The organism is Paenibacillus sp. ACRRX (assembly GCF_022346885.1).
Taxonomy (GTDB): Bacteria; Bacillota; Bacilli; order Paenibacillales; family Paenibacillaceae; genus Paenibacillus_B.
The window spans coordinates 346,030-576,715 of sequence record NZ_JAKRNK010000003.1 but is presented as its reverse complement, the minus strand read 5'-3'; the positions used below and the strand labels follow the sequence as shown (position 1 = coordinate 576,715).

Genomic DNA, 230,686 nt, shown 5'->3' with positions numbered 1-230,686 from the left:
CTGCAGCTTCTTTAAATATTGTTTCCGTTTCTTTACAATTTTAACACCATTATCAGCCAATTGCTCGTTCCATATTTCCAACATGGCATGAGATTGTTTGCCTTTCTCATTCCACATCTGCTTCAACAAATTATTACGCTGCACAAGCACCTTCTGATACTGCTGCAGGTGGTATAAATAGCTAGGCTGCACCTGCCCGATCTCCATATCAAGAAAACGACGACGCACACTTGGTCCGCCTTTGACAATCTCCAGGTCTTCTGGCGCAAACATCACCACGTTCAGCGAACCGATAAAGCCACTTAGCTTACGCTGTTCTAGTCCATTAAGCTTAGCTTTTTTCCCTTGTCGAGATATGGACAGATCCAACGTGCAGGGTCCATACTTGCGCTCCACGACAGCTTTAAGCTGAGCGGTGTTGTCTTCCCATCCGATAAGCTCTTTATCTTTGGAGGTCCGGTGCGATTTCGTCAGAGCAAGTACAAATATAGCTTCTAAGAGATTCGTCTTCCCTTGCGCATTGCGGCCTACAAATATATTAACCTTATGATTCGTATCAAGCTCCAATGATTCATAATTGCGATAGTTTCCAAGGGCTAATGATCGGACAAGCACCCGCTAAGCCTCCTGTGACTTGACAATGCGGAAGGAACCTTCACTCTTCACTTCAACCTTGTCGCCATCATACAACTTGCGGCCTCTGCGCTCATCTATTTCACCGTTAACGAGTACTGCCTGCTCTTGAAGCAGTACTTTGGCATGTCCACCTGTCGAAGCAATATCAGCAAGCTTCAGTGCCTGCCCTAATGTAATGTAATCCGTCCGAATGGACACTTCTTTCATCGTTATTCCTCCTGGCTTCATTCACGAGCTGCTTTAAAAGTGCAAATTAGTTGGTTGTCCGGTATGGAAGAATCAAATGCAAACTGTTTACACGTTCAGTAGGCTTTATAATAATCGGACTCATCGCTCCGGTAAACCCAATGAAAATATGTTCACATTCCACGACCTTAAGTACATCAAGCATATATTTCGAGTTAAAAGCAATTCGTAAAGGCTCGCCATTAAATTGTTTGACTTCAAGTTGTTCTTGTACGCGTCCCAGCTCAGAAGAACTGGATGATATTTCAATGGTCCCATCCTCTTTCGTTTGCAAGCGCACAATGTTTGTTTTCTCTTCACGAGACAACAAATAGGCACGATCAATTGCTTCCGTTAATTTTTTTGTATCGAGTACGAGTTCTGTTTTGTAGTTAGTCGGAATAATCTTAGAAGTGTCAGGATAAGTTCCGTCCAATATACGGGAATAGAACAAAACACGATCAATTTTGAATAACACTTGATTTTCCGCAACGACAATATCAACCATTGTGTTTTGATCCGGAATAATTTTACTCAATTCATTTAACGTTTTTCCAGAAATCACGATATTTTGAAAACGCAAAGAAGAATCTACCTGTATATCCGCAAGGCGGCTTGCCAAGCGATGACGATCAGTAGCTACGAACTTAAGCTCACTGTCCTGCAAATTCCACAATACACCTGTCAAAATAGGAGTCGTCTCATTGGAGGAAATGGCAAATGCCGTCTGCTTAATCATCGTCTTAAGCAAATCACCATTCACTGTAACCACTTGATTTTCTTCGATGTTTGGCAGAACTGGATATTCCTCAGGATCAAGTCCGACCATTTGGATATCTGTTGCTCCAGCTCGCAAAAAGGTCTGAAACTGTTCCTTCACTTCGATCTCAATGTTCTGCGATGGCAGCTTCTTAATGATCTCGACAAAAAACTTAGCAGGCAATACTACACTTCCTGGGCGTTCTACTTGAGCAATTGTTTGTCGATCATCTTCAACAGGGATAAAGCTTTGAATGGAAATATCCGTGTCGCTTGCTGTAAGTGTGACGCCTTGAAAGGTAACGTCCATCTTAATGCCTGTCAAAATAGGTATTGTGGTTCGGCTTGAAATAGCTTTAGACACATTTTGTATCGCTTCGTTCAGTTCATTTTTGAGAATAGTTAACTTCATGCTTTCACTCCTTAACGCAAATTTGCGTTGTATCTGATGATGTCGATTATAAGTTTTTCTTATATTTTATAAGATGATCTTTATTTAAAAAGATAGTAGTAATAGTAGGGGCCCTGAATATGTGGATAACCCTATTATAACAGCATAAGATAAAGCCTATCCACATGTGTATAGTTTGTGTATAGGCTTATCATTTTGTTCACAGGGTCGGATTTTTAATTTTATCGATTAAACTTTGAATGACTTTGTATAATTCTTGATCCTGTTCGATATTATTCGTGATCTTTTCGTGTGCGTGAATGACAGTTGTATGGTCACGCCCTCCGAAGGCTTCGCCAATCTTAGGTAAGGAGTAGTCGGTTAATTCACGCGACAAATACATCGCAATCTGGCGCGGAAAAGCGACTGCTTTCGTACGCTTCCGTGCTTTAAAATCCTCTAGACGCAAGCCATAAAATTCACCGACTCGATGCTGGATGTCTTGAATCGTAATGATCTTGGGACGACTTGTCGGAATGATATCTTTTAGTGCTTCGGCAGTCAAATGTGTTGTAATATCCTGATTGGTCATCGTAGAGTACGCAACTACGCGGGTTAGGGCGCCTTCAAGCTCACGAATGTTTGTGTTGATCTGATTCGCGATGTAGACCATAGCTTCATTCGGGATATCCAAATTGTCAGCCTTCGCTTTTTTGCGCAAAATTGCGATACGTGTCTCCAGATCAGGCGGTTGAATGTCTGTAATTAGTCCCCATTCAAAGCGGGAGCGAAGTCGCTCTTCCAATGTTTCAATTTCCTTCGGTGGACGATCACTTGAGATGACAATCTGCTTATTCTCGGTATGCAGCGCATTAAACGTATGGAAGAACTCTTCCTGTGTTGACTCTTTGCCTGCCAGAAACTGAATGTCATCAATGAGCAGAATATCAATGGTTCGATACTTATTGCGGAAGCTTTCGCCGCGATTGTCACGAATAGCATTAATAAACTCATTCATAAACTTCTCAGACGTCGTATAGACAACTCGACTATTCGGATTGTGCTCCAATATATAATGCCCAATCGCGTGCATTAAGTGTGTCTTACCAAGTCCGACTCCTCCGTACAAGAACAGTGGATTATACGCTTTGGCCGGTGCTTCAGCAACAGCCAACGATGCTGCATGCGCAAATCGGTTGTTAGAACCGATAACAAACGTATCAAACGTGTACTTCGGATTCAAAATGTTCGATACGGGTTCCTCTTGTGACACTGCACGAGGAATAGTTGTCGGCGGCTGCATTAACTCCGGTTCAGCTTGGGCTGCTTCCTCAATGATGAATTTAACGTCCACTTGCTTGCCGGCCATTTCGAATATTGTGGAACTAACGAGCTTCGTGTAGCGACTCTCCAGCCATTCGACAGCAAATGTGGTCGGTGCTGTAATTATAAGTTGGGTGTCGGTATACTTAACCGCCTTTGTAGCTTTAAACCAGGTATCAAAGCTTGGTTTGCTCAGCTTCGTCTGGATAACGGTAAGTACTTCCTGCCAATGTTCATTTACTTGGCGATCCACAGATGGTTTCACTCCTTCAAACCTGTTGCGTCGTCATTAGAACGCGCTTTCCGGCAAAGTCGCCTAAAAGGACAAGTTCCCCGACAACGCGCTTTATTTAAGAAGAGGCTCTCCAAAGGCACAGAAAGCCCTCTGCTTAGTAGGGCGCTTTGTCGGGGTCTATGTTGTGACATGAAACGTACATGTCGAAATATACCGTACATTCTGACATTAATTATCCACACTAACAACAACGAACAATGTAGGTTAGGCACAGTATAAAATAAGTTGTTCACAACTTTATCCACAGCCTGTGTATAAAATAGGATTGTTAATAACTATGCACAACCGAAAAACAATATAATCATAGCAGATGAGCCCTTATATTTCAACGATAGCAGGTATTTTATCCACAAATTCAATAACTTGTGTACAAAAATTATATACACCACAAGATATTGTTTATAACTTGTGTCAATTCGACAAAAAGGGGAATTATGGTGTCGAACGTTATACACAGAGATCGAATTAAAGATGTTCTTATCTCTAAAACTTTTGCACATGTGAATAACTTCTTATTTAAAATAATAAGCATTGTAAACTCAATGGGGTTGTGGATAGTTTGGCAAACAAAAAGAGGGTCTATACATGTGAACAAATAATGAGATCACAAAAAGAGGAAGAGAGAAGAGGGACTTGCGCCATTGACTTTTTATGACGTTTTTGATTAAATGTATAAAGGCGTTTTGCGCGAACATATAAACAGTGCAATGGACTGGTTCTACATGAATAATTGTGTTTTAAGGAGGTGCAAGCTGAAATGAGACCTACATTTAAACCAAATGTAAGCAAACGTAAAAAGGTTCACGGTTTCCGTACACGTATGAGCACTAAAAATGGCCGCAAGGTATTGGCTGCTCGTCGTCTTAAAGGCCGTAAAGTATTGAGCGCATAAGAGCGTGAATGCAAGACCACCCGCGGTGGTCTTTTTTTCTTTTTGTATACAGGCTAGACGTTTATTCTCTCCGGCTCACGTACATACTTGGGACATATACAAGAGTCGGGATTAGGCAGGAGTACAATCGTGCAAAAACAATACCGTCTAAAGGATCGTGCGGATTTCAGCCGAGTCTATCGATATGGACGATCATGGGCGAACCATCAGCTTGTGCTGTATGTGTTTCCTCGTCCAGCTGTAGAAAGATTCCGTGTTGGGGTCTCCACCAGCAAGAAAATAGGAAATGCGGTTGTCCGCAATAGGATGAGACGTGTCATTAAAGAAGTAGTCCGTCTTAATTCTGATCGTGTCATTAGCCATGTTGATCTTGTATTTATCGTGCGTAAAGGCGCAGTTGATATGGATTATGAGCAGCTCCGCAAGAGTGTGCTTCATGTTTGCCGAAAGGCCTCCGTATTAAAATAAGTTAAACTTGTGAAATACGTAATGGTCATAGGGCTTGGACCGTTTCCTTTGAAACCTGAAATGTGATATATTTACTTTGGAATCGGATGGTTTTAGAGAGGAGTTTTGCTATTGTCGCTTAAGAAGTTGCTTACTAACCGTAAATGGCTCTTGGTGGCGTTATCCCTAGTGCTGATTATGGTGCTTTCCGGATGTACCACTAACCATGGAACGATGAAGACCGAAGACCTGCTGCAGGGAAACTTCTGGGAGAAGAATGTTGTTTATTATTTTTCATTAACGTTGGATACGTTTGCAGGGTGGTTTAATGGAGCGTACGGAATTGCGATCCTTATGATCACCATTATTGTACGTTCGGCTATCCTGCCGCTTACGATAAAGCAGATGAAGAGTTCAAAGGCTATGCAAAAGCTGCAGCCGCAGTTGGCTGAGCTGAAGAAAAAGCATAAAGACAATCCGCAAAAGCAGCAAGAGGAGACGATGAAGCTGTTCCAACAGCACAACGTCAATCCACTAGCAGGCTGCTTGCCGATGTTAATCCAGATGCCAGTGTTTATTGCGTTGTATAACGCCATCTATATGAATTCCGCCGTCCGTGACCACCAATTTTTGTGGCTGCAGCTCGGAACGCCGGATCCTTACTATGTCTTGCCTGTAGTTGCGGCTTTGACGACGTTTATTCAATCGAAGATGATGTCTGCACAGATGGCTTCTTCGATGCAATTTATGCTGTTAGTATTCCCGGTTCTGATCTTCGTCATGTCGATCAACTTCCCGGCAGCGCTGCCGTTATACTGGGTATACAGCAATATCTTTACGATTGTGCAGAACTATTTCCTTTATCGAAACAAAGATAAGGAGGTACTACCGGCGAAATGATCACATTGATTGTATCAGGGAAGACAATCGAAGATGCCGTTCAGAAAGGATTGGCACAGCTTGAAGCGACGAAGGACCAAGTTACGGTCCGCGTAATCGATCAGCCGTCGCGGGGGTTGTTTGGACTTATAGGTGTTCGTGCTGCCAAGGTGGAGCTAACGCTTCAAGAGGCACCGGCTAAGGCTATAGAACAATCAGCCATTCGTAAGGCAGATCCATCCGCTCATCTGTCCAGCGTGTCTGTAGCGGACTCCGTATCCGCGCATAAGCCGCAGCAGGCAGGCAAGCATGCACACGAAGAAGCAGCAAGTAATGGAGGAAGTCCTCAAATCGATGGTATTGAAGAAGCGAAGCAATTCGTTTTGGATGTAGCTCGATCGATGGGACTTGAAGTTGAGATTCATGTGGACAAGCGCAAAGATAACATTATGTTTGATATTGCAGGTTCAGATTTAGGTCTCATTATCGGTCGCCGCGGTCAAACGCTTGACTCCTTGCAATACTTGACCAATTTGGTCGCAAATCGATATTCTGATCACCATCTGCGTATTGTACTTGATGCAGAGCAATTCCGTGAACGCCGGAAACAAACCTTAGAATCTTTATCCGAACGACTGGCGAACAAGGTAATTCGCACACGTAAGGAGTTAATGCTCGAACCGATGTCCCCGCAAGAGCGCAAGATTATTCATGCGAAGCTGCAGGATCATCCAAAGGTGAAGACGTACAGCAAGGGTGAAGAGCCTAATCGGCGTATCGTCATCACTTTGAAATCATAAATTATGTTCATGTAGAATAGAACGTTGCTCACATAGACGTGTATAACGCAATGATTGTCTCTGTATTTCAGAGGCAGTCATTGCTTTTTTTCTAAAAAGAACCGATTTTCTGATACAATTGAATAGGCATACGGGCTGGGATTCCGCCATCCAAGCGATGAAAATCCGACTTATAGGCTCTTATATGGAGGGAAGAACGATGATAACAGATACGATTGCTGCAATATCGACACCGCTTGGTGAAGGCGGGATCGCGATCATCCGGGTGAGTGGAGACGATGCGTTAAAGGAAGTAGAGCGCATATTCCGTTCCAAGACAAGGTTGACGGAGGCGGCATCGCATACAATTCAATATGGCTATATCGCAGATCCGAAGACGGATGAGCACATCGAAGAAGTGCTCGTATCCGTGATGAAAGGTCCGCGTTCTTATACAACGGAAGATGTCGTGGAAATAAACACTCATGGTGGCGTTGTGTCCATGAAGCGGGTAATGGAGCTGCTGCTGCAGCAAAATATACGAGTAGCTGAGCCAGGGGAATTCACAAAGCGCGCATTTTTGAACGGGCGTATTGACTTGTCGCAGGCGGAGGCGGTTATGGACCTAATCCGTTCCAAGTCAGATCGTGCGTTTGATGTTGCGATGAAGCAGGCGCAAGGTCAACTATCCACGCGTATTAAAGCCTTACGACAAACGCTTATAGAGACACTTGCCCATATAGAAGTTAATATTGATTACCCCGAACATGATGTGGAAGAGCTGACGAGTAACTATATTCAATCACAGTGCGGAACCGTTCTGAAGGACATCGAAAAATTACTGAAAACGGCTTCGGAAGGTAAAATATTAAGAGAGGGCATCATAACAGCGATAGTTGGACGCCCCAATGTTGGGAAATCGTCATTGTTGAACGCACTAGCACAAGATAACAAAGCAATTGTGACAGATATCCCAGGGACAACTCGCGATGTCATTGAAGAGATGATTACGATCAATGGAATTCCACTCCGTTTGTTGGACACGGCTGGTATACGTGAGACGTCAGACGTTGTAGAACGAATCGGAGTGGAACGCTCGCGTACTGCACTGCAAGATGCCGATCTGATCTTGTTCGTTGTGAACAACAATGAGCCGCTGCATGAGGATGAGCGGGCAATGCTTGCACAAATGCAGGGCAGACAAGTGATTGTAATCGTAAATAAGATGGATCTATCTAATCGATTGGATATGGCGGAGCTGGAGACGCTGAAGGGTACCGTTCGTGTCGTACAGATGTCAGCAATGCTGCAAGAGGGAATTGATGCGCTTGAGGAAGCAATATCAGACTTGTTCTTCACTGGCAAGATTGAATCCCAGGATGTAACGTATGTCAGCAATGTACGTCACATTGGCTTGCTTCACAAGACAAGGCTATCTTTGGAAGATGCAGTTGCTGCTGTACACCAAGGCGTTCCCATCGATATTATCCAGATAGATGTACGTGCTGCATGGGAGCAGCTTGGTGAAATTATCGGTGATGCAGTAGGTGAGTCACTGATTGACCAAATATTCTCGCAATTTTGTCTGGGTAAATAAAGCACCGCAATATTGCTTAATTTTCAATTAAAATTGTAATATGATTAGGGATATGCTTTTGGAATAGAAGAAAGCAAAGGAGGGAATTAGATGCCATTTGTAGCAGGTGAGTATGAGGTAATCGTCATCGGAGCGGGGCATGCAGGCTGCGAAGCGGCACTTGCTTCAGCACGTATGGGCAGTAATACGTTGTTGCTGACGATTAATTTAGATATGGTTGCATTTATGCCCTGCAATCCATCTGTCGGCGGACCCGCAAAAGGACACGTCGTACGAGAAATTGATGCACTGGGCGGCGAAATGGGACGCAATATAGACAAGACATTTATTCAAATGCGCATGCTCAATACCGGTAAAGGCCCGGCAGTTCATGCACTTCGCGCGCAAGCGGATAAATTTCTATATCAGCAAACAATGAAAGAAACAATAGAAAGTACACCTAACTTAACCTTACGTCAAGGAATGGTTGAAGAGCTGCTTGTTGAAGAAGGAAAATGTGTAGGTGTAGAAACGAAAAGTGGCGCTCAATATCGTGCAAAAGCAGTTGTTGTTACGACAGGTACTTATCTTCGAGGCAAAATTATTATGGGCGAGCTGCTGTATGAGAGCGGACCAAATAATCAGCAACCATCCCTGAAGTTGTCGGATAGCCTGAAGCAGCTTGGTTTTGAGCTTGTACGCTTTAAAACAGGGACACCTCCTCGTGTACATGGAGATACAATTGATTTTACCAAGACAGAGATCCAGCCGGGAGACAACAACCCGAAATTTTTCTCATATGAAACAAAGCATTCCGACAATGAGCAGCTGCCTTGTTGGTTAACCTATACATCAGAAGATACTCATCGTATTATCAATGACAACTTACATCGTGCACCGATGTTTTCTGGTGTAATTGAAGGAACCGGTCCGCGATACTGTCCTTCCATAGAAGACAAAATTGTACGCTTTGCGGATAAGTCCAAGCATCAAATTTTTCTAGAACCAGAAGGTAAGAACACGAAAGAATATTATGTTCAAGGTCTGTCCACTAGTATGCCGGAGGACGTACAGTTAAGTATACTGCGGTCAGTCCCAGGCCTCGAAAAAGTGGAAATGATGCGGACGGGTTATGCAATTGAGTATGATGCGATCGTTCCTACCCAGTTATGGCCTTCTTTGGAGACTAAAAAGGTGGAAGGTCTATTTACAGCTGGCCAGATCAACGGTACTTCGGGTTATGAAGAAGCAGCAGGCCAAGGCCTGATGGCTGGCATTAATGCTGCACGCAAGGTACAGGGCAATGAGCCTGTCGTATTGGATCGTTCACAAGGATATATTGGTGTACTTATTGATGATCTAGTCACAAAGGGGACGAATGAACCTTATCGTCTATTGACCTCTCGGGCCGAATATCGTCTGCTGCTGCGTCATGACAATGCGGATCTGAGATTGACACCGATTGGGTATGACATTGGATTAATTACGGGCGAACGATTTGCTGCATTTGAACAAAAAGTAGAGCTTGTGCGTCAGGAGATGGAGCGTTTAAAAGCGACAAAAGTGCGTCCTGACGAAGCCGTACAAGGGATGCTTGCTGAGGCTGGATCAGCGCCGTTGACAAATGGTATCGATGCTTTAACACTGCTCAGACGACCGGAAATAAGTTATGCACATGTGGAAAAGTTATTTCCATCCGATCTTCCTTTAGATGAAGAGATGAAGGAGCAGGTGGAAATTCAGATTAAGTATGCCGGTTATATCGAGAAGCAGTTAATTCAGGTAGAACGTCTGCAAAAGATGGAGAAGAAACGAATTCCGGATGACTTACAATATGAGGATGTGCATGGTCTGGCTATGGAAGCCAAACAGAAGTTGGCGAAGATCCGTCCACTCTCGATTGGTCAAGCAACTCGTATCTCTGGGGTTACGCCGGCAGATATCTCAATTTTGCTTGTTTATCTGGAGCATTATAACCGTGTTACTGCACAAAAGCATGCAAACTCTGATGCAGGCTAACGGAACTTATATAGTGGGGAACGATATACATGGATAACGTACAACAGCAATTTGCAGGCTGGCTGGAACCGTATGGTTTGTCCGTCTCGGAGAGACAATTTGAACAATTGGACCGTTACGTGGAAGTGCTTGCGGATTGGAATGAAAGAATGAATTTAACAGGTATTACGGAACGATCAGCTGTGTATGAGAAGCATTTTTATGATTCTATTACACTTTCGTTTCATGTACCAATGATGAGTGTGCAAAAGATGGCAGATATCGGTTCTGGTGCGGGGTTTCCTGGTATTCCGCTAAAGATTCTGTTTCCTCATATTCAGCTTACGATTATTGATTCTTTAAATAAACGGATTCAATTTTTGGAGCACCTGGCAGGTTCGTTAGAACTTGAAGGGGTTACTTGTGTGCATGCGCGGGCTGAAGAAGCAGCTCGTAAGCCAGAGCACCGTGATAACTACGATCTGGTTACTGCGCGAGCAGTAGCCCGCTTAAACGTACTGAATGAGTTCTGCTTGCCGTTTACACGAAAGGGCGGAGTATTTGCAGCTATGAAGGGGTCCAATCCTACAGATGAGATTGCAGAAGCTGCACGCAGCATGCAAGTGCTGCAAGCCAAGCTGGCGGGGGATCATAAATTGATGCTGCCAGTTGAGCAATCTGAGCGTCATATTGTTGTATTGGAGAAGACAGGTCTTACTCCCAAAGCGTATCCACGGAAACCGGGAACTCCGATTAGGACGCCTATTATCTAAACGTAATACATGGTTGTAAGCTTGAACTTCTGTCCTTTTTTGTGAATGCAAAAGAGGACAGAAGTTTTTTTGTATAAATGGCTGCATATAGGTTTTAAAGAGGATAGGAGATAGCTATCTCAATTTTATGGAATTAATTGTAATGTAAAAATAAGATAAGAGTACGGTCTTATATTCTAATAACTATCTTTTTAGAGATTTATTTTTGAGTTTAAGGGGATTTTATCATCTTTAAACGTCATATTTATGGTAGGATAAGAAGATAAGTAGCGACCATAATTGGTGAATTGTTCCACGTGAAACAGGCTTAAGTCTACTATTTGTTTGTTTATAATTACCAGTATGGGGCTGTTTTTTGTGATCGTTAATTAAGCAAAAGATAGACTCAAGAGGGTAGGGCACGATTTTGATTGAACAAAATTGAAATTGGAACCACTTTTAAGGTGACAAGGATTTAAAGATGTTATGTTCATAAGTTTTTATTACGCTAGTTACCAGAAGGCAGGAAAAAGGCGAGCGACTGGAGAATAATTATGTATCGAGGCATCCTTCGCGTTAAACGAATCAGCATGTTGTTTTAATTGAGGAGATGGCTGTCTCTTTTTATGGGATAAAAGTTTTTCCTGTCACAACGCAACTTGCGTTGCTTCGTAAAGGGCGCTTTCCGAAGAAAGCTGTCAACGTCTCTATGTTCATTTAGAGTGAAAGGTCATCCTTGACAACTCATTTGACTTGCCTGGCATTACTATGAAGTTAGGTGGTATGACTCACAGATGAAAGAACAATTGTCCCGGTTATTTGGTTTTGCGGATCGTCCGGCGCAGGATGAGGTCAAGCAGCTCCCTGTTGATGAGATCGTTATGAGTCCCTATCAGCCACGTACCGTATTTGATGATGATCGGATTGAGGAATTAGCCCAAACGATAAAGACGCATGGTGTCATTCAACCTATCGTTGTTCGTCAGCGCAATGGCAAATATGAAATAATTGCAGGTGAACGCCGATATCGTGCGGTGATGAAGCTTGGTATGGATACCATTCCTGGCATTATCCGTGAAATTAACGATTCCCAGGCCGCATCAATTGCACTTATTGAAAATTTGCAGCGTGAGGGGCTAACGTCTATTGAAGAAGCGATCGCCTACCAAAAGCTAATTGACTTGCATGACCTGACGCAGGAAAGTTTAGCGCAGCGTCTTGGTAAGAGCCAATCGACGATTGCAAATAAAATTCGTCTGCTGCAGCTGCCTGATGAAGTGAAGCAGGCGCTGATGGAACGAAAGGTGACGGAGCGGCACGCAAGGGCGCTACTCGGTCTGGATTCACAAGAGCTGCAACTAAAGCTGTTGGAAGAAATCATTTCGAAAGAGCTTAACGTAAAACAAACAGAAGCAAGAGTTGCATTTTATAAAGAAGTGAATAAATCTAAAAAATCCAAACGTGTATCCTTTACAAAGGATGTTCGTCTGGCATTAAACACGATTCGCCAATCTATAGATATGGTATCCGGTTCAGGATTAGCCATCAAGACGGATGAACGGGATCACGAAGATCATTACGAAATTGTTATTCGTATTCCGAAACGATAAAGAGGCGAAAGTGCTCAAACAGCTAAGTCTATCCTCACAGATGCGCTTTGCCGATAAATGAAGCGGCTTCTTATGCCGCTCTTTTTTTCGAACAGATTCAGGTAGAGTGTATGCGGATACAAATGTATAATGACAAAGTGTGAGTTGGTTGCTTGAGGATGAAATAATCCTTTTAGTGTTTAGAATTATGAGGTTAAGCAGCGAAGAGCAGCTAGATGGACAAGTAGAAAGGGCATTGGGGTGAATAGGAATGGCCAAAGTAATTGCCATTACCAACCAAAAGGGCGGTGTGGGGAAGACAACAACAACCGTCAATTTGGGTGCAGGCTTAGCATTAGTTGGTAAACGAGTACTGCTTGTGGATATCGATCCTCAAGGAAATACAACAAGTGGCATTGGTGTAAATAAAGCTGATGTGACGAATTGTATTTATGATGTCATCATTAATGATATTCATCCGCAAGAAGCCATTATGAAAACGGATATTGAAAATCTTCATATCATTCCGGCTACCATTCAATTGGCAGGCGCTGAGATTGAGTTGGTACCAACGATATCACGTGAAGTAAGGTTAAAGAAGTCCCTTCAGCTTGTTGCGCATCAGTATGACTATATATTGATTGATTGCCCACCATCGTTAGGAATATTAACGATTAATTCGTTAACGGCTGCTCATTCGGTCATTATTCCCATTCAATGTGAATATTACGCGCTCGAAGGGTTGAGCCAATTGCTAAACACGGTTCGTCTGGTACAGAAGCATCTAAATACTGCGCTGCAAATTGAAGGTGTATTATTAACGATGCTGGATGCGCGTACGAATCTGGGTATACAGGTTATCGAAGAAGTGAAGAAGTACTTTCAACAAAAGGTGTATCAAACCATTATTCCTCGGAATATTCGGTTGAGTGAAGCACCATCGCACGGTCAATCGATTATGACTTACGATCCCAAATCGAAAGGTGCAGAAGTGTACCTGGAGCTTGCGAAGGAAGTGGTTTCATATGAGTAAACGTTTAGGGCGTGGACTAGATGCACTGATTCCATCGTTAGCTGTTCAAGATGATGATAAGGTCATTGAAATTCCGCTCAAACAAATAAGACCTAATCCATATCAGCCGCGTAAACATTTTGACGATACATCTATTCAAGAATTAGCTGAATCCATTAAACAGCATGGAGTTATTCAGCCAATTATTGTACGCAGTGTATTAAAGGGACATGAAATTATTGCAGGTGAACGAAGATTTCGTGCATCCCAGTTGCTTGGCCTAGAGCATATCCCCGCTGTTGTTCGTAACTTTACAGATGAGCAAGCAATGGAAATTGCGCTTATTGAGAATTTGCAGCGAGAAAACCTTAATGCTATTGAGCTTGCGCAAGCTTATCAAAATTTAATGGATCAGCTTTCTATGACACAGGAGGAATTATCTGTAAAAGTAGGGAAGTCACGATCACATATTGCTAACTTTTTAAGATTGTTGCAGCTTCCAGATGAAGTAAAAGATTATGTTTCACGTGGAACACTATCTATGGGACATGCCAGGGCAATTGCAGGGGTTAAAGATACCGTAATTGTGAAGCAGTTGGCAAAATCAACCATTGATCAAGAGTGGAGTGTTCGTCAGTTAGAAGAAGCGATTCAATTGATGCATCGAAAAGGTAAGGCTGGAGAAAAGAAGAAATCAATCAGCAAAGACCCTTATCTGGATCAGCTAGAAGAGTCGTTACGGGAACAATTCCGTACTACAGTTAAGATTAAATCGAGCAAAAACAAAGGCAAAATCGAAATTTCATATTTTAGCCAGCAGGATTTGGAACGCTTGTTAGAATTGCTTCAATCGGCGGCTAAATAGTCCCTTGTATAAGAGGTTTAAGAAAAGTCTAATAAAAGATTAGCAAGCTTGGTTGTCATCCGTTGTGAGAAGGATTAAACTAAGAATGCTAATCTTTTTCTTTTATTAATTATGGTATATTATAGAAAAAATATTGTGAGTCCTGTGGTGCAATATGTAAAAACAGGAGATCGATTTACAGATAAAAAAGTATTTTGTTACATTGTTTTAACCACGTTTGTATACCCTGTGAGTTACTATATAGTCAAATCATGAAGTCCACATTTCCGTTCTAACCTGCAAATGTGCAACTTTTAATGTAAAGTCATGAAACGTCCTTCATTCGTAAACGTTAATAATAAACACAAAGTAATAAGGGGGAAGCACCGCAATGGGACAGCATCGTTCCGTTATATATATGGACCACGCGGCTACTTCTTGGCCCAAGCCTGCTGCTGTTCAGGAAGCAATCGTTAAAGCGATGCTGGAGGAAGGGGCTAATCCAGGCAGGGGAGGCCATTGGATGGCTGTCCAAGCTGGGAAACGTCTCATGCGAGCACGAATGGCGTTAGCGAAGCTGTTTGGTATTGCGAATCCAACTGACATAGCATTTACACTAAATGCAACAATGGCCTTAAACATGGCTATACACGGTTATGTTAGACCGGGAGACCATGTGGTAGCTACTGCCGTTGAGCATAATTCGGTACGACGGCCTCTTGAATGGTTGAAGATACATCGAGATGTTCGTGTCACCTATATCGATGCAGATCCGTATGGCAGCTTGAATTTGAACCAATTACAAGATGCAGTGACTGACAATACGAGATTGGTCGTCTGCAATCATAGTTCTAATCTGCTGGGGTCCATTCTTCCCATAGAGGAGATCGCAATGATTGCGCATAAGAAAGGTGCGAAATTACTTGTTGATGGAGCACAATCGGCTGGACTGCTGCCTATTGATGTTCGTAAGATGGGGATTGATATGCTGGCATTTCCGGGACATAAAGGGTTGCTTGGACCTACGGGGACAGGGGGATTGTATATCGATCCAGAACTGGATGTACAACCTATTATTCAAGGGGGTACGGGCAGCCATTCTGACGAGCCGCTGCAACCCGCAACTAGACCTGATCGATATGAAGCGGGGACGCCAAATACGATGGGAATTGCAGGGTTAGAAGCGGGGGTTAACACAGTGCTGCATGAAACAGTTGAGAAACTTTATAATAAAGAGTGGACACTGGCGCAGCGATTGATGGAGGGCCTTCAATCCATAGATACATTGCATATTTTAGGGCCACAGCTAGGTGAGCCTCGTACGGGGATTGTATCCTTTATTTCTTCGACTATGGATAGCGCTGAATTTGCCTTTCGATTGGATCGAGAGTATGGAATTGCTGTTAGGGCGGGATATCACTGCACACCGCTAGCGCATCAAGCAGCAGGGACAATCGCAACTGGCGCCGTACGTGTCAGTGTAGGATGGAATACGACTGATGATGACATTGATACGGTGATAGATGCAATACAGAATATAACAGAACACTCGATAAGGCAGGAGAGCGAACATCAATGAATGAAACGTTAAATCAGGGATTGCCGGTTATGGTATTGGCAACGGCAGTGCTATGCATCATTTTATTTATTATGGTTATGGTGCAAGGATCTAAGCTGAAGAAGCTTCGTCGTAGTTATGAGGGTGTAATGAACGGCAATGGTGTTAACGATTTAGAGTCCGTATTAACTCAAATCCATCTCGATATGGAGAGCATGCAAGTTCGTACGGAAGAACATTCCGAAAAACTTCAAGCGTTGAAGGATAAACTTCGCAAGCATACAGGACATATAGCGGTGCATCGCTATAATGCATTTGGAGAACATGGGAATGATCTCAGCTTCTCGATTGCGCTTATTGACGATGAGCGAGATGGTCTTGTATTTACAGGCATTCATGGGCGCGAGCATACGTACGTCTATGCCAAGCCGCTTGAAAAAGGCCAGTCTGCTTATGCGTTATCGCCAGAAGAGAAACAGGCAGTTGAAGTTGCAGCTACCCGTCAACTGGGTAAGTAACTAGGCATTGGGCTTCAAGCACCAATGCTACGTTGATGGATTAGCACGAAGCAGGGAGTCGTGCAGAGAGTCAGCAATCATATCCGCCATACTCATAACAAGATGAAGCCTTGTATTTTGCAGTACAAAGTATTCCATGAAGCCTCCGATGTTGACAATGCCTGTAATGTGCATGTCGCCAACCGGAGGTAATTGTTTATTTACACCAGCACCAGGTCGAACAGGTCCCGATTGGACTTGAATATGTCCAACGCTGCTGCTTTGACCCAGGCATGCGTCAATGGCGATGATAAAGCTATCCGGATGCTGGAGATGCAGCTGATCAAGTGTATCTTGAAGATTCATTGCATGGACAGGATTGGAGAGCGTACCTAGTGTTGCGTATTGATTGCTGCTATATCTCGTTAACCGACTTCCCACTAATGGACCCAGACAATCGCCCGTAGAACGATCGGTGCCGATACAGATGACAGTTACAGGTTGATGATGCGAACGAAGGCGGAGATGATCAGTGCATGCTTGCACGATGGATTGTTGTGCATTCGGCTTGTCATGTGCAATTTTAGCGGCAACAGGATCTGGAGAAGATAGTGGACGAAATAAGGGAAAATTCATGGGTAATAGCCTCCGTTTCTATGAATGGTAGTATTTAGTATATGGATGAGAGGCTTGTTTTATACTTGTATCAGACATGAAATGAAGCAATTTCATTGATGGAAAATGATTAACTCTACAAATCTTGCAGCAGTGAGAGGAAGAAGCTAAAGTGTCAGCTAACCAGTGGCTTGTGATGGCATTTGATTCGACACAGCAGGCATTACGTGCTGAGATGCTTATGGAATATATGGACATGGACGTAGATACTTACCCAACACCAAAGGAGATCACAGCAGGATGCGCATTATCTATACGATTTCCGGCTGCAATACTAGAGGATGTCACAAAGTTGATAACGACAGAAAGTGTGGTCATACGTGGCATATTCGAACCAGTGGGAGAAGGATATATCTGCGTATGGCCTGAAGATGGGGGAATAGAATAATGAGGTCATATTTACTAGCAGCACAAGGCGAGACTGAGGAGAGTATTGAACAAACCTTAAATGTATTTGAAAAATGGAAGGATACAACGTTCAAATGGTTAACTGATAGTGCAACATGGGAATTGTTATTTATTAATACAGTAAAGATATTACTAATTGTGGTGCTTACACGAATTGCGATCAAGGTCGTGCACCGTATGATTAATCATGCCATGTCGGCTAAGGAGCAGAGCCGAGTGACAGTAAACCCGCGACGCTTGGTTACCGTGGGCAAGCTGCTCAAAAATGTTACATCGTTAGCCATGAATTTTATTATGATTATGTTTATTTTATCTGTGTTCCACATTAATTTGGCACCTCTATTAGCAGGGGCTGGAGTCATTGGTCTTGCGATCGGCTTTGGCGCACAGAGCCTAGTCAAAGATGTGATGACAGGATTTTTTATCATCTTTGAGGACCAGTTTGCCGTTGGTGATGTGATTAAGGTAGGTCAGTTCCAAGGTACGGTTGAGATGATTGGACTGCGGTCGACTCGTATTCATAGCTGGACAGGCGAAGTATTTATTATTCCAAACGGTAATATCACAGATGTGACTAATTTCTCATTAAATAACTCGATAGCCGTTGTCGATATCTCAATTGCGTACGAAGAAAATATAGAGAAAGCCACGGAAGTTATGAAAAATACGTTGGCAGATATGCCTGAACGCGATGATAATGTTGTAAACGTGCCGCAGGTTCTTGGTGTACAGCAGCTGGGTGCTTCAGAGATTATTATTCGAATAATTACGGAATGCCGACCATCAACCCAAGCTTCTGTTTCCCGTCATATTAATAAGGAACTTAAGAAAGCACTTGATGAGCACGGAATTGAAATTCCATATCCGCGTGTAGTGACATTACATAGACAAGAACAGGGAGGAATCAATTATGGAGCGTAAGGTGTTTGGGCTTGGTGATATTGTTCAAATGAAGAAGCCTCATCCATGCGGTACAAATGAAATGGAAATTATCCGTATGGGAATGGATATTCGAATTAAATGTGTAGGATGCAAGCATAGTGTGATGATTCCTCGTGCCAAGTTCGAAAAAAGCATGAAAAAAGTGCTCCAAGCCGCGCCGCGCGATTCTATTAAAGACGATGAAAATAGTATTTATTAAGTGATAAGCCATTAAATAAGCAGCAGGATGTGGTAATTATGATTTATCCGTTTGAACGATAGGAGACGGATAAAGGAAATGTCGGTTATTTTCCAAAAAAAGTGACTATGCTATTGCATCCTGCTTGTTAATATGGTATAATCACTTATGCTGTGGAAAGGTACCCAAGAGGCCCAAGGGGGTTGACTCGAAATCAACTAGGCGTCGCGAGGCGTGCGTGGGTTCGAATCCCACCCTTTCCGCCACCATATTTTTTGATCTGGATGACATCCACGATCGAATCATGGATACATAATGAATTGACGATACCTTCTTACGTTACTACGTGAGGGGTATTTTTGCGTTTTAGAGCTTGAAAGGGACATGGAGCGTGCGATGTATCTTCCACATCGTACCGCTAATGAGAATTCAATATAGCGTGGACAATTTATAAATCTACATTTTCTCATCTAAGATGTAAAGTCACATAAAGTCATTAAAACTGACTTGTGTGATACTCGTAACCGCTGCCTCTTCCCGTGCATATTCATAATATGGGCTGACCTATATGTTATGCATGTCAGGAGGATTACAATGAAGGGAAACATTTATTTTCTATTTGCAGGGCTGCTGCTCGCTTTTGTATCTAATACCCTTGGTGATGGATGGATAGCTCATGTTCTGGTTTATCCGGCTGCTTCGTGTCTGCTGTTGTCACTGTTATTATCGATGCCGGTGTTTAAAGAGCTGTTAGATAATCAGGCAACTCATAAGAGAGCTATTCAAATCGCCGTAACTGCAGTTGCCACCTTGATCAGTTATCAGTTCACCATTATTTGTGCAGTAGATGGTGAGTGGAATTTGGCTGTTGCGGGGAGTCTGATATTTCTAGGGGTTGGAGCACAGTTGATCCGACTTTTATCAAGACCTAAGTTAAAATAATCATAAATGAAGAGACCTTATTTGCATAAGGTCTCTTTCTGGTGACGGTGCTTTATTGGGACTATTCGAATACTTCACGTCTGATCGCTTGGAACATGCATGGTATTTAGCCACACTTGCTTTGTGTTTGGGACTTAATAGTCTTTAGCACAACCCCTCGCTTCTCTTCATTGTTGTATAAGACAAGCCTGCTCTGGTTCAACTGCTCCATTGTTCAATGGAACCACACCTCGCTTTGCACCGTCAGTAATTATTATGACCACCATTCAAATTATTATACATCGTTATTTACAAAAAATTAATGAACCATTGCATGGGACTTCTTTTTCCACTTGCGATCTTTGTTAGTGGTATCCGGAAATTTCTCACCTTTGGCTAACTTGATTTGCTTAGGATTCTGAATCTCCGTATGGAAGCTTACTTCGCCAACCTCCATGTAGATGCCATCATTGGGGGCTCGATCGCCTGGATTGTATTCGGTACGTTCACCCATTGTACTTTCCTCCATTCATCGTAATTGTTGAGGCACTCCGTATTATGCGACTGAAGGAGATATTCAATGAGTGGGAATCGGATGTAATTTAACATTGGTTTAAAGAAAATGCTTTCCAAGTTGCCGACGAGCATTTTCAATGCGTTTTGTCGTCATGGAAACAAGCTTCCAGTTGCGTTAATCGCCTGTATTTGATATATTAATTTAGTGCGAGTTTTACTGACTCGTACTCCTTGTTCCTGGCGCAAATCCAGGGGCCAAAGTCCATAAGGAGGTGAAATATATGCGCAAGTACGAATTGATGTACATCATTCGTCCGGACATCGAGCAAGAAGCTGTTCAAGCTGCTGTCGAAAAATTCCAGGGCGTCATCTCTAACGGCGGTGAAATTACGAAGCACGATGTAATGGGTAAACGCCGTCTTGCGTACGAGATCAAGAAATTCCGTGATGGTGTCTATGTGTTGGTTAACTTCACAGCAGAACCTGCAGTTGTTGCGGAATTGGATCGTCAGTTGAAGATTTCTGACGATGTTATCCGTCATCTCGTCGTAAACGATGTGGCTTAATGCCAACCATGAATCTTGTCTGATTCGTAAACAAGCTGTTGAAGGAGGGATACGATGTTAAATCGCGTCATTTTGATTGGTCGTCTGACAAGAGACCCTGAATTACGCTACACGCCTGCGGGTGTTGCGGTAACGCAATTTACCATTGCAGTAGATCGACCGTTTTCTAGTCAGGGCGGCGAACGTGAAGCGGACTTTATTCCTGTCGTCACTTGGCGGCAGTTAGCAGAGACATGTGCAAATTATTTGCGTAAAGGTCGGCTAACCGCGGTAGAAGGACGCATTCAAGTACGTAATTATGAGAATAACGAAGGTAAACGTGTATACGTGACGGAAGTTATAGCTGATAATGTACGTTTCTTGGAATCCAATCGCGATAGCGGCGGTTCTCGCAGCGATGATATGGGTGGAGGTTATAGCGCACCAGCGCCTAACCAACAGCAACAGCAATTCTCCCAGCCACGCAGCGGTAACAATTCCAGCTATAATCGCGGTCCATCAGCGGATCCATTCTCCGACGACGGCAAACCGATCGACATATCGGATGATGATTTGCCATTCTAAGATGCTGCTAGCAGCAACTGGAGCGGAATTTTAAGAGAAGGAGTTGGACAGAATGAGCTTTAAGCAAAATGATGGCGGCGAACGCGGCGAACGTAAATTCGGCGGACGTCGTGGCCGTAACAAGCGCCGTAAAGTGTGCTTCTTTACTGCTAACAAGATCAAACACATCGATTATAAAGATATCGACCTGTTGAAGAAATTCATCAGCGAGCGCGGCAAAATCTTGCCACGTCGTGTAACAGGTACAAGTGCAAAGTACCAACGTGCGTTGACAATCGCAATCAAGCGTTCCCGTCAAGTAGCGTTGTTGCCATACACTACGGAGTAGTTCTTACTCCTGCACAGAAGGCTGTTCTCTCGTCATTTCGTATGACAGAGGACAGCCTCTTTGTGTTATTGATTACATCAATTACCTGATTACCTGATAGCATTCCACGATACCTGGAATATGGAGCTATGGAGCAGGACTATGGCCTTGTTAAGGTTATCGTTAACCAGTTGTTGAAGATCAACCAAGGCGGCAGATAATGAGATAGTTATAAATTCCTCAAATATAGATTACATCCAAACTTTGTCACACGACGACATTTTAATATCCCTCAAAAACTAGTAGAAAATAATTACAGTTAACTACTGTAACATTAGTTAAATTTTAAATATATATTGGCTAATTACGCCACAATATTGTAAAAATTGTCTCAATATAAGGTCGTAACTGGAATTTTCTTTAAGATTTTCATTCCATTTTCTGAAAAAATTAACGTGGAGACAATTTGGTATTTTATTTTTTGCTGTCGACCTAGTAAAATAGACATATTGTTTTGCTAGTACTTGCATGTATGAAATGTCATATGTACACATATCTATGCAAAATGAATCGTTGTATACGCACCTAAATAGTCATTCTTTACAATACCGCCTAGACAGATAAAAAGCGGAGGCCATGCTCATCCTAAACGTTAATGGAGGAGGGTGTGCCATGGAGGATTGGCTCGCGGTTGCAGGACGAACTTGGTTGGCGATGGCTGTGTTATTTATAATGACAAAGCTGCTTGGTAAGCGGCAGGTATCGCAGCTGTCCTTATTTGAGTATATGACGGGTTTAACGATTGGTGGTCTAGTCGTATATATTTCATTAAATACGGATGGCCAATGGGTTCTAGGGGTCTTATCTTTATTGGTATGGGTATTTACTTTGCTGGGGATTGAATGGCTGCAGCTGAAGAGCAAGCGATTCCGTGACGTCGTGCACAGCAGCGGGACAGTACTGATCCAGAATGGTCGTATTCTGGAACAAAACATGCGTAAAGAACGTCTGACGATTGATGAAATGATGACGCAGCTGCGCAATCGTAACGCTTTTCACTTGGCTGACGTTGAATTTGCCATTATGGAACCAAGCGGTGAAATTAACGTGTTGTTAAAAAGGGAACATCAGCCGATTACGTTAAGGCATTTCCATAAGGAGTTGATAGCCGAGCACGAGCCAGTCATCGTGCTGATGGACGGATCAATTTTGGAGCAGGAGCTGTATCGTATCGGCAAGGATGCATCGTGGCTGCGGATGGAGTTATACAAACGGGGACTGCACGAACACGATGTATTTATTGTTGAGGTCAATTCTAATTTTCAATTATTTATTGATTTATTTAATCAACCGAAAAAGCTCAAGCGTGCACACCGAATCAAATAAAAATAACATGTGGTCGAAGCAGATCACGCGGTGTGCGGATGAACAATAGGATTGAGCTTAAGTCAATTGGGATATTAACGGGATGGATTCAATAATCTCAGGGGAAGAAGTGGAACAAGTGGAAAAAATGGAAAAGAGAAAAAAGAAAAAAGGTAAAAACACAGCTAGGAAATGGTGGATCATATTAGGTGTTGTACTTATTCTTGGACTTAGCGGTTTTATTTTCCGGAAGCAACTAGCCATTTTTGCATTTGATGTATTTTTATCCGGATCAGTGGAAGATAAGCTGTCAGATTCTTATAAGCCAATTAAAGGCAAGCCTGAAGTCAATCGAGAAATTACAGAGCCGTTCTCTGCTCTTCTTCTTGGAGTCGATCAGCGGGATCATGAAATTGGACGATCAGATACGATCATTTTCTCAGTTGTGCGCCCGAAGGACAACAAAGTATTGCTCGTCTCAATACCGCGTGATACGTACACCGAGATTATAGGACACGGATCGTCAGACAAGATCAACCATGCCTTTGCTTTCGGTAGCGCTAATAAGGAGATTGGCGGTCCAAAAATGAGTATGGATACAGTCGGTAATTTGTTGGATCATGAGATTAATCATTATGCAACGATTAACTTCGAGGGGCTTAAAGACGTAGTTGATGCCGTGGGCGGTGTGAAGCTGCCGATTAAAGAGGATATCGTCAATAAGGCAGCAGAGCATGAGAAGTTCCGTATAGAGGCAAATAAGCCAATTTACAGTGGTCAAGAAGCACTTTACTTTGTACGCTACCGTGAGGATTCGGACATGAATCGAACGGAGCGCCATCGTATCTTCTTGAAGGCGATCATGGATCGGGCTATTGAGATGGACCAGATTACTAAAATTCCAAGCCTGATGGACATTATGGGCAAGAATTTTACGACAGATATGAGGCCTCGTTATATGATTGACTTGGCGAAACAGATGTTCCAAATGGATGGGGCGCCGACCATTAATAGTTATATGCTGCATGGCGAAGGTAAACGGATTGATGGTGTGTGGTACTATCTTCCGAATGAAGAAGATCTCACATACATCAAGAGTTTAATTACGAATTGGATGGACCCTAAGACAGAGTCGGCTCAATTGATGATACCTCGCAAGATGAAAGAAGAATAAGGATGAAGTTTACAGGTCAGCCGCAGCTCTTGCGGCTGACTTTTGTTTTTAAACCTCAAAATGTGTTAATTTAAGGGTAGGGAAAAGTATAAGTAGGTTCGTCTTATGAATTGAGGAGGAGAACGAAGGAATGAACATTGCTTTTTTCTTGCTGCCAAAAGTTGAAGTTGTTTGCGTAAGCGATCAGGCCACACTGCGGCAAACACTTGAGCGTATGGAGTATCATCGTTATACGGCAGTGCCAATCATTAATGATCAAGGGGAATACGTAGGTACCGTCACAGAAGGCGATCTGCTCTGGCATATGAAGAACTCTAACGGCGAGATCTCGTTTGAAAATGCGGCTAAGTTTACGTTGAAGGATGTACAATTAAATATGAGAATTCAATCCGTAAGGATAGATTCCAACATGGAAGATTTGATCAATCTAGCCAAGGTGCAGAACTTTGTTCCGGTAGTCGATGATCGGAACCGTTTTATCGGAATTGTGAGACGGAGCCAGATCATTGAATATTGCGAGCAGTACGTGATGAAGGCTATAGACGCGCACTAATTATGTTATAATGAAGAATAATGCATGTTCGGAAAGGATGTGGAATATCTAGCGATGCAGAGGGAATTGGCTATTGCTAAGCATGCCAAGATCGCGGAGAGGTTAATGCGGAGGTAACGAATACGTAGCCTGGATGATTGATCCCTTATAGGAAGGCAGCACACTAAGCGCTGTAGGCACCTCAGTGAGCCTCACTGTAAGCAGCTATATCTTAAGTCCCGTGAGCTTGACGACAGCATCCTAGACAGACTACATCAATCCAAACAAGAAGAACACCAGCTTGAGGACGGGTATTAAGATTTTTCAGCGCTGGATGAACATTTACGCAAGAGGTGAACATATTGAATAAACGTTGGGCATCATTAGCATGGGCGGCCGCTGCGCTTGTGCTGCTGCTTTCGATCGGCAACCAAGTACAAATATTGACGATGAGCTTCATCGCGGTTCCATTTGTTATTTTGTTTACGACGCTCTCTGTGAGAGCTTTTGTTATGCATGTGGCACCGCTGCTGGTTATCGCATTCTTGTTATTTGGCCAGCTCGGATCGATTGTGGTGCTGACATCGTTCTACTTTATTATTCCGGGTATCGTTATGGGCTACATGTTCAAACGAAAAAGGCCTGGTTGGAACGTATTTAGCGCAGGCACATTAACATTCCTCGTGGAATCTTTAATATTACTTGCAGTTGCAACGCTTGTAATGAAGTTTAACATGGCCGACTTCCTAACCTCACAGATTAATGAAAGCTTACAGACACTCAAAGACACAACCGCTATTTCGTCTGAGTGGACGACGGATATGACGGATACGTTTGTAAGAACAATCAGCTCAATGATACCGCTTATGTTAATTATGAGTTCGTTGTATATGGGTACGATTACATATGCTATCAGTCGGAGATTGTTGACAGCTCAAGGCGTCGAAGTGAACAAGATGAAATCGATAAAGCATTGGATGCTGCCGAAGTCATTTCTGTTATATTACTTGGTCACACTAATCCTTGAATTGGTTATAACGAAGAACTCAGGCAGCTTTATCAATCTCATTTTATTGAATTTATTGCCACTGCTGCAGCTTGCGTTTATTGTGCAAGGCATTTCATTCCTGTTCTTCTTAAGTGACGCTAAAGGATGGAACAAGACAATTCCGGTAATATTGACAATTGTGATGCTTTTTGTGCCATTTCTGCATGTGCTTGTACGTTATGTGGGGCTTTTCGATCTGGCATTTCCACTGCGAAAAATGGTATTTAAACCAAAACAATAGGGTGAGCAGATATGCCAAAATTGTGGTTCCAGCGATGGTATGCAAGAAATACAAGCTGGGCGCTCGTATTTATGCTTGTGCTTACAGTTGTTGTAGCTTTTTACAACTTAATATTAGGAATCTTGGCTCTGGTCGGACTCATTGCGCTGTTTGTTATCAGCCTGATGGCCGAGCGTAATTTCCGTGCCGAGGTGGAAGCGTATCTGGCTACGCTTGGGCATCGTATCAAGCATGCGACAGATGATGCGATTATAGAATTGCCTTATGGGATCTTGTTGTACAATGAACAGAATATCGTCGAATGGACCAATCGTTATGTGAGCGGGATGACGAACCAAGACAGCTTAATTGGGGAGAAGGTCAATGACCTCTTCCCTCAGTTGCTTACAGGCAAGGAAAAGGACGGCTTACTGGAGCTGGAACTCGACGAACGTATGATTCAGGCCCAAATTATATCGGAAGAACGTTTAATTTACTTTACCGATATTTCAGAGATTGCTGCGCTGCGAAAGCGTTATGATGAAGAACGGATGGCCGTTGGAATCGTTGTTCTTGATAATCTGGAGGAATCCACCCAGGGACTTGACGATCAGCAGCGTTCAGCATTGTTGTCCCGTGTTACGGGCCACTTGACTGAATGGGCGGCTGAGAACGGTGTGTTAATGAAACGCTTATCCTCAGAGCGACAGTTTATGGTGATGGATGTACAAACGTTAAAGCTGCTTGAGCAGACTCGATTTATCATTCTAGATGAAGTCAGGGAGATGAAGGTCGATAATAAACTGCCTGTAACCCTAAGCATGGGTTTTGCTGCTGGTGCTGAGTCGATTATGGAACTGGGGCAGCTCGCACAATCCAGCTTAGACATCGCACTTGGACGCGGCGGCGATCAAGTAGCGGTACGTGTCGGGCAACGATTGTCGTTCTACGGTGGCAAGTCCAATGCAGTTGAGAAGCGCACACGTGTGCGAGCTCGTGTAATCGCCCATGCACTGCGTGACTTTATCCAGCAAAGCGATTGCGTCATTATTATGGGGCATCGCATACCCGATACGGATGCGATTGGAGCTGCTATTGGCGTACTGAACGCGTGTCGTATGTTGGGTGTAGAGGCGTACATTGTACTTGAAGAGAGCAATCCTTCAATTGACCGCTTAGTGGCGATGCTGAAGAAGGATGAATTGTTATGGTCACGATTTATTTCTCACAACGAGGCGTTGGAAATGGCAAGTGAAGACAGCCTTGTGGTCGTAGTAGATACCCATAAGGCCTCAATGGTTGAGGAGCCTCGTCTGTTACAAACGACCAATCGGATCGTATTAATTGACCATCATCGTAGGGGCGAGGAATTTATTTCTGATGCGGTATTAATTTATTTGGAACCGTATGCGTCATCTGCCTGCGAATTGGTGACGGAGCTTCTGCAATACATTCACAATAAGTTAAGTCTGAGTGTGCTTGAGGCTACTTGTTTACTTGCAGGTATGACAGTAGATACGAAGCATTTTACGCTGCGTACAGGCTCGAGAACGTTTGATGCGGCCAGCTTCTTGCGTCGTCATGGGGCGGATACGTCGCTGATTCAGAAGATGCTTAAAGAAGACTTAAGTGAATATGTCCAGAAAGCAGAAGTAATCCGCCATACGGAAATGGTTTATGAGCACATAGCGATTGCGGTAACGGAGCCGGAGCGCAAATTTTCACAGTTGCTCATCGCTCAGGTTGCTGATACGCTGTTAAATATGACGGGCGTACTTGCTTCGTTTGTAATTAGTGAACGGCCAGATGGTTTTATTGGTATTAGTGCTCGTTCGCTCGGCCAGATGAACGTTCAGCTGGTCATGGAGCGATTGGGCGGCGGTGGGCATCTCACAAATGCGGCTGCACAGTTGACCAGTACGCTGAAAGAAGCCGAGACTAAGCTAAAGCAAGTGCTCGCAGAAATTGATGCAGAAGAGGGGTTGTTCGAATGAAAGTCATCTTGCTGCAAGATGTCAAAGGACAAGGTAAAAAAGGACAAATAAAAGAAGTTTCCGAAGGGTACGCTTCTAACTTTTTATTTCCACGCAACCTGGCGCGTCCAGCGACCGACGGCAATCTGAAAACGCTCGAACAGCAGGACAAAGCTGAGTTGAAGCGTAAAGAACAAGAGAAAGCAGATGCTGAAGCGTTAGCTGCAACATTAGGCGAAACCACTATTGAAGTAAAGACCAAAGCCGGCGAGGGTGGACGTTTGTTCGGAGCTGTAACGACCAAACAAATTGCAGAGGCACTAGCCAAAGTAAATTTGAAGCTTGATAAACGTAAGATTGAGCTGCAAGAGCCAATTCGTTCACTTGGTTATACAAATGTAAGTATTAAGCTTCATCCAGAGGTTCGTGCGACGGTTAAGGTCCATGTAACGGAGGAATAAGATGAACGACATGTTTGTCGATCGTGTTCCCCCGCAGAGTTCTGAGGCCGAGGCAGCTGTACTTGGCGCGATTCTGCTGCAATCTGAAGCGTTAATAACAGCGATGGAGCGGGTGCAAGCGGTAGATTTCTACCTGCCCGCTCATCAGTTTATATATGAAGCGATGATCGAGTTGGGTGAGGAAGGCCAGCCAATTGACATGATCACGTTGACGGCCAAGCTGCAGGTTAAGAAGCAGTTGGATGACGTTGGCGGCGTATCGTATTTGGCCAAGCTTGCCAATGCAGTCCCCACTGCGGCTAACGTCGACTATTACGCACAAATTATTGAAGAGAAATCAATGATTAGGCGATTGATCAACACGGCTACGCAGATTGTCAGCGAGGGTTATGCTGGAGACGATGATGTAGGCGCGCTGCTGAGTGATGCTGAGCGTCGTATCCTTGAAATATCAAATCGCCGTTCTTCCAGCGGCTTTATTGCGATTAAAGACGTCCTGATGGAAGTTTTTGAGAAAGTCGAGAACTTGCACGAGAATAAGGGTGGGACGACAGGCATACCGTCAGGCTTCACGGACTTAGATAAGATGACGGCAGGCTTTCAACGTAGTGACTTGATCATCGTTGCGGCGCGCCCCTCTGTCGGCAAGACGGCTTTTGCCCTCAACATAGCCCAGAACGTAGGCGTTCGAGCCAAAGAAACAGTTGCCATCTTCAGTTTGGAGATGTCAGCAGCACAGCTCGTTCAGCGGATGATATGTGCAGAATCAAATGTAGATGCTACTCGTCTGCGTACCGGCCATCTTGAGGATGACGATTGGGAGAAGCTGACGATGTCGATTGCTTCATTATCTGAAGCGCAGATCTACATCGACGATACGCCAGGTGTTACAGTAGCTGATATTCGAGCCAAGTGCCGCCGCTTGAAGAAGGAGCGCGGTCTAGGCATGATCCTGATCGATTACTTGCAGCTTATTCATGGACGCGGCAAAGCCGGCGAGAACCGTCAACAGGAAGTATCGGAGATATCCCGTACATTGAAGCAGATTGCGCGTGAGCTGGAGGTTCCGGTAATTGCGTTGTCACAGTTAAGCCGTGGGGTAGAACAACGTCAAGATAAAAGACCGATGATGTCTGACCTTCGGGAATCCGGATCGATCGAGCAAGATGCGGATATTGTTGCCTTCCTGTACCGCGACGATTATTATGACAAAGAGTCGGAGAAGAAGAACATTATCGAGATCATTATCGCTAAACAGCGTAACGGACCCGTAGGTACGGTTGAACTTGTCTTTCTCAAAAATTTCAATAAATTCGTAAGTTACGAACGGAATCATGCAGACCCGCATGCGGGATAATAGCCTTAACGAGCACAAGCAGCGTGACCCACATGACAGTCCATAAGTGGACATATAGAGGGATACACGCTGCTGCTCTATTTTTCTCAGCAGCATAGTTCCATGTCAGATTCTGTGCAAAGGAATGAATGAGACACAAGGTTGCGTTTACAAAAAGCTTATACAAAGCTTCTATTTACAGGAAAGTGGCTAAACGATGAACATGATCCCGAACATTCCATATGGGGGCTTATTTATTGTTCGCCATTTGATTGACTTTGCCAGTTAAGGCTGATAAACTTGGAGTGCTGCCTTTCACCCGGAGGGCGGCCAATATTGGTGTGTTGAACACCCGATGGGGGTATAAGTTATGTCTACAGTAGTTGTTGTAGGAACCCAATGGGGCGACGAGGGGAAAGGTAAGATTACAGACTTTCTCGCTGAGAGCGCTGACGTCGTAGCGCGTTACCAAGGTGGTAACAACGCGGGACACACAATTCTAATCGACAACAAGAAATACAAGCTGCATTTGATTCCATCCGGTATTTTTTACGATAACAAGTTGTGTGTCATCGGTAACGGCATGGTGATCAATCCGAAAGCTTTAATCGAAGAGATTGAGTATATTCATGAAAATGGATTCAAGACGGATAACCTGCGTATAAGTGATCGTGCTCACGTTATTCTTCCTTACCACATGGTTCAGGATGAACTTGAGGAAGAGCGTAAAGGTCCGAATAAGATCGGCACGACACGTAAAGGTATCGGTCCTGCTTATATGGATAAAGCTGCTCGTATCGGTATTCGTATTGCTGATCTTCTTGATGAAGAAGAGTTCACAAAGAAACTCCGTCATATTGCCAATGAAAAGAATGAGCTCATTAAAATGTACGGAGGTCAACCGCTTGATATTGAAGCGATGTTGAAGGAATACTTGGCTTACGCTGAGTACATTCGTCATTATGTAGTAGATACTTCCGTTGTACTTAACGATGCAATCGATGACAACAAGAAAGTACTCTTCGAAGGCGCGCAAGGCGTAATGCTTGATATCGATCAAGGTACTTATCCTTATGTTACATCGTCGAACCCGACAGCGGGCGGCGTATGTATTGGTTCGGGTGTAGGCCCATCCAAGATCGAAGAAGTTATTGGTGTTGCGAAGTCCTATACGACTCGTGTTGGCGATGGTCCATTCCCAACTGAGCTGAACAATGAGATTGGTGAATTCATTCGTGAAGCGGGTCATGAATATGGCACAACGACAGGCCGCGCACGTCGCGTTGGCTGGTTCGACAGTGTGGTCGTACGCCATGCTCGTCGTGTAAGTGGTATTACGGGCTTGTCCTTGAACTCGCTTGACGTATTAACTGGACTGGATTCAGTTAAGATTTGTACGGCATACAAGTTCCGCGATGAGGTTATTGATTATTACCCGGCTAACCTGAAGATGCTCGCTGAATGCGAAGCTATCTATGAGGAAATGCCAGGCTGGTCAGAAGATATCACACAGTGTAAGTCACTTGATGAGCTTCCTGAGACAACACGCAACTATTTGACACGTGTATCTGAACTGACTGGAATTCCGGTGTCGATCTTCTCTGTAGGCCGTAACCGTGAACAAACCAATCAAGTGCGTTCCATCTATCGTTAATCGATTGGAGCGGCATTCTAGCATAGGGACTCCTTAAAGCCCCGAAAAAAAGCGTTCTAGCCTGCATACTCAGGTTAGGACGCTTTTTGTTGTTCTGGCAGCAGTGGACAAATCCGCCCCCTAACACACTACTTGCACTTGAAAGTTTCTGTTGTGTTTTTATAACTTTGAAATATGAATCCACGCTTGATGTAGTGATCCTCAATGATTTAGCTAATTCCTGCATGAATCTTAACCCAACCGGAAATACTGAGAAGTAAAAAAACAGTCGAACGCAAATAATCGAATGTCATGTCACTTAGAAAATTCTATAGATGCAAAAGGAGGCAACATTACTATGCGATGGTTTCTTCGCATTTTCCAGATGACTGCAATCATTGTTATTGTAGGCATTATCTCAAGCTTGTTGACGATAGGCACAACAGCACTCGTTGTTGATCGGTATATTCAGTCTGCTATTTCACAATACAATATCCCTATACAGCGTCAATCTATGACGGTGATGACGATGTGGGCTTCCTTGTGGGGTGGTGAGCATCATAAAGAGGCGGCAAGTTCCAGCACTGGAGCAGATAATACGACTTCCTCTTCCACTGATGAGCAGGCTAAAGATATCTCTAAGGCAGATGACGCTAATGAAAGTAGAACCAATGACGCAAACACGAATACACAACAGGGCCATTCGGACTTAGGTGCATCATCTCAAGGTGATAAGTTGGGGCAAAGTAATCGGACTAGTGGAGAAGATGGTCAGAAATCAACAACTCCACAAGAGAAAGATGGTGCACTTCCGGTATGGGGCGCAGTATCTACAGAAGAGGCGAACGGACAATCATCCCAGTTGGGTAATCAAGAAGAGGTTGTGATGTCGCCAGAGGCTTTGACACAGAATAAAGATCAATTGTCAGCGGAAGCCAAAAATAAAGTATTCACCACCTTAATGAAGAAGCTGCCGCAGGAGGGATGGCAGCGGATTTCGACTCTAATGGAGGGTGGATTAACTTCATCTGAAATGACAGAGGTCGAACAAATACTAGCTAAACACTTAGATGATGAGCAATATAAAGAGATGCGGCAGCTGCTTACAGGCACTGACCCTAAGACACAACCTTGATGGAGAAATACAAAATACAATAAAATCAAACGATAATGTAAAATGGCTGCCTCTCATAGAGGGGCCTTTTTTCTTGTTTTTTTGGCTGAATGCGTCAGTTGCATCTCTTCTTCGACTTGTGTTACAGTAAAAAAGGTGACAAAACGTTAACTTTTGTCGCATGAGATGTTGTACTAGGGGCAACTTATGTACAGAAAGTATAGATGCAGCAACAGATAAAGGGACAATAAGGCAAGATCATTATAAGGAGAGTATCATGGAACAATTCGATAAAGACCTTCATGATGAAGGCTTGAATAGACCTCAATCTCCTAGCCGATGGGGGAAGTTGACGTCTGCATGGCGCAACAAGGCGAACGCCGCCACTATGAAGCAATGGGTGAGCCAATCCCGTAAGCAGATCGTTCTATCGGTTACTGGAGTAGCTGTTATGACTGCCGCGATATGGGGCGGCACAGCTTATGTCGATGCAAATACAATAACATTCTTGAACGTATATAGAGGCAATGAATTAGTCGGTACTGTATCAACACAAGATGACTTGAAGCGTATGTACGCAGTTCGTCTTGAGGAAGTACAAGAGAAGCATCCGAATGCGATTATGGAGATTGATACTTCTGCTATTCATACGGTTGCAGATGCTAAGTACAAAGCCGAGCCAGCGACTGAAGAGACGCTATCCAAACTGAAAGGCCAGATTCCGGCCTATGCTGCTGCTATTGAGCTGAAGGTTAACGGAGAGGCCGTTGGTTATGTGAAGGACCAGACGACGGCTGATCAGATCCTGGCGCAGGCGAAGGCTAAGTACGATCCCGATCACGGCAAGAGAGCAGGACAAGTTCGTACTTTGTCGGCAACACGCTCGACACATGCGATGAAGGCGGTATCTCGCGTCGAATCGGTTACCCTTCGTGAACGTGTAGCAACCGTGGATAAGAAGATTGATCCGAACAAGGTGCTCACGCCGGTAGAAGCGATGTCGATGCTAACGACGGGCAGTACCCGACCGGTTAAGTACGAGGTAAAGAAGGGGGATACGGTATCCTCGATTGCCCGTGATAAAGAGGTATCTATCGAGACGATCTACCGCAATAACCCGAGTGTAGGCGAAGAATTTATTCAGATCGGACAAGTACTCGATTTAACAGAGCCGAAGCCGTTAATAACAGTTAAGACGGTTGAAGCTTACAGTGAATATTTGGTTACCGAGCCTCAGAAAATAATCAAAGAAGACCCGGAAATGAAAGCGGGTCAATCCAAAGTAGTTCGTCAAGGCAAGCAAGGATTAAAGCGCATGTCTTATCGCTTGATCAAGGATAATGGACGCTTGACGAAGGAAGAGTGGATCAATCAGGAAGTTATTGAACCAACGATTCCCGAGATTATTATTCGTGGAACGAAGGTAGTTCGTGGCGAAGGCTCAGGTACATTTGCTTATCCTGTGAGCGGCGCACAATTAACGAGCGGTTATGGCACGCGCTGGGGACGTATGCATAAGGGGATCGATCTTGTCTCTTCAGATCGGACGATTATGGCTTCTGATGAAGGCGTAGTGTCTTTTGCGGGCGTGAAGAATGGATACGGCAACACAATTATTATTAACCATCGGAATGGCTATGAGACGTTGTATGGCCATCTCAGCGAGATTAACATTAATGTGGGCGACATTGTTGAGAAAGGCCAAGCAATCGGGGTGATGGGCAGTACCGGGAATTCCACTGGAACTCACCTGCACTTTGAGATCCATAAGGGCGATGACATTGAAAATCCACTTAAATATTTATAACCATATGAGAAGCAGGGCAAACGTTGCCTTGCTTCTTTTTGTACATGTATATCCGAGTGCGGTAAGTGACTGTATACGAAATAGATTATTGGGGCCTTCCAGAACGTCAGCATGCAGTGAACATCATGAAACGGAATATATGAAACCCAAGGAGATCCAGCGTATAAGATTATAGTACTTATTTAATTGGCTGCGAGAGTCTAGACATTTCTTGGGCAACGGGGCTGCATAAAGTGGACAGTGCACTCTCCAACGTTTACTATCAGGGTATAGCGACAAGTATGATAAAATAGACGAATGGGATTTGGATTTATAAGAAAAGAGGTGGAGTTCATGTACGGCAAAATATTGGTCGTGGACGATGAACAGCCGATTGCAGATATTTTGAAGTTCAACTTGGAGAAGGAAGGCTATGAAGTCGTTTGTGCATTTGATGGAGGCGCGGCGGTGGAGTTGGCGCTCCAGGAGAAGCCCGACTTGATGTTATTAGACTTGATGCTGCCAGTGAAGGATGGCATGGATGTATGTCGTGAAGTGCGGCAGCATTTGCATATGCCGATTATTATGCTTACGGCCAAGGATACGGAGTTGGACAAGGTACTCGGTCTCGAAATGGGTGCAGATGACTATGTCACCAAACCGTTTAGTACACGTGAACTGCTTGCCCGCGTAAAAGCACATCTCCGTCGTCAACAGAAGGTAGAATCGACAGCGGCAGCAGAGGAGAAGCAGGGTATCCGCCTGCACGAGCTGCTTATTGATACGGATATGTATATTGTCTACAAGAATGGCGAACCGCTCGATCTGACCCACCGCGAGTTTGAGCTGCTGCATTATTTGGTGCGAAGCAGTGGGAAAGTCATGACTCGCGAACATTTGCTGCAGGCAGTATGGGGTTATGAGTATTTTGGCGACGTTCGCACAGTGGATGTGACAATACGGCGTCTGCGCGAAAAGATCGAAGACGATCCAAGCAAACCGGAGTATATTATTACACGGCGTGGACTTGGCTACATGATGCGTAATCCCAAGTCCGGAGGGCTGTGATGGCGGTGTGGATCAGCCGGTTTTTACGTACGATTCAAGCCAAGTTAATCATTATTTATGTACTGTTGATCTTGATTGCGATGCAGCTTATCGGGGTCTATTTTGTCAGTACGATGAAGCATACACTCACGAACAATTTTACACAGGAATTGCAGACCACTACCAACTTTGTTCTGATGCAGGTCGGGCCGAAGCTGGATATGGTCGAAGGAACAGATTTTGAACGTTCACGAGAAGACTTAAATGCGATCGTTCGAAGTGTGTCTAATATGAACGGAATCGAAATTCAAGTGCTTGACGCTACGGGTAAAGTACTTACCACTTCCAGCCAGCCTGACGATAATTATGTAGGCCGCAAGAATACGGAGACGGTTGTTAACCGAGCCCTACAGGGACTGCGGGACAATGAGGAAGTCATTATCGGCAAGGATAATGAGCGCAAAAAGGTGTTGGCACAGCCGATTCAGTATGGCGCCAAAAATCTCGGAGCACTCTACGTTGTGGCCTCGATGAAAGACTTGTACGATACTATCGATAATATTAATCGTATTTTTTTGTCAGGGATGGCGATTGCACTTGGTCTTACTGCTGTGCTTGGCATTATATTGGCGCATACGATTACACAGCCGATCAAGGACATTACGAAGCAGGCTACTCGAGTTGCTGAAGGTAACTTTGAGGGACAAGTCCCTGTACTCGGAAATGATGAAATTGGCCAATTAAGCGAAGCGTTTAACGATATGACGCGCAGGCTTCAGGAGGCGCTTAGTGTCAACGAGGAAGAAAAGGAGAAGCTGGCCTCCATTCTAACCAACATGAGTGACGGCGTATTGGCTACGGATGAGCACGGACGGGTTATCGTGATGAATAAGCGGGCCAGCCTGATGCTCAGGATTCGTCCTGCAGCATGTGAAGGCAAGCAATTATCAGCCTTGCTTGGCTTATCGGAGTTAGAGCTCAGGGAGCGGGTTGAGGACAAGACCAATTGGATGCTGCTTCCTGTTCATGCAGAGGAAGAGGGAGAAGCTGATCATGATTCCATTTTGCGGGTCACGTTTACGCCGATTCACCGTAGAGGAGAAGGTATTACGGGTACGATTGTCGTCCTTCAAGACGTGACAGAGCAAGAGAAGTTGGATCAATCTCGCCGTGAATTCGTAGCAAATGTGTCGCACGAGCTGCGCACACCGTTAACGACGATCAAAAGTTACGTCGAAGCGCTGGATGACGGTGCTTTGGACGAGCCACAATTAGCTGGCCGCTTTGTAGGCGTCATTCACAATGAGACGGAACGGATGATCCGGTTGGTTACGGATCTGCTTCATCTGTCTCGTCTAGATTCGAAGCAGGCGAAGATACGTATGCAGCCTATTGAGATCTCTGAATTACTAGAGGAGGTCGTCGACCGCTTCTCGTTTCAATTTCAAAATAAGCATATTCAATCTGTCGTTCAGATAGAGTTCGGTATCCCGAAAGTCACAATGGACCGAGATCAAATTGATCAGGTACTGGATAATCTGGTATCGAATGCTTTTAAGTACACACCGGAACAAGGCACGATTACATTGTCTGCATCGATTACAGATGATTGTAAGTATGTCGCTATTGTTGTGCAGGATGATGGAATGGGCATACCGGAGAAAGATGTGGAGCGAATATTTGAACGTTTCTATCGCGTGGATAAGGCGCGCTCGCGTAATATGGGCGGGACAGGCCTTGGTTTATCCATTGCCCGGGAAATGGTAATTTCACACGGCGGCACAATCGGCATCGAGTCGGAATGGAATGAGGGCACCTGTGTTACATTCACACTGCCATTGTCTGCTCCAGTGTCATCGGCACAGCCGGAGGAGACTGAGGGGAGTGAAGCTGAAGTATGATGGAGCGGAGTAAATCAATCGTACTGGCGGTGCTTGTACTGCTAAGTTTGGTGCAAAGCTTCCTCTTGGCTTATAGCATGCCGAACTTCGATGTCGTTAAACGAGCGGGAAGCACGTACATTAAAGCAGACCCTTTGGGGCCGGAAGAGAAAGTGGATAATCTGATTTATCCTGAACATATGGTGCTTCACCTTGGTGGCAACAAGCATACGATTATGGACCCGGGAACGATCTTCTTTAACTTTATTATGAAACGTCTGCAAGGACGCTCATACGATGGGTTCCAATTAAAATCAGGGGCAGATCTAGACTGGGCCGCAATACAGGAGAAGAAGCAAGGCTTGGAACTGCGCTTTAACTCACCTGTACCGGCAAAGCTGCTGCAGAAAGTGCTGCCTATTTCAGAAGATGCGGCATTCCAGACGGAAAGTATATATAAAGTATGGCTGTACGCATCAGAAGAGTTAAACGAGGTGCGAGTCTTCTTCTTTACGGCGGAAGATAATCGGATTTATGAGTCGACTAGAGCGGACTTGTCCGTGCAAGATGTAAAGCAGCTAGTAGAATTCGGGAGCTCAGGGACACCTTATCGACTGGTAAACGGAACATTTTATGTACCGCAGGAGCCGATCGAGATGGTAGAGGTCAAGCTGCCGTACACGGTATTTTCACCGGAGCAGATGCAGAGGAGTTTATTTTTTGACCCTACCCTGACAAAGATCATTCAAGAGAATGATGGCTCTAAGATATATACAGATGGTAAACGGGGGCTGCAAGTACAGCGAAATCAGCTTTGGATTACGTATTCCGATGCTACTGCGCCGACAGAGGAACGAACGGACATGACGAGTGATGTGATGACCTCCGTTAACTTCATTAATCAGCGCGGTGGCTGGAGTGGTCGCTTCCGTTTGTCTGTGATGGAGAACATGGCTCAAGGAAGTCCGGGCATCCCTACTCTAAGCGGAACGCACAATCGGCTGGTGTTCCAGCAATATTGGGGATCTTACCCGATTATTAGCACAAAGGACACTCGATTTGGTTATGTGCAGGTTACGCTGCAGCAGGGGATGGTCATGAACTATGAGCGTTCATTGATACAACTTGGTGCTCATGCGGATGAGAAGCAGATCAAGAAGTTGATCGCTGGCGAGCCACTGATTGCGCAACTGAAGAAATTATCTAAATACGCGCTTATTGCTGAAATAAACCCGGTATATGAACCGTCTATGAGTGAAGAGCAAATTCGATTACATCCCGTATGGCAAGTAAAGTATACAGATGGTACAACCGAGCTGTTGGAACCATAGGACGATGCGGAGGGCCATGAGTGATAAAAGGCCTTCCGATAGCTTTCCCCCATTAATAGAGAAAAGGAGGTGTCCAGGATGGATTGGAGCCGTGCCAAAAGTGTGCTTATTTATGCGTTTCTGCTGCTTAATGTAGTGCTCGGTTATCAGTTATGGCAGGATTTGCGAGATAAGATGCACTCTGAGCTGGATTGGACTTCCTTGTCTGCGGAGACGCAGCTTATTATGAATAAGAAGCAGATCCAAGTGTTGGCGACCATACCGTCCGAGACCCCGTCCTTGCATGAGCTGACGTATCGGATTACAACTAGGAAGTACAAGACACCTTTGAAGCAACAGGAAGATACGAAAATTATTTTCTCACAAAAGGAGCTTGTCCGCGGGTTGGATGATGAAATTGAGCATATGGAAATGTACCACTATGATCAATTTTCCGGTGATGATCGTGTATTTGTGCTGCATCAGCAAATGGCTAACGGACTGCCACTATTTGAGGTAAAGCTTGAGTTGTATTATGAAAGTCAGAAGATCAAGGCTTTCAGCCAGCAATATGCGGAGCCGGAAGATTCGAAGGATGCCCAGGAGCAGAAAATACTCCCTGCTACACAAGCACTTGGCAGGGTTATTGAAATATTGCCAACCAATGCGGTCGTAAGAGATGTGCGGCTCGGGTATCATGGGCAATTGTTTAACACGGATACGCAGGTAGCAGCACCTACTTGGAGAGTATTGTTGGATAGTGGCGACGCGTACTATATGAACGCGATTAACGGAGCAGTAGAGCATGTGCCAGTAGGAAAGAAGGAGAGCAAGCTATGAGTTTACGATTTACCGTGTTGTCGAGCGGTTCTACAGGGAATGCAACGGTTATTCAAAATGACGATGCCACCTTGATGATAGATGTTGGATTAAGCTGCAAGCGGACAGACGAACTTTTGAAGGAACAGGGTCTGTCTGGCGCTAATATTGACGGCATTCTAGTTACGCATGAGCACTCGGACCATATTAAGGGGCTAGGTGCATTCGCACGTAAGCACAACGTTCCTGTCTATGCCAATGAGAAGACATGGGAAGCACTAGAAAAGCATATTGGGACAATTGCAGAAGAGAATCGGATTGTGATGCAGACGGGGGAAGCAAAAGACTTTGGCGACTTGCGTGTCGAATCCGTTGGCATCTCACATGATGCAGCGGAGCCAGTCGCGTATACGTTTCACGAGGGTGATACGAAGCTAAGCGTGACAACAGATCTGGGCTACATGAGCGACAAGGTTCGTGATGCCATTGTAGACTCTGACGTTATGGTGCTGGAGTCGAATCACGATGTGGAAATGCTCCGCATGGGCCGTTATCCTTGGAACATCAAGCGCCGCATCCTTGGCGATATGGGTCACTTATCTAATGAAGCGGCTGGTGAGGCGCTATGTGATGCTATGACCGGCAACACGCGCCGTGTCTATCTGGCGCATCTCAGCCGTGAGCATAATCAGCAGGACTTGGCCAAGATGACGGTCCAGAATGTGATGGAGGACCGGGGCCATTTCTACAAAGAGTCAGAACTGAAGATTCTAGATACGTATTATGACCGTCCTACGTCATGGGATACCGTGCGCGAGCAGAAGCTGGCGCTTCATCTGTAACTTGCAGGAAGGCATCCAGGTCGGCTGCCTTGCGTGAGATATCATCATGCGTTAGCAGTCCTTTCTCGACCAACAGCTCCATCATGGTGGAGACGGCCAAGGTAAGACGATAATTGTCATGCTTGAGATCGGCAATTTTACCGATAAGGTCGATGTCCGACCAAGTAGGGGATATTCGTGACATAGCTCATTCTCCTCTCGAAATGGGATGAAATAATAGAGAATACTTTCTCGTAATCAAGCCCTCTATGAAGTATCTTGTGATAGAATATGAATCAGACAGACAGTCTATGACAATTGTTCAGCGTTTATGGGCAAACAGAATTCTTTTCATTTCATGTTCATTGTAAGCTTGTCATATGCATTAATATATATTGTTAACCGTTTGAAGCAGTCGCATTCATGTGTAAATGGAAATAGAGCCAAGTGAGGGCTTCGAATTGGGAACAACCGGAGGGGCGAGGGCCCTGGTTGAGAGGGAGTTGGTTGCGGATGGGCTTGTTTGATGATGATTTCTATTCGCCAAAAATATCACGCAGGCGCGAACGTGCTTGGCTGGAAGAGGAACAGGCACCGCGTACAGGGTGGCGTAAGCTTAGCAGAGCGCGGAGCAGACGGCAGATATCAACCGTTAAGGTTGCTGTCATTAGCTCTGTAATTAGTGCATTAATGGCGGTTATTCTATATAGCTGGCTTACGGGAACGGGGACTCCGAGCCAGCAGATTGCATCAGCTAGCGGGGGATATGTGAATGATCCATATGAACGGATCGTGCAGGCCGCAGCAAAAGTAAGCCCAACAGTCGTCAGCATCGTCAACAAGCAGAAGGACCTGATGGAGCAGGAAAGCAAGCCCCAAGAGGCGAGCCTTGGTTCTGGCGTCATTTTTAAGCAAGAAGATGGCAAAGCTTATGTGATGACTAATGATCATGTTGTGCAGGGCGCTGATTTATTGGAAGTTGTGATGGCGAATGGACAGCGTAAGCATGCTGAACTGGTCGGCAAGGATAAAGTGACAGATATTGCTGTACTGAAGATGGATGGCGCTGGCATTTCGGCTGTTGCGGAGCTTGGTGATTCCCGCAAGCTGCGCCGAGGCGAGACGGTAATTGCCATCGGCAATCCACTCGGCCTAGGCGACTCCTTGACTGCCGGTATTATCAGCTACACAAACCGGGTGATACCAGTCTCGCTGAATGCAGATGGCGTCTATGACTGGGAGCAAAGTGTCATTCAGACGGATGCCGCCATCAATGAAGGCAACAGCGGTGGCGCTCTCGTGGACCTGAGCGGACGTGTCATCGGCATCAATACGATGAAGATCTCCACGACAGGTGTAGAAGGATTGGGATTTGCGATTCCATCGCACGAAGTGACGTCTATCGTCGAGCAATTGATGGAGAACGGCAAGGTCGTTCGTCCATACCTTGGGGTATACACGGTTGACCTTAACAATCCATATGCACCGATTACAAAGGAGCAGCGGGCGGATATGAAGCTGCCTGATTCCGTTACTCAAGGTGTAATCGTGCTTGAAGCAACAGGACCTGCAGAAACGGCGGGCCTGAAGCTGAATGACGTTATTGTGAAGTTTGACAGTGAGGACATCGGTTCCACCCTTGAGCTTCGTAAATATTTGTATGAGAACAAGAAGATTGGCGATTCTATGAATGTCGTGTTCTATCGCGATGGCGAGATGATGACAGTTGCAATCACACTTACGGATAAGCCAGAATCATAGTGGGATGACGCTTCACCCTTGAACAAATCATACTGATGGGGTAGAGTTATACGTATACACAGTCAGCAAGAAGGCAAGAAAGAGGGAACATCATGTACGTAGTATGTAAAGAGCACGTGGAGCTCGCCATTGATAAGTTTGTGGATGAATTTGAAGATGCGCCGGATATCGTTAATCTGGACGATGCGCAGTTCAGTGACTGGGAGCGTCCGATCAAGTGCTGCATGAACTGTGAAGCGGAAGCGCAGTTTCTGGTTGTGTAAGCATGGCCGTAGCGCCATTAGGAAGATGAAGCTCTGATTGTAGCAGAGCGAATGCTTGTGGATATATTGATGAGAATGTGAGAACAAGGGTAATGGTGTGAAGACCGAGCCCTTGTTCTTTTATTTGCTTGGGGATAAGTCGGATTGGAAGCAAAAATGAGGTTATCCACATGTGGATGAACGTTTGAGGAGCATGTCATACTCTTTTACAGTTGTGCATATATCGGTCTAGGGACGGAACTGCTGTACAGTCACGGCCTGATCACGATTTTCTTCGGCTGAAGTACAATAGAGGTACATGAAGATAATAGAGCGGGGTGTTAGCATGAAATGGCATCAACGATTCAAACGAATGATGACAGATGAATATGCGAGCGGACACGACAGGGAAATTGATTACCAGTGGCCTTCTCCAAACTTTCCGATCATTAGTATTAGAAGCAACTTGTCCTATCGACAAGGGAAATTTCACCGCCCCAAAGTGGCGGTAGGCTTGATTGCGATCGGTGATATTGCGGTTGGTTTGATCTCGATCGGCGTTATTAGCCTGGGGTTATTCTCTGTCGGAGCGATAGCAGCAGCTCTGTGGTTGGCAGTGGGCGCCATCTCTATAAGCAATGGCCTCGCGCTAGGGGCAATCGCTTTAGCGCCATTTGCTATAGGTGCCATCGCGATTGGCGAAGCGGCGGTTGGTGCTATTGCGATCGGAGAGTGGGGACTTGGCGCGTTAGTGATTGCAGAGAAGGCACTTGGTGTAGGGAGTATTGGCGAGTGGGCCTACGGTGTCGTAGTGATTGGGAAGCATGGATTCGGCCTCGTTCCTATTACGGAAGACTTATTTTATTGGTTTAGACGTTTGTTAGGATTTTAAAAAAATAATATAAAAAGTTTTGAAACCTGCTGCCGTCTACGTGCGTATTTGTAACGTAGTCATCAAGAGCAAGAAGGCAACAAGTCGAACTTCATAGTGTGTGAACATACTCCAAAGGGGAGTAGCTGCTACAGTAAAGTCGTCATTTCGAGAATGAACTTCTCCGGCTTTATTGGCAACGTAACGTTGTTAGCGAGACCTTTGCCTATTTAGGCAAAGGTCTTTTTTGTGTAATAACATGCGAACAACCTGCAAAGCGGCAATCCACTCATCATGTGCAGACAAAATGGGCATTAATAAGATAACAATGGAGGGATCAAGATGGATTTTGCATTATTGATGGAGTACGGATGGGTATTATTAGTCTTAATTGCCATCGAAGGTCTCCTGGCAGCGGACAATGCGCTGGTTCTAGCTATCATGGTGAAGCATTTGCCGGAGAAAGAACGGAAAAGAGCGTTATTTTATGGACTCGCGGGCGCTTTTGTATTCCGATTCGGCTCTTTGTTTGCGATCTCGTATCTAGTAGATGTATGGCAGGTGCAGGCGATTGGAGCCTTATATCTCTTATTTATGTCGCTGAACCACATCTTCAGAAAAGTAATCTTCAAAAAACATGGCGATTCGCAAGCTGAGGCGGATGCTGCCGCTAAGAAAGTAAAAGGCGCAGGCTTCTGGACAACGGTCATTAAAGTCGAAGTAGCGGATATTGCGTTTGCTGTTGATTCAATTCTAGCAGCCGTTGCACTTGCTGTTGCACTCCCGGCTACGAAGCTGCCAAATATCGGCGGCATGGATGGTGGTCACTTCCTTGTGATCTTTATTGGGGGCTTTGTCGGGTTGGTTATTATGCGCTTTGCGGCGACGTTGTTTGTGAAGCTGCTGGAGCGTAAGCCTGGCTTAGAGGTTGCGGCCTTTGCGATTGTAGGTTGGGTCGGGGTGAAGCTGGCGGTATATACGATGTCTCATCCGGCGTTGGCCATTATTCCAGAATCGTTTGCTCATTCTTCTGCGTGGAAAATTACGTTCTATGTTGTGCTGGTATTAATTGCTGTAGGCGGTTGGTTCTTATCGAGCGATAAAGAGCAGGGGGATAAAAAGCCATTGGCTGCTGCAGAGTAAGATCGCTTGATCGATAGACCACAGGCAGGATGATGCTTGTTGTGATGGAGTTAAAGTAACGGAGTCAACAGAGCGATAGCAAAAGTAAAGAAATAAAGAACGGTGTCCATCGATGACGCGAGGAAGTAAGTAGTAAGGTAACAAGGAACAGGTGGTACAAAACAAGCTAGGTCAAAGGCGTATGCTCTTGAAAATGGGGCAGCGTCTTTTTGCTGTGTATGCAGATGTAACTCATCGAGCGATAAGACTAGATCATGGATGGGAATTACGATACTGGGGGTATACCTTCAACGTTCATAAGCGTTCCATTCATCCATTTAGATGCTCCACTCAACCCTAAAAAGGGTATAATTCAGCGGTATTATAAGGTTTTTAGTTGTGAAGCGGGTTACGATGGGGGCATCAAGAACGACGACACAGAGGAGATGTTTAAGTTGACTAGCACAAACACTTTCACAACAAATTGGAAGCGCCGCACGATCCAGATTGCGCTTGCATCTGTCTTATCATTAGGTTCCATGCTCTCATTTGGAACATCTATATATGCTCAAGGGGAGGAAGCAAGCAAGTCTGCCTCTAACACTACTATTGAAATAAAGGATACAACATCTGCGGCTCAGCTGGAGCAGTGGCAGAAGTGGATGAAGACATACGCCTATTCGCTGGATACGATTCAGCCTGCAGCGATGAAGGATGGCAAGTTTGCGAAAGGCAGCTTTTCAGATCTTGATATGCTGAAGCCGCTTCTAATGGACAAACGTATCGTATACCTCGGTGAGAGCTCTCATGGAGCAGCCGAGTTCAATTCGGCGAAGTCACGCATCATTCAATTTTTGCATGAAGAGCTGGGCTTTAACGTAGTTGCCTTTGAAACACCGATGGGCAATGCGGTTACAGGGTATGGAAACGTAAAGAGCAAGACGCCAGAACAGATGATGAAAAGCTCTGTTTTCCCACAATGGTGGGCTCAAGAGACACTGCCATTATTTCAATATTTAAAAGATACACAAGCAACGGCTCAACCGCTGCAATTAACGGGCGTGGATATGCAATCCATGGGTGCTTTCTTGTCTGGTGATTGGATGGGAGATGAGGAGTTAGCGAAGCGGTACACCGAGATGGATAAAAAGTTGGGCTCTTGGCTTGGTTCCGAAGATCTGGCAGCTTACCAGCAGGTGAAGCCCGAGCTGTTGAAGCTGTACAAAGATGTTAAAAGCAAGGTCGCAACACGTGAAAAACAATTAATGGAGCAGTATCCAGACAACCCGCATATTGTTGCTCTGGTTAACCGGACTTTGGACGATCGGATTCGAGTGGTAGAAGCGTATTTGGAAATGAACATCAACGCCAATATAGCTATTAAAAAGGCTGACTATGCGCCGATGTTAAAAACGTTTGAATGGCGCGATCAATCGATGGCCGACAATCTGCTTTGGTTGGCTACCGAGGTCTATCCGACAGAGAAAATCATCGTTTGGGGACATAACACCCATATCAGCAAAGCGCAATCGAAGATAGAACAATCGTTCATCCCGGCAAAAGCAATGGGTGAGCGGATGCATGAAACGTTATTTGGGCCTTACAGCTATTCGCTTGGTTTGTATATGGGCAGCGGTCAGACAGCGGACAACACGGGCAATCCAATCGATGTCGCGGCATTGCAGCCAAACTCGATCGAAGCGGTAATAAAGTCGGCTAATCGCCCGTATACGTTTGTGGACATGCGTCATCAGTTAAAGGTACCGGGTAACTCGTGGATGACTCAGAAGCGTACCGGATACTATTGGGGCATGTACCCAGAGACATTTGTGCCGCGCGATCAGTATGACGGCATTCTGTATATCGATAAAGTGAAGCCATCGAATTACATCGAGTAGGAGAGTAACGGTAGTTGTGCAATAAGGAAGATCTGATGCGAGATGATGGAATGAAGAAAAGGATAACCAGGCTTCTTTTTTAGCAAATGGTTACATGATTGCTTGGCTAAATAGGTAAACGCGTGCTTAGTAATAAGCCACTACATATATGACTTGGAGGATGTTCGGATGAACACACAATCACTAACTTGGAAGAAGCGGAGCTTGTCCTTGTTCCTCGCTACGATCATGACACTGGGAACGTTATTATCCTATACAACGACTGTTCATGGAGCTGCTGCTGAGAGCAAGGAAGCTGTGACAGCGGAACCAGCGGCGCAGAATGGCGCACAAGCGCAAAAAGCAAATGAAGTGAAGGCAGCAGATCAGGATGGAGCACGAACCAGCACAGAAACGCGTCAAGATTGGCAGCAGTGGATGAAGAGCAATGCCATTGCATTGAAAACCATCAAGCCTGAAGCTACAAAGAATGCAGTCGTCAAGGCAGACCAATTCAAAGACTTGGCGCCATTAAAAACGCTGCTAAAGGACAAACGTATCGTATACTTGGGCGAAAGTTCTCACGGTGCAGCTGAATACAATTCGGTGAAGACACGACTCATTCAATATATGCATCAAGAACTGGGCTTTAATGTGGTTGCGTTTGAGACGAATCTCGGCAATGCCGCTTCTGCTTACGGGAACGTGAAGTCCAAGAAGCCCGTACAAACGATGAAGGATTCCATCTTCCGCATCTGGCAGGCGGAAGAGACGGTACCGTTGTTCCAATATATTCAGGATACGCAAAAGACGAAGAAGCCGCTGGCGTTGGCTGGGTTCGATATGCAGCCGCAAGGGCCATTATTATCAGGCGAATGGATGGGGGATGCCAAGCTGGCCAAGCGCTTCCAGGAGGCCGAGCTGGAGTTGGACCGCTGGGAGCAAAGCGAGGATCTGGCTGCTTATGCCAAAGCAAAGCCGAAGCTGTTAAATGTGTACCAACAAGTGCGCCAGATTACGCCTAAACGTGCCGATGCGCTGCGTCGTCAATTCCCGGACAACCCGCACATCGTGAAGATGGTCGAGCGTGCACTTGATAACCGTATCCAAGTGGTGAAGGAGTACATGGAGACGACGATTGCTTCGACCGGATTTATGTTAGGCAAGTCGATGGACTATCAATCTGTTATCAAGTCCTCCGAATATCGTGACCGCATGATGGCGGACAACTTGGTCTGGCTGGCAACGAATGTGTACCCGAAAGAGAAAATGATCGTGTGGGCGCACAACGGTCACATTTCCAAGGCGTATTCCAAGGAGTTAAACTCGCTGCCGCGTGTGCATATGGGCGAGCTGATGCAGAAGACAAAGTTCAAAGATCAAAGCTACGTGATGGGTCTGTATATGGGGGGCGGCAAAAATGCCCACGTGACAGGCGAAATTTTCGATGTGCTGCCACCAATGGCGCACTCCATCGAGGAAGTGATGAAGGGGGCAGGACATCGTTACTCCTTTGTAGACATGCGATATAAACCAGAGACGACAGATAATTCTTGGATGAGACAGCAGATGGGTTCTTACTACACTGGTGTGTCCCCTGTAAGCAGCGTACCATTTGAGCAGTATGACGGTATATTGTATATTGATCAGGTATCGGCACCTAAGTATTTTAAGAAATAGGGATAAGGGCGTTGAAGGGAAGCTAGGGTTTAACTCGGGTGAATGGATGGGAGATGTAGCGCTCATTGGATGGTCTGTGGACTGGTGTGTAAATGAAGAGCAAGCCAATCATGTTGTTTGTAGAGATGCAAGCAGAAGTGAGAACAGCCATGATGATGGATACTCCTCATATTTATAGGGAGTGCAAGGACAGGGACAGCTTTCGAAAGAAGGCTGTCTTCTTTATTGTATAATTATCTTCTAGTCCGACTGGGGTGAAATGTGACGTTGTTTGTGGTCACTTTGAAAAATGAAGCAGTGGGTGGACATAGACTAGAAGGTTCCCCTTCGGGTACACTAGCTTGTAGCAAGCAGCTCTAGGGGGATTAGCTACAGACTATTTTAAATAGGTATGAAGGTTATTTGCCCGTATTATTCTATTTGTGAGTTGTAATCGAAACGGGGATAGTGATTATGTTTATTCAATTGATCAGTGTAGGCAAGTTAAAAGAAAAATACTTGGTGCAGGGCATTGCGGAGTATAGCAAACGTCTTGCGCCTTATGTGAAGTTCCAGGTGATCGAAGTGCCTGACGAGAAGGCACCTGAAAATATGAGCGACGCCGAGCTGCTGCAGGTGCAGGAACGGGAAGGCGAGCGCATTCTTGCGCACGTGAAGCCGGAGGCGCATGTGGTTGCGCTAGCAATCGACGGCCAGCTCTGGTCGAGTGAAGACTTGGCGGCGCATATGGACAAGCTCGGCACGTATGGGACGAGCCATGTCGTGTATATAATCGGCGGCTCGGTAGGCCTGTCGCCAGCCGTAATGCGCCGCGCGCAGTCGAAGCTCAGCTTCGGGCGCATGACGCTGCCGCACCAATTGATGCGCTTGGTGCTGGTGGAGCAGATTTACCGAGCGGTGAAGATTAATCGGGGAGAACCTTACCATAAGTAAGCACAAACTCATCGTTAAGGGAAGCGTCAAAGAACAATGCAATGTCCTTGACGCTTCTTTTTGCTGGATGTTTGCCAGCATTCACAGTTATTTTACTGATGATCGAATGTAGTAAGTCTTTCTGTTTCTCTGGTTCAATCTTCGTTATGATCTTAGAGAAGCCATTCAGAACATAATATACTCGCTCAAAAGACACCTCTTTTATTGTCGGTATGTTTAGTTCTTGCTCAATCTCTGATCTACGAGTGAGGAACTGTTTATTTTCTGCTTCTAGCGACGAAATTCTTTCCATCATTGATGCAGGAGGGGATTCAGACTTCTAAATCATTGAAATGAACTTAGCAATGTTCTTTTGTTTCTCCACAATTTGACCGTTGATGTAATTAAGCTGTTCCTGCAGTGGGCGTTTTACGTCACGCACCTTAGAGTTGACTCTGTCCAGTATGTCACTTAACAGATCGGGTTGAGCAGCTATTTGTTCCATTCTTTTATAAACGTATTCCTCTGCTTTGTCTGCATAGACAAGGTTACTTTTACATACAGACGAGCCTTTGGAGTGGAGTGTTGAACACTGATAATAGCGAATATCCTTTGATCTATGTCTGATCATGCTGCAACCACACATAGGACAGCGTAATAGCCCAGTTAAAGGGAAGTGACCCGTAAAGGTCTTCGCTGGCTTATGTGACTTCATCTTATTCATGGAGACTGCTGCGTCCCAAACCGAAGGAGGGATAATGGCTTCATGCTCTCCTTTTACAAGGATGTAATCTTTATTTACGCCTTTGCGCCTTTTATCAGTCCAGTCTAGGTGCTGATTGAAACGAATGAATCCTGCATAAAGCGGGTTGGTAATGATGCCGAAACTGTTATTGGTAACATCTACAAGCTAACTAAGGACGAGGAAGACTTTGATTCCACCGACCGACTAGGGGGGAATTGTAAAGCGATATGAAAATAAATTTTGTAAGTATATGGTACAATTATGGTGCTGGAATGGTCGGAAATAATGTAAGGAGGATTACTACCGTGGACAGAAGGTTCAATAAAGCCTTTATAAATTGGAAAAAGGACCCTAGTAAGTTACCAGTGAACGAATGGATGCGTGATATGGTTGTAAACTATGGTGAGATCAAGGATAAGACATTTTATGGTGATACATGGACTGTGCTAGTTAGGATAACAAGACATATTGATGGTACGTGGGATACATATGCTGATGTTGCTTTTATAGTCGATGAAGCACCTTGGCATTTGCTCGAAACAGGCTATAGCTTTAATCTCTGGGCAGGAAAGGACATTGCAACAGTGACCATTGTCTGAGTGAAGTCTAAGAGATAAGGAGGGTTTCTCTTGCAAAAAGTAATAATACCAGAAGAGGTTTCTAGAAATTTGAGAAAAGATATGGAACGAGTTTGGGATATAGGACAACCTTACTGGTATCCATTATTCGATTGCAGTAGGGAAGACCTTATAGCTTTTGATTCCGAATATATAGAGAGTGAAGAAAAGCTAAATGATATTATTGCGATGCTTACGCACCATGGAGTTGAGCAGGTGATTGAATTTCTAGAAACAGGTGAGACTTTCAATATACAGGTTTCAAATCTGTACCCTTATTATTGCTACAATGGCGATCTCTCAGGTGGTGAGGGCTTTTGGACTTCACAGAGTATGGATTGGATTATCTATGCTTCTCATGAAGGAACGATAACGTTTGGTGGAGAATGGTTAGTCAATAAGATAAAGTCATTGTGGACTGATTGGAGAAGTAGTATTGAATGGGATACAAAGAATCAATAACCACTCCTTGGGGAGTGGCTCTGTTTTGTATGCAGATAAGGGCTTGTATGAACCTGATTCAAAACATGATAAGAGTGATCTCCCGTATGACTATTTCATCGATTAAGGTTAAATGAAAGAAGAAATTTTTTGGTTAGGAGGGAGTCAGGTGAAGCCAGATTATATAAATTTAAGTTTTGCTGATTGTATGGGTATTAACTTGAAAGCAGAAGTGGAAAGACAGTTATCTGAGGACTTAAAGTGTTATGGGATGATCCAAGATGAATATAAGTTTGATTGGTCTGATTGTTGTATAGAAGGGCATAGAACCAAATACTTAGATGGTGCAGTTGAGAACTTCTCTAGTATTATGGTGTTTAATGCCGACGATGAATTGATTGCCGATGGGTGGATGGAATTTATACATGAAGATGATGTGTTTATTGCGTATTGGGAATTTCTCGAGAGATATGAGATAGACCAAGAAATAAGATTAAAAAATGAATGTGGAATACCTCTGCAGATCTACGAACAAATACCCGACCAATTCAAAAAAAAATACAAAGAACATGTACTATAACGTGTTCTATTTAATAAGCCACTCCAATGTCAGGAGTGGCTTTATATATTGTGGTCGAACCGTACTTTGTGCTTAGATACATTGCGGAGAAACGTATCATAAGTAGGGCGAAAAATTTTCGCCGGAGATGGAACAACTGGACGCAGCCGAAACCTTTGCTGCTTCCCCGTCTCCCGAATTTCCATCTACACCTGTGCCAGCCACTGTGCTGATGATGTAGGGCATAAGCCTTTCCTCCAGACAGTTCAGGTAGCAGTGTCATTATCAACAGAACAACCAGAACACAAGCCATAAGCTGTGTTACCTTTTTACGCATTCTTTTTTCTCCTTCATAGGGTACTTCTCCGATAAAATTCATTCTTGCTTCAAACAATCCCTCTACTATTTCATCCAGATGGGCCAATAGAACGTGCTTTTCCTTATGATTGACACAGATAAAGTAAAGGCGGTAAAGTTATCCTATTCTAGCCATGTTATTGGAGGATCATTTCATGAAAAAACTAAGTTCTGATTTTGAATATTTAAAAGATATGTATATAGATGGATACTTCCCTAATTTTCTTGTGGATAAAGTCAAAGCTGAACTAGTTAAAGTTGTTGAATTTTTGGAACAAGGTAATCAAGATATCGAGGAAATTCAATCAAAGCTTAATTCCGCCATCAATGCAATCAATGATCTTGCAGAAGAGTTTGACGAAAATGACAGCGAAATTGAAACAGTTGGCAGAGAATCAATTGCACAAACTGTTGAAGATATTTTAGCCTTTTTTGGTATCGAAATAGATACAGAAGTAGCCATTCGTGAACGTGATTGGTAGTTTGTTAGGGAAATATATTTTTATTTCATCATCATTATACGCCAACATATCCCTTTATATAGGTGAAGAGCATATGGGAACATGGAGTGCTGAGGTTTTTGGTAATGACACCTCGTGTGAGATCAAGGAATATTTCTATGAGCAGTACAATCGGGGTTCCGAAGTTACTCAAATTGTAAGTATGTACACCCAATGCTTACTATCTACAGTTGGCATTGGAGTTCAATACAATCTTGCTTATTCTCAGTTCGTCATCTCTATTAAATAGGCATTGCTACACTGGAAGCAAAATGAAGGCCTATACAGTGAAAAAGTTCCTAAGGAAACGATTACTAGATTAAATAGCTTTTTGTCCTCAACAAGTAGCTGTATATATTAGTAACTTAAGATATAAAGGGGGATTTATTATGAATATTATTGTTGCGGAACATTGGAATCTTGAAAAGCATGAACTGCCCGGCGTTAATAGTATCATCTTTCCAAATGGCACTGTAACAATCTTAAGTTGTTACAGCGTATATAACCCCAACACAAATGAAAGTAAATTTTATTGCTCTCCCTTGTGTGACACAACCATTGAAAGCATATCAAAGTATAATGTTGAATGTTGGACGATCGTTGATGAATGGGTCAGTATTGATTATCAAGACGGGAAAATCTGTGGCGGTGATGGTCAAATGGGAAATGAAGGATTTATTGCTTGTACGGATGCTGAAGACCGTTTGGTATGGGGAATATTTTTTGAAAATTCAAACCCTATAAAAAGTTTAGAAATTAAAGATAAAATCCTAATCGCTATTAATGAGCATACCGAATTGCAAATTGAAATTAACTTAGAAAACCTCACCCAAATTAAAATGACTGCCATAAAACCCAATAACGAGCCAACTAATTGATGAAACAAATACCAAGCACGAAATTTCCTAATATAGAGTACTCACCTGGCTCCTGCCATTTTCTCGATACATGGATCGATTCGATCCGCGATTTGGACTGGGCTTATCCCTCTTTTGTGGAAAACTACATGGCGTAGGAGAAAGCGTACGAGCTAGCTCCCCGGGCCTTAAAAGAGTTTACTCAAAATTATTGACATGCCCCCTTTAAAACTTGCCGCTTCTACCAGCGCGGTGAACCGTATCACAAGTAACATCGTTCCGGACAGTTCACTCAATTAACCAGGATGACATTGCGGGGTATATCTGAGGACTCGAAGGATTCGCGGGTTCTTGATGTTGCCGTAAAGTATGGACTCTCATCACAAGAGGCGTTTACACTAGCGTTCATAAAGCTATTCAGTTCACCCCTGCAGCCTCCCCAAAAGCTTCCCGACCTATTCCGTTGACTATTCGTCAGGAGCTAACAAGGAACTTTAACCCCCCAAGGGATGGGAATATAAATGGATTGAAGTTGGGTGTAAACAGTGTTACTCTAACAACGGTAAACTCAAACTCTATGCTCTACAATACATTCAATAATAGTCACAAATTTAGTTATAAAGAAAGGTAGTACTATGATAAAAGTTGAAAACTTATCCTTCTCATTTCCACAAAAAGAACTATACACAAACATTTCATTTACGTTAGAAGAGGCACAGCATTGCGCTTTTATAGGAACAAGTGGCAGTGGTAAAAGTACACTGATCGATATACTGATGGATCCAGAAAAATATTTGTTCGAGGGCAAGTTAGAGATAGATCCAACCTGCACAATTGGGTATGTAAGTCAGTTCTCCCAACTAGACAGAACGAAAGAAACAACCGTTTTTGAATATATTGGGGAAGAATTTATTCAAATACAAAATGAAATACAATCTCTTTGTACTGAAATGGAAACATCATCAGATATTGAGCCGTTACTCGAAAAGTACCAATTAGCTTTAGACGCGTTTAATGCAATCGGTGGCGATAATTTTGAAAGCAACATTAATAAAAAACTAAATCTAGCAAACCTCATGAAGCTAAAAGATGTTAGGGTATCCGAGCTGAGTGGTGGAGAATTCAAGCTTATTCAAGTGATGAAGGAGATGCTTAGTAGTCCCGACTTGATGATTATGGATGAGCCCGATGTATTTTTAGATTTTGAAAACCTAAATGCGCTTAAAAATCTTATTAATTCCCACAAAGGCATACTGCTAGTTGTTACCCACAACCGATATCTATTGAATCATTGTTTCAACAAAATTATTCACCTTGAAAACATGGAGATCCAAGAGTTTGATGGGCGATATATGGAGTATAACTTCTCATTACTACAGACAAAGATTGAATTGCAAGAAATCGCAGTCGCTGAACAAGAAGAAATTGAGAGATACGATAACATTATTGATAATCTTAGAGCTATTGCAACTATTAATTCAGAAGCATCTAGAGGGAGAGCGTTAAAAGCTCGAGTTAGATTTCAAGAGAGATTGGAAGCGCGTAGAATTAAAGCGCCATTTGTTGATATTAAGCAACCGAATATTCGTTTTGATATTGATCATGAGATGGAAGACACCATTGTTGTAAATGTCAGTAATTATAGTGTTGCGTTTGATGAGCTGCTATTAGAAAATGTTAGCTTTGAGATAAAATCTACGGATAAAGTAGCCATTATCGGTCCAAACGGTACCGGAAAAACGACTTTACTCCGAGATATCTTTAACAATAAGCATGATTCCATTGAAATAAATGCGGATGCTAAAGTGACTTATCTATCTCAGCTTCAAGGCGAAGTGTTAAAGGATTCTAATACCATACTAGAGGAATTCATTGATGCTGGGTTTAGCACTTATGATGAGGTTAGATCGTATATATCACACTATGGCTTTGAAGGAGAAATCGTTAATCAGAAGATAGCATCTTTATCTGGTGGAGAGAAAAATATACTCCAATTGGCTAAAGTTTCTGTTAGTAAGGCAAACGTATTGCTTCTTGACGAACCTACAAGCCATTTAGACACCTATACACAAATCGCGTTGGAAAAAGCCATTGAGGATTATAAAGGTGCGATTCTCATGATATCTCATGATTTCTATTCTGTTGTAAATGGTATGGATTATGTTTTAATCATTGACGATAAGACGATTAGAAAAATGAGCATGCGAAAATTTAGACAGATGATATATGCTAGACATTTTGATAAAGACTATTTAGAAGCGGAACAAAACAAAAAAGCAGTTGAAATGAAAATAGAATTGGCTTTAAAAGATACTAATTTTGAACTTGCAAAAGTATTGGTTGATGAGCTAGAAGAGCTGATTAAGTTGCTTTAAATTACGATCCTCTGATCTGCCCCCAAAATTCGCTCTTTAGATGTTATGGAGAGCTGTATCATAAGTAGGGCAAGTTTTTTGCGGAATTCCTTGCGGGGCATGGATTTGTATAAATGTGTGAAGGTTTCGGGGCTATGATAGAACTGGACGATGTAGCCTTTGTGGCACAAGCTGAAAGTGCTCCCCGATTCCTCGCTCACTTCAGCCCTCAGTTGTTTAAAGTAGTCCTTGACCGGGAGGACAAGCGCCGAAGGAAGTACTTCCGAACAACGCAAAGTGACAATGTCATGCTTCGTATTAACGATTCTCATTTTTACATACCTCCTGAATAAGAAAATAACCCCTAGATGAAAAAGGGTCTTAGCTCTAGGTCACGAATATGATATGTGTATCTAAATACATGGGGGTGGACATGTGAGGAAAATAAAGGTTTATCATTACGATGCATTCAGCAGTATTCCCAATTTGGGAAATCCAGCGGGAGTAGTATTGGATGGTGAAACTTTAACCGAAGAACAAATGAGGGAAATTGCAGAAAAAGTAGGTTTTAATGAAACAGCTTTTCCTCTTAAATCCGATAAGGCAGATGTAAGAATTCGTTTTTTTACTCCTGGCCATGAAATAAATCTTTGTGGCCACGCAACAATGGCCACTATCTACGCTTTAAAAACAAAGGGATTACTGGGTCATCATACTGATCTTAGGATTGAAACAAAAGCAGGTGTTTTGCCGATTCGAATTACTTCAAACGACGGACTTCACATTACCATGAAGCAAGCTGTTCCCCAGTTTCAAGAATTTAAAGGCTCTCTTAAAGATCTGGCTTACTCAATGGGCATTGAAGAGAGTGATATTGAGTCAAAATTGCCAACATTGTACGGAAGCACAGGTATATGGACGTTGTTGATCCCAATAAGAACCCTTGCCGCATTCAAACGAATGCAGCCCAACAATCAACTTTTCCCAAATGTGCTGAAGGAAATGCCTAAAGCATCTATCCATCCGTTTTGTATTGAAACCTATGATCCCCATGCACATATGCACGCACGTCATTTTTCCTCTCCGTTTTCTGGCACCATCGAGGACCCAGTAACTGGTACAGCGTCTGGGGTGATGGGCGCTTACTACGCTAGATACATAAACAAACACGCTCCTTCATTAGATCTTCTCATCGAGCAGGGGCACGAGATCGGAAGGGACGGCAAGATTCGAGTGTCCGTGACCGATAACGGGAATGGGATAGAGGTTACGGGTAATGCAGTTTATGTAAATGAGTTTGATGTTTTAATTTAATCATGGACTTAGCGGAGAGCCGTATCACCAGTAGGGCGTAATTTTTCGGATTCGGATCTCCCGCAACGTGCTTGGAAAACGGCTTGTCGGGTAAGGTTTTGGGGAAAGACAAAGGGCGAGGACCGGTGGTTATATGCCACCAATCCTCGCCCTTTTATCATGATCTGGATGACGCTTTTGCGCCCCTTTCAGGCTGCACAAAGTGCGTTTCATCGCATTCGATAATGCCGTTGAGTTAACGATACATTGACCTCATCAAAGCAATAATTTGTATGGAAAAAGTATTTTATTTACAGGAATTTGCATTATGAATGCCGAAATCCTAATATACATCATTCAGATTGCATCGGATATCAAAGTAAATCAGGAAAGGAGCGTAATTTCGACCTTCGACCTTATTACAGCAGAAGTAACAATAAGCAGACATTCTTTCGCGTATTTTGAATAACATAATGGTTGGTGCAGCAGCCGTATGATATGAATACGTCCCCAGTCCCCTCATGCGATGCCAGTTAAAGGCGCTGTACGATGTTGTACAAACGAAAGGCTAAGGAATGCTTTTGCGGGAGAGCTCGCAGTATCAAAAGCGTTAATCATTAGGGAGTGAGAAAGGGGCACAATTCTTGGAAGAGTTAGGTATTATCCGAAGCAAGAAAAGGAATATAGCGAGGTTAAGAGGTTACTTAATGGTGGTAGCTCTTCTCGTTTCGTTAATGGCATTCGGATCTTCGTCATTTGCTGGCGGAGATAAAGGGGGCGATAGCCAAAAGGTCGTGACTTATAATACGAACGGCGGCTCAACGATTCCCCCTGAATTTGTGTCGCCCGGAGATACAGTATATTTTCAACAAACTCCGGTGAAGGAGTGCTACAGCTTCAAAGGCTGGTTCTACGACAGTGCGCTAACGCGAGCCTACCTTGCGTCAGACCCAATTAATAGTAGCCTAACGCTGTATGCGAAATGGGTGGCCTCGAGTGCAGACGCGAAGTGTGGCGCAGCTATATTGACATTGACCTCGACGATCGGTACGGTAAGCGTCGGCGGGACGGTAAATGAGACGATCCTTGTCGGGAGTGACGTCAAGCTAGCCGCGTTGAAGGCCGCGATCACGCCGTCAGCGAATGCATCGTTCGAGATCTACAATGCAGACGGAATAACAAAAGCGACGACGCTAGCGACGGGCATGAAGATCATCGTGACCTCGCAAACCGGTACCAATAAGGTGACGTACACGATAACGGTGAGTTCTCCGAATTTAGCGTTAAATAAACCCGCGAAAGCGGACAGTACGTGCAACACCTCAGAGACGGCGGCCAAAGCCGTAGACGGCAGCGTAACCAATAACGGCAAATGGTGCTCTTTATCCGGCAACCGTTGGCTGCAGATCGATCTCGGCTCCATTGAGCAAGTGAACCAATTTGTCATCAAGCACGCAGCGGAAGGCGGAGAGCCAGCCTTCTATAACACGAAGGCGTATAATATCCAGGTCAGCACAGATGGTGCGAACTGGGAAACGGCAGTCAACGTAACCGATAATAAAAATAGTGCGACGGTAGACAATATCACTGCATTATCAGCAAGGTATATCAAGTTGAACGTTACGACGCCTACGCAAACCACAGATCATGTAGCAAGAATCTACGAGTTTCAGGTATTCGGCCCCCCCAATTTGGCATTAAATAAACCCGCGACAGTTGACAGTACATGTAATACTTCGCAAACCGCGGCCAAAGCCGTGGACGGATTAGTTGCCAATGATAGCAAATGGTGCTCCAAATCCAGTAACCGTTGGCTGCAGATCGATCTGGGCTCCGTGAAGCAAGTGAAACAATTCGTCATCAAGCACGCATCGGAAGGCGGAGAGACGGCCTCCTACAACACGAGGGCTTATAATATCCAGGTTAGCACGGATGGTCTGAAGTGGAATAAGGTCGTAAACGTAACCAATAACCTAAGCGGCATTTCGTTAGATACAATAACTACTGAGCCGGCTCGATACATCAAGTTGAACGTTACGGTGCCTACGCAAACCACCAACCTTGCAGCAAGAATCTATGCGTTCGAGGTATACGGCCCTCCAAATGTGGCATTAAATAAACCCGCAACGGTTGACAGTACGTGCAACGCCTCGCAAACTGCGTTCAAAGCCGTGGACGGTAGCGTAACCAATGACAGCAAATGGTGCTCCAAATCCAGTAACCGTTGGCTGCAGATCGATCTCGGTTCCGTGCAGCAAGTAAACGAATTTGTCATCAAGCACGCATCGGAAGGTGGAGAGACCGCCTCGTACAACACCAAGGCTTACAATATCCAGATCAGCACTGATGGTACGAACTGGAACACGGTGGTCGACATACTCAACAATACGAGCGGTATTACCGTAGATAAGATAACTGAAGTAACGGCACGATATATTAAGCTGAACGTAACGACGCCTACACAGACCACAAACCCCGCAGCAAGGATTTATGAGTTTGAGGCTTACGGCCCTAATTTTACGACATAACCCTTGCGGCTGATAGAATAGTAAAGATGTATTGCCTCTGAGACTTTAAGTCTCAGGGGCTTTTTGATTTTCACAGGGAGGAACTTTCATAAATCTCAATTTTCTGTAATGTTTTTTTATTTCCTTATGTTATTCATTTTGAACTTGTCGTTTTATGCCGTTTGTTGTGACATTCCGTAGTATACTTTTATCACAACGAACTAAAGGAGTACATAATGCTTGATTCTAATCCTAATGGGCTGGCACATTGCACAGAAATAAAAGATTTAGCCAAATCATTATTTCAAAAATCAACGATACATCTTGATCGTGCGGCGCTCTTATTGATTACGGATGGTCAAACCACTCTATCCATTAATGGGCACAAAGAGCATATTGTATTTGGGCATTTAATTGCCCTTGAAAGTGGTGCGGTGATCCAACTTACCAATACAAACCGTCTTGATTTTTCAGGCTATTTAATTAGCTTTGAGCTGTATGATACAGAAATGAAATCAACCTATAATTGGTCTATCGATACAACGAATGGTTACTACATGCAACGAGTGCCTGAAACGGTCATCGCAGATATTCGCATGTCGTTCGCTAAAAACACAGACCATCTCCATATCACCATTAAACAATTTATTTTATACAGCTTGCTGAAAGAATTACAACAAGAGCGATCAACAGATGAATACACACTTGAGCAAAGAATTGAACATACTGCTATTTATATGCAAAAAAAATATAACCAAATGATGACAAGGGATGAACTAGCAGCTATCGCTGGATATAGCCCTTGGTATTATTCGAGAAAGTTCATTGCGTTATATGATAAAACACCGATAGCTTATTTAATTCGTTATCGTATTTTCCGCGCACAAGAAATGCTATTAACAACAGATGATTTATCACAAAATATTGCAAAAAAAGTTGGCTTTGATGATGTGCAAAACTTTAGTCGACAGTTTAAACGCATTGTTGGTCGCCCACCTAAGCAATTCAAAAAGGCCGTTGGTGAGTATCGTGTTTGCTTTCTCTCACCTGCACATGCAGAAATTGCGATTGCATTAGGTGTTGTACCTAGTTGTGTTACTGTGACGAGCTCCCTAACGCCAAAGTATCAAAAGATTCTTTTTCATGAAGTAGGTACAACCATTTTAGAAATGCCCCAATATGTGATTCAACAAGACATCATTGTACAACAACAGCCGGATTTAATTATCGGTGTCGACTTAACGGATGAGACAAAACAACACTTCCAAACAATCGCCCCTGTTATCACGGGGCTACCTTATGATTTAAACTCACTAATTCGTTATTTTGGTGAATTGTTTAATAAAGAGAATGAAGCTGCACAAATCATTCACGAACTTACGACAGATGTAGATGTTCTAAAAAATAATATACAACAACATATTGCAAAGGATGCTACTGTACTTTACTTACGTGTGGAGGAGTTGGGCTATCGCTATGTTGGTGAATCTTCTAGTGACTCGGCTATCCTTTTATATCAGGAACTTGGCTTACAAATGCCTGAAATATTGCGCGTAAATGAAAATAGTTTCAACATATGTTCTCTACAACAATTAGTGGCAGCAAATCCTACTTATTTGTTTATTGAAAAACGCATAATGGATTATTATACTGCTGACATTAGCTTAGCTGATTTACAAAAAAGTGAGCAGTGGGCAAATTTAGATGCTGTGAAAAATAAGCGTGTTTTTAATGTGGATACGGGTTTATGGATTAACAATTGTAGTGTGTTTGGCAAAAGGAAAATTATGCAGCAGATTGAACAATCGATAATAGATCGTGTTTGCCCTAAAACACAATAATCCAATTTTTAAGGCACTTTACGCTATAGTAGGCGCCTTCATTACCTGTTATTATTTGATAGTGATAATCATTATCAAATAATAAGGAGCTATATTCAATGAAAAAAACGATGCAATATATATGTTTTGTATTAATTGCTTTAACATTAGTTGCTTGCTCAAGCACTAACAAAGGAAGCGAAAATGAGGCAAAGGATAAAGAAGTAAAAAGCGAGCCTACAACGCGTATTGTAAAAGATGCCTATGGTGATGTCACTATACCTACTGAACCTAAAAATATGTTAGTCCTTCGTTCTAACTATGCTGAAAACTTAATTGAAATCGGTGTAACGCCTCAAATGGTGACAGTCATTGAAGAGATTGAACCTGAGTATCGCCCGAAATTATTTAAGGACAACAATGTTAAAATAATTCCGACTGTGCAATATGAGGATAATTTAGAAGTTATTCTTGAAGCAGCACCAGATGTCATTATTGCTGAAGGCGCAGCTATCGATGCTAAAAAATACGAGGCTTTAAGTAAAATTGCCCCTACTGTTGCTGTTGAAGCAGGTGTAGCAATAGATGAATATGTTCCTGTGCTTGGTAAACTGTTCAATAAAGAGAAAGAAGCTGAACTTGCTCTCAAGAAGTTTAACGAAAAAATAGAAGACACCAAAAAGAAACTACACAATGCTATAGGTGACGAAAAAATTCTCGTATTACGTGTAGAACAAAAACAATATCGTGTGCTAGGCACTGAAAAGGGCAGCCCTGGCAGTGACATGCTGTACACAAAACTTGGACTAAATATTCCTACTAAGTTAAAAGATAATAAGGATTGGTTCACGCCCATTTCCTTAGAAGTTTTACCAGAGATTGAAGCAGACCATATTTTTGTCGAACAACGTACAATGCAAAATTATAGTAGTGAACAATCCATGAAAGATTTAGAGAATAGCACAATGTGGAAAGAAATGGCTGCTGTGAAAGCAGGTAATGTGTACCCATTAAAAACAGCAGATTACGTTGTAGGTGAAGGTTTGATTGGCTCTCCACTATTCCTTGATTATTTAGTTGAAAAGTTGGTGCGTTAAATGGAACAAGAAATCTATGATGTCATTATTATCGGTGGCGGCCCAGCTGGTATGTATGCTGCCTTTTACAGTGGCATGCGTGAAATGAAAACAAAAATGATCGAAGTTAAACATGAATTAGGTGGGTTTATGCGCACCTATCCTGAGAAATTAGTTTGGGATGTCGGTGGCATTGAGCCTGTTCGCTGTGAAGATATTATTCACTCCTTAATCAAGCAAGCTATGACATTTAATCCAACAATCGTATTTGGTCAAGAGGTTGTTGGCATGGATAAACGCGAGGATGGCATTTTCGTCTTAACAGCTAAAACAGGCGAGAAACATTATACGAAAACAATTATTTTAGCTACAGGACGCGGTATTACACGCATTCAGAAATTAACGGTTGAAGGCGCTGACCGTTATGAATTAAACAACCTTCACTATACGGTAACGAACATAAATAAGTTTAAAGATAAACGTGTACTCATTTCTGGTGGGGGCGACTCAGCTGTAGATTGGGCTATTGAAATGGCTCCTATCGCCCAAGAAGTGTACGTTGTTCATAGACGAGATGACTTTAGTGCCTTTGAATCGTCTGTAACGCGCATGAAGTCAATCGCAACAACCTTTGTGCCTTACACGGTTTCGCGTTTACATGGCAATGGTAATAAAATTGAACATGTCACATTACAGCATGTTGATTCAAATGATACGACAAAAATTGAAGTAGACGAAGTGCTTGTCAATCACGGGTTTGAACGAAACTTTGGTGGCGCCATTATGGACTGGGGCTTAGCCTCTGAAGAATGGGGCATTTCTGTTACACCAAAAATGTGCACAAGCATGCCAGGCATCTTTGGCGCAGGCGATATTGTAACGAACGAAGGGAAAGTAAGACTGATTGCAGGCGCATTCAACGATGCTGTTCTCGCTGTGAATAGCGCCAAATTATACATGGACCCTACAGAATCAAAAATGGCGGGCGTTTCTTCTCACAATGACATCTTCGCTGAAAAAAATGATGCGATACAACAAAAGAATAAAGCTGTAACTACACATAAGTGATAGGTTAATACCTTCCCTGTTAGATAAACAAATCATCTGTTTATCTAATGGGTTTTTTTATTGAAGGTCTATAAGGATTTATTATTGCTTTTAATTTTGCCAGAGTAACATTTCCGCTTCGCCTGCAATATGATGAGTCTAGAAATCTAAAGAGGTGAGCCAATGGCAGTCGTAAAAGCCAGGGACCAAGATATTAATATGTTAGCAAGGTTGCTTCGAGCGGAAGCTGAGACCGAAGGCGAAATGGGCATGCTCCTTGTTGGAAATGTTGGTATTAACCGAATAAGAGCGAATTGCTCCGATTTTAAAGACATCCGGACAATTCCTCAAATGATCAACCAGCCACATGCATTTGAAGCATTGCAGCATGGTATGTACTATCAAAACGCAAGAGAGCGGGAACGTCGTCTGGCGCGACGGGCGGTGAATGGAGAGCGAAATTGGCCAGCCAAATTCTCTTTATGGTATTTCCGTCCCGGATCGTTCGAAAATCCCGGACCATGTCCGCCAACTTGGTATAATCAGCCGTTTGTAGGACGATGGAAGAAGCACTGTTTTTATGAGCCGACCGCGGAAGAATGTGAAGAAGTATATAATACGTATTAATTGTATAAACGAAAAGAGCTCAGGATCTCTTAACCTGACTTGTCACAGCAATATGTCGGTTGGCAAAACTTTATCTCATTAGGTGCCGCGTAAATCGCGGCTTCTTTGGGTTTAGCGGAATTAAATTGAAGCTTGCTTCCATTAGGGGTGGGAAGCAGGCTTCTCTTGTTAATTCCCTGTCATTTGGCTGGATGTATTCGTCCCTTGATGAATTTCGCGATAGTCTTTCTATGCGATCAGATCCGTTCAAGATGTTTTATTTAACTGTTATATCTCCAGATGTAGTTTGAAGTTGTACAGTAAATGAACCATCCCCCGTTTGCCCTTGTGTCTTCCGGTTACTTTGCTTACTATCCTCCAGCGGCATGGAAACAGATCGTTTTCCACTACCAGATTGCAAAATCCAGTTTACATTAGAGTCCTTGTCTTCCAAAGTTAATTGAACGTTGCCGCTTTTGACAGAAACATGAATGTCATTATTTATTTCTAAATAGTCAAGCAATACATTTCCGCTTTTCCCCTTTATATCGAGCTTTTGTGTATTCATGTTCTTTATCTTTACGTTTCCGGAAGAACCGTCCATCGTTACTTTTCCTTCATAATTGGCTGGAATACGGAGAGATAATTGTGGCATTTTTCCGATATTCACTATGTTCCTGAAATCACTCTTTAGCCGAATATTAAATTGTTCGTTCTCCTTATCAATAACAATTCCCGTTCCATTATTATTAAGCCAGGAAGCTTCAACTGACTCGATATCTGCTGATTCTACTTCTACTGTTGTGCTGCCATGGTCAATATAGATGTTATTAATTCCCTTAAGTGATACCGTTTGCATAGCCTCTTCATTAGCACCACAAGCACTTAGAAATAGTATTCCTACCAAAAGTAAACAAACGTAATATTTATTCATTTCCTCACCTCTTCATAATTATTAAGCTGATTGTATTAGGTTACGTAACGTCACTTGCAAGTAACATTTAAAAGAACACTTGTAAATAAACACTTGAAAGTGACGTTACGTCATTTTGTATAATGAAGCCAATGATAAAGACAAGGGGGATGTTAAAATGAAACAAGGAGATATCATTATTTATGCATGTGTCATTATTGGAGCAGGGATTGGACTTATGCTTGATCAAGCTTTTCCTGGTGTATTAGTCGGTCTAGGATTAGGATATTTAATTAAAATGGGTTTATTTAAAAACAAAGAAATTTAAATTCAATCATTAGAGGTGTCAGTGCTTGATTCACATAAAGGAAGTTGCGAAACAGACTAAAATTACGGTTAGAACGCTTAGGTACTACGATCAGATCGGATTACTAACAGTCTCCTCCAAAACCGATGGGGGGCATCGTCTATATACAGAAGAGGATTTGAAGCGGCTCCAGCAAATTCAATTTTTAAAAGGAATCGGCTGCAGCTTAAAAGATATTAAAGTAATGCTAACTGATCCTAATTGGAATTGGTCCAATAGTTTGAAGAGCCAACTGGTTTATATTATGGAAGAGCAAGATAAATTAAAGGGTATAGAGTCTTCTCTGCGGGAATTGATAAATGGGATGGCAGTAGAAGGTGGAGATGACTATCTTGCATTACAGAAACTTATTCGGTTATCAACTAATAATAAATCAAGGTTACAGAGCTATAGAGAGAGCATGTTTAATGATATGGAACTCGAGCTTTTGAAAAAGGTTCCCAAAATGAGGGGAGAAGATCCTGATTCTCTGGAGTGGATTGCTCTGTTAGGTCAGATAAAAAAACATATGAAGAATGATCCTGCGTCATTAAAAGTGCAAAACATAATAAGACGCATGCTGGAGAAGCAAATGGAAGACTTTAATGACGAAGATGAGTTTATCAATAAACTATGGGATATAAGAAAGTCTTCAATGCAATCTGAGAAGCTTGGACTTTATCCGATCGAACAGGAAGTTCTTGATTTTATGGAGCGAGCATACGAAATCTACATTTCTTCCCTTCACAAATCCACTACCTGCAAGGAGGAGAATCGTGGGTAATGAATTAATTCTTATAGTAGGGGGATTAGCCCTGTTAGATGCAATTAGTCCGGCAACTTTGGGGGTTACGGTTTATTTGCTTTTAACTGAAAGAGAGCGGTTAAACTCACGATTAATGATTTATTTATTGACAGTCGCAGGGGTTTATTTTGTGGTAGGCGTTTCTCTAATGTTAGGTCTAGATGCTATAATGGCTTCCTTTTCCTCTATCTTTCAAAATCGGATTGTTAGTTGGGTAATGCTGATTATCGGGGGGATATTGTTTATAGCAAGTTTTTATTATCCTAAAAGTAAAAACTCCGATTTGCCAAAGCCAAAGTCCAAAAGTATGGCATCTATGGTTGCACTCGGGTTCACGACATCATTGATTGAAGTGGGGGCAGCATTTCCTTATTTTGCTGCGATTGGTCTTATGACAACCTCAAATTTGGCAGTATTTCAGTGGCTGCCGATTTTAGCTGGCTATAATTTCATTATGGTGCTGCCGCCATTGATTGTGTTTACACTGCATTTATTATTGGGACGAGTGATGCAAAGTTCATTAGAACGCCTTCGAATCCGGCTTTCGAAGTATTCAGGATCTGCTATTTCATGGATCATGTGTATCGTTGGGCTGATTTTGATTTTTAATAGTTTGGATTATCTGTAAAGAGTATTAGAGTATGCAGCGTCATTTATTGAAGATATAAAGCGCTTACCTCATTTGATGGCGCTCTAATTCTATTTCATATGTATAAAGAATTCGCTGTTAGAATGATAACGTGAACCTTATCATAAGTAGGGGTAAGTTTTTGAAGAACCACGTGGAGGCTCTGGAAAGCTTAAGCTGGAGTCCAACCTTAGTTTGCCTGATGGAGCGATATTGCTTCAGTGTTTGCCTAATTATTAAAGGGAACATTTGTCTACTATGTCCATTTTTCTGTGCAAAAGTTGGGGTCACAAGAGGTAAGTTCAAATCTACTATAGAACGGAAGAGATGACGTGATCAAAAAGCTAACAATCATTATTGCATCATGTATTCTAAGCTTGACAATATTACTAGTTTCTATGCAAATACAAAGTGAGAAGGTATTTGCTAATGAGGGTGATGTACAGACCGCGAAATTAATTGTATTTGGAAAATATTATAAATCAGACATTCCAGTGATAAAGATGAACAATAAGCTATTATATCCAGTGTTTGAACTGTTACAATCTCAGGGCATTGCTAAGAAGAATATCAAATGGAATGATCAATCAAGAGTTCTTACAGCACTAAGGGGTAATTCCACTACGTATTCTTTCAAGCTCGAGAGCTCAGTCGTTAATAAAAATAGCAAGAACTATAAGGTAATGGATTCGCCTCTGAAAAAAAATAACGGTGTATTGTATGCTTCCGCAGAAGGAATTGCTGAATTATTCGGCAATAAGGCTTACTGGGAGCCTGCTTTGCAAGCAGCTATAATCAATCTGCCAAATAAGAAAAGCAAAGCAGAGTTGGGTAAAGACTTAGTTGCAGCGGTTCAAGTTGCTAATATGCCGTTAGTGCTCTCTCTTTTGGCAGATGGAGCAGATCCAAATATGGTATGGAACAAAAACTCACTGCTGCTCGGTGGTTTGATTCAAGATAATCTGGATGAAACAAATAAGTACAGCGAGATTGCTTTGGTACTCATTGCTCATGGTGCTGATGTAAATTACAGGAGCCCTAATACCTGGTACACAGCCTTGAATTATGCTATCGAGAACAATGAATACCAGGTTGCGGAGGAATTGTTAAAAAGAGGTGCAAACCCTAATATGACTTCGAATCCCATGAACACTTATGCTGAAACGCCGGTTCATTCTTTGGGGTCAATCGAGTTTGCAGGAACTGATCAGGAACGCGCCAGAATGTTGAAGCTGCTCAGTCAATATCACGCAGATCTTAATGCGTACGATCAGCATGGCAATACTCTTCTTAGCTGGTTGATCGCTTCTTATTCCTGGGAGGACCGGAAGTATCCGATCACTATCACAACAGCAGTTAAATTGGGAGCAAGAGAAGGAGTTGAGATGCTTCCAAACATAGACGATGTAGAGCTTGTGTTGGAACTTCAGGATTTGATGGCAAAGGGAGGACTTCAAGTGGATAAACAGGGCCAGTTACTGGATTCGATTCAATAAACATCTGGAATACATCCAAGCCGTTATATATAAATTCTTTCGGCGTCCGTCTAGCAGACACTGCTGAGTACATATAGAGTATTTATAGAGAATACCGGTATGCATTTGCTGGAATTACTGGGTAAACAAACGAAGGAAGCCGGCAAAATAATCAACAAGGGGGATTCAAAATGGTGTTTTGGAAGAAAGAAACGCAACTTGATCGAATAAATAACAAACTCGAAAAGGCCATGCACAAAGATATGGATTGCTTGGTGTTTGGAGCATCATCACACAAATACAGGGTTAATGAAAAGCTTACAGCAAAAGAGCTTGCGGACTGGCAAGCAAAAAATCAGGTCGCACTTCCAGAGCCTTATACGCAGTTTTTAACGAATGTTGGGAATGGGGGTGCCGGACCTTATTACGGGATTTATTCGATTGGAGAGGCAACTTCCCATATTGATAGTAGTGTACTTGCTACAAAATGCGTTCTGCACCCCGAAATGACAAAAGAGGAATGGAACCGTTTGACTTCCCCTCTGATCAGTGATGAGGACATCTCCGACCTGGAATACGAGGCCGTCCGTGATCAGGTGATGGGAGGCATGCTGTGCATTGGCACGCAAGGCTGCGAATACGATATGTATCTCGTAATTGAAGGAAAATACAGGGGGAGAATCGTTTACACTTCAGATTTTTATCCCGATCACCCCTTTTTCTTTGTCTATGAAGATAACTTTCTGGACTGGTATGAGCGCTGGCTGGACGAAATTATTTTGGATTATGATATCGGGTGGTTTGGCAGTAAAATGCCAGGCGATGAAAATACATTGATACAAGTTTATCAAAACGCTCCAAACGAAGAAATCAGATCAAAAGCGCTTGATGGCATGTTCAAGTTTAAGAAAATTTCGCAGCCAACCATTGATTTCTTAGGAAACGTTGCTGAGCGAGGACAAAATGATCGCACCCAAGCCATTCAGCTCATCTGCAAAACCTCTTTTGACGCGGGAAGAGTCTATCTTCTGGAACTGCTGCACTCGGATCAAAATGAGGATTTTTTACAAGCTTTAAGGATTCTGAACTGGTATGGTAAATCTTTTGATTTAGAAGAATTTATTATAGTGATAGTGCAAAGTCTGGACAGAGTTCATGAGTTGGAAACGTTACGTTATGTGGGGTATGTTTTGGAATCTTCAGGTGCAATTTCACTTCAAAAATTTAAGGCATTTTTGTGCCATGCTGACTCGAATATACAAACAACCGCAATCTATGCCACACGCGGTTGCAATGACAAATTGGAAAGCTGGGAGATCATTGAACAGATGTTAATGGGGGGCGATAAGGAGGTCATGAAAAGCTCTATTCTATATTGGGGCATGATCCCTCATGAGAAGTTATTGCCGTATTATAAGGCTGCATGGCCGGAATATAAAAGAAATGATAATTTCAGGGAGAAATTTATTGGTTATTTGAAAGATTTAAATTTGCCAGATGATTATTTTGACAAAGAATAATTTTGCTACTGATGTCCAGTCAATGCAGACACATGACCATAAAAGGGGACTTGAATTATCGTATTGGCTACACACTAATCAAAAAGGCCATCCCTCAAGTAGGTTGAACTACTTTTGGGACAGCCTCTCTTTGGCAAGGTCAGACCGCTAATCAAGCATCCTATTCCTGTTACAACTTAAACTGTCTTATTTTCCCTTGGAGTTCTTCTGCCATACTAGACAATACATTTGCAGAAGATGTAACCTCTTCCATAGAAGCCAACTGCTGCTCCGTTGCGGCAGCAATATTTTGTGTTCCACCTACCACCTCATTGGTGACATCCAGAATTCGAGTCATCGATGATAGAACCTCGGAAACACGAGATGTCATTTGTTCTTGAGCAGTGGACATAACTTGGATATTCAGCGACACCTCATCAACCGCACCGCGAATTTCATGGAACGATGATCCTGCTTGGTTCACCAAATGGAGTCCCTCTGTAACCTCTCTTGTACCATGCTCCATAGACTGGACAGCGTTTTGAATTCCTTCTTGGATACTCCCCACGTAGGATGTAATCTGTTGAGCTGAGTTGGAAGACTGTTCAGCTAACTTTCTCACTTCACCTGCAACCACAGCAAAACCACGTCCATGTTCTCCAGCACGGGCAGCTTCTATGGAAGCATTAAGGGCTAACAAATTCGTTTGATTAGCGATTGTATTGATGACCTCTACAATTCTTCCGATGTGAAGGGCATTATCGACTAAGAATTTCATAGACTCAGCGGATTGGTTTACTGTAAAATTGATAGAATTCATCTGTTTAACAACCATATCAATCGCTTGGTTTCCTTCTGTTGCAAGGTTTGTCGCAATAGCCACCTTATCTATGACCACGCGGGAGTTGGATTCGATTTGTCCTACTCTTGTCGAGATATCGTTTATAGCACGATTAGTTTGATCAATATTTCCCGCCTGTATTTCCGTTCCGGTCGCCAGGTCTTGGACGATTGTAGCCGTTTCCGTAGACGCCTTTGTTGAATCTTTGGCACTAACTGATAATTGTTCAGAGGAACACGCTACTTGTTCGACAGTCGTTTGTACTTGTTCCAAAATACTATGTAACGATCGGGCCATCTCATTGAAGCTCTCACTTAATTGTCCTAGTTCATCATTTGAATGGACAATCACTTTCTGTGTGAGGTCACCATTGCTGATCTTTCCAACACCACTAATTAATTCTTTGATAGGACGTAATAGCCTTTTTAGACCAAAAATTTGTATAATAATTCCAAAAGCTAAAAACAACAGGGAAGCAATCACTAAAGACCAAATCAAATTGTCTTGTTGTTCTGAAATTACGGATGCATTCACGTCAATCCCAAATACGGCAACGAGCTGTTGCTGTTGATCGAGGACTGGAACTAATACCGTGAGCCATGATCCAATATCATCCTTGTAAATAGGGGGAACTACTAGCGATTTCGTTTGATTCAATGTTTGGAATGCCTTAACCATATCAGTCGGCTGATCAAATAAATCTCCAGGTTTAAGTCCCACTTCTAATAAATGAGTAGGGTTAGATAAGACCCTTGTTTTTGTACCATCCACGACTTCCGGCTCGAATAGGAACCCCTGCGCTACATTAGCATTTCCATTTGACAATTCATCGAGTAAGGACATAAGTTTTTTCTGGATTGTTGAGTCTATTGAAGAACTTGTCTTCGCGCTCTTCAAGTCTTCTACTTCAAACCTATTCTTCCATAATGTTGCAACCCCTGTTGCCTGCTCCTCCAAACTGCCAATAAGCGCACGACTCATAATAACGTAACTAATCACTGACATGATCAGACAGGCTAGAACTATTCCCGAAATAGAGAATATCAAGTTCTTTGAAAAAAAGGTTAATGCTTTTTTCTTATTTACTTTCCCCATGTTCTCGACTCCCTTTCTTGATGTTTACTCCCTCTCTTGATGTTGGGTAATGTTCTACTAAATATAGTATTCAAGAAACGACATAAAAATCCTTTATTCCCCAGTCGGTCACGACGCGACAAGCTCCTATTTATTTTTTTGCTGGGTCTTTTGCAATGGCGAACACCATAATAGGCCGGTCGATCCAGATGTAGGAGGAATCCTCATTACGTTTCTGCTTGCATCTCCTTTGCTATTTTGTTATATTTGATATTAACAAAATGTTATTATTAAATAGTTACTAACTATAACCTGATTATTGAGGAACTATTTCGGAGAAATGTACGGCTAGAATAAATAAATAACAATGGGAGGTAAGGACGTTTGAACTTATTGGATCGCGATGGACTTACGGAACGTGAATTTTTTGAGCAGTATCGTGCCGGGGATTACGAGCGGCCATCTGTGGCGGCGGACGTGGTTATTTTCACGGTAACGAACACGGAGGCGGACAGCTACCGCAAGCTTCCGGAAAAAGAACTGCGAATTCTGCTTATTCGCCGCGGAGGTCACCCGTTCCTGGGCAGTTGGGCGCTGCCGGGCGGCTTCGTCCGGCCGACTGAGACGACGGAGCAGGCGGCGGTGAGGGAACTGCGCGAGGAGACTGGCGTGGATGATGTATATTTGGAGCAGTTGTACACCTTCAGCGATGTTGGTAGGGACCCCCGTACCTGGGTAATGAGCTGCAGTTACATGGCCTTAATTAACAGCGATCAGGTGCAGCTGAAAGCAGGGGATGACGCTGTTGGCGCAGCTTGGTTCAAGGTAACCTATCGGCTCCTGCGTGAACGTAAAGAGTTTATTGAGGATGGGTATGTAAAAACGATGGAATACGAGCTCAAGCTAAGCAGCGAAGAGGAAGAGCTTACCGCAGTTGTGGAACGGACGGTGACATCAAAGCCGACTTCGACATCAACAGCCTACTCCATCGTATCAAATCACGGATTGGCTTTTGATCATGCGAAGATTATCGCCCGTGCTATGGAGCGACTGCGGGGAAAAGTGAATTATACCGACATTGCGCTGCATTTGATGCCGCACCTCTTTACTTTGACGGAGCTGCAGCAGGTTTACGAGGTGATCTTGGATAAAGAGCTGCTGAAGGCTGCCTTCCGGCGTAAAGTGGCGTATCTCGTGGCGGAGACCGATCATTATACTGAAAATGCGGGACACCGTCCTTCCCGCTTGTTTCGGAGAAATTTGGAGGAATATTGATGATATACAATATCGAACAGTTGAGAAAAGCATATATTGCGGGTAACACGTTCAAGTTTGTGTTCTTCTGGGGCCATACACCACCAAAAGACGGCGGGGTCGACAAAAGCTGTTTCAGCCAATGGTGGATGAGTCCTTTTATGGTAGAGGGATACGAGTATTCCTGTGTCGAGCAGTTTATGATGGCCGAGAAAGCAAGACTTTTTGGAGATGGCGAAATGTTAGACGCAATTCTTAAAGCGAAGTATCCTAAGGAGATGAAAGCCTACGGGCGTGCAGTTAGAGACTTCGATAATGACACTTGGGACAACGAATGCTATGGCATCGTGAAAAGAGGCAATTTGGCCAAATTTTCGCAGGATCCTAAGCTTGGAGACTATCTCAAATCAACGAAAAACCGCATTCTCGTCGAAGCCAGCCCACGGGATCGCATTTGGGGGATCGGGATGGGGAAGTCCAATCCGGATGTGGAGAACCCTATAAAATGGCGTGGTAGGAACCTGCTCGGATTTGTGCTGACTGAAGTGAGGGACGAATTGCTGCGAGCTTAACATCTACCGGACTAGTTATTGATGAAAGAAGAGGGAATGAAATGAAACGAAAAGAAATTGCCGAGGAAACATTACGAATACAGCGGCAGGGCTTCTATGAATATAAGGGGCGGCAGGTAGATTTCGCTACTGCGCAAAAGCATTCCGAGGAAAATAGCGAGCTGATTGCACCTGAACATGGAGAGACACTGGTACGGGCAATCGTCGAGATGCCTAAGCTGCCGCAAGAAGCTGCTTATTTTGTCGCCAACGAGACCACAGTAAAAGCGATATTAGATTCTGCGGAGACAGGGAAAGAGCGAGTCGGCGTGTTAAACTTTGCTAGCGCGAAAAATCCCGGAGGGGGATTTTTAAACGGGGCGATGGCGCAGGAAGAAAGCTTGGCGGCATCCAGCGGATTATATGAAACGCAGCTGCGCAATGAACGTTATTATATGGCGAATCGGGCCTGGAAATCGATGATGTATACGAATCACGCCATCTATTCACCAGACGTAGTGTTTTTCCGTGACCAGCGGTTCGACCTTATAGAGCGGCCGGTGACAGCTTCAGTATTGACTCTGCCTGCCGTGAATTATGGACAGGTTCTGCTTAAGGGAGAGGATCCCCAAACAGCGGACTGTATGATGAAAGACCGGATGCGACTGGCTTTAGCGATATTCGCCCAAAAAGGCGATATGAACCTCATCTTGGGTGCTTACGGCTGCGGTGTTTTTCGGAATGACCCCGTGAAGGTAGCAGGGTGGTGGCGGGAGCTGCTGGAGGATGAGGGCTTGGGACTCCTGTTTTCGGAAATTTGTTTTGCGGTATGGGACACTTCCAAAGAGGGTAAGTGCATTCGGGCTTTTGAAAAGGAGTTCAATGGGCATAGAGGGTGAATCAAAATGAGCTTTATCGATGCTTGGGAACAATTAATAGCAGAGCAGGAGCAAGAGCGTGACCGGCTTCGAGTCAATCAAATCACCATACGGGCCGACTATAAGAAAAAGAGCAAAAGCAATGTTTATCAAAAGGAAAAAGTCATCGAATATGGCTTTGTAGAACGAGATTTGGATGATGAGAGTTTATATGGCAGGTTTGAACTCTATTTCGCCGATCGCGACACTCTTCTCCAGGATAATCGGTTTGGAGATGAAACTGTTTTTGGTGAGCTTACAGATGTACACGCAGTTGCAATGGCAATCTTCTCCTATTTGGCGGAACGTTACCCCCATTTTTTGGAGGAAACTCCCTTTGCTATCAGCTATAACCCTATTGCAGAAGCTTGGATTATTGAAGGAACTCTTCCTCCGGGATGTTATGGCGGTGTTATTTATATTGCTCTTGCAAAAGAAAATGGAAGGTTACTTATGATGTATGGAACAAGATAGATTGCCAAAAAATAAACGGATTTCAATATTTTGATCGATCTCACGTTAAACGGTCTAATTTTAAATATGGTGCAAAGTAAGTACCAGGCTATTGTTATTTGGCACATGATGCGAATAAGACGCAGTGCGAGAAATCGGAGTATAGGGAGATACCATGGAATACATAAAAGAGGTATTTGCACAATACGATAGACAATATATACGGGTTTATCAGGCTTATAATCCAGTAATTGCAAAAGAAGCAGTTGCCTTACAGACTTTTGGTGAAAACTTTAATCTTAATCGTATGACATGGATAAAACCGTCTTTTTTGTGGATGATGTATCGGTCAAATTGGGGAACAAAGAAAAATCAGGAATGCATTTTGGCTGTGGATGTTTATATAGAAAAATTTGATGATTTGTTGAGGAAAGCGGTGCTAACTTCACCAGATTCAACGATTTACAAAGGATCAACTCAATGGGAAAAAGCATTTGAGGACACAACAGTTTATTGTCAATGGGATCCCGATAGAAATGTGAATAGCAATTCCATAAATCGTGCAGCCATTCAAATTGGTCTAAAAGGAACCACTCTAAAAGAGTTATTGACAGATGGCATTTACCGTATTGAAGATTTGACACCGCTTGTGAAGAAATGGAATGTACAGCGAAAGCAGGGAAAACTAAACTCTAAAAATTTACCAATAGAAAAAATTTATCCTATTAAAAACAACGAAATTAGAAGGAGGTTGGATATGTGATAACAAACTAAATTCAATTAGTCGGTTCGTCATTACCATTCACCAACCCAAATTGGGTTGAAATGAGAATACCCCATTTCCATTAGTAAATTCCATGCATTATTTAAAATATGAGGCTGTCCTTTTGTAAATAATTCTTTTCTTTGTTTCATTAGATATGAAATTATCTCAGCTATATGTTTTGGCTTGCACAGGTGTATGTCTGCTTCTAAACCATTAATTTGTGCTGTAATATTGTAAAAAGCCCAAGATGTAAAGGGATCTTCATCTGGTGGTTTTGATTCGAAAATAAGTGTGACTTTGATATTTTTGTTTTCCCTTGGAGAAATATTTAATGTAAAAGTTTTCCCAGCTGTATACCAATAAACAAATGCTTGGCTATCAATGGTAATGTTTCTTAATTGACTCTTCATAAATTGTCCACCCCAATATAATTGCGCTGCATTATGATTATAAAATAGACTTCGAATCGACCACCTACAAGTAAATGATTGCGGGGTAAGGAATTTTGCAGCTTCATTCAATATAGCTGAATCACCCTAAGAGCTCCCCATTAACCACAATTCGGTTGATGCCGTTGGACTTGGCCAGATACATCGATTGGTCCGCCGCGCGAATGAGATCAAGTTCCGTCGTGCCCTCTGCCCATAGCGTACAGCCGACGCTGGTCGACATCGGTAGTTGAAGCTCCTTAATCCGCATCGGTGCTTCTAGTTGCTCGATCAAACGCTTGGCAACCCGCATTAAGCCGTCGTAGTCGTTCTGCAGCCATGCCGCCACCACGAACTCATCACCGCCTACGCGTGCGATCAGATCGGATTCGCGAACTGCTTTCTTAATGCGATTTGCGAATTCTACAAGCACGAGATCGCCGACTTCGTGGCCGTAAGTATCGTTACATTGCTTAAACTTATTCAAATCGAGGTAGAGCACCCCCAATGAGCCCTCTTCTCGACTGGCCCGATTAATCCAGTCTTGGATTCGATGGCTAAAGCCTCTACGATTCAGTAATCCCGTCAGAATGTCGCGCTCTGTCAATTGAATAAGCTCACACTCTAGTTTTTCGCGTCTTTCAATTTCGGCTCTTAATTGAACCAATAATTGCTCGTAATCGTTCAGAATCCGAATTTTGTCATCGTAGTTGATTTGCTTGCCTAGCTCCGAGCCCAGGGCAAGCGATAACAACTGCAGCGTCTCGATATCGCGGCTGGAGAAAGCATCGGGACGATCGGAGATGACTTTTAACACGCCGACGGCGTTGCTAGATTCGAACAGGGGAACGCAAACCATGCTTCGCGCACCGACTTTCATCGTTGCTTCCTTGTTGACGCGAACGTCCTGCTGCGTATCCGGCGAATACAAGATTTCCTTTTCCGTCACGCACAAACCCGACAAACTGCCGTTCTTATTTAATCGAATTCCGAGATGAGGCTGCAAGGTGCCGCTGACGGCAGCATAAACCATTTCATCGCCCGCCAGCATCTCAATGGTAGAACCATCGGCATCGGTTAATAGGCACATCCGATCGCAGATCGTCTGCATAAACAGCTTCAAATCAAAGTTAGATAGCAGCATCTGCTGTTGGACTTCCATTATGACATTAAGGTGGCTTTTCTCAAGCATCATCCCAATTCCTCCATGCTTTGCATAGTAATCTGTAGGTCATTATTAGGTAATATGCTAGCACCTTTAATCAGGTTTGTCAGCAGAGCTCCGAACTTGGGGGATAGTAGGGGGCGTTGCATCTTTTGCATTTCTTCCGAAAGGGGTTCCATTATATTAGTTACACGTTTGCAGACGGGAAAATTGTAAATAGCGGTAGGATGGAGGAGTTTGAATGGCAATGTATACGTCAAACGGCATACCCATTTATTATGAAACTGAAGGAAATGGACTTCCTTTGATCGGTATTCAAGGTAAGGACAGCAATCTAAATTGGTGGCATCCGGCAACGAGGAGCGCGCTGGCGGACAACTACCGCTTCATTATGCTGGACAATCGGGGTTCGGGACGCAGCGGCCATCCGGCGGAGGAGTATGGGATTGCGGACATGGCCACAGATGTTGTGGGGTTAATGGATGAGCTACAAATAGAGAAAGCCTACGTACTCGGCCAATCGATGGGGGGAATGATTGCTCAAGAGGTCGCGCTTCAGAACCCAGATCGCGTGGAAAAGCTGGTGCTGGTTTGCACCACTTCTGGCGTATCGCGCGCTGCGCTTTCTTCGCAGATGCTTGAGCTAATTAGTGGGAAATTTGTCCTTTCATCGCCCAGGGATTCGCTACATCTCTTATTTCCGGAGTGGTTCATTCGAGATAACCCGGCATTAATGGAACAATTGACTAAGCTCATGCAGTGTTATCCCATCGATCAGCGGACCGCATCCATTCATAACGCTGCCTATCAAAGCTTCGATTCCTACGATCGTTTGCCAGCCATCTCCGTTCCAACGCTGGTCATTCACGGGGAAGCGGACTGGATTTTCACCTCCGCTCACGCAGAGATTTTGGCTCAACGCATCCCGGATGCCCAGCTCTTAATGGTGCCGGGAGCTGGACATGGAGTATTTTTGCAGGCGCATGAGCGGATCATCGAGCGATTGGCTCGTTTTCTGACTGCGTAGAAGGGACTGTCACAGATTGTTCTTCCGGCATGAGCATATTCCAAATGCAAAGCAAAGAACCTCAAGTCCCACCAAGTTGGGATGAGGTTCTTTTTTATAAGTGCAATTACGGCTTGATCATAGCGCGTAGATTAGGTATAGAAGGTTGGCGGGCTATGTGCCGCTAGCGGAACACACATGTTCTTCTTATTTTGCCAAGCTGGCAGCTGATTGTTTTTCTTTCCACATGATCGTAAAGATAAGACCAATAAACATAATAACAGCAGCAAAGAGATACGGATAGTTGATGTTGACATCAAACAGTATACCGCCTAACGAGGGCCCTACGATATTGCCCAAGCTTGTATAGGTGGAGTTCATTCCAGCGACAAAGCCTTGTTCTTTTTCAGCTGTTTTAGATAAATAGGTCGTTAACGCGGGACGCAGCAAGTCAAATGCCAGAAAGATGAAGCTAGTTACTAGCAAAATGGCTAAATAACCTGAGATCATAGTGGATACTACCGCCAATACGACGCCAGCAACAAGGCAGATCTGGATGAGCTTCTTCTCACCGAGTTTTTCAACCATTTTACCAAACAAAAAGACCTGAACGACAACCCCAAAGATCGAACTTATTGTAATGATGGTCGCAATATCCCTTGGAGTGAAACCAAATTTATGATCTGAGAACAGACTAAATACGGTTTCGTATGCTGATAAACCAAAGGCCAGTACAAACACAATAATAAAGGCAATTAAGTATTGTGGCTGAATGGATCGTTTCAGATCTGTTACAAAGCTGGTATCTTTTTTGAGCAGACTGATTTCCTTAAGCTCCTGTTTGGATAGGGGCTCTTTTAAAATAAATACGGATGAAATACATGTAATTAAGGCGAAGCCAGCAGCAAAGTAGAATGGGGCACGCACCCCTAGCTCAGCAATAAAACCTCCGATACCGGGGCCAATAATAAAACCGATACTAATAGCAGCGGAAATATAACCCATGGCTTTAGGTCTTTCTTCTACTGAGGTAATATCTGCAACAAAAGCAGTTACGCCCGGCATAATAAATGCACCACTGATGCCACCTAAAATTCTAGATAAATAAAGAACGGATACGTGTGTACCTAATCCAAAGATCACCTCTGATATACTGAAGAGGAATAAGCCGATTACGATCATTTTTTTTCTGCCAAACGTGTCAATCCATCGTCCTGCAAGGGGAGACATGAGTAATTGTGCAAACGCAAAAGCCGCCATAAGATATCCCATTGATTGGCCTGATAAATGCATAAGATTCATAAAGGATGGCATAACAGGGACGATAAGTCCTACACCTAGAAAAACAATGAATATATTACTTAGCAAAATGAGTAGGACTGTTTTTTGTTCTTTTAATGGTTTCTTCATGAAGCAATACCTCTTTCTATAACATCATAGCTTTGAAATACCTCTCCAAAAAACAGTCCATGAGGCATTTAATTTATCATTTAAACGTTTTTCGTCATTTCCATATGCAAGCTCTAACATGATTGAATCAACAACAGCTGAGAAGGCAAGCGTAGGGATGAGGGCTTCATCTTCCATGATGGCTTTGGCATCGATCCAATCCTGAAATTTGCTTTCGATTACGGTTTGAATCTTTGTTTCCGTATCGATTACTTCCTCATTAATCGCTGCTGCCAGATGGAGCGGTGGGAAAAAAGACATACGCAGCCAGAACTTCAACTGCTCGCTCTGTTGAAACAAATCAATGACCAATTGCAAATATCCATATAAATCCGCTTTGGGATGTTGGGTACCTACTTTACTCAAATATTGCAGCTTCGATGAGAGCTCGGCTTCTTTGGCATCTTGTAAAACTTGTAGAAATAAATCATCTTTCCCTTTGAAATGAGCATAGAGGGACTGTTTTTTTATACCTACATTGTCGGCAATTTGAGACAGAGATGCCCCCTCATATCCATGAATGGTGAAAAATTTTAATGCGATGTCTTTAATTTTGCTGCTTTTCAATACTATCACCTCAATATTAACGAACGTTCGTCAGTTATTTTATCAAATTTAAATTTTTTATACAAATGGATGTTGCGACAAGCGAGAGCAAGAAGGGTACCCAGTATCGGATTAAATTTTAAAAGAAAGTGAGTTAGCGGCGCTCTGTAAGTGACTAAATTGTCACCTTCGCTGTCACTTGAAAGTCATGTTAAACAGATATCATGATATCCATCAGCGTAGTTATGGAGATTTGACCATCCATGCTATATTCCGCGCAGAAAAGTTAAGGAGAAAAACGATGACTAAACGACAGCGTAAGATTATTTTTGCCATAACCATAGCCTATACCATTATGATTCTATATTTTTTATTTCTCGCTTTCGGCAGAGTAGGTACCATAGATCAAAAGACAGATTACACCTTTATGTTTGCACCGGACGGTTTTTTTAGATTGCCGGGTCTAGCGGATCTGCTGCATCCTACTCTGATGGATTTTGTGACGTTTGGAAACATCATAGCCTTCATTCCGTTTGGCCTATTGATTCCGCTGTTATATCGGGTCAGCTTTATTCGATTTATGACATTGTTCATTCTGTCCATTCTCGTGATTGAAACCATTCAGGCCCTAACTTTACTCGGCAGCTTCGATATTAACGACGTCATTCAAAACTCAGTAGGCGCAGCAGTTGGATTCGGGGCGTACAAATTTGGCTTTCGTACAAAAAATGCGTGGAGAAATATAGCTGCTGCTGGCATTTCTATTGTTATCCTTATGTTCGGAATTTGGGGGAGCTTCGGTGTTGTTGACAAATTGTTTACCCAAGATCTAGGTGCTTTTGTGGCGTTAGATGATCTGAAAGATAGGATCAGAAATCCAACAACAGAAACAAAACGATACAGTTTCAAAATTGGTGGTCAAAAGATAGAGCCTCAACATAATGTATATAGCGCCGGAGGCAAAAATGTTGAAACGTACACGTATACGTTAGGCAAGAAGGAGCTTTATCTCTATCTGAATTATGGAATTCCCGATCAAGAGGATTTTCATGGGAGTTTAAATGTTTCTGTAGATGGACAGGAATTTCTGTCTGCGTCTGCAGAAGATCAACGCCATGAGCCGAATATGCTCACAATTTATCTCGAAAGTGCAAATGAGCTTACGATAACCGTTAAAGGAAATGAAAAGCTATGGGATATTGGATTTAGGGAGATGGAATATTCCTGGAAATGGTAAAAATTATAAACCTATAAACAGAGTAAAGGGCCATCCGCTAAGGATGGCCCTAAAACTTGCCGTTATAGACGGCGAGCACCATTATCAGGCGTAGAATTATTATTGTTTTACCTACAATCATTAGTCTATATTAAAATTACAAAATAATGTTGACGTCGACTCTGACCGGATATTTATGAAGAACGAGTTATTCTATTAAGACCAGACGAATTGAACGTATTTACAAGAAATAACCGTTTCTATAGGGGATGTTGTTTAAAATAATATATTTTATTTTAACTGAACGAGGTGTCGATCAATGAAATTGCCGCAGGTTTGGATGAAGCGCCTTATGCATATCACGCCGAATGTAGTCATCGTGTTCTCGGCAATCTCCCTTTCTATGAATATGATCAGGTCCGTTAGCAGTTCGCAAGGTCTCACCTTTGCTCTCATCTTCGTTGGTTTCATCTTTGCCTCGATTCTTGTCAGACCGCTCTCGCTCAAATATGTGCTGGCTGCGGTCGCTTTTCTTTCATTCTTCAACGCGCTTCCGGATCTATCGTTTGATAAGCTGGTCAGCGTCATGTATTTATCGTTGATTCTTCTCGCTTTCCTGCTGCCATCATCCTTACCGATATTTTTAGCCGCAGGATATTTTTTCTATTTTACTCCCTCTTATTCACCTGAGGAGCCGAGAGAGATGATTCGTACGATAATGATTGGCATCGTTGTCAATACGATTCTTTATTCATTACTGGCATTCTACTTACGGAACTTGAAGCAGGAGAACGCGGTCAATGTGGAGTTAAATGCAAAGCTTAACCAAGCGTTTGGCAGGCTGGAGCATATCGCTTACTACGATACGCTTACCACATTGCCAAACCGTGAATTGCTTAAGGGGCGAATGACCGCAGAGTTGTCCGAAGGAGCACCGATGGCCGTTCTGTTCCTAGATCTTGACCATTTCAAGAACGTTAACGACATGTTGGGCCACAATGCAGGAGACCAGATGCTGCAGGACGTCGCCAGCCTGCTTAGTAATACGGTAGGCGACTCGTGCTTCATATCCCGCTATGCGGGGGACGAGTTTGTACTGCTAATGCGCTATCAGCAGCAGGTGGAGATCGAAGCACTGGTGGACAAGCTCATTCATGCATTCCGGACTCCGTTTCAGATAGATCAAAATCAAATCTATACGACGCTGAGTATTGGCATTAGCCTGTATCCCGAAGATGCCCGCGATGCCGAAACGCTGATCCAGTACGCCGACAAGGCGATGTACAGTGTCAAGAGTAGCGAGCGAAATGGATTTCGTTTCTTCTACGCCATCAAGAGCGAGGATCTGCTGCGTCAAGTCAAGCTAGGGAACGATCTCCGGAGTGCAGTGAGTAAGAGGGAGTTTGCCGTCCACTATCAGCCTCTGGTGGAGATGAGCACAGGGAGAATCCGGGGCTTGGAGGCGCTGCTGCGCTGGACTCATCCCGAGCTGGGACCGATCTCACCATCCGTCTTCATTCCGTTGGCCGAGCAGACCGGAGTTATTGTAGAGCTAGGTGAATGGGTTCTTAACGAGGCATGTAGACAGGTGCGGAACTGGCAGCGTGCTGGAAATCCCGATCTAACGTTAGCAGTGAACGTCTCGATTCGCCAGTTTCGGTCGCCCAAATTTGTTTCGAAGGTGTTCAGTATTCTGGAAGAAACGGACTTTGAACCTGCTCTTTTGGAGTTGGAAGTTACAGAGAGTATGGTGCAGAACATGAATGAATCAATTACAATTCTCGGAGAACTCAAGCGCCAAGGCGTGAAAATTTTGATTGATGACTTCGGAACGGGTTATTCATCCCTCAGCGTCTTGCGGCACCTGCCTGTGGATTTCCTTAAGATTGATCGTTCGTTTACGCAGGAATTGACAACCGCCATCTCTGCCGCTTCGATCGTCAAGCTTATCATTGATATTGGCCACAGCATGAACCTACAAGTTATCTGCGAAGGCATCGAGAACCAGGAGGAATTCAAATTGCTCCAGCATTACGGCTGCGAGATCGGGCAGGGCTTTTACTTTCATCGCCCTTCTCCTCCAGAAGAGATTGGACTTCTACTTTGCCGCAGGACTCCTGCAAAAGTTTAAAATCTTCTAGCAAAACATGACACGACCTTTAATTTGAGATCTAAATTAGAATCTTCATTTGAAGGCTTTGCGGGCGAAACACGGAACAGAAAATCGATGGGCCATATTCGAAAATAAATAAAAGGCCATCTTTAATACATACAGAGTGGAATTTGATAAGTAATAAGTCAGCAAAGCGGTGCTTTTCCTACTTCGTTCATTAGAGGTTGCTCTGCAGATCCCTCCAGTTAGACGGTCTGGTCCTGGGGTTATTCCCTCAGCCGATTCATGACAAGGCGAACGAGATCGCGAAGTAAGTAGCCCAGTGGAGGTCAATCGCGATACCGGAAAAAGCAGTTCTTGAACGCTTCGGGAATGCCACATCCTTCATATGGGAAAAGAGACCTGCCGGGCGTTGTAACCCATTATTCAAGCATACATTTGGTCATAACAAGTTACTATTTCTTTCGCATGAATACTGGATTTGGGCGTTTATACGTCTGAATCGTTTTTTTCTTCCTGGCAATCGGACGTTAGTCTCATTGTTCCAGGAGTGTGCCTATATGTAAAATAATAGAAGTATATGAACATAAATATATATTTTAAATTAGACACGTTGACTCACATGGCGAGATCAGCGGATGAAACATGCGGAAAGGCGGGAGACGATGAACACGTTGCAGGTAGAAGCGCTGGAAGAGATGAAAACAGCGATTCATAAATGGTTTGACGAACAGGAAAATCGTAAGGACGTGGAGGGTGCGGTTAAACGCACCACACTGCAAATAGGCATTTTTAACGGCATTATGCTGGATTATCGGCCGGGCAGAACACGCGTTGAGATGTTGAATGATGGACGGAATGTTGCGGGCAAAAAGTCGATGAAGGCTTCACCATTTACGCGAGAGCAGATCTTGCATGAGGTTCAGCCCCTGCTGGCAGAAATCATAAAGGAGAAACTGGACAAGTTGGAGACGTCGCCGCTGATCAACTACCGGTTTATTTTGCAAGGAACCTTTGCAACGACGGATGGGCTCGTGGAATTAACGGTGCTGGAAACCGTATATGAAGAGAAAAAGCGGCAGCTACTGGAACGAATTCATGCTTATATCGAGAAAAAACTGGAGAAGGGTTCTTACCCGACAGAACCGCTGGAAACTTTCTTTTTGACGCGTCATCTGCTGGATCCGCATTTGTTCCACGAGCCGGAAGCCGCAAGGACGATCGCATTATTTGACCGGATTCAGGAGCTGAATAAGGAACGGGTGCAAGTACTGGCGGAACATAGAAGAAATATTATTCGGGCCTTGACTGGCTGGGCTGAGGCTGTATTTCTGCCACATTACTATGATGTCCCTCGTTCCAATTACAGGACCAATGAATATGAAATCAAGCCGGGTGCTGTCTTGGAGAAGATGAATGAACCGAATCAGCCTATCGACCTCCTATTGTACGGGGCGGTGATGATTATTCGTTACGAGCCGAACTACAGCAAATATAAGGGCCAGGCTTTTCTCAAGATAGCGATGCAGCTTGGCAGCGGCAAAGCCGGGCGCATGCTGAAGGAGGGCAGTGACAGCTTCTCGCAAGAAGACGTCCATATGCGCCACGAGTTGTCTGAATGCAAGGCTAACGATATTTTTTCTCTCATTACGGTCGTTATTCACAAGGAAGAAGCTGGGGCGTACGAACGGGTAATTTTGTTTATTCTCTCCCTGCTCCGAAAGGGCTTCCCGAAAAGCTACAAGATCAAGCTAAAATCCAGCGTGAGAGAGGTATTGCCCGTCAAGGGGCTTGCCAAATCGGATACGCACCGCTTTTTTGCGAATGCGCTGGCTTATTCTGAGCTGCATCCGTTATTAGAGGAATATGCCCGTGAGGCGATGGAAGAGTTTGAATGGTACGAGGATACGGAAGGTGAAAAAAACGTAATGCCAGGCAGTTATGCCGTATTCGGGTTGGGACTCGTGGCCGAGCGGTATTTTCCGTTGGTCGAAGCTTACATGGCCCTGGTGGATGATGAGCATCAGCTGGTGCAGGACAAGTTTACGGCGGCTTTTGCCGAAACCCATGGCGTAACGGAACGTTCGATACCCGCCTTGGTCGCATGCCTGCTTCGCTCTCACGATTCGCTAAAGCTGAAGATTCAGCCGGAGCTGGAAAACGAAGACAAGCTGGCACTGTTAGTGCAGCATGTAGAGGCCCTGACGGATTACGAAGCTGAGCGGGTGCTGTACCCGATCTGGGGCAAGACGGAGAAGCTGGCCACGTTGGCTCGTAAGGCGCAGGAACCGCGCAAGGAACTGCTTCTTCGTCTGCTAAAGGCAGCGGATAAAGCTTGATGATAGGCGATAAGTTCGATGTACCGATTTGAAAATAGGGGATTTGTCTATCAAAATCGTTGATTACTCATATAGAAAGCAGCCTTGGCTTTTACTATAATTGGAATTATAGTTGTCTTTCTAGAATTGGAGGGAAAAACGAAATGAAATCGGAAGCTTTAGATGATTTAATTGTTGGCGAAAGCCGTGTTCTTACTGATGCCCAAGTCACATCCTTGTGGGGTGGAATAGATCCGCAATTTTCACCGGACAATGCCGTTGCTGCTGTACAAAGTGCACTGCCGCAAGAGAAATATGAGCAATTATTCCCTTGCCGTAATGGCACGAAGGAATGGCACAAAATTGCTGCTGAGCTACCCAATTACAATAGAGATCAAACCGACTATTATTCATATCAGAACTTGATTGCTGCCGTTACGGATGTCGCTAATATTAAATATAAGCTGGAATATAGACAGGACGATACTCAGAACAGTCGTGTATTTCGATTCGATAAAAAAACAAAGACAGAAACGCTCATCTACCAAAATGACAACTTTAGCACTCCATCGAATAGGGCGGTTCCGATTAGATCGAAAACGGTTGATTTTGGTTCCTTTATAAAAGAAGGGTCTGAATTGAAGCGAAAGTGCGAGCTGGCAGCCTTTCTCGCCAATATTTCGCACGAAACGGGTATAGATATGTCAAGATTCGCAGGAGGTTCACAGGTCTGGGGTTTGTACTGGAATGAGGAAATACCCTATATTAATACCACCACTGTCAATTATGCTGAAGCACATGACAACTATCCGCCAGTTGCGGGTAAATCCTATCATGGACGTGGCCCGATACAGTTGAGCTGGAACTACAATTACGGATTGATTAGTGCAATTATTTACGGCTCCAAAGATAAGCTGCTTCAACAGCCTGAGCTTATTGTGAACGACGGCAAGTTAGGCTTTATGACGGCGATCCTGTTCTGGATGACACCCCAGCCTCCCAAGCCCTCCGCTCATGATGTGTTGGTTGGCAACTGGGAGCCCTCTGAATCGGAGATTTCTAAAGGATTAACACAGGCAGGCTTTGGTATTACCATTATGATCATTAATGGTAGCCTTGAAGGCAACTTAGACGAAAGTGATCGTCGTATCAATAGCCGCATTGGATATTATCGTAAAATTACGACACAAATGGGGATTTCCATTGCAGGAGAGAAATTAAATACGGTAGGCATGAGTCCATTTTAAAACCTATGGATGAATTTAAAATGAAATGAAAAAAAGGCACCTCTTATTAAGGTGCCTTTTTTCGCCTTTAGAGTGATACGGTAAATCGTACCCGCAAACAACGGACAGTTTGCTGTTACACGGCAACAATCACAATACATAAGCAGGCCCCTTACATTGCATGGATCGCAATGTAAGGGGCCTGCTTTGCCCTGAAGAGATGTGCGTGTATGGAGTCCAGTATTCGTGCACCGATAGTCCTCTTCTGATGTGTTTGTGACAAAATTCCCAAATTGTGATTCAAATCCTGATTGGATTTTTAAAAGTGGGATAGGATGGGTTCAGTTAGTTAAACACAACGAGCCAATAGGAGGGCGAACGATAGAGATGGATAAAATCGAATTAGCCAAGGACATATACTGGGTAGGAAAAATTGACGATCGTGAGGTGCCGTTTCATCGTTTGATTCTCGCTAAAGGGACAACGTACAATGCTTATTTGCTCAAAACAGCCAAACCAACCGTGATCGATACAGTAGATATGGAATTTGGCCGCGAGTTTGTTGAATATTTGAGTGAATTTATTGATCCTAATGACATCCAATACATCGTTATTAACCATACAGAGCCTGACCATTCCGGCGGTTTAGCAGCGCTTGCAGGCAGAGCGCCTCATGCAACGATCGTGTGCACGGAATTAGCCGTTAACGAGTTAAAAGAAATGTATAAGCTTCATTCAAGAAACTTTCTGGTTGTGAAGGATGGCGATACGCTGGATATCGGCGGCAAAACTTTGAAATTTAAAGAAACGCCGTACCTGCATACTGAAGAAACGATGATTACGTATTGTGTTGAGGATAAAATTTTGTTCCCTTGCGATATTTTCAGTACACATGTTGCCGCAACAGGAACCCTGTACGCAGATGAAGCTGGATATGATATTACCGAGGATTTTATCGGCTACTATAATGCGATCATTCATCCGCATCGCAGATACGTACGTACATTGATTCAAGCCCTGCAGGATCTGGATGTGCAGATGATTGCCCCTTCGCATGGCTATATGCTGCGGACGGATATTCAGAAATATATCGACCTTTATGCCACTTTAAGCGCAAATACCGTAGATAACAAACGGGTAACAATCGTGTATACAACCATTAAAAACAATACGAAAAAAGTAGCGGAGCAGCTGAAGCAATTTTTTGAAGAAAATCAAATTCAGACGACTGTATTCAATGCGGATAAAGCAGATAAAGCGGATATTATCGCAAGCATTCAAGCCGCAGATGCCGTATGGGTCGGAAGCTCAACCAAATATGCGGATATGATCGGAAATTTGGAAGATTTGCTGATTGATTTGAAAGAACTGAATCTAGAAGGGAAAATTGCGGCAGCCTTTGGTTCTTATGGATGGAGCGGGGAAGCGATTGAAGTCATTCAAGACTATCTACTGCAGACGAATATGAATGTACAGAGCACTTCCCATGTCATCAAATCAACGGGGATGACACATGTCGAGTTCCCGGTGCGTGTAAGATTTGCTCCAAAAAATGAGCAGTCGAAAAAAATTGAGCATGCCGCAGCCTTTGTCACAGATTTGCTGCAAAGCGCGATCTAAGTTGCTGAGGAGAAGGTGAAATCATGACGAAGCATTATTGCATCATTGGAACGGGTGTCGCGGCAGTCAACGCTGCAAAAGCTATTCGGGACCAAGACCCTGAGGGGAATATCCTCCTATTTGGGTCTGAGGATTCGCTGCCCTATAACCGCATAAAGTTGTCCAAGGATTTATTTGCCGATTTGCGCAGCGAAAAGGTGCTGATCAAGAAAGAGAAGTGGTATCAAAAACAACAAGTTCAGGCGTTTCCGAGCACGACTATCACGCAAATCGATGTCGAGCAGCACGTACTAGTCACTGCAACAGGCGAACGCATTTCCTACGATAAATTGCTTATTTGCACAGGCTCAAAAAATCGGAAGCTGTCGCTTCCCGGCTTTGATAAGCAGGGCGTATTTACGATCCGTGAAATGCATGAGGCGGAGGCGTTTAAGACCTATATTGAAGACAAATCAAGCATTGTGAATATTGGCGGAGGCATTCAGGGGTTGGAGACCGCATGGTCGCTCGTGAAAGCCGGCAAAAAAGTAACCATTCTGGAAGCTGCACCCCGGTTGATGGCTAGACAATTAGATGAAAAAGCAAGCTCCATGCTAAAACAAAAGATGGAGGCAATAGGCATAGATGTCAGGTTGCAGGCGACAGTTCAACAGGTTATAGGGGAAGAAGCCGTGGCAGGTATTCATGTGAACGAATCCACAATACCTTGTGATAGTGTAATCTATTCCATCGGCGTTACGCCGGATTTGGACCTTGTAGCGAGCACGCCTGTGGCCACGCAACGAGGAATTATCGTAAATGAATATATGGAGACGAGTATTGCTGATGTATATGCAGCAGGGGATGTTGCCGAGTGGAATGGCGGAGTTGAAGGTTTATGGGACCGCGCGATGGATCAGGGAAAGGTAGCGGGCAAGAACATGGCCTCCCCAGGGACGGAAGTTTACCGCAAGACGATCCCGTTGACGGTGTTTAACGCATTTGACCTTGCTTTATTCTCCATGGGGCTTGTTGATGAGATGGTGTGTGATGCCACATTGATCGAAGAAGATGCTTCCGGAACATATACGAGATTATTTATTAAGGATCAGACCATCGTTGGCGTTGTTTCATTTGAAAGTGTTATCGCGGCCGCACCGTATAAAGCTGCGATTGAGAGTCAGGTATCTGTGGCTGGGCTGGACTTGAAGGCATTGTCGATCCAAGAGGTTATGGCAGTAGTCAAAGGTCGGCTTGAACCGTTAGCTGCTGTGTAACGAACATAAAGGAGGATGATCACCATGAAACCGATGAAAAAATATATCTGTATTCCTTGCGGATACATCTATAATCCTGCTGTTGGAGACCCTGATGAGGATATCGAGCCAGGTACTGCGTTTGAGGATTTGCCTGAAGATTGGATCTGCCCTGTATGTGGAGAAGGCAAGGATAAATTCGCAGAGGTTCCAGAACAATAGAAACAACTATACGAATCGAAATTTGAGAATTTCAATGCTGTGATTTGATTCGTTACCCTCACATAAACGTCTCCCATGAATTTGTTTACAACAAATCTCAGGGGGACGTTGCGTAGTTTGTGCTTTCAAGCACAAAATCTCCTCAATTCCCATGGTACACTACTCTCGATGATACTCATTATCATCGGGTTGACTAGTGGAAGGAAGAATGATGAACCATTTCGAATTAGGGTGATGTGTATGAAAGAACATTCCTGTAATAATAGTCCAAACCAGAAGAAGGCTCCCTGTCCCAAGAAGGTTCCAATCTTTCAATCTTTATCTGATGAGGAGATTATGAAGATTGCTCGAAGGACAAGGCATATTCAATATCGTAAAGGGCAGATGCTGTTAAATGAAGGCGAGAAATCGGATAAATTATTTATCGTCAACTACGGGCAAGTAAAGGTGTCTAAATTTACGATGGATGGCAAGGAACAAATTCTATATCTGCTGACTAGCGGGGACTTTTTTGGAGAGCTGCATTTATTTAATCCGGATGAAACTCATAATTTCAGTGTCTATGCACTTGAAGATACCGAAATATGTTTGATAACCAAAGCAGCGATGGATCGGATTATGGAGGATAACTCCGGAATTTCAATTAAGTTATTAACCGCAGTGACGCAAAGGCTGGCTCATACCGAGAATTTGGCGCAAAATCTAGCAACGAAAAACCCGGACGTTCGCATAGCATATATGATTTTGGAGTTTTGCCAAAAATTTGGGAAACCAAACAAAGAGGGGGTTCTGATCGAGCTGCCGATTTCACGTGAGGAAGTGGCCAGTTATGTCGGGGTTACCCGCGAAACGATTAGCCGAAAATTCAGCAAATTCGAGAAATTAGGGTTTATTTCATTGTGCGGCAACAAACAACTACTTGTCAAAAATGAGAAGGCCCTACGCAGATATATTCAGTGACATAGCCCGCTGAAAGTAAACAGCGTTATTACATTTAGAATCAATATGACGGAGATAGAACGGCTGCTTCATTGGCCGTTCTTTTTTTATTTCCTAAAATAACGATAGAGGTTGTAGGTGTTACTTCCTTCCTCGTCTTTAGTCTGGAAAAGATCCCGACGTTTGTATGTGTCGCCTAAGCCCTTCCTATATTACGATATTTAAGTAGGTCGTGAACTGAAATGAGTCAGAACGTACATACTCATGCATACAACACTAGGGAGATGAGACTATCAAAAAGGCAAAAAAAGTTCTGCTTTATTTGGGAGCATCTATTATTTTACTGGTTGGGTTAGCGTTGATTTTTCCCACATGGACTCCTAAAATAGACGGCGCAGACAGCATCAGCGTACTCGAGCAAGTCGAAATTAATGGCACCGGTCATGAATTGATGATACGAGGTCAGGATGAGAACAATCCTATCGTCATTTTTATACATGGGGGGCCAGGTGTTTCGGAAATTCCCTATGTAACCAAGTACCAAGACCTACTGGAGAAGAATTTCACGGTTGTCCGTTACGATCAAAGAGCTAGTGGAAAATCTTATCACTTTGGAGAAGATTATGCCGACCTTTCGACAGATCTGTTAGTGAAAGATTTATTGGCTGTGACAGATTACATAACCACTCGTTTCAACCAACAGAAGGTCATACTTGCCGGCCACTCCTTTGGAACTTATATTGGCATACAAGCGGCAAAACAAGCACCTGAAAAATATGAAGCCTATATCGGCATTGGACAGATGGCTAATATCTTAGAAAACGAATGGGATGGTTTGAATTTCACGATTGATCAAGCAAAAATGAGCGGGAATACAACCGACGTCGAGTATTTGCAAGGGTTAACTGAAAAAGTTCAAAGCGGCGATATGTTGACTCCCCGTAGTTATGTTCTAAAATATGGCGGTGCAGCAAGACTGATCGATAATAATGCGGATATAAATAATGGTTTATGGTTCGGACCGGAGTATAACTTATTGGATCACATTCGTTATATGCGCGGCGTATCTTACGTACAAGAAACTTTAATAGGGCAGGCAATGAAAAAACCTTTGCCTACGATCGTCACAAAACTAGATTTACCGGTGTATTTTATCATGGGACAATACGATTACATGACTTCCGCGAAAGCAGCCAAAACCTACTTTGATCAGATCAAGGCCAATAAAAAGGAATTTATAACGTATGGCCAGTCCGCTCATTATCCGCAGTTTGAAGAAAAAGAAAAATTCTCAAAATGGATGGTGGATACGTTCGCAAAATGAAAGTATCTGTTGATAAGGACACCTAACGGGAATATCTCTGTTAAGCTGAACCATATCACAAGGCATTAATAATCCAGTTGACTTTGACGTCGTGTCGTACTTTAAGCTGTTCATTGAAAGGAGGAGCTATGGAGCTACTGACAATAAGCGAGGTTACAAAAAGCTATCAGATCTCAACAAGAACACTCAGATATTATGAGCAAATCGGATTGCTGCAGAGTTTGAAGAAGGATGGTTACGCTTATCGCACCTATGATGAATGTTCGTTGAAAAGACTGGAACAGATTTTGATATTACGGAAGCTGAGAATTCCATTAAAAGAAATTCAGAGAGTTCTGGAAAATGAAGAGTCAACAACAGCACTACTCGTGTTTCAAGGAAAAATTCAAGAGCTATCAAATGAAATATTAGCGTTGTCTACAATTAAAACGGTACTAAATCAATTTGTCATTCATTTAAGTGAAAATGAAGAAGTGAAAATCAATTCCAAATATTTGTCAGAAGAATCGGTTCTCCAGATCATTGAAGCTCTACCTGCAGCCAAAAATAATCTTAAGGAGGATGCAGCCATGAATAATTCCAATACAGCCGTCAACTATTTATCCCAACTAAAAGATGTAAGAATTGTATATTTACCTCCCACGTCAGTTGCTTCTATACACGATGTAGGCGGGACACCGGAATATGACACAGGAAATGAACTGCGGAAATTTATGATTCAAACGAATCTAAAAGAAATAAAGCCTGACTTGCGGCACTTTGGCTTTAATCATCCCAATGGAGTTAAACCTGACGGAACGGATCACGGATATGAAAGATGGGTAGCCATTCCCGACAACATGGAAGTCCATGAACCATTTGTGAAAAAGAACTTTCCTGGCGGCTTATTTGCCGCCCATATGATACCTATGGGGAACTTCGAGGAATGGGGCTTGCTTGCGGATTGGGTAAAAAACAGCAGTGAGTACGAACCGGACTGGGGCGATCCAGATTGTATGTATGGTTCAATGGAAGAACATTTAAATTACATCAATCAATATCATTTGAGCAATGAAGAAATGGACAAATGCGTGCAGTTGGACCTGCTGCTTCCGATAAAACCAAAGGTAAATGAATAGTCGAAGAATTAGAAGAGATACCCTAGAAGAGGTGTCTCTTCTTTTATTGAAGTTCTGCCACTATAGGCGGCACGGAGAACTTATCATAAGTAAGGATTTACACGCTTTAGAAGGTCTATGATAAACTAATACTGTCGAATTTTTACTTAATTTATGACTTGATGCATTTGTTAATCGAACGATTTAATCTTACAAGTAGCCCAGTCGATTGCGAGCAAACAGCAGCTTGGCTGACACCTCAAGGACTAGATCTATTATCAAGTCATTTAGTGATAGTAACCCAGATAGGGAGCAGGTGCGGTAACATGATCGTTTTGGATAAATTAGCTGAAATATTTGCTAGTAGTTCCTGTGATATAGAGGATGCTAACCGTTTAGTCATCCAGCCGAAAAGTGTGTTGCGTGAATTTAGGACGGTAAGGCATGGATTTCTTTTTATCATTCGTGGAGAAGCTAGAATGTGTGTAAACGGGACTGCCTACGAATTACTTCCAGGGTCTGTTTTTCACGCTGCTCCAGGCATGCAGCTGGACTCCCGAGTTATAGGACAATCAGAGTTTGAATATTACTCCCTTTTTTATCGATTGGACAAGGTAGGTGACCAAAATAGCGGGCATGAATGTGACTCTCATTTTAAGCTGGAGCCAGGGGCAAGTCCGAGAGTGAGAGAATTACTAGCCCTACTTCATCAAAATGCCCATACCCTTGGAGGGATTGGCAAACTTCGCGTCAAGGAATTATTTCTAAGCATTATGCACCAAGTCCTGGTGGGCTGCAAGTATCGGGAGAGCTGTAGTTATGATACAAGTAAAAAGGTGATTGAGGAGGCTGTTGCATACATTAACGGGCATTATATGAATCCGTTGACACTCGACGAGTTGGCAGAGCTGCATGCCATGAGTTCCAAACGCTTCTCATACTTCTTTCATAAGTATACGGGGTTCAGACCCATCGACTATGTCATCCATTATCGTATGGAACGAGCAAGTGAATTACTTCAAGCGGGCCATTTTCCTATTCGTGATGTGGCTGTTAGCGTCGGTTATACCAATCCGCTATATTTCAGTAGAGTTTTTAAAAAGAAATTCGGTGTATCTCCGTCCGCATACACTCATAATTAGCTAACTATAATTAATTACACTGCAAGACCTGAATTAGATAATCCTACATATAGCATTTACGATTTGTGTATTTGCATTTATATTCGTCCTTGTTACACTATATATTGATAATGAGAATCATTACTAATTTTATGAGATCGCATTAGGATTACTGGACGTTTAATGCCGTGGGTGAGACGTGAGGGTTCGATGACCAGTCGGTTTGGTTCGTCCACTTGAAATGCACGGATCATTGTATATCCTCCTAGGCGTAAAATTATTATTATATATAGAAAGGTTGATAGAATTGACTACAAATAGACAATTATGTATTGGATTATCCTTATCCGCAACATGGATGAAGGGAGTCGGCTGGCGTCATCCAGATAGCAATGTGGAAAAAATGGATTCGATTGACTACTACATTGATTTGGCCAAAATGGCGGAGAAGGCCAAGCTCGATTTCCTTTTCAAGGCGGATTATCTTTATGTGAGCCCGCAGATGCTGGGCGATTCCGCTAATTTTGGCAGCCCAGACCCTACCATGATGTTTGCGGCGATTGCTCGTGAAACCGAGCGGATTGGACTGGTTACAACTGTTTCCACCACATTTAATCCACCGTATGTTGTTGCAAGGCAGCTTCAGTCGCTGCATTGGCTTAGCAACGGACGTGCTGGCTGGAATATCGTAACTTCAATAGAAGGTGCGGAAAATTTCGGTGATTCGCCGATGCCTTCACCGCAAGAAAGATACGCGAAAGCTAAGGAATTCACAGATGTCGTACATAAGCTATGGGATAGCTTTCCGAATGAAGCAATTGTGATTGACCGTGAGTCGGGCGTCTTTTCTGATACGAATAAGGTTTCCACCATTAATCACGCAGGCGAGTTCTTCAGTGTGCGGGGACCGCTTACCTTGCCCGCCCATAAATCGGGTTCCATTCCTATATTTCAAGCAGGCGCTTCAGATATAGGAAGAAATTTTGCTTCCTCAGTAGCGGATGCTATTTTTGCCGCGATGCCTGACCTTGAGTCTGGAGTGGAATTACGAAATGATCTGAGAAGAAGGGCCAAGGAGCATGGGCGCAATCCGGACGCAATCAAGGTTCTGCCTGGATTATATTTTTTCCTCGGTGAAACTCGTGAGGAAGCGCATGAATTACATAAGGCTGCACATGCACATTTGAGTGTGGAGCGCAGACATGCATCGCTCCAATCCGTGCTGGGCCTTGATTTAAGCAGCTTTGCTTTGGATCATCGCGTAACTGCTGATATGCTCCCTGATCCGAATCAGCCAGTCCGCAGCCGGACACACGCTGAGCTGCTGCGCCGATATATTACAAACTATCAACCTACAGTAGAAGAGGTATTAGCAAGGCCAGAGGTCGTCGGATCTGCTCACTGGGTGTCTGTAGGAACGGTTGAGGATGTGTTAAACGATATTATGGAGCGATATGAGGCTGGAGCGATTGACGGATTTATTGCTCTGCCAGGCGGCTCGGAACAATCGATGGAGCTATTTTTTGAAAAGCTGATGCCGCAGCTCGTTGACAGAGGATTGTTCAGAAGTGAATATGCAGGCTCGACATTGAGTGCGCATTTGGGTATATAACACCTAATATTTCGTAAAGCATAGGACAGCCCTTCCAAGCAGAACGCATGGAAGGGCTGTTTAGTATGTATACATAGGAAGCTGACGTTATAACCATCTAATTGTTGTTGTATCACTTGGGCATTGTACTACAAGTAATAGGGAAAATTTTGTTATGGTGCTCCCTGTTTACTGAATAGTGTCTTTGAAACAAGTATAATTTAAATGAAGAAATGTATAATGGGACAGTTAAAAATGAATAGGTATCATTTCCACTATATTTTGGGCTGTGTTTACATTTTTATGTTCGTATTTTGGATATCAAGTTCTTATTTAATCATGGGAGTGAGAGCGATGGGGACGGTCATATACGAGGATAAGCTTCCAGATGTGGAGCAGGTATGGTCGTGGCAGCAGGAGCTTGACGGCTTCGGGCCACGCTTGACAGGCAACGATGCGCATAAGCGGCTGACTGATTATTTTGAAGCGGAATTACGGCAAATGGGACTGAATACACACAGAGACAGCCACATCTTCACCAAATGGGAGGCGACACATTGGCAGTTGTCCATCTATTCGGACGGCGATCACGAGGAGGAGCTGACAGCTGCGTTCTATTACCCGTACTCAGGAAGCACGCCTGAGGAGGGTGTAGTGGGTGAACTGGTTTATTGCGGGAAGGGTCCAGGCCGTTTTCGTGATGCTGCTGGTAAAATTGCGATCGTTGATGTGAGCAGTCCCAGACTGCCTTCATCGTTATTGTTCAAACGAAGATCTTCTTATCCGGAGAACGAGACCCTGCCGTTCCTCATAAGCAATCCGGTTCTCAGTTCTGTGTTGAGAGGGCCTAACCTTGAAAAAGCAGCACAAGCGGGCGTGTTGGGTGTTATCTGTGTATGGCGCGATATGTCAGAGGCGAATGCACGAGCACAATACTTGCCTTTTACAACGGGGCCGCAGCAGTGTCCCACGCTGTGGGTAGGCAAGGAGACGGGCAGCAGGCTGAAGCAGTTGGCGAAGCAAAGAACAAAGGCGCGGCTTGTACTAAAGGTGGAACTGGATGAGCGCGCTTCTAGCGATACACTGTATGCCGTTCTGCCTGGTTCAAACCAAAGCGAGACAATGATCGTGAACACGCATACAGATGGACCGAACGCCTGCGAGGAAAATGGGGGAGTCGGCTTGCTGGCCATGGCCCGTTATTTTTCTTCTCTCCCGATGGAACAGCGTCAAAGAAGCCTAGTGTTTGTGTTTGTGACGGGGCATTTTCAAATTCCTCAATTCGGCATCCATGGACAGGCGACCACGCGGTGGCTGCATGACCATCCTGAGCTGTGGAGCGGAGAAGGTGGGCATCCGAAGGCAGTCGCAGGGCTTACGCTGGAACATCTCGGCTGTAAAGAATGGAAAGATTCCAGGGATGCCTCTGCATACCGTCATACCGACAGGCATGAGGTTGAGCTTGTCTATACGGGAAATCAAACGATGGACGACTTGTATATGGCCTCGCTTTCGGACCGAACTAAGGTGAGAAGCATTACGCTGCGACCCAAGAGCACCATCTATTTTGGAGAAGGGCAGCCCTTATATATGGCAGGTATACCGACTGTGTCTCTGATTCCTACTCCGGATTATTTATGCGCTACGGGAGAAGACGGAGGGCTGGATAAGCTGGATGTCCATTTTATGCATGAGCAGATCGTTACGTTTATTAAGCTTGCGGCAGCTATTGATTGTACCTCGACAGAAAACTTAGGCAAGCCTCAGCCTCATGCAAAAGGGATAATTGGGTTGTTCATAAAGGAGTGACCTGCTTGCTTTGTACCGAAAATAAGAGGGCATCCGAAGAGGTGCCTTCTTATTGGATTTTCAACACAAAACGGGATAACAATTATGAGGGTATTTTTGGCTTACGATCAATGATTGTTTTGATTTTTGAGCTTTACGGCAAATTTCTCTCTTCTTAACTGCAACATTATGTCATCATTGAAATTTATCGTCTTTTAAAACGTATATAGCTGTAATATAATAGTAAATAACTATATTTAAATTTATAAATAATAGTGAGAGCCTACGCTTACTGGAACGCCTACATCATTTCTTCAAATATTAGCGCATAAGGACGGTAAACATGAGCAATAAACAAACCAAAACAGACGTTATCTTAATTGGTGCCGGAATCATGAGTGCGACTTTAGGGTCTTTGCTGAAGGAATTAGTACCTGACTGGCAAATTACAGTGTTTGAGAAGCTCGCCAAGGCAGGAGAGGAAAGCTCTAACGAATGGAACAATGCGGGAACGGGGCATGCTGCACTATGTGAGCTTAATTACACCGTTGAAAAGCCGGACGGATCGATAGATATTAGCAAAGCTATAAAGATTAATGAACAGTTTCAGGTTTCAAGGCAGTTTTGGTCTTATCTTGTAAGCAGCAATTTAATCCGTAACCCACAGGACTTTATTGTACCATTGCCTCATATGAGTCTAGTGCAAGGGGAGAGGAATGTAACGTTTTTACGAAAACGTTTTGAAGCGCTGTCAAACAATCCTCTGTTTCAAGGAATGGAGTATTGTGACGACCCGGCTAAACTGATTGATTGGATTCCGCTTATTATGAAAGGTCGGACATCGAATGAGCCGATAGCGGCAACAAAAATTGAGTCTGGTACGGATGTCAACTTTGGCGCTTTAACGCGCTTACTGCTTGATCATTTAAAGAGTAAAGATGTCGATATTCGATACCAGCATAGTGTTGACGATATAAAACGTACTAGCGACGGCGCGTGGGAATTAAAAGTGCGAAATGCCAAAAATGGTACTGTCGAACGCCACACTGCCAAGTTTGTCTTTATTGGCGGTGGGGGAGGAAGCCTACATTTACTGCAAAAATCCGGTATTCCTGAAGGAAAAGGTATCGGCGGCTTCCCGGTAAGCGGACTATTTATGGTGTGTAACAATCCGGATATTGTGGCGCAGCATCATGCAAAAGTATATGGCAAAGCGCCGGTTGGTGCTCCGCCGATGTCTGTTCCGCATCTTGACACCCGATATATCGACAACAAAAAATCGTTGCTTTTTGGACCATTTGCTGGCTTCTCGCCAAGGTTTCTAAAAACAGGGTCCATGTTTGATTTGCTAACGACCGTAAAAACGCATAATCTCGTCACGATGTTGGCAGCAGGCGCAAAAAATGTTTCATTGACAAGATATCTGATCCAGCAAGTCATGTTGTCAAAAGAGAAGCGCATGGGGGATTTACGGGAGTTTGTCCCAGACGCCAAGAGCGAGGATTGGGACTTAGTGGTAGCGGGCCAGCGTGTCCAAGTCATCAAAGATACGGCTGACGGAGGCAAAGGAACGCTTCAATTTGGTACAGAAGTGATCAGTGCCGCTGATGGATCGATAGCTGCATTACTCGGTGCTTCCCCGGGTGCTTCTACAGCTGTTAACGTCATGCTTGAGTTAATAACTCAGTGCTTCCCGCAGCATATCAAAGAGTGGGAGCCGAAGATAAAAGAAATGATTCCTTCTTATGGCGTGTCGCTCGTGGAATACCCCGAGCTTTTCCACGAAATTCATACTTTAACAACGCGGACGCTTCGTCTAAGTAGTGTACTGCAGCCTGTCACGTCGACAGCACAAAAGTTAAAATAAGCGAAGCGGCCTTTGTCCTGAATTCCATAGGACTGAGGCCGTTTAGCTTTTCCTGTAATTAGCTGTGATCCATAAGAAATGCCCGATATAAACGAGCTAGAGTCTACGTTGATTTGGGGTCTTATATCAAGGAGAACACAGGGATTACACAACAATTAAAGGATATAAGGTATTTTTCAGTCCCGTTCTGGCAGAATGGAATTAGGGATTAAACGTAAAATAGGTTATGATTGCAGGTATGAAAATGATTGTGATGGACAGATAATAAAAAACTAGCAGAAGTAGGATAAGAGTAAATGACAGATAATAAAGAACAACGTTACCGCTTTAGCGAAGCCCCAATCTGGGATCTGCAGCGGACTTATTATGAAGAAAAAGGAATGAAGGCTTGGAATAATGACCAAGTGCCGCAGTACATAACGAGTAATCCAATGATCGCTACGTCATATGCAGAAATGATCTTTGGGTTTCTTCAAGATCGGGCTGGTCAGGAACATCGATCAACTCCTGTTTGGATTGTGGAGCTTGGGGCAGGAGCTGGACGACTGGCTTACCACGTGTTGCTGGAGTTGTGTCGATTAAGAGATTATGCGGAAATGGAACTACCTCCGTTTCGTTACATTATGACTGATTTGGCAATGAGTAATGTGTTAGCTTGGAAGGAGCATCCCGCTCTACAATCCTTTATTGCCGAAGGATTACTCGATTTTGCACGATTTGATGCTCTTCAGGATACGGATCTGAATCTGGTCGTTGCCAGCACAACTATTAGTGAGGGTGATTTAGAGCAGCCTTTAATCGTTGTTGCGAATTACTTTTTTTGTGGTATTCCACAAGAGTTGATTTATGTTGGTGATGGTCAAATTTACGAAGCCGATGTTATCGTCGACTGTCCTGAGAATATGGATTCGCTTCAACCGTCGGAAGCATTACATCAAATATCTTTACGTTATGAGTATCGACGGGCTCCTGAGTATGAACAAGAAGCTTACCCATATCGTAATGTTATTGCTATGTATCAGGAACAGTTAGAGGATTCTCACATCTTATTTCCTGTCGCGGGATTGACTTGCTTGGAACGTTTGAATCGGTTGTCTCAAGCGGGATCTCTATTAATAACAGCAGATAAAGGCGATCATTTGCTTGATAATTGGGAGTTCTCAGAGCCGCCAGAGTTGATTCTTCATGGAAGTTTTTCTTTAACAGCAAACTACCATGCCATTCAACATTATTTTGAGCAGAGAGGAGCAACGGCTTTATTTCCACCGCATCACTATAAGAACCTAAATGTGGGTTGTATTCTCAATCTGGATAAGCCGAAGGCGTATAATCATACAAGATTAGCTTATCGCCGCTTTATTGAACGCTTTGGTCCGGACGATTTCTTTAGTATGAAGGAATGGGTAGATCGTAATCTTGATAGCATGCAGCTGCAGCAAATATTAAGCTTTTGGCGTTTAGGCGGATACGATGCTGAATTTTTCATTCAGAGCGCGAGTCGGATCTCTCGTTTGCTGCCAGATGCAAATGATGAAGAAATACAGGACATCTGGAGAGGCATTCAGCTAATGTGGTCCTCGTACTATGTCATGGAACAGCGTTATGACTTAGCACTTGATGCGGGATTGATCCTGTTTGAGATGGACATGTACGAAGAGTCAAAACGTTTTTTAGAAATGTCGATACATACAGACCAAGAGCAGATCGTATCCACTGTATTTTATTGTCTGGCCATTTGTTGTTTCGAGTTAGAATTGGAAGATGACGCATTACAGTACACACGAAAGCTAGTAGAACTTGAGCCTGATCATGAAGAGGCGCTGGAATTGTTAAGCAGATTTGAGTGATTCCACTCGATTAACGTTTTAATTGATGGATAAAGCAGCGTTAGGCATGGAAGACCTTGTAGGTTCGCTCTACAGAGGCAAACGTGTGATTGCCGCTATTTAGCCAATAGTATTCTTTTGAGGTTTTATGATAGGATAAAGACTTATAACAGAGAGGAAGTGCATGAAAATGATTAACATAACCATCCCCAAGCCGGATGTAACGATTTACAAGCAAAAAAGCCCCCAGATGAGCAACATTTATGGCTTTACTGATTTTCATCTGATCACTAGAGAAACGGGTGGCTTCTTTACGTTCTATAACGATAAGGATGAGCTGCTTTTTGTAGGTAAGGCACGAAAGCTGAGACCTAGAATTAAAAAGCATTTTGAAGATACCGTATCTGTCGTGAAAAACCATCGTAATGAGATTGCAAAAATCGAGGTTTATGTTAATGAAGATGCTGTAGAGCGGGAGATTTACGAAACCTACCTTATAAACACTTATAAAGCCAAATACAATGTAGAAAAAGTGTTCTTCAAATAAATAAAGTACACACCTAAAAACGATAAGCGCAGTCATGAGAACTGAACTTGTTGTTTTTTTGTATTCTGGGCAGCATCAGGTTCGTGAGGCTGCACACCCAAAGGCAACCGAATAAGCCGTATGGTTATATCCGGTTGCTTTGGGCTGGCTTGCGAAAATACAAGGAGCCCTATATATCACACAAACTGTCCTATATTACAAAGAAGCACTATCGTTTTCCTCACATTCACATTACACATCTGCAGCGCTATCAGATATCAAGTGAGCATTTTCCCTTCCAGTCAGTGTCGATTCCAGCCAAGGTCGAAGGATGGGCAGGACATGGACAGCTTGCATAGCTTGAGTGTGATCGAGCCCTTCTAGAGTCTGAACATCCCATCCCAAATCTTCAATTTCGCTGCGACCGCGCATAAGCGGGCCCACAATATCGACCTGCACATCCCCCCAACGCTTGCCATAATCAATCTTGTCGGCTGTGCCTGTAAAACAAAGGCGAGGACATGTGATCTTAGATTGGGCTGAACGATCATTAAAGCCTTGTAGACGCTGATATAGGGTTACAAATTGCTTGGTCTGGGCCTCGCTCATCGAGACCTCTACAGTGGACCAATCAAATTCTTCCGCAGCACTATGGGAGCTATTTGGAGAGTTAGAAGCTGAACAGGACATCTCGTGAGTTGCCCTTGTTACGCTTAACATTTCCTGATAAGGGCCGTCAATAGGCGGAAAACCGCCCATAACAAGTGCCGAGAGGCGTTGCGAGCGAATCGCTAGCTGCATGCCGCTAAGTGCAAGCCAAGAGTAGCCGTAATAGGCGAATTGCGGGGCTGATGCCGCATCAGCTATAGACAACAGGTCACTGGAGATGTTGGCAGGTGTTAAGGTGTCGGGTTTCGCTGCACGTAGAACATGACCTTCATAATCGAAGGCGATCACACGAAATTTATCACGAAGGCCATCTATTAGCGAACGTCCAAGGGTTGGATCAACGCCCCACTGCACCATTTCATCAGCCTGAGGCCCTTCTATAGGATGCGGATTTACGGGAAGCAACAGGTTCGGCCCCTCTCCTTGAATCTCTACATCAATCATTTGTCCATCATGCAATTTGGCTTGGATCATATGCAGCCCTCCCACTTCAAATATGTTTGTATAAGCACTTTCACAAGCTAATATACAACATTGATGCAAGTGAGAAGGTGGAGATAAAACAATCTTTAAAAATAAGAAGTGATCATTTGAAAGCTTGGTATAGCACTTTAATGTTTTGATTTAAGGTTCACAGACAGCGACAACCGAGCGTTCAACAAATAATTTTAAAAGTAAGGCTTGAATATCCATCTACAGGAGATTGTATCGTGAGATTTAGAAAGCAGATAGCTGCTAACTGTAAATGAGGAGGTTCATGCTTATGAGATCTTTTGAGGTGTTGGTCGTAGTCGTCAATATTTTGCTGATGGGTTGGATCCTATTTGCCAAGAACAAATCGCAGCGAGGACTGTTGATTGGTTTCGGTCTATCAGCCATCGTGCTGCTGATGCACGGGGGTGTCGAAGGCATGCGCTGGCAGATGATGCCGGCTTATGCGATGACAGGCGTTCCGTTAGCTATAGTTATAGTATCCAGCAGAATGATGTCTCGATCCGAGGGGCAGAGTGTCAAAAAGGCATCCAATGCAAAGCATATTGCGTTGACCATGCTGGCGGTCATTTATTCATCAGTCGCCGTAACTCTGCCGCTCATCCTTCCGGTATTCACCTTCGATAAGCCGACGGGTCCCTATAAAATCGGCACCGTCACTTATGATTGGAAGGATGATCAGCGGGAAGAAACGCTCACACCAGAACCTGGGGATAAACGCGAGTTAATGGTGCAGATCTGGTATCCTGCTGATTCAACAGCCAAAGGTAGTTTAGCGCCGTATATTTCCGATTCGGATGTCTTTGCAGAGGGCTACAGTAAGATTTTGAATTTACCAAAGCTATTATTTACAACTTTTGGTTTTGTCAAAACGCATTCTATTGAACACGCGGAGATTTCCAATCAGGAAGCCTCATATCCCGTGCTCCTTTTCTCACATGGATTTAGTGGTCACAAAAATCAGAATACCTTTCAGATCGAACAATTAGTCAGCCATGGCTATATTGTGGTAGGCATAGATCACACTTATAGCAGTACGGCTTCTGTTTTTTCTGATGGTCGTGTGGCAAACTATATGCCGCAAGACACGAACTCTATTGCATATTTAGATAAAGCAAACGAGGGATGGGTGGAAGATGCTGCGTTTGTGCTGGATCAAGTGGAGAAGCTGACCAAGGATGATCCTGACCACCGTTTTACAGGTCGATTGGATATGAAAAATGTGGCCATGTTTGGTCATTCTTTTGGTGGAGCAACAAGCACTCAGATGCTGATGACGGATTCCAGAATCAAAGCAGCCCTTAATATGGACGGTATTTTGTACGGCAAACTACGAGTTCCGGCAGATGGGCTGAAGAAGCCATTTCTGATGATGAATGCCGATGACACGCTAGCGGGTACAGCGAATATGAGTGGGGAGGATGATGCTGCCCAGCGCGAGGCAAGAGAGGAACTAGCCAAGTTCTATAGTGAAACGCTGCCGCGGTACGAGCATGTAGCAGATGGAGGGAACTATTGGATGAAAATTAAAAATATGAGGCATATGGGCTTCTCCGATTTATATCTGTTTTCACCGCTGTATGAAAAAATGGAAGGGGTCGATATTCGAAAGGCTTACCGCCTCATTAATGATTACTCGCTCGATTTCTTCGATCATTATTTAAAGCAGCAGCCCTTTAAGCTTTTAGAACAAAATATTGGCGACTACCCCGCATTTACGTTGCAAAAAGGGTGATTGCAAAATCGAACAGTAGAGGGTATTTGGCCCTCTACTGTTCCCAATATTGGTCTTTTCTCATATATGTTGAAACTTCCATTCTATGCCTTGAAATAGCAGGAGGTTTGCCTTTGAAAGCAGGTGGTATTGAGGGCTTAGAATGGAACATAACGTATTGCATCGTTCCAGATGCTTGGATTTGGTCTTCTGAACATATTCAGCCAAGCAGAGAAAGTCCTCTTCCTTGTTGCTTGGTTGCTCTGAATTGGCATATACCATGGTCGCTTCCTCCACTAGTGCTTGTACAAATCGACTGTGGGCAGGATATTTGTTCTTTAATGCTTGTTTTAAACGGCTTTGCATATCCTCTAGCTTCCTGATCCATGTGGCTGCATTAAAATGAGGTCGATGAGCCGCATGAAAGCACATAAACTCGATGCTTCTCAGATCCTCTATAAACTGGGGATCATTGATGAGTCGCTGCAGTTCTTCCCAAGCAACTGTTTGTTTAGCAGATAATTTTACTTGATTGATAATGTATTTATTAAAAAAATAAAACAGAGAGTCACTCCACTCTTCAGGAATCCCGTCTAAAAATTTGGAAGCTTTCACTCTCTCCGAGATGAACTGTTTGCGCTCCTCGATGTGTATTGCATTCATATGGACCAGATCATAGATACAACGTAATGGATCTCCTTGCTGTGTTCTCCCTTGACGCAAAATGGATATGATATTCGCTAGCGTGCGAACCTGCGTCTCCAAGGACTCGAGCTGCCAGTCGATAACTTTATCAACGGGTCTATCCCCAGAGATGATCTGGCTAATAGCATCAATTTCGAAATCTAAACAGCGGAAAGTTGTCGTCAGCTCTAAACGTTTAATATCTTCCGTAGTATATAATCGATGCCCGCCCTCAGTATAACTAGTGGGTTTTACTAGCCCAATTTCATCATAGAAACGTACCGTTTTGATGGGGGCACCAATCTTTTTGGCCACTTCCCCAATGGAATAGGTGCTTGCCTGAGCTATACAATCCGAAATATCTTGAGACTGCGTATTGGTATTGTGCATGAAATACAAGTCGATCCCCCCTTTTAAGGTGTATTTTACTATCTCCTGTAACCGGAGATTCAAGGGGACTGCACATCCTCAGTAACGCAAACACCTTCTCTGAAGATCTTTTTGATTTTGGCAATAGCAAAGTAAATAAAAATAGGTGTTGATTGTCCTGTAACAGGAGGATATATACTCTGGGCTAGTGAGCAGCATGAACAGTAGACGAGGAGGTATATAAACATATGAGATCACTTGAAATGTTAACTGCTATTTTTAATGTTCTAATGCTTGGTTGGGTAATTTTTGCCCCAAACAAATCGCAGCGCGGGCTGCTGGTTGGATTCGGAGCTTCGGCCGTACTCGTGCTGATACATGGGTTCAGCGAAGGCATGCGATGGCACATGATTCCGATCTATGTGATGACGATCGTACCCATTGTTATCGCTGCTTTGCGGTATAAGTTTAAACCGAAGGAAGTGAAACAGAAGGCATCCCGGATCCGGACCCTGCTGATTACGGCGCTTGCTTTCATATATGCTTCTATAGCGGTAGCCCTGCCGCTCCTGCTTCCAGTGTTCACGTTTGAGAAGCCGAAAGGACCTTACCCGATTGGGACAGTGTCTTATGATTGGAAAGATGAACGACGAGAGGAGCTCTATACTTCTGCACCTGACGATAAGCGTGAATTGATGGTGCAGATTTGGTACCCAGCTAATTTAGCATCCAAAGGCAAGTGTGCACCCTATGTTGCTTATCCTGATCTTTTTGCCAATGGATACAGCAAAGCGTTGAATATGCCAAAACCGTTATTTACAAGCATTGGCCTAGTCAAAACGCATGCGGTTGAAGGAGCAGCGCTATCCGATAAAGAACCCGAATATCCAGTGCTCTTATTCTCCCATTCCTTAAACGGGGCTAAAAACCAAAACACATTTGAGATCGAACAATTAGTAAGCCATGGTTATATCGTGGTAGGCATTGATCATACTTACCACAGCACAACAACGGTTTTCCCTGATGGCCGTGTGGTACATTTTGTTCCTCAAGAAAGTAATACAATTGATTATTTAGATAAATTAAATGACAAATGGGTGGAGGACGCTACGTTTGTACTCAATCAAATCGAAGAGCTTACCCAACATGATCCAGACAATCGCTTTACAGGACGGATGGATTTGGAGCGCATTGGGATGTTCGGTCATTCCTTCGGAGGCGCAACGACTGTCCAAATGCTGATGAAGGATTCCAGAATTAAAGCAGCAATCAATATGGACGGCGGATTATATGGCAAGCTACGGGTTCCGGCAGATGGGCTGAAGAAGCCATTTCTAATGATGAGTGCAGATGACACGCTCACGGGGACAGAGAAGATGAGCGATGAATATATCGCCTCTCAGGGAACGACAAGAGCGGATTTAACCAAGTTTTTTAGGGATACATTTGCCCGGCAAGAGTCTGTAACAGCAGGTGGCAACTACTTGATGACAATTAAAAATATGAAGCATATGGGCTTTTCCGACACCTATCTGATGTCGCCTCTGTACGAGAGGATGGAAGGGGTGGATATACGAAGTGCACACCGCCTTATTAACGATTATTCGCTTGATTTCTTTAACCACTATCTAAAACAGCAGCCATTTAAAAAGTTGGAACAGAATATTGGTGATCATCCCGAATTTACCCTACAGAAGGGTTGATTCCCGCGATCAATAACATGATTAATAGCCAAGGGCATCAGACCTTGGCTATTTGGTCATGCTGCTTCCATTAAAGAAACATTGCTATTCTTAATGGTTAGGAGAATAAGAACAAAGCGGCAGCCCATAGAACAGGTTGATCATGTTCCGAACTGCCACCTGTTATTGAACGATCGTTATCGTACGTTTAACGAGCGGTCGCTTCCCTTGCACTTGATTGGGAGATTTTTATTTTAAGCACAATGGATAGGAACGCAAGCAATGCAAACATCATACCGCTCCAGATGAGCTGATGTATGCCTAGGTGGGAAATAAACCAACCACCGATTGAAGTCCCTATAGTAATCCCGAGGTTGGAAAAAGAGACAAACAAACTGTTGCCGAATTCGGGCGCTTCCTTGGTCTCTGTCGTTAACCATGCTTGGCTTACAATCAGCCCGCCAGAATGCACGGCTCCCCACACGAACACAATCATAACCATCGGAATAAAATAAGTGCCCCCATAATAAGCCAATAAATATACTGCTGTATAGAGCAAAGGGAACAGGATAACGGTCTTTGTCATGCTTTTATGCAATAACTCCCCGAATATAAAATTTCCTACTATCATGATTACACCAAAAGCCATCAACATCATACTAATCCATGATCCGTTCATCTGTGTCACTTGTCCAAGATATTCAGCAAAGTAGCTGTACACCGAAAACATAGCTGCAAAAATAAAAATAACGGTCACGATGTTTAACCACAATAGAGGTTTGCGTAATATGCCAAGCTGCTTGCCATAAGACATTTTTTCCTTAACAGGCATGGAGGGTAACCACACGAGTATGCCTACAAAGGCAATTATACTTACTAGCGCTCCGAACAAGAATGCGGCTTCTAATGATAACTTTTCGGCGAGGTAAGAGGTCAACGGCACACCAAATGCAAATCCAACCGTTATGCCGGCGAACACCTTTGTAACTGCCTTGCCGCTTTTTTCTGAGGGCACAAGTTTAGCTGCAGTTACGAGGGCTACTGAGAAAAAGACAGGATGGAAAATGGCAGGGATAATACGGAAGGCGAGCATAACTTCAAATGTTGCAGTATAGGCATACACGATATTGGATATCGCGAAAAGAAGTACAGCCGCCAAAAGAATGACTTTGCGGTTAATACCGGAAGTCAGTAAGGTTAGGAAGGGGCCAGAAATGGCAACGACTAAAGCAAATATACTTACAAGCCATCCTGCTTGTGAAGCGGATATATTAAATTTTTGTGTGACTTGGGGCAGAACCCCTATAATACCCATTTCAGTTGTAATAATACCGAACACGCCTAAAGCCAAAATCAGGATCAGAAGCGAGTTAACCTTTTTCATAGTAGATGTAAGTCTCCATTCGTATTTATATATATAGAAATATAGATGTAAAAGAGTAAAAAAAGACTCCTTTCCTTTTATAGTTTTTCCTTAATATACTCGGAAAATTTCTGTATGGTCTGTTCATTGCGACGATAGTACGTCCACTTGCCGATGCGTTCAGATTCCAATAATCCAGCCTTCTGCATGGTAACGAGATAACTCGATATAACAGACTGCGCAAGCCCAGATCTAGCCTGTATATCGCCTACGCACACACCAATCCGGAAGTTGAGGCCCTGGCGTAAATAGGGCTGCTCATCAAAGAATTGTTCGGGGTTCTTCAGCCATAACATAATCTGACTGCGGGTCTCGTTAGACAAGGCTTTATAAATTAGTAAAGGTTCCATAATCATTATTATATCTATTTTTATAGATTTGTAAATGCGAAAGGTGTTATTTGTTTTCCCATACAGGGTCAAGGGAGGGGATACGAAATTAGCAGCAGCTTTATGAAGCTTATTCGTTATTGTTCTTGTTTTGCACGCGGCAGCATTGATCAATCTGCTGCTGCTTGCTGTAAGCTCTCCCTCTACCCAACGTATGTCGTGCTGTAAGGGGGATAACAATCCCCTCTAACCATACTCCTCTGTTAATACCTTGAGACTTACGATTGCTTAATCAATTCCAAAGGCAGAAAGGCGTAGTCTCCATCCTTCAGGATCTCACAGCGGCGAACCGGAATCGCCTGTTTAAAAATAGGCCCATCGATTACGGTAGTATGGAACTCTCCACCCTCACCGCAAGGGTCAATTCCACGAGCTTCAAGCTCCCTTACATATTCAGCGGTTAACGTTCGCCCGAGATCCTCTTCCCGCATACCTAATGATAAATTTACAGTTACAAGAATGGTTACAAACCCCAGGCTAATGAACGTTTCGACGGCTTCCCGATGGTCCATTTCCCATAGAGGCATTCCCAGCTTTAGTCCAGCATTTTTGGTTACTTGGTCGTGCCAGCATCCATGAGCAGGCACATCCAAGTCCCCGGTTACCAGTACCTCTGCTCCTTGCTGCTTAGCATTTACTAGCAGGCGTGTAAACACTTCTTCATAATCGGACCAACTGGCAGCTGCCGTGTATAAAGGCAGACCAATGGCCTCCGCTTGGGCACGTATAAGCTCTGGGGGCATACCGTGTGAACGGGAACGTTTCCCTTCTTCCTCCAACATGACGATCAGACCAATGGCCTCTCCAACTCTCATGGCTTTGTACAAGGCTAGAACGCTATCCTTGCCTCCACTAAAAGAAGCTATAAATTTATGCCCATAGGCGCCATTTCTCCAATCCGTTACTTCCATCATTTCCATCTTCTCCTCTTGTTGACATGATTTTTGGCAGGGAATCTAGTAAATCCGTTACCTATACTATAAATGAGGACTTAGAAATCTGTATATGAGTTCAGTTTACAAGTCACGTAAATCGATGGGGCTATTTTAAGAATTTTGTTCTACAGGATGCAAGTAAACAGTATGAATGGTAATGTAAGTAAATTGATTTTAAGTCTTGGAGGGATCATATGCCACAGGAGTTAGTAACAAGCATTAGATCGGAGAAAGCGCCGTTAAGCGGTCAAAAACATCGTTCGAGCGGAAATTTCAGTACCGAGGTTCTTCCTCCGGGTACAAAAAGATTAAGATGGGAAGTAGAAGGTGGGGGCGTAGATCAATATGACATTACGTTTGATGTAAAAAGGGATGTGTCGGTAGGAACGGACCCTACGGAATTGGATGATGTGATTAGTGGAAATACATCCATAGTCATAACTGCAAGATCACTTTATATTGCTAATCCGAGTGGTGCAGAGTCTTCATTTTTAGTAAAAGTGTACGCAATTTATTAAGGTCGTAAAAATTCAATTTATACGCCTGTAAGTTCATAGTAAAACACCTTCGAATGCTGGTGGGACGTAATCATCCATGCATTTCTCAGGCTACCTAACGTACATGGGTCATACAAACGGAAGCTGATAATACGCGCTGCTTCTGAAGTCTGCCACTTATTTTTAATAGATAATGGTTTTAAATAATTGCTTTTCCTCTGATATTTATTGATAGCAACATGGGGTACTTCAGGAATCTGGATATTTGATGCACTTCTCAACTTGAAATAAACAGGACCAGCCACTTCCATTGCATGGAGCGGCTGGTATTTGTGTTTTTTGATCTTTTTCTGCTCCAAATACAACAGCCTTTATTGGCGTGCCAATCCGCCAACATACCGCCTAACCAACTAGCTGAGATAACAAGTTGATGGCAAAAGATGATAATGGAGAGCTGCTTTTGAAAGCAGGCGTTTATTTTTTATGTTTGGTATACATAGCCTATAACAAGAAAATCCCGCGAAATGGTTTTCCGCGGGGATAATCTCCGTATTTTGTTGGAGCATGATTAGATTAGGAGGCCTTAGAGCAAAGCCCTAATTCCCATGCTGCTTTACATCCAATATTACAGGCCACCATAACGGGCGGTAGTGCAGCAAATGCGAGACAAGCAACCGGGCATGCTAACGCACCGGATAATGAGCAGCCTAAGCGAACCCAATCAATGTCTAAGGTTGTGAATTCATCTGTTAATCCAATTTTGGCGGCTGCATTTAATTTAAGCAGAGTGAGCTCTTTCAAGGTGATAACGGAGTTCCCATCTTTAGCATCTATGATGTCAAATGCGACGCTTTCCGGATTGTTGCTATCGACATTTTCTTTTAATTTGACGAGTTGTAGGGATTCTAGGGTACCTTGTTCATTTGTGTTGCCGCTAAGCGATGCGAAATCTGAAGCAGTTGCTATGGAGAAGGTGTACTTCGTATCTCCATCTTGAACAGTTTGAATAACTTTGATGTCTTTTAAGCTGCTTAATGCTATACTCTGTTGATTTAAAAAGTGTGTAAATAGTACATCTGTCTTTACATGCTGCGAAATAAATTGATCGCCATCCTGTAAACTCAGAATTTGGATGGAATCAAGTCCGGATGCTCTAGTAGCGAGTTCTAATGTTTCGTCGGTTAATGCCGACCCAGGTGTACAACAACCGCAATTATTGGAGGAAGGCAGTGTCTGACTAGTGAGGTCAAGAGCGTAAACTGGAGAGTATGTTCCAAAAACAAAAGCGAAGATCATCATAACGGTGATTATTTTTTTGACCATAGCTAAACCCCCACCTTATATAAAATTGTTGATATCCAACAAAAATACGGCTTAAGGAATAAATAATTTTCGCATAAAGCTTGAATTTCTCCAGTCGAAATAAAAGGCGGATATCGTGGTGAGGAGAATTAGTGAGAACGGTATTATAAGCGCAGTTATAGAAAATTGTTGCAGCAGCATATAACAAAAAATAAGTGAGAGGGGAAGGTAGACAATGAAGTTGGAAAAGACGATTTCTTTAAAAAATGACTGGTCATAACGGTATTTATAGAAGCTGGAGATAGTAGCGACTAAAAGAATAAAGATGACGCTGGCATGGATCCAAAAGGAGGCTTGGAATTGCCATGCGCTGAGTTGATGGTACAAGTCACTATTGAGCGTCCAACTTATAGTTAGGATATATGGCATAAAGCCCATGCCTCGATTAAACTTTCCATTTGTAGGGGTCAAAGAGCCGTCTAACCCATGCATCTCTTTTTTAACAATATCTTTGGGATTTCCGAGATCAACTAATAAGGAGCGTAGCTCAGAGATTGAACTCGTGGAAGTCGATTGATCCTCAATTAATAACCGATACTCTTCAAAAAGTTTACTTTTACGAGCAGGGCTTAAGTCACTAATCCAGATATAATACTTGAGTGACTGTAAATAACCATTAATCAGTTCATGTCTTTCCATCTATCAAACCTCCTGTTGGTTAGTCTTAACTTCTTCAATAAACCTTACATTTACCCTAACGAAGTGAACAAGCTATAGATAACGTTTTATTTGAGGCGCATGCCCCATTTTCTTGAAAAATGAGTATAGAGCTTCTTCCTCGCCCTGTATAGTAATTGAATTAAGGCTTGTTCTGACATTTCTAATTCGTTAGCTATTACTCTACATGTTTTGTTTTCCAGATAATATAAGCGAATTACGTCTTGGTACCTAGTATTTAATTGATCTAGTGATTCATATAACATTTCATAGCAAATTTTTGATTCAATATGGCTGTCAACTAAAACAACATCAGCCTGAGAATGATGTTCTAGATATCTTATGAGGCGAGAGTGCGATAAAAGGTAATACTTTTGGTTTTTTTTCAAATAATCATATGCGGTATTCCGAGCCACTTTTTTGACCCAAGCTTTAAGATTATTCGAATGACGCAATTTGGGTGCTTTCATCATTACTTTTAAGAAGGACTCTTGTACGACATCCTCTGCTAATTCATGATTGTGAAATAAAAGATAGATATCACGATAGATCAGCTTCTTATAAGAGTAATACACTGATTGTTGAGTCGAGCTGTCTAGATGATGAATATTGTCGCGTAGAAATAATAACCAGCGCTCCATATAATCCCTCCAAGCTAGCAAACTGCTCTTTATCATAAATAAATACGTGAAACCATAACTTTTATAGCAATGTTTACTTAATGAGTAAGTGGAGTGGCGGACGGAAATTGGGGGGGCTTGAACGATTTAGAGGCAGAACTAGTAAGTTTGTAAAATATATAATCGTTGATTAATTTGGGAATCAATTTATGATTTGTATTAAATATACCTGATTTATAAAGCATAGGAAAGAAGAGCAGCGTCATTAAACGAGAAGGACTATCCATCAACAGGAATATCGACGTTGCTATAGTTACATCAATAAAGGCCAGTTCTTTCAGCCCCAATAGGGGATCAAGGAGCTGGCCTTCATCATATATGCTGGATGGCCTAACTAGCTGCCAACAAGTTAGCCGTACAGACGCTAGTGCTGCCCGGGAGCGGGATTCAAGCTTTGCGCGAATCCTGTACGCCAGGTTGGATATAATGGAGTCCAACCGTATTCATTACGCGCCATTGCATTGGACGCGCCGCGCTCACCGCGCTGTCGCCCTGACTGATGCGCAGGTACAGGGGCTTGCAGCGCTGTCGCATATACAGGCAACCACTCGGTTCCTGCGGCAGGCTCATCGTCGACTACATGGACGGGTCCTGGAGGCCAGTCCAATGCCAGCAGAGCAGCATTAGCGGCATCCTCCACATGAAGGAAGGAGGTTATGCCATCGGTTGCTGGCAGCTGTCCCTGAATCACCTTCTCAGCGATGAGGCCTTTATGGTCATACCAGGTGTGAGGTCCGTAAAGAGCACCATATCGTAAAATGACGTGTTCTGGGATCTCCGCAACGATACGCTCCAAGGCCGATATGCCGTCAATCGTTGTTTTTCTTGGCAAAGGCGCATGGATATCGAGCGGAACTTGTTCCCCCGCAGGATGATCTCCGGGCTCATAAGCCCATGATATGCTCTGCGCAATCATTTGTGTTACACCAGCAGCCTGCGCTGCATCGACTAAGTTGCGAGTTCCTTCAATCCGAATCCGGGCATTATCCTCGATACTCCAATTGCTTAAGGAAGTAAGCTGATGAATGATAACGTCTGGACGTACATCACCCACGGCTGCTAATACAGCGTCTCTTTCAAACACATCAACTACAATCGACTTTGCGCCCATTGCTTGGATGTGCGCTTTACGATCCAGTCTATGCGTCATCCCAACCACTTCATGGCCTGCGTGGACCAGTCTATGGATCAGCAATCGGCCAATTACGCCTGTAGAGCCTGCGACAAAAATTTTCATAACTATACCTCCATGTGTAGGGAATAAAATAGCTAATTACTTAATTGGGAACAGAATTTCTTATATGTTGGGATCAGGAAGCGGCTTTCATATGACGTGCAGCCATAGATATCTGCAGCCCCATCAATATTAGTGTAATTAGACTTAGTCCCAGAATTGCGATCTCAAATTGATGAGTCATATCTTTAATCCATCCGATTAGGAGCGGTCCCAGTGCCCCAATCAAGTAACCGACGGATTGTGTCATTGCGGCCCAGGAGGCCGCTTCTTCTGGTGTAGAGGCGGTATCAACAGGCAGCAATGATGCAAGTGAAAACAGCATTCCTGAGCCTAATCCGCATATGGAAACCGCTGCCCAAGCAGGCGTCGAGCATAGGATTAAGGCGAGCCCGAGCAATTGCATGAGGGAAGCACATAACAGCCAAGCTTTTCTGGAGGGGACTCTCCTCAGCAGCAGTTGGAGCAAGAAGCCGCTTGGGATTTGGACAACGGCATAGATCGTCAGCAAATAGGCTGCATAATCATGAGAATGGCCCAAACTTTCCATAATAGCTGGCAACCATGCCATTAACGAATAGAACACCATCGCCAGCAGTCCAAAATGCAAAGTAAGCAGCCAGGCTCGCGTTTCTTTCCATGGCATATTGGGACCTTGCAAGGGGACAGATGATAATGTCGGGGCCTCCGCTTGTCGTCGGATGACTATTAACCAGATGGGAAGCGCTGCTGCTGCAAGCAAGGACCATAGGGCGAGGGCTGTCTGCCATGAATCAGCCGTCAGCTGCAACGGCGAGGACAAGCCTGACCCAAGGGCAGCTCCAAGCGATAGTGCCGTAGTGTATACAGCGATCATGGCGGCTATTTGTGTGGGAAAATGCTTCTTAATAAAACCAGACAACAAAGGTCCCATCGTTGCAACACCTAGGCCGATCAGCACCGTGGTGGCCAGCAAGGTGAATACTGAGTCTGTGACAAGTCTTAATAAGGTCCCAGCCGTTATGAGTACCAAAGACCAAGCAATCACTTGTTCTAGACCATACTTTCTGCCAAGGCGAGTAGACAGGGGAGAGAGGCATCCCATACAAAGCACCGGAATTGACGTTAATAAGCTTGCGATCGCAGCATTTAAGCCTAGGTCGGTGCGAATGATCCCAAGTAACGGCGCTACAGCAGTGATGGCAGGCCGCAAGTTAAGTGCGGCTGTAAAGAGAGCCGCTGTGATAAGCCAGCCTACCATGACAGGCTTTTCTTGCTGTCGAGGCGGCTGCACAGCGTCAACTCCTTGTATGGAATGAACCCCTTGCTGCTGATGCATCTGGGGAGGGAAATGAACACGTTGACTCATCCATGGCACCTTCCTTCTGTGCAGTTCTTATAGTAGTAATTTCGATCTTATCATGTTAGATTGGTATCCATAAGTACCACTTTAACAGAGTTTATAGCATACCAATTCTGAGGATAAGGAGTGCATTCTATATGTGGGATCGGTCTGCTGTTTCTGCTCAAGGTACCAAGACCAAACAAGTGTATACCTTGCTGCGTGATCGCATATTTGAGGGCTTTTATATGGCGGGGAGAAGACTGCCTTCAACAAGAGATCTTGCACATGAAATAGGTGTGTCACGAGCACTTATCGTAGAGGTTTACGAGCAGTTGATTGCGGAGGGGTACCTGGAAGGGCGCCAGGGATCAGGCACGTACGTGGTGGATATAGGTGGTCGAAATCCGTTTATAACCAACACTCATGAAAAAAGCATCTCTGTCGGAACACGTGAAATCGCAACAAGCTATACCAGCTTTAAGGGCATTGATTTTCGCCCTAGCTTCCCCGCTCTTGATCTCATTCCGCGCCAGAAATGGAAGGAATCATCCCTTGCAGTTCTTAACAGCGCCCCCTTCTACGACTTTGGGTATGCAGATCCAGCGGGCAATGAGGAACTTCGAACCCAAATCTGCCGTTTTTTGCTGCACGACAGAGGAATTCAATGCCATACGTCACAAGTTATCGTAACGGCGGGTGCGACTCAAGCGATCACGCTATTATGCAAGCTCCTGCTAAAACCGAATGATGCTCTGGCAACTGAGGACCCAACGGCCAGCTTTATCCGAGATATTTTTGAATCAGCTGGGGCAAATATCATTCCCACTCCAGTAGATGAGCACGGGTTATGTGTCGATCAGCTGCCGACATCTCTTTCTCCCAAGTGTGTATTTGTCACGCCGTCCCATCAATTTCCTTTTGGCAGCATTTTATCGATTGGGCGTCGGATTCAACTTCTGGAATATGCACGAGAGCACAATTGTTACATTATAGAGGATGATTATGACAGTGAATTCCGCTACGCGGGAATACCGGTACGTGCGCTGCGGGAGCTTGATGCTGAGAGAGTGGTGTATGTAGGGACATTTAGTAAGAATATGTTTCCTGCATTAAGACTTGGATATATGGTCGTACCACATGAGTTAGTCACTCCACTGCTACAGCTAAAACGTCTTATGGATATGCACAGCCCCACCTTATCGCAAGCCACCCTTGCCAAATTTATGGCAGACCGCCACTTGGAACATCATATTGGTCACATGAAGCGTATTTACGGAAGAAGGCGTAATCAGCTGCTTACCGCTTTAGGTGACACATTTGGTACAGGGGTTAACATAACTGGTGATGCGGCAGGTTTACATCTGGTCGCGGAGTTCCCGGGGCGGCGATTCGACACTGACTTAGCGATGCAGCTAGAGACACGAAATATTAGAATATATCCTGCGGATAAATACACGATTGGCAAGGGCAAATATGAGGACAGGCTGATTATGGGATTCGGCAACCTCACGGAGGCACAGATTGGGAAGGGGATCGAAGCAATTGCGGATTTTTTGAAATGAACGAACAGGGAGTCGTCAGCAGCTTGGCTTTGAGGTATTAGCAAAAGAATAACACCTGCTCCCCAATTGTATTGGAGAAACAGGTGTAGATATTCGTCCTATTTGAGCCCTTCTTTATTTAAAGGAAGCATAGCCCTCGTCAGCCATCACAACACTGCCGTTGATTGCACTGGCTTCTTCTAATGACAGCAAATACACGGAGTCCGCGACTTGCTCAGGCGTTGTTAACTTGTTGCCAATCACTTTGGCTTTCATGGCGTCGACCATGCCTTGATCTTTGTAGCCCTGAATGATAGGTGTGTCCACAGCGCCTGGCGCAACGGCCACCACTCGAATGCCATATGGTGATAGTTCAAGTGCTGCAGATTTGGTCATCATAATGACGGCGCCTTTGGAAGCGTGATAAGCAAATGTCCCCGGAGAGGCTAAAAATCCAAACACAGAAGCGGTGTTGATGATCACACCTTTTGTACCCAATTCACGCATCTTTTTGCCTGCAGCAATAATACCATGAGCTACCCCGTGCTGGTTGACGCTGATGACACTATGGTAGTCATGTAGGTCCTGATCTAAGACAGGCGTAACCCGCCCGATGCCTGCGTTGTTAAACATGACATCAATTTTGCCGAATGCGGCAACCGCGTGTTCAATGAGAGCCTCTACCTCTTCAAACTTGGAGACATCTGTCTTTACAAAAATAGCTTGGCCGCCGCTCTCTTTAATCTGAGCAATCGTTTGGTTGCCTGCTTGTTCATTAAAGTCAGCAACTACGACATGTGCGCCTTTGCTTGCAAATTTAAGGGCTGTCGCTCTGCCTATACCGCTTGCGCCACCTGTAATCACAGCTACTTTGTTTGTGTCCATCGATTATACCTCCATTAGGGTGATGTATTATAATGAAAATGTAATGTGTTCTATCATGGTGCTGATCCAATTCGATACACTCAGTGTAACTCGCTATAAATTTAAATAAAATTTAATTATATTTACTTATAATTAATTAAATCTTAACAAGGGGATCTGACGATGAATTTGGAACAGATGGAGTATATTGTAGAGGTGTCCAACACGGGCTCATTTACAAAGGCTGCTCAGAATACTCATGTCACTTTATCTGCAATCAGTCAATCGATATCCTTATTGGAAGCCGAACTGGGCATCACCCTGTTTAATCGTTCGCGGGGTCAAGGTGCTCTCCCAACAATTGAAGGAAAACAGATCATTAAGAAAGCACAGGAAGTATTGTCACAAGTGAATGAACTAAAAGAAGAGGCAAGAGGGTACTGTAATACGTTAAGCGGTGAATTAAAGATCGCGACCATACCAGGCCCTATGCACCTGCTTGTGGATGTCGTGTCGTCGTTCAAGACAGATTATCCACATGTGAATATCGAGATTTTTGAAAAAGGACCCAATGAAATATTGCAGGATCTGGAGCACAGCAGGATTGATATTGGACTAATCGTGCTAAACGATGAGGTTATCAACAGAAAGGAATATGTGACGTTTGAAAAATTGTGGGAGGGAAAGATGGTTGTAGGGGTCCATCCGAATTCACCACTTGCCCACGAGAAGAAGATTAAGCCCGAACAGTTAGTCGGGCAAACGTTGGTCTTATATGACGACAAGGATTTATGGGAGGATACAAACACCTTAATTTCGCAGTATGGAAAGGCCAATATCCTCTTTACTACAAACAATACCAAAGCCATCCAGAACGCAGTGAAGCGCGGCTTGGCGATTACAGTCGGGCTGGAGTATTCTTTCACGGACATAGCGGACATTGTGCCGATAGAGCTGGATCAATCGGATGTAAGCCCCGTTTATTATGGCTGGGTGCTTCACAAAGGAAAGCATCCATCACAGGCGTCCAAACGATTTATTCAACGACTGCAGAGCGAATTCTAGTATGGATAGCCCGAAAGTTCAAGTCCGATCAAAGCTGACTTCTTCAAGCAATTCGATAATTTCGCCATTGGGACTGTGAATGACGGCATTGTGAACCAGAAGAGGAGGCTCGCCGAGAGCAAGCTTGCTCGGTTCTATATAAGCCTTTGCGCCGTATGCGAGGGCTTTTTCATATATTTGTGTTACATGTTCTACATAAAATGCAAAGTGTAATATTGCTCCGTGGGTGATTTCCTCATCAGCTGCGGCTTTTTTTCCTTGTGCGGGAATCACAGCTTCCTGATCAAAGATTTCGATACAGGTTCTTTGGTCAGGCGATACCAGCATAGAGGCCTCTTTAATATGAAATAAAGGCAGACTCCAATGATGGCCTATTTTGAACCCTAGCACTTGCGTATAAAAGTCTATTGTTTCTTGATAATTTTTAGCTTGTATCGCGACATGGGCAAGCCCTTTCACGCTCATCTGACATCGCTCCTCGATCTATTTGTTGTTATAATTATAGTTATATTATTTGAATATTTATATGTGTAATCTTAGGTATATACATAATTTTAATAATGAATTATAAGTTAATTTAAATAGTATACGTTAGAAAATAAAGTTAATGGGGAGTTGGCTACTATGGTTCATCACTTGGATGATATAGATAAGAAGATTATGCTATTGCTTCAGCACAATGCACGTATGCCCATTGCCCAGATCAGTAAGGAAATTTCGATGTCTCAGCCTGCAGTTAAAGAGAGAATCGTAAGGCTGGAGGAGAACAATATCATTTCTGAGTATAGTACGACTTTCCACTTGTCCAATTTGGATCGTGGGGCGGTTGCGTTTATGCTAGTAAAAACGGAACACTGTCAGCAGTTAGTTGATTTTTGTACAGCGTCTAGAGAAGTAACGGATTTATTTCGTATCAGTGGAGAATTTAATTATCTGATCAAAGTACAAACCGCATCCATAGAGGAACTTGCCGATTTTCAAGATGCACTGGTACAGATCGGTCCTTCAAAGTCCCACATTTGCATGAAGAACATACTTGAAAATAGAATTCTACTTTAATACAAGTGCTTCGCCAGAATGATGAGGTGCACTGAGGATGCATGCAGGAGGTGAAATTTCTTGAATGAGGGAAAGAAATCCATTGGGGAAGTTGCAAGGATACTGGGTACAACGATAAAAACAGTCCGATATTATGATATGGTCGGCTTGCTTAAACCGACAAGTTACACCGAGGGTGGACATCGACTTTATACAATGAACGATATAAGCCGTTTAGAACTCATCAATACACTTCGTTATCTGGAATATGGTATTGAGGATATACGTAAAATGTTGTCTGGAGAGATTCCGTTTTGCAAGGCGCTGGATGGGCAGATTGAGGCTCTTGAAACGCAGGTTAGTACGTTTAGGGATATGATTTCGATCTTGCGTCGAGTGAAGGAACAAGAGCATGAATCTGATGAAGATTCATTAGGTTATATGAAAGATTTAGTAGACGAGCTGATCATCGATGCAGAGCGGCGCAAGCAATTTATTCACGATAAAATGAAAGAGTTGAAATTTCTAGAGGGACTTCCATTGGAGTGGAGGGACACGTTTTTTCATTTTTTTAACAAATATATTATGAATGAAGTCAAAATATCAGCAAAGCAAACTCATGCTTGGAATGAGCTGCAGGAGCTCGTGAATGATCCTCAATATTTAGCTGAGCTTAAACATGGCAAGCTTCATTTCTTTACTATGGTGCACCAGCCGCGGGTAAATGCTGCAGCATGGATTAGAAGGATGGAGCAGTTGCGTGTACGTGCAGAAGCAGCTATAACGTTGAAGCTGACTGCCAATATCCCCGTTGTACAAGCGATTTTAGCCGATTTTGTAATGCTGCATGCAAGCGAAGAGGAAGCACGTCATAAAGAGGCGTTTTTCCGTCAATATGCTCAGAATGCACTTCATTCCGTAAATGAACGCAGCCTGCGGGTAGATACGTTATGTTCGATTTTAAACCCCAAGTGGCGTCTATTGTCTGAATGTAACAACTTGATGCTCCAAGCGATGGAATGGCGACTCAAACAGATGGATGAGGAGCCGGAGAATATCCAGAAATGAGCCAATAACCATAAAGAGCAATTGAGGGTTAAGTGCCCTCAACTGCTCGTCAGCTGCATCTAACCCAGACTGCTAACCCTTCAGTAATGTGAAATCGGGGTTCTCGCCAATAGACTGCTCCAGATATTGAAATGGTTGTTGTTTTAAATAGTGATTAAAGAAATCAAGCGTGTAGTCGTTCGTAAGTTGATGTGTACGACGCACATCGATACCCTCTATCCAATCAAACAAAGGTGTAAGCAAATACAAGTCAGAAAAACTAAAATGCTTAGCATTTGTCAGCTTCATCCAGTAATTACCCCCTGTTGCTACTGGTTGGTAACGCACAAGTAACTCATCATAAAATGCGTTTGCAGCTTCTCTGGTGGTCCCTTGGGCCGCGATCACCTCATCGGTCATTAGATCTGCGCCTCTTAGTGTGTCATCTGCGCTTATCATTAGAAATGGTTTTTTTAACCCATCCGCTGGGATCCGGAGCTGGCCAAATAACGCCCCGTCCATATTGATAGCTGCCTTAACGCGAGAATCAGTCATTAACATTTGGACGCTTGTTGCTCCACCAAAGGAATGTCCAAACATACCCAAGTTGCCCATATCCATTCGACCTGTAAACCGATGATCAAGATCGTTCTTAGCAAGCTTCTCGATTTGATCGAGCACAAACACAGCGTCCTCTACCCATTGCTCGTTTAATTTATCTAAATTTTTGACCGACATTTCTTGGGGAATGAAATTTGCAACCCGCCCATCAGACAAGAGGGATGATATGCTGCTGTACGTATGATCTATCCCCACTACTATATAACCTTGACTTGCTAATTGCTCCACCTGAAACATGTTTTGATTTTTGTACCCACTTAATCCATGTGAGAACACAAGCACCGGATATTGAGCCTCCGTCTCCGATAGCGGCGCTGCTTCTATGGCATAGGTCTTGACATGAGCAAAGCTTGAAAACATCAATTCGGGGAATTGAAGCACTTTGTGATACCCTGCGGCGAACATGTCCGGATTAGATACATAGGGCGCGCGCGCTCCCTTGGCCGCTGAATTGGCGGGGTACCAGATCTGCACCATCAACTCACGCTTGTCTTCAGGTTCTGGCGTACTGATCTCCTCACGCTTCTCGTCTGTCCAGTGATAGGTGACGGTACCAACTGCAAATGGACCGGTCGGTTTCTTAAAGGTGAATACCGGAAACAGAAGCGGCAGCGCTGCAGCTGTGAAAGACAAGAGAGCTGCAAGTATAGTCAGCAGCGTCATTCGTAGCCGAGATGTTTTCTGAGGCTGCTCCCTGGAAGGGAGTAAGGACCTTTTCGCGAAGATAAGGATTGGAAATACGGTTATCACGTAAATAGGAATCATTGGCCAGCGCATACCCTCCACAAACGCATGTATGACGAGCAGCAGGGTCGAGATGCCGAATCCAGCGACGAGCCCTTTCTGTGACTTGTTAGGAGCAAACATAAGCCAAACCAACAACAAGACATTAAAAATGGCAGACAACATTTCAAAAGATCTCATCCGATTAATCCTCCCTTGTTTTTGTTCTAGGTGCATTCTCGTTAAAAGTATAAAATCTCCCCTAAGGGGATAATCAACCAGCTTTTGCTCTATGAACTTTCATGGAGGGTTGGATGGAAAGCTTGCCATTAAGAGAAGACTATGACAGTATATATACATATAAGGAACCAACTGGATGTTATTGTGTAGGATGAATGCCTATTCTAATGCTGTGCGATCGATAGTGTGAGGCAATAATAATCCAAACTAATGTACTAGTTTTGAAATGAGCCATAAAGATTGGAGAAATGTGAATGTCTAATTTACCAAATTGTCCTGCATGTAATTCCGAATATACGTACGAGGATGGAAGTTTGTTTATTTGCCCAGAGTGCGCACATGAATGGACACTAGAATCGGATAATGATAACAACGAAGATCAAAAAATCGTAAAAGATGCGAATGGCAACGTGCTGCAGGACGGCGACTCCGTTTCTGTCATAAAGGACTTGAAGGTAAAAGGGTCGTCATCCGTAGTGAAGATTGGGACGAAAGTAAAAAATATTCGTTTGGTTGACGGAGATCATGACATTGATTGTAAAATTGATGGCTTCGGGGCGATGAAATTAAAGTCCGAGTTTGTTAAAAAGATATAGTGTCATTTTGAAGCTAATCATAGTAATTGAGATGAAAGCCCTCTAACTAGGAGGGCTTTTGTTCGTTTACTCGGCCTGAGTGGGGTGCTTTGTACAAGCAGGATGAAATCAAAGATAAATATTCCTTTACAAGAATATTCCCATGATGGTATATTCAATACAAGGGTACAAAATAGATGAAATAAGGTGAGTTAACATGCGGGAAACTGAACAAATAACTCATACCGTACTCCATGCCAGCGTTAAATTAGCAGGGACCTCATCATGAAGGATATTACAACATTTAGTGCGCTGTCTGATCCGAATCGTTTGCGTATAATAGAGCTATTGCGTCAAGGCCCTCTGACTGTAGGGGAGATTGCAGAACGGCTTCAACTGCGTCAGCCGCAAGCCTCTAAGCATCTGCGTGTCTTGCTGGAGGCAGGCTTGGTCGAGGTTGAGGCAGTAGCGAATCGTCGTCATTATAGACTCCGACGGGAGCCGTTCCAAGCGCTTGATACTTGGCTTGAGGCATATCGCAATATTTGGAGCGAGCGCTTTGACAACTTGGATCATTACTTGCAGCAGCTGCAAAGAGCCGATCACCAACAGGACTAAGTGCCTGAATATGAGGAGGAATTCCAAATGTCCAATCCGATGATCACAAGAGTAGAAGGCTCAGAACTTGTTCTGGAGCGTGTTTTTCATGCACCACGCGAACTCGTATTTAAAGTGTTCTCTGAAGCTGAGCATTTGAAGCAATGGTGGGGACCTCGAGGCTGGAACGTAACGGTATGCCATGTTGACTTTCGCGAAGGTGGCGTATGGCATTACTGCATGAAGTGCGAGGACAAGAATCAAGGGGACTTCTATGGATTCGAATCGTGGGGAAAGGCAGTCTATCAGGATATAGTCGCGCCTGAGAAGATCGTCTACGTGGATTATTTCTCTGATGCAGACGGTAATGTGACAGAGGGGATGCCGTCCTCGCAGGTCACAATGACGTTTATTGAAGAGGAAGGCGGGACGAAGCTGATTAGCCGATCACGTTATGAATCTGCTGAGGCATTGGACAATGTGATGAAGATGGGCATGGAGCAGGGTATAACAGAAACATGGGATCGTCTTGACGAGTATGTGCAAAGCTTTTCAGAATAACCGGGCTTCACCTAAGCGTGCATAAGTTGAACATCTAGTATATTCAGTTATCCGGGACATTCATATGACAATATAAGCCGAACTCATCAGAGTTCGGCTTTGCTGTGTGTTCCTATTGGATCAGGCTTGCATGGTTTTGGCCAACGAGTCCAGCTTCTGAATCGTATTCCAGTTGCGAGTCGTCGCTGTATTTCCCAGCTTCTGCAGATTTTTGGCCAGCTTGGAGTCCAGTATGCTTTGACGGAACAAAAAATAAATCTCTTTTCCATGGATGGCATACTCATCTTGCGCGCGTTCACTGGTCGATAAGAGATCAACCACCTTTTGTGAAGGAGCTTCCGTCAGCACGGAAACATGAATGCTTTCCCCTTTAGACAGCAGGATGCCAGCGAATGGACAGGCAGCAACAATGTGCGCGAATTCAGCTGCGGTACGTATGATAACGGTAATTGAGATGCCAAATACACGCTGAATAAGACCCTCTATGATCAACCGCAAAGTGTCTGCGTCGTCATCAGATTGAAACAGGACATTTCCGCTTTGGATATAGGTCTGGACACGGTGGAGTCCCCCCGTTTCCAGTGTATGCTTAAGTTCAGCCATTTTAATTTTATTGTGTCCACTCACATTAATGCCACGCAGCAGTGCGATATAGGTATTCATCCAGACGCTCCTTCTTTATTAACGTTTAATTCGATTGTTTTCTTTTACGAGAGACCAGGATAACCGTGTGTTCTACAAACAATCCCTACTGGTTAAAAGGGGAATATTAAAATGCCCACTTGGCACAAAGCCAGAACATATCCTCGTTCGTAAATATGAAAATATTACCACGTGGTAAAGCGTGAGATCAAGATGCTCACCTGTCCAGAATAATTACGTATACAACTGCCTATATTTTGCACCCCAGTTGAATTGAGATGAAAGGTGTATTATAATCCGTTTAAATAATTAAACTTATCAACGGAGTGGATTATGAATACACCTAACTGTACAAGCAAGTCGATTGACATGCTGGGTAAGCTCAGTCCTTACTTCCATGGCATGGGGGATCCAGTTCGTCAGCAGATTATAGCACTTCTCATGGATAAAGAGAGTCTTAACGTAACGCAGATTGCGGAGCATGTTCCAATGTCGCGTCCAACCGTATCTCATCATTTGAAAATACTAAAGCAAGCAGGTCTGCTCCAAGCGACAAAAAAAGGCACCGAATTGCATTATCGTCTGGAGTTTGAGGAAGCGATAACCCTGTTAAAGCAGCTTGTGATGCTTGTGGAAGAGGAATGCCTAGATATGTCAAAAGAGTGATCAGAAATAGGGACATGAGCTGTCCCTATTTTGCACAACTATATGTTGATATACTTAAACATATAAACATAATGTAAAGGGGAGTTTGTAATGAAAAATCAAACAAGTGGAAACAGACAGGTCGTATTAATTGTTGGCGGGTATGGTGTGGTAGGGAGCCAAATCGCACACATCTTGCTGCAGCGTCACCCCGAGGTGGTCATCTTACTTGGTGGACGTAACCCGAATCGGGCTGTCCCTTTTGAACCAGACAGGGTACAAACCATTAGCATTAACAACATGGCAGAGGATCCTTTGGAGCATGTAAGTGAGGAACTGACTTTAATTATCAATGTGGTCAACGATCTGGAGGACCACTTGCTGCTGTCAGCTGTGCGCAGAGGGATACCGCTGCTAGACGTTACACGGTGGACGGAACGTTTTCAACAATCGATTGACAAGTTAGAAGGAACCAACATGAATACCCCTGTCGTCTTTTCTTCTGGCTGGATGGGCGGCACGGCAGCTTTGTTTGCGCAAATAACGTCCGAAGGTTTATGGGACGTTCACATCAATATCCATGCGCTTTACTCCTTGAAGGATAAGGCAGGACCCGATTCAACGGCGTACATGGACCGTCTGTCCATTCCATTTGAGATCGTCGACAACAAGGTTAAACGCTCTGTTTATCCGATGACGGATCCAGTTAGAGTCCGCTTTCCAAACGATTATGCTACAAAAAGCTACCGTTTGGATACCCCTGACCATGTGACATTGGCAAGAGGAACGAATACCAGCTCAGTTCATTTCCGGATTGCTTTTGATAACAAAGTATCTACAGGTGCGCTTGTTGCGATGGTGAGAACGGGCTTATGGGGCCGTTTAAGTGGCGAACGGTTTCGACGTGTGCGACACAGCTTACTGTACAATCCGGGCAGCGGTAATCCGCATTATATCGTTATTCATATTCGTGGTCGCAATGTGGACGGGCAATATGAGGAAAGGACTATTCAATTGACAGATCCGCTGGGCCAGACGCATTTAACTGCACTGGGGGCTGCTATCCAGGCAGAGAACATACTGCGTGCACCGGACAACTATTGGTTAAACCCGCGAGCTTACTACCCAGAGGAACTGCTGGATCTGGGTGTAAGCTCAGCTAACGTGTTTGATTATTACCGCGCGCATGGGGTTGTTATTAACTAAGGAGAATGAGGATCGAAGCTCATCAAAAAGGGGAATGTCGGACCTGTCATTCACGCATCACAATGTGTGTAATGTGTAATTATCGTGGTTCAAAAAAAGCAAGAGGAGCCCCCTGCTCAAAGCATAGCCCCTCTTGCTACTTTACTTTTTCAATAACAAATAAACAAAATACGGTGCACCGATCAGCGCTACCATAATGCCCACGGGAATGCCGTCCGGTTCGGCCACGTTGCGTCCGATCGTGTCCGCGATCAGCAAGAGCCAGCCGCCAAGCAGAATGGCCAGCGGGAGAAATAATTGGTGCCGCGGCCCCATCAGCGACTTGGCGATATGCGGAGCCATCAATCCAACAAAGGCAATACCTCCGGTCACAGACACGGCAGATGCTGCCAGTGCAACGGCTGCAAGCAGCAGCACAATTCGCTCCTTCTCAATCTGCACACCAACGCCGATGGCTACAGGCTCATTAAGGGCAAGCAGATTAAGCCGATTCGCTTTGTACAGTGTAAAAGGAATCAGCACGACGAGCCAGGGCAGCAGCGCCCAAATAAAGGGCCAATCTGTACCCCAAATGTTGCCTGCGATCCACTTCGCAATAAAGTCGACTTGGGTGCGCTCGGCAGAAGAGATCAGTACGATCATGAAACCGGATAACGCCAGTGAGAAGCCTACTCCGACTAAGACCAAGCGTACGGGCTGAAGGCCTGAAGTTCGGTTGTAAGAGAACAAGTAGATCAAGCCTGCGGTCAGCATCGCCCCGAGAAAAGCAATTAACGGCAGGATATAAACAAAGGACCCCGTATCTATCGGAAAATATAAAACAAACAACGCGATTGCCATGCCAGCGCCCGAGTTAATGCCAATGATACCGGGGTCTGCCAGATCATTGCGAGTAATGCCCTGCAAAATGGCACCGGACAAGGCAAGCGCCATACCTGCTAACAGTGTAATAATGATTCGCGGCAAACGGATTGAAAACAGGACAAAGCTCTCTTTAAACGTACCTTGGCCAAATAAAGTAGGGAGCAGCCGATCATACGACAAGGACGAATAACCGATTCCCAATCCCACTACAATCGTGATGGTGATCAAGGCAACAAGCACGATTACAAACAAGCGTTGTCTGCGAATTAATGAAGGTTCAATCATCAGAATCCTTTACCTCCTTTATGTACGATGAACAGGAAGAAAGGCAATCCCATCATAGCGACAATGGCCGCTACAGGTGTCTCATAAGGCATGTTGATAATGCGCGCAAGGGTATCAGCCATTAACATAAACGTTCCGCCGAAAATGGCGGACATCGGCACAATATATCGATAGTCTGTTCCAACGATCGCACGGACGATATGGGGAATCATCAAGCCGATAAACGCCATATTGCCGACAAGTGCCACTGAAGCGCCTGTGAGCAAAATAATCACAACAAATAAGATCGCTTTGATGAAGGCTGTCTTTTGACCAAGCCCAACGGCAACCTCCTCACTCAAGCTAAGAATGGTAAGCTGCTTGGAGAGGAACATCGTGATCAGGATGCCCATGATGATGATTGGAACGATGATCTGAAGCTGGTCCCATGAAGTGCCGATAACACCGCCTGCTGTCCACATGGACACATCTTGTGAGATCTTAAAGTATATGCCGATACCCTCTGCAACGGCATATAAGAAGGCTGATACCGCTGAGCCGGCCAGCACGATTCGAAGCGGGGAGAAGCCGCCCTTCTTAGCAGCGCCGATGCCAAATACCATCAGGGCACCTGCAGCCGCACCTATAAAGCAAGCAAACGTGACACCCATATAGTTAACCGTCGGCAGCAGCGCAAGCGTGATGGCGAGCGCAGCGTTGGCGCCAGACGTTAGGCCAAGCAGGCCAGGGTCGGCCAATGGGTTGCGGGTCATCCCTTGCATAATGGCACCGGACAAGGCGAGCGCGGCACCAACGACAAGTGCACCTACTTCACGAGGCAGTCGGATCTCGCGAATCATCGAGATTGCGTCGCCAGCTGCGCTGGAGGGCGTCAGCGCAAGCCACACTTCTCGAATAGAGGTGTCTGCAGCGCCCAGCACCATGGAGATGACAAACATAACGATAAATAACAAGATAGCAGGAATCAATTTGGCTGCAAATGGGATGGAACGTTGATCAGGTGTCGTCATCAGTGTCTCATCTTTTCTGTAATAGAATAAAGGAAAAGGAATTCTTATGATAAGAATCCCTTTACTGGATTAGTTAGTTGCCAAGAAAGCTTTGCTTAAAGAACTCAAGTTGGAAGTCCAAGGTGATCGGATCGTTAAAGTAGAACTCTTTGGCATTGACTTCGAACACTTTTTTGTTCTTGACCGCAGGAATGTTCTTGTACGTATCCGTTTGTTGGAATGAATTGTCCGTATCTTTGTTTTTGCTGAAAATCATATAATCACCTGCAAACTTAGGCAGTACTTCAAGCGATAGGGCATAGTAGCCATCTTTAAGCGCCATCTCTTTTACTTTGTCAGGCATTTTTAACTTCATCTCTTGATAAATAATTTCGGTACCACGCCCCCAGTTATCGCCGAACACGTAGATTTGCTTGTCGAAGTTCTCGATAACCGATACGGTTGTATTTTCACCAATCTTCGCTTTTATGTCAGTTCCGGCTTTTTGAGCACGTTGTTTGAAATCATCGATCCAGGCTTTTGCCTCTTTTTCTTTATTTAACAGCTTGCCGATCTCCAGGTGCTGAGTCAGGTAATCGACTTTGCCGTAAGTATAGGTGACGGTTGGTGCGATTTGCTTTAATTTATCAACATTCTTAATCGTGGACAAGCCAACAATCAGATCGGGCTGCAGCTCAATAATTTTTTCCAAGTTCTCATCGGATACTTCCGTTACATCTTTGAGTGTCGTATCAAAGCGTGGATTCATCTTCGACCAGGAATCTACGCCGACAAGGTTGACATTTAGGGCCATTACATTCCCAGCAAAAGTGGAAAGGACGATGACACGTTTAGGGTCAGCAGGCACTTCAACAGGACCATTTTCCGATTGATACGTTATTTTACCGGATTTGCTTTCTGCTGGGGCAGCAGCCTCTTCCTTCTTCTCGGCAGGCTGGTTGCTGCCGCATGCGCTAATCATAAATACGCAGAGCAGCAAAAATGGAATTAGAACTTTTTTCATTATGTTATTCTCCCTTAACTAAGTTGTAGGTGACACACATCGGTTTGTTTGTACGCGGATCGCGGCCGATCTCCGCATCAATCTGAAATACTTCCTTTAACACGTCACGGTTCATGACTTCTTCGCAATTCCCGGCCTTTACGATCTCGCCTTCCTTCATGGCGATCAGATAGTCTGCAAAGCGGGCTGCCTGATTTAAGTCATGGAGGACCATCACGATGGTGCGCTCTTGCTCGACGTTCAGCTTTTGAAGCAGTTCCAGTACCTCAAGCTGATGCGCCATATCTAAATAAGTGGTTGGTTCATCAAGAAAGATAATTTCTGTCTCTTGTGCGAGCGCCATCGCAATCCATACCCGTTGACGCTGGCCTCCGGACAAGGCATCTACGGGACGATACTTAAAGTCCGAGGTTCCCGTTACTTCAAGCGCCCATTCGATCACGCTTATATCTTTCTGGGTTAAGCGTCCGAAGCCCTTTTGATAAGGAAACCGGCCGTAAGACACAAGCTCACCGACCGTTAATCCGCTTGCGCTTTCAGGTGTCTGCGGCAGGATGGCCATTTTTTTGGCCAGCAGCTTTGTATTTTCTTGGGCAATATTAGCTCCATCCAAGATGACGGCTCCTGACTGATGCGGGATAATCCGAGTGATAGCCTTTAATAAAGTTGATTTCCCGCAGCCATTGGAACCGATTATGGTTGTCATTTTTTTGTCAGGAATCTGGACACTGAGATCTTTGACAATGATGCGTTCACCATAACTTATGTTCAGATTATCGGTATACAGGCGAACCATGCTGTGACCTCCAAAAATAAAATCAACGCTCAAAAATAATATTGATAATCATTATCAATATCGACTTCATTAATATAAGTGTATCTTTTTCCGTTGTCAATTGTTCTTGTGCATTGTAAATGTTGGGGGAAAGGCGTATATTTAATTGATAATGATAATCAATACTAAGATATTTCCAAAGGAGTGATATATATGGTAGGCACAGAATTGTTTGACGTAACCATTATCGGTGGAGGGCCAGCAGGGCTTTTCTCTGCTTTTTATAGCGGACTTCGGGAAATGAAAACCAAGTTGATTGAGTTTCAGCCACGTTTAGGCGGCAAGGTGCATGTGTATCCTGAAAAAATGATTTGGGATGTAGGTGGATTGATGCCAACAAGCGGGGATAAATTAATAGAGCAGATGGTGGAGCAGGGAATGACGTTCCATCCCGAAGTGGTATTAAATGAAAAAGTAGAGTCGATTACGCAGAACGAAGAGGGTTTGTTTGTGCTTCATGCTGCATCTGGCCGTAAGCATTATTCGAAAACGGTCATTGTTGCGATTGGCGGCGGTATATTGATGCCGCAAAAACTAGAGATTGAAGGCGCTGAGCGCTTTGAAGTCTCTAATTTAAGCTATACGGTGAAGTCGCTGCTTCACTTCAAGGATAAGACCGTTGTCATCTCGGGCGGAGGCAACTCTGCTGTTGACTGGGCAAATGAATTGGAGCCTATCGCAAAGAAGGTGTACTTAACTTATCGGAAGGAAGCTTTGTCCGGCCATGAAGCGCAAGTGTCCCAGTTGATGAACAGTACTGTAGAATGCTTCTTTGAGACGACCATTACCAAGCTAATCGCAGGTGCAGATCATCAGATGATCGAGCGAGTCGAGCTTACAAATAACAGCACAGGCGAAGTGTCACAGCTTGAGATTGAAGAAGTAATTATTAACCATGGATACGAGCGTGACACAGCGTTGCTGTCCAACAGCCAGTTGGATATTAAAATGGTTGATGACTACTACATTGCGGGTAATGCGAGCAGTGAGTCTTCAATTCCAGGATTGTATGCGGCGGGTGACATTTTACATCATGAAGGGAAACTCCACCTGATCGCTGGCGCGTTCCAAGATGCGGCCAATGCGGTGAATAAAGCGAAGAAGTTTATTGAACCTGAAGCACATGGCCATGCGATGGTGTCCTCTCATAACGATTTGTTCAAGGAACGTAATCGTGAGCTTGTGAAGCAGATGATGAAGTGATTGTTGGTGAAGCCAGAGTGGCTTTAAAAGTGCTGCTTGTCAGCAGGATCAACATATAGCGCATGTTAAATGGAAGGAGCCCTGCCGGTTCAATAAACCGGCAGGGCTCCTTTATTTTTATACCTTTGCTGTGAAGTTTGCTTTTACTCGTCCTTTAACTAGCAGGGCACGCTTGGCTGACTTTAGGGATGGTGTTGTCCCTTCTTTCGAGATGACGGCTCCATGCGGTCAGCAAGACCGCGCCTAGCACCATCAAGGCGCCGACCCAAGTCGTATGAATGAGTCCAAGTTTGTCGGCAACGACTCCACCCATGTAGGCTCCGATTGCAATGCCTGCGTTAAAGGCTGCAATATTAACAGCCGAAGCTACATCAACTGCACTTGGTGCATAACGTTCAGCCAGCATGACGACGTATATTTGCAGTCCAGGCACACTCATGAATGCAAATAGTCCCATAAGGAGAATGGTAATTAATCCTACCATTTTAAATGGAGCTGTAAATAACAGCAGCACCAGTACAATTGCCTGTAAGACAAACATGTAAAATAAAGCATTGATAGGCTTGCGATTAGCAGCTTTTCCCCCAACTATATTACCAATAGCAATGGCAATACCGTATAACAGCAGGATGATCGTTATCGTACTTTCTGCAAACCCTGTAATATCACGTAGTAAAGGGGATAAATAAGTGAAGACCACAAATGTACCGCCGTATCCCAATGCCGTAATCGCAAATGCTAATAACAATCGTCCGTTTGTCACGAGCTTTACTTGATCGTGAAGCGGTGTTCGTATGCCTTTACGTAGGCCAGCGGGCACAAGCAGGATGTTAGCCAACAATGCGACCATACCTACAGCTACAATAGCGACAAATGCAGCTCGCCAGCCAAGCTGCTGGCCAATGAAGGTGCCTAGCGGAACCCCCGTAACCGTGGCGACGGTAAGTCCCGAGAACATAATCGAGATCGCGCTTGCTCTGCGATGCTCAGGTACCAGGTCTGCAGCAATTGTAGAGCCGATGGACATAAAGATGCCGTGCGCCAAAGCAGAGATGACACGTGCGATCAGCAAGACGGTGATGCTATCCGCGGCTGCAGCAAGGCTATTGCCTGCAATAAACACCAGCATAATCCATAGCAGGAGTGTCTTACGTGACACGCTTGAGGTCAGCGATGTTAATATGGGGGCCCCAAAAGTAACACCTAAGGCATATAAAGTAACGGTTAATCCGGACGTTGTAACGGATATATGCAGGTCTTCAGCAATAAGGGGGAGCAGCCCAACGCTGATAAACTCGGTTGTTCCAATTGCAAAGGCACTTATGGCTAAGGCTAGAAGCGCCAGCGTACTTTTTCTTTGATGGATTTGCATTACTTCCACTCCTAAGGGTTGGTTATACCGGCCGGTAAATGTTATTATGTATTATTCGAATGAAGTTGAATAGTACGTACTTTTTAGTGATATAGTGACCTAAAAGTTATATAGTTACATCAAAGTAACATAGGTACTTTATAGTGCCTTGAGGCTAGGGAAGTTTCTTTTTAATGGAGGAATCGATAAGTTGGTAAAGAAGTATAACATCTCTGTCGAGGCAACACTTGAGGTAATCGGGGGCAAGTGGAAATGTGTGATCTTATGCCACCTGACGCATGGCAGAAAACGTACGAGTGATCTGAAGCGTATTATGCCTAATATTACCCAAAAAATGTTAACGCAGCAGCTGAGGGAGTTAGAACGGGATGGTATCGTCAATCGAATCAGCTACAATCAAGTACCACCTAAAGTAGAATATGAACTTAGTGAATATGGATGGAGCTTAAAGCCGATCCTGGACTCTTTGTGTGCTTGGGGCAATATTCATATCATTAAAGAGTACGGAGATAAATCCTTAATGCTGGAGGATAATGGTTTAAACGACTAGCGCTCTGTTTCTGGCGTATGCAGGATAGGGCTGTAAGTGTCGCTTTGGCAAGCATAAGAGATCTTGAACCAGCATAGGCAATAATAGCTTTCGGATGTTCAAGTAGACTAGAGCTGAATTTTACAGTAGTGAAATGAGGATAGGGAATGAATAAGCCTTCTATATATGGATTAACTTTGGAGCAACTCACGATATGGCTAGCTGGTCGGGGGCATAAGAAATTTCGTGCGACGCAAGTGTGGGAATGGCTGTACCGGAAGCGGGTGACCGACTTTTCCGAGATGGTTGACGTCAACCCGGATTGCTTGCGTGTGTTGGCGGAGCACTTTGCGATTACGACCTTAAAGGAACATGTTAAGCAAGAAGCCGCAGATGGCACGGTTAAGTTTCTGTTTATGCTGGACGACGGCAATCTTATTGAGACGGTGCTGATGCGGCACAAGTATGGCTTATCCGTATGTGTAACGACGCAGGTTGGCTGCAATATCGGCTGCAGCTTCTGTGCGAGCGGCCTGCTGGCGAAGAGCCGCGATTTGTCAAGCGGTGAGATTGTAAGCCAAATCATGAAGGTTCAGCTTCACCTGGATCAAGCGAAGCAGGGGGAGAGGGTAAGCCACATCGTCGTGATGGGGATTGGCGAGCCATTTGATAACTTTACGAATCTTGTAGACTTTATTCATGTGGTGACGGATCATAAAGGGCTAGCGATTGGCGCTAGACGGATTACTGTATCAACAAGCGGACTGGCAGGGAAGATCAAGGAGTTTGCCGACCTCAACTTGCGGGTCAATCTTGCAATTTCTTTGCATGCGCCAAATAATGAGCTGCGGACACGTATTATGAAGATTAATCGTGCTATCCCTATTGAGAAGCTTATGCCGGCGATTCATTACTACGTGGAGCGCACGAATCAACGCATAGCGTTCGAGTATATTTTGCTTAAAGGTGTGAACGATCAACTAGAGCAAGCGCATGAACTAGCGGAATTGATCAAGGACATTCGCCACGCGGTCAGCGTAAACCTGATTCCTTATAATCCGGTGGATGAGCACAGTCAATACCAGAGGAGCATGCCGGAAGCGGTGCGGGGGTTCTTTGACGTGATGAAGCAGCATGGGATCAATAGCAGTATCCGACAGGAACACGGAACAGATATTGATGCGGCTTGTGGTCAGCTTAGAAGCAAGCAGATGAAAGAAGGGCAGGAAACCTCCTCTGATCAGGATCAGGCTGCGATCGGATCATAATCAAAGATCAATGGAGGTGTATCCATCACCGATTGGTGTTCCAGAAGACGTTGTCCGACTAATCATTTTTATCGCAAGTGACGAATCGCAGTAGGTGACAGGGCAATGGTTCAAGTCGGAAGGTGGATACTTAGGCAAGCAGATAGATAGCGGAAGGATCGTCCCGATGGACGATCCTTTTTGTGCGAAGGTTTCATTTTCATACCATAAATCGAGCAACTGAGGCGGCAATAACAGCAGGTTATTCCAGTTTTCGTTACGCGGCAGATGATCTAATTCATAATAAGATACAGATATTGCGAGGGTGATGAGCGTTGAAGGTACATATTGATCTAAATGATGACTATGAAGAAACGACGGTAACGATCCATGCCAAGGCATGGTCGGAGGAATTAGCCGTGCTCATGAACAAGCTGCAAACCCCTGTATCCAAGCGTCTGATGGGTATAGAGGAGGAGAGGTCTATTCTGCTTGATCCTGCAGACATTGACTACATTTTCGCCGAAAGCCGGAAAGTGTTTGCATCTGTGGAGCAGCGCAAGATAGAGCTGAAGATGAAGCTGTACGAAGTGGAGGAACTTTTGACGCCGCTTCAATTCATGAGATTCTCCAAATCGGTTATTGGCAATATCGATTTAATCGACAGGTTTGAGTTGGCGTTTAACGGCAACCTTTGTGTCTATTTCAAATCAGGCAGCAAGGAATACGTGTCCCGGAGTTATGTAAATGCGCTTAAACAGCAGTTAATATTGGGGGGCGGCAAGAATGATAGCTGATATTGTGAAACGGGTAGCAGTTGGATTTTGTTACGCTGCTATCATAACCTTTGTATCACTTACCATGCTGATGCTGAACGATACGGAAGTATCCGTTCGAGTAATGTGGCTGAATATGCTCGGCAGTATGATTATTGGCGCTTACTTTGGCCTCGCTTCTTTTATATTTAATTACGATAAATGGAGCCCGCTTAAACAGCTAATCGTTCATTATGTGCTATCTCTAATTGTCTATTTTAGTACGGCTATCCTGATTGGCTGGATTCCGCTTATCTTAACAGCTCTGTTGATATCACTAGTTATATTCAGCGCCATTTATACCGTATTCTGGTTTGGATATCGATCTTATTATAGAAGGCAAGCAAAAGAGCTAAATGATTCGGTTAGACGTAAGTAGAGGGGGATAACAAAATGACACATGTTCTTGAAGTTGCAGATGTAGTCAAAGGGTACGGCGGCAAGACTGCACTTGATAAAGTAAATATTCACGTAAGGGAAGGAAGCTGTTTTGGCTTGCTGGGTCCAAATGGGGCGGGGAAGTCTACGTTGATGAAACTAATGACGGGTATACTGCAGGCAGATAGCGGCATTATTCGTGCGTTTGACATGGATACGCGTCACCAAATGAGCAAGATTAGGCAGCTTGTCGGGTACGTACCGCAGGAAATTACGTTGTACGAGAAGCTGAGTGCGGTCCAGAACTTGAAATTTTTTGGTGAAATGTATGGAGTGAAAGGCGCCGAGCTGAAGCGACGTATTGAAAATGTACTTGAACAGGTGGGATTGTCTGATCGGGCCAGTGAAGCGGTAGGAACGTATTCAGGCGGGATGAAACGCCGAATCAATTTGGCGGCAGCACTGCTGCATCAGCCCCAATTGGTTATTCTGGATGAGCCGACAGTGGGAATCGATCCACAATCGCGGAATCATATATTTGAAATGATACGTGGTTTAAGGAAAGAAGGGTTGACCCTCGTGTATTCCACTCACTATATGGAGGAAGTGGAGGCATTATGCGACGATATTGCCATCATCGATCATGGCTCAGTAATTGCGCAGGGCAGCTTGCACGAGATATTGGAGCGGCACGCGGATAAAGCGGTATACGTAGAGTCGGACCACATAACGGAGCCACCACAGTTGAGCGGCATTATACAGGCAAGTGCGCGTGGTCGGGGCTGGGTGCTGGAGAGCGAACAACCTTTAAATACATTGCATGATATGTCTCGACTGCTCGCTGAAGCGGGTGCTAATGTGCATGCACTTGAGCTGGTAAAGCCTTCGCTTGACCGTGTGTTTCTGAAGCTGACAGGTACGGCGCTGCGCGACTAATCGTCATTGGCAAATATATTGGAGTGGGGAGTGGGATCATGATTCGCAGTATTTTTATAAAAGAGACGCAGCTGCTGCTAAAAGATAAGGGGACATTTTTCTGGCTATTCGTATTGCCAATCTTATTCATCGTTATGTTCTCTTCTATCTTTGGTAATGCAGGCACGACAACATATACGATTCGTTATTATGATGCGGACGGAACAAAAGAATCCAATCAGTTCATTGAGACGCTGGCTCGAATCAAAGGATTTGAACTGGCAGCAGACAAGGAGAAATCACTGGCAGATCAAATCCAAGCGGTGAGAGACGGCAAGCAAACTTCTTTGCTTGTGATCCCTCAAGGCTACAGCCAACGCCTGCTTGGAAGCGGTACGGCTGAAGTGGAACTGCATCGTGATGCTGCAGGTGATGCTGCCACAGCGCCTGTCGCAGCTGTACTGGACAGTGTAACCAAACAGTACCAGGAACATAAATTGCGGGTGGCGCTGAAGGAAACGGGGCAAAGCCAGACAGGAATTGATTCGTTGCTAGCTGCCCCAATTCAAGTAAAAGACATCAAGGAAAACGTGGCTAAAGCGAATCCAGTCACGCAAATTGTACCGGGATATACCGTCATGTTTGTATTCTTTATTATGATTACGATGATCCATAATTTCCTGCGGGATCGGGATTCAGGTATGGTATCGCGCCTCAAAGGTACACCGCTGAAGCCGCATCAATACCTGATCGGCATGTGGCTGCCCAACATGATGGTGGTGCTCATCCAATCGACGGTTCTCCTGACATTTGGATTTATCGTATACGGTCTTCATCTAGGCGATTTGCTTGCAGTTGCAGCTGTTGTAATCAGCTTGTCCATTTGCGCAACGGGAATTGGATTGATGTTATCGGTACTGGTCAACAGCGTCAATACAGGGGTGGCGATCGTTCAAATTATCGCGATGGGAGGTGCCATCGTTGGAGGGCTTTGGTTCCCCTATGATTTCCTGCCTAAGGCGGTGCAGTGGATCGGTTTATTTACGCCACAATATTGGGCGCAGCGAGGCATGCAGGATGTCATGATCCGGGGAGCACATCTGGATGGTGTATGGATCACGATCCTTATCCTGCTGGCATTTGGCTTGGCAGGTCTGGCAGTCGCTACTGCAAGCTTCAACCGTTTTGCAGCCAAAGCAAAAAATTAGAATACTACTGAATAGATTACCCCCGCGACTAGTGGCCAACTGTCGCGGGGGTATTAACTTTCAAAGAGTGCCACTGTTGCCCAGCGGCTCTTGACCGTGCTAATGGGTTTCAACAGTGCGGCTGGCAGTTGAAGCAGAGGCCCCGGCGTACCTCGTGTATGAGGCAAAGACGATGATTAAGCATTCTGCTGCAGCCAAGTTTTCATTTCTTTGATTTCAAATAATTGCTCGATATGAAAGACGCCAGACGGATATGACGATTTGCAAATGGCATGTGCGACATAGGCGCCTACTCTGGCGGTCATATCCGATTGATTGCGACCATGCAGCATGCATTCGACGGTTGATTCTATGCCTGCTCTTCGACCTTTTGCTTTAGCCGTCACGGCGAAGCGATCTTCACCGAAGTGAAATTGGTTAAAGCACTTTACAGTTGCATTCCGAACCCAGGGGACCCGAAGTATACGAGATAAGCCGGATTTACGCAGCCCTGCTACGAGAGCAGTCACCACTGACGAATCAAAGCATAGGCGCGTAGCAACGGATGGTACACCCAATGTATGGGGGAGCGTCTGTTGATCGGAAAATGGGAAGCGATAGGCTCGCTTGCGCCCTTGTTCGTGCCCGAAATCAGCTATCTGGCCGCTAGTGAAGCTGTCGACAACCACTTTCCGATTGTTTTCGGTAACTTCAAATGAAGCACTTAATTGATCCACAGTCCACTCAATGGCGGCCGTTCCATGCCGATCCCCAAGTCCAAGCATAATGGTTAGATCAATGCTGTCTGTCCGCTCAAGCTGCTTTGAAGCTTGGAGCGCAAGCAAGTTAGTTAGGCCTGGTGCAAGTCCAACGCTTAATACTGCGGTTGCGCCGTATTCCTCAGCTTCGTCTCGCATCTGTTCGACTTCTGCCAGGAAGGAACCACTTGCCGAAACGTCGATATAGTGCGTCCCGTTCTGGAAGCAGGCGCGGACAAAGCTGCTGTCCTCCTGATCGAGGCACATAACGACCAATTTGACGCGTGTCAGCAGGAGGGGATCTACTGGAGCGCTAATATCCAGCAGCATGGGCTTTACTTGGCCATTTAAAGCTGTGGATAGCTGCTCCGCGCGCTTGAAATTGCGTCCCGCGGCATATACTTTTCCGGGATACAAGGCACCCAATTGACGACATATCGTACTGCCTACATGGCCGTAACCGCCAACAATAATAATTTGGTCTTTAACTGTCATGATGATCACCTATCCTTTGATAGCGAACCAGGCGTCAATGAGATAGGCTCCATAATAGGATGTCGGCTCTCTGAATCCTGCTTCTCTAAGAAGTGTTAACATTAGGGCATCTGGAACGGGATCGAATTCCTGACCGAATGAAGCCGCGAATCGTTCCCAATCTTCTACTGGAACCCCATTAGCTAGCATATGAGCTTTCCAGGCCTGCATCATAATTGCAAAGCTTTCTGTAGTGGGGTTGCCATTAATGGACGCTATAAATAAAGGTGCCCCTGGCTTTAATCTCTGGTAGAGGCTGTTAAGCAGCGCAGCCTTTTCACTTAGACCTTGTACAAAGTGAAGTACAAGCAAGCAGGTAGCGGCATCATAATGGAGCGGCTGCGGTAATTGATCGATACTGCCATGGAACAAGGTCACTTGCTGCCCCAGCGACGTCGAGTCCAGCCGCTGCTTGGCTGCTTCCAGCATGCGATCGGAAGGGTCTACGCCAGTCAGCTTCCAGTCGGGATGCCGACTTCCGAGCGTCACCAGCTCTTGTCCCCCGCCTGCGCCAACGATCAGCACCTCTGGAGGTTGGTGTAAGAGTGGTAATTGCGCTGCCATCAGACGTGCGGTCATATCATACAGAAGATAATAACCAGGAATTTTGGCGGCTATTGTATCTACATAGCGATCTGCTTGCGAATGATTCCAGTTCATGAAAGCATCTGATGAAGGATTCATTGGGTTGCTCCTCACGTAATTGATATACAATAGAAATACGATTTGATCTTAATTATAATGACAGCGCTGTGAACCACCATCCCAGATATGTGGGATTTGATGTGGATGTACGCTGTTTATAGGGGAATGATGGGAGATGAAGAGCTATGCAGCCCTTTACCAGGCGGGTCATCGATATTATTAAAGGTATACCTGAAGGTTCCGTCATGACATATGGTCAAGTGGCTGAACTAGCTGGAAGCAAGCGAGGGGCAAGGCAGGTTGTACGTATCCTCCATTCGATGAGTACAGCTTACGAGCTTCCATGGCACAGAGTCATCAATGCCAAAGGGGAAATCGCATTGTTGGATGATGAAGCCCGATTTAAGCAGATCCTTTACTTAAACAGCGAAGGTGTCATGCTGGATGAAGAGGGGCGCATTGATCTGGTAAAATACAGGGCGAAGATGTCGTAAAGACAATACTTACATGATGCGGTAAAGGTTGCCACAGTTGGTTGGTACTTGAGGTATACATCATTTTCGGCTGCAGCGTGTATAATGGAAGCTAGAACTGTGAGAAGGGATGAGCATATGCTGAACATTACGGAATACAGCGTGGAAATATTAAAGGATCCCTTTGGTATTTTGTCAGGCAAGCGATATGAATTTATAGTGGATCTGGATGTTCCAGAGGATGACGAGCTCCATTCGGAGCATGGTGTGTACATAAAGGCGATCTTTATGGTGGATGAAGATCAGTCACGTATCGTCAAATATGATTTTTACGAACATACGACGCATCAATATCTGGACTTTGACATGGAGCCTGAAGAGGAAGCGGCGTTAGCCGATTTCTGCAAGGCGCATACCGGAGACACAGAATAACAGACAGGCGGGCACATTGTGCCACCTAAAGAGGAAGCTGGTTTCAACACGTATTTTTACGTGTAGGGAACCAGCTTTTTTTCTGAGCAGGGTAATCCCTATCTACAATTGTTTAAGCGATTTCACAATTAGCACTCCCAAAGCCTCCCCAATTTAAATATAATGAAGGCAGTGTTATATTTTTCCTGACTTTCAGTCGAATAATACAATTGAATAAGCAGAGACCGTTCTATATTAATCAATGGGTAATAGCTGAGGGGGAAGCCGTAATGAAGTTGCGATTTGAAGGAAATGTAAGCGATCTGCGAGCTGGTATTGAACTGCTCGCAAAGGAAATTCAATTCATGGAAGCGCAAGACGGTATACCTGTCCTTGTCGAATCTTCGTCTGGTGTACTGGAAGTAGGTTTGGATCAAGGCAAAGGGTACATACGTTACGGACATAAGCACCAATTTTTCCGGGGGCTCGGGCTATTTGTACAGCACGCCCGCAATGGTCAACCGTTCCAGCTTAGAGAGAAGCAGCAGTTTGATACGGTGGGCCCTATGTTCGACCTATCCCGTAATGCGGTACTGACACTGGATAGCTTTAAGTTTATGTTGCGTAAGATGGCCTTAATGGGCATGAACACGGTTATGTTGTACATGGAAGATACCTATGAGATTGGCGAAGAGCCTTACTTTGGTTACATGCGAGGACGGTACTCGCATGCGGAACTGCGCGAAATTGACGATTACGCCGATCAATTTGGCATCGAGGCATTCCCAAGTATCCAGACGCTCGCGCATCTGGAGGAGTTCTTGAAGTGGGAGCCAGTAAAAGAGTATAAAGATACCAAGGGTGCGCTGCTGGTCGGCGGCGAGAAGACGGATCAATTAGTCGAACAAATGATAGAAGCCGCAAGTGCCCCGTTCCGCAGTCGTAAGATTCATATAGGCATGGATGAAGCGGAGGAACTTGGGCGCGGCAAATACTTGGACCACAACGGGTTTACGAGCCGATTTGATATTATGACGGCACATTTAGAAAAAGTGCTGGATATCGTACGGCGCCGTGGCTTAAAGCCGTTGATGTGGAGTGACATGTTCTTAAAATTTGCCTCTACGGATGGCAGTGAGCATTATGATACGGAGACACAAATTCCTGCAGAAATGGCAAGCCGTATCCCTAAAGATGTAGACATGGTCTATTGGGATTATGTCCATACCGAGCGAGAGGATTACGAGAAGCTGATCGCCAAGCATCGGCCATTGGGCTGCAATCTGGTGTTTGCCGGGGGTGTGTGGGTGTTTAACACCTTTGGTGTTAATTACGGCTTATCGCTTAACGCGACAGACATCGCCCTGCAGGTGTGCAAGGAGCAGGGCATACGTGAGGTATATGCGACGATGTGGGGCGATGACGGTATGGAGAGCAATCCGTATATCGCCTTGTACGGCTTGCAATTCTATGCGGAGCATGCTTATGCGGAAGGCAAGTTGGACGAAGCACAGCTTGCGGAGCGGGTGAAGTTCTGTACGGGAATTGAAGCGGATGCCTACTTGCAGTTGAAATATTTGGACGAGACGCCTGGTGCTGAGCCGGACAACCGGAAGCAGAGCAATCCTTCGAAGTTCCTGCTCTACCAAGATGTGCTGCTTGGCTTGTTCGATAAGCAGATTGAAGGGCTTGATATTGCGGCCCACTATGAGCAATTAGAGCAGCAGATTCGCCGCCGCCGCGTGCAGGAGGCCGAACTGGATTATATGTTCGAGGTGCCGGAGAAGCTGTGCGGCGTGCTGAAGCGTAAGAGCGAGATTGGCATCGCTCTGAAGCAGGCGTATGACGCCAAGGATCACGATAAGCTGCGGCATATCGCGGTGGAAGTACTGCCTGAGATTACGGATGCGGTACAGGCGCTGCGGGCCGCTCACCGGACCCAATGGCTGCGTATGTTTAAGCCATTTGGCTGGGAAGTTATTGATATCCGGTATGGTGGTGTCGTAAACCGTCTGGATACGGCTTCTATGCGGCTGCTTGATTATACGGAGGGCCGAATTGGACAGATTGAGGAGCTTGAACAAGAGCGGTTATTGTACAGCTCATCCAACCGATTTAATCAGAAAGGCTTAGGCTGGTGCAGCTATTATTATCGGATGGCATCGCCAAATGTCTTCTTCCATGTGTTGAACCCATTTTAAATGAAAAGAGCAGCAGAACTATAAAATAAAGAAAGGCGTCCTCGCACCGTGCCATCTCGACGACTGGCGTGAGGACGCCTTTTCTCTGCATGTATGACATATATGCTAGCGGCTGCTTGAAGACCAACGAAAGAGCCTGTCCACTCCTGTGCGGTGTGCCATGTTAAAGCAGGTTTAAGCTCCCTTTAAATTGACTTTTAGATTCATAATTAGAGCATCAAAATATCTCGAATCTCTTGCTCTGTTAGCGAGGACAAAGCTTCTTCACCAGGTTGAATGACTTCTTCGATGAGATCCTTTTTCCTTTGCTGCAATTCATACATCTTGTCCTCTACGGTGCCTTGCGTGACAAGTCTTATCACTTGTACGACATTTTTTTGCCCGATGCGATAAGCCCGATCTGCTGCCTGCTGCTCTACAGCCGGGTTCCACCATAGATCATACAGAATAACTGTATCTGCTCCCGTCAAGTTAAGACCTGTACCACCTGCTTTTAACGAAATGAGAAACAAGTCCCGTTCGCCTTCGTTGAATCGGCTGCACAGCTCTACTCGCTCAGCTGAGGGTGTACTGCCGTCTAGATAGAAATGGGCTACTCCCAGTTCGGTTAACTCTCGTTTAATTAGATTGAGCATCCCTGTGAACTGAGAGAATACAAGCAATCGTCGGCCTGCAGATCTAGACTCTTCGATAATATCGAGCAGCAGCTCGAATTTGGCTGAACTTCCAGCATAACCGTCGACGAACAGAGCAGGATGGCAGCACAACTGGCGTAACCGGGTAAGGCCTGCCAAGATTTTGATGCGGCTTTTCTGAAACCCAGTCTCGTCTAAATGTTTGAGGGTGTCTTTTTGCAGCTTGGCCAGATAGGCCAGATACAGTTTCTTCTGCTCAGGCAGCAGCTCAGAAGCTTGTACCGATTCGATTTTCTCAGGCAGTTCTTTGAGCACGTCCGTTTTCAGCCGACGCAGCAGAAAGGGACGGGCCCGTTTGGCCACGATATCACGCGGTAGATCGTTAAAGGCCTGTCTATCTGAGAACAGTTCTGGGAAGACAACATCAAAGATCGACCACAGTTCCTCTAGTCTGTTCTCTACAGGTGTACCTGTAAGAGCAAATCGGTATTTTGCCTGAATTGTTTTCACGGCATGCGCCGTCTGCGTTGTGTAATTCTTGAATGCCTGCGCTTCATCCAGAATGAGCGTATGGAAAGCGGGCTTGGCATATAACTTGATATCCCGGCGCAGCAGGGGATACGAAGTGATAATCACATCCGCTGCAAATTCCTTGCTCAACAAATGGATGCGTTCTGCCTTACTTCCATCAGCGATGGCAACTTTTAGTTCAGGAGCGAATCTCTGCAGTTCATTACGCCAATTGTATAGCAGCGAGGCAGGCGCGATGACAAGGGCTGGCATTTTCTGTTTGCGAATGTCAGGCAGCATGGACACAAGGAATGTTATAGTTTGCAGTGTTTTGCCCAGGCCCATATCGTCTGCAAGAATGCCCCCAAAGTGATAATGGGCTAACGTTCTCATCCACTGATACCCATACTTCTGATAATCACGAAGCACAGGTGTCAAATGGTCTGGAAGCGGGAAATCCAGATTGTCGGGATTACGCATATTTTCTAGAAAAAGGCGCAGCGATCTGCCAATGGAGATGGCATTCCCATGATCTCCGGTATGCATCAGTTGCAGGCTGCGGGCGATTGGAATACGGAAAAAGGCGGCTTTTTCCTCTTCTTTGTACAGATCCATCGTGTCCATGAAGCGGCCAATCTCTTGGAAAGCTTCACTTTCAAGTGACAGCAAGGCGCCGCTTGGCAAACGGTAATATTTCCTTTTATCTTCTAAAGATTGCAGCAGATGGCGAATGTCGGTTTCGGCGATCCCGTCCATCTCAAACTTGAATTCGAGCCAGTCAGTGCGCTCGTCCACATTAACCGTAATTTGTGGCGCCACAGGGGCGGCATGCAATCGTGCCTTAACAGCGGAAGTAGCATAGATCTGCACCCAAGCCTTCAGCTTGGGTACTACGTGATACAAGAAATCGTATTCCGCATCCTCATCATCGAGGAAGTAGCCGCCTTCTGTCTTGGCAAAAGGGCATTGCTCCATCATCTCCATAATTTGCTGCTCTTGCTCTGTGTCTCGTATGAGAATACGGTTAGCGGCACGCTGATGGGTGTGTGCTTCTAATGGATTAAGAACGATGTCACCGTACTGGAACTCCAATCCTGCAAGCAGGCGATCCCGAACGCGGTCAAGGTAAAGCTTTGCTTGCAGCGCGGGCTGTACGATTCGCTCGGCAATGGCCTGCGTAATGCTGACGCTTCCCAGTTTTGATAAGCCAGGAATGACTTGATCCATGTAAGGCTCGATCTGGCCCGAAGGAATTCGAAATACTTGCTTGCGGTAGGACTCCAGCAATTGCTTCATCTCGCTGAGCCGCTTGCAATGATCAGGAGATAGTTTAATCAGCCTTCCTCCTGATATGACCATCCCGTACTGCTCCATAACTGTAATCTGATTCATGCCCAGCACTTCCATCTGGAAGCCTTCATCTTCAGCTTGATCCAGCTTAAATTTCAGTGGAAGCGGTTCGTCGACTATCTGTAAGCCGGGATAGCAAATCCCTTCATGGTCCAGAGTGACAGATTTGGCTTGGGCAAGCAGGGAAGAAAGGTCATGCCATATATAAGCAGGCAGTGGAAGGGTACGCTCTCCACCAGCACGATTCACGGGGCTGGAGTAGCTATGGGCAGTCTCCAGATGAACCTCTTCCTGACGATAAGCGCGAATAAGCTGTTGCAGAATCGCATCATCCTGAGGATGAAAGCTGTGCAGCAAGGGATCATACGTGAACAGCTTGGAAAAGGTATAGTCTCTCCCCCGATCAATGCTGTCCAGAAACTCGCGCAGCTTCTGAACGACATAGAGCCGCTTGGGGCCAACCTTGCATTCGATGGCAAGAATGAACTTGCGATATCCATAAGAGATAGGCTTGCAGGTAAATTCCATTTCAAGCTGTACGCGCTCATCAAAGCGTGATCGTGCTCCAGCGGAGCGCTTCTGCTTTCCGCTAAAGAGTCCCAGCATCCCTTTAGTAACTTGGATGTCACTGCTGGCAATCGCAGAAAGTTCGGCTGCTCGTTCATTACCTTGCGGTATAGCCTGCTCAGGTCGGGCGTCGGTATGATCAGCAAGTTCAATGGGGCTGGCATGAGCAGGGGACCGCTCATCCTGTTCCAATTCGTGTATACATAAGAGTACAGCAGCAATATGTTTGCAGAAGCTTCCCTTTGCCGGAAACCCGGGACAGGTGCACACAGCTGTTATATGTTTGTTTGGATCTCTATCTACGTTCACGCGGTAATGATCTTGAGTTCCGTGCACAGTAGCTTCAAAGCTTCCGGCGCGGAAATTATGGTGTATTAACGTGACTCTTCCGGCTGTATAGTAGGCTTCGCCTCGTTCATAAGAGAATAGGCCGCACTGTGACTTAATAATAGGCAGGGTCAACTTTAAGCTCATTGCCTCGATCCTTCCTTTATATAAATGAAAATAGGAACAGGGATTGGACTTCTTATGTTTATGATAGCAGAAATAAACATAAAAAAATAAAAGTTGAGTAGGGCGACGAAGAGATGTTAAGAATATGTTCAGTATAGTTTGATAAAATTAAAATTACTGTGGATACACAAAAATAAAACCAATATATGGTTTTCAGTAAGATTTGCATAATGAGTTGACAGTATGGATCGGATATGTTTCTGTATGTATAGAGGCGCCACCTTGCAGGCTTATTCGATAGTGATGGTGTTATTTTTATGAAGGAGACTGAGGTATGAGCAAGAATGTGATCCTGTGCATAAGTATTCTTCTGTCTCTGTTTACGACGGTGGCATGCAAGCAGCCAGAACATGCTGAACAGCCCCCAGGGGAAGCCCATTTATTGCCGATACAGCGTTATGGCAATGCTCTACATATGCAAGAGAAACAAAACCAACTATACAACTTTATCGTGAACAAGCTGTCGGGCCCAAATGGTATACATACCAATTACCGCAATACCGGCCAATCGGCGGAAATGGCGACCGGACATGAGGTGTTAAGTGAATCCGCAGGACTTATGATGCGGTACTATGCGCTCACTGGACAGCAAGATGCATTTGATCAAGAGTGGTCAAGAGCGCAGCAAAGCTTTAATTTGTCAGCAGGCTTCAGTTATCGTTTTAGCCCAGAGTTGCAAAAGAAGTATACACTCAATGCGGCTGTTGATGACCTGCGGATCATCCGTGCGCTGTATGAAGCAGGTCAATCGTTTAAGAGCGAGCACTACGTGAAAGAGGGAGCAACTTATGGCAGCAGGTTCTACGAGCATAATGTCAAAGAGGGGTACTTGTACGACTTTTATGACGAAACTTACCATATCACAAATGACTTTGTGACATTATGTTACATTGACCTTGCTGCGCTGAGACTGCTTCCAATCGATGCTAAGCAGCAGGAACAGTTGTATGGGAATATGCTTGGCATTGCTAAAAAGGGCTATTTGTCAGATAAATTTCCTTTTTACGAAACCAGATACCAATATAAAACCAATGCTTACCGTTCGGAGAACATTAACACAGTGGAATCGCTGATTACGATTTTATCTCTTGCTGAAGTGAAACAACATAATCAGGCCAGCATTCAATATATTAAGAATCAGGTTAAAGCAGGCACTTTATACGGCCAATATACCAAAGAAGGAACGCCGACCAACGATATTCAATCAACAGCCATTTATGCGATTGCTGCCATGCTCGGTTCTGAGCTTGGGGACAAGTCCTTATACGAAGATAGCATTCGGAGGATGAATCAATTTCAGATTGAAGATGGAGGTAGTCCTTTGCGAGGGGGATTTGGCGATACAGCTTCTGAACAAGCATTTTCTTTTGATAATCTAATGGCCTTGCTGGCCTATGCATATTAATAAAACGTAATAAGGGGATGGCGTGCGGCATGGCTAACATCAGGTCCAAATTACATATGGAGCGCGGACTTGTGTGGTTAAGCCGCTATGTGTCGCCGTCCCTCTTGGCTGCGTCCGGAGTATTAATAATCACGATTATTGCTTTGTTTGTACCTCCATATATCGGGATGGCCGATAACGGCGATTATTTTCGTATTTTGTACAGCAACGGATTGTATTTTAATACGCCCGATTACGACAGCCAGTATTTTGGCTACTTTATTAAGAAGTTTGGCATTTTTCAATATTTCAATGAGAATCAAGCGAGCTTGTTTTCATCTCAATCGCTCTTTATTAAGTTTTCGATATGGCTAAATACGTTTGTGGATCAGCAAGTGTTTGATGTTCGGGTCCAAGCCGTCCTGTTTACAGTCTTATATATCGTGGCAGTCTACCTGTTGGTAGAAAGCTTGACGTGGAAAGTGCCCGTGAAGTACGGATATCCGATTGCGATACTGGCTATTTTTTTGTTTGCGGATACCGCTTATACCGCTTATTTTAACTCTTTCTTTGGTGAGAGCATCGTGTTTATTATGATGGTGTATGTATTTGCAGCAGGACTGCTGATGTATAGGAAACGATATAATGACTATGTCCTGATGGCGATATTGCTCGTGAGCGGTTTGCTTCTGACCACCAGCAAGCAGCAAAATGCACCGCTGGGCATCATCATTGCCCTAATGGGCGTGGGTCTGATCTTTATCCGTAAAGAAAGGACGTTCCGTGTGTGTATGGCTTCTTCACTAGCCGTTCTACTGCTTGCGGGTATTGGGACATATGCATTAATCCCGAAGGAGTTTGTTAATATTAACAAATACCACGCGATGACACGAGGGATTCTGATGGGTTCGGAAGACCCTGAAGATACGTTGAGCAAGTTTGAAATTGATAAGCAGTATGCAATATTAAACGAAAGTATCTATTATGAGCTGTATACCACAATAGATGTAGATTCGCCGATACTGGAAGATCATTTCTATAACAAGTATGGGTTTGGTTCTATTTTAAAATATTACGTGACACACCCTGGGAAGGCTATTGATATGCTTGATCTAGCCGCCAAAAGCGCATTTAAAATTCGCCCTCCGGCCATGGGGAACTATGAGAAATCGGTGGGCAAAGCGTTCAGGGAGCAAACGAACTTCTTCTCAGGTTACAGTACTTTAAAAGCAGCGATGGCTCCCAAGACATTTGGATTTGTTGTCATCTGGATGATCCTTATACTTGGGTTATACATGCCTGCGTTTATTGCCGCCGTGAAGGCCAAAAATAGTAGACGCATGCTCCGATTGCCACTAATTGTAACCATGGTCCTAATGGGCTTGTCTGGTATTGCGGTATCTATTATTGGTGCGGGGGATGCGGATTTATCCAAGCATGAATTTGTGTTTACGGCTGCCTTTGACATCGTAACATTTGTTGTTGTTGCTGATGCGATTCGTCGTCGTTTATGGAGTGGTCAAGAGCTGGACAGTCCCTAATATTTAATCGGTATCGGAGGTGACGTGATGGAGGGCTGCAAGTACATGAAATTAATAATGATCTTAGTTATGACACTAGGCATTCTGATGGGGAGCACTCCAGCTTCTGTTCACGCCGCAGACGCCGTAAAGGAAAAGCCGATACATGTCCTGCTCACGTATGACAGCTATGGCATAGGGACACCGAGACAAGGTAGTATAGACGCGTTACAGCAGCTTCTTGCCGCTTACGGTGTCCAAGTCACCATCGCGGATATCGACAGCTATCAAGTAGGGACACTTCAGACATACGAGAAAGTGATTGGAGTACATAATGCATATGATCTGCCCTTAACGAATGCCGACTACATAGCAGATTTGGCAGCGTATAAAGGTGACTATTTGCACATCGGGGCCATGATCCCCGCCCAAGTGGAAGCTAAGCTGGGTCTGCGCACGCAGATGGCAAGAGGCGGCACAATCCGGCTCTCCGTCGGGAAGCTTCAGCAAACATTTATTCAAGCAGAGCCACTCCCCTACGCAGAGCAAAGCGCTGGCCGTACATACGGTGAGCTTGCTCTTGCAGGAAAAACATATCCATTTGCAGTATCCCATGAACGATATGCATATATTCCTTATTTGAAGCAAGGAAATCTTAGTGAAATTGCGGCCGCTTATGTGTTGAAGGATTGGCTCGAAGTGAACCGTAAAGGGCGCACTTACCTGCTATTTAAAGAAGTTTACCCATTTTCTGATTTACAGCTGCTGGAACGTCTTGCAGATCAGCTCCATGAGGCGGGACTCCCCTTTATGGTCAGCGTCAGACCCGTGTTCAGCAATACGGATTACCCCGCCATGAAGCGTTATTTGGAGACGCTAAAATATATACAGTCACGAAATGGCAGCATCATCGTCAACGCCCCGGTCGTAGCCTCGACCATCAGTGTACAAGACGATACACTACAGGCTAAAATGGAGAGCTTTATTGATGTACTGGCTGATTACGGCATTGCGCCATTAGGCGTAGGAGCGGAAATGTATTGGTCATATGACCATTTGTATGCGGAGCAAGGGATGTCCTTCTCCGATTCAGCTGTGCTGTATCCGAATGAACAGGCCAGTTACAGGTCCAGAGCGGATACCTCTAAAGCATTTCAATCTTCGTTGTTCAGTATGCCATTAAGTTTCATGGATCAGTTTGAGCGCTCTAGCAGAGCAATTCCATCCCTACCGATGGATTCGGTTATTACGTATGACTTTTTTAAGGACCGGGAGCAGTTGGATAATGCCATTCAAAGTTTACTTGATAGCTGGATTACATTCGCGGATTACAAGTATGAATCACATGCGGTAAGAACGCCGCGGAACGAAATTATATCGTACAAAGGAACAATCGCTATTAATGGTCAAAGCGTAGACCTTGGGAGTGCGATCAAGGATATCAGCTCGGACTATACGTATAAGGAAGAGCAGCAGAAGAGCTTTGAGAAGCTGTTTAATGTACAAAACAAAGTATTTATTATCATTATCATCGTTACACTGATGGTGTTCGGCGGCTTCTTCATCGTTGGATATCGGTTGTATAAACGAAAATATTACAAATAAGGAGGCAGACATGACGATAGCAGATGTTCTTATGTTGATTGCGGTTATCTGCATCTGGTCCCTCTTGCTCGTGAATGTGGTCTTGATTATTGCGGGTTACCTGTACTATATCGATATTGAAGGAGAGGCTGTTCCAGAGATTAAAGGGGAGGCGCCATTTGTCTCCATTATGGTACCTGCCCATAATGAAGGCGTTGTGATCACGCAGACGGTTGAATCATTGTTGGCGCTTGATTATCCTCATGAACGTTATGAGATTATTGTCATTAACGACAACTCTTCCGACAATAGCAGTGTGCTGCTCGGCGATTTGAAAGAACGTTATCCTGGGCGCAACTTGATTATTATTAATACGGATGCAGTTACAGGCGGCAAAGGGAAATCTAATGCCCTGAATATAGGATTCGCGCAGAGCAAAGGTGAGCTGATTGCCATCTACGATGCGGATAATACGCCTGAGAAGACCGCTTTGCGATATCTGGTAGGCGAAATTATGCACGATGAATCGTTAGGAGCTGTCATCGGCAAGTTCAGGACACGCAATCGCAACACAAATTTGCTGACACGTTTTATCAATATCGAGACCTTGTCGTTTCAATGGATGGCGCAAGCGGGTCGATGGAAGCTATTTAAGCTGTGTACGATACCCGGCACCAACTTTATTATGCGAAGACATATTATTGAGGAGATTGGAGGCTGGGACGTTAAAGCCATCGCGGAAGATACCGAGATCAGCTTCCGAATCTACATGATGGGTTATCGAATCAAGTTCCAACCTAAAGCCGTGACATGGGAGCAGGAACCGCAGACGATTAAGGTATGGTTCAAGCAGCGAACACGCTGGGCTAAGGGCAACATTTATGTCATCGTTAAAAACATCCCACTGCTGTTTGAGCGTTCGGCTAAGATCATCCGTTTTGATATCCTATACTTTTTATCCATTTACTTCTTACTGCTGACTTCTTTGGTTATGTCTGACATTCTGCTTATTCTACATGCATTGGGTTATGTGCACACGACCATTGCAGGATTCAGTTCTTTCTTATGGGTACTGGCGATCACGTTATTTATTGTAGGAACTTTTATTACTATTATTACGGAAAAAGGAGAGATGAGACTCTCCAATCTGTGGATTATTTTGCTCATGTATGTGTCTTATTGTCAATTATGGATGGTTGTTGCGGCTTACGGTTTATACAACTATGTAAAGGATCAATTGTTTAAGCGGGAAGTCAAATGGTACAAAACGGAACGATATTAAGACAGGAGAGAAGCTCGTGAATAAACGGTGGATTGTGATAGGCATGACCTGTTTGTCCTTATTATTTGTACAGTTAGGACAAGCTTCTGCGGCTGTAGCTAATGGCATTCAAGCAGCCGGTCAGCAGATGTATGAGACGGTGCTAAGCAGCACGGATACAGCATTGTCAGGCGTAATGGCATCCCGACAGTTTTATTTCCAAACGGAATCCTATTGGAACGTTCGCGAAGTGAAGATCAATCTAGATTATAAAGCCTCGCCTCTGACACGTGGTGAACAATCGAGTGTCACACTGGTTATGAATGGTACGAAGTTCCATTCGTTTCGCCCTGCTGTAAGTGAAGCGGTGAAACAGCGTCTGACAGTTACGGTGCCGAGAGAACTGATTGTTAAGGGCAGCAATACGTTAACAGTGGAAGGTTATATTGTTACTAACCTAGAGAACCAGATTTGTGTACCCGTTGAGAAACGTGATAATTGGTTGCAGCTGCGGCAGACGTCCAGTGTGGAGGTAAACTATAGAAATGAAGCATTGACGGGAAGTATTAATGACTTCAACCGCCATTTTGTAGGCAGGGACATGGTCAATGCCAACCTTGGTGCGATTGCAGTGCCTTCCAAGAGCCAGCCGGCTGAATTGGAAGCAGCCGTTCATGCGTTGTCTGGCTTTGCCAAAGCCAACAGCTTAAAAGGGAAAGCCATCCCCATACATACTTGGGATACGGCTGCATTGAGGGAAAAGCAAACTATTGTGGCGATTGGTTTATATGATAATTTGCCAACAGCTCTGCAGAGCGCTATAGGTAATGAGGACTTAAGCGGCACGGCACTTATTCGTGTGATCTCTATGGATCGTCAGCCTACGCTTGTTGTTACGTCAAAAAATCCCGACTTATTAGTAAAAGCCGGCAGATTGCTGGCCAATCAAGAGATGGTTGGCCAATTAGCCGGAACTAGTAAGCGAGTAGACGCTAATACAAATGTAGACACACCCGATGTTACTGTGAACCGCAACGTAACATTAACCGAGGCTGGTGATCGACTGACAGGCTGGATGCATCAAGAGAAGACATACTTTGTTTCTTTACCTGCAAACCGTTCAATAGCAGATGCAAGCAAGGTTAGTCTAGATCTGCGGTATGCCAAGAACCTGGACTTCCATCGTTCCTTGGTGACGGTGCTGATTAACAATACACCGATCGGCAGCAAGAAGCTGACTTCAGAGATGGCCAATGGGGATACATTCTCACTGCCAATTCCAAAGAACCTTGATGTAACCGGTAATTTCTCTGTTACGGTTGCCTTTGATCTGGAACTGGAGAACGTGACATGTGTGCAGCCGCAAGATCAGATGCCATGGGCATATATTACGAAGGATTCCTTGCTGCAATTAAATACGAAGGATAAAACCGATCTGCTGTTTAACAATTATCCGAATCCATTTCTTCGGGATGGTGGATATAACCAAGTTGCGGTAGTCATGCCGCAGGTTAAAGATAGCTACACGTACTTGGCGTTGTCCAATCTGTTTAATCTGCTGGGACAATATGCTGAGGGTAACACGGGAGACGTTAAGTTCTATGAAGACAGCGCAGCAGCAAAGGTGCTTCAGGAGCGTAACATTATTGCGATTGGCTCCTACCATAACAATAAGATTTTTCAGGATCCGAAGTTAAAGCTGTACTTCCAGTATGATTCCAAAGGTGATGGCTTCATTTCTAATGAGAAAATGAGTATCGACACGGATTATGGAAAACGTATGGGGACACTGCAGTTATTAGACTCGCCTTATGAGCCGGGTCACGGATTGCTGGCCGTTACAGGGGCTGGCTCTGAGTACTATTATCTTGCATCCAAGCTTTTGGCGAGTGAGAGTACAAAGTGGAAAGTATATGGAGACGGTGTAGCTACAGATAAGGACGGTAATATTCACGCCTATCGCTTCAAGAAACAGACCGAGCAAGAGTCGAAGTCTGTTCTAGATGACGTATTGGAACGTGGAGACGTACTTGGCTTCATGGTTGCCGCGGTGCTGGTGATGCTTCTTGTCCTGGTGGCGTTAATTCTGATGATTCGCAAATACAGAAAGAAACGGGGGGCGGGCGATGAAACGGAATCAAAGTAGCCTAGTATCGGATGGCGCTTTCTTGCTCTGGTTTGTCATCACCTTTATTTGCGTCGTATTTATGGTTGGCGACCCTAACCGTTACCTCGTTAATATCATTTTTCTGAACGTTGCATTTCTAATTGCCATTGTGACCTATTTTACGACGGTGACAACGGGATTAATTATGAACATCGTGTTTATTTTTGGATATGGAACGTTCACATTGTACCAGACAGTGATCGAAGGCGGAGTTATCGGTGTTCACAATTATTTCTGGTTAGTGATGACACCGATATTTACAGTGACCACTTGGATGATGACTCTTGGAAATCGGCGGCTGCAGGGTGAGAATGAGCTGTTAAAAAAGAAAAACACATCACTTGCAACGATGGATGAGACGACCGATTTAAAAAATGCACGTTCATTCCAAAAGGACGCTACCATATTTATGGCGCTGTCAACCCGGTATAAGATTCCACTGACGCTGCTAGTGGTGAAAGTGAAGTATTGGGATGAGTTAAAGCGGATGGTTAGTGAAGAGCAGATGTCGGAGATGATCTATGATCTATCCAAATTAAGCGAGACCAGTATTCGTATGAACGATTCCCTATATATGCTGAATGCAGACAATCCGACCTGGGGGCTGCTGTTGTTTACGGATCGCGACGGAGCGAACGTAGTTATTGATCGCTTGAAGGAGAAAGTTGCTGCGTTTAACACGGTGGAGTTTGCCGGAAAGTACAAAATTGAGCTGAACCTCAACATCGGTGCGATTGAGTATCAGCCCGATAAAGTACCGACGCCGCTCGACTTTATCGTGCAGGCTCGAAAACAGCTGGAGTATGATGTATAGTCTCATTACAACGAATATAACATAAGAAGAACAGCCCATCCGTTAACTAGGTTGGGCTGTTCTTCTTTTTGGCGGAAGCATGACCGTATCGAGCTTTGTAGTAACTGTGCTGACAACATGATCTTATGAGCCTGATGGAGAAGCTTCCATAATAGCTCTGATATTGGATTGATTAGATCATACCAGAAGGACAGAGGTATGTTGGTATATCGCTCACGATTTCATTATAATCATAGGCAGTGGAAGGAGTGAGGAATTTAGATGACAGCTGAGAATAAACTTAATCCATTTATACAGCTGCTGCATTTCGGTTACCAGCAGGCGATGAGCTGTATATTTCCCGTTATTATTTTTGTAACGTTGGCGGCATCGAAGTTTATAGATGTTCCCTTTATCCCTCGTTATGACCTAATTTTGTTGATACTGCTGCTGGTTCAGTTCCTGATGTACAAAAGTGGATTGGAGACACTTGATGAAATCAAAGTGATATGTGTATTTCACGTAATTGGCTTAGCTCTTGAGCTGTACAAGGTGTATATGGGTTCATGGGCATATCCCGAAGCAGCATATACCAAGTGGTTCGGTGTGCCGCTCTATAGCGGTTTTATGTATGCAAGCGTGGCCAGCTTTATGTGCCAGGTATGGCGGAGACTGCGAATGGATATGACGGGCTGGCCAGGGATGTTGGCCACGGTGCTGCTGGGTGGCGCTATTTATCTGAACTTTTTTACGCATCACTTTATACCTGACTTCCGATGGTGGCTGACGGGTCTTGTGTTTATTGTGTTTTGGAGGACACAAATTTGGTATACGGTGAGAACCAAAACGTATCGGATGCCGCTAACACTTGCCTTTTTGCTTGTTGGTTTTTTTATTTGGCTGGCAGAAAATATCGCAACGTTCTTGGGCGCATGGAAGTATCCGGATCAGCATGAGACCTGGCGTATCGTTGGTGTCAGCAAGATTAGCTCGTGGTTTCTGCTTGCCATTATTAGCGTAATTATTGTAGCGCAGCTTAAGCATGTGAAGGCGAGTCGGATAGGAAAGACCTAGATAAGATAAGTCGAAGGGATTTCTTGTAATGGCTGCGTGAGGCTGTGTACAGACAGATATACAGACAGATATACAGACAGATATACAGTTACAGAGTGACTCGCCTTTTTTCTGCGAAATGGATTCAATTTCTGTTGACCCTCACGTTACGTGATAGTTTAAAGTGAGTGGTGAAAGGAGGCCAAGACGCCATGAGAGTGAAAGAAGTTGCCGATCTGGCCGGAATCAGCGTGCGTACGCTGCATCATTATGATGAGATTGGATTGTTAGTACCACAAGAGACAACCGAAGCGGGTTATCGTTTATACTCACATGATCATGTGGAGCTGCTGCAGCAAATTTTATTTTTCAGAGAACTTGGCTTCCCTTTGAAAAGAATCAAGGAGATTATCGATAATCCATCGTTTGATCGAGAAGAGGCGCTTAGGATGCACCGCAGCATCTTGCTTGAACAGCGCAGCCGCTTGAACCGAATGATCATGACGATCGATAAGACCATCCAACACGCAAAAGGGGAGATTCAAATGGCTGACAAGGAACGGTTTGAAGGGTTTGACTTTAGCCGAAATCCGTATGAGCAAGAAGCACGAGAGCGCTGGGGGGATAAAGCCGTTGATCAGGCGAATGCCAAAGCCGCTGATATGACAAAGGAGAAGCAGGATGCATTTAATCAGGTATACGTTAACCTGGCTGCTGTACGTCATTTGGCTCCTGAGTCGGAAGAGGCCCAAACGGCTATTAAAGCATGGTATGTGCTGCTGAATGAGCTGGGCAACTACTCGCTGGAGGCTTTCAGAGGTCTAGGACAGATGTATGTTGCTGATGAACGCTTCACCAAGAACATTGATCAATTTGGTGAAGGCTTGGCCCAGTTCATGTGTGACGCGATGGGGGTTTATGCGGATAACCATCAATAATGTACGGCAGTCTTCCAGTTCTGACGAGAACTAATCGAGAGTCCCGATCCTTAATGAGGAAATCGGGGCTCTTTGGTGTTTCCTGTCCTCTTACGCTAAGATTAGGCGGCCTCAATCCTCGTCCATCTCGCAGCTTTCAATTGCTGTAAAAAATACGTCCAAAATATCCTTGTCATATTGTGCCCGCACATAACCAGAAATGGACTCCAATTGCTTTTCGCTTGTATATTCAAGGCAGGGGCGCCCTTCGCATCGCAGCACTGTACAGTCAAATTTCTGCTTCACATCTTCAATTACATCATCTTTGACAATTCCATTGCTCGCCGCTTTCATTCCCATTCCTCGCTTTCGTTTAAATAAACTTTAATAGAGGTTATTCAGTTAAGTTCTTCCCTATCTATTATTCAAAATTTAACTATTCGTTCCGATGACATTTATCACAGCATGGGAAAGGAAACGAGCAGCGAATAATGACTGCATCTGTTATTTAAGGTCGATATGTGCAGAAAGTTACAGTATACGACGGCAAGCAGGAAGATCGTTACCTTATATAATAGGTCTCGCAGCAGATTGTACGATAACACTCTGTATGGCAAAGTAATACCAAGTCATATTTTTACATATGAGGAGGAATGGATGATGAACTTTCACTTTTTTGTAGGCAATGATAATGGAAATAGCGAGCATGATTTAATTATTGACGGCAGATTGATTGCGCAGCCAAATGTAAATTGTGCGGTGGACGAGCTGCCGTGGAGCGAGGAACAGCAGCCGGAAAGCTTTGTGAAGCAGCTGCAGGAACAATTGGTTGTCACCATTGACTCGCCTGCAGCTCGGCCAGGCATGTATTATGTCGGTCAATTTGCGTTGGAGAGCGGAGAGCTGCTAGATAATCTTCAGATCGGAATTGACCTAAAAAGCGACATGGATCTGCCGGTTATTAATACACTTGCCCAAATCGCAGCGGTTGCTGTACAGAAGGCATATGAGGAAAGCAAACACATCCCTGAACAGATCGAGGTTGAAGTAGATATGGCTACAGCGCTGCCGGTCACGCAGCATACAGATGAGACGTCTGCAAAGTTTGAGAAGCGGTTTACATCCAGCCCTCATCATGTGACCGTTCATCTCGGAACGCGCCGTATTGCAGTGAAGATTACTTTCCCTTTTGTGAAAGCGGTGCCGGAAGCCACACCTGTTATATTTACCCTGCAAAAAGACGAAGATGGGAAATGGCGCGATGGTGACATCTTTCAAGAGTTTGCTGCCAGCTATGGCATGGATAAAAAGTTTAACGGCAGCTACTTTAAAGATAAGCGTATTCTTCATGTAGATATCGGCGATGGTTCAACAGAATATCCGATCACAGAGGGAAATAAGTTTCTGCGTCAGTTTGTACACGGTAGTCATCATGGTGCGGGCTATGCCATTGAAGAAGCACTGGATGACTTTAATCGCCTTATCCATCTCCCGAATTCTCCGCGCCAATTTTTCAGTGACGTCCTTAAAAATCCACACCACAAATATTATGCCCGTGCCATCAAAACAGTCAAAAGACCGCTGGAGAGCCAGGTTAAGCAGATCGTACAGCATGTCAAAAGGCAGTTGACGAAGTCTCGAAATGAAGTCGACTTGATCTGCGTGTATGGCGGCGGAAGTATACTTATGCGTTCCATCTTGTACCCTCATCTTCATGAATTGTGCAGTGAACGGGAATTGTTGCTTCTTTATATACCGGATGCCTATGCGGTTCAAATGAATGCCATGGGACTCAATGCTTTTGTGAGAGGAAAAATCTATGAGGCATTAAAGAGTAAAGCTGTTCAACCCGTGTAAGAAAAGTATGTGGTGACCAAAAGCGAGGTGGAAGGTGATTCGTCGTGAAAAAGACCAAGCTGCCTGGAGAAAATATTAGTCTGAAAACAAAAAAAACGGAAGATCCTTTAATCATGAACTGGATTAATATCCAAACTAACTTGATGGATTCCTTACGCTATTTAATAGAGCAGGAAATCTCTCAACAAGGTATTCGTAATCTGCAGGCTGTTGTGCCTGTCGAGCGAAACGTATTAGCTTCAGTGACCTCCTTGCTGCCACGAGCTGGCTCGGGTGAACTTTCCGTATTTGATCAACTCATGGAAGACAACGAAGATACTCCATCGGAGGAAGAACTGGAGGATGAACTGGTGGAAGAGGACATTGAGGCATGGGTATAAGAGCTGTGGTAGGCTAACGGTGCTCCTTGTATCGGCATTACTTGGTAATACTAAGTATGACAATGTGGTATTTGGGAGGGTAAAGTGTTATATAATAACACAAGCTTTGATATGTGAGGCGCAATGGCCGTGCAAGCATAGTGTGTAATTAGCATGATGCATGCAAGATCGTCAGGAAGAGAGGGATATGCACAATGACTTTAGAGGAGGTCATGTCCAGATTAGAGGCAATGGGCACGGAGCAGACAAAACAAACGTTTATCCGTCACGGAGCTAAAGAGCCTCTATATGGTGTGAAGATCGGCGACTTAAAGAAGCTGGTTTCCGCTGTGAAGAAGGATCAAGGCCTTGCCCGGGCGTTATATGAGACAGGCAATAGCGACGCTATGTATTTGGCGGGCTTAACCGTCAATCCGCGCACGATGGATAAAGAGACACTAGAAGCTTGGGTGAAACAAGCAAACTGGGTTATGCACTCGGAAACGACAGTTCCGGGGGTAGCGGCAGAGAGCCCCTTTGGGTTTGAATTGGCACGAGAATGGATGCAGTCCCGTGACGAATTGATCGCTGCGTGTGGATGGAGCACCTACATTAACGCAATGTCCATTACACCGGATGAGCAGCTTGATCTGGAGGAGATTAAACAGCTGCTTCATCAAGTGGAAACGAAGATCCATGAGGAGCGCAATCGCGTGCGTTATACGATGAATGGGTTTGTCATTGGAGTTGGCGCATTTGTTGAGGCGCTTCACGAGGAAGCAATCCGAACTGCGACAGCGATTGGTAAAGTGCATGTTCATATGGGAGACACGGCTTGTAAAGTTCCCGAAGCAGCAGCTTACATTAAGAAGGTAGAAGCGGCAGGGAAGCTTGGGGTCAAGCGAAAGACGTGTATTTGCTAATATAGGCTGATATCGGACAATATCCGGTATCAGCCTTTTTGTTTGTATCGCGGGTTAATAAATCTGGATCAATAGTTATCCCTAAAATGAATCAGATCATAGGTATCGTTAGCCACTAGATTTCCTAGAGAAGCTTTAGTAAAAGATAAAAGGTTATAGGATAAGAGCTTTGGGGAAGGATAAGGACACCTAAATGAAAAGGAAGGGGTGTCATCATGGCCAGAAGAAGCAGGAGAAGATTGCTTGTAGAAGGAGCCGAGCAAAGTGTAAATGCATTTAAGGCAGAAGTGCTGCGTCGAGAAGGGTATCAGGTTGATCCCGAACGTCCAGATGATGTGAAGTATGAAGTTGCGGCACAACTGGGTGTACCCCTGCGGCAGGGGGATAACGGTGGATTAAGCACCGAATCAGCAGGGCGCGTAGGTGGGAAGATAGGCGGCACGATGGTGCGTGAGATGATTCGACTTGCGCAGGAGAAGCTGGCGAATAATCGCGAGTAAGGTATGAAATATGAATGCGGTGTCCGATCAGGTTAGCGTTATCACCTGCAAATGGACACCGCATTTAACGTATGTACAACTTGTGTGCTAGGCCTCGCTTTGTTGTTCAAAACGTTTAATAATCTCAATCACCACTTGGGTAGCTTTGACCATGTTATCGACTGAAACATATTCGAACTTGCCGTGGTAGTTCTCACCGCCCGTAAAAATGTTCGGTGTAGGTAGCCCCATGTAGGATAACTGCGAGCCGTCAGTACCCCCGCGAATCGCACGGATAATAGGTTTAATATCAAGCGATTCCATGGCTTCGCGTGCCATGTGCACGATCTCGATTACAGGCTCAATCTTGTCCTTCATGTTGTAATATTGGTCATACATATCAAGCACAATGTTATGCTCTCCGTAAGTTTGCTGGAATTCCTGTACGATGCGTGTCAGGTTGGCCTTTTTGGCCTCGAACTTTTCGCGATCAAAATCACGGATGATGTAACTTAGCTTTGTTTCCTCCACATCACCTCGGAAAGAACTCAGGTGATAGAAGCCTTCGTATCCCTTGGTATGCTCAGGCGCTTCTTCCACAGGCAGTCTTCCGTGCAACTGCATGGCGATCTTGGTCGAATTGATCATCTTATCCTTCGCGCTGCCTGGATGCACACTCGAGCCTTTAACCGTAATCTTTGCCGCTGCGGCATTAAAACTTTCATATTCGAGCTCGCCTAGAGGCCCGCCATCCACGGTGTAGGCATATACAGCGCCAAAGGCAGCGACATCGAACCGCTGCGGGCCTCTGCCGATTTCTTCATCCGGCGTAAAGGCCACGCGTACTTTGCCGTGTTTAATCTCAGGATGCGCAATGAGATAAGCCATTGCCGTCATAATCTCAGCGATTCCTGCTTTGTTGTCTGCACCAAGCAGTGTAGTGCCGTCAGTTGTCATTAGAGTATGGCCTTTATACTGACTTAACTCGGGGAATTCCTTGGGTGACAGGACAACACGCAGCGCTTCATTTAACGAGATATCGCCTCCGTCGTACGTTTCAATGACCTGAGGTTTTACATCTTTGCCTGTAAAGTCAGTCGCTGTGTCCACGTGAGCAAGGAAACCAATTGTGGGCACTTGTGACTTGTTCGTATTGGAAGGAAGCGTAGCCATGACGTAACCATTGGCATCTATCGTCACTTCCTGCATCCCTATTTCCTCTAGCTCGTTGACAAGCATGTTGCCAAGTGTAAGTTGCCCTGGCGTAGTCGGGCATGTGGTACTGTCTTCATCGGATTGCGTGTCCACCTGTACGTAAGTTGTTAATCTAGCAATGAGATCCTGTTTCAACTTATTCAACTCCCTTCTATTTCCTATTTTATTTTAACACGAACTACCAACTTACATGTACTCCTGTAGTTTTCAGTGTGTCCATAGATTATTCAAAATTGACCTTATGTCTATTCTGCTAGATAAACCTTTACAAATAGATGGAATTATTTATAATAAAATAAATCATTAGGAGGTGTGTTAGGATGCAGAAATGCTTATCATTTACCCCACACGATCGAAAGAAAATACAAATCGAGCGGTAGAGGGCGCGCGCTAGTAAAGCGCAGGTAAGGATACGGCAATTTAACGTAAGCTTAACGTGACGTGCCATCTGCCGGTAAGGGCGGATCATACGAATATGAACTTACGCGCGGCACAAGTCTATATCATTATGATGTTTATGACGGCATTAGCTAGCTCAACAATGTTTGTTACACATGGGATTTATTTTGTTGCGGAATTGGGACTAAATCCTGTTCAACTTGTCTTGATGGGAACGGTGCTTGAGCTAACCGTCCTCCTATTTGAAGGAATAACAGGTGTTGTTGCAGACACGTATAGTCGACGGCGTTCGGTAATCATCGGCATGTTTATTATTGGAGCAGGATTCATGCTGGAAGGCAGTGTGATGTGGATAGGGGCTGTTGTTCCAGTCCTTTCTATATTCGCATGGGTACTTGTAGCTGAATTCATATGGGGTGTAGGCCATACTTTTATTAGTGGCGCAGATTCGGCCTGGATTGTGGATGAAGTAGGCGAATCAAACGTGGGGAACCTCTTCTTAAAAGCGAAGCGAGTGTCTCTTCTGGGCAACTTGCTTGGAATCGGATTGAGTGTCGGTATGTCCACAATTGCGCCCAATCTGCCTTATGTATTAGGCGGGCTTATTTATGCAAGTCTGGGTGTATTTTTGCTTTTATTCATGAAAGAGACAGCATTTGTGGGAGCAGTACAAGAGCAGCAGGGCTCACATTGGGAGCATATGAAATCGACCTGGCTATCCGGCGCGTCTACCGTAAGACGGCATCCTATACTCTTGATGATTGTTGGGGTGACCTTGTTCAGTGGTGCGGCGTCAGAAGGCTATGACCGACTATGGGAGATGCATTTAATTACAGGAATCGGATTCCCGGCAGAGATTCCTTTATCCATGCCCATGTGGTTTGGCTTAATAGCAGTGTTGTCGACCCTGATTAGCATTGCTGCGGTACGGATCACGGAAAACAGGCTGGATATGGGCAATGAACGAGCAGTCTTTGTGGCTATGTTTATGCTGACAGCTTTCCGTATTGCGGGTATTGTGGCACTTGCTTTCTCGCCCAACTTGGTTTGGGCATTAGGCTCAATCCTTATTGTGGGAGTCGTTCAAACATTGAGTCAACCGATCTATGAGACGTGGCTTAACATGAACATTGAGAGCAAGTCTCGTGCGACGGTACTATCTATGATCAGTCAGACGGATGCGCTCGGTCAGACAGCAGGCGGCCCCGTCGTTGGCTGGGTAGGCAGCCGTGTGTCTGTGAGGGCTTCACTAATTACAGCAGCGGTGCTGCTAGGACCGATCTTGACTGTGTTCAGTCGCGCGCTTCGCAGAAAATAGTAGGGCAATAGTGGAAAGAGGACGTTTTACACGAATGGACTGGAGGGCACCATAGAAGTGCCCTCTTTGTCGTGGATACGGGTATGTACATTTGTTATGATAAGCATAACACCATGAGAGAGAAAGGTCGGTATTGTAATGCCTCCCAACAAATCCAACGGTCAAACCAGCCGTAAGAAAGCAAGCGGTGCAGCATCAGGCGGACGTAAGCCGGCACGCAAAACAAAACAACAAACCAAAGTGTTAACAGCCCTAATAAATCTGTTTGTACTGGCAGCTGTTCTCGCAGGAATATATATTGCGAATATCCCTGCAGATTCCAGTAGTGGGGATCGGACTGCTTCAAGTGCTCATCCACAGCAATCAAGAATTCCGGCAAATAAGGGGACGTCGACCGGGAAAGAATCTGACGAGAAGCTTGAGGTTCATTTTATTGATGTCGGTCAAGGCGACAGTACATTAGTAGTCACACCTTCAGGCGAGACGATCCTGATTGATGCGGGACAGAATAATAAAGGTGAGCTAGTGGTCGATTATTTGAAGGAACTCGGAATTGACCGACTGGATGCCGTAGTAGCTACTCATCCCGACGCGGATCATATTGGCGGTTTAGATATTGTAGTGAATAAGCTGGATGTCAAAAGTGTCTACGCACCTCGAGTTTCGCACACGACACAAACTTATAAAGACTTTCTGAACGCAGTAAAGCACAAAGGCTTAACGATTAAAGCTGCACGATCAGGCAGCTCCCTTCCGCTTTCAGAAGAGGTTTCGGCGCGGTTTGCCGCGCCGGTCAACAGCTATGGTGATAATTTTAATGAGTGGAGCGCGGTACTAAGGCTTGATTACGGAGATACATCGTTCCTGTTTACTGGCGATGCAGAGCAGGAATCGGAAGCAGATATGTTGACGAGCGGCTTTAAGCTCACTGCGGATGTGCTGAAAGTAGGCCATCATGGTTCACGAACCTCTTCGAGCCAGGCCTTCTTAAATGCGGTAAAACCGCGGTATGCTGTGATCAGCTCTGGTACTGGCAACAAGTATGGCCATCCGCACGACATTATTTTGAAGCGTTTAGCCAGAGCTGGAGCTTCTGTTTACCGAACTGACAAACAGGGCAGCGTTGTGGCATACAGCAACGGGCGCGAAATCTGGATGACGACGGACAAGGGGGCTTAGGGCCACTGTACGTGTTCACAAATAAGCAGCCCAGACGAATACATGAAGTTCACTAGGAGGAGATTGCATGACTGATCCTCAGAAGAAGGGGACGTGTTGTGGGGTAATCGACAGGTTTGAAGGAGATTGGGCTGTAATTGAGATGAACGGTGATATGCAAGAGGTGGAACGTCGTCAACTGCCTGCACACGCTCGCCCTGGAGATGCGGTTGTGATAGAGGACGGAAAGATTCGTGTGGATCAGGAACGAACAGTACGTTTGCGTCAAGAGGCAGACATGCTGATAGATGAGTTATTTGAGGAGTAAGCAGCCATGTAAGAGTAGGTTAGCCAAAGACCTGATCGGGATTTAATCTAGATCGGGTCTTTTTGGGTTGTGGGGATGGATGTGATCGAGACTGGATTAGTGTCAACAATCAGAAAAACAAGAATATTGACCACTAAGGTCAATTAACATATAATAACATTGACCTTAATGGTCAACGATATCGGCGGAGGTCACCAAATGATTGAAAAATTTCTTAACCTAGGTGTGGATAAGCAGGAACGTATCATTAATGCAGCGCTGAAAGTATTTTCACAGAAGGGGTATGAGCAAGCATCTACCAATGAGATTGTGAAAGAGGCAGGCATTTCAAAGGGATTGCTGTTCCATTATTTTAATAATAAGAAGGAATTGTTTCTATACTTGTATGGTCATGCAGTCGAACAGTTGATGAATGAGTTTGTAGCGAAGCTGAATCAGGATCAGAAGGATATTTTTATGAAATTGAGGCAGGCGTTACTGCTTAAGTTTGACATGATTCAAAGGTATCCAGACGTATTTGACTTCCTTAAAACAGCCTACTTTGAGAAATGTGACGAGATTAAACCGGAGTTGGAGCATTACAATAAGCAGCTTGTGGCTAGCGGCTACAGCACAATCTTTCACGATGTCGACCATAGCTTATTTAAAGAGGGTACCGATGTGACACGAGCCATTCAAGTCATCTTCTGGACCCTGGAAGGATTCGGGCTGCAGCAGCAGGAAAAGTGGAAGGCTAGTCGTTATGAGGATATCAAAATGGATGAGGTTATGGAAGAGATCGATCGATATATGCAGATATTAAAGCAAGCCTTCTATCGCGAATAAAGGGTATGTCGAGAGGAGTGTCACAGATGAGCGTAAGCGTAATCGAAATAAACGATTTAACGAAGACTTACGGCAGCGCAAGAGGAATCTCAAATTTAAGCTTTACGGTCGAGCAAGGTGAAATATTTGGTTTTATCGGTCCTAATGGAGCGGGAAAGTCCACCACGATTCGGACCCTGCTTGGTCTCATTAAGCCAACAAGCGGCAGTGCAGCCATCTTCGGCAAGGATATGTTGCGGCATGGGACGGAGATCAGGAAGGAGATCGGTTACCTTCCTTCAGAAGTGTTTTACTATGACAATATGAAAGTGAAGGACTTGTTAAGCTATTCTGCAAGTTTCTATAAGAAGGATTGTCGGTCGCGATTCAAGGAATTAGCCGATATTATGAATCTTGATTTAAACAAGAAGATCGATGATTTGTCGCTGGGCAATAAGAAGAAGGTAGGGATTGTACAAGGATTGTTGCATGAACCGAAACTGATCATATTGGATGAGCCGACGAGCGGATTAGATCCGTTGATGCAGCAGAAGTTCTTTGAGCTGCTAGAGCAGGAAAACAAGAAGGGAGCGACAATTCTATTCTCCTCTCATATCTTGAGTGAGGTCCAGCGCTTATGTGATCGCGTGGCGATTATCAAGGAGGGCAGGCTTGTGAAAATGGAGAAGGTGAGCGCGCTGCAATCAGACAGCTACAAGAGAATTAAGCTGGAAACTACTTCTCCGATTGCGTCTGATTATTTTCAATTTAGCGGTGTAAATGAATTGAAGGTTGAAGGTTCGATGATCCAGTTCTTATATAAAGGCAATTTGAATGTGATTACGGCTAAGCTTGCAGCAATTGAGATCAGTAATTTGTGGCTGGAGGAGCCGGATCTAGAAGAGATCTTTATGCATTATTATGAGCGGGAGGACTGAGCAGTGATGAACATGTATTGCTATGAGCTAAAGGCTTATCGTAAGTTCAACCTCATCTGGACTGCTGCGTTGGTTGCGCTGGCCGCTTTTATGTTGTCTATGTTCCCGACATTTAACCATGATGCGGAACAGTTTAAGACACTGCTGAGAAGTATGCCGGAGGCCGTTTTGCATGCGGTGGGCATTCAAATTGAATCGATCACTTCACTGTTAGGGTTTTACTCCTATGCGTTTATGTATGTGACATTGTGTGGCGCCATCCAAGCGATGAATCTGGGGGTTTCGATTATATCCAGGGAATCGCGTGAAAAGACGGCTGACTTTCTGCTAACGAAACCTGTGGCGCGTTCTAGCATCATGACAGCGAAGCTGCTTGCTGCATGTACTTCGCTGATACTGACCAATCTAGTATATATAATCGCAGCTAGCGGGCTGGCTTTACTTGTGAGTGCAGAATCGTTTGATTTGCACCTACTATTGCTGGTATCGGTGACGTTGTTATTTGTGCAGCTTCTATTTCTGTCGCTGGGTGTTCTGACAGCCGTACTTATACCCAAAATAAGAGCTGTGCTGCCTATTTCGCTCGGAGCCGTATTCGCGTTCTTTTTAATTGGCATTTTAGGCGCTTCGACCGGGGACGATAAGCTGCGTATGTTAACGCCCTTCAAATATTTTGACGCTGCTTATATTGTGCAGCATCATGGTTATGAAGTTGTTTATATGTGGGCGGCGCTGGTTGTTGTCGTTACGTCGATAATGGTTAGTTATATCGTGTACATGAAGCGGGATGTGCATACGGTTTAGACGACGAGATGATGCAGATGGACAATGTTGTAACTTACAGGTGACATAAGAGGGGGCTCTACGTTGAATATATTTAGGCGTGAATTAAAGGCTGCTCGCAAGTCATTGATCCTTTGGTGCATCGCAATCGTCGTGATGGTAGCATCGGGTATGGGCAAATATGCGGGGATGTCGATGTCTGGCACAGGTCAGTCCATGAATGATCTCGTAGCTGATATGCCTAAGTCTCTGCAGATCATTATGGGAATTGGCACATTTGATTTGTCAAAAGCAAGCGGTTATTACGGGGTGCTGTTCTTGTATCTGCTTATGATGGCCACGATCCATGCGGCTATGCTCGGCGCGAACATCATCTCGAAGGAGGAGCGGGACAAGACAGCTGAGTTCCTACTCGTAAAGCCGGTCTCCAGGAGCTTTGTGTTAACGGCGAAGCTGCTGGCCGCCGTGGTTAATGTGGCCGTGGTGGGTCTGGTCATGTGGATTTCCTCCGTGACGATGGTTAACTATTACAGTAACGGTGAGTATGTGAATGGAGATATTGCACTTATGATGGCAGGGATGTTTATATTGCAGTTATTGTTCCTGCTCGTGGGTGCTATGATCGCGGCAGTCAGCCGTAATCCTAAACGTGCAGTCTCCTGGTCAGCAGCAGCCTTATTAGTCGCTTTTATGTTGTCGCTTGGGATAGATCTAAGCGGCAACCTGGATGTGTTGGCTTACGTGACGCCATTTAAGTATTTTGAAGCTAAAAAAGTAATGTACGGCGGTGGCTTGTCTATGGTTTCCGTATGGTTGTCAGTGGTGATTATCGCGGTCTGCTCGACGATGACCTATGTGGGGTATAATAAGCGGGACTTGAATATGTAACACGATATAGTAATAAATCAGAATGATGGCAGACCGGTCGCTGAGGCGGCAACCGGTCTACTTGTGTTGATCAGGCTACTATTTTTTCTTAATCGGTATCCAGACTTCGAACTGATAGTCTTCGGAAGATGGATTGCCCGACGGATATACCTCCAATTCAGGTCCATCTGCATGTTCATATCCGGTGGCAGGGAACCATTCTTGGAAGATTCGCTCCCACAGCTGCTGCATCGCATGCGGCATAGCACCTGAAGCAGGGAAGACAGCCCAAGTGTTGGCCGGGACCAAATAAGAGTCCAGTGTTGTGTCCTCTACAGCTTGATTGCTTTCAACAGCAATCCAATAGCTCATCTCTTCAGTGTCATGTTTAAAATCGGTGCAGATACCAAGAAAATGATGGGTTGGTTCAAGCTCGGCTAGTCGACAATATGTTCCGTCCTCATTGCATTGTCCCCAAAATTCTGGAATGCGTCGTAAGTTTTCGCCATCTTTGGTCGTAGTATGAAGTGCCTTGCCAATTGCATGAAAGGCGGGTTTGTCTACTAATTTGTATTCCATTTCCTTGTCTCCCTTCAAAGATAGATGAAATGCCAAGCAAGGGAAGGCTTTTAGTGAGGCTCCCGGTTGACGCGCAGCAGAAGGTGTGATGCCATGCGCTTTGCGAAAGGCCTTCGTAAATGATTCTGGTGAATCATAGCCGTATTTGAACGACACATCAACCACTTTGGCGGAAGAAGAGGCCAGCTCCTGTGCCGCCAGCGTCAATTTACGTTTGCGCATGTACTCTGCAATGGTATATCCCGTTACGATATGGAACATACGTTGAAAATGAAAGGAAGAAGTCTGTGCCGTGCGTGCGATCTCATCCATATCAAGCTTATCTTCCATCCTGCTTTCAATCAGTTCCAAGACGGCTTCCATTCGAGTCAACCACTCCAAAAGCCTCCACCTCTTTCATATGTTTATCCTATCATTAGGGAATTGAATTTTCCTGTCCTTCCGTGCGAAGTTCGAACAGGGTATTTCATTATTTATTACCAATTTATGTAATCCTCAATAGAATTGTATAGCAGCGTACAAAGGGCAGTCTTCATCACCGATGACACAAGGGCTAGAGTAAAGCACTTGGTAGGTGGAAGGAAAATAGCAGATCAGCACGAATATGTAAATTATATACTATTTTAAATCCAAGTACAGCTGTAAGATAGGCGCTATTTTTGATAAAAAGGAGATTCAACATGAACATACGTAAGCTGAAAATTGATGAATTATATCCAATGGAATTGTTACTGCTGGCAGACCCTTCACGTGCCATTGTAGAGGAATATATCCAGCGCGGGCACTGTTACATAGCGGAACATAACAATTACGTCGTTGGGGTGTACGTACTCTTGCCGACGAGACCGTCAACGGTAGAGCTTGTTAATGTGGCGGTTGCTGAAGAGCACCATGGCAGAGGTATAGGGAAGGGGTTGGTACGCCATGCACTTGAGACAGCTAAATCACTGGGCTACAGCACAGTGGAGCTTGGTACCGGTAATTCAAGTGTAGGTCAGCTAGCGCTCTACCAGAAATGCGGGTTTAGAATTGTGGGAATCGATCAGGACTTCTTTGTACGGCATTATCCGGAGCCTATCTTTGAAAATGAGATTCAATGCAGAGATATGATTCGCCTATCTCAGGATTTGTAATCCCTAATGCTGGTAAAGGAATAGGATTGTCAGCGTTTTGCAAACGAAGGGAATATAATCGGTCTTTGAGCAAGAGCCATTAAAAGGGGATGACATGGTGGCAAATGGGCAGCATTTGTTTACAGAAGAGCAGCTTCAACTTTCCGCACAACGACTTGGTATAGAGGTTGATCGTTTATATCCTATCGGCGGGTTCGAAAATATTATTTACGGATTTGAGCAAGGAGGTCGCGACCTCATTCTCCGTATATCCCATAGTGCACATCGTTCAGCAGCACAAATTGAGTCCGAACTGGATTGGGTTCACTTCCTCGCCGAGCAGGGTGTCCGCGTCGTCTGTCCAATGCCTTTTTCCTCCGGTCAGTTCATAGAAAGGCTTGAAGCTGAGGAAGGATACTTTACATTGGCTGTATTTGAAAAGGCGGAGGGTTCGCATGTGAATGCTTCTCATGAGCTGTGGGGCCCGCACCTTTTTGAGTTATGGGGAGAGATAACGGGTGATATGCACGCCAAGACGGTGGGTTACCGAGTAGCAGAAGGCTTGGAGTCGAGGCCGCATCAGGATGATCTGGGCCTGGCAGTCGATCGGTTTAGTGATGTAGAGCATGAGCTTTATCACAAGCTAAGCGAGGTCTCCGCAGCCATTGATGCCTTACCGCGTGTGACGGATCACTATGGCCTATGCCATCGAGATTTGCATCAATCGAACTTTTTTGTAGATTCATCTGGCATTACGGCATTTGACTTCGACGATTGTGGTTATGATTACTTCCTGCAGGATATTGCAATCGCAGTCTTTTACGGCTCCGTATTCGGCAACAAGCAGCAGATCGAATATGAAGAGGCTCGCGTATCAACAGCTGCAAATGAGGTGTTTCGGCACTTTATGACGGGATACAATCGGAAGTATCAATTGGATAAGAAATGGTTGGTGCACCTCCCTCTATTCATCGAAAAGAGACGTGTTGAATTAACGCTGCTGCTCTACACAATTTGGGGTTCACAGGCAGTCGATGAGAATAAACGTGCATGGCTAGCCCATAATGTAGACGGAATACGAAATGGCATCCCTTGCATGCAGCTTCTCCTCTAAACAATTCTACAGGCATGTAGCCCTGCTGCTGAGCATGTTGGATGCTAGTGATGCTAGTATACATACGGAGTTCTGCAGCTACTTGACTGCGTCGTTCAGCTTGGGGATCGTCTTTATATAAACGGCAAATGAAATCGGAGTTGTTATAACGTGATGTATATTTGCGTTGAAAAGGGCCCAAATCGCTTCGAGGTGTTAGAAACTCTGGTCGTTGTATCTTACTGCTAGCTGTCGTGGTAAAATAAAGAACAAATGTTCTCTAATACTCAACGATAGGTGATATCATGCCGAGCTTGATCTATATAGCTGTAAGGACGCTGGTCGAATATGTATATCGCAGCGGAAGCATTGACGTAGGTTTTCGGACAACGAGCACGATGGCAGAAGGGACGAAGGCGCATCAGAAGATACAGCGGACTTATGGGGAGCAAGATCAGAAGGAAGTACATCTATACACGGAGATTGCTTGTGACGAGTATGTGTTTGGGATCGAGGGAAGATGTGACGGGCTGCTAGTACAGGACGGTCAGTTGACCATAGACGAGATCAAATCTACTGCAAAGGATATAGATCTGATCACGCCAGATGCGTTTCCTGTCCACTGGGCACAGGCGAAGTGTTATGCCTATATGTATGCTAAGGAGCATCAAGTGGATAAGATGCGAATTCAGTTGACCTATGTGCAGGTGGATACGGAGCAGCAGAAGCGCTTTGTGCAGGAGGTTGCATATGGGGAGCTGGAGCAGTGGATAATGGATCTCCTTAGGCGGTATGCGCCCTACGCAGATTTGCTTTATCAGCACAGATGCAGCAGGAATAAGAGTATCGAGCGATTATCTTTTCCGTTTGATGCTTATCGGGCAGGACAACGCAGGCTGGCAGGTGCTGTGTATCGCACGATTGAAGAAGGCGTGTCGCTGTATGTTAAGGCGCCAACAGGGATTGGCAAGACGATCTCGACGATATTTCCAGCCATCAAAGCAATTGGACAAGGCCTGCTTGAGCATCTGTTTTATTTGACAGCCAAGACCATTACGCGCACAGCAGCAGAGGATGCTTTTGTCCATTTGCGAACGAATGGGCTTGTGGTGCACAGTGTGACGCTGACCGCCAAGGAGAAGGTATGTTTCCAAGCGGAGATGAGCTGCCGGAAGGAAGATTGCCCCTATGCGGATGGCTACTATGATCGATTAAATGGTGGCATGTTGGATATGCTCTCCCAAGAGACGTTGATGACACGACCCGTCATTGAACATTACGCACAAAAGCACCGTTTGTGCCCCTTTGAACTGTCGTTGGATGCTGCCTATGCGGCGGATGTTGTCATAGGGGACTATAACTATATTTTTGATCCGCGTGTTTCTTTAAAACGAATGTTGGCGGAGCGCAGAAATCAGACCGCTTTGTTAGTCGATGAGGCCCATAACTTGGTCGATCGGGCAAGGGAGATGTTCTCGAGTACTTTAGTCAAGTCGACATTCCTCGCTTTGCAGAGGGAGTTCAAGACCAGGAGTGTTGAGATTTACCAATCCTCCAAAGCTATTAATGATTACTTTGTGCGGTTTCGCAAGCTGAGTGAAGATAAGTATCGTGTAGAGAAAGAACGACCAGAGGAATTAGTAGCATTGGTAGAAACCTTTGTGTTGCAGGCAGAGAGGCAGCTTGCGTCATCTGGGGGTGCAGAGCCCAGTCCACTGCTTTTGGATACGTATTTTGCGGCACAAAGCTTTGTTCGAATCGGAAAGTTATTTGATGAGAAGTATGTTGCCTATGCCGAAATAGACAGAAGCGAGGTGCGATTGAGGCTATTTTGCCTTGACCCTTCTTATCTGCTGACTCAGATGGGTAAGGGATTTCGGTCGCATATTTACTTTTCGGCCACGCTGTCTCCGATCTCTTACTACAGAGATATGCTAGGAGCTGGCGAGGGAGATTATTCGCTGTCTCTTGCTACACCTTTTTCTGCGGACCAGTTGAAAGTATCAGTACTACCTGTGTCTACCCGTTATCATGACAGGGAGCGAACAAAAGAGAGGGTTGCTCAACTGTTACAACAGTTGGTGGAGAATCGGCAGGGCAACTATTTGTTCTTTTTCCCATCCTATGCTTATATGAATCTCGTGTACGAAACTTTTGTGGAAGAAGAACGGCCAGATGTGGATGTGATCGTGCAGCAGGTGGATATGACGGAAGAGGAACGAGAGCGGTATTTGACCGCGTTTCAGGCTGACAATGGCCGTACGTTGGTTGGATTTGCGGTGATGGGCGGCATATTTTCAGAAGGCATTGATCTAGTTGGGGATCGTTTGACCGGAGTTGTCGTCGTTGGTGTAGGACTTCCACAGCTCGGATTGGAGCGAGATATATTACGTGATTATTTTAATGGGATAGGCAAACGGGGGTATGATTATGCTTATGTCTACCCTGGTATGAACAAGGTACTGCAGGCAGGAGGAAGACTCATCCGATCAGAGCAGGATCGGGGGATACTAGTGCTAGTGGATGACCGGTATTTGCAGGGGCACTATAGAAGCTTGCTGCCGGAGGAATGGCGCGATTACACCGTGTTAAATGTAAGGGATTAGCATGATTGATTTAATATTGGATACCTTCCCGTAATAATAAGGCTGAGCGGATAATCCACCCAGCCTTCATGTATATGAGAAAAAGTGGTCGGTGTAATTAGGGGCAAATACAAGTAGAAGTCATTTGGGGATAAAACGTCAAAGCGGACAATTCTATTTTCGCCGCGCGCGTCGAGCTCTTACGATTTTGATGCTGGACAACTGTCTTGCTGTGAGTGGTTGGGCGTAAGCTGGGCTGGTCTGTCGCTTTCCTTTTACGCGTCCAGTTGATCCAGCGGGTCTGGCAACCAGCACATTAAATGCTTGAGCGAACCAGTTGAAAGGATAACTGATAGAGCGTAGACCGTTAGAAGTAGAAGCGTAATTGACTGCGGCTGCAAAGCTGTCGCTGTCCCGAAGCCATACGGAACCCGAATCGCCCGGCAAAGATACAGCAGAGCTGCCTAGTACGACTGTTTGATTGCGGAACAATATAGTACCTAGTCCGCCGTAGGTGCCGTAATCGACATTAAAGTCTGAATTTACGGATTCAACCGTACCTCTGACAAACCCTGTCGTGCGGCCTGATTTTTTAAAACGTTCACCAACGCGATAGGTCAGCAAATGGCCGGGAATGACGCCAACACCTGCATAACGGGGATTAAGGAGGCTATTGCTAAGCGGAATTGAAGTTGCTGCATCAAGGAAGTTAGTTGCGTTTGGCTGCAGTCTTATGAACCGTTCGAGTCGTCCGATACGATCCGTGACGGTATTTCCGCCGTCTGCGGCTCCTGGTTGAACGGTCTCGGAGAACCCAGCAGTATTGTTGCGATTTAACACGTGGTTATTGCTGCAAATGAGCAATTGATTGCGCTGCGGGTTGTTAATTACGATCAGACCGGCTGTCCCAGATACGCCGCCGGATCCTGGAATACTGGGGTATCCGACGCTGTAGCCAGCTGGCACGGGACGGATTCGATCGCGCAATTGACTGATTGTAGCCTTATTGGCTTTGATGTGACCCGACACGATAACTCGTATTGGTACGGATACCGATGATCCTCCACTGCTGGTCGTTACGGCACTAGGTATGGAAAGCTTCGCTGCGGCCGATGCTTTCGCAGTATAAACGATGACGCTTGCCCCTTTACTTGGCTTGGCGGGATTCACGTATCCCACACCGATGCCTACAATCCCTTTTTTCTTGAGATAAGCTGGTGCCAAGCGTGTTTTGGCTTTATAGGCTTCATGAAAGCTGGCCATAGGTTCCCTCTTTTCTTTGAAATTCCATCCTATTTTATGCGATGTCATTAGGCGAGGGACTAGGCGATATTACTAATTTAGGGATATGAGTCTAAATGAGCCTGATGCAAGCGCATCAACTGACACTTAGGGAATCATATTAGCAAACAAAGAAAGAGACACCAGCCTAGGTGGTGTCCCGTTAAGAAGTAATATTTTATTTGACCCACTGCACTACTTGTCCTATCGTTTGACGAGTCTTGGGGTAGGGATTACTGACATGATAACCAAAGGCAACCATACAAGAAATACCAAGTTAGTCTCCCGTAATAATTCCTTCTTCTCTTAAAATGACTGTTCTTTCTGTATTCATTGGTTTCCCTGAAGGTGGAATATTCCTTGACACAGCTTGGACGAATGCCGGTGCCCATCATTCTACTGATGCGAGATTGGGCAAGGAAAATAGAGATATCTTTTATTAGAATAGCTTAAAGCAGGATGATTTGGTGGGGCAGTGTGAGACTTAAGGCAAGGGTGTTTTTTAAGGCTGATGGACTAGCCATAATGAGCGGATGAATATTGATCTTATACAGTTATGACTATTAGATGAATTTGTGAAGCGCACATAGTCGTTTGCTTCTTCTTTTTTCTGGAACCAAACCGTTCGTTTCATTATTTATGGTATGCTAGTGCAAAGGTCACATAGATATAGCCATCGTATGGAAGCTGATAGATAAAGGACGGGTTGAGGCATGTCGACAGCGGGTTGTGCAGTAGAGGGTGCAGGTGCTCATTCATGGTAATAGCAGATATAGCTTCTTATTTGACAGAAGAACATTTGACGGCATTTATGGAGACGTTCCGTTCCTTTGGACCGCTTCCCGGCATTCTGCTGACATTTATGAAATCATTTATACCGCCACTCCCTACGATGATCATCGTAGGTGTGAATGCTGCCGTATATGGATTGTGGTTAGGATTCCTCTATTCATGGATTGGGATTGTCAGTGGTTGCCTGGTCACATTTCTGATCATACGCAAAATAGCGGGGCATCGGTATTTGGAACGCTGGTCACAGAAGCCCAAAGTACAAAAAGCGATGCTGTGGGTACGCCACAATGCATTTAGCTATGTGTTTTTATTAAGTATTTTCCCAGTAGGCCCGTTTGTTATTATTAACATGGTAGCTGCGGTCGCGCAAATGCGGCTGCGCTCGTACTTGATTGCGATTCTGTTTGGGAAAGCATTGATGGTATTCTCTGTTTCTATTATCGGACATGATCTGGAGAGATTTGTTCGTCATCCGATTGAGTTAATATACGTTGTTTTATTTATAGGCATATCTTTATTTATTAGCAAGAAGATTGAAGCTCGGTTTACTAAAGCTACGGCCAAGCATCAGGAGTCGAAGTCGGCTGCAGCAGCAGATCAACGGCAATCCATGTAATTTTTAATGACTGTCAGCCTTTTGAGTGCCATTAGATGAATACGAAGCAGCCCGAAGAGTAGTTGCAACTGCTCTCCGGGCTTTTTGCTGTCTGCTTTGCCTCAGCTTGTGTTCACTCTAAACAGGATCTGGAGTTGTAGAAAACAAAGGACATCACATTTGATGTAATGTATGTAAGTTAATATGACATGAATTCGGATTTTGATCCGTGTGAATGGATTTCTTATGGGATTCAGCTTATTTAATACGTTAAATTTAGTGTTTTTAAGCAGATAATTTATAAATTTAAAAAGTTATGTTATATATATTGACATAAATGTGCTGTATCTTTAAAATACTAAGAAAATGATTTGGTTTGTGTTATGTAACATTACATCTATTAAGGGTTTTTGCTTCTAGACGTGAACAAATGCAAGAAATATAACATCATATTAGATTGCGAAGGGACTGGTCAGAATGGAGTTAGGAACTAGCGCAATATGGACAATGTTGGGGGCAATATTGGTGTTATTTATGCAGTGTGGGTTCATTATGTTAGAAGCAGGTTCTACACAAATGAAAAATGCAGGCCATATAGCAGGTAAAACCGTGTTTTCTGTGGCAATTGTGTCGCTGGTGTTTTGGGCGGTTGGCTATGCTATTATTTTCGGTACACAGGGCGGCCCTATAATAGGCTGGGGCGATTTCTTTGCGTTTGATATGAAGGAAGTGCCGGAAGGAAGCGCGATAGCACCGACGGTTATGTTTATGTTCCAATTGGCATTTGCCGCGATTTCGATGTCTGTAGCTTGGGGAGGCTTTGCAGAAAGAGCAAAGCTGTCAGTGTATTTAATCTTTGCAGTAATCTTCTCTGCTGTAATCTATCCGGTCATTGCGCATTGGATATGGGGTGGCGGATGGCTTGCCGAACATGGGAAGCAAGATTATGCGGGCTCAACTGTTGTTCACTTAACGGGAGCAATGGCCGCATTGGCCGCTACCATACTGCTTAAGCCGCGTCTTGGCAAATATCATCCATCTGGAAAGCCCAATGAGATTCCAGGGCATAACCAGGTATTTACCACCTTAGGTGTCATGCTGTTGTGGATCGGCTGGTTTGGTTTTAATGCAGGTAGTACCATTACGGCGGGGGATGGCAGCTTTTTCGGATTTATAGCTGTGAATACGCAGTTGGGCGCGGCAGCTGGGGCTGCAGCTGCCTTGTTAATCTCTTGGGTACTGATGGGCAAAGCTGATATCCCTACAATGCTTAATGGTGCATTGGCGGGGCTTGTTGCAATCACCGCATCCTGTGCTTTTGTGGAATCTTGGGCGGCTATCGTAATCGGCTTAGTTGCAGGTGGGCTCGTATATGGAAGCATGCGAATGTTTGACAAGCTAGGTATTGATGATCCGATCTACGCATTATCTGTTCACGGGATGGCCGGAGTATGGGGGACGTTATCTAATGGCTTATTTGCTGCACCTGAGCTGGTGGATAAAGTAGGTGTTGGCAAGCCAGGCTTGTTCTATGGTGGCGGACTGGAGCAATTGGGGGTTCAAGCAATGGGCGTTGCGGTCTGTGCCGCATTTGCTTTCTTTGCTTCGTATGCAGTCCTTGCCATTATGAAGGCAGTGATGGGGCTTCGGGTTACAGAGGAAGAAGAACTGGTCGGTCTAGATATGAGCGAGCATGGCTCTTATGGCTATCCAGAGCAGATGAAAAGTGTAACTTCTCACCGTTAAGATAGATGATGAAGTAAGCCTGAGTATGCTAACTATTTCATAGGTCCAATTCAATGACAAAAAAGCAGCCATCCAGTGAAAGGATGGCTGCTTTGTCGTGGTTGCGTGGCTACTTGAGCTCTTGGCTCTTACAAGTAACCCCAGATCATCGTAAACAGTGTACCAAAGATCGTGACCAGACCAACAAACAGCGCGTAAGCGATATTGGTATAGTTCGAAGCTTTGTTCGACTTGTCTTCGTCAATGTGCATAAACATAAACAACTGAACAGCTGCTTGGATGGCAGCACAGATGAGTAGAATCGTAAGTCCTGTCGTAAAAGACATATCCCAGACGATGACCGCTAGCGCGACTACAGAAAGGATGAGAGAGAAGACGTATCCCATCACATGACGAATCGGGAATAGTTGTTTCATGTCACATCAATCCTTTCAAGTATACAAAGCTGAAGATAAAGATCCAGACAACGTCAAGGAAGTGCCAGTACAGCGAGAAAATAAACGATTTGTTCGTTGTGTCGTGTGTAAAGCCTTCACGCTGGGTTTGAATCATAATGCCTGAACCCCATAACAGACCCATTGTAACGTGGGCTCCGTGCGTGCCTAACAAGACAAACAAGCTGGACAAGAACGCAGACGTTTGCAAAGTTGCGCCTTCGTGAACATAAGTGACGAACTCATAGATTTCGATCCCTAAGAACCCGAGACCTAGCAGCAAAGTGATCGCCATAAACGTCATAAATGGCTTCTTCATACCTAAGCGCATGGCATGAATAGCTAGACCGCACGTAAAGCTACTTGTTAAAAGCAAGAACGTTTCCAGCAATACAGGCTTGATCTGGAATATTTCTGCAGCCGAAGGGCCAGTGCCCGAACGGGTCCAAAGCGTAAAGTAAACGGCAAACAGAGTCGAGAAGAGCACGATCTCCGCGCCGAGGAAGATCCAGAAGCCAAAGATGCGGTTACTGTTCTCTTCCGTCTGATATTCTAGCGGCAGCGTGTTATCGATCTTCATGCTTTATCACCCCGCAATTGTTGTTCCGTCTTGTTGATTTCCTTCACCGATATATGACGACCATGATCACGTTCAAAGGAACGCACTGCAAGCATAATCACAATCGCGACACCCGAAATGATTGCTGGTGTCCACCAGCTGAATATCATAAAGAATCCGAAGAAGAAGAAAATAACACCAAGTACGAATGGCTGCCCGTTGTTGTTAGGCATATGAATCTCTTCAATCTTATCTTCAAATAAAGGCTGTTTGTCTTTCTTCCAGAACCAGAATGCATCCAAGCTTTTCACATTTGGAGTGACCGCAAAGTTGTATTCAGGAACAGGACTGTGTGTTGCCCATTCAAGTGTACGTGCATCCCACGGATCGCTTGTTGTATCGCGCGGCTCGTATCTGAAACTCCAGTAGATGCTGTATACGAGCACTGCAAAACCGATAGCAAGTCCAATGGAACCAATTGTCGCAAGCAAGTTAAGCGGCCCGAAGCCGGTACTTGCAGAATACGTGTACATACGGCGTGTCATTCCTTTTAGTCCCAAGAAGAACAATGGCAAGAATGTCACGTTAAAGCAGATTGCAATTAACCAGAATGCAAGCTTACCAAGACGCTCGTTCAGGCGGAAGCCGAACAATTTAGGGAACCAGTAGTACATACCTGCGATAACCGCAAATACTGTACCTGGAATCAATACGTAGTGGAAGTGAGCAACCAGGAACATCGTGTTATGGTACTGATAATCGGCACTCGCCATTGCAAGCATAACGCCGGTTACGCCACCGATCGTAAAGATCGGAATAAACGCGAGTGAATAAAGCATCGGTGTTGTAAACTGTATCCTACCCTTATGGAGGGTGAAGAGCCAGTTAAATATTTTGACCCCGGTCGGAATGGCAATTGCCATCGTCGTAACGGAGAAGAATCCGTTAACCATAGCTCCGTGTCCCATCGTATAGAAGTGATGCGCCCATACAAGGAAGGACAAGAGTGAAATCGCGACCATACTGATGACCATCGATTTGTATCCATAAAGATTTTTGCGTGAGAATGTAGAAATAATTTCACTGTAAATACCGAATGCAGGCAATACAACGATATATACCTCTGGATGGCCCCATACCCAGAACAGGTTGGCCCAGAGCATATCCATACCGCCGTTCGCCATCGTAAAGAATTGTGCGCCGAACATACGGTCGAACATCATTAGCGCCAGCGCAACTGTCAAGACAGGGAACGCAAATACGATAATGACACATGTAATTAATACGGACCATGTAAACATAGGCATACGCATTAATTTCATGCCTGGAGCACGCATTTTGAGAATCGTAACGATAAAGTTAACACCTGTCATTAACGTACCGATACCTGCAATCTGCAATGCAATCGAGTAGAAGTTGTTACCTACTGTTGGGCTAAGCTCAAGACTTGCAAGCGGGAAGTAAGCCGTCCAACCTGCATCTGGAGATCCACCGATAACAAAAGAAATGTTAAACAGCATGGCTCCTGAGAAGAAGAGCCAGAAGCTTACCGCATTCAGGCGTGGGAACGCAACGTCGCGTGCACCAATCTGGAGCGGAATAACTACGTTCATCAAGCCGATAATAAATGGCATTGCCATAAATAAGATCATAATGATGCCGTGAGTCGTAAATACTTCATTATAGTGCTGCGCATCCAAGAACTTCATGTCTGGTCCTGCGAGCTGCGTACGCATCATAAGCGCATCTACACCGCCGCGGAACAGCATGACAAGTGCGGATAGAATATACATGATACCGATTTTCTTGTGATCGACAGTAGTCAGCCACTCACGCCAGAGATAGCCCCACTTCTTAAAGTAGGTTAAGCCTACAAGGATGGCAAGTGATACAAGCACGATGCTGACCATAGCGCCATAGATCATCGGTTCGCCGGTAACGAAAAATTCGTCCCATTTCATACTGAGTTGACTCCTTTCTGTTTCTTTCTAGTTGCCGTGCTGAGCATGGTCAGTTTTTTTGTTGTCCATATCCATTTGGGAATGATCCATCTTGGAGTGATCCATCTTCGAATGGTCCATTTCCTTGTCTGTTTCGTTATTGGAGTCAGCATCAGAAGATCCGTGGTTATGTCCGCCATTAGCGCCTTCTGGTGCTGGTCTGAATGTTAAGTGATTAGACGAATAAGATTTACGGCCGAGATGATCGGCTTCAAGCAAGCTGTCAAACTCAGCTTCTGTTAATGCCGGAGCGGTCTGCTTCACTTCATTGACCCAGTCCGTATAACCTTTAGGTGACATCGCTAGCACTTCGAAGTCCATGTGGGCAAAACCTTTACCCGAGAAGTTCGAGTTTTTGCCGACAAAAGAGCCTTCATGCTCTGCAACAAGGTTTAATTTCGTAACCATGTCGCTCATGGCGTACTTCTGTCCGCCGAGTTGTGGTACCCAGAAGCTCGTAATCGGTCCGAATGAATACAAACGGAATTGAACCGGGCGGTTGGTCGGGATGTTGACATAGTTAACGGTCTCAACTCCCTCTTCCGGATAGCTGAAATGCCATTTCCAGTCTGAAGATGAAGCATAAATAATTAATGGCTTCTGATCCTCATAGCCTACTGGTGTTGTTTCTACTGCATTGGTCGAACGAATCGTCACGACTGACAGAATAACAACGATGATGACCGGAATGATCGTCCAAGTGATTTCCATCCATTTGCTGCCCTCTTCATGTGGCGGTTCATAGTCTGGTGCTGCTTTGGACGCGCGATACTTCGTCAGCATGTAGATGTACAGTACATAGACGACTAACAATACAACTGCCATGACAATCATGGAGAAGATGATGACGTCCGATTGGGTCTTGGCTACTGGGCCTTTTGGATTCAGAACCGCAAGTGAATCACAGCCGGTCAACAGCACAAGAAGAGCTGTAAATACGGTGAGTAACAACCCTTTCTTTTTCATTAACGTACCCCTTTCTCTGTGGTGGACAATATATTAAGATTGTTGGGATAATCCAATCTGCGACCATGGTCTATCTTATTGAAGTAACACCATAAAAACAAACCAAAGAGAAAACCAAAATTGACAGCAAAAACCAGATATGGTGGCAATATTTGAGCGTCTCATGCTTGAATTTGCTTGAATTTGCTTGAATTGTGAGGAATATCACTGAATTTGGCCGAAAACAGGCGTTTTCAAAATTTGTACACAATTGTTGAATTAGCGATAGAATTTGCAATATTGTCACAAATTAGTGCCAGATTGTGCTCTAATTCACTTAATTTTGGCCGGATTTGTTCTAGGAGTACAGATTGGTTACCATTATGTAAACATTTCTAGGACGTATGAAGTAGATGTCTCGGTGAACAAACCTTGAACATTATGTGTTCAAAAAGTGAAAACAGCCTCAACCGAAGTTAAGACTGCCTCAAGTTAGCTTAAATATACTTTTAATTTCATCATTTACGTTTTGTTCCATCTACCGTATAACGATCTGTAATATGGCGCCCTCCGCCTGCCTTCTCGGAATACTTAATCTCGTTCCGCATCGAGTCATACTCGTAGCCGTCCTCAAGAAAAAGATGTTTGACTTCAAGCTTGAATTTGGCGGCGCATTCAGGGCATAAATAGCCGCGTTGAATAGTCTTGTCACAGAAATAACATTCGTAATGCAAGTTCGGATAATCTTGTACGTATAATTTACCTTCGTTAATGTATCGAATGATCTTGCCAGCAGGCACTTCAGTGGCTTCGCTCAGATCTTGAATCGTGCTGTCGCGATGTTTTTTTAGATAGGCTGCGCAGCGGTCTAGCTCGGACCGAATAAATGCAAAACAGTCGGGGCAGTACACGGAATAATACTTTTGAAAAATTTTGCCGCACCGTTTGCAGTTATCCACATTTATAGTCATGAAAGACACCTCGATGATGTAAAAGTAATAAATTAATAGGACATTGTGCTTATATATTATACCTTTTTAGTAGGAAAAAAGGGGTGTTTGGTTTCAGTTTGCAGGTTTCGTTATAATAAAGAAGGAGACTCCTGATGCTGTTATGCAGGTCTCTTATAACTATTATCGGAATTGGAGGCGAGAGTATGTTAGTGGTAACGAATACGATTCGAATTAAATCTGGGTTTGGGAAGCAGGTGTCTGAGCGGTTTGCTTCGGCAAAGGGTGTTCAGCAAATGCCGGGATTCGTACGTCTGGAAGTATGGCTTGGCGACGGCAAGGAAGGCGAAGAAGAACTTAAGGTCTGTACCATGTGGGAGAACGAGGAATCGTTCAAAGCTTGGACTTCGAGCGAAGCTTTCCGTCAAGCGCACCGTGGATCAGGCGACAGTAAAGAGTACATGCTGGGCGCCTCGTTAAATAAATATGAGCTAGTGGTCAGTCAAGATACACCTTAACATTTACATAGAAATACTAGGAGGAATTACAGATGGACTTAAAGAATAAAGCAGCTATTATTACCGGAGCAGGTAAAGGTATTGGCAGAGCCATTGCGGTATCGTTGGCTAAGGAAGGTACTCATCTAGGTCTAATTGCCCGTACCACTTCTGATCTGGAAGCACTTCGCTCGGAACTGACAGAACAGTACGGCATTCGTGTCAGCTTGGCAACTGCGGATATTTCTGTACAAGAAGAGGCTGAACGTGCGGTGGCATCCTTAATTGAAGAATTGGGTACCGTGGATATTCTCATCAACAATGCAGGCGTAGCCAAATTTGGCACATTGGTCGATATGGATCCGCAAGAGTGGGAGCGTATTATTCGTATTAATTTGATGGGGACTTATTACGTGACGCGTGCTGCATTGCCAACTATGATCGCCAACAATATAGGTAACGTCATTAACGTTGCTTCTACGGCTGGTGAACGTGGATTTGCGACGGGCTCTGCGTATAATGCCTCAAAGTTTGCCGTGATGGGGATGACGGAGGCGTTGATGCAAGAGGTGCGCAAGTATAATATTCGTGTTGTGGCCTTAACACCAAGCACGGTAAATACGGACTTGGCTCGGGATGCCGGATTGAAGACGGATGATGGCGATAGCATCATGCAGCCGGAAGACGTGGCCGAATTGGCGCTGGCTACATTAAAGCTGCCACAGCGTGTATTTGTGAAGACCGCAGGTATTTGGTCGACGAATCCACAGTAACGGTAGGACCTTAGTCCATGAACGGCAATTTAGAGTAAGGGTCTGCTTTGCAGTATGAAGACGGCAGTCTGTAATCAATGAGAAACTTTTGAATAATGCAAGTGGTGCGTCTAGAGCAGCAGAACCTGATGTATGGACTGAATTGAGCCCCCAAGGAGGACGCTTTGAGAAAAGTGACCCTTTTGGGGGTTATTTGCATTTTAATCAAGGTAATTGATGAGGAGCGCTTCCAATGTTAGACACTGGAGATGGAGGGCAATAGTTATTGATAAAGATTCTCAAGGGGACTAAAATAACATTTGTACATATTAGAAAAGGGATATACAAATCTTAATCCTATAATGATTGGGAGGATGAACATGAGTTGGTTATGGTATGCGATAGCATCCGCTGCAATGGCAGCGCTAGTATCCATATTCGGCAAGATCGGTTTAAACCAAGTGGATGCGAATACGGCGACGACGATTCGAGCTGCCATTATGATGCTGTTTTTATTTGGTGTATTAGCGTTGCAAGGAAAATTAACGATGATTGGGGAGGTGCTGGCAAATAAAAAGGCGATGCTGTTTATCGTCTTAAGCGGTGTAGCCGGTGCGCTGTCCTGGTTGTTCTATTTCTTGGCTATCCAGAAGGGTGACGTTTCCAAAGTAGCGCCAATTGATAAATTCAGTGTGGTGCTGGCCGTAGGATTTGCACTGTTGTTTTTGGGTGAGAAGCTCTCATTCTGGGGGGCAGTTGGCGTGGGGCTCATTGCGGTGGGCGTTATGATTACGGCGTTTGCGGCATAGAAAAGGCTTAGCTTGCGTATTCGAGAGTGCTCTTCGCTTGGCAAGATGATGCGTATTTCCCCTGAGCGGAATCCACATATCAGCAGTCTCAATGGGCTGTGTACAAGCTTGTATTTTCCTGGGCAATGCTGCAACAGCGAAATAAGTTGTATTACATCATAACAAGATTCGATTGCACAGCGAATAACCTTAACAGGGAAACCTCCCCCTTTAGGGGAGATCACATCATGGACGTATACAAGCAATAACAGGCATAGAGTAGGCTCAAATTAAGGACTGCAGCCTGCCTTTCGTTTAAGACAACTTGTATTCTAATTCTAATCTTTCATGGCTTATGAATACTTAACTGCGTGATTTCTCAAACAGATGAAATCCATTTTTAATACCTCGATGCGTATATCCAAGGCTGCTGTAGAAGGAAAATAACCGCATATTTTCTTCAATACAGTCCAGTCGGATTTGGTGTTTGCCTGTAAATTCAATCCCGTTCTCTACCCATTCCATAACAGAAGAGCCGAGTCCTGAACCTGCATAATCCCGGTTAATGGCAAGGCGGTGTACATATATAGATGAATCGTGGCCCTCATTTCCCCATAGCTCGATGTCCCAAGGGCTTGGATGTTTCAGCAGCATCACCACTGCTGCAAGCGTACCCCCTTCATGGAATACAAATACATCTCCGCGGATGATTGCGTTGCTCGTGCCGTGTACGTCCTCGCCGCTGAGCAGAGAGTTCCACTGCGTAGAGCCTTGGCTGTGCAGCCACTCCGCTGTCTTAGCGAGCAGGTTCATTACGGCGCCAGTATCCGCTTCGGTAGCTTGTCGGACTTCTAAGCGGTCTAATATGCAGCGCTTTTGCAAGGTATAATGTGTCATCAGAACCTCCCATTTTACATGCTACTTTAGTTATATCGAAAGTAAAATCACTTGGCAAGTTATCCGTTGAGAAACGTCAAGAATGGCTGAAGTAAGTAGGAGAGCTTGTTCACAAGGCCAGTAGTCCCAAAAGTCCTGGAAAGAAGCTGCCGCCTCAGGAGCTTCTTGTAGGGATTTTGTTGTTAGTTGAGCCGTGTAGGTTTGATGATTAATCATTTTTACAGGATAAATTGAAGAAAATAAGCTATTATCATATGTAGCAAGTGCTATTACAGTACGTTTATTGAAGGGGTATGAATGTGACTTTAGGACGTTTTATGCAGCTAGTTGAAATCAAAACAAAAGCGGCCAGCATGATTCCATTTGCTATCGGATCGCTGTATGCGGTTTACCGCTTCCACGAGTTTCAGTGGCTTCATTTTGTGCTTATGTTTGTGTCGCTGCTCAGCTTTGACATGGCGACAACAGCCATTAACAACTACATCGACTATAAGAAAGCCGTCAAGACGCAAGGGTATGGTTATGAAGAGCACAATGCCATTGTCAAATACGGAATCAAGGAGTGGACGGTAGTAGGCATTATCTTTATCTTGTTAGGGACGGCAGGGGTGGCCGGATTTATTTTGTTCTTACATACAAATTTAGTCGTGCTGCTTTTGGGTGGTTTATCATTTCTGGTCGGTATTCTCTATTCCTTCGGTCCTATTCCGATTTCGCGAATGCCGCTTGGTGAGATTTTCTCGGGCTTGTTTATGGGGTTTGTGATTATTTTTATTTCCACATATGTGCATGTTGGGCAGGGTCAGCTTGTATCCTTGCTATATGATAACGGCTTGCTGCATGTTGACATCAATATACTGGAGGTGCTGCTTGTTTTCTTTATATCCTCTCCTGCTATTATGGGGATCGCTAACATTATGCTGGCGAACAATATTAGCGACATGGAAGATGATATTGAGAACCGTCGGTATACGCTTCCTGTCTATATTGGTAAGCTTAATGCACTGAGGTTGTTCCGATATGCATACTGGGCAGCTTACTTGGATCTAATCGTATTGTGGGCTTTGGGCGTTCATCCTGCGATTCTTTTGCTGGTACTGCTTACTTACATACCAATCAACCGCAATATAAAGCTTTTTGAAGCCAAGCAAACCAAGAAGGACACGTTTATTTTATCGGTAAGAAATTTTATGATTACCAATGTGGCACGTATTGCAGCATTGGGTGCAGCTATTTTGCTGTCTCAATGGTAGCGATAACGTATTGAGCATCGGCTGTTGCAACCTCCATTAATCCCGTGAAACGGTAGGCTTTCAGGGATGATGGGGGTTGTTTTGTTGGAAGCGTATGTTGAGATTTTACTTACAGTGAGGTAGGCGCAGTAACTTAACATTAAAATATTAATACCAGACCTGGTGTTAAGCAGCAAATAAATAATTTTACATATATATGAAAAAGTGATATCATTAAGATATCAAAAATATAAACTTGTTCTTAGGGAGTGATGACCGTGTTCAAAGAAGAGAAATGCTCTAGCTTGAATGGTTTTGCTGCTCTATTGCTTATCGCGGCTATGATTGCAGCGGGAGTTTACATGCTCACGATAGAAACGACGACGACTATCGTAGCCGGAATCGTTGTATCAAGCTTAGCCGCAATTTTGCTCACTGGATTGACAATCGTACAGCCTAATCAAGCTCACGTAGTTACGTTTTTCGGACGTTATTTAGGTGTCATTCGAGAGAGCGGCTTCTATATGATCATTCCGTTCTCAAGCCGTAAGCGGATATCGCTCCGTGTACGCAACTTTAACAGCGTTAAGCTCAAAGTAAACGACGTGGATGGCAATCCAATTGAGATTGCAGCAGTTGTCGTATTTTCCGTAGTGGACTCGGCCAAGGCCCTGTTCGAGGTGGATGAATATGAGAAGTTCGTCGAGATTCAGAGCGAGACGGCCCTTCGGCATGTGGCAAGCAAATACCCATATGATTCGGTGGAAGCAGGGGTGTTTTCTTTACGCGGCAATACGGAGGAGATTGCAGGGGAGCTTAGCGATGAGCTTCAGAATCGATTGGCAATCGCGGGTGTCAAAGTGATAGAGTCTCGCTTGACACACCTCGCGTACTCTACTGAGATCGCCAGCGCGATGCTTCAACGTCAACAAGCAGCAGCTATCATTGCTGCACGCGAGAAGATTGTGGACGGCGCTGTTACGATGGTACAGCTTGCCATTGAACGTTTGCAAGCAGATGGCATTGTTGAACTTGACGATGAACGTAAAGCAGCTATGATTAATAACTTACTCGTTGCCGTAGTTTCTGATCGCTCTGCCCAGCCGGTCATTAACACCGGTACGATCTACTAACGAGCAGGCCGATTAATGGCCAGCAAGAAGAAGAGCTTCCCACTCCGTCTAGACCCAAGCGTGTATGAGGCTTTGGAACGCTGGGCATCCGATGAATTCCGAAGCGTAAATGGGCATATGGAGTTCTTGTTGAGGGAGGCGCTCCGGGAAGCGGGAAGACTTCCGTCTATTCGTCGCCAAACGTCCCCTGAACCTGTGTCAGAGCCGATACATCCACAAGTGGATCCGAGTATCGAAGGCTAGTCGGATTTTAAACGTTATCGACTGATTAGAACATAGACAGTTCAATGACCAATACAAGCCCCCTTGCCATCCTGAATCAGGAGGCAAGGGGGCTTGTATAATGCTGTCTATGTCGGCTAACTAGGCTTGATGAAAGCCTAGTTAGCCAATATCGCCGTAGGTGCTGGGTATTACACCCAACCGCGTGCTTGCATTGCTACGGTAACACGATGAAGGGAAATCATGTAAGCTGCCGTGCGAAGATTGGTTTCGTACTCTTTTGCCATTTTACGGACGGCATCGTACGATTTCACCATATTCACTTCTAGTTTCTCCAGCACTTCTTCTTCAGACCAGTAGTAGTTCATCAGGTTTTGTACCCATTCAAAGTATGACACGGTTACCCCGCCGGCATTTGCCAGAATGTCGGGAATAACGATACAGCCTTTAGCGTCCAGAATCTCATCTGCTTCAGGTGTTGTAGGACCGTTAGCTGCTTCGGCAATAATACGAGCTTTTACGTTTGCTGCATTTTCTTTAGTAATGACATTTTCCAGCGCAGCTGGTATCAAAATGTCTACTTCAAGCTCAAGCAGTTGCTCGTTGCTGATCAAATACTCAGTGCCGTAGTCTGCGAGCTTCGCCGTGTCTTTTAATTCCTCGACGCGGGTGATGTCCAGACCAGCTGGGTCATAGATACCGCCACGGGAATCACTTACAGCTACAATAGTTGCCCCGAGGTCGTTCAGCAATCGGGCTGCGATGCGGCCTGCGTTGCCGTAGCCTTGAACTGCTACTCTAGCCTTTTCCATTGGAAGCTCAATGTCCTTCAACGCGGATTGAATAGCGTATACACAGCCTTGTGCTGTAGCTTCGCCGCGTCCTTGAGAGCCACCGATAATAATCGGCTTACCTGTGATGACGCCCGGGGCGTTATGACCGCGTAGCTTGCTGTACGTATCCATCATCCATCCCATAATCTGCGGCGTCGTATACACGTCAGGTGCAGGAATGTCGCGTTCTGGTCCTACAATGTCAGCGATCGCTTCCATAAATGCACGGCTTAAGCGCTCCAATTCGCCGATACTCAATTCACGCGGATCGCAGATAACGCCGCCTTTACCACCGCCGTAAGGCAATCCAACTACTCCACACTTAAAGGTCATCCACATCGATAAGGCTTTAACCTCGTCAAGTGTAACACCCGGGTGGAAGCGGATTCCGCCTTTTGTTGGCCCGATAGCGTCGTTATGCTGGGAGCGGTAGCCATCAAAGATACGAACACTTCCATCATCCATCTTAACAGGGAAGCTGACCGACAATACGCGCTTAGGTTTCTTTAGCAGCTCAGTGACGTGTGTGGGAAGCTGCAATTTGGCGGCTGCTGTGTCGACTTGACGTTGCGCAATTAAGTAAGGATTTAACTCTTCTTGCTGAGTGGAATGACTCATAATTATTCACCTATCCTTTTTCTGTTAATCTCGCTTTTTAAAGTATTATAAAGGTTAGCATGTAAAGTTGAAATAAAAAATATATAGATCTAGTGAAAAATGTTTAAAAAAATATGGTTTCCCGAACATAAAAGCGCTTTTTCTGTTAAATTCTTCGTGTTTATACCATTATATATTTTATTTTGCATGGAAGTGAACCTAAAACGTGATCGGAGCCAATATCTCATGTAACACCTGAATGGAGGCCGGCTACATGAAGGAATTAAACATTACCCCGCTAATCATCCGGATGAGGGCTGGGGATACAGATGCTTTTCAACAGCTTTATCATGAGACAAAGGATTATACGTACCGCTTGATTTATTTCCTTGCTCCGAATAAGCAAGATACAGCAGACATGATGAGTGAGGTTTATTTGGAGTTGTTCCGAGCATGGGACAAATACGACCCAGAACAACCCTTCTATGCATGGATGAATGGCATTATTGTACGCCAAGTGCGGAGCTGGAACAGAGGGGTGTGGCGTAGGTTCCGTTTATTGGAACGGGTTAAGTCACACGGTGCCGAACTGCCGCCTACAGGGATGGACGATCATCTGTATGCACTGCATGCTCAAATGGAGGTGCTCCCTGTTGTCGAACTGCTTTCGCAGAAGTTAAAGGAAGTTATTGTGCTCCGGTATGTACACGACTATACCTTACAGGATATTGCGATGATATTAGATATACCTGTAGGTACCGTAAAGTCCCGCCATCACTTGGCATTAAAGCAATTGCGTCGTCATATGGACGAACGAAAGGCAGAAAGGGGAGAAACATCTTATGTCCATTGAGCAAAAGTTGAAGCAAGAATACAAGTCAGCATCCGAATCGCTGCATCTACCTTCCTCGTTGGAGACTCATATGACGGCCATAATTGCCGAGCAAGGCGCGAAATGGAGAGAGGGGAAACCTATGATCGTAAAACGTAAATTCACAGCACGAAAATGGATATACGCCGCGCTAATTGCGGCAGTATTATCAGGGTTTGGCTATGCTACCCAGAAATTACTGTTTCAATCCGACCATGGCTTCATTCAGACAGAGGTGTGGACGGATAGTGGTTTTAAGCTTGCACCGTCTTTGAAGACAGACATTCGCAGTACATTGGCTGACGTAAAAAACCAATTGCAAGAAGGGCAGTATGCTGCTGTCTACATGGCGGCGCTTGAGAAATCAGAGTATTCAGCTTTTAGGCAGCACCCTTTGCTCAGTGTATCCAAGCCTAGAACTGTGGAGCAACTAGAGCAATGGAGCGATAAGATCGCAAGTGCGGGTATTAGCAGTGCAGTTCCCGATCAACTAAACGGAGCATTCACTTTTGAATCAGGCAAGTCTGAGCCTGCCTTTGGGGGCATTGTTAGTTTGGAAGGACTTGAGATGTTAGGTGAGCTGCGTCAGGAGAGCAAGGACCAAGGAAAGGCATACACTTGGAGAACACAGCCTAAGGAGACAAACCCGCCGGTCGATATTTACACGTCCACTTATAAGAGCGCGGATGGGAATCGCCTGTTTGTGCAGTATGATCATATTTTGGAAAAGGTCAAAATCAAGGCAATTTCGCCAGACACGATCGTGCATGATCGGATACAGAAAGATGGTATTGAGGCCGACTATGTGGAGAACAACGACTATTTATTTAGTGATACGGGATTGTATAAAGAGTTGTCATGGATGTCCAAGAGCTCTTCGTCTGTCATGATTCGTGTAATTACAGATTCACCAAATATTTCGAAAGAGCAACTTATCCAAGCAGCCCAAGCTGTGGAATGAGCGAAGGATATTGTATATCGTAACTAGGGACAATTATAGGCTATGAACGACAAGCAGCCTCTCTGCTGACATCAAGACCATGAGATGAAGTGGAGACCTGTTTGGTACGGGACATGATTTGGCTGCTACTTGGTTAAAGTAACGGTGACATCGCTTGTATGAAAGAAGGAGGCTTGAACATCATGGACAACACACACGACTTTGTACAAAAGGTGCACGAGAACCAGGAGAAGGCTCGAAAGAACCAGCAGCATCACGGTAAAGGGACCCCAGGTGATAAGCTGCCGGGTAAGCAGAAAAGCACCAATAAATAACGGGTCAAGATTACGACCTCAGAACCAATCGCTTAGCAAATAAGATAGTTTTCAGTATGTGTCACAGATCAACGGAGCCGTCTACTCGATGAATTAGCGAGGGGCGGCTTTTTTTATTTCCGTTATTGATGTTTAAGCAAGTGCTACAGCTATTATTGGGGTATTCAAGTTCGGTAAATTAAGGGAAACATACAATGATTTGAAAAAATGAAGGTCCATTCTTACCAAGAATCAACAATATTGTGGCAAAAAAGTGATCGATAACATAAAATCCTGTGTTTTTATTGACTTATACCCTTAGTACGTTATAATCGTAACAGTTACAGTAAATGAGAATCAATCTCAATGATAAGGGGCAAATGATCTCAGTCAACTTACCTTCGGTAATGACATTATTACAGCGAATGAGTTAACGACGTTACAGTGAAAAGGATAACCATGAGAAAAATATATCTTGTGATTGCACTCATTGTCTTATCAATGATTTCTCTGTTTATAGGAGTTAAAGAACTATCTCCGCTTGATTTGTTTAATCTGACAGAGGATAAGACGCAAACTTTATATATTAGCCGCGTTCCGCGACTAATGAGCATCATCATTGCAGGGATGAGCATGAGTATTGTCGGACTTATGATGCAGCAGTTAAGCCGCAATCGCTTCGTATCGCCTACGACGGCAGGAACGATGGATTCTGCCAAGTTCGGGGTATTGGTCGCCCTAATGATCTTTCCGACGGCCACGCCACTTGTGAAGATGTCCATAGCCTTTCTGTTTGCATTGTTAGGTACATACATCTTTATGAAAATACTGGACCGCGTGAAATTTAAAGATGCCATCTTTATTCCGCTTGTCGGTCTTATGTTCGGCAGTATCGTTAGCTCCATTACGACGTTTTTTGCCTATAAGCATGACCTGATTCAGAATATATCATCTTGGATGCACGGAGACTTCTCGATGACGATCCAAGGACAGTATGAGCTGATCTACTTAAGTATTCCGGCGCTGGTTATCGCTTATTTATTTGCTAATCGGTTTACAGTAGCAGGGATGGGGGAAGAATTCTCGCACAACCTGGGTTTGAATTACAAACAAGTGGTGAACCTCGGCCTTGTCATCGTTGCATTGGTCTCGGCTGTCGTGCTGCTGACGGTAGGTACGATTCCGTTTCTGGGGCTTATTATTCCGAATATTGTTACCCTTTACCAAGGCGATAACCTTAAGAAAAACCTGCCTCATACGGCACTGCTTGGTGCGGTATTTGTCCTGAGCTGTGACATTATAGGCCGACTCATCATCTACCCGTACGAGATCTCAATCGGACTGACGGTTGGTGTTATAGGCAGTATCATCTTTATTTACTTACTTATGAGAAGAAAGGCTTACCAGTGATGAGAGGGAAACTATGGACGCTAGCAGCATTGGCATTGACCTTGATCATCATATTTATGGTTATTAAGGCTAACGGAAACTGGGATTACATCCTTCCACGCAGGGGCAAAAAAATATTGGCCATCGTTATAACGGGAGGCGCGATTGCTTTCTCAACGATGATATTCCAAACGATAACCAACAACCGTATCCTTACACCGAGCATCCTCGGCCTAGATTCCCTTTATATGCTCATTCAGACGACTGTTGTCTTTGTATTTGGCTCAACAAGTATGACGATGTTGGATCGGAATCTGAACTTTGGCATATCCGTGGGGCTGATGATGCTGTTTGCGAGTGTGTTTTACAAGGTGTTGTTCCGTAGAGAAGGCCAGAATATTTACTTTTTGCTATTGTTAGGCCTAATATTTGGTACTTTGTTTTCAAGCATGTCGTCGTTTATGGAAATTCTCATTGATCCGAACGAGTTTCAGATTGTTCAGGATCGTATGTTTGCCAGCTTTAATAACATTAACACCGATCTACTTATCCTTTCGATAGCAGTGTTGGCTGGTGTCTCACTCTATTTTATGAAATTCATGAAGTACTTGGATGTGTTATCACTAGGCAGAGAAGAGGCCATAAATCTTGGTGTAAATTACGACCATGTAGTTAAACGTCTGCTCATTATCGTGGCTATTTTAATCTCGATTGCGACCGCACTGGTTGGGCCCATCACATTCCTCGGACTGCTGGTGGCTAATATCGCGCATCAACTCTTTAAAACCTATCGTCACAGTGTTCTGATTACAGGCTCAGTGCTCATCAGCATTGTGGCCTTGATAGGCGGGCAATTAATTGTAGAACGAGTATTTACATTCCAGACAACGATTAGCGTCATTATTAACTTTGTCGGGGGCGTGTACTTCATATATCTTCTGTTGAAGGAGAACAAAACGTGGTAGAAGTAAAGCTAGTCTCCAAACAGTATAGTGGCAAGCCGGTTGTAGATAACGTATCGGTGAAAATTGCAAAAGGCAAAATTACGTCTTTCATTGGGCCGAACGGCGCGGGAAAGAGTACGTTGCTGTCTATGGTAAGCCGATTGCTCTCCAAAGATTCTGGTGAAATTATTTTGGATGGCAAGGAGATCAGCCAATGCAAGAGTGCTGAGCTCGCCAAGCAGATATCGATTCTTAAGCAGTCTAACCACATTACAGTGCGCTTATCAATTCGTGATTTAGTCAGCTTTGGGCGGTTTCCTTATTCACAAGGCAAATTGACACAGCAGGATTGGGTCTTCGTTGACGAGGCGATTCAGTATATGGAGCTGGAGGACATACAGCATAAGTTTCTGGATCAACTAAGCGGTGGCCAACGTCAGCGAGCTTACATCGCGATGGTGCTTGCCCAGAATACGGAATACATTTTGCTGGATGAACCCTTAAACAATTTGGACATGAAGCATTCTGTGCAGATTATGAAGGTGCTGCGCAGGTTAGTAGATGAGCTGGGCAAGACGATTGTTATTGTTATTCATGATATCAACTTTGCTTCTTGTTACTCTGATTATATCGTAGCTCTAAAAGAGGGACGGATTGTCAAAGAAGGTCCAACAGCGGACATTATTGATTCTTCTGTACTTAAGGACGTATACGATATGGATATTCCGATTCAGGTGATTAATGGCAACAAAATTTGTGTTTATTTTAATTAGCACTTTCATGTGCTCTTCCTACTTGGTGTTACGTGTTAACTCACATATAAAATAATTTCATGAGGTGATAGAAGTGAAGAAAAAATGGTTGTTTATTATGATGACATTGGTCATCGCAGTGGTAGCTGCAGCATGCGGCGAAAAAAATACAGCTTCGAACGGTAGTTCGACAGAGCAAACAACAGGCTCTACGGCAACAACAACACCTGCTGCTGCTGAGCAGACGGAGCTAGAGATCAAACATAAGTTGGGGACAACTAAAGTAAAATTGAACCCACAAAAAGTAGTTGTATTCGACTTTGGTGCGTTAGATACATTAGACAAATTAGGTGTTCCAGTCGCGGGAGTTCCACGTGGTGGCAACGTTCCAGGGTACTTGGCGAAATACAATTCCAAGGAAATTGAAAATGTTGGTGGTTTAAAAGAGCCTGATTTTGAGAAAATTAATGATATGAAGCCAGATCTGATCTTAATTTCGGGTCGTCAATCTGACGCTTATAAAGAGCTGAGTGCAATTGCACCTACTGTATACGTTGGAGTGGACACAAAAAATTACATGGTATCTTTCAAGGAAAATGTGAAAATACTTAGTAAAATATTCGGTAAAGAAGCAGAAGCTGATAAAGAATTGGCAGCTATTGATGATTCCATCAAAGCATTAAATGAAAAAGCTACTGCTAGCGGTAAAAATGCACTTATTATTTTGGCGAATGAAGGAAAAATAAGTGCTTATGGTCCGAAGTCGCGCTTTGGTATTTTACATGATGTCTTTGGTATGACAGCTGTTGACCCTAAAATTGAAGTATCGACTCATGGACAAAGTGTGTCTTTTGAGTACATCGCAGAAAAAAATCCAGATTATTTATTTGTCGTAGATCGTGGTGCTGTAGTCAAAAGTGAAGCAGGTGCATCTTCTGTTAAAGATGTAGTGGAGAACGCATTGGTGAAGAACACGAAGGCGTCCAAGGAAGGCAATATCGTATATCTGAACCCTGAATTCTGGTACCTTTCTGGCGGTGGATTAGAATCTGTAGCCGAGATGGTAAAAGAAGTATCCAAAAGCTTAAAATAGTGTTATAATGTGTTTATCAGTTTGCCGCTTCTCGGCACTGTTCGAGAAGTGGCAGCACATTGATATAATAAATATTGCATTTTGCCTCTTTTTAAGGTATGATTAAGTCAATCCTACATTTTGAAACCTTCAATTGCGTATTGTAAAAGGTTCTCATGTTAGTGAACCTTTTACAATACGCAATTTTTATTTTCAAAATAAAAAGAGGTATATGTTTTAGCGTTGGAGGTGAAATAAATGCAAACAGGTACAGTTAAATGGTTTAACGCTGACAAAGGTTTCGGCTTCATCGAAGTTGAAGGTGGCGACGATGTATTCGTACATTTCTCCGCAATCACTGGTGACGGCTTCAAAACTTTGGACGAAGGCCAACGTGTCGAGTTCAACATCGTACAAGGTAACCGTGGACCGCAAGCGGAAAACGTTGTTAAATTGTAATTGATGGAAAACAGTCCTTAACTTCGGTTAAGGGCTGTTTTTTTGTGCGTTTGTAAGCCTATACTCCATAACTGGGTAGGCGAGGTTTAAGGTTTGACGAAGCGATCTGCAACGAGTACCCTTTATTTAGACCTTTTTTTTATCGCGAGCCGGAGTGCGAAGCTCCCCAGCTCCTATAGGGAGGTCAATTACTTAGATCCGGGGTGGAACTATTTGTAGTCGCAACGTTATCACTTTAGAATGCAAAGATATACCGCAAGCAGCCCATGTGCTGGCTGCACAATTTATGGAAGACCCGCTGTATACGTTTATGCTCCCTGATCCCAGTACGAGACAAGAAGTGCTTCGTATCTTTTTTCGTCATTACTTAGAGATGTTGTCCCCTTATTCTGATATTTATGCAAGTTCAGCACAATGGGAAGCGGTGGCGCTTGTATTCCGCTCTGAGCAATTCGGCAGTTCCATACTGTCTCAGTTGAATTATCGGAGAAGAATTGCAACTGCTATCATAAAGTCTCTTCCTGCTTGCCGATATATTGGATTTAAAGGTTTCATCAGAGGCGTATCCATTTTACACAGTATGAGCTCAGCTTGGCTTCATATGCTTGGGGACAGACCCTACGCTCATTTAGACATGTTGGTTGTGCAGCAGGCTTATCGAGGCTCAGGCCAAGTGAGTAAGATGATGGAGCCGCTGCTAGCTGAGTGTGATGCCAAAGACTGGGCATGTACACTAGAAACACAGAATCCAAATAACGTTCCTCTGTATGGTAGATATGGCTTCACATTGGTCGAGACGATTCGTTTGCCCGATAGTGACCTAGAACAATATTGTATGGTTTATAATCGCAACAATTGATTACAAACCGACTGAATATAATAGATTGAGAGATTGTAAACAAGAGCCGTTGAGCTGATCAGCATGATGCTGGTTAACGCAGCGGCTTTTCTATGTGCCTTTTTCGCATATCGGATGAGCTGTCACGTGTAACGTGAAGTAACGAATGCTTCTTTTATTGGTGATATATATTTGATGACGATTGTTTGATTACGTCATGGTTTATCTGTATTCTGACCAGACTCGGAGGGGAAACTAAGCTAATCTAAAAGCGGATAGGGTCAATTCTAAAAGCAGCCGTTACATCTTCTGGATGGAAGGTGCAACGGCTCCGTGTACTTGTATTATGAACCAATCTTAGTACGTTCTGTCTTTGTCATCCCTTTCAAAACGAGCTCGTAGGAATGATCAATCATGGCTTGTACCTCTTCATCTGTGAGATTGCCGTCTAATGCAACTGTGTTCCAATGCTTCTTATTGAGATGATAGCCTGGCGTTATCTCAGGGTATTGCTCACGCAATGAATCTGCTTTAAAAGGATCACACTTCAAGCTTACACTAGGGTTACCATCGGTGGGGAAGAGGGCGTACATTTTGGTTCCCGCCTTCATCACATGGACATCTGGGCCAAATGGATTGGTTTGGCTAGTCCCACGCTTAGTCATACAATATTCTATCCATTTGTTCATCTTTGGCCTCTACCTTCTTCCTCATCTAACTTTGATGGCCCTAGCATAGCGAATTTGTGAGTGCAAATCAATTTTAGATTTATTTTACGGGCTTCTTTTGCCGTGCTTCAGGCAGCGCGGGCGGCTGCTGTAAGCTGCTGATGAGATGGCGAATGGCCATGATAGGATGGCGGTATACCATGCGTGGACCGGCATAACGCATGACTTGTTTTATGTGCTCTCGCATGTCGGGTTTGTAGCAGTGAATAGGACATTTTCCACAGGTAGGCTTGTTTTCTCCGAATTGGCAGTGACTCAGCCGCTTATAGGCATATCTAGTAAGCTCTGCACATGAATCGCATAGTCCTGTTTCCAGATTCCTATCGATAGTCTCATGCTGGTGATGCGCGCAGCAATAGATGCGTATCATATAAGTGAGCGTCGCTTTTTCTTTAGATATATTGGATATTCCCATCCGCATTACTCCTCTGCTAAGGTAACTATATACATATCAGGATAAATTCCATTAATACAAATTATATAAGGTTAACTCGAATAAGAAGGTGAGCAAGTTAACAGAGACGGAGGAATGGGAATGAATCGTACGGATCGTTTGATGGCTATCGTACTTGAGCTCAGACAAAGACGTGTGTGTCGAGCCGAAGATCTTGCGGCATTGTATGAAGTTGGAGTACGTACGATATACAGAGACATGCAGGCTTTGTCTGAAATGGGAGTACCAATTGCTTCGATCCCTGGCATCGGGTATTCCCTGATGGAAGGATATTTTCTGCCGCCGGTGCTGCTGCATCCAGAGGAGGCCTTATTGCTGCTGACGGGTGTCGAGCATATTGGCGGCAGGCTGGATGAGTCATGGACTGCTTATGCGCAGGGTGCCCGCGCCAAGATGAAGGAGCTGCTAAATGAAGCTGGTCTTCACCGAATGCGGGATATCGAAGGGCAAATACGCTTTCTGCCCGAAGATTATGGGGTGACGCCGCTGCATCGGAACAAGACAAATCCACTGCTCCATAAGATGCAGCAGGCAGTGAAACAGCAGCGCGTGTTATCTATTCGATATGAAGCCCCTGTTGGCATAAGCGGCTCAGTTGAGACGGAGCGTACGATTCACCCATACGGCATCGTGCATACAGGAGCCGTATGGGTTGTAATTGCGTACTGCAGCTTACGCCTGTCTATTCGCCATTTTCGCTTGGATCGAATTCAAGAGCTGCTGGAGATGGAAGAGCACTTTGAGCGCCCAGCCCAATTCTCGCTGTCTGAATATATGCCCACTGACGACCGTACTGATCGTGGCTATCACGTTACAGTTTCTTTTCCAATAAGTTTGTCACAGCGTGTGAAGGAGTCGCGTTATTTTTATATCGAATCTGTGGAAGAGCGGGAGCATGAGCTGATCGTCAAACTTACAGCCCGTAAAGAGCAGGATGTGCTTTCCTGGCTACTAAGCTGGGGTGCTCAGGCGACTGTAATGGAGCCTGCATCGTTGGCACAAGCCATTAAAGCGGAAGCAGAACGCATGGTACGACTTTATTCTTCCGATGCAACTTATTACTGACATAAGGGTGTCAGGAGCACTTCGATATACTGGGTTAACAAGTGCCGGTTGGTAGTTATGAGTGGTGACTGTTTGAACTAGTGGGAACTTGCCATCATTCACCAGAAGGCGGACTCAAGATAAGAAGGGGCGAAGAATATGTTGAAAGTGGATGTAAATGAAAGATTAAGCCAAACGGTGATGGAGATTAGACAATTATTAGGCCAATACGAGCTTGAGCTTGGTCGTTATTCGGCTGAGCAATTAACAGCGGTGCCAATAGTAGGCAGTTGGTCGATCGGACAAGTCTATAATCATCTTATAGATGCTACGCTCCGCTTGCATCTGCGTGCCATTGATCAATGCGCAGCCGCTGAGGAAACAACGGGGGGGGCTAAGACGGAAGGAGGCGAAGTGATTTATCGAGCCGGTGCCTTTCCACCCATTAAGATCAAGGTGCCTGATTCAGCGGGCTATACACCGCTTCAGCCAACGGATCGGCAGCAGCTGATTGACGGACTGCATCAAGTCTCCTTCGAACTGGATGCGGCTCAGCGTACTGCTGCTGGCAGTGATCCGCAATCGAAAGTAGAGCATCCTGGACTTGGATGGCTGAATGCTGAGGAATGGCTGCAACTGGTCAAAATGCATTTTAACCATCATTTACGGCAGAAAGCAGAGTTGGATGCGGCCCTAGGCATGTCTGCGATCTAGGTCAGGTCTCGTGTCGCAGCCAATCGTTAAAAAATAACCTTCAACCCTACTTTTGAAATAGTGGGATTGAAGGTTATTTTCATATTTATTAAGGTTTATGCTGCTGTTAGATAGCGTTGCGCCGCATCCACCGCTTAGCTGCGGGCTGCGGTTGTATTGCCGTCTGCTGCGCCATGCGAAGGATCGCTTCCGCGCTATCTGCGTGCATGCGACCGCGCTCCGTAAGTGCGCGATCACCCATCCGCTGCAGCTTCTCAGGATTGGCTGCTAAGTATGCGAGCTGACGCACCAGATCGTCGGTACCTTTTGCACGACAAGCCAGGCCGTTGCGAACTAAGTAACGGATATTATCACGTTCTTGCCCTGGCAGCGGCTTGTAAACGAGCAGCGGCAGCTGCTGTGCGATTGCTTCAGCGGTCGTAACGCCGCCCGACTTGGTAATGATAAGATCGGACATCGCCATATATTCATGTACGGGCTTCACGTATCCTTCTATGCGCAGATGAAGCGGTGAGGAACTGGCCCACTGCTGCAGCTGGCGGCGGAGCTTGTCGTTGTTGCCGCACACAATAATAAATTGCAGGTGTTCTGCCCATTGTTCATGCTCCAATGCCTCAAGCATGGACAAGTCTAGCAGCCCGCAGCCTCCGCCCATCAGCAGCACGGTCATCTTGTCAGGCTGCAGCAAATAGTTGGCTCGCAATGCTTGTTTATCGTATTGTTCATAAAATTCAGGTCGCACCGGTATGCCCGTTACTTCGATGTAAGCGGGGTTGATGCCTTGTCGAATAAGCTTTGTCCGTGCTGCCTCAGAGCCTACCATATACAAATCTGTATAGGGGTGAAGCCAGAAGCTGTGATCTGTATGATCTGTAATCACGGTAACTGCCGGACACTGCACGATGCCGCGCTCCTTCAGCTTGGATACAGCTGCACTTGCGGCAGGAAAGGTGCTGACAATAACATCGGGAGTCAGTTCCCGAATCAGCTTGGTCAATGGCCGTAGGCTTGTAAGGCGGACGCTTTTTACGAATTGAGCAACTCCACGATCTTTGCGAGTCATTTCGAACATATATCCATACATGCTTGGAAAGTGTTTTAACCATTGAACGAAGCAATAAGAGCCGACTCCATGCAGATGGGGAGCGGTCTGCTCCAAGTAGTCTACGACATGAACGTTTACGTCGTCGCCGAATCGTTGTGCTACCATATCTCGTATCGCGTTTGCGGTCTGGATATGACCGTGCCCCAGCGAACCAGTCAACACCAATATATTCGTTTGTTTACGCACTGTCGAAGCCTCCATTCCATATGACATGTAATCTCCATCTCCCTTTTAATCGTCCGAATATGATGCTGCTATAAACGGTGTTTGTGATACTACTATTTTATCTTCCTAAGCAGCCAATCAAAACAGACCGCAGGTTAGTTCTTATCCTAGACCTTCGTCGGGCATAATCTGGAAGTTGTCCTGATATAAGGTATTTAAATGGTTTAATTAAGGATAGCGTGTCTCTTCTGCTTATCGCGGCTGGCCTTTACAATGAGGAGGTTGAAATGCTTTGCTGAACTTACTCTTGTAGAATACTCGGTAAGTTCAGTAATATATTCCTAAAACGATTGTATTAACTTTATGAGGTATGGAATTTATGATATCAGCAATACATAAGCATCGCCGCCGTTCCCTAGGTGTTATTTGTTTCTTGCTCATCATCGTTATTTTACTTTTTGGGCTGCCGCTGCTTGGAACTGGTGCTAAGCCTTGTGCGGTATCGGAGCAAGGGATTATGGATTTAGGCAAGTGTGAATTGAATGAGATAGGCACGGTAGAACTTGATGGGCTGTGGGAATATACGCCTAACCAACTTCTGTGGCCAGAATCAAAGGTATCGAATCCTGTTTATGTACAGATCCCGCACCAATGGCAAGCCAATGGCAGGAGCCTATTTCAAGAGGACGTTGTCAATTATGCCACCTATCGTATTACGCTCAAGCTCCCTAGCGGCTATCAGAATTATGGGATAAGGGTGTCTAATGTGAAAACCGCAAGCAGGCTGTATGTAGACGGTAAATTACTCGGGTCTAGAGGGCAGATAGGGACGAGTAGAGAGAAGTCGATTCCGAATAACCGTCCTTACACTGTATATTTTTCACCGCATAAAGAGGAAGTGGAACTGGTACTGCAAGCTTCTAACTTTCATTTTTATGCGAATACAGGTATCTCCGAGCGAATATTTTTAGGAACCGCTGAAAGTATCCAGACCATGGAGAAACATAATGGTTTTATGGATGTTACTCTCATTTCCTGTTTGCTGTTTATGGGGATCTATTTCCTAGGGGAAAACTTTTATCGTCGTGATCAAGGATCAATAGCCTTTTTCCCGCTGTTCTGTTTCTCAGGGGCGTTGTACTTTGCATGCCACGGCGAGAAATTGATATTGGAGTTTGTTGCGGGCATTTCATATGAATGGGTAACAAAGTTGCAGGTTATATCCAGTACAGGGGTAGGGTACTTTTTCCTGGCCCATACGTATATTCAACTAAAAGTTTATTCTTCAGTTAAGCTTGTGAAACTTTCAGGTATTGTGTCTATACTCATCGTGAGTTTTGTTCTATTTACACCGATGAGTATCTATACAAAGTTTATGCTTTATTTTATCATTCTGCAAATTGTTGGGCTGTTGTATATTATTTTTATTTCGTGGCGGGCATTACTCTATCGTATGACGGGTTCTGCTTATATTTTCGTAAGTGTTATGTCCGCAATTCAAGTAATTGGACTAATGGTATCTAGAACGGGATGGATTGGCCCGGTTTCTTCTGTACTGCCTTTGGGCATTCCCATTTTTATGTTGGCGCAGGGGCTGTTTTTTTCTAGTCGATTCACGAGTGCTTATCATCAGATTAAGCAGCTGTCTGAGCAGCTTATGGCTAAAATGAAGGGACAGGAGCAATTCCTTGTTCGAACCTCACATGAACTTAAGACACCGTTAAACGCCATCATTAATATAAGTGAGTCTATGCTGGAAGGAGCTGGCGGTAAGCTGAATGCTTCTCAAAGAGCCGATATGCGTCTTGTTAACGGTACAGCAAGGGGCCTCAGTTACTTGGTCAAGGATATCTTAGATAGTGAACAAATAAAGAATCGTCGTATTCGCCTGCATCCACGTTCATTAGATGTGTACGATATCGTAGCTTTTGTAATAGATGTGTTCCAGCGCCTGAACCGTAATAGTGAAGTGGATGTTCGGAATGAAGTGAAGGCCGGGATACATTACGTTGTGGGTGATGAGAACAGGGTTACACAGATTTTATATAATTTATTGGATAACGCGCTCAAGCATACGGAAGCAGGTCATATAACAGTATCCTGTGTCTCTAATGAGGGATGGGAACAGATTACGGTTGCTGACACAGGGGCAGGCATTGAAGCACAGTACTTGGATCGTATCTTTATGGATTATCAGCAAATCGACAGCTCTTCGTTAACAGATACATCAGGTATTGGGATTGGGCTGCCGATCACGAAGCAGCTAGTAGAAATGCAAGGAGGTCGAATGGAAGTTCAGTCCAAGATCGGCGAAGGCAGTAACTTCATCTTTACGCTGCCGGCGGTTAAATTAGAGGGGCAGCCGACAGCTGAAAGAGAGGAGATTATCGGGTTATCCGAGCAGCCCGAAGCAGCTGGTGGTGCAAGCCATAAATCAGGCGGCTCACGGGAGGCAAGGGATATTTCCAACAAGGATGTACTGGGCGAGCAGTGTTTAGCATCTGCTGATATAGATTTTCGTTATATTGAAGAGTTGGACGTTGGCCCGGAAGAACGTGCCGTATTATCCCCTACTGGTCAGGAACAAGGTCGCATTCTTTTGGTAGATGATAATTATGCAAGCTTAAAGGCGCTTGCTAATCTACTAGAGCTTGAGGGATATACTTGTGAGCTTGCACGCAGTGGCAAGACGGCCTTATCGTTACTGGAACATGGCAATCGATTTAACCTGTGTATTATGGATGTTATGATGCCGACGATGTCAGGTTTTGATTTGTGCCGTGTAATCCGGCAGATGTATAGTCCGCTGGATCTACCTGTATTAATGGCGACCGCGGGCTCAAATGTACATCTGAATCAAATCGGGTTTGAGGCAGGAGCCAACGATTTTATTCATAAGCCATATGATTGGACGGATCTAAAAGGCAGGGTCAAGACGTTAGTGCAGCTAAAGGAAACGGTGCTGCAGCTTGTGCATTCGGAGAGAGATATGCTGCGAGCGCAGATTAAACCTCATTTTCTGTTTAACTCCATTAACACAATATTATGGATGAGTAAGCGCGATTCTGATGAAACGAGGAAATTGCTGCATGCACTCAGTGATTTTTTACGAGGCAGCTTTGACTTTGATAACCAAGAGATTGAAGTGCCTTTTGCGGATGAACTGCGTATCATTGAAGCCTATTTATCCCTCGAGCGAGCACGTTTTGGCTCACGTCTCAAGGTGGAGTACAATTTGGAGGAGAGGAACTTCGCCGTTCCTCCACTGCTGCTGCAGCCTATTGTGGAGAATGCTGTCCGCCACGGTATCATGGAGAAGGTGGAAGGCGGAACCATAGTAATTACTTCGCGCAGAGTAGAGATGTGGATCGAGCTATCGGTGTCCGATGATGGAGTGGGCATGGATATAGATCGTATCGATTTGGATAAGAAGGTCCATGGAGCATTCTTATTTGGAGACAAGCGTGGGGGAATTGGACTTTCTAACATAAACCGCAGAATACGCAGCTTGTATGGTACTTCCTTGAGCATTGCTGACCGTGAAGGCGGTGGCACGGTGGTAACCATGCGAATACGAGCAGGAGATGATGATCATGACTTATCAAATAGTCGTCGTTGACGACGAACTTCCGGCTCTGGGAGAGATGGAAGACCTGTTAAAAGAAGAGGTATTGGCAGGAGAGGTTGTCCTGTTCTCTCATGCGGAACACGCGCTGGAGTGGGTATTGCGTCATGAACCGGATATCGTCTTACTGGATATTCAGATGCCAGGAATAAATGGACTTGCTTTTGCGGAGCGTTTGCTAGATGCCAAGTCGATGATCGAGGTCGTGTTTGTTACGGCTTATAATCAGTACGCGCTGCAAGCGTTTGAGTTAAGTGCTGTTGACTATATTCTAAAGCCGGTCAAACCAGAGCGCCTGAGTCGTACACTGCAGCGAATCCATAGCAGACGTCTAGGACAAATGAGGCCAGATCATCATAAGCTTAATCCGAATGTGGCTGACGCCCATATTACAATGGACATAGAGAATCAGCAAGCCAAAGCCATCCCTTCCATATTCAGTCTCGGCCGTTTAAAAATAGAAGCTCCATCTGGTTTGCTCAAATGGCGGACTGTAAAAGTAGAAGAACTATTTGCGTATTTGCTGTTAAAGGGCTCAGCCAGTCTTGATCAGATTATTAATGATATATTCCCGAATTCGGATCCTAATAAGGCTAAAGCTTATGTACACACTTGTGTATATCAAATTCGACGTGCCGTTGTGGAAGTATCGTTGCAAACGTATATACATGTGACTTACACTGACCGAATGTACAAGCTTATACTGTCTGATATTTGGCATGATAGGGAACTGTTTATGAATGAAAAAATTGAATCCTCCGATATCAAGGCGCTGGAAGAAATGTCATCTCTCTACCGCGGTGATTGGTGTGAAGGATTGGACGGAATGTGGATGACGACGCATCGGGAGGAGATTAGAGACCGATATTTGTGGCTTTTAGAGGACATGGTTGATCTCAATCAAAAGCAGGGCGAGTATCGGAAGGCGCTGGCCAGCATCCGCAAGCTCATGAAGCTTGATCCTTGGAACGAGCACTACGCCTCGCTGATGACGGAATTGTACGTGGAGAATGGCGAGAAGACAAGAGCCAAGCACTTTGTTCAAGAGTACCAAGACCAATATGAACGAGAGCTAGGCGAGTCGTTGTCTGAGGGCTGGTATCAGCGTATACATACAATATTTGAAGATGAAGTAGCTAGTACGCAGGAATAAGGTAAGCAACCTACATGCCTGCCTATGGCAGGGCTGCAATAAGTAAAGCTGTTCGTGACGTTCACGGACAGCTTTATTATTTAATAACAGCTGCAAATGGCAGAGGGAGTCGATGATGAGTCGCTTGCAGAAGCGTGGACCACTGCTTGGGTAAGATCAGCATGGGGAGATGGTCGAGCGAATCCAATCTGTATACATAAATGTAGAAAAATCATCCTTATTAAACACGGCGGAGCCGCTACCAGCGCAGGGTGAGTGTTATATTTCATTATATTTTCAAGTACATAATTGAAAATTTGTTGTCGATAACAATGTGTTTATCACTGAATTGCTCGCTGAGGATATCAACCCTCGTGCGGGTTAGTTGCAATTTACTAATTTGCTATGCCTTTTCACCATGAAATCGCTTATGTTTTTAACAAACCTGTGACGCTTGAGAAAAAGTTCTCAAATTCATCATGAAGAGGGCTTTGACGTGTGATTTATGTCACAACCGGAGCGTGACTTTTTTGACAGAATAATGATGGGTAAGGGCAATGGTGCCTGGAACCAAGCATAATTAGTATGTTCAGCAGGCAAGATTTCGTTAAGATGCAAGGCTGCTGACGGATTTTTGTCGCTTAAGACATAGTTTAACAACAGAGCTTATGAAAAAGAAATGCTGGAGGGGTAAACGAATGGATATGGTCATGCTGTCTCGGATCCAGTTCGCATCGACGACGATCTTTCACTTCTTCTTCGTCCCGGTGTCGATCGGTCTTGCGCTCATCATTGCGATGATGCAGACGATGTACGTCGTTAAAGGCGATGAGCAGTACAAGAAGATGGCAAAGTTCTGGGGTAAGTTGTTCCTCATTAACTTTGCAGTAGGTGTCGTTACGGGGATTATTCAAGAATTCCAGTTCGGTATGAACTGGTCCAACTATTCAAGATTCGTCGGGGACGTGTTTGGAGCGCCGCTTGCGATTGAAGCGCTGGCTGCCTTCTTCATGGAGTCTACATTTATCGGACTATGGATCTTTGGTTGGGATCGTTTGTCGAAAAAGGTACACTTGGTATGTATTTGGCTTGTAGCCATTGGTACGACACTATCGGCTTTCTGGATTTTGGCTGCCAACTCCTTTATGCAGCGTCCAGTTGGTTTCGAGATTACGAATGGCCGAGCGGAGATGAACGATTTCTTGGCTCTAATTACGAATGGCCAATTGTTAGTTGAGTTCCCGCACACGGTATTTGGTGCCTTTGCAACAGGGGCGTTCCTGATTACCGGTATTAGTGCCTATAAAATGTTAAAGAAGCAGGATACAGAATTTTTCAAGCAATCCTTTAAAATCGGCATTATTGTCGCTCTTGTTTCTTCCTTCTTGGTAGCGATCTTTGGTCACCAGCAAGCACAATATTTGGTGCATACACAACCGATGAAGATGGCTGCTGCGGAAGGCTTGTGGACGACAAGTGACGATCCTGCGCCGTGGACGGTGTTTGCTGCTATTAACACAGATAAGCAGTCAAACAAGTTTGAATTCAAAGTGCCTTACGCACTCAGCTTCCTATCCTACAGTAAGTTCTCAGGTGAAGTAATCGGGATGAAGGAATTGCAAGCAGAATACGAGCAAAAGTATGGTCCTGGGGATTACATTCCTCCTGTAAAAACGACGTTCTGGAGCTTCCGCATTATGGTGCTCGCGGGTACGCTTATGATTCTATTAGGCATGTACGGGGTATACATGATGGCACGCAAGAAGCTGGATAAGCTGAAGCCATGGTATCTGAATGCTATGTTGTTCGGGATTTCCTTGCCGTTTATCGGCAACACTTCCGGCTGGGTTATGACGGAGTTCGGGCGTCAACCATGGACAGTATTTGGTCTGATGAAGACGGAAGACAGTATCTCGCCAAGCGTGTCGGCAGGTCAAGTCTTGTTCTCGATGATTACATTTACGACAGTATATAGCATTTTAGGTATTATAGCAGTTTACTTATTTGTGAAAGTGATTAAGAAGGGGCCTAACGAGCCTGACACTTCACATACGATAGCGGCTAATGATCCATTTGCAAGGGAGGGACGGCAATAATGGAACTGAGTGAACTGTGGTTTGTTCTAGTCGGAGTATTGTTTGTCGGTTTCTTCTTCTTGGAAGGGTTCGACTTTGGTGTAGGTATGTCGACCGCTTTCCTCGCCAAGACTGATGGGGAACGTCGGGTGCTGATCAACTCGATTGGCCCATTCTGGGATGCTAATGAAGTATGGTTAATAACGGCTGGCGGTGCAATGTTTGCTGCATTCCCACACTGGTATGCTACCTTATTCAGTGGTTTCTATACACCGCTCGTCGTCGTTCTGCTTGCGCTCATCGGACGTGGTGTTGCGTTTGAGTTCCGCGGCAAAGGTGAAACGGAAACATGGAAGAAAACATGGGATATCGTCATTTTATTTGGCAGTATGCTTCCTCCATTCCTGTTCGGCGTTGTGTTTGCGAACTTGCTGCAGGGCTTGCCAATTGACAAGAACATGGAGATGAACGCAGGTCTGTTTGATGTCGTGAATGCTTATACCGTCGTTGGTGGTGTGACGGTAACGGTACTGTGTTTGGTGCATGGCCTCTTGTTTGCCACTTTGCGTACCATGGGTACCTTGCAGGAACGCGCTCGTAAACAAGCGAAGATGCTGCTTGTACCGCTGGCTGTATTGTTCGTTGCATTTGCCATTATGACATACACGATGACGGATATTTTTGAAGCACGTGGAACTATCCTGACCATCATGGCAGTGCTCGGTGTGATCGCATTTGTATTATCTGGCTACTACATGAGCAAAAAGAAAGACGGCTGGGCATTTGCCATGACAGGCACCGTTATTGCACTGGCTATATCAGGCGTATTTGTAGGCATGTTCCCAAATGTCATGATCAGCTCGATCGACAGCGCGTTTAATTTGACCGTGTATAATGCTGCTTCCGGAGCCTACTCACTTAAAGTGATGACGATTGTAGCACTGAGCTTGCTGCCTTTCGTCCTCGGTTATCAAATTTGGAGCTACTTCGTGTTTCATAAACGGGTACATGAGAAGGAGCACTTGGAATACTAATGGGTAAAAAGACACTCGGATTCAAAGGAATAAGACCGGTAATGATCGCGATTGCGGCCCTGACTTTGATTCAAAGTGTGTCCATCATATTTATGGCTATAGGGCTGGCGGAGTCGATCTCCGCCCTCTTTGGCGGATCATCGCTGCAGGAACAGTCGGGCACTATTGCCGTGTTCCTGTTTGCTTTTATTATCCGGCATGTGACGGCCCTTGTGTCGCAGAAGTTGGCCTACCGTTATGCGGAACGCACGGGGCGCGACCTGCGCAAGGAGCTGATGGATAAGCTGTTCCAATTTGGTCCGCGGCTTGCGAAGACAGAAGGAACAGGTAATCTGGTTACACTTGTGCTGGATGGTGTCGCGCAGTTCCGAACTTATCTGGAATTGTTTATTCCCCGTATGCTGGGCACGGCGATCACGCCGGTTCTAATATGGGTGTATATACTCTGGCTCGATCGAGTGGCAGCGCTGATTCTGGCGGTAACGATGCCAATTTTGATCGTGTTTATGATTCTGATGGGGTTGGCCGCGAAGAAGCAGATGGACCGTCAGTGGGAATCGTACCGGGTGCTGTCCAACCACTTTGTGGATTCACTTCGTGGGCTGGAGACGCTCAAGATGCTTGGACTGAGCCGCTCGCACAGCAGCTCCATTGAAGGCGTCAGCGACAAATATCGAACGGCAACCATGAAGACCTTGCGTGTTGCATTCCTGTCCTCGTTTGCGCTTGACTTCTTTACGATGCTATCGGTAGCATCGGTAGCGGTGAGCCTTGGACTGCGCCTAATCAATGGCACAATGGAACTAGAGCCTGCGTTGTTGGTGCTGATCCTTGCACCGGAATATTTCCTTCCAGTGCGGATGGTGGGTGCAGATTACCACGCCACCTTAAAGGGGAAGGAAGCTGGAAAAGCGATTCAGACGCTGATTGAGGCCGCCTCGACAGAAGCGATGACAGCAGCACTCCCGGCTGGACTGACTTGGTCAGCGGACAGCGTACTGAAGCTGTCCCAATTGGGGGTTCAGCACGAGGAAGATGGACCACACTCGTTGCAGGATGTGACATTAGAGCTGCGCGGCTGCAAGAAGGTCGGCATTATAGGTACAAGTGGCGCGGGCAAGTCAACTTTAATTGATGTGCTGGGCGGCTTCTTGCGTCCAACTGCAGGCGAGCTGGAAGTGGACGGCATAAAAGTAGAGGCGTTAAGCGACGAGGCCTGGCGTACCGCGGTAACCTATATTCCGCAGCATCCGTATATTTTCAGCAGCTCGCTTGCAGATAATGTACGCTTCTATCATCCGGAAGCAACGGATGAGGCGGTTAGCCGAGCACTGACAGCGGCAGGTCTGGCTGAACTTGTGAAAGGACTGCCGCAAGGCGAAGCGGAATTAATCGGCAACGGTGGCCGCCGTCTAAGTGGGGGACAGGAGCAGCGTGTTGCGCTGGCCCGTGCCTTCCTGAGCGATCGTCCGATCATGCTGCTTGATGAGCCGACGGCTCATCTGGACATCGAGACCGAGTATGAATTAAAAGAAACGATGCTGCCACTTTTTGAAGGGAAGCTTGTACTGCTTGCCACACATCGGATGCATTGGATGCCGGATATGGACGTTATTGTTGTTATGGATCAGGGAAGTATCGCTGAAGTGGGATCTCATCAAGAGCTACTTAACCGCAAAGGGAAGTATTATGAACTGATGAAAGCTGAAGGGGAGGAATTAGGATGAAACGGGAGCAATGGTTTAAGCCCTATTTTCAGGCTTATTACGGCCGTTTCACGCTTATTGTCTTCCTTGGTGTGTTAACGGCTTTTAGTGCGGCTGCTCTGATGTTTACATCAGGCTACCTGATTTCGAAGTCTGCGCTCCGGCCAGAGAATATATTAATGGTCTATGTGCCGACCGTTCTGGTACGCACATTCGGAATCAGTCGAGCTGTCATTCATTACGTGGAACGGCTCGTCGGGCATGACGCCATATTGCGTGTGCTGTCCCATATGAGAGTGAGGCTGTACCGTATTTTGGAGCCGCAGGCTCTGTTCTTGCGCTCGCGTTATCGGACAGGGGATGTACTTGGCGTGCTCGCCGATGATATTGAATATTTACAAAATGTATACATGCGCACCGTGTTCCCAAGCATTGTCGCGTTGGTCATGTATGCAGTCGTAATTGGTGCACTAGGCTGGTTCGATGCAAGCTTTGCAGCCATTATGGCACTTTACATTTTTGTATTGGTATGCATTCTGCCATATGCCTCGCTTCTGCTGACTAAAGCCAAAAATCGTCAACTAAAGCGGGACCGAAACGGGTTATACCAAAAACTAACGGATGCGGTACTTGGACTGGGTGATTGGGTCATTAGCGGACGTGCTCCCCAGTTTGTCCATTCCTACGAGCAAGATGAAGCAAAGGTAGCGGATATTGAACGCTCGCTCAGTAATTGGTCCAAATGGCGTACGCTTGCAGCCCAAGGCGTTGTTGGTGCGATCATCGTATCGATCATTTATTGGGCAGGACAGCAGTATGCGGATCGACAAATTGATGTGACGCTGATCGCTGCTTTTGTACTGGTGGTGGTGCCGCTAATGGACTCCTTTTTACCGGTGTCGGAGGCTATCGAGAAAATTCCGCAGTATCGTGAATCAGTAGAACGGCTCTTGAATATGGGATCGGCGGCGGAAGCTGGCGGTGCAGAAGAGCAAGCACGAGCAGCACAAGCAGAAGCCGCGCTGGAGAAGCTTGCTGCTTCAGGCAGCCAGGTTACCTTAGGGATACACAATGTTCGTCATCGTTACAGTTCAGATGATCCGTGGAGTGTGAATGGCGTAACCCTTGAACTGGAGCCAGGCAAGAAGGTTGCCATTATCGGGCGAAGCGGTGCGGGCAAATCAACATTAATCAAGTTGATCCAAGGTGCGTTAACACCTACGGAAGGTCAGGTCACGATTAATGGTGTCCCTGCCTCTGAATTTGGCGACCAAATACCCAAGGTTATATCGGTCTTAAACCAAAGCCCGCATTTGTTCGATACGACAGTAGGGAATAATATCCGGCTTGGCAGGTTAGAGGCTTCTGATGAAGAGATCAAGCACGCTGCTCATCAGGTAAAACTGGGATCGATGATTGATTCATTGCCAGCTGGCTATGACACGCTGATGCATGAGACAGGGCAACGCTTCTCGGGCGGCGAACGGCAACGGGTAGCGTTAGCGCGTATTTTGCTGCAGAATACACCGGTTGTTATTCTGGACGAACCGACGGTAGGACTTGATCCTCAAACGGAGCGGGAACTGCTGCACACCATTTTCCAGACGATGGAGGAGAAGACACTGATCTGGATTACGCATCACCTTGTTGGGGTGGAGAAGATGGATGAGGTCATCTTTGTGGAAAATGGGGAAGTGGAGATGCGTGGTACTCATGCAGAACTGATGGCACGGGAACCACGATATCGCAAGTTGTACCAATTGGATAGACCTTTGCTTACAGGAGAATAGCGCTGGATGTATGAGTCCGTATATCTATACTAACTATGCTTAACAACATTTGAACACAGGTTACGCTCGAATGAGCGGCCTGTGTTTTTTGCGTCGACGAAAAGCTAGCGGTAACTAATCATATTTTAATAATTTTATTAGACAGAACAGGCTCTAGTTATGTTACTATTGTCTTATCATTATTTGTAATTGTGAAAAAGTAAGTTACTCTATTTGAATTAGAAAGGTAGGCTTAGTATGAAATCAGCTTCACATGTTTCGACAGAGGGTTCATCTACACGCTCTATTTCAAAAAAACAACGTATCGGTATGGCGGTTGTGCTTGGTTCGATGACGGCCATCGGTCCACTGTCGATAGATATGTACTTGCCATCCCTGCCGATGCTGGCTGCGGACTTGCAGACAACGGCATCTTATGCGCAGCTTAGCTTAACGGCATTCTTATTAGGCATTGCACTTGGTCAATTGTTAATGGGTCCACTTAGTGATGCACGTGGCCGCCGCATGCCGCTTATTGCTTCACTTGTTGTATACGCAGCTACTTCTTTCTTGTGCGCGTTCGTTCCATCCATCTGGGGCTTGCTTGCGCTGCGCTTCATTCAAGGGGTCGCTGGGGCTGGCGGGATCGTGATTGCCCGTGCGATGGTCCGCGATATGTATGACGGTCCGGAACTAACCAAATTTTTCTCCCTCCTGATGTTAATTAACGGACTTGCACCCATTATGGCACCTGTAGCTGGTGGCCAGCTCTTAAAGTGGACAACATGGCACGGTATCTTTGTTGTGTTAGGTTTGCTAGGTATCTTATTGATTGCGTCAGCTGTCTGGGGTTTGAAAGAAACGTTGCCTGAGCAGCGCCGCTTAAAAGGCGGAGTAAAGGCAACTCTATCCACCTTTGGAGGACTGCTCGGTGATCGAGCGTTTATGGGGTTTGCGTTGTCAATGGGCCTAGTATCTGCAGCTATGTTTGCGTATATTTCAGGTTCGCCCTTTGTACTACAAGATATTTATGGTGTATCGCCGCAAATGTTTAGCTTATTGTTTGCATTGAACGGTCTTGGCTTAATTATTGCTACTCAAATAACCGGACGGTTAGTTGGGCGCTACCACGAATCTCAATTATTTGTTGCAGGACTTCTGCTGTCGCTTGCGGGCGGCCTAACGTTACTCGCCATGATTCTCATTGATGCGCCTCTGCTTGCGATTCTCATTCCACTCTTTGTGTCTGTATCAAGCACAGGGGTGGTCGGCACCGTGGGCTTCTCGCTTGCGATGCAGAATCAAGCCAGCAACGCGGGGAGTGCCTCAGCAATGCTGGGCTTGCTGCCCTTTATATTGGGCTCGGTAGTAGCCCCTCTTGTAGGTCTTGGCGGTGGACATACCGCTGTTCCAATGGGAATCGTAATCGCATGCTGCAGCTTGTTGGCGATGACTTTTTACGTATCCATGATCCGCAAGCGTTATGCCAACCCTGTAGATCAGAAGGGTATGAGCGTTTAAGTATCTCAACAAACAAAAAAATTAAGTTCAAACCAATATAAAATCACAATAGAATGATGCAATTTAGTTATGAGCCGGAGGGGATTGTCCTTCCGGTTCTTCTATTGAATATAGTAATAGCAGGGATCGTGTAGATTAGAAAATACTATAGTTGTAATGGCGAAGCTAGTTTTACTTGCCCACTTGGAGAATCTTTTTATCATGGGGACATAACGACAGCTAGTAGAGTAGAGCTTGGAAAAGCAAGCAATTTTGCCGACTAATGTATGTTCTTGAATATTTAGATTTTGACGTGAGAGAGTGAACGTGATTAGATCAATATAACAAGTGTAGACGGAGGTAAATGGAGCCAAATGAAGAAAGTGTTGTCTTACCTTAAACCTTACCGAATACCGATGGGTTTTGCGATTACGCTGATGCTGATTGAGTTAGCAGTAGAACTGCTGCAGCCACTGCTGATCGCCAAAATCATCAACGAAGGGATTACACCTAAAAATATGAATCTGGTCCTGCAGTGGGGCGGTGTGATGTTGGGATTGGCATTTATCGGCTTCGCCTGCGGAATCATTAACTCTTACTATGCTTCCCGAGTGGCGCAGAATTACAGCTTTGACCTGCGGCGCAGCTTATTCGATCGCATCCAATCGTTTTCATTTGCCAACTTTAATCAATTTCCTACTGCGACGTTAATTACACGTGTGACGAGCGATGTGACCCAGGTGCAGAATTGTGTGTTTATGGCGATGCGTATTATGATGCGAGCTCCACTATTGCTGCTTGGAGGACTGATTATGGCACTTGTCGTCCATGTGAAGCTTGCGCTTATTCTGGCGGTAGTGACTCCGTTGATGCTTGTGTTTCTGGTCTGGATGATGAAAAAGGGGTTTGTTCTTTTTCGTTCCGTACAAGAAAAGCTGGATCGTGCCAACAGTGTGCTGCGCGAAAACTTGCTTGGCATGCGCCTGATCAAGTCATTTGTACGGAGTAAGCATGAAGAGGCTCGATTTGCAGCCGCTAATCAAGAGCTGGTGGATCGAACAGTGGCGGTGCTGCGTTTAATGGAAACGGCCGTACCCGTATTACTGTTCGTTATGAATGTTAGCGTGCTGCTCATTCTGTGGATCGGTCATGATCAAGTGCTTACGGGTGGGGCTAATATCGGTGAAGTAGTGGCGGTAGTCAATTATGCTGCTAGGATAACAGGCGCATTTTCCGTTGTGTCGATGATTGTGATGACCTTATCGCGTGCACGCGCATCCGCGCAGCGAATTGAGCAGGTGCTGACTGCCGAGGCGGATGTCATCGATAAAGAGCAGGCCAGTCAATCCGCGTTCATTAGAGGTGGAGGCGTCCGCTTTGACGAGGTAACCTTTGTATATCCTGAACATCATGTTCCCGTATTGGATCGAATCAGCTTTGCAGTAGAGCCAGGCCAAATAGCGGCCATTATGGGCGCCACGGGTGCGGGCAAGTCAACGTTATTTCAGCTCATCCCTCGTCTATATGATGTAACAATGGGTTGTGTATGTATTGACGAGCTTGACGTTAGAGACATGCTGTTGGATCATCTTCGAGGTGATATCGGCTATGTCCCGCAGGAGGCGATGCTGTTCTCAGGCACGATTGCGGATAATATCCGCTTTGGCCATGAAGGTGCTGCACACGATGAAGTGGTTGATGCGGCACAGCGCGCGCAGATTCATGAGACAATTATGAGGCTGCCTAATCAGTATGACACCGTTATTGGGCAGAAAGGCATTAATCTGTCCGGCGGACAGAAGCAGCGGCTGTCCATTGCCCGTGCTCTGGTGCGCAGACCTAAGCTGCTGCTGCTTGATGACAGCACAAGCGCATTGGATGTCAAGACGGAAGCAAAGCTGCTGCGTGCGCTGCCAACAGCATCGTGCACCACATTGATGATTACGCAAAAGATCAGCACAGCGATTCATGCCGACATTATTCTGCTGCTTGATGAAGGAAAGCTGCTTGCAGCTGGTTCCCACGATGAATTGCTGCAGCGATCAGTGCTGTACCAGCGTATGGTAGAATCGCAATTCGGAAAGGAGGCGGTGCCGCATGACTAAGGATCGGTACAGCAACCCCAGTGGGGGACCGTCCAGCACAGACTCTCCGTTGCCGAGAAAGGGCCATGGGGCGGGGCCGCGACAGAAGCAGAAGCCAAAGGATATGTTAGGGACACTAATGAAAATATGGGCCTATTTGTCCTCCTATAGAGGTCGGCTGGGGCTTATTCTAATATTGGTGTTTATCAGTTCCGTGCTTGGACTGCTGGGACCGTTCTTGCTTGGTTATGCCGTCGATCAGTTCATCGGCGCAGCGGATCACGGAGGACTTGTGCAGCTTATCGCGCTGCTTGCAGGCGTATATGTGATTCATTCCATCGCCTTGTGGCTGCAAAATATTTGGATGATCCATATATCACAGCAGGCAGTATCACAAATGCGCAAGGAGCTGTTTCAAAGCTTGCATCGTATGCCCGTCTCGTTCTTCACGAAGCGGCAGCACGGGGAGTTGATGAGCAGATTGACCAACGATATGGATAATGTCAGCTCGACGTTAAACAGCTCGTTTATCCAGTTATCATCTAGCGTACTCACGTTTGTAGGCATGTTAGGCATGATGTTGTGGTTAAGTCCAACACTGACACTAATTACGTTGCTTATTGTGCCAATCATGTACTTCGGTATGAAATGGATTACCAATCGAACAGGCAAGCATTTCAAAGAGCAGCAGCGCAACTTAGGAGATATGAACGGCTTTATCGAGGAAACGTTTTCGGGTCAAAGGATGGTAAAGGCATTCTCACAGGAGCGTAAGGTCACCGCGCAGTTTATCGAAAAGAGCGAACGGCTGCGAGAAGCGGGTTATTGGGCTCAGATGTATTCGGGCTTTATTCCGAAGCTGATGAATATGCTGAACAACGTCAGCTTTGCCATCATTGCAGGGGCAGGTGGACTGATGGCGGTAAACGGGATGATCACCATCGGAGTTATCGTCACGTTTGGAGAATATGCAAGGCAGTTCACCCGTCCGCTAAATGATCTCGCGAATCAATTCAATACCTTTTTGTCTGCGATTGCAGGGGCGGAACGTGTGTTTGAGATTCTGGAGCAGGATCCTGAGGCGAAGGATGAAGGGAATGCTGCGCATATAAATGAGATTCGTGGCGATATCAGGTATGAAGACGTCTCGTTTGCATATGAAAAGGACATGCAGACCGTCTCCGATCTGAACTTTCATCTGGCAGCGGGGCAAACGGCTGCATTGGTCGGACCTACTGGTGCAGGCAAGTCGACCGTCATTAACTTGCTCTCGCGTTTCTATGATCCAGATGAAGGCACGATCTATGTGGATGGCGTTGATATCCGGCAAATTACACGAGACAGCTTGCGCAGCCATATGGGCTTTGTACTCCAGGATCCCTTCCTATTTCAGGGCTCGATCCGTGATAACATTCGCTACGGACGGCTAGAAGCAACGGACGAGGAAGTCGAGCAGGCGGCTGAACTGGCAAATGCCCACTTTTTTATCAGCAGACTGGCGTATGGGTATGAGACATTGCTGGATGCAGAAGGCAGCGGCATCAGCCAAGGACAGAAGCAATTAATATCGATCGCACGTGCGATACTGGCCGATCCTTCTATATTGGTATTGGATGAGGCAACAAGCAGCATCGATACGGTCACCGAATTGAAAATCCAGGAGGCTTTGTACCGCTTGATGCGGGGCAGAACGAATATTGTAATTGCCCATCGCCTGAATACTGTTCGGCAAGCAGATATGATTGTCGTTTTGGAGAATGGGCGTATTATGGAGCACGGCAATCATGATGAGTTAATGGACAAGCGAGGTTTCTATTATGGGCTCGTGCAGAGCCAGTTTGAACGGGCTACTGTATGACAGTTGCCTAGTGTAAGGGGCTGTATAGAAGCTGGGAATTACAGCTATAGGTAGGTGCTGCAGGTTGTGAACAACAATGGCGGAGGGACATGGAGCTTCCCTCTGCACAATGTTCAGAGAGTGAAGAATCAATATAATCTAGTAGTGCCTATCTATTTACAAAGATATGCCTATAATAGTGATATCAGCTCGTTAATTTGCTTGATAACGATAACACATTCTTTTTGTTTATCATGTTTATGGAGTCAGATTCTATTACATCTTTATAAGGGGGATAGAGGTATGGCCTTAATGAATTGCAGTTTCTACTCGGAGGTATTGGGTCTTAATACGGAGATGACGGTGATTGTACCGCAGCAGACGACCACGCAGATTGGCTTGGAAGGACATGCTGCCAAGTCTCTTCATCCTACGCTTTACTTGCTGCATGGTTTGTCAGATGATCATACGATCTGGATTCGTCGGACCTCTATTGAACGTTATGCGGCTCAGCTCGGGCTTGCCGTAGTCATCCCGCAGGTGCACCGCAGCTTCTATACTGATATGTACAATGGACTCGCCTATTGGACATTCCTCACCGAAGAGCTGCCGAAGCTGGCGCAAGGTTTCTTCCCCTTGTCGGACAAGCGCGAGGACAATTATGTCGCCGGATTGTCGATGGGTGGGTATGGGGCGTTTAAATGGGCGCTTACACATCCCGAGCGATTTGCGGCTGCCGCCAGTTTATCCGGTGCGCTCGACATCGGGAATGACGTGTTCAGGCAACGATTGGCACGAGATATGCAGCTCATTTTTGGCGATCAACCTATATCAGGGACGGAGAATGACCTCCTGCATTTGTTGAAGAAGGGCGACCAGGAGCAGGGTTTAAAGCCAAAATTGTATCAATGCTGCGGGACGGAGGACTTCTTGTATGAAGATAATCTGAAATTCCGTGATACCGCACGTCACACTACTTATGAGCTGCACTATGAAGAAGGCCCAGGAGAGCATGAATGGGGGTACTGGGACGCTCGCATTCAAGATGTATTGGCGTGGCTCCCCTTAAGAAAAGAACAGGAATAAGTAGTGGATCAATAAGATGGCCCGATCACGATTAGCATGCTGCAGGTGCCAATCGTAATCGGGCCAGTTTGATGATAACCCGGTACGTTGTTGCTTATGGTTTTACGTTAAGTGATTCTTTTCCTGTCTGCAGGCGTTCTTTGCCTATGTAGAAAATACACAGGGAGCCAAGAACAGCAGGAATAAGCGTCCACAACGCGTCTGTTATTTTATCCAACAAGGGCGCTGGAATTCAAATAATAGTCCACTCGAACCTAATATATAGAAATTAAACTTGTATTGCAGACTCAACGGTACTGTTCTCGTGTTGTGTATAATGATGACGGTATTCGACGCGTCCGATGCGGCACCCCTCGCCGATTCGTACATGATTGCCGCGAACTACATCAGCAGTAGTGTGCTCAAGTTCGATATCATCCCCCTCGATAATATCGGCAGTCAATCGCGCGTCTGGCATGACTTTAAACAGAGCGGGAATAAACTTAAGGACGTTTCCAATGCTGCTGCCCTTACGAACTGTAATTTTTTCGCCGCCAATCTCCTTGGCACTGCATGCCCAGTTGACCTTCGCGTCCAGATTGCCTACATTCAGCATACCATCGATGTTAAAACAACCGTTTGTATCCAGCCGCTCCACCTCGCAGTTGCCTTTAATAGATACGCCGCCTCTGATTTTCAGACGTTCAGCGCGAAGCGATTCTCCTACGTTAAACATCCCGTTAATGCTTGCCTCTTGAACGAGCACACTGCCTTGGGCGTTGGCCTCACCCTGAACCGATATCTTTCTTGTTTCCAAACTGCCTTTTGCGTTTAGCGTGCCCTGCACACTCATTTCTTCTGCTATTGTATTGCCAAATATGACTGCGGATCCTGAACAGGAGAACTTATGACAGTCGATGTCCCCTGTTACTTCTCCGTCGCCCATAATGGAAACTTTGTTGTATATTCCTCCTGAAGCAGTCGAAGATCCCATAATTCTCATATTTTGCGCAGAACGCTTATCCATGAATCATCCCTCCATTTATTCGTGTGGCAGCGGTCATAACTTAGTCGTACGATTCACTTGAGCTTGATTGTGTACGTCCAATCCCATTTTGTATTCGATATGATCGATTTCGCACCCCGGGCCGATCACAACCATGCTGCCGCGCACGATGCGGGCTTTCGTATACTCCAGTACGACCTCATCGCCTTCAATTATATCTGCTTCCAGATAAGGACTGGTAAATAAAGAAGTAAGCATTTTAGAAAATGAATTCATTCGACCTTGCCTGACGGTTATCGATTCTCCGCCGATCTCCCGGGCACGGCAGGCGCCTAAAATTGTGGCATCGATGGTACCCGCATTAAGCAGACCGTCAATGTTAAACATGCCATTAATCTTTACTCGCTCTGCTTCGCAGTCGCGGTGGACGGTTAGTTTGCCATTCACCTCAAGCGAATCGCTATTGAGTGTGCCATCAACCGTTGCTAAGCCATTGATCTGACATTGCTCTGCCCGCAAATGGCCATTGATGGAACAAGTACCATCCACTTGCGCGGATTTAGCGGTCATGCTCCCTTTAACTTTAGATGTGCCGCTGCCTCTAAAGGAGCTGCACGTGGAGTCTCCATTAATAGTGGCCATGCCGTTTAGAGTAATACGATGAAATGAGCCGCCGCTTGAACTGCCGACACCATTAATATTCACATCTCTTAAAGGTTGTTGATTCATGAGCTTATCCTCCGATTCAAGTAAGTTTGACCTTTAATTGCTCCACGCACTCTGTCATCGAAAGCCGCACAATCAGCTTCGTGCTGTGATCGACGTAGATCTCGTTTGGGCTGGATACAAGCAGGAATGAGGTGGAGCCCATGTTCCTCAGCATGACGAGTTCGCTGCCCTTGCCCTGAAGCTTTTTATAATGTTCATGCAGCACTTGCAGCAGCCGTTTGCCTTCTTCTATGCTCATTTGTCCGGTTTGAAGCATTTGGTCTAAAGCGTACACATAAATGATTTGCTCAAATGAATAGGCCTCCGCATCTCCTGCCTGTTCGGTAAACAACTGCATCGCTACTGCCGTAATAATGTTGCGTTCAACAAGCTCTGCTTTGGTCAACGCCATCGAGGCTAAGTTCGGAGAGAACATATCTGCCAACTCATCCAAAGAGAGGTTATCTTTCATATTGACGATCTTATCGATGCGCTCCAGTATTTTATCTTTAGGAAAAAAGGTTTCTTGACCGGTGTACGTAGATTTGCGAACAAACCAGTCTTCGGGAATCAAGTCTTTGCGTTTCCATCTATAGAGCTGTCCGTAGGAAATACCGGTCAGATCCAGCAAGTCTTTTTTTGATATAAGCTGGTCTTCGATCACTTCGGCAGCCTCCTTTAGCGGTAATATTTGATAGTGTAACACTGTTTCGTTATTATCGTAACACTGTTTCGTTAGATACACAAGTCGCCTGCGGACGGAATTATACTACGTCTATAGACGGAGGAAATTTATATCACTTTGATTATGAAGATCCGGATGACAGCGTTTCTATGGTGACGTTGGACGATGATGAGGCGCGGCAGATTGCGGGTATTGTAGGTGGGTTGTCCTACAAGCCTAAAGCACTTGAGAACATTGAGGTGGCCCTGGATGATCTGATTATTGAGTGGTTTAAGATTGATAGCCATGCAGCTTGTATTGGCTAGACAATCGGTGGACTTGATGTAAGGCAGAAGACGGGGGCGGCTATTATCGCCGTTATTGAGAAAAATGCGGAGAAGAAAATTTATCCGGGGCCTGATTATTCCTTTGTAGGAGAATCCATGCTGGTTGTGGCCGGGGAAAGGCATCAATTAAAGAAACTAAAAAATATTTTAACGAGCGGGGAGTGATATGATGGATCATGTTGTACTCGAACTTGGTCTGGTTGTTGCCCTTGTAGCTCTGGCGGGACTGATATCAACGAAGCTGAGGTTCTCTGTTATACCGTTCTATATCCTTATTGGAATGGCTGTCGGCCCGCATGCTCCGAAGTTTGGGGAGTTTGATTTCCGGTTTATTGAGAGTGCTCCGCTTATTGAGTTGTTGGGTAGACTAGGTGTCGGCTTAACGATAGTGTCACGTGGTGAGTTGTCCATCATATTGGCGAACATCGGCAAAGCGGGGGGCTTGTTAGAGCTGCTGCAGCCATTTGCCGCGTTGTATGTGCTTATTCTGGCTATATTAGGACCGTTTTTAACGAAAGAATCCAAATACGTGTATATGTTCTTAAATTCCATTTTCAAATGGGATCGTAAAAAAGACAAAGTAAAACCAAAACCGTCGACCGAATAGTCGAAATCGTCCACATGTGATGACCAAGCAACGAACAGGAGGGGTTACACGATGAACATTATTAAAAATTCCATAGTGTTATCGATCATCGTAACCTTGCTATACTCCGTGTTCGTCCCGGTAGCACTGACGGATAATGCGCATACGCCGAATGATCCCATGTTCCTCGTGCTCAAGGATCAAATTCAAGTAAACTGTAATAAAGTATTCCGAACGCAATCTGTTAAAAAGGCAATTTCGATCCTTAAAATTGAACCTGCACATTGGAATGCCTGTGAAGTACTTGTCTAATTACCTCAATCAGAACTCCAAGCCAAGAACAGCAGGAATGCCCTCGTCGTAATAATGTTTAACGGGCTGAACCTCGGATACCAAGTCTGCAACAGCTATTACGGCTGGTGACGCAGAGCGGCCTGTAATAATTAAATTTAGTTTTTCCGGGCGTTTTTGTATAACGTCAACAACTTCAGACAGCGGCAGTACATCATCAACTGGGAAGCTGTCGATGGCAAGCGCGTTGTTTAACTCATCCAAAATAATGAAGTCATACTGATCCGATTGAATTTCCTGCTTGGCGATAGACCAGGCCTTAGCCAATGATTCCCGATGCTCCTCTGGTGTCTTCAACCACGTAAAACCAATCCCTAATTGACGTACCTCCACACCTATTTTCTCCAATGCAATTTGCTCTCCATATGTTCTGCTAGGACTTTTAATGAATTGTAGAATCAATACCTTAAATCCTCTACCTACTGCACGTACGCTTAAGCCGACGGCTGCTGTTGTTTTGCCTTTCCCGTCTCCGGTATACACAAGCACTAAACCTCTTGATTTCCTGGACATCGTTACGGCCTCCTAAATGTAGTTTATCTTTTTTTGCTTTCCTTAAGGGTCAAACACGAACAATATGAATATTGTATCCTATCAATGCGTGATATGCAGTGCTGATCTGTTCCAATACGTGCAAATCTATTAAACATTTTATTTAAGTTGGCCATTAGATGTATGAAATGTACGAATCCTCTGGTAGTTTTGCTTGTCGCATTATCTCATCATTTTCATATGATGTAGTAGACCTGCTAGGAGGTGAGGACAATGTCGAGATTATATTATGGGGGTTGTAATTGTCATAAATGTCATCCTTGCAGACCGAAGATACATCCTGCCTGTGAGGACAAGCACGAATACTATGAGGATGAGGATGAATGCGAGCATAAAGAAAAGAAGCACGATCCGTGCGAGAAGAAGAAAGAGGACAAATGTAAAGAAAAAGAGCACAAGCATGATCCTTGTAAGAAGAAAAAGAAGCAGGAAGACAAATGCAAAGACAAACATGATGACAAGAAGAAACAAAAGTGCAAAAAACATGATCATAAGAAGTACGTTAAAAAGGTGTATGTAGTATATGAAATTTGTGAAGATAAACATGTAAAAGAGTAATCGTTGATTGATGCGCACGCATATGCCGAAGAATGGTCAGAACTTGACCACTTCGTTTGTAATATATTAGAATAATCAACATTTTATACAGGAATAAATAGGGGGCGAAGGAATTCGGCCCCTATTTTAAAGTGTCTAACCTATCATAATCTTGCCTTCTGGATAACGATACAGTGACTGTGGCTTGCGTCGATTCAATGCATAAGCAAGGGTTAAGGGCCCCAATCTGCCGATAAACATAGCTGCACAAAACACCAGTTTACCGAATACAGACAACTCTGGTGTTAATCCCATAGACAGGCCAACGGTTGCGACCGCTGAAGTCGTATCGAACAAGATCTCTAAAAACGGCTTTTGTTCCGTGACAGCCAAGAGCATAGCGATTGACAGCACCATCATTAATGCAAGGAAAATAATCGTAAGCGCCTTTACGATTTGGTCCTTGGACAATCGGGTACGGAACAGCACTGCGTCCTCACGTCCGCGAAGCATGGCTGCAACGGCGCAGATTAGGATGGCAAAGGTAGTCGTCTTGATACCTCCACCTGCGGAACCTGGGGAGCCCCCAATGAACATTAAAATAACCATAAAAAATTGCGTGACCTGCCGTAGGCCTTGAATATCAACCGTGCTTGTACCCGATGAACGAGAGGATATGGATTGAAAGACTGATGAATAGATCTTTCCGGCAAAAGACATTGGCTGCAACGTATTTGGATTCGTGTATTCAAATACAAATATCATAGCCGCCCCAACTACAATTAAGATAGCTGTCATGGACAAAACAACTTTAGAGTGCAATGAAAACTTTCGTTTTCTTGGGTATTCGTAAAGTTCAGCTAATACAATAAAGCCCAATCCTCCTGAAACAATGAGGAAGAATGCAATGATATTAAACAAAAAATCGTCCGCGTAGGCTTGAAAGCTATTTCCAAACAGGTCTAATCCCCCATTGTTAAATAACGATACAGAATGAAATAAGCCGTAGTATAAAGCTTTCTTAAGCGGCATTTCGCGCAGCCAATGCAGAGCTAGAATCAGTGCGGCGCTTGCTTGGATAACGGCGACAAATATTATAATTCTACGGATAATCCGTACGATGCCTTCCATGCTATCTGTATTCATGGCCTCTTGTAAAATGAGCCGTTCACGTAGAGATATCTTTTTGCCTAGCATCAAATAAAATAGTGTAGCAACTGTCATAAATCCGATGCCGCCTATCTGAACAAGTACGATTATGACAATTTCCCCGAACATCGTAAACGTGGAGGCTGTATCCACGACTGTTAATCCGGTGACGCATATCGCCGAAGTAGCCATGAAGAGAGCGTCAACCCAACCGATGGCATGTCCGTCGTGGACCGCGATTGGCAGCCTCAACAGTATAGTTCCAATTAGGATTAAAAATAGAAAGCCTGCCACTAATACTCGCGAGGGTGTCCAATTTTTCCACTGTCTGGCAACATAGTTCCAACAAGATGCCATAAATCCACCTCCTTTAACCAAAACGTTCACTAGTATATCGCTTCCAGCCATACTTGTAAATGGCTTGTGTTGCATAAACAATTTAAAGGTAAGTACGCTTAGTATCCCCAATCTGTTGCGGGGCAACCGATCGTCGTTGGTTTTAGGTTTAATATTTACTGTTAATGTAAGAAATGAGCTCTGTTTTCACGTAAATGGTTATAAATATTCTGAAATAGTCATAACCGAGAAAAATAAAAAGCCACCCCCTTAGGAGCAGCTTTGTGCTAGCTTATAGTCGCAGCAGGGTTAGCCTTTTACACTTCCGGCCGTAACCCCTTCGATAATTTGTTTTTGCAGAATACCGTAAATAATAATGACAGGTACGACACTGATTGTAATGGCAGCAGTCAGTGCCCCGTAGTTCATATTAAACTTATCAGCGAACGACACGACAGCAACCGGAAGAGTGCGCAGCTCCTGGTTGGATAAGAATAGGTTGGCTAGAATGTATTCGTTCCAGTTGCCAATAAAATTAAGGATGAACACGGTAACCAAGGTGGGCATCGTTAACGGAATGACGATACGACCCAATAGGCCGTATGTTGATAAGCCGTCCATAATACCGGCCTCCTCTAGCTCAGACGGCATCGACTTTAGGAAGGCTGCAATCACAAATGTAGTAAGCGGAATGCCAAATGCGGCATAAGGTATCATTAATGCAAACGGCGTATTATAAATACCGAAATCTTTAATCATGATGTAGAGTGGTATTAGCAGTGATGCAGGCGGAATTAAGATGGACAACAGCAGCAGGCCCAGGACAAGCTTGCTTAATGTAGGGAACTTCATCCGTGTCACCGCGTAGGCGATAGCGGTCGATAACAGTATGGTAGTTACGGTTGATACGATGCTGATGTAGAGACTGTTGACAAAGTAAGTGCCGATGTGTGAGCTGGACAGCGCATTGGCATAGTTGTCCCAGCTCAGCTTAGACGGCAAGCCCCAAGGATCGTTAAATATTTCCGTATTGTTTTTAAATGAGGAAATAAAGACAAATAGTAAGGGAAATATAACGATAACTACGTATACAAGAAGGACGACGTGAGACAGAATACGATTGTTGGCACGGAGCTTCATTAATATTCGGCCTCCTTCGAAGTCTTCTTGTTTACGAGATGATAGATGAGGGAAAGTATGGCGGTAAATACGGTAATGATAATGGCAATCGCATTTGCATAACCGAAGTCTCCAAGCGCGTAGGCTTGTTGATACATGTAAGTAGCCATTACTTCCGAGCTGCCAAATGGCCCGCCATTCGTCATAATGAGTACAATATCAAGCGCCTTCATGGCACCAGTGATGGATAGCAGCATCGTCACTACAATGACGGGACGAATAAGTGGAATCGTCAGCAGCCAGGCCTTGCGCCAGCCCACAGCCCCGTCAATTTCGCCGGCTTCTAGTATTTCCTTCGGAATGGCAAATATGCCGGCGAGCACAAGTACAATGTAGAACCCGGTCCACTGCCAGCCATTCGTGACCAGTACGGACAGGAAGGCTGTCTTCTCATCCCCCAGCCACAATCTTGTCCATGTTTCCAGCCCTACTGCTTTAAGGATTTGATTCAACAGCCCTGCATCCGGTGAATAAATGAACTGCCAAATGACTGCGATCGACGCGGTCGATAAAATGCTTGGCATAAATACTGTCAGCTTATAGAAGTCGAGCAGGCGCTTTACGCCGCTGACTAGGATAGAGACTAGAATAATAATGGGAACTTGAATAAATACGGAAAACAGAACAAAGTAGATGTTATTTTTAAAAGCGACCCAAAACTTTTCATCTGATAATGCACGGACAAAGTTATCAACACCGTTATAAACGGGATCCGTAATGCCGTCCCAACTTGTCACCGAGTATTGAAGAGACTTAAATAGCGGTATTAAATAAAAGGTAATATAGAGCACGAGAGCCGGTACGACAAATACCATATAAGCGACACGATTCCGGAGTATCTTGTTCATCATTCATCTCCTACGTTCCGGTGAGCATCGAGCCATAACCGGGATGAAATGTAAGAACCGGGAACCACAACTCAAGCCGCGGTTCCCGATACATAAGTTGAAAATTACTTTCCTTCCTTAATAGCTTTCTCTTGCGCTTGCTGCATACGTTCTGCTGCTTTTTCCGGTGTTATTTTGCCGCCGAGCAACTCTTGTACCGTCTGCTCCAACGTTACTTTCACACTCTTTTGAACAAGTGCATCGAATGCAGGGAACGCACCTTTGGCTGAGCCTTGGGATTCACCCAATGATTTCACAAGCTCTGTTGCCCCTTCCACGTTGCTAACCCCTTTCATTGCGGGTATACGGCTCGATTCGATAAGGCTGCGTTTTTGTTGCTCTACATTGTACCAGTTTTTAATAAATGCTTTGACCGCTTTTAATTCGTTCTCCTTCAAATCGGCGGAGACACCAAATCCATTGGACCATCCGCCATTGATAAAGCCGTCGCCAGGGCCGCCTACGTCAGGAAGACGGAAGAAACCGGATACATCTTTGACCGTAGAAGTGTCGCCTGTGATGGCATTGGCCGCCCAGCTGCCGTCAAACAGCATCGCTGCTTTGCCTGTATAGAAGTTGGCTTGGCCTTGTGAATACTTCAGACCAAGCACATTCGGGTCGATATAACCTTTGTTTTTCAGATCCTGCACACGCTTTAAAGACTCCACGACAGCAGGATCAGTCCACTTGGTAGTACCTGTAGCAAAGCCGTCTTGCAGTGCAGGGCCGCCAAGGCCCACGAACAGGCTGTTCACGAGCATGTTGGCCACCCAGCCATCGCCAGCGCCATCTCCCATTGCAATTGGCGTGATGCCTTTTGCTTTGAGTGCCTCACACACAGCGAGCAACTCTTCCCAAGTTTTGGGTACAGTTGCGCCAGCATCTTCAAATAGCTTTTTATTATAAAAGAACCCCTCAATGTATCCTGATTCGGGAAGTCCATATATTTTTCCATCCACTGTGAATTCCCTTAAATTAAAGAAGGCGTCAGCGATGCCAAGTTCGGTCAAGATATCATTCAGCGCAAGCAAACGTCCTGCCTTTGCGTATTTGACCGTATCATCTCCGCCAAATAAGTTAAACAATGGAGGCTGCGTGCCGCTGGTCATCTCGGCTTTCAGCTTTACGTCTCGGTTCACCGTATCTTCAACGCCATCCAACTTGAATTTCAACCCAGGTACTTCTTTCTCTGTAGCTGCTGAGACTTCTTCAAGCTGCTTCAGCATGGCTTTTGCGGTGTCGCGTACGTTAATGTGACGGATAACAACGTCGAACGACTCTGCTTTCTCAGGTTCAGGAGTTGGTGTCGTAGTGCCACCGGCTTCCTTCGGTGGATCAGCCGGTTTGCTGGAACCGCCGCAGCCTGCCAGTGTGAGCATTCCCATAAGTGCAACGATCATCAATAACGTCAACCTTTTTTTCATTTCTTAACACTCCCGCATTCAAATTTGTTTAAGCGTGAAAGATGGACAAGGCTACCATTCAAGCTGATGCGTGAACTCGGAGTCGGCGAAATGAGGACTGATCCTGCTGACTGTATACCCCTCTTTGGATAAATATTTATTCATTTCTGCATAAGCGGCACAACTAGGTAGCATCACCTCCTTTAAGAATGCCGTACTAATTGCATTACTAACTGAACTTGAAATCGAGAACCAAAATAAATAAGCATTTAGAAAAGACATGATTGCGATGTGGAAACAGAGTCATGTTGTGAGTCAAATTGTGTAGGACAACTGAGAGCAGCAGGCGAAATGGTGTGGACAGTCGATGATGAGTCATACGTACAGCTAGGTGTAGTTAACGTATATGTGTCGAGCCGTGGAGTGGTTGCACGGTATGTTGGAATATTACAGGTGTGTTCATTGGAGTGCTGGAACTTGCAT

Annotated in this window: 218 protein-coding genes, 1 tRNA gene and 3 pseudogenes (1 of these 222 cut by a window edge); 160 read left to right on the top strand and 62 right to left on the bottom strand. The window is 44.7% G+C overall.

Features of this window, described 5'->3' with window-relative positions; all coding sequences use genetic code 11:
* From recF to dnaA, 4 genes are all read right to left on the bottom strand, one after another.
* Nucleotides 1-615: the 5' portion of a DNA replication/repair protein RecF gene (gene recF, locus MH117_RS13280; protein WP_239329189.1), read on the bottom strand. 498 nt of this gene lie to the left of the window's left edge; the window shows 615 of its 1,113 coding nt (coding positions 1-615); the start codon lies at nt 613-615; the stop codon falls past the left edge of the window.
* Between the two features lie 3 nt (nt 616-618).
* Nucleotides 619-843, bottom strand: coding sequence for a S4 domain-containing protein YaaA (gene yaaA, locus MH117_RS13275; RefSeq protein ID WP_028543628.1), 225 nt, complete (start codon nt 841-843; stop codon nt 619-621).
* A gap of 46 nt (nt 844-889) precedes the next feature.
* On the bottom strand, nt 890-2,032 hold the full coding sequence (gene dnaN / locus MH117_RS13270) for a DNA polymerase III subunit beta (RefSeq protein ID WP_239329188.1): 1,143 nt from the start codon (nt 2,030-2,032) through the stop codon (nt 890-892).
* 199 nt (nt 2,033-2,231) lie between these two features.
* Nucleotides 2,232-3,587: a chromosomal replication initiator protein DnaA gene (gene dnaA / locus MH117_RS13265; protein WP_239329187.1), complete on the bottom strand. Its 1,356-nt coding sequence runs from the start codon at nt 3,585-3,587 to the stop codon at nt 2,232-2,234.
* Between the two features lie 799 nt (nt 3,588-4,386).
* On the opposite strand from dnaA, the gene rpmH reads away from it, so the two are divergent.
* The 12 genes from rpmH (at nt 4,387) to MH117_RS13205 (ending at nt 16,473) form a co-directional block, all read left to right on the top strand.
* Nucleotides 4,387-4,521, top strand: a complete 135-nt coding sequence (gene rpmH / locus MH117_RS13260; protein ID WP_028543631.1) for a 50S ribosomal protein L34 — start codon at nt 4,387-4,389, stop codon at nt 4,519-4,521.
* 129 nt (nt 4,522-4,650) lie between these two features.
* Nucleotides 4,651-4,989, top strand: a complete 339-nt coding sequence (rnpA, locus tag MH117_RS13255; protein WP_239329186.1) for a ribonuclease P protein component — start codon at nt 4,651-4,653, stop codon at nt 4,987-4,989.
* A 111-nt stretch (nt 4,990-5,100) separates the two neighbouring features.
* Entirely contained in the window at nt 5,101-5,868 is a 768-nt protein-coding gene (locus MH117_RS13250; RefSeq protein ID WP_239329185.1) for a YidC/Oxa1 family membrane protein insertase, read from the top strand.
* On the top strand, nt 5,865-6,647 hold the full coding sequence (gene jag, locus MH117_RS13245; protein WP_239329183.1) for an RNA-binding cell elongation regulator Jag/EloR: 783 nt from the start codon (nt 5,865-5,867) through the stop codon (nt 6,645-6,647). The genes MH117_RS13250 and jag overlap by 4 nt, the downstream gene beginning before the upstream one ends.
* A 199-nt stretch (nt 6,648-6,846) precedes the next feature.
* Complete coding sequence (gene mnmE / locus MH117_RS13240) at nt 6,847-8,223, top strand: tRNA uridine-5-carboxymethylaminomethyl(34) synthesis GTPase MnmE (RefSeq protein ID WP_239329182.1); 1,377 nt, start codon at nt 6,847-6,849, stop codon at nt 8,221-8,223.
* Nucleotides 8,224-8,313: 90 nt separating this feature from the next.
* Nucleotides 8,314-10,221 (top strand): tRNA uridine-5-carboxymethylaminomethyl(34) synthesis enzyme MnmG, encoded by a 1,908-nt coding sequence (gene mnmG, locus MH117_RS13235; RefSeq protein ID WP_239329181.1) that lies wholly within the window; start codon nt 8,314-8,316, stop codon nt 10,219-10,221.
* 29 nt (nt 10,222-10,250) lie between these two features.
* Entirely contained in the window at nt 10,251-10,973 is a 723-nt protein-coding gene (gene rsmG / locus MH117_RS13230; protein ID WP_239329180.1) for a 16S rRNA (guanine(527)-N(7))-methyltransferase RsmG, read from the top strand.
* Nucleotides 10,974-11,746: 773 nt separating this feature from the next.
* Nucleotides 11,747-12,562 carry a nucleoid occlusion protein gene (gene noc / locus MH117_RS13225; RefSeq protein WP_239329179.1) on the top strand — a complete coding sequence of 272 codons (816 nt, stop codon included), beginning with the start codon at nt 11,747-11,749 and terminating at the stop codon, nt 12,560-12,562.
* Between the two features lie 250 nt (nt 12,563-12,812).
* A complete protein-coding gene (locus tag MH117_RS13220; protein ID WP_239329178.1) occupies nt 12,813-13,574 on the top strand; it encodes a ParA family protein in 762 nt (253 codons plus the stop codon).
* Nucleotides 13,567-14,418 (top strand): ParB/RepB/Spo0J family partition protein, encoded by an 852-nt coding sequence (locus MH117_RS13215; RefSeq protein ID WP_239329177.1) that lies wholly within the window; start codon nt 13,567-13,569, stop codon nt 14,416-14,418. The genes MH117_RS13220 and MH117_RS13215 overlap by 8 nt, the downstream gene beginning before the upstream one ends.
* Before the next feature lie 370 nt (nt 14,419-14,788).
* Nucleotides 14,789-15,976, top strand: coding sequence for an aminotransferase class V-fold PLP-dependent enzyme (locus MH117_RS13210; RefSeq protein WP_239329176.1), 1,188 nt, complete (start codon nt 14,789-14,791; stop codon nt 15,974-15,976).
* Nucleotides 15,973-16,473, top strand: a complete 501-nt coding sequence (locus MH117_RS13205) for a DUF4446 family protein (protein ID WP_239329175.1) — start codon at nt 15,973-15,975, stop codon at nt 16,471-16,473. The genes MH117_RS13210 and MH117_RS13205 overlap by 4 nt, the downstream gene beginning before the upstream one ends.
* Nucleotides 16,474-16,500: 27 nt before the next feature.
* Here MH117_RS13205 and yyaC read toward each other — a convergent pair whose 3' ends face one another.
* Complete coding sequence (gene yyaC, locus MH117_RS13200) at nt 16,501-17,088, bottom strand: spore protease YyaC (RefSeq protein WP_239329174.1); 588 nt, start codon at nt 17,086-17,088, stop codon at nt 16,501-16,503.
* A gap of 175 nt (nt 17,089-17,263) precedes the next feature.
* Here yyaC and MH117_RS13195 point away from each other — a divergent pair, with 175 nt between their 5' ends.
* The 5 genes from MH117_RS13195 to MH117_RS13175 all read left to right on the top strand — a co-directional run bounded on the left by MH117_RS13195 (nt 17,264) and on the right by MH117_RS13175 (nt 19,597).
* Nucleotides 17,264-17,515, top strand: coding sequence for a putative Se/S carrier protein (locus tag MH117_RS13195; protein ID WP_239329228.1), 252 nt, complete (start codon nt 17,264-17,266; stop codon nt 17,513-17,515).
* On the top strand, nt 17,515-18,456 hold the full coding sequence (locus tag MH117_RS13190) for a mechanosensitive ion channel family protein (protein ID WP_239329173.1): 942 nt from the start codon (nt 17,515-17,517) through the stop codon (nt 18,454-18,456). The genes MH117_RS13195 and MH117_RS13190 overlap by 1 nt, the downstream gene beginning before the upstream one ends.
* Nucleotides 18,446-18,676, top strand: a complete 231-nt coding sequence (locus MH117_RS13185; protein WP_239329172.1) for a DUF951 domain-containing protein — start codon at nt 18,446-18,448, stop codon at nt 18,674-18,676. The genes MH117_RS13190 and MH117_RS13185 overlap by 11 nt, the downstream gene beginning before the upstream one ends.
* Before the next feature lie 154 nt (nt 18,677-18,830).
* Nucleotides 18,831-18,921 (top strand) — tRNA-Ser (locus MH117_RS13180).
* A 328-nt stretch (nt 18,922-19,249) separates the two neighbouring features.
* Nucleotides 19,250-19,597: a hypothetical protein gene (locus MH117_RS13175; protein ID WP_239329171.1), complete on the top strand. Its 348-nt coding sequence runs from the start codon at nt 19,250-19,252 to the stop codon at nt 19,595-19,597.
* A 298-nt stretch (nt 19,598-19,895) separates the two neighbouring features.
* Here the strand turns inward: MH117_RS13175 and MH117_RS13170 are convergent, their stop codons facing one another.
* Complete coding sequence (locus MH117_RS13170) at nt 19,896-20,090, bottom strand: YjzC family protein (protein ID WP_239329170.1); 195 nt, start codon at nt 20,088-20,090, stop codon at nt 19,896-19,898.
* A gap of 283 nt (nt 20,091-20,373) precedes the next feature.
* Here MH117_RS13170 and rpsF point away from each other — a divergent pair, with 283 nt between their 5' ends.
* The 18 genes from rpsF (at nt 20,374) to MH117_RS13080 (ending at nt 40,069) form a co-directional block, all read left to right on the top strand.
* Entirely contained in the window at nt 20,374-20,658 is a 285-nt protein-coding gene (gene rpsF / locus MH117_RS13165) for a 30S ribosomal protein S6 (protein ID WP_028543648.1), read from the top strand.
* Nucleotides 20,659-20,712: 54 nt separating this feature from the next.
* Complete coding sequence (ssb, locus tag MH117_RS13160; protein WP_239329169.1) at nt 20,713-21,222, top strand: single-stranded DNA-binding protein; 510 nt, start codon at nt 20,713-20,715, stop codon at nt 21,220-21,222.
* A gap of 52 nt (nt 21,223-21,274) precedes the next feature.
* Nucleotides 21,275-21,550 carry a 30S ribosomal protein S18 gene (gene rpsR, locus MH117_RS13155; protein ID WP_028543650.1) on the top strand — a complete coding sequence of 92 codons (276 nt, stop codon included), beginning with the start codon at nt 21,275-21,277 and terminating at the stop codon, nt 21,548-21,550.
* A 651-nt stretch (nt 21,551-22,201) separates the two neighbouring features.
* A complete protein-coding gene (locus tag MH117_RS13150; RefSeq protein ID WP_239329168.1) occupies nt 22,202-22,915 on the top strand; it encodes a DUF421 domain-containing protein in 714 nt (237 codons plus the stop codon).
* A gap of 82 nt (nt 22,916-22,997) precedes the next feature.
* Complete coding sequence (locus tag MH117_RS13145) at nt 22,998-24,068, top strand: LCP family protein (RefSeq protein WP_343224461.1); 1,071 nt, start codon at nt 22,998-23,000, stop codon at nt 24,066-24,068.
* A gap of 130 nt (nt 24,069-24,198) precedes the next feature.
* A complete protein-coding gene (locus MH117_RS13140) occupies nt 24,199-24,621 on the top strand; it encodes a CBS domain-containing protein (RefSeq protein ID WP_239329167.1) in 423 nt (140 codons plus the stop codon).
* 341 nt (nt 24,622-24,962) lie between these two features.
* Nucleotides 24,963-25,889 (top strand): DUF2232 domain-containing protein, encoded by a 927-nt coding sequence (locus tag MH117_RS13135; protein WP_239329166.1) that lies wholly within the window; start codon nt 24,963-24,965, stop codon nt 25,887-25,889.
* Nucleotides 25,890-25,900: 11 nt separating this feature from the next.
* Nucleotides 25,901-27,862 carry a DHH family phosphoesterase gene (locus MH117_RS13130; RefSeq protein ID WP_239329165.1) on the top strand — a complete coding sequence of 654 codons (1,962 nt, stop codon included), beginning with the start codon at nt 25,901-25,903 and terminating at the stop codon, nt 27,860-27,862.
* Complete coding sequence (rplI, locus tag MH117_RS13125; protein ID WP_028543655.1) at nt 27,859-28,302, top strand: 50S ribosomal protein L9; 444 nt, start codon at nt 27,859-27,861, stop codon at nt 28,300-28,302. Before MH117_RS13130 ends, rplI begins: the two co-directional genes overlap by 4 nt.
* Nucleotide 28,303: 1 nt before the next feature.
* Complete coding sequence (gene dnaB, locus MH117_RS13120) at nt 28,304-29,659, top strand: replicative DNA helicase (protein ID WP_239329164.1); 1,356 nt, start codon at nt 28,304-28,306, stop codon at nt 29,657-29,659.
* A gap of 349 nt (nt 29,660-30,008) precedes the next feature.
* Nucleotides 30,009-31,292, top strand: coding sequence for an adenylosuccinate synthase (locus tag MH117_RS13115; RefSeq protein ID WP_239329163.1), 1,284 nt, complete (start codon nt 30,009-30,011; stop codon nt 31,290-31,292).
* A 337-nt stretch (nt 31,293-31,629) separates the two neighbouring features.
* Nucleotides 31,630-32,406, top strand: coding sequence for a spore coat protein (locus MH117_RS13110; protein WP_239329162.1), 777 nt, complete (start codon nt 31,630-31,632; stop codon nt 32,404-32,406).
* Nucleotides 32,407-32,662: 256 nt separating this feature from the next.
* Complete coding sequence (locus MH117_RS13105; protein WP_239329161.1) at nt 32,663-34,192, top strand: M23 family metallopeptidase; 1,530 nt, start codon at nt 32,663-32,665, stop codon at nt 34,190-34,192.
* A gap of 333 nt (nt 34,193-34,525) precedes the next feature.
* Nucleotides 34,526-35,239, top strand: coding sequence for a response regulator YycF (gene yycF / locus MH117_RS13100; RefSeq protein WP_239329160.1), 714 nt, complete (start codon nt 34,526-34,528; stop codon nt 35,237-35,239).
* Nucleotides 35,239-37,119 carry a cell wall metabolism sensor histidine kinase WalK gene (gene walK, locus MH117_RS13095; protein ID WP_239329158.1) on the top strand — a complete coding sequence of 627 codons (1,881 nt, stop codon included), beginning with the start codon at nt 35,239-35,241 and terminating at the stop codon, nt 37,117-37,119. Before yycF ends, walK begins: the two co-directional genes overlap by 1 nt.
* The gene (locus MH117_RS13090) at nt 37,116-38,429 is read left to right on the top strand and encodes a YycH family regulatory protein (protein ID WP_239329157.1); all 1,314 of its coding nucleotides are present in this window, start codon (nt 37,116-37,118) and stop codon (nt 38,427-38,429) included. The genes walK and MH117_RS13090 overlap by 4 nt, the downstream gene beginning before the upstream one ends.
* Nucleotides 38,430-38,507: 78 nt before the next feature.
* Nucleotides 38,508-39,248, top strand: coding sequence for a two-component system regulatory protein YycI (gene yycI / locus MH117_RS13085; RefSeq protein WP_239329156.1), 741 nt, complete (start codon nt 38,508-38,510; stop codon nt 39,246-39,248).
* Nucleotides 39,245-40,069: an MBL fold metallo-hydrolase gene (locus MH117_RS13080; RefSeq protein WP_239329155.1), complete on the top strand. Its 825-nt coding sequence runs from the start codon at nt 39,245-39,247 to the stop codon at nt 40,067-40,069. Before yycI ends, MH117_RS13080 begins: the two co-directional genes overlap by 4 nt.
* Here MH117_RS13080 and MH117_RS13075 read toward each other — a convergent pair.
* Nucleotides 40,020-40,253 (bottom strand): hypothetical protein, encoded by a 234-nt coding sequence (locus tag MH117_RS13075; protein WP_239329154.1) that lies wholly within the window; start codon nt 40,251-40,253, stop codon nt 40,020-40,022. The genes MH117_RS13080 and MH117_RS13075 overlap by 50 nt on opposite strands.
* A gap of 308 nt (nt 40,254-40,561) precedes the next feature.
* Here MH117_RS13075 and MH117_RS13070 point away from each other — a divergent pair, with 308 nt between their 5' ends.
* The 7 genes from MH117_RS13070 to rlmH all read left to right on the top strand — a co-directional run bounded on the left by MH117_RS13070 (nt 40,562) and on the right by rlmH (nt 48,534).
* Nucleotides 40,562-41,809: a S1C family serine protease gene (locus tag MH117_RS13070; protein ID WP_239329153.1), complete on the top strand. Its 1,248-nt coding sequence runs from the start codon at nt 40,562-40,564 to the stop codon at nt 41,807-41,809.
* A gap of 92 nt (nt 41,810-41,901) precedes the next feature.
* Complete coding sequence (locus tag MH117_RS13065) at nt 41,902-42,072, top strand: CxxH/CxxC protein (protein WP_239329152.1); 171 nt, start codon at nt 41,902-41,904, stop codon at nt 42,070-42,072.
* 325 nt (nt 42,073-42,397) lie between these two features.
* Nucleotides 42,398-42,943 carry a hypothetical protein gene (locus MH117_RS13060; protein WP_239329151.1) on the top strand — a complete coding sequence of 182 codons (546 nt, stop codon included), beginning with the start codon at nt 42,398-42,400 and terminating at the stop codon, nt 42,941-42,943.
* Between the two features lie 321 nt (nt 42,944-43,264).
* Nucleotides 43,265-44,065, top strand: coding sequence for a TerC family protein (locus MH117_RS13055; protein ID WP_239329150.1), 801 nt, complete (start codon nt 43,265-43,267; stop codon nt 44,063-44,065).
* A gap of 434 nt (nt 44,066-44,499) precedes the next feature.
* Nucleotides 44,500-45,942 (top strand): erythromycin esterase family protein, encoded by a 1,443-nt coding sequence (locus tag MH117_RS13050; RefSeq protein ID WP_239329149.1) that lies wholly within the window; start codon nt 44,500-44,502, stop codon nt 45,940-45,942.
* A gap of 168 nt (nt 45,943-46,110) precedes the next feature.
* Nucleotides 46,111-47,601: an erythromycin esterase family protein gene (locus MH117_RS13045; protein WP_239329148.1), complete on the top strand. Its 1,491-nt coding sequence runs from the start codon at nt 46,111-46,113 to the stop codon at nt 47,599-47,601.
* Between the two features lie 453 nt (nt 47,602-48,054).
* Nucleotides 48,055-48,534, top strand: coding sequence for a 23S rRNA (pseudouridine(1915)-N(3))-methyltransferase RlmH (gene rlmH, locus MH117_RS13040; protein WP_028543668.1), 480 nt, complete (start codon nt 48,055-48,057; stop codon nt 48,532-48,534).
* Here rlmH and MH117_RS13035 read toward each other — a convergent pair.
* The 3 genes and pseudogenes from MH117_RS13035 to MH117_RS26830 all read right to left on the bottom strand — a co-directional run.
* Nucleotides 48,506-48,826, bottom strand: a complete 321-nt coding sequence (locus MH117_RS13035) for a hypothetical protein (RefSeq protein ID WP_239329147.1) — start codon at nt 48,824-48,826, stop codon at nt 48,506-48,508. The genes rlmH and MH117_RS13035 overlap by 29 nt on opposite strands.
* A 27-nt stretch (nt 48,827-48,853) precedes the next feature.
* Complete coding sequence (locus MH117_RS13030; RefSeq protein ID WP_239329146.1) at nt 48,854-49,018, bottom strand: hypothetical protein; 165 nt, start codon at nt 49,016-49,018, stop codon at nt 48,854-48,856.
* A 9-nt stretch (nt 49,019-49,027) separates the two neighbouring features.
* Nucleotides 49,028-49,390, bottom strand: a pseudogene (locus tag MH117_RS26830) (recombinase zinc beta ribbon domain-containing protein); the annotation flags it as partial.
* A gap of 173 nt (nt 49,391-49,563) precedes the next feature.
* Between MH117_RS26830 and MH117_RS13025 the strand changes: the two are divergent.
* The 6 genes from MH117_RS13025 to MH117_RS13000 all read left to right on the top strand — a co-directional run bounded on the left by MH117_RS13025 (nt 49,564) and on the right by MH117_RS13000 (nt 54,964).
* Entirely contained in the window at nt 49,564-49,857 is a 294-nt protein-coding gene (locus MH117_RS13025) for a hypothetical protein (protein ID WP_239329145.1), read from the top strand.
* A 30-nt stretch (nt 49,858-49,887) separates the two neighbouring features.
* Nucleotides 49,888-50,337: a hypothetical protein gene (locus MH117_RS13020; RefSeq protein ID WP_239329144.1), complete on the top strand. Its 450-nt coding sequence runs from the start codon at nt 49,888-49,890 to the stop codon at nt 50,335-50,337.
* A 148-nt stretch (nt 50,338-50,485) separates the two neighbouring features.
* On the top strand, nt 50,486-50,896 hold the full coding sequence (locus MH117_RS13015) for a hypothetical protein (protein ID WP_239329143.1): 411 nt from the start codon (nt 50,486-50,488) through the stop codon (nt 50,894-50,896).
* A gap of 491 nt (nt 50,897-51,387) precedes the next feature.
* Complete coding sequence (locus tag MH117_RS13010) at nt 51,388-51,714, top strand: DUF5713 family protein (RefSeq protein WP_028543670.1); 327 nt, start codon at nt 51,388-51,390, stop codon at nt 51,712-51,714.
* Between the two features lie 407 nt (nt 51,715-52,121).
* The gene (locus MH117_RS13005; RefSeq protein WP_239329142.1) at nt 52,122-52,610 is read left to right on the top strand and encodes a hypothetical protein; all 489 of its coding nucleotides are present in this window, start codon (nt 52,122-52,124) and stop codon (nt 52,608-52,610) included.
* A 614-nt stretch (nt 52,611-53,224) separates the two neighbouring features.
* The gene (locus MH117_RS13000; protein WP_239329141.1) at nt 53,225-54,964 is read left to right on the top strand and encodes an ABC-F family ATP-binding cassette domain-containing protein; all 1,740 of its coding nucleotides are present in this window, start codon (nt 53,225-53,227) and stop codon (nt 54,962-54,964) included.
* Here the strand turns inward: MH117_RS13000 and MH117_RS12995 are convergent.
* The gene (locus MH117_RS12995; RefSeq protein ID WP_239329140.1) at nt 54,961-55,275 is read right to left on the bottom strand and encodes a hypothetical protein; all 315 of its coding nucleotides are present in this window, start codon (nt 55,273-55,275) and stop codon (nt 54,961-54,963) included. The genes MH117_RS13000 and MH117_RS12995 overlap by 4 nt on opposite strands.
* Before the next feature lie 103 nt (nt 55,276-55,378).
* Here MH117_RS12995 and MH117_RS12990 point away from each other — a divergent pair, with 103 nt between their 5' ends.
* From MH117_RS12990 to MH117_RS12965, 6 genes are all read left to right on the top strand, one after another.
* Entirely contained in the window at nt 55,379-56,257 is an 879-nt protein-coding gene (locus MH117_RS12990) for a PhzF family phenazine biosynthesis isomerase (protein WP_239329139.1), read from the top strand.
* A gap of 686 nt (nt 56,258-56,943) precedes the next feature.
* Complete coding sequence (locus tag MH117_RS12985) at nt 56,944-58,764, top strand: discoidin domain-containing protein (RefSeq protein WP_239329138.1); 1,821 nt, start codon at nt 56,944-56,946, stop codon at nt 58,762-58,764.
* Between the two features lie 215 nt (nt 58,765-58,979).
* Entirely contained in the window at nt 58,980-60,584 is a 1,605-nt protein-coding gene (locus tag MH117_RS12980; protein ID WP_239329137.1) for an AraC family transcriptional regulator, read from the top strand.
* Between the two features lie 98 nt (nt 60,585-60,682).
* Nucleotides 60,683-61,660: an ABC transporter substrate-binding protein gene (locus MH117_RS12975; protein ID WP_239329136.1), complete on the top strand. Its 978-nt coding sequence runs from the start codon at nt 60,683-60,685 to the stop codon at nt 61,658-61,660.
* Nucleotides 61,661-62,707, top strand: coding sequence for an NAD(P)/FAD-dependent oxidoreductase (locus tag MH117_RS12970; protein ID WP_239329135.1), 1,047 nt, complete (start codon nt 61,661-61,663; stop codon nt 62,705-62,707).
* Between the two features lie 162 nt (nt 62,708-62,869).
* On the top strand, nt 62,870-63,313 hold the full coding sequence (locus MH117_RS12965; protein WP_239329134.1) for a cell wall hydrolase: 444 nt from the start codon (nt 62,870-62,872) through the stop codon (nt 63,311-63,313).
* Between the two features lie 256 nt (nt 63,314-63,569).
* Here MH117_RS12965 and MH117_RS12960 read toward each other — a convergent pair whose 3' ends face one another.
* Nucleotides 63,570-64,226, bottom strand: coding sequence for a DUF4097 family beta strand repeat-containing protein (locus tag MH117_RS12960; protein ID WP_239329133.1), 657 nt, complete (start codon nt 64,224-64,226; stop codon nt 63,570-63,572).
* A 157-nt stretch (nt 64,227-64,383) separates the two neighbouring features.
* On the opposite strand from MH117_RS12960, the gene MH117_RS12955 reads away from it, so the two are divergent.
* The 5 genes from MH117_RS12955 (at nt 64,384) to MH117_RS12935 (ending at nt 68,979) form a co-directional block, all read left to right on the top strand.
* Entirely contained in the window at nt 64,384-64,533 is a 150-nt protein-coding gene (locus tag MH117_RS12955; RefSeq protein ID WP_239329131.1) for a hypothetical protein, read from the top strand.
* A 25-nt stretch (nt 64,534-64,558) separates the two neighbouring features.
* Nucleotides 64,559-65,335, top strand: a complete 777-nt coding sequence (locus MH117_RS12950) for a MerR family transcriptional regulator (RefSeq protein WP_239329130.1) — start codon at nt 64,559-64,561, stop codon at nt 65,333-65,335.
* Nucleotides 65,328-65,984, top strand: coding sequence for a GAP family protein (locus MH117_RS12945; RefSeq protein WP_239329129.1), 657 nt, complete (start codon nt 65,328-65,330; stop codon nt 65,982-65,984). Before MH117_RS12950 ends, MH117_RS12945 begins: the two co-directional genes overlap by 8 nt.
* 398 nt (nt 65,985-66,382) lie before the next feature.
* The gene (locus tag MH117_RS12940) at nt 66,383-67,480 is read left to right on the top strand and encodes a stalk domain-containing protein (RefSeq protein WP_239329128.1); all 1,098 of its coding nucleotides are present in this window, start codon (nt 66,383-66,385) and stop codon (nt 67,478-67,480) included.
* A 170-nt stretch (nt 67,481-67,650) separates the two neighbouring features.
* Nucleotides 67,651-68,979: an SMI1/KNR4 family protein gene (locus MH117_RS12935; RefSeq protein ID WP_239329127.1), complete on the top strand. Its 1,329-nt coding sequence runs from the start codon at nt 67,651-67,653 to the stop codon at nt 68,977-68,979.
* Between the two features lie 169 nt (nt 68,980-69,148).
* On the opposite strand, the gene MH117_RS12930 is transcribed toward MH117_RS12935, so the two are convergent.
* Entirely contained in the window at nt 69,149-70,894 is a 1,746-nt protein-coding gene (locus MH117_RS12930; RefSeq protein ID WP_239329126.1) for a methyl-accepting chemotaxis protein, read from the bottom strand.
* A gap of 363 nt (nt 70,895-71,257) precedes the next feature.
* On the opposite strand from MH117_RS12930, the gene MH117_RS12925 reads away from it, so the two are divergent.
* The 5 genes from MH117_RS12925 to MH117_RS12905 all read left to right on the top strand — a co-directional run bounded on the left by MH117_RS12925 (nt 71,258) and on the right by MH117_RS12905 (nt 74,811).
* Nucleotides 71,258-72,148, top strand: a complete 891-nt coding sequence (locus MH117_RS12925) for an NUDIX domain-containing protein (RefSeq protein ID WP_239329125.1) — start codon at nt 71,258-71,260, stop codon at nt 72,146-72,148.
* On the top strand, nt 72,148-72,699 hold the full coding sequence (locus MH117_RS12920; protein WP_239329124.1) for an NADAR family protein: 552 nt from the start codon (nt 72,148-72,150) through the stop codon (nt 72,697-72,699). Before MH117_RS12925 ends, MH117_RS12920 begins: the two co-directional genes overlap by 1 nt.
* 41 nt (nt 72,700-72,740) lie before the next feature.
* On the top strand, nt 72,741-73,577 hold the full coding sequence (locus MH117_RS12915) for a TIGR02452 family protein (RefSeq protein ID WP_239329123.1): 837 nt from the start codon (nt 72,741-72,743) through the stop codon (nt 73,575-73,577).
* Nucleotides 73,578-73,583: 6 nt separating this feature from the next.
* Entirely contained in the window at nt 73,584-74,069 is a 486-nt protein-coding gene (locus MH117_RS12910; protein ID WP_239329122.1) for an NTF2 fold immunity protein, read from the top strand.
* A gap of 154 nt (nt 74,070-74,223) precedes the next feature.
* Nucleotides 74,224-74,811 (top strand): DUF4291 family protein, encoded by a 588-nt coding sequence (locus MH117_RS12905; protein WP_239329121.1) that lies wholly within the window; start codon nt 74,224-74,226, stop codon nt 74,809-74,811.
* A gap of 32 nt (nt 74,812-74,843) precedes the next feature.
* Here the strand turns inward: MH117_RS12905 and MH117_RS12900 are convergent, their stop codons facing one another.
* Nucleotides 74,844-75,224 (bottom strand): hypothetical protein, encoded by a 381-nt coding sequence (locus MH117_RS12900; RefSeq protein WP_239329120.1) that lies wholly within the window; start codon nt 75,222-75,224, stop codon nt 74,844-74,846.
* A 121-nt stretch (nt 75,225-75,345) separates the two neighbouring features.
* Nucleotides 75,346-76,437: a sensor domain-containing diguanylate cyclase gene (locus MH117_RS12895; RefSeq protein ID WP_239329119.1), complete on the bottom strand. Its 1,092-nt coding sequence runs from the start codon at nt 76,435-76,437 to the stop codon at nt 75,346-75,348.
* 211 nt (nt 76,438-76,648) lie between these two features.
* Here MH117_RS12895 and MH117_RS12890 point away from each other — a divergent pair, with 211 nt between their 5' ends.
* Complete coding sequence (locus MH117_RS12890) at nt 76,649-77,434, top strand: alpha/beta fold hydrolase (RefSeq protein WP_239329118.1); 786 nt, start codon at nt 76,649-76,651, stop codon at nt 77,432-77,434.
* A 186-nt stretch (nt 77,435-77,620) separates the two neighbouring features.
* Here the strand turns inward: MH117_RS12890 and MH117_RS12885 are convergent, their stop codons facing one another.
* Both MH117_RS12885 and MH117_RS12880 read right to left on the bottom strand, forming a co-directional pair.
* Nucleotides 77,621-78,823, bottom strand: coding sequence for an MFS transporter (locus MH117_RS12885; protein ID WP_239329117.1), 1,203 nt, complete (start codon nt 78,821-78,823; stop codon nt 77,621-77,623).
* 24 nt (nt 78,824-78,847) lie between these two features.
* Nucleotides 78,848-79,438, bottom strand: a complete 591-nt coding sequence (locus MH117_RS12880; RefSeq protein WP_343224460.1) for a TetR/AcrR family transcriptional regulator — start codon at nt 79,436-79,438, stop codon at nt 78,848-78,850.
* A 271-nt stretch (nt 79,439-79,709) separates the two neighbouring features.
* Here MH117_RS12880 and MH117_RS12875 point away from each other — a divergent pair, with 271 nt between their 5' ends.
* The 16 genes from MH117_RS12875 to MH117_RS12800 all read left to right on the top strand — a co-directional run bounded on the left by MH117_RS12875 (nt 79,710) and on the right by MH117_RS12800 (nt 101,458).
* Nucleotides 79,710-80,645, top strand: a complete 936-nt coding sequence (locus MH117_RS12875; protein ID WP_239329115.1) for a VanZ family protein — start codon at nt 79,710-79,712, stop codon at nt 80,643-80,645.
* A 298-nt stretch (nt 80,646-80,943) separates the two neighbouring features.
* Complete coding sequence (locus tag MH117_RS12870) at nt 80,944-82,755, top strand: putative bifunctional diguanylate cyclase/phosphodiesterase (protein WP_239329114.1); 1,812 nt, start codon at nt 80,944-80,946, stop codon at nt 82,753-82,755.
* 647 nt (nt 82,756-83,402) lie between these two features.
* Nucleotides 83,403-85,076 (top strand): DUF6138 family protein, encoded by a 1,674-nt coding sequence (locus MH117_RS12865; protein ID WP_239329226.1) that lies wholly within the window; start codon nt 83,403-83,405, stop codon nt 85,074-85,076.
* 143 nt (nt 85,077-85,219) lie between these two features.
* A complete protein-coding gene (locus tag MH117_RS12860) occupies nt 85,220-86,302 on the top strand; it encodes a chitinase (RefSeq protein WP_239329113.1) in 1,083 nt (360 codons plus the stop codon).
* 366 nt (nt 86,303-86,668) lie between these two features.
* The gene (locus MH117_RS12855; protein ID WP_239329112.1) at nt 86,669-87,901 is read left to right on the top strand and encodes an FprA family A-type flavoprotein; all 1,233 of its coding nucleotides are present in this window, start codon (nt 86,669-86,671) and stop codon (nt 87,899-87,901) included.
* A gap of 23 nt (nt 87,902-87,924) precedes the next feature.
* A complete protein-coding gene (locus MH117_RS12850) occupies nt 87,925-89,157 on the top strand; it encodes an NAD(P)/FAD-dependent oxidoreductase (RefSeq protein ID WP_239329111.1) in 1,233 nt (410 codons plus the stop codon).
* A 33-nt stretch (nt 89,158-89,190) separates the two neighbouring features.
* Complete coding sequence (gene rd / locus MH117_RS12845; protein ID WP_275444643.1) at nt 89,191-89,358, top strand: rubredoxin; 168 nt, start codon at nt 89,191-89,193, stop codon at nt 89,356-89,358.
* Nucleotides 89,359-89,598: 240 nt separating this feature from the next.
* Complete coding sequence (locus MH117_RS12840; protein WP_239329110.1) at nt 89,599-90,318, top strand: Crp/Fnr family transcriptional regulator; 720 nt, start codon at nt 89,599-89,601, stop codon at nt 90,316-90,318.
* A 271-nt stretch (nt 90,319-90,589) separates the two neighbouring features.
* The gene (locus MH117_RS12835; RefSeq protein WP_239329225.1) at nt 90,590-91,621 is read left to right on the top strand and encodes an alpha/beta fold hydrolase; all 1,032 of its coding nucleotides are present in this window, start codon (nt 90,590-90,592) and stop codon (nt 91,619-91,621) included.
* 128 nt (nt 91,622-91,749) lie between these two features.
* Nucleotides 91,750-92,739 carry an effector binding domain-containing protein gene (locus MH117_RS12830; protein WP_239329109.1) on the top strand — a complete coding sequence of 330 codons (990 nt, stop codon included), beginning with the start codon at nt 91,750-91,752 and terminating at the stop codon, nt 92,737-92,739.
* A 305-nt stretch (nt 92,740-93,044) separates the two neighbouring features.
* Entirely contained in the window at nt 93,045-93,860 is an 816-nt protein-coding gene (locus MH117_RS12825) for a helix-turn-helix domain-containing protein (RefSeq protein ID WP_239329108.1), read from the top strand.
* A gap of 286 nt (nt 93,861-94,146) precedes the next feature.
* On the top strand, nt 94,147-95,451 hold the full coding sequence (locus tag MH117_RS12820) for an NtaA/DmoA family FMN-dependent monooxygenase (protein WP_239329107.1): 1,305 nt from the start codon (nt 94,147-94,149) through the stop codon (nt 95,449-95,451).
* Nucleotides 95,452-95,784: 333 nt separating this feature from the next.
* Entirely contained in the window at nt 95,785-97,239 is a 1,455-nt protein-coding gene (locus tag MH117_RS12815; RefSeq protein WP_239329106.1) for a zinc-binding metallopeptidase family protein, read from the top strand.
* A 322-nt stretch (nt 97,240-97,561) separates the two neighbouring features.
* Nucleotides 97,562-99,085, top strand: a complete 1,524-nt coding sequence (locus tag MH117_RS12810) for a malate:quinone oxidoreductase (RefSeq protein ID WP_239329105.1) — start codon at nt 97,562-97,564, stop codon at nt 99,083-99,085.
* A gap of 296 nt (nt 99,086-99,381) precedes the next feature.
* A complete protein-coding gene (locus MH117_RS12805) occupies nt 99,382-100,932 on the top strand; it encodes a tetratricopeptide repeat protein (RefSeq protein ID WP_239329104.1) in 1,551 nt (516 codons plus the stop codon).
* A gap of 169 nt (nt 100,933-101,101) precedes the next feature.
* Nucleotides 101,102-101,458: a nucleotide excision repair endonuclease gene (locus MH117_RS12800; protein ID WP_239329224.1), complete on the top strand. Its 357-nt coding sequence runs from the start codon at nt 101,102-101,104 to the stop codon at nt 101,456-101,458.
* A gap of 231 nt (nt 101,459-101,689) precedes the next feature.
* Here MH117_RS12800 and MH117_RS12795 read toward each other — a convergent pair whose 3' ends face one another.
* Nucleotides 101,690-102,580, bottom strand: coding sequence for an alpha/beta fold hydrolase (locus MH117_RS12795; protein ID WP_239329103.1), 891 nt, complete (start codon nt 102,578-102,580; stop codon nt 101,690-101,692).
* 289 nt (nt 102,581-102,869) lie between these two features.
* On the opposite strand from MH117_RS12795, the gene MH117_RS12790 reads away from it, so the two are divergent.
* Nucleotides 102,870-104,333: an alpha/beta hydrolase family protein gene (locus MH117_RS12790; RefSeq protein WP_239329102.1), complete on the top strand. Its 1,464-nt coding sequence runs from the start codon at nt 102,870-102,872 to the stop codon at nt 104,331-104,333.
* A gap of 60 nt (nt 104,334-104,393) precedes the next feature.
* Here MH117_RS12790 and MH117_RS12785 read toward each other — a convergent pair whose 3' ends face one another.
* A complete protein-coding gene (locus MH117_RS12785) occupies nt 104,394-105,386 on the bottom strand; it encodes a MerR family transcriptional regulator (RefSeq protein WP_239329223.1) in 993 nt (330 codons plus the stop codon).
* Between the two features lie 227 nt (nt 105,387-105,613).
* On the opposite strand from MH117_RS12785, the gene MH117_RS12780 reads away from it, so the two are divergent.
* Complete coding sequence (locus tag MH117_RS12780; RefSeq protein ID WP_239329101.1) at nt 105,614-107,068, top strand: alpha/beta hydrolase family protein; 1,455 nt, start codon at nt 105,614-105,616, stop codon at nt 107,066-107,068.
* 187 nt (nt 107,069-107,255) lie between these two features.
* On the opposite strand, the gene MH117_RS12775 is transcribed toward MH117_RS12780, so the two are convergent.
* The 3 genes from MH117_RS12775 to MH117_RS12765 all read right to left on the bottom strand — a co-directional run bounded on the left by MH117_RS12775 (nt 107,256) and on the right by MH117_RS12765 (nt 109,773).
* The gene (locus MH117_RS12775) at nt 107,256-108,431 is read right to left on the bottom strand and encodes an MFS transporter (protein WP_239329100.1); all 1,176 of its coding nucleotides are present in this window, start codon (nt 108,429-108,431) and stop codon (nt 107,256-107,258) included.
* A 77-nt stretch (nt 108,432-108,508) separates the two neighbouring features.
* A complete protein-coding gene (locus MH117_RS12770) occupies nt 108,509-108,820 on the bottom strand; it encodes an ArsR/SmtB family transcription factor (RefSeq protein WP_239329222.1) in 312 nt (103 codons plus the stop codon).
* Nucleotides 108,821-109,077: 257 nt separating this feature from the next.
* Nucleotides 109,078-109,773: a Dph6-related ATP pyrophosphatase gene (locus tag MH117_RS12765; protein ID WP_239329099.1), complete on the bottom strand. Its 696-nt coding sequence runs from the start codon at nt 109,771-109,773 to the stop codon at nt 109,078-109,080.
* A gap of 215 nt (nt 109,774-109,988) precedes the next feature.
* On the opposite strand from MH117_RS12765, the gene MH117_RS12760 reads away from it, so the two are divergent.
* Nucleotides 109,989-110,312, top strand: coding sequence for a DeoR family transcriptional regulator (locus tag MH117_RS12760; protein ID WP_239329098.1), 324 nt, complete (start codon nt 109,989-109,991; stop codon nt 110,310-110,312).
* Nucleotides 110,313-110,329: 17 nt separating this feature from the next.
* Here the strand turns inward: MH117_RS12760 and MH117_RS12755 are convergent, their stop codons facing one another.
* The 6 genes from MH117_RS12755 to MH117_RS12730 all read right to left on the bottom strand — a co-directional run bounded on the left by MH117_RS12755 (nt 110,330) and on the right by MH117_RS12730 (nt 115,572).
* Nucleotides 110,330-110,650, bottom strand: a complete 321-nt coding sequence (locus tag MH117_RS12755; RefSeq protein ID WP_239329097.1) for a hypothetical protein — start codon at nt 110,648-110,650, stop codon at nt 110,330-110,332.
* A gap of 214 nt (nt 110,651-110,864) precedes the next feature.
* The gene (locus MH117_RS12750; RefSeq protein ID WP_239329095.1) at nt 110,865-111,614 is read right to left on the bottom strand and encodes a hypothetical protein; all 750 of its coding nucleotides are present in this window, start codon (nt 111,612-111,614) and stop codon (nt 110,865-110,867) included.
* A gap of 51 nt (nt 111,615-111,665) precedes the next feature.
* The gene (locus tag MH117_RS12745) at nt 111,666-112,292 is read right to left on the bottom strand and encodes a hypothetical protein (protein ID WP_239329094.1); all 627 of its coding nucleotides are present in this window, start codon (nt 112,290-112,292) and stop codon (nt 111,666-111,668) included.
* Between the two features lie 86 nt (nt 112,293-112,378).
* Entirely contained in the window at nt 112,379-112,951 is a 573-nt protein-coding gene (locus tag MH117_RS12740; protein ID WP_239329093.1) for an RNA polymerase sigma factor, read from the bottom strand.
* A 403-nt stretch (nt 112,952-113,354) separates the two neighbouring features.
* Nucleotides 113,355-114,227 carry an NAD-dependent epimerase/dehydratase family protein gene (locus MH117_RS12735; protein ID WP_239329092.1) on the bottom strand — a complete coding sequence of 291 codons (873 nt, stop codon included), beginning with the start codon at nt 114,225-114,227 and terminating at the stop codon, nt 113,355-113,357.
* Nucleotides 114,228-114,300: 73 nt separating this feature from the next.
* On the bottom strand, nt 114,301-115,572 hold the full coding sequence (locus MH117_RS12730; protein ID WP_239329091.1) for an MFS transporter: 1,272 nt from the start codon (nt 115,570-115,572) through the stop codon (nt 114,301-114,303).
* Nucleotides 115,573-115,703: 131 nt separating this feature from the next.
* Between MH117_RS12730 and pdxR the strand changes: the two genes are divergently transcribed.
* A complete protein-coding gene (gene pdxR / locus MH117_RS12725; RefSeq protein ID WP_239329090.1) occupies nt 115,704-117,110 on the top strand; it encodes a MocR-like pyridoxine biosynthesis transcription factor PdxR in 1,407 nt (468 codons plus the stop codon).
* Nucleotides 117,111-117,224: 114 nt separating this feature from the next.
* Here pdxR and MH117_RS12720 read toward each other — a convergent pair whose 3' ends face one another.
* Complete coding sequence (locus tag MH117_RS12720; RefSeq protein ID WP_239329089.1) at nt 117,225-117,974, bottom strand: SDR family NAD(P)-dependent oxidoreductase; 750 nt, start codon at nt 117,972-117,974, stop codon at nt 117,225-117,227.
* Nucleotides 117,975-118,136: 162 nt separating this feature from the next.
* Between MH117_RS12720 and MH117_RS12715 the strand changes: the two genes are divergently transcribed.
* Nucleotides 118,137-119,018 carry a LysR family transcriptional regulator gene (locus MH117_RS12715; protein WP_239329088.1) on the top strand — a complete coding sequence of 294 codons (882 nt, stop codon included), beginning with the start codon at nt 118,137-118,139 and terminating at the stop codon, nt 119,016-119,018.
* 18 nt (nt 119,019-119,036) lie between these two features.
* Here MH117_RS12715 and MH117_RS12710 read toward each other — a convergent pair whose 3' ends face one another.
* A complete protein-coding gene (locus MH117_RS12710) occupies nt 119,037-119,483 on the bottom strand; it encodes a VOC family protein (RefSeq protein WP_239329087.1) in 447 nt (148 codons plus the stop codon).
* A gap of 159 nt (nt 119,484-119,642) precedes the next feature.
* Between MH117_RS12710 and MH117_RS12705 the strand changes: the two genes are divergently transcribed.
* Both MH117_RS12705 and MH117_RS12700 read left to right on the top strand, forming a co-directional pair.
* Nucleotides 119,643-120,077 carry an Lrp/AsnC family transcriptional regulator gene (locus MH117_RS12705; protein ID WP_239329085.1) on the top strand — a complete coding sequence of 145 codons (435 nt, stop codon included), beginning with the start codon at nt 119,643-119,645 and terminating at the stop codon, nt 120,075-120,077.
* Nucleotides 120,078-120,137: 60 nt separating this feature from the next.
* On the top strand, nt 120,138-121,124 hold the full coding sequence (locus MH117_RS12700; RefSeq protein WP_239329084.1) for a MerR family transcriptional regulator: 987 nt from the start codon (nt 120,138-120,140) through the stop codon (nt 121,122-121,124).
* 72 nt (nt 121,125-121,196) lie between these two features.
* Here the strand turns inward: MH117_RS12700 and MH117_RS12695 are convergent, their stop codons facing one another.
* A complete protein-coding gene (locus tag MH117_RS12695; protein WP_239329083.1) occupies nt 121,197-122,648 on the bottom strand; it encodes an alpha/beta hydrolase family protein in 1,452 nt (483 codons plus the stop codon).
* A gap of 293 nt (nt 122,649-122,941) precedes the next feature.
* Between MH117_RS12695 and MH117_RS12690 the strand changes: the two genes are divergently transcribed.
* The 3 genes from MH117_RS12690 (at nt 122,942) to MH117_RS12680 (ending at nt 124,420) form a co-directional block, all read left to right on the top strand.
* A complete protein-coding gene (locus tag MH117_RS12690) occupies nt 122,942-123,283 on the top strand; it encodes a zinc ribbon domain-containing protein YjdM (RefSeq protein ID WP_239329082.1) in 342 nt (113 codons plus the stop codon).
* 264 nt (nt 123,284-123,547) lie between these two features.
* Nucleotides 123,548-123,880 carry an ArsR/SmtB family transcription factor gene (locus MH117_RS12685; protein WP_239329081.1) on the top strand — a complete coding sequence of 111 codons (333 nt, stop codon included), beginning with the start codon at nt 123,548-123,550 and terminating at the stop codon, nt 123,878-123,880.
* A gap of 27 nt (nt 123,881-123,907) precedes the next feature.
* Entirely contained in the window at nt 123,908-124,420 is a 513-nt protein-coding gene (locus MH117_RS12680; RefSeq protein WP_239329080.1) for an SRPBCC domain-containing protein, read from the top strand.
* 120 nt (nt 124,421-124,540) lie between these two features.
* On the opposite strand, the gene MH117_RS12675 is transcribed toward MH117_RS12680, so the two are convergent.
* Nucleotides 124,541-125,083: a DUF1697 domain-containing protein gene (locus MH117_RS12675; protein ID WP_239329079.1), complete on the bottom strand. Its 543-nt coding sequence runs from the start codon at nt 125,081-125,083 to the stop codon at nt 124,541-124,543.
* Nucleotides 125,084-125,395: 312 nt separating this feature from the next.
* Between MH117_RS12675 and MH117_RS12670 the strand changes: the two genes are divergently transcribed.
* Both MH117_RS12670 and MH117_RS12665 read left to right on the top strand, forming a co-directional pair.
* Nucleotides 125,396-125,728 (top strand): ArsR/SmtB family transcription factor, encoded by a 333-nt coding sequence (locus MH117_RS12670; RefSeq protein WP_481857265.1) that lies wholly within the window; start codon nt 125,396-125,398, stop codon nt 125,726-125,728.
* Nucleotides 125,729-125,818: 90 nt separating this feature from the next.
* The gene (locus MH117_RS12665; protein ID WP_239329078.1) at nt 125,819-126,913 is read left to right on the top strand and encodes a saccharopine dehydrogenase family protein; all 1,095 of its coding nucleotides are present in this window, start codon (nt 125,819-125,821) and stop codon (nt 126,911-126,913) included.
* A gap of 141 nt (nt 126,914-127,054) precedes the next feature.
* On the opposite strand, the gene MH117_RS12660 is transcribed toward MH117_RS12665, so the two are convergent.
* From MH117_RS12660 to MH117_RS12645, 4 genes are all read right to left on the bottom strand, one after another.
* Nucleotides 127,055-128,062, bottom strand: coding sequence for a FecCD family ABC transporter permease (locus MH117_RS12660; protein ID WP_239329077.1), 1,008 nt, complete (start codon nt 128,060-128,062; stop codon nt 127,055-127,057).
* Nucleotides 128,062-129,072 (bottom strand): FecCD family ABC transporter permease, encoded by a 1,011-nt coding sequence (locus tag MH117_RS12655; RefSeq protein ID WP_239329076.1) that lies wholly within the window; start codon nt 129,070-129,072, stop codon nt 128,062-128,064. Before MH117_RS12655 ends, MH117_RS12660 begins: the two co-directional genes overlap by 1 nt.
* 73 nt (nt 129,073-129,145) lie before the next feature.
* Nucleotides 129,146-130,075: an iron-hydroxamate ABC transporter substrate-binding protein gene (locus MH117_RS12650; RefSeq protein ID WP_239329075.1), complete on the bottom strand. Its 930-nt coding sequence runs from the start codon at nt 130,073-130,075 to the stop codon at nt 129,146-129,148.
* Between the two features lie 4 nt (nt 130,076-130,079).
* The gene (locus MH117_RS12645; RefSeq protein WP_239329074.1) at nt 130,080-130,871 is read right to left on the bottom strand and encodes an ABC transporter ATP-binding protein; all 792 of its coding nucleotides are present in this window, start codon (nt 130,869-130,871) and stop codon (nt 130,080-130,082) included.
* 192 nt (nt 130,872-131,063) lie between these two features.
* Here MH117_RS12645 and MH117_RS12640 point away from each other — a divergent pair, with 192 nt between their 5' ends.
* The gene (locus tag MH117_RS12640; RefSeq protein WP_239329073.1) at nt 131,064-132,113 is read left to right on the top strand and encodes an NAD(P)/FAD-dependent oxidoreductase; all 1,050 of its coding nucleotides are present in this window, start codon (nt 131,064-131,066) and stop codon (nt 132,111-132,113) included.
* A 154-nt stretch (nt 132,114-132,267) separates the two neighbouring features.
* Here MH117_RS12640 and MH117_RS12635 read toward each other — a convergent pair whose 3' ends face one another.
* Entirely contained in the window at nt 132,268-133,485 is a 1,218-nt protein-coding gene (locus MH117_RS12635; RefSeq protein ID WP_239329072.1) for an MFS transporter, read from the bottom strand.
* A 190-nt stretch (nt 133,486-133,675) separates the two neighbouring features.
* Here MH117_RS12635 and MH117_RS12630 point away from each other — a divergent pair, with 190 nt between their 5' ends.
* The 6 genes from MH117_RS12630 (at nt 133,676) to MH117_RS12605 (ending at nt 138,577) form a co-directional block, all read left to right on the top strand.
* A complete protein-coding gene (locus MH117_RS12630) occupies nt 133,676-134,035 on the top strand; it encodes a winged helix-turn-helix transcriptional regulator (protein WP_275444622.1) in 360 nt (119 codons plus the stop codon).
* Between the two features lie 146 nt (nt 134,036-134,181).
* A complete protein-coding gene (rlmN, locus tag MH117_RS12625) occupies nt 134,182-135,282 on the top strand; it encodes a dual-specificity RNA methyltransferase RlmN (RefSeq protein ID WP_239329071.1) in 1,101 nt (366 codons plus the stop codon).
* A gap of 314 nt (nt 135,283-135,596) precedes the next feature.
* A complete protein-coding gene (locus MH117_RS12620; RefSeq protein WP_239329070.1) occupies nt 135,597-136,058 on the top strand; it encodes a LytTR family DNA-binding domain-containing protein in 462 nt (153 codons plus the stop codon).
* Nucleotides 136,048-136,455, top strand: coding sequence for a DUF3021 domain-containing protein (locus MH117_RS12615; protein ID WP_239329069.1), 408 nt, complete (start codon nt 136,048-136,050; stop codon nt 136,453-136,455). The genes MH117_RS12620 and MH117_RS12615 overlap by 11 nt, the downstream gene beginning before the upstream one ends.
* 14 nt (nt 136,456-136,469) lie before the next feature.
* Nucleotides 136,470-137,390, top strand: a complete 921-nt coding sequence (locus MH117_RS12610; RefSeq protein ID WP_239329068.1) for an ABC transporter ATP-binding protein — start codon at nt 136,470-136,472, stop codon at nt 137,388-137,390.
* Nucleotides 137,391-137,428: 38 nt separating this feature from the next.
* Nucleotides 137,429-138,577 carry an ABC transporter permease gene (locus MH117_RS12605; protein ID WP_239329067.1) on the top strand — a complete coding sequence of 383 codons (1,149 nt, stop codon included), beginning with the start codon at nt 137,429-137,431 and terminating at the stop codon, nt 138,575-138,577.
* Between the two features lie 176 nt (nt 138,578-138,753).
* Here the strand turns inward: MH117_RS12605 and MH117_RS12600 are convergent, their stop codons facing one another.
* The gene (locus MH117_RS12600) at nt 138,754-139,809 is read right to left on the bottom strand and encodes a saccharopine dehydrogenase family protein (protein WP_239329066.1); all 1,056 of its coding nucleotides are present in this window, start codon (nt 139,807-139,809) and stop codon (nt 138,754-138,756) included.
* 9 nt (nt 139,810-139,818) lie between these two features.
* Nucleotides 139,819-140,532 carry a class I SAM-dependent methyltransferase gene (locus MH117_RS12595; RefSeq protein WP_239329065.1) on the bottom strand — a complete coding sequence of 238 codons (714 nt, stop codon included), beginning with the start codon at nt 140,530-140,532 and terminating at the stop codon, nt 139,819-139,821.
* A 146-nt stretch (nt 140,533-140,678) separates the two neighbouring features.
* On the opposite strand from MH117_RS12595, the gene MH117_RS12590 reads away from it, so the two are divergent.
* From MH117_RS12590 to MH117_RS12580, 3 genes are all read left to right on the top strand, one after another.
* The gene (locus MH117_RS12590) at nt 140,679-140,987 is read left to right on the top strand and encodes an MGMT family protein (protein ID WP_239329064.1); all 309 of its coding nucleotides are present in this window, start codon (nt 140,679-140,681) and stop codon (nt 140,985-140,987) included.
* Between the two features lie 117 nt (nt 140,988-141,104).
* Nucleotides 141,105-141,398 carry a DUF6509 family protein gene (locus MH117_RS12585; protein WP_239329219.1) on the top strand — a complete coding sequence of 98 codons (294 nt, stop codon included), beginning with the start codon at nt 141,105-141,107 and terminating at the stop codon, nt 141,396-141,398.
* Between the two features lie 269 nt (nt 141,399-141,667).
* Nucleotides 141,668-143,578: a beta-N-acetylhexosaminidase gene (locus MH117_RS12580; RefSeq protein ID WP_239329063.1), complete on the top strand. Its 1,911-nt coding sequence runs from the start codon at nt 141,668-141,670 to the stop codon at nt 143,576-143,578.
* A gap of 209 nt (nt 143,579-143,787) precedes the next feature.
* On the opposite strand, the gene MH117_RS12575 is transcribed toward MH117_RS12580, so the two are convergent.
* Nucleotides 143,788-147,114: a DEAD/DEAH box helicase gene (locus MH117_RS12575; RefSeq protein WP_239329062.1), complete on the bottom strand. Its 3,327-nt coding sequence runs from the start codon at nt 147,112-147,114 to the stop codon at nt 143,788-143,790.
* Nucleotides 147,115-147,427: 313 nt separating this feature from the next.
* On the opposite strand from MH117_RS12575, the gene MH117_RS12570 reads away from it, so the two are divergent.
* From MH117_RS12570 to MH117_RS12535, 8 genes are all read left to right on the top strand, one after another.
* Nucleotides 147,428-148,558: a hypothetical protein gene (locus MH117_RS12570; RefSeq protein ID WP_239329061.1), complete on the top strand. Its 1,131-nt coding sequence runs from the start codon at nt 147,428-147,430 to the stop codon at nt 148,556-148,558.
* A 29-nt stretch (nt 148,559-148,587) separates the two neighbouring features.
* Nucleotides 148,588-150,078: a glycan biosynthesis hexose transferase WsfD gene (gene wsfD / locus MH117_RS12565; RefSeq protein WP_239329060.1), complete on the top strand. Its 1,491-nt coding sequence runs from the start codon at nt 148,588-148,590 to the stop codon at nt 150,076-150,078.
* A 45-nt stretch (nt 150,079-150,123) separates the two neighbouring features.
* Nucleotides 150,124-151,662 (top strand): hypothetical protein, encoded by a 1,539-nt coding sequence (locus MH117_RS12560; RefSeq protein WP_239329058.1) that lies wholly within the window; start codon nt 150,124-150,126, stop codon nt 151,660-151,662.
* Nucleotides 151,663-151,672: 10 nt separating this feature from the next.
* On the top strand, nt 151,673-152,923 hold the full coding sequence (locus MH117_RS12555) for a glycosyltransferase family 2 protein (protein ID WP_239329057.1): 1,251 nt from the start codon (nt 151,673-151,675) through the stop codon (nt 152,921-152,923).
* Nucleotides 152,924-152,939: 16 nt separating this feature from the next.
* Nucleotides 152,940-155,048, top strand: a complete 2,109-nt coding sequence (locus MH117_RS12550) for a cellulose biosynthesis cyclic di-GMP-binding regulatory protein BcsB (RefSeq protein ID WP_239329056.1) — start codon at nt 152,940-152,942, stop codon at nt 155,046-155,048.
* Nucleotides 155,029-155,883, top strand: coding sequence for a diguanylate cyclase domain-containing protein (locus MH117_RS12545; RefSeq protein ID WP_239329055.1), 855 nt, complete (start codon nt 155,029-155,031; stop codon nt 155,881-155,883). The genes MH117_RS12550 and MH117_RS12545 overlap by 20 nt, the downstream gene beginning before the upstream one ends.
* A gap of 261 nt (nt 155,884-156,144) precedes the next feature.
* Complete coding sequence (locus MH117_RS12540; protein ID WP_239329054.1) at nt 156,145-156,936, top strand: DUF817 domain-containing protein; 792 nt, start codon at nt 156,145-156,147, stop codon at nt 156,934-156,936.
* Nucleotides 156,937-157,127: 191 nt separating this feature from the next.
* A complete protein-coding gene (locus tag MH117_RS12535; protein WP_239329053.1) occupies nt 157,128-157,853 on the top strand; it encodes a MerR family transcriptional regulator in 726 nt (241 codons plus the stop codon).
* Between the two features lie 111 nt (nt 157,854-157,964).
* Here the strand turns inward: MH117_RS12535 and MH117_RS12530 are convergent, their stop codons facing one another.
* Nucleotides 157,965-158,186: a hypothetical protein gene (locus MH117_RS12530; RefSeq protein ID WP_239329052.1), complete on the bottom strand. Its 222-nt coding sequence runs from the start codon at nt 158,184-158,186 to the stop codon at nt 157,965-157,967.
* Between the two features lie 306 nt (nt 158,187-158,492).
* Between MH117_RS12530 and MH117_RS12525 the strand changes: the two genes are divergently transcribed.
* From MH117_RS12525 to MH117_RS12510, 4 genes are all read left to right on the top strand, one after another.
* Nucleotides 158,493-159,689, top strand: a complete 1,197-nt coding sequence (locus MH117_RS12525) for a ParM/StbA family protein (protein ID WP_239329051.1) — start codon at nt 158,493-158,495, stop codon at nt 159,687-159,689.
* 44 nt (nt 159,690-159,733) lie between these two features.
* On the top strand, nt 159,734-160,069 hold the full coding sequence (locus tag MH117_RS12520) for a hypothetical protein (protein WP_239329049.1): 336 nt from the start codon (nt 159,734-159,736) through the stop codon (nt 160,067-160,069).
* A gap of 194 nt (nt 160,070-160,263) precedes the next feature.
* Entirely contained in the window at nt 160,264-160,971 is a 708-nt protein-coding gene (locus tag MH117_RS12515; RefSeq protein ID WP_239329048.1) for a DNA alkylation repair protein, read from the top strand.
* Nucleotides 160,972-161,186: 215 nt separating this feature from the next.
* A complete protein-coding gene (locus tag MH117_RS12510) occupies nt 161,187-161,471 on the top strand; it encodes an alpha/beta-type small acid-soluble spore protein (RefSeq protein WP_239329047.1) in 285 nt (94 codons plus the stop codon).
* 87 nt (nt 161,472-161,558) lie between these two features.
* Here the strand turns inward: MH117_RS12510 and pepT are convergent, their stop codons facing one another.
* Complete coding sequence (gene pepT, locus MH117_RS12505; RefSeq protein WP_239329046.1) at nt 161,559-162,800, bottom strand: peptidase T; 1,242 nt, start codon at nt 162,798-162,800, stop codon at nt 161,559-161,561.
* A gap of 340 nt (nt 162,801-163,140) precedes the next feature.
* On the opposite strand from pepT, the gene MH117_RS12500 reads away from it, so the two are divergent.
* The 7 genes from MH117_RS12500 (at nt 163,141) to MH117_RS12470 (ending at nt 169,281) form a co-directional block, all read left to right on the top strand.
* The gene (locus MH117_RS12500; protein ID WP_239329045.1) at nt 163,141-164,382 is read left to right on the top strand and encodes an MFS transporter; all 1,242 of its coding nucleotides are present in this window, start codon (nt 163,141-163,143) and stop codon (nt 164,380-164,382) included.
* A gap of 138 nt (nt 164,383-164,520) precedes the next feature.
* Nucleotides 164,521-165,561: a ComEC/Rec2 family competence protein gene (locus MH117_RS12495; RefSeq protein WP_239329044.1), complete on the top strand. Its 1,041-nt coding sequence runs from the start codon at nt 164,521-164,523 to the stop codon at nt 165,559-165,561.
* Nucleotides 165,562-165,628: 67 nt separating this feature from the next.
* Nucleotides 165,629-165,868: a DUF3006 domain-containing protein gene (locus MH117_RS12490; protein ID WP_239329043.1), complete on the top strand. Its 240-nt coding sequence runs from the start codon at nt 165,629-165,631 to the stop codon at nt 165,866-165,868.
* Between the two features lie 198 nt (nt 165,869-166,066).
* Nucleotides 166,067-166,693, top strand: coding sequence for a TetR/AcrR family transcriptional regulator (locus MH117_RS12485; protein WP_239329042.1), 627 nt, complete (start codon nt 166,067-166,069; stop codon nt 166,691-166,693).
* Between the two features lie 26 nt (nt 166,694-166,719).
* The gene (locus tag MH117_RS12480) at nt 166,720-167,610 is read left to right on the top strand and encodes an ABC transporter ATP-binding protein (RefSeq protein ID WP_239329041.1); all 891 of its coding nucleotides are present in this window, start codon (nt 166,720-166,722) and stop codon (nt 167,608-167,610) included.
* 6 nt (nt 167,611-167,616) lie between these two features.
* Complete coding sequence (locus MH117_RS12475) at nt 167,617-168,414, top strand: ABC transporter permease subunit (RefSeq protein WP_239329040.1); 798 nt, start codon at nt 167,617-167,619, stop codon at nt 168,412-168,414.
* Nucleotides 168,415-168,477: 63 nt separating this feature from the next.
* The gene (locus tag MH117_RS12470; RefSeq protein WP_239329039.1) at nt 168,478-169,281 is read left to right on the top strand and encodes an ABC transporter permease subunit; all 804 of its coding nucleotides are present in this window, start codon (nt 168,478-168,480) and stop codon (nt 169,279-169,281) included.
* Between the two features lie 78 nt (nt 169,282-169,359).
* Here MH117_RS12470 and MH117_RS12465 read toward each other — a convergent pair whose 3' ends face one another.
* Nucleotides 169,360-170,220: an AraC family transcriptional regulator gene (locus tag MH117_RS12465; protein ID WP_239329038.1), complete on the bottom strand. Its 861-nt coding sequence runs from the start codon at nt 170,218-170,220 to the stop codon at nt 169,360-169,362.
* Nucleotides 170,221-170,519: 299 nt separating this feature from the next.
* Between MH117_RS12465 and MH117_RS12460 the strand changes: the two genes are divergently transcribed.
* The 3 genes from MH117_RS12460 to MH117_RS12450 all read left to right on the top strand — a co-directional run bounded on the left by MH117_RS12460 (nt 170,520) and on the right by MH117_RS12450 (nt 174,650).
* Nucleotides 170,520-170,972 (top strand): GNAT family N-acetyltransferase, encoded by a 453-nt coding sequence (locus MH117_RS12460; RefSeq protein WP_239329037.1) that lies wholly within the window; start codon nt 170,520-170,522, stop codon nt 170,970-170,972.
* Nucleotides 170,973-171,069: 97 nt separating this feature from the next.
* A complete protein-coding gene (locus MH117_RS12455) occupies nt 171,070-172,065 on the top strand; it encodes a phosphotransferase enzyme family protein (protein WP_239329036.1) in 996 nt (331 codons plus the stop codon).
* 284 nt (nt 172,066-172,349) lie between these two features.
* Nucleotides 172,350-174,650: an ATP-dependent DNA helicase gene (locus MH117_RS12450; protein WP_239329035.1), complete on the top strand. Its 2,301-nt coding sequence runs from the start codon at nt 172,350-172,352 to the stop codon at nt 174,648-174,650.
* A 153-nt stretch (nt 174,651-174,803) separates the two neighbouring features.
* Here MH117_RS12450 and MH117_RS12445 read toward each other — a convergent pair whose 3' ends face one another.
* Nucleotides 174,804-175,892: a S1 family peptidase gene (locus MH117_RS12445; protein WP_239329034.1), complete on the bottom strand. Its 1,089-nt coding sequence runs from the start codon at nt 175,890-175,892 to the stop codon at nt 174,804-174,806.
* 351 nt (nt 175,893-176,243) lie between these two features.
* Between MH117_RS12445 and MH117_RS26825 the strand changes: the two genes are divergently transcribed.
* The 3 genes from MH117_RS26825 (at nt 176,244) to MH117_RS12435 (ending at nt 179,043) form a co-directional block, all read left to right on the top strand.
* Complete coding sequence (locus MH117_RS26825) at nt 176,244-176,363, top strand: winged helix-turn-helix transcriptional regulator (RefSeq protein ID WP_350338967.1); 120 nt, start codon at nt 176,244-176,246, stop codon at nt 176,361-176,363.
* Between the two features lie 304 nt (nt 176,364-176,667).
* On the top strand, nt 176,668-177,318 hold the full coding sequence (locus MH117_RS12440; RefSeq protein ID WP_239329032.1) for a TVP38/TMEM64 family protein: 651 nt from the start codon (nt 176,668-176,670) through the stop codon (nt 177,316-177,318).
* Nucleotides 177,319-177,774: 456 nt separating this feature from the next.
* A complete protein-coding gene (locus MH117_RS12435; protein WP_239329030.1) occupies nt 177,775-179,043 on the top strand; it encodes an ammonium transporter in 1,269 nt (422 codons plus the stop codon).
* Nucleotides 179,044-179,171: 128 nt separating this feature from the next.
* Here MH117_RS12435 and qoxD read toward each other — a convergent pair whose 3' ends face one another.
* The 5 genes from qoxD to MH117_RS12410 all read right to left on the bottom strand — a co-directional run bounded on the left by qoxD (nt 179,172) and on the right by MH117_RS12410 (nt 183,952).
* Entirely contained in the window at nt 179,172-179,459 is a 288-nt protein-coding gene (gene qoxD / locus MH117_RS12430) for a cytochrome aa3 quinol oxidase subunit IV (protein ID WP_239329028.1), read from the bottom strand.
* Nucleotide 179,460: 1 nt separating this feature from the next.
* Complete coding sequence (qoxC, locus tag MH117_RS12425; RefSeq protein ID WP_239329027.1) at nt 179,461-180,057, bottom strand: cytochrome aa3 quinol oxidase subunit III; 597 nt, start codon at nt 180,055-180,057, stop codon at nt 179,461-179,463.
* On the bottom strand, nt 180,054-181,997 hold the full coding sequence (gene qoxB / locus MH117_RS12420) for a cytochrome aa3 quinol oxidase subunit I (RefSeq protein ID WP_239329026.1): 1,944 nt from the start codon (nt 181,995-181,997) through the stop codon (nt 180,054-180,056). Before qoxB ends, qoxC begins: the two co-directional genes overlap by 4 nt.
* A gap of 27 nt (nt 181,998-182,024) precedes the next feature.
* Nucleotides 182,025-183,002, bottom strand: coding sequence for a cytochrome aa3 quinol oxidase subunit II (qoxA, locus tag MH117_RS12415; RefSeq protein ID WP_239329025.1), 978 nt, complete (start codon nt 183,000-183,002; stop codon nt 182,025-182,027).
* A 497-nt stretch (nt 183,003-183,499) separates the two neighbouring features.
* Nucleotides 183,500-183,952 (bottom strand): flagellar protein, encoded by a 453-nt coding sequence (locus MH117_RS12410; RefSeq protein WP_239329024.1) that lies wholly within the window; start codon nt 183,950-183,952, stop codon nt 183,500-183,502.
* A gap of 185 nt (nt 183,953-184,137) precedes the next feature.
* Between MH117_RS12410 and MH117_RS12405 the strand changes: the two genes are divergently transcribed.
* The 3 genes from MH117_RS12405 (at nt 184,138) to MH117_RS12395 (ending at nt 185,989) form a co-directional block, all read left to right on the top strand.
* Nucleotides 184,138-184,449: an antibiotic biosynthesis monooxygenase gene (locus MH117_RS12405; RefSeq protein WP_239329023.1), complete on the top strand. Its 312-nt coding sequence runs from the start codon at nt 184,138-184,140 to the stop codon at nt 184,447-184,449.
* Between the two features lie 32 nt (nt 184,450-184,481).
* Complete coding sequence (locus MH117_RS12400; RefSeq protein ID WP_239329022.1) at nt 184,482-185,201, top strand: 3-ketoacyl-ACP reductase; 720 nt, start codon at nt 184,482-184,484, stop codon at nt 185,199-185,201.
* 359 nt (nt 185,202-185,560) lie between these two features.
* Nucleotides 185,561-185,989 carry an EamA family transporter gene (locus MH117_RS12395; RefSeq protein ID WP_239329021.1) on the top strand — a complete coding sequence of 143 codons (429 nt, stop codon included), beginning with the start codon at nt 185,561-185,563 and terminating at the stop codon, nt 185,987-185,989.
* Between the two features lie 342 nt (nt 185,990-186,331).
* Here the strand turns inward: MH117_RS12395 and MH117_RS12390 are convergent, their stop codons facing one another.
* Nucleotides 186,332-186,865 carry a GNAT family N-acetyltransferase gene (locus tag MH117_RS12390; RefSeq protein ID WP_239329020.1) on the bottom strand — a complete coding sequence of 178 codons (534 nt, stop codon included), beginning with the start codon at nt 186,863-186,865 and terminating at the stop codon, nt 186,332-186,334.
* Nucleotides 186,866-187,164: 299 nt separating this feature from the next.
* Here MH117_RS12390 and MH117_RS12385 point away from each other — a divergent pair, with 299 nt between their 5' ends.
* The 3 genes from MH117_RS12385 to MH117_RS12375 all read left to right on the top strand — a co-directional run bounded on the left by MH117_RS12385 (nt 187,165) and on the right by MH117_RS12375 (nt 189,473).
* Nucleotides 187,165-188,118, top strand: a complete 954-nt coding sequence (locus MH117_RS12385) for a 1,4-dihydroxy-2-naphthoate polyprenyltransferase (RefSeq protein ID WP_239329018.1) — start codon at nt 187,165-187,167, stop codon at nt 188,116-188,118.
* Nucleotides 188,119-188,369: 251 nt separating this feature from the next.
* Nucleotides 188,370-189,230 (top strand): SPFH domain-containing protein, encoded by an 861-nt coding sequence (locus MH117_RS12380; RefSeq protein WP_239329017.1) that lies wholly within the window; start codon nt 188,370-188,372, stop codon nt 189,228-189,230.
* Between the two features lie 15 nt (nt 189,231-189,245).
* Entirely contained in the window at nt 189,246-189,473 is a 228-nt protein-coding gene (locus MH117_RS12375) for a type II toxin-antitoxin system antitoxin (RefSeq protein WP_239329016.1), read from the top strand.
* Nucleotides 189,474-189,643: 170 nt separating this feature from the next.
* On the opposite strand, the gene MH117_RS12370 is transcribed toward MH117_RS12375, so the two are convergent.
* A complete protein-coding gene (locus tag MH117_RS12370) occupies nt 189,644-190,903 on the bottom strand; it encodes a Glu/Leu/Phe/Val family dehydrogenase (RefSeq protein WP_239329015.1) in 1,260 nt (419 codons plus the stop codon).
* A 253-nt stretch (nt 190,904-191,156) separates the two neighbouring features.
* On the opposite strand from MH117_RS12370, the gene MH117_RS12365 reads away from it, so the two are divergent.
* From MH117_RS12365 to MH117_RS12325, 9 genes are all read left to right on the top strand, one after another.
* Complete coding sequence (locus MH117_RS12365; RefSeq protein ID WP_239329014.1) at nt 191,157-191,735, top strand: sigma-70 family RNA polymerase sigma factor; 579 nt, start codon at nt 191,157-191,159, stop codon at nt 191,733-191,735.
* A complete protein-coding gene (locus tag MH117_RS12360; RefSeq protein ID WP_239329013.1) occupies nt 191,725-192,714 on the top strand; it encodes a hypothetical protein in 990 nt (329 codons plus the stop codon). The genes MH117_RS12365 and MH117_RS12360 overlap by 11 nt, the downstream gene beginning before the upstream one ends.
* 182 nt (nt 192,715-192,896) lie before the next feature.
* The gene (locus tag MH117_RS12355) at nt 192,897-193,028 is read left to right on the top strand and encodes a DUF4023 domain-containing protein (protein WP_239329012.1); all 132 of its coding nucleotides are present in this window, start codon (nt 192,897-192,899) and stop codon (nt 193,026-193,028) included.
* 438 nt (nt 193,029-193,466) lie between these two features.
* Entirely contained in the window at nt 193,467-194,417 is a 951-nt protein-coding gene (locus MH117_RS12350; protein ID WP_239329011.1) for an ABC transporter permease, read from the top strand.
* Complete coding sequence (locus MH117_RS12345) at nt 194,417-195,361, top strand: iron chelate uptake ABC transporter family permease subunit (RefSeq protein WP_239329010.1); 945 nt, start codon at nt 194,417-194,419, stop codon at nt 195,359-195,361. The genes MH117_RS12350 and MH117_RS12345 overlap by 1 nt, the downstream gene beginning before the upstream one ends.
* Nucleotides 195,355-196,113: an iron ABC transporter ATP-binding protein gene (locus MH117_RS12340; RefSeq protein WP_239329009.1), complete on the top strand. Its 759-nt coding sequence runs from the start codon at nt 195,355-195,357 to the stop codon at nt 196,111-196,113. Before MH117_RS12345 ends, MH117_RS12340 begins: the two co-directional genes overlap by 7 nt.
* Before the next feature lie 97 nt (nt 196,114-196,210).
* The gene (locus tag MH117_RS12335) at nt 196,211-197,185 is read left to right on the top strand and encodes a siderophore ABC transporter substrate-binding protein (protein WP_239329218.1); all 975 of its coding nucleotides are present in this window, start codon (nt 196,211-196,213) and stop codon (nt 197,183-197,185) included.
* A 237-nt stretch (nt 197,186-197,422) separates the two neighbouring features.
* A complete protein-coding gene (locus tag MH117_RS12330) occupies nt 197,423-197,623 on the top strand; it encodes a cold-shock protein (RefSeq protein WP_028543770.1) in 201 nt (66 codons plus the stop codon).
* 268 nt (nt 197,624-197,891) lie between these two features.
* On the top strand, nt 197,892-198,482 hold the full coding sequence (locus tag MH117_RS12325) for a GNAT family N-acetyltransferase (RefSeq protein WP_239329007.1): 591 nt from the start codon (nt 197,892-197,894) through the stop codon (nt 198,480-198,482).
* Between the two features lie 323 nt (nt 198,483-198,805).
* Here the strand turns inward: MH117_RS12325 and MH117_RS12320 are convergent, their stop codons facing one another.
* Together MH117_RS12320 and MH117_RS12315 are read right to left on the bottom strand one after the other, a co-directional pair.
* On the bottom strand, nt 198,806-199,150 hold the full coding sequence (locus tag MH117_RS12320; RefSeq protein ID WP_239329006.1) for an MmcQ/YjbR family DNA-binding protein: 345 nt from the start codon (nt 199,148-199,150) through the stop codon (nt 198,806-198,808).
* A gap of 79 nt (nt 199,151-199,229) precedes the next feature.
* Complete coding sequence (locus tag MH117_RS12315) at nt 199,230-199,604, bottom strand: nitrous oxide-stimulated promoter family protein (RefSeq protein WP_239329005.1); 375 nt, start codon at nt 199,602-199,604, stop codon at nt 199,230-199,232.
* Nucleotides 199,605-199,724: 120 nt separating this feature from the next.
* Here MH117_RS12315 and MH117_RS12310 point away from each other — a divergent pair, with 120 nt between their 5' ends.
* Together MH117_RS12310 and MH117_RS12305 are read left to right on the top strand one after the other, a co-directional pair.
* Complete coding sequence (locus tag MH117_RS12310) at nt 199,725-200,708, top strand: helix-turn-helix transcriptional regulator (protein WP_239329004.1); 984 nt, start codon at nt 199,725-199,727, stop codon at nt 200,706-200,708.
* 138 nt (nt 200,709-200,846) lie between these two features.
* A complete protein-coding gene (locus tag MH117_RS12305) occupies nt 200,847-201,401 on the top strand; it encodes a DinB family protein (protein ID WP_239329003.1) in 555 nt (184 codons plus the stop codon).
* A 106-nt stretch (nt 201,402-201,507) separates the two neighbouring features.
* On the opposite strand, the gene MH117_RS12300 is transcribed toward MH117_RS12305, so the two are convergent.
* Nucleotides 201,508-202,692 (bottom strand): MGDG synthase family glycosyltransferase, encoded by a 1,185-nt coding sequence (locus tag MH117_RS12300; RefSeq protein ID WP_239329002.1) that lies wholly within the window; start codon nt 202,690-202,692, stop codon nt 201,508-201,510.
* 358 nt (nt 202,693-203,050) lie between these two features.
* Here MH117_RS12300 and MH117_RS12295 point away from each other — a divergent pair, with 358 nt between their 5' ends.
* The 11 genes from MH117_RS12295 to MH117_RS12245 all read left to right on the top strand — a co-directional run bounded on the left by MH117_RS12295 (nt 203,051) and on the right by MH117_RS12245 (nt 220,519).
* The gene (locus MH117_RS12295; protein ID WP_239329001.1) at nt 203,051-206,290 is read left to right on the top strand and encodes a hybrid sensor histidine kinase/response regulator; all 3,240 of its coding nucleotides are present in this window, start codon (nt 203,051-203,053) and stop codon (nt 206,288-206,290) included.
* Nucleotides 206,265-207,449, top strand: coding sequence for a response regulator (locus MH117_RS12290; protein WP_239329000.1), 1,185 nt, complete (start codon nt 206,265-206,267; stop codon nt 207,447-207,449). Before MH117_RS12295 ends, MH117_RS12290 begins: the two co-directional genes overlap by 26 nt.
* A 96-nt stretch (nt 207,450-207,545) precedes the next feature.
* Nucleotides 207,546-207,704, top strand: coding sequence for a hypothetical protein (locus tag MH117_RS12285; protein ID WP_239328998.1), 159 nt, complete (start codon nt 207,546-207,548; stop codon nt 207,702-207,704).
* Nucleotides 207,705-208,126: 422 nt separating this feature from the next.
* Nucleotides 208,127-209,524 (top strand): cytochrome ubiquinol oxidase subunit I, encoded by a 1,398-nt coding sequence (locus tag MH117_RS12280; protein ID WP_239328997.1) that lies wholly within the window; start codon nt 208,127-208,129, stop codon nt 209,522-209,524.
* Complete coding sequence (cydB, locus tag MH117_RS12275) at nt 209,521-210,537, top strand: cytochrome d ubiquinol oxidase subunit II (protein ID WP_239329217.1); 1,017 nt, start codon at nt 209,521-209,523, stop codon at nt 210,535-210,537. Before MH117_RS12280 ends, cydB begins: the two co-directional genes overlap by 4 nt.
* Entirely contained in the window at nt 210,537-212,264 is a 1,728-nt protein-coding gene (cydD, locus tag MH117_RS12270) for a thiol reductant ABC exporter subunit CydD (protein ID WP_239328996.1), read from the top strand. Before cydB ends, cydD begins: the two co-directional genes overlap by 1 nt.
* The gene (gene cydC / locus MH117_RS12265; protein WP_239328995.1) at nt 212,261-214,033 is read left to right on the top strand and encodes a thiol reductant ABC exporter subunit CydC; all 1,773 of its coding nucleotides are present in this window, start codon (nt 212,261-212,263) and stop codon (nt 214,031-214,033) included. The genes cydD and cydC overlap by 4 nt, the downstream gene beginning before the upstream one ends.
* Before the next feature lie 237 nt (nt 214,034-214,270).
* Nucleotides 214,271-215,533 carry a multidrug effflux MFS transporter gene (locus tag MH117_RS12260; RefSeq protein WP_239328994.1) on the top strand — a complete coding sequence of 421 codons (1,263 nt, stop codon included), beginning with the start codon at nt 214,271-214,273 and terminating at the stop codon, nt 215,531-215,533.
* Between the two features lie 353 nt (nt 215,534-215,886).
* The gene (locus MH117_RS12255; protein ID WP_239328993.1) at nt 215,887-217,617 is read left to right on the top strand and encodes an ABC transporter ATP-binding protein; all 1,731 of its coding nucleotides are present in this window, start codon (nt 215,887-215,889) and stop codon (nt 217,615-217,617) included.
* Nucleotides 217,610-219,454, top strand: a complete 1,845-nt coding sequence (locus MH117_RS12250) for an ABC transporter ATP-binding protein (protein WP_481857264.1) — start codon at nt 217,610-217,612, stop codon at nt 219,452-219,454. The genes MH117_RS12255 and MH117_RS12250 overlap by 8 nt, the downstream gene beginning before the upstream one ends.
* Nucleotides 219,455-219,736: 282 nt before the next feature.
* The gene (locus MH117_RS12245) at nt 219,737-220,519 is read left to right on the top strand and encodes an alpha/beta hydrolase (RefSeq protein ID WP_239328992.1); all 783 of its coding nucleotides are present in this window, start codon (nt 219,737-219,739) and stop codon (nt 220,517-220,519) included.
* A 268-nt stretch (nt 220,520-220,787) separates the two neighbouring features.
* Here MH117_RS12245 and MH117_RS12240 read toward each other — a convergent pair whose 3' ends face one another.
* From MH117_RS12240 to MH117_RS12230, 3 genes are read right to left on the bottom strand one after another with little or no spacing between them, the layout of a single operon-like run.
* Entirely contained in the window at nt 220,788-221,525 is a 738-nt protein-coding gene (locus MH117_RS12240; protein WP_239328991.1) for a bactofilin family protein, read from the bottom strand.
* A gap of 33 nt (nt 221,526-221,558) precedes the next feature.
* Nucleotides 221,559-222,233 (bottom strand): hypothetical protein, encoded by a 675-nt coding sequence (locus MH117_RS12235; protein ID WP_239328990.1) that lies wholly within the window; start codon nt 222,231-222,233, stop codon nt 221,559-221,561.
* A gap of 16 nt (nt 222,234-222,249) precedes the next feature.
* On the bottom strand, nt 222,250-222,873 hold the full coding sequence (locus tag MH117_RS12230) for a YhbD family protein (protein WP_239329214.1): 624 nt from the start codon (nt 222,871-222,873) through the stop codon (nt 222,250-222,252).
* Between the two features lie 131 nt (nt 222,874-223,004).
* Between MH117_RS12230 and MH117_RS12225 the strand changes: the two are divergent.
* The 3 genes and pseudogenes from MH117_RS12225 to MH117_RS12215 all read left to right on the top strand — a co-directional run.
* A pseudogene (locus tag MH117_RS12225) lies at nt 223,005-223,388 on the top strand (cation:proton antiporter regulatory subunit); the annotation flags it as partial.
* Between the two features lie 208 nt (nt 223,389-223,596).
* Nucleotides 223,597-223,830, top strand: a pseudogene (locus MH117_RS26820) (cation/H(+) antiporter); the annotation flags it as partial.
* Nucleotides 223,831-223,881: 51 nt separating this feature from the next.
* Nucleotides 223,882-224,121, top strand: coding sequence for a hypothetical protein (locus tag MH117_RS12215; RefSeq protein ID WP_239328987.1), 240 nt, complete (start codon nt 223,882-223,884; stop codon nt 224,119-224,121).
* A gap of 9 nt (nt 224,122-224,130) precedes the next feature.
* Here the strand turns inward: MH117_RS12215 and MH117_RS12210 are convergent, their stop codons facing one another.
* Nucleotides 224,131-224,673 carry a cob(I)yrinic acid a,c-diamide adenosyltransferase gene (locus tag MH117_RS12210; RefSeq protein ID WP_239328986.1) on the bottom strand — a complete coding sequence of 181 codons (543 nt, stop codon included), beginning with the start codon at nt 224,671-224,673 and terminating at the stop codon, nt 224,131-224,133.
* 252 nt (nt 224,674-224,925) lie between these two features.
* On the opposite strand from MH117_RS12210, the gene MH117_RS12205 reads away from it, so the two are divergent.
* Nucleotides 224,926-225,270 (top strand): hypothetical protein, encoded by a 345-nt coding sequence (locus MH117_RS12205; protein ID WP_239328985.1) that lies wholly within the window; start codon nt 224,926-224,928, stop codon nt 225,268-225,270.
* A gap of 135 nt (nt 225,271-225,405) precedes the next feature.
* On the opposite strand, the gene MH117_RS12200 is transcribed toward MH117_RS12205, so the two are convergent.
* The 4 genes from MH117_RS12200 to MH117_RS12185 all read right to left on the bottom strand — a co-directional run bounded on the left by MH117_RS12200 (nt 225,406) and on the right by MH117_RS12185 (nt 230,224).
* The gene (locus MH117_RS12200; RefSeq protein ID WP_239328984.1) at nt 225,406-226,755 is read right to left on the bottom strand and encodes a TrkH family potassium uptake protein; all 1,350 of its coding nucleotides are present in this window, start codon (nt 226,753-226,755) and stop codon (nt 225,406-225,408) included.
* A 288-nt stretch (nt 226,756-227,043) separates the two neighbouring features.
* On the bottom strand, nt 227,044-227,874 hold the full coding sequence (locus tag MH117_RS12195) for a carbohydrate ABC transporter permease (RefSeq protein WP_239328983.1): 831 nt from the start codon (nt 227,872-227,874) through the stop codon (nt 227,044-227,046).
* Nucleotides 227,874-228,761, bottom strand: coding sequence for a carbohydrate ABC transporter permease (locus MH117_RS12190; protein WP_239328982.1), 888 nt, complete (start codon nt 228,759-228,761; stop codon nt 227,874-227,876). Before MH117_RS12190 ends, MH117_RS12195 begins: the two co-directional genes overlap by 1 nt.
* A gap of 104 nt (nt 228,762-228,865) precedes the next feature.
* On the bottom strand, nt 228,866-230,224 hold the full coding sequence (locus MH117_RS12185; RefSeq protein ID WP_239328981.1) for an extracellular solute-binding protein: 1,359 nt from the start codon (nt 230,222-230,224) through the stop codon (nt 228,866-228,868).
* Nucleotides 230,225-230,686 lie beyond the last annotated feature (462 nt).

What these genes read in the sequence shown, in the direction of transcription:
- yaaA (WP_028543628.1), bottom strand. Translation starts at nt 843, where the DNA reads ATGAAAGAAGTGTCCATTCGGACGGATTACATTACATTAGGGCAGGCA.
- dnaN (WP_239329188.1), bottom strand. Translation starts at nt 2,032, where the DNA reads ATGAAGTTAACTATTCTCAAAAATGAACTGAACGAAGCGATACAAAAT.
- rpmH (WP_028543631.1), top strand. Translation starts at nt 4,387, where the DNA reads ATGAGACCTACATTTAAACCAAATGTAAGCAAACGTAAAAAGGTTCAC.
- jag (WP_239329183.1), top strand. Translation starts at nt 5,865, where the DNA reads ATGATCACATTGATTGTATCAGGGAAGACAATCGAAGATGCCGTTCAG.
- mnmE (WP_239329182.1), top strand. Translation starts at nt 6,847, where the DNA reads ATGATAACAGATACGATTGCTGCAATATCGACACCGCTTGGTGAAGGC.
- mnmG (WP_239329181.1), top strand. Translation starts at nt 8,314, where the DNA reads ATGCCATTTGTAGCAGGTGAGTATGAGGTAATCGTCATCGGAGCGGGG.
- rsmG (WP_239329180.1), top strand. Translation starts at nt 10,251, where the DNA reads ATGGATAACGTACAACAGCAATTTGCAGGCTGGCTGGAACCGTATGGT.
- noc (WP_239329179.1), top strand. Translation starts at nt 11,747, where the DNA reads ATGAAAGAACAATTGTCCCGGTTATTTGGTTTTGCGGATCGTCCGGCG.
- MH117_RS13220 (WP_239329178.1), top strand. Translation starts at nt 12,813, where the DNA reads ATGGCCAAAGTAATTGCCATTACCAACCAAAAGGGCGGTGTGGGGAAG.
- MH117_RS13215 (WP_239329177.1), top strand. Translation starts at nt 13,567, where the DNA reads ATGAGTAAACGTTTAGGGCGTGGACTAGATGCACTGATTCCATCGTTA.
- MH117_RS13210 (WP_239329176.1), top strand. Translation starts at nt 14,789, where the DNA reads ATGGGACAGCATCGTTCCGTTATATATATGGACCACGCGGCTACTTCT.
- MH117_RS13205 (WP_239329175.1), top strand. Translation starts at nt 15,973, where the DNA reads ATGAATGAAACGTTAAATCAGGGATTGCCGGTTATGGTATTGGCAACG.
- yyaC (WP_239329174.1), bottom strand. Translation starts at nt 17,088, where the DNA reads ATGAATTTTCCCTTATTTCGTCCACTATCTTCTCCAGATCCTGTTGCC.
- MH117_RS13195 (WP_239329228.1), top strand. Translation starts at nt 17,264, where the DNA reads ATGGCATTTGATTCGACACAGCAGGCATTACGTGCTGAGATGCTTATG.
- MH117_RS13190 (WP_239329173.1), top strand. Translation starts at nt 17,515, where the DNA reads ATGAGGTCATATTTACTAGCAGCACAAGGCGAGACTGAGGAGAGTATT.
- MH117_RS13185 (WP_239329172.1), top strand. Translation starts at nt 18,446, where the DNA reads ATGGAGCGTAAGGTGTTTGGGCTTGGTGATATTGTTCAAATGAAGAAG.
- MH117_RS13175 (WP_239329171.1), top strand. Translation starts at nt 19,250, where the DNA reads ATGAAGGGAAACATTTATTTTCTATTTGCAGGGCTGCTGCTCGCTTTT.
- MH117_RS13170 (WP_239329170.1), bottom strand. Translation starts at nt 20,090, where the DNA reads ATGGGTGAACGTACCGAATACAATCCAGGCGATCGAGCCCCCAATGAT.
- rpsF (WP_028543648.1), top strand. Translation starts at nt 20,374, where the DNA reads ATGCGCAAGTACGAATTGATGTACATCATTCGTCCGGACATCGAGCAA.
- ssb (WP_239329169.1), top strand. Translation starts at nt 20,713, where the DNA reads ATGTTAAATCGCGTCATTTTGATTGGTCGTCTGACAAGAGACCCTGAA.
- rpsR (WP_028543650.1), top strand. Translation starts at nt 21,275, where the DNA reads ATGAGCTTTAAGCAAAATGATGGCGGCGAACGCGGCGAACGTAAATTC.
- MH117_RS13150 (WP_239329168.1), top strand. Translation starts at nt 22,202, where the DNA reads ATGGAGGATTGGCTCGCGGTTGCAGGACGAACTTGGTTGGCGATGGCT.
- MH117_RS13145 (WP_343224461.1), top strand. Translation starts at nt 22,998, where the DNA reads ATGGATTCAATAATCTCAGGGGAAGAAGTGGAACAAGTGGAAAAAATG.
- MH117_RS13140 (WP_239329167.1), top strand. Translation starts at nt 24,199, where the DNA reads ATGAACATTGCTTTTTTCTTGCTGCCAAAAGTTGAAGTTGTTTGCGTA.
- MH117_RS13130 (WP_239329165.1), top strand. Translation starts at nt 25,901, where the DNA reads ATGCCAAAATTGTGGTTCCAGCGATGGTATGCAAGAAATACAAGCTGG.
- rplI (WP_028543655.1), top strand. Translation starts at nt 27,859, where the DNA reads ATGAAAGTCATCTTGCTGCAAGATGTCAAAGGACAAGGTAAAAAAGGA.
- dnaB (WP_239329164.1), top strand. Translation starts at nt 28,304, where the DNA reads ATGAACGACATGTTTGTCGATCGTGTTCCCCCGCAGAGTTCTGAGGCC.
- MH117_RS13115 (WP_239329163.1), top strand. Translation starts at nt 30,009, where the DNA reads ATGTCTACAGTAGTTGTTGTAGGAACCCAATGGGGCGACGAGGGGAAA.
- MH117_RS13110 (WP_239329162.1), top strand. Translation starts at nt 31,630, where the DNA reads ATGCGATGGTTTCTTCGCATTTTCCAGATGACTGCAATCATTGTTATT.
- MH117_RS13105 (WP_239329161.1), top strand. Translation starts at nt 32,663, where the DNA reads ATGGAACAATTCGATAAAGACCTTCATGATGAAGGCTTGAATAGACCT.
- yycF (WP_239329160.1), top strand. Translation starts at nt 34,526, where the DNA reads ATGTACGGCAAAATATTGGTCGTGGACGATGAACAGCCGATTGCAGAT.
- walK (WP_239329158.1), top strand. Translation starts at nt 35,239, where the DNA reads ATGGCGGTGTGGATCAGCCGGTTTTTACGTACGATTCAAGCCAAGTTA.
- MH117_RS13090 (WP_239329157.1), top strand. Translation starts at nt 37,116, where the DNA reads ATGATGGAGCGGAGTAAATCAATCGTACTGGCGGTGCTTGTACTGCTA.
- yycI (WP_239329156.1), top strand. Translation starts at nt 38,508, where the DNA reads ATGGATTGGAGCCGTGCCAAAAGTGTGCTTATTTATGCGTTTCTGCTG.
- MH117_RS13080 (WP_239329155.1), top strand. Translation starts at nt 39,245, where the DNA reads ATGAGTTTACGATTTACCGTGTTGTCGAGCGGTTCTACAGGGAATGCA.
- MH117_RS13075 (WP_239329154.1), bottom strand. Translation starts at nt 40,253, where the DNA reads ATGTCACGAATATCCCCTACTTGGTCGGACATCGACCTTATCGGTAAA.
- MH117_RS13070 (WP_239329153.1), top strand. Translation starts at nt 40,562, where the DNA reads ATGGGCTTGTTTGATGATGATTTCTATTCGCCAAAAATATCACGCAGG.
- MH117_RS13065 (WP_239329152.1), top strand. Translation starts at nt 41,902, where the DNA reads ATGTACGTAGTATGTAAAGAGCACGTGGAGCTCGCCATTGATAAGTTT.
- MH117_RS13060 (WP_239329151.1), top strand. Translation starts at nt 42,398, where the DNA reads ATGAAATGGCATCAACGATTCAAACGAATGATGACAGATGAATATGCG.
- MH117_RS13055 (WP_239329150.1), top strand. Translation starts at nt 43,265, where the DNA reads ATGGATTTTGCATTATTGATGGAGTACGGATGGGTATTATTAGTCTTA.
- MH117_RS13045 (WP_239329148.1), top strand. Translation starts at nt 46,111, where the DNA reads ATGAACACACAATCACTAACTTGGAAGAAGCGGAGCTTGTCCTTGTTC.
- rlmH (WP_028543668.1), top strand. Translation starts at nt 48,055, where the DNA reads ATGTTTATTCAATTGATCAGTGTAGGCAAGTTAAAAGAAAAATACTTG.
- MH117_RS13035 (WP_239329147.1), bottom strand. Translation starts at nt 48,826, where the DNA reads ATGGAAAGAATTTCGTCGCTAGAAGCAGAAAATAAACAGTTCCTCACT.
- MH117_RS13030 (WP_239329146.1), bottom strand. Translation starts at nt 49,018, where the DNA reads ATGGAACAAATAGCTGCTCAACCCGATCTGTTAAGTGACATACTGGAC.
- MH117_RS13010 (WP_028543670.1), top strand. Translation starts at nt 51,388, where the DNA reads ATGAAAAAACTAAGTTCTGATTTTGAATATTTAAAAGATATGTATATA.
- MH117_RS13005 (WP_239329142.1), top strand. Translation starts at nt 52,122, where the DNA reads ATGAATATTATTGTTGCGGAACATTGGAATCTTGAAAAGCATGAACTG.
- MH117_RS13000 (WP_239329141.1), top strand. Translation starts at nt 53,225, where the DNA reads ATGATAAAAGTTGAAAACTTATCCTTCTCATTTCCACAAAAAGAACTA.
- MH117_RS12995 (WP_239329140.1), bottom strand. Translation starts at nt 55,275, where the DNA reads ATGAGAATCGTTAATACGAAGCATGACATTGTCACTTTGCGTTGTTCG.
- MH117_RS12985 (WP_239329138.1), top strand. Translation starts at nt 56,944, where the DNA reads ATGGTGGTAGCTCTTCTCGTTTCGTTAATGGCATTCGGATCTTCGTCA.
- MH117_RS12980 (WP_239329137.1), top strand. Translation starts at nt 58,980, where the DNA reads ATGCTTGATTCTAATCCTAATGGGCTGGCACATTGCACAGAAATAAAA.
- MH117_RS12975 (WP_239329136.1), top strand. Translation starts at nt 60,683, where the DNA reads ATGAAAAAAACGATGCAATATATATGTTTTGTATTAATTGCTTTAACA.
- MH117_RS12970 (WP_239329135.1), top strand. Translation starts at nt 61,661, where the DNA reads ATGGAACAAGAAATCTATGATGTCATTATTATCGGTGGCGGCCCAGCT.
- MH117_RS12965 (WP_239329134.1), top strand. Translation starts at nt 62,870, where the DNA reads ATGGCAGTCGTAAAAGCCAGGGACCAAGATATTAATATGTTAGCAAGG.
- MH117_RS12960 (WP_239329133.1), bottom strand. Translation starts at nt 64,226, where the DNA reads ATGAATAAATATTACGTTTGTTTACTTTTGGTAGGAATACTATTTCTA.
- MH117_RS12955 (WP_239329131.1), top strand. Translation starts at nt 64,384, where the DNA reads ATGAAACAAGGAGATATCATTATTTATGCATGTGTCATTATTGGAGCA.
- MH117_RS12940 (WP_239329128.1), top strand. Translation starts at nt 66,383, where the DNA reads ATGCAAATACAAAGTGAGAAGGTATTTGCTAATGAGGGTGATGTACAG.
- MH117_RS12935 (WP_239329127.1), top strand. Translation starts at nt 67,651, where the DNA reads ATGGTGTTTTGGAAGAAAGAAACGCAACTTGATCGAATAAATAACAAA.
- MH117_RS12930 (WP_239329126.1), bottom strand. Translation starts at nt 70,894, where the DNA reads ATGGGGAAAGTAAATAAGAAAAAAGCATTAACCTTTTTTTCAAAGAAC.
- MH117_RS12920 (WP_239329124.1), top strand. Translation starts at nt 72,148, where the DNA reads ATGATATACAATATCGAACAGTTGAGAAAAGCATATATTGCGGGTAAC.
- MH117_RS12915 (WP_239329123.1), top strand. Translation starts at nt 72,741, where the DNA reads ATGAAACGAAAAGAAATTGCCGAGGAAACATTACGAATACAGCGGCAG.
- MH117_RS12910 (WP_239329122.1), top strand. Translation starts at nt 73,584, where the DNA reads ATGAGCTTTATCGATGCTTGGGAACAATTAATAGCAGAGCAGGAGCAA.
- MH117_RS12905 (WP_239329121.1), top strand. Translation starts at nt 74,224, where the DNA reads ATGGAATACATAAAAGAGGTATTTGCACAATACGATAGACAATATATA.
- MH117_RS12900 (WP_239329120.1), bottom strand. Translation starts at nt 75,224, where the DNA reads ATGAAGAGTCAATTAAGAAACATTACCATTGATAGCCAAGCATTTGTT.
- MH117_RS12895 (WP_239329119.1), bottom strand. Translation starts at nt 76,437, where the DNA reads ATGATGCTTGAGAAAAGCCACCTTAATGTCATAATGGAAGTCCAACAG.
- MH117_RS12890 (WP_239329118.1), top strand. Translation starts at nt 76,649, where the DNA reads ATGGCAATGTATACGTCAAACGGCATACCCATTTATTATGAAACTGAA.
- MH117_RS12885 (WP_239329117.1), bottom strand. Translation starts at nt 78,823, where the DNA reads ATGAAGAAACCATTAAAAGAACAAAAAACAGTCCTACTCATTTTGCTA.
- MH117_RS12875 (WP_239329115.1), top strand. Translation starts at nt 79,710, where the DNA reads ATGACTAAACGACAGCGTAAGATTATTTTTGCCATAACCATAGCCTAT.
- MH117_RS12870 (WP_239329114.1), top strand. Translation starts at nt 80,944, where the DNA reads ATGAAATTGCCGCAGGTTTGGATGAAGCGCCTTATGCATATCACGCCG.
- MH117_RS12865 (WP_239329226.1), top strand. Translation starts at nt 83,403, where the DNA reads ATGAACACGTTGCAGGTAGAAGCGCTGGAAGAGATGAAAACAGCGATT.
- MH117_RS12860 (WP_239329113.1), top strand. Translation starts at nt 85,220, where the DNA reads ATGAAATCGGAAGCTTTAGATGATTTAATTGTTGGCGAAAGCCGTGTT.
- MH117_RS12855 (WP_239329112.1), top strand. Translation starts at nt 86,669, where the DNA reads ATGGATAAAATCGAATTAGCCAAGGACATATACTGGGTAGGAAAAATT.
- MH117_RS12850 (WP_239329111.1), top strand. Translation starts at nt 87,925, where the DNA reads ATGACGAAGCATTATTGCATCATTGGAACGGGTGTCGCGGCAGTCAAC.
- rd (WP_275444643.1), top strand. Translation starts at nt 89,191, where the DNA reads ATGAAAAAATATATCTGTATTCCTTGCGGATACATCTATAATCCTGCT.
- MH117_RS12840 (WP_239329110.1), top strand. Translation starts at nt 89,599, where the DNA reads ATGAAAGAACATTCCTGTAATAATAGTCCAAACCAGAAGAAGGCTCCC.
- MH117_RS12830 (WP_239329109.1), top strand. Translation starts at nt 91,750, where the DNA reads ATGGAGCTACTGACAATAAGCGAGGTTACAAAAAGCTATCAGATCTCA.
- MH117_RS12825 (WP_239329108.1), top strand. Translation starts at nt 93,045, where the DNA reads ATGATCGTTTTGGATAAATTAGCTGAAATATTTGCTAGTAGTTCCTGT.
- MH117_RS12815 (WP_239329106.1), top strand. Translation starts at nt 95,785, where the DNA reads ATGGGGACGGTCATATACGAGGATAAGCTTCCAGATGTGGAGCAGGTA.
- MH117_RS12810 (WP_239329105.1), top strand. Translation starts at nt 97,562, where the DNA reads ATGAGCAATAAACAAACCAAAACAGACGTTATCTTAATTGGTGCCGGA.
- MH117_RS12805 (WP_239329104.1), top strand. Translation starts at nt 99,382, where the DNA reads ATGACAGATAATAAAGAACAACGTTACCGCTTTAGCGAAGCCCCAATC.
- MH117_RS12800 (WP_239329224.1), top strand. Translation starts at nt 101,102, where the DNA reads ATGATTAACATAACCATCCCCAAGCCGGATGTAACGATTTACAAGCAA.
- MH117_RS12795 (WP_239329103.1), bottom strand. Translation starts at nt 102,580, where the DNA reads ATGATCCAAGCCAAATTGCATGATGGACAAATGATTGATGTAGAGATT.
- MH117_RS12790 (WP_239329102.1), top strand. Translation starts at nt 102,870, where the DNA reads ATGAGATCTTTTGAGGTGTTGGTCGTAGTCGTCAATATTTTGCTGATG.
- MH117_RS12785 (WP_239329223.1), bottom strand. Translation starts at nt 105,386, where the DNA reads ATGCACAATACCAATACGCAGTCTCAAGATATTTCGGATTGTATAGCT.
- MH117_RS12780 (WP_239329101.1), top strand. Translation starts at nt 105,614, where the DNA reads ATGAGATCACTTGAAATGTTAACTGCTATTTTTAATGTTCTAATGCTT.
- MH117_RS12775 (WP_239329100.1), bottom strand. Translation starts at nt 108,431, where the DNA reads ATGAAAAAGGTTAACTCGCTTCTGATCCTGATTTTGGCTTTAGGCGTG.
- MH117_RS12770 (WP_239329222.1), bottom strand. Translation starts at nt 108,820, where the DNA reads ATGGAACCTTTACTAATTTATAAAGCCTTGTCTAACGAGACCCGCAGT.
- MH117_RS12765 (WP_239329099.1), bottom strand. Translation starts at nt 109,773, where the DNA reads ATGATGGAAGTAACGGATTGGAGAAATGGCGCCTATGGGCATAAATTT.
- MH117_RS12760 (WP_239329098.1), top strand. Translation starts at nt 109,989, where the DNA reads ATGCCACAGGAGTTAGTAACAAGCATTAGATCGGAGAAAGCGCCGTTA.
- MH117_RS12750 (WP_239329095.1), bottom strand. Translation starts at nt 111,614, where the DNA reads ATGGTCAAAAAAATAATCACCGTTATGATGATCTTCGCTTTTGTTTTT.
- MH117_RS12745 (WP_239329094.1), bottom strand. Translation starts at nt 112,292, where the DNA reads ATGGAAAGACATGAACTGATTAATGGTTATTTACAGTCACTCAAGTAT.
- MH117_RS12740 (WP_239329093.1), bottom strand. Translation starts at nt 112,951, where the DNA reads ATGGAGCGCTGGTTATTATTTCTACGCGACAATATTCATCATCTAGAC.
- MH117_RS12735 (WP_239329092.1), bottom strand. Translation starts at nt 114,227, where the DNA reads ATGAAAATTTTTGTCGCAGGCTCTACAGGCGTAATTGGCCGATTGCTG.
- MH117_RS12730 (WP_239329091.1), bottom strand. Translation starts at nt 115,572, where the DNA reads ATGAGTCAACGTGTTCATTTCCCTCCCCAGATGCATCAGCAGCAAGGG.
- pdxR (WP_239329090.1), top strand. Translation starts at nt 115,704, where the DNA reads ATGTGGGATCGGTCTGCTGTTTCTGCTCAAGGTACCAAGACCAAACAA.
- MH117_RS12720 (WP_239329089.1), bottom strand. Translation starts at nt 117,974, where the DNA reads ATGGACACAAACAAAGTAGCTGTGATTACAGGTGGCGCAAGCGGTATA.
- MH117_RS12715 (WP_239329088.1), top strand. Translation starts at nt 118,137, where the DNA reads ATGAATTTGGAACAGATGGAGTATATTGTAGAGGTGTCCAACACGGGC.
- MH117_RS12710 (WP_239329087.1), bottom strand. Translation starts at nt 119,483, where the DNA reads ATGAGCGTGAAAGGGCTTGCCCATGTCGCGATACAAGCTAAAAATTAT.
- MH117_RS12705 (WP_239329085.1), top strand. Translation starts at nt 119,643, where the DNA reads ATGGTTCATCACTTGGATGATATAGATAAGAAGATTATGCTATTGCTT.
- MH117_RS12695 (WP_239329083.1), bottom strand. Translation starts at nt 122,648, where the DNA reads ATGAGATCTTTTGAAATGTTGTCTGCCATTTTTAATGTCTTGTTGTTG.
- MH117_RS12690 (WP_239329082.1), top strand. Translation starts at nt 122,942, where the DNA reads ATGTCTAATTTACCAAATTGTCCTGCATGTAATTCCGAATATACGTAC.
- MH117_RS12685 (WP_239329081.1), top strand. Translation starts at nt 123,548, where the DNA reads ATGAAGGATATTACAACATTTAGTGCGCTGTCTGATCCGAATCGTTTG.
- MH117_RS12680 (WP_239329080.1), top strand. Translation starts at nt 123,908, where the DNA reads ATGTCCAATCCGATGATCACAAGAGTAGAAGGCTCAGAACTTGTTCTG.
- MH117_RS12675 (WP_239329079.1), bottom strand. Translation starts at nt 125,083, where the DNA reads ATGAATACCTATATCGCACTGCTGCGTGGCATTAATGTGAGTGGACAC.
- MH117_RS12670 (WP_481857265.1), top strand. Translation starts at nt 125,396, where the DNA reads ATGAATACACCTAACTGTACAAGCAAGTCGATTGACATGCTGGGTAAG.
- MH117_RS12665 (WP_239329078.1), top strand. Translation starts at nt 125,819, where the DNA reads ATGAAAAATCAAACAAGTGGAAACAGACAGGTCGTATTAATTGTTGGC.
- MH117_RS12660 (WP_239329077.1), bottom strand. Translation starts at nt 128,062, where the DNA reads ATGATTGAACCTTCATTAATTCGCAGACAACGCTTGTTTGTAATCGTG.
- MH117_RS12655 (WP_239329076.1), bottom strand. Translation starts at nt 129,072, where the DNA reads ATGACGACACCTGATCAACGTTCCATCCCATTTGCAGCCAAATTGATT.
- MH117_RS12650 (WP_239329075.1), bottom strand. Translation starts at nt 130,075, where the DNA reads ATGAAAAAAGTTCTAATTCCATTTTTGCTGCTCTGCGTATTTATGATT.
- MH117_RS12645 (WP_239329074.1), bottom strand. Translation starts at nt 130,871, where the DNA reads ATGGTTCGCCTGTATACCGATAATCTGAACATAAGTTATGGTGAACGC.
- MH117_RS12640 (WP_239329073.1), top strand. Translation starts at nt 131,064, where the DNA reads ATGGTAGGCACAGAATTGTTTGACGTAACCATTATCGGTGGAGGGCCA.
- MH117_RS12635 (WP_239329072.1), bottom strand. Translation starts at nt 133,485, where the DNA reads ATGCAAATCCATCAAAGAAAAAGTACGCTGGCGCTTCTAGCCTTAGCC.
- rlmN (WP_239329071.1), top strand. Translation starts at nt 134,182, where the DNA reads ATGAATAAGCCTTCTATATATGGATTAACTTTGGAGCAACTCACGATA.
- MH117_RS12615 (WP_239329069.1), top strand. Translation starts at nt 136,048, where the DNA reads ATGATAGCTGATATTGTGAAACGGGTAGCAGTTGGATTTTGTTACGCT.
- MH117_RS12610 (WP_239329068.1), top strand. Translation starts at nt 136,470, where the DNA reads ATGACACATGTTCTTGAAGTTGCAGATGTAGTCAAAGGGTACGGCGGC.
- MH117_RS12605 (WP_239329067.1), top strand. Translation starts at nt 137,429, where the DNA reads ATGATTCGCAGTATTTTTATAAAAGAGACGCAGCTGCTGCTAAAAGAT.
- MH117_RS12600 (WP_239329066.1), bottom strand. Translation starts at nt 139,809, where the DNA reads ATGACAGTTAAAGACCAAATTATTATTGTTGGCGGTTACGGCCATGTA.
- MH117_RS12595 (WP_239329065.1), bottom strand. Translation starts at nt 140,532, where the DNA reads ATGAATCCTTCATCAGATGCTTTCATGAACTGGAATCATTCGCAAGCA.
- MH117_RS12590 (WP_239329064.1), top strand. Translation starts at nt 140,679, where the DNA reads ATGCAGCCCTTTACCAGGCGGGTCATCGATATTATTAAAGGTATACCT.
- MH117_RS12585 (WP_239329219.1), top strand. Translation starts at nt 141,105, where the DNA reads ATGCTGAACATTACGGAATACAGCGTGGAAATATTAAAGGATCCCTTT.
- MH117_RS12580 (WP_239329063.1), top strand. Translation starts at nt 141,668, where the DNA reads ATGAAGTTGCGATTTGAAGGAAATGTAAGCGATCTGCGAGCTGGTATT.
- MH117_RS12575 (WP_239329062.1), bottom strand. Translation starts at nt 147,114, where the DNA reads ATGAGCTTAAAGTTGACCCTGCCTATTATTAAGTCACAGTGCGGCCTA.
- MH117_RS12570 (WP_239329061.1), top strand. Translation starts at nt 147,428, where the DNA reads ATGAGCAAGAATGTGATCCTGTGCATAAGTATTCTTCTGTCTCTGTTT.
- wsfD (WP_239329060.1), top strand. Translation starts at nt 148,588, where the DNA reads ATGGCTAACATCAGGTCCAAATTACATATGGAGCGCGGACTTGTGTGG.
- MH117_RS12560 (WP_239329058.1), top strand. Translation starts at nt 150,124, where the DNA reads ATGAAATTAATAATGATCTTAGTTATGACACTAGGCATTCTGATGGGG.
- MH117_RS12555 (WP_239329057.1), top strand. Translation starts at nt 151,673, where the DNA reads ATGACGATAGCAGATGTTCTTATGTTGATTGCGGTTATCTGCATCTGG.
- MH117_RS12545 (WP_239329055.1), top strand. Translation starts at nt 155,029, where the DNA reads ATGAAACGGAATCAAAGTAGCCTAGTATCGGATGGCGCTTTCTTGCTC.
- MH117_RS12540 (WP_239329054.1), top strand. Translation starts at nt 156,145, where the DNA reads ATGACAGCTGAGAATAAACTTAATCCATTTATACAGCTGCTGCATTTC.
- MH117_RS12535 (WP_239329053.1), top strand. Translation starts at nt 157,128, where the DNA reads ATGAGAGTGAAAGAAGTTGCCGATCTGGCCGGAATCAGCGTGCGTACG.
- MH117_RS12530 (WP_239329052.1), bottom strand. Translation starts at nt 158,186, where the DNA reads ATGAAAGCGGCGAGCAATGGAATTGTCAAAGATGATGTAATTGAAGAT.
- MH117_RS12525 (WP_239329051.1), top strand. Translation starts at nt 158,493, where the DNA reads ATGAACTTTCACTTTTTTGTAGGCAATGATAATGGAAATAGCGAGCAT.
- MH117_RS12515 (WP_239329048.1), top strand. Translation starts at nt 160,264, where the DNA reads ATGACTTTAGAGGAGGTCATGTCCAGATTAGAGGCAATGGGCACGGAG.
- MH117_RS12510 (WP_239329047.1), top strand. Translation starts at nt 161,187, where the DNA reads ATGGCCAGAAGAAGCAGGAGAAGATTGCTTGTAGAAGGAGCCGAGCAA.
- MH117_RS12500 (WP_239329045.1), top strand. Translation starts at nt 163,141, where the DNA reads ATGAACTTACGCGCGGCACAAGTCTATATCATTATGATGTTTATGACG.
- MH117_RS12495 (WP_239329044.1), top strand. Translation starts at nt 164,521, where the DNA reads ATGCCTCCCAACAAATCCAACGGTCAAACCAGCCGTAAGAAAGCAAGC.
- MH117_RS12490 (WP_239329043.1), top strand. Translation starts at nt 165,629, where the DNA reads ATGACTGATCCTCAGAAGAAGGGGACGTGTTGTGGGGTAATCGACAGG.
- MH117_RS12485 (WP_239329042.1), top strand. Translation starts at nt 166,067, where the DNA reads ATGATTGAAAAATTTCTTAACCTAGGTGTGGATAAGCAGGAACGTATC.
- MH117_RS12480 (WP_239329041.1), top strand. Translation starts at nt 166,720, where the DNA reads ATGAGCGTAAGCGTAATCGAAATAAACGATTTAACGAAGACTTACGGC.
- MH117_RS12475 (WP_239329040.1), top strand. Translation starts at nt 167,617, where the DNA reads ATGAACATGTATTGCTATGAGCTAAAGGCTTATCGTAAGTTCAACCTC.
- MH117_RS12460 (WP_239329037.1), top strand. Translation starts at nt 170,520, where the DNA reads ATGAACATACGTAAGCTGAAAATTGATGAATTATATCCAATGGAATTG.
- MH117_RS12450 (WP_239329035.1), top strand. Translation starts at nt 172,350, where the DNA reads ATGCCGAGCTTGATCTATATAGCTGTAAGGACGCTGGTCGAATATGTA.
- MH117_RS12445 (WP_239329034.1), bottom strand. Translation starts at nt 175,892, where the DNA reads ATGGCCAGCTTTCATGAAGCCTATAAAGCCAAAACACGCTTGGCACCA.
- MH117_RS12440 (WP_239329032.1), top strand. Translation starts at nt 176,668, where the DNA reads ATGGTAATAGCAGATATAGCTTCTTATTTGACAGAAGAACATTTGACG.
- MH117_RS12435 (WP_239329030.1), top strand. Translation starts at nt 177,775, where the DNA reads ATGGAGTTAGGAACTAGCGCAATATGGACAATGTTGGGGGCAATATTG.
- qoxD (WP_239329028.1), bottom strand. Translation starts at nt 179,459, where the DNA reads ATGAAACAACTATTCCCGATTCGTCATGTGATGGGATACGTCTTCTCT.
- qoxC (WP_239329027.1), bottom strand. Translation starts at nt 180,057, where the DNA reads ATGAAGATCGATAACACGCTGCCGCTAGAATATCAGACGGAAGAGAAC.
- qoxB (WP_239329026.1), bottom strand. Translation starts at nt 181,997, where the DNA reads ATGAAATGGGACGAATTTTTCGTTACCGGCGAACCGATGATCTATGGC.
- qoxA (WP_239329025.1), bottom strand. Translation starts at nt 183,002, where the DNA reads ATGAAAAAGAAAGGGTTGTTACTCACCGTATTTACAGCTCTTCTTGTG.
- MH117_RS12410 (WP_239329024.1), bottom strand. Translation starts at nt 183,952, where the DNA reads ATGACTATAAATGTGGATAACTGCAAACGGTGCGGCAAAATTTTTCAA.
- MH117_RS12405 (WP_239329023.1), top strand. Translation starts at nt 184,138, where the DNA reads ATGTTAGTGGTAACGAATACGATTCGAATTAAATCTGGGTTTGGGAAG.
- MH117_RS12400 (WP_239329022.1), top strand. Translation starts at nt 184,482, where the DNA reads ATGGACTTAAAGAATAAAGCAGCTATTATTACCGGAGCAGGTAAAGGT.
- MH117_RS12395 (WP_239329021.1), top strand. Translation starts at nt 185,561, where the DNA reads ATGAGTTGGTTATGGTATGCGATAGCATCCGCTGCAATGGCAGCGCTA.
- MH117_RS12390 (WP_239329020.1), bottom strand. Translation starts at nt 186,865, where the DNA reads ATGACACATTATACCTTGCAAAAGCGCTGCATATTAGACCGCTTAGAA.
- MH117_RS12380 (WP_239329017.1), top strand. Translation starts at nt 188,370, where the DNA reads ATGACCGTGTTCAAAGAAGAGAAATGCTCTAGCTTGAATGGTTTTGCT.
- MH117_RS12375 (WP_239329016.1), top strand. Translation starts at nt 189,246, where the DNA reads ATGGCCAGCAAGAAGAAGAGCTTCCCACTCCGTCTAGACCCAAGCGTG.
- MH117_RS12370 (WP_239329015.1), bottom strand. Translation starts at nt 190,903, where the DNA reads ATGAGTCATTCCACTCAGCAAGAAGAGTTAAATCCTTACTTAATTGCG.
- MH117_RS12365 (WP_239329014.1), top strand. Translation starts at nt 191,157, where the DNA reads ATGAAGGAATTAAACATTACCCCGCTAATCATCCGGATGAGGGCTGGG.
- MH117_RS12360 (WP_239329013.1), top strand. Translation starts at nt 191,725, where the DNA reads ATGTCCATTGAGCAAAAGTTGAAGCAAGAATACAAGTCAGCATCCGAA.
- MH117_RS12355 (WP_239329012.1), top strand. Translation starts at nt 192,897, where the DNA reads ATGGACAACACACACGACTTTGTACAAAAGGTGCACGAGAACCAGGAG.
- MH117_RS12350 (WP_239329011.1), top strand. Translation starts at nt 193,467, where the DNA reads ATGAGAAAAATATATCTTGTGATTGCACTCATTGTCTTATCAATGATT.
- MH117_RS12345 (WP_239329010.1), top strand. Translation starts at nt 194,417, where the DNA reads ATGAGAGGGAAACTATGGACGCTAGCAGCATTGGCATTGACCTTGATC.
- MH117_RS12335 (WP_239329218.1), top strand. Translation starts at nt 196,211, where the DNA reads ATGATGACATTGGTCATCGCAGTGGTAGCTGCAGCATGCGGCGAAAAA.
- MH117_RS12330 (WP_028543770.1), top strand. Translation starts at nt 197,423, where the DNA reads ATGCAAACAGGTACAGTTAAATGGTTTAACGCTGACAAAGGTTTCGGC.
- MH117_RS12320 (WP_239329006.1), bottom strand. Translation starts at nt 199,150, where the DNA reads ATGAACAAATGGATAGAATATTGTATGACTAAGCGTGGGACTAGCCAA.
- MH117_RS12315 (WP_239329005.1), bottom strand. Translation starts at nt 199,604, where the DNA reads ATGGGAATATCCAATATATCTAAAGAAAAAGCGACGCTCACTTATATG.
- MH117_RS12310 (WP_239329004.1), top strand. Translation starts at nt 199,725, where the DNA reads ATGAATCGTACGGATCGTTTGATGGCTATCGTACTTGAGCTCAGACAA.
- MH117_RS12305 (WP_239329003.1), top strand. Translation starts at nt 200,847, where the DNA reads ATGTTGAAAGTGGATGTAAATGAAAGATTAAGCCAAACGGTGATGGAG.
- MH117_RS12295 (WP_239329001.1), top strand. Translation starts at nt 203,051, where the DNA reads ATGATATCAGCAATACATAAGCATCGCCGCCGTTCCCTAGGTGTTATT.
- MH117_RS12290 (WP_239329000.1), top strand. Translation starts at nt 206,265, where the DNA reads ATGACTTATCAAATAGTCGTCGTTGACGACGAACTTCCGGCTCTGGGA.
- MH117_RS12285 (WP_239328998.1), top strand. Translation starts at nt 207,546, where the DNA reads ATGGCAGAGGGAGTCGATGATGAGTCGCTTGCAGAAGCGTGGACCACT.
- MH117_RS12280 (WP_239328997.1), top strand. Translation starts at nt 208,127, where the DNA reads ATGGATATGGTCATGCTGTCTCGGATCCAGTTCGCATCGACGACGATC.
- cydD (WP_239328996.1), top strand. Translation starts at nt 210,537, where the DNA reads ATGGGTAAAAAGACACTCGGATTCAAAGGAATAAGACCGGTAATGATC.
- cydC (WP_239328995.1), top strand. Translation starts at nt 212,261, where the DNA reads ATGAAACGGGAGCAATGGTTTAAGCCCTATTTTCAGGCTTATTACGGC.
- MH117_RS12260 (WP_239328994.1), top strand. Translation starts at nt 214,271, where the DNA reads ATGAAATCAGCTTCACATGTTTCGACAGAGGGTTCATCTACACGCTCT.
- MH117_RS12255 (WP_239328993.1), top strand. Translation starts at nt 215,887, where the DNA reads ATGAAGAAAGTGTTGTCTTACCTTAAACCTTACCGAATACCGATGGGT.
- MH117_RS12250 (WP_481857264.1), top strand. Translation starts at nt 217,610, where the DNA reads ATGACTAAGGATCGGTACAGCAACCCCAGTGGGGGACCGTCCAGCACA.
- MH117_RS12245 (WP_239328992.1), top strand. Translation starts at nt 219,737, where the DNA reads ATGGCCTTAATGAATTGCAGTTTCTACTCGGAGGTATTGGGTCTTAAT.
- MH117_RS12240 (WP_239328991.1), bottom strand. Translation starts at nt 221,525, where the DNA reads ATGGATAAGCGTTCTGCGCAAAATATGAGAATTATGGGATCTTCGACT.
- MH117_RS12235 (WP_239328990.1), bottom strand. Translation starts at nt 222,233, where the DNA reads ATGAATCAACAACCTTTAAGAGATGTGAATATTAATGGTGTCGGCAGT.
- MH117_RS12215 (WP_239328987.1), top strand. Translation starts at nt 223,882, where the DNA reads ATGAACATTATTAAAAATTCCATAGTGTTATCGATCATCGTAACCTTG.
- MH117_RS12210 (WP_239328986.1), bottom strand. Translation starts at nt 224,673, where the DNA reads ATGTCCAGGAAATCAAGAGGTTTAGTGCTTGTGTATACCGGAGACGGG.
- MH117_RS12205 (WP_239328985.1), top strand. Translation starts at nt 224,926, where the DNA reads ATGTCGAGATTATATTATGGGGGTTGTAATTGTCATAAATGTCATCCT.
- MH117_RS12200 (WP_239328984.1), bottom strand. Translation starts at nt 226,755, where the DNA reads ATGGCATCTTGTTGGAACTATGTTGCCAGACAGTGGAAAAATTGGACA.
- MH117_RS12195 (WP_239328983.1), bottom strand. Translation starts at nt 227,874, where the DNA reads ATGAAGCTCCGTGCCAACAATCGTATTCTGTCTCACGTCGTCCTTCTT.
- MH117_RS12190 (WP_239328982.1), bottom strand. Translation starts at nt 228,761, where the DNA reads ATGAACAAGATACTCCGGAATCGTGTCGCTTATATGGTATTTGTCGTA.
- MH117_RS12185 (WP_239328981.1), bottom strand. Translation starts at nt 230,224, where the DNA reads ATGAAAAAAAGGTTGACGTTATTGATGATCGTTGCACTTATGGGAATG.